This is a genomic window from Hymenobacter sp. DG25B (genome assembly GCF_000801315.1).
GTDB lineage: Bacteria > Bacteroidota > Bacteroidia > Cytophagales > Hymenobacteraceae > Hymenobacter.
This window is the reverse complement of the sequence record NZ_CP010054.1, coordinates 341,740-572,425: the sequence shown is the minus strand read 5'-3', so window position 1 is coordinate 572,425 and position 230,686 is coordinate 341,740. Positions and strand designations below refer to the sequence as shown.

Sequence of the window (230,686 nt, the reverse complement as noted above, 5' to 3'; positions counted from 1 at the left end):
TGATTTTGGCGGCCTCGGCTACTTTAATGCTGCTGGCCCGGTGTACGCCGGCGGTAATCACCAACTCATATACTTTGGCAATCAGGTCCAGCGACTCGGCATCACAGCCGGATACCACTTTCACGATGCGGGCCAGCGTATGCTCTTTATCACCGGGGTTAATGCGCTCCGGGGAGTAGCCTACTTTAAAGTCCTCAGGGAATTTCAGGCCCGAGAGCTTTTCCATTACCGGGATGCAGTCGTCTTCGGTGCAGCCGGGATAAACGGTGGATTCAAACACCACATAGTCGCCCTTCTTGAGCACTTTGCCTACCGTGGCCGAGGCCGCCAGCAGGGGGCGCAGATCAGGCATGGCGTGCTCATCAATAGGCGTAGGCACCGCCACAATAAAGAATTGGGCTTCGCGCAGTACGTCCAGCGAGTCGGTGAACGTAATGTCGACGCCCTCAAAGTCTTTGGCCTCCAGCTCACCGCTGGGGTCAATATTATTGCGCATCAGCTCTACACGCTGCGCGTTGATATCGAAACCGATAACACTGATTTTGCGGGCAAACTCGAGGGCAATGGGCAGGCCCACATACCCGAGGCCAATGACGGCCAGCTTGGCCTGTTTTTGAAGCAGTTGCTCGTACACGATATTATGGGTTGGTGCGGGTGCTAAAAGGAAAAACCTTATTATTCTGTAACTGATATTGTTCGTTGCTTTCCGGGCAAACAGCTTCTCCGTCGGCATTAAAATGCAGCCGGTGCCCGTATCTGCTCATCCAGCCCTGCTGGCGGGCGGGGTTGCCATATACCAGAGCATAGGCCGGCACGTCGTGGGTAATGACGGAGCCGGCTCCTACAAAGGCATATTCTCCCAGGCGCACACCGCACACAATAGTGCTGTTGGCGCCCACACTCACGCCCCGTTCCAGCACGGTAGGCTGGTACTGGTCGCGGCGCGGCACGGCGCTCCGGGGATTCCGCACATTGGTAAAAACCACCGATGGGCCAAGGAAGACGTCATCGGCGCAGGTTACGCCAGAGTACAGGGAAACGTTGTTCTGTACTTTCACATTCTGCCCCAGCACTACGCCAGGCGCAATCATTACGTTCTGACCTATGCTGCAGCCGGCTCCCAGCTGGCAGCCCGTCATCAGATGCGAAAAATGCCAGATGCGGCAGCCTTTGCCAATGCGGCAGCCTTCATCGAGAACGGCAGTCGGGTGAGCAAAGTACAGGACAGCGTCGGGCATTCCGGCAGCGGGTAGTTCAGCAGATTTGAGCCGGCAAAGGTACGGCTTTTATCAGTTTAATAAATTGGAGGGTGAGCATTACTACGTTACGTAATTATGAGGCCTGCCCGGGCCACGTCGCGCGCACCATCCGGTCCTTGCCAAACAGGTCGGGGCGAGGAGCTATAGCCTGGTAGCCTACTGCTGTCAGCAGCTGGCACAACTCCCGGGCATATTGCTCATTGATTTCAAAATACAGCGCGCCACCCGGTTTCAACAGCTCCCTGCCCAGCTCCGCAATGCGCCGGTAAAAAAGCAGCGGGTCATTATCCGGCACGAATAAGGCGGTGGCGGGCTCATAGTCCAGCACGTTGCGGCGCATGAGGGGCCGCTCGTTCTCCAGCACATAGGGCGGGTTGCTGACCAGAACCTGCAGGGAATGCGGCAGGATATCGGCCGGCGTGGCCTGTAGAATATCCAGCTGCTGAAACTCAACCGCACAGCCATAGCGCACGGCATTCCGGCGGGCTACGTTCAGCGCTTCCACCGAAATATCGACGGCAATAGCGCGCTGCGGCTTTAGCGCCTGGTACAAAGCCAGCGCAATACAGCCGCTGCCCGTACCTATATCCAAAAGAGTTAAGCCGATGCGGTGCGCTTGCTGCTCCTCCACAATCAGCTGCACAAGCTCTTCGGTTTCGGGCCGGGGAATGAGGGTGGCGGGCGTTACCTCCAAATCCATACCCGCAAAGTGCGCCACCCCTAGTACGTATTGCACCGGCTCATGCCGGAGCAGCCGTTGCTGGATGGCCTCCACCTGCCGTGCCACGGCGGGGGCCACTTCTTCATTGGCCTGCATACGCCGCTGCAGGGGCGAAATAGTCAGCACATGCTCCAGCACCAGCCCGGCAATGGCCGCCGCTTCCGGCTCCGGGTACAGGGCCTGCAGGCTATCAGTAAGGGAGGCAGTGAGCTGGCGAATGGTCATGGCGGCAAGCGGATAGACGAAGAAAGACACAGCGTACAGTCGGGCCTCGGCGGGGTTTCGTACCTTCGGCTTCACAAAGTTACGCTCCCCACCCGGCTATGACTGCTGTTGACGACCTGATGATGCGCCGCGCCTTGGACCTGGCGCGCCTGGGCACTGGCTATACCCGCCCTAACCCGTTGGTAGGCTGCGTTATCACCCATCAGGGGCGCATTATTGGGGAAGGCTGGCACCGGCAGTATGGTGGGCCCCATGCGGAGGTAAATGCCCTGGAATCGGTGTCGGAGCCGGCGCTGCTGCCGCACAGCCGCGCGTACGTGACCCTGGAGCCCTGCTCCCACCACGGCAAAACCCCGCCCTGTGCCGACCAGCTCATCGCCAAAGGCATTCCCGAAGTGGTGGTCTGCAACCTCGACCCCAACCCGCTGGTAGCGGGCAGCGGCCTGGCCAGGCTGCGTGCGGCGGGCATTAAAGTAGAAACCGGCGTGCTGGAAGCGGAAGGCCGCTGGCTGAACCGGCGTTTTTTCACTTTTCAGGAGCAAAAGCGGCCCTACATTGTGCTGAAGTGGGCCGAAACGGCCGATGGATTTCTTTCCGGCCGGTTTTATCAACCCATTCAAATCAGTGGAGCGCTGGCCCGCATGGCCGTGCACCAGTGGCGCGGCGAGGAGCACGCCATTCTGGTAGGCACCCGCACGGCGCTGCACGACAACCCTTACCTGAACGTGCGCGAATGGCCCGGCCCGGCGCCTATTCGTCTGGTTATCGATAAGAACCTGAGTTTGCCGCCCACGCATCATCTTTTCGATGGCACCCAACCCACGCTGGTATACACCTACCGCCAGCGCGCCACCAAGGGTAATCTGGGCTACGTGAAGCTCTCGGAGGCCGATGATCTGTTCCCCCAGATTCTGGAAAACCTGTACCGCCGCAACGTACAATCGGTGCTGGTGGAAGGCGGGCCTACCGTGCTCAATACCCTGCTGGCCGATGGGCTTTGGGACGAAATCAGGGTACTGCGGAGCGCCAATCATTTGGGGGCCGGCGTGGCAGCGCCCCGGCTCGGGCTCACTGGCCTGCGCGAGCAATTCCCGCTCGGCCAGGATCAGGTATTCGTGTATCGGAAAAACGAAGGGTATTAAGCCAGCGCACAGCCCTGCGGCGGCTCCGCTACCTTTGCGGGCCCACCGCCTCTTTTCCTACCCGAACCGGGGCCGGCGTTTCGCTGTTACCTGTCCTCCTTACTTCTATCCCCAATCATGGCTGAAGAACTTCTCTTAGATACCACGCTCAGCAAAGCCGAGCAATACCGCCAGCTGCTCCCCCAAATTGACGCCCTGACTACCGGCGAGCCGGATTTAGTGGCCAACCTGGCCAACACGGCGGCCGCATTGCGGCAGGCCTTTGGTTTTTTCTGGGTGGGTTTTTATCTGGTGAAAGCAGAGGAGCTTGTCCTCGGCCCGTTTCAGGGGCCCATTGCCTGCACGCGCATCCGCCGTGGTAAGGGCGTATGCGGCACCAGCTGGGACCAGGCCAAAACCATCTTAGTGCCTGATGTGGAGCAGTTCCCCGGTCATATTGCCTGCAGCTCCGATTCCAAGTCGGAGATTGTAGTGCCCGTGCTAAAAGATGGACAGGTAGTGGCCGTATTGGATGTTGACAGTGACCAGCTCAACGACTTCGACCTTGATGATCAGCAGGCTCTGGAGCAATTGATGCAAACGGCTGCCCGCTGGTTCTAGCAAACGAATTTCGGCGCGCCCTCGTTGAGTTTTCGGATTCCCTATCCTTCTCCAAAAGGCAGGTTGCCATCCAACGCACATCTGTCTTCTGGTATTCTCCCTGGCATCACTCCCCTCCCATGAAAAAGACTTTCTATCCTCTTGGCAGCTGGCGGCGCAACCTGCTGTTGGTTGCAGCGGCCGCTAGCTTAGGCCTCACGGCACTACCCAGCTGTTCTTCGGATAACCGCACCGCCGAGGAAACCGCTTCCGGCGACTGGAGCGGCGAAACGTACAGTGAGGGCGTTATCACGGAAATGACCGAGGTGCAACCGGGCGAGTGGAAAATAACGGCTGAGCGGCCCGCGGGCAAGGAGGAAGTAGCGGCTATACTGCATCATTTTGATGGCAAAGTAGATACCCTGCAAGGCCAGGCCCTGCAACAGCAAATGCAGGACTACAGCCGCCAGAACCCCGAAAACCGGGTAGGCAGTACCGGCATGATGGACGTGCTCATGTGGAGCGGCATTGGCTACATGGCTGGCCGCTTCCTCACGCCTAATCCCGGGTACTACGCCAACCCCGGCGTGATGCAAAACAACATGGGCTGGCGCCAGAATGTTGCCCGCGAGCGGGAAACCCAGGGTCGGGGCTTTTTTGGTCGGGGCTTTTCCGGCAACCGCAGCTCCCGCTCGGCCGGCATTCAGGAAAGCCGCACGTTCTCGCGGGGCGCTTACCGCAGCACCGCCCCGCGCATGGGCCGCAGCAGCGGCTTCGGTAGCCGGGGCTATGGCGGCGGTTTCGGCGGCTGATTATTGCCCGCCATCCATCCGCATGATCTACCAGCAGCTGCCTTTCTAAAAAGGAGCTGCTGGTGCCGTTTTTACCCTTCCAGCTCGTTCATAATTCATTAGCGTATGATTCGCTTGCTTCCTCTTTCCGGCGACGTCACGCCGGCCATTCGTACGCTGGGTTGGGAGTGGGCCGTGGAAGATGCCTGCGCCGCCTACGTAGCCCGCGAGGCCGTGCAGCTTTCTGAAGCCGAGGCCGAAGCCCTGCTGGAAGCCGCCGACACGCTCTACGAAATGCTGGTGCAGGCCATTCCCGACCCCATTCCGGATGACCTGTTGCAGCTGCTGGCCATTCCTGCCAACTTATGGGCGGCCGTCCGGCATTCCTGGAACGATGAGCGCCACTGGCACCTGTACGGGCGCTTCGACCTGGCCGCCACTGCCGAGGGCATTAAGCTGCTGGAGTTTAATGCCGATACGGCCACCGGCCTGCCCGAAACCGCCGTGGTGCAGTGGGCCAGCCTGGTAGCCGCCGGCCAGGCCAATGAGGAGCGCCAGGCCAACGGGCTCTTCGAAGGCCTGCAGGGCCAGCTCAGTGAGTGGCTGGCGCTCAACCCCGACCTGGACAACAGCCTGCTGCTGGTGCATTTGCCCGGCAGCGCCGAAGACGAAACCAATTGCGCCATACTGGCCGAAGCCGCCCGGGCGGCCGGTTTTGCCAGCACCCATGTGTGCTCCGCCGATGCCATGCAGGTATCCGTAGCGGGTGATGAGCGCGGGGTGTGGGCCCAGGTGGGGCCGGAACAATGGCAGCGGTTTGGCTTCCTGTTTAAGCTGGTGCCGTGGGAAATTCTGGCCACGGAAGAGCCCGATTTAACGGCGGACCTTACCCAGCTGCTGCTTTCCCGCGACGTTATCATTGCCAACCCGACCTACTCGCTGCTCTTCCAAAGCAAAGGCATTCTGGCCTGGCTCTGGCAGGTGTTTCCGCATCATCCGCTGTTGCTGGAAACCTCGCTGCAGCCGCTCAGCGGGCACCACGTGCGCAAGCCCATGCTGGGCCGCGAGGGGCAGAACGTAACGGAGCTGAAGGCCGGCGGGCAAGAAGGTACGGCTGTAGCCGGCGAGTTTGCGCAGCAACCAGCCATATACCAGCGCTGGGCTGAACTGCCCACGGACCCGCAGGCGCGGCGCTATCAGGGGGGCGTATTCTGGGCCGGGGAAGCCTGCGCGCTGGGCTTCCGCCGCGACGCCGCTTTCATCACCAATCTATCCGAGTTTGTGCCGCACGTGCTACAGTAAGTATCCCTACTAAACCTGTTCAGAAACCAGTAAAAGGTCAGTGGTCATGCAGAGCGCAGCGAAGCATCTTGCTAGTGTGGCATATGATGACCACTGCAACGTCAGCTCGCGAGATGTCTCGGTCCCTGGCTTGATGCGCCACATGCTCGACAGGACGTTCTAATTACCCTTATACAAAACGCCAGCGGCCGCCCCCTTTCAGGAGCGGCCGCTGGCGTTTGAAAAATCGTCCACAAAATCCGATGAATCCGAAAAATTCGGACGAATCCGCAGTCTAGAAAAGGCGGGGTGGGTTGGTTTTCAGCTGCGCGATAACCGTTTCGCCGCCTTTCACTTTATCCCCCATTTTTACTTTCATTTCGGTATCTACCGGCACGAAAATATCCACGCGGGAGCCAAATTTGATGAAGCCAAACTCCTCACCCTGCGTTACTTCGTCGCCTTCGTTCACATACCACACAATGCGGCGCGCCATGGCGCCGGCAATCTGCCGGAACAGCACAAACGGCCCCGCATCCGACTCTACCACCACCGTGGTGCGCTCGTTCTTGGTGCTGCTTTTGGGGTGCCAGGCTACCAGGTAGTTGCCCGGGTGGTAGCGGAAATAGCGCACAATGCCCGAAATAGGATTGCGGGTGATGTGCACGTTAATTGGCGACATGAAGATGCTGATCTGCTTGCGCGTATCGTCAAAATACTCCGGCTCGTGCACGTCCTCAATCACCACCACTTTTCCATCTACGGGCGAAACCAGCAGGTCTTCGTGGGTGAGCAGGTTGCGGAACGGGCTGCGGAAGAATTGCAGCAGCAGCAGAAAGGCTATAACGGAAGCCCCGGCGAATATTTTGTTGAACGTATCGTTGGCAGCATTTACCCGAAATAGCAGCAGGTTAACGGCCAGCAGCGCCAGCAGGGTAAAGAAAAGAATACGTCGTCCTTCTTTGTGAATCTTCATGGAATAACGGCAACGGTGGGGGCAGGCGATACGGGGCTTCAGCGGCCTGCCCGGTTCCGACAAACGGCCCACCTATGCGCCAGCGCGCCAGATGGGCCGTAAAAATCGGAAGAACTTTTACTGCCGGAAAGCAGCAAAGGGCAATGCCCGGGCTTAGAAACCGCCGCGGTATTTATAGGTTTGAGCTACTTTATCAATGGCTACCACATACGCGGCAATGCGCATGGGGATGTTGTATTTCTGGCTGGTGGCGTACACTTTCTCAAAGGCATCGGACATAATCCGGTCGGCCCGCTCGGTTACCATTTCCTCGGTCCACTTGAAGCCCTGGCGGTTCTGCACCCACTCGAAATAGGATACGGTAACCCCACCGGAGTTAGCCAGAATATCGGGCACCACCATAATGCCTTTCTCATTGATGATGGGGTCAGCGGAGGCCGAAGTGGGTCCGTTGGCACCTTCTACAATCAGCTTGGCTTTGATGTGGTGGGCATTGTGCTCGGTTATCACATCTTCTACGGCGGCTGGCACCAGTACGTCCACGTCCGTGAGGAGAAGGTCGTCGGCGTTGTCCATCAGCGTAGCACCAGTAAAGCCATCCAAACGGCCTTTGTGGGCGTTTTTATAGGCAATGGCTTCCTCGATGTTGATGCCTTCCTCATTCCAGTAAGCTCCGCTTACATCGGAAACACACTTGATTTTTACGCCTTTCTCGCTCAGCAGCTTGGCGGCCCAGGAGCCTACGTTGCCAAAGCCCTGCACGGCCGCCGAAACCGTTTCCGGCTCCAGACCCAGCTTGCTCAGAGCAGCCAGCGCCGATACCATCACGCCGCGGCCGGTAGCCTCGGTGCGGCCCAGCGAGCCACCCATTACCAGCGGCTTGCCGGTAACTACAGCCGGCGAGGTAGCGCCCACGGTCTTGCTGAACTCGTCCATGAGCCAGGCCATTTCGCGGGGGCCGGTGCCCATGTCAGGGGCCGGAATGTCGCGGTCGGGGCCAAATACGTCTTTTAGGGCCAGCGTGTAGGCGCGGGTGAGGCGCTCAATTTCGCCGGGACTCATGCTGGAAGGGTCGCAGATAATACCACCTTTGGCACCGCCGTAGGGAATATCCACCACGGCGCACTTCCACGTCATCCAGGCCGCCAGGGCCTTTACTTCGTCGAGGTGCACGTTGTTGTCGTAGCGGATGCCGCCTTTGGATGGACCCAGAATGGTGTTGTGCACCACGCGGTAGCCTTCGAAAACGCGCACTTTGCCGTTATCCATGGTTACGGGGATGTGCACGATAACCTGCTTATCGGGTGCCTTAAGCACGTTGTAGGTTTCTTCATCGAGACCCAGGATTTCCGTGGCCACGTTGAAGCGCGACATCATGGATTCCAGCGGGTTTTCGGCATCGACGCGGGGAGCGGGTTCTTTGTACACCGTGGTGGCAGCCATACGAAGAGAAAAAAGTAAAAGTGGGTGGAAAATAACCGACGCTAAACCCGCTGGTGGGCAGCCGGAAGAGCGCGGGGTGGAATGGGTGGCCAAAGGTAGCAGGTTTATGCCATACGCAAGAAACCTGCGGCGGGTACTTTCCTAGCCCAGCAGGACCTGTAGCAGCAGCAGCACGGGCAGAATAAAAAGGAAGGCGTCGAACCGGTCGAGCAGGCCGCCGTGGCCGGGCAGAATGCGGCCGGAGTCCTTCACGCCCACGCTACGCTTGAGCATGGACTCGGCTAAATCACCCAGTACCCCAAATACCGCCACCACGGCGGCTACTACCAGGCGCTGAGTCAGGGGTATTTCCGGCAGCAGGTAGCCCAAAGCCCAGCCTACCACCAGGGTAAGCAAGGTGCCGCCTATCCAGCCTTCCCACGTTTTGCCGGGCGAAATACTGGGAGCCAGCTTGTGCTTACCAAAGTTTTTGCCGGCGGCGTAGGCACCGGTATCGGCGGCCCATACCAGCAGCAGTAAAGCCAGAATGCGGCGGTAGTCGTAGCTGCCACCGCTATAGGCCAGGGGCACCAGCAGCGTCATGGGCACGCTCACATAAAACAGACCGATGAGGTTGACGCCCACATTGGCAAAGGGCCGCTTGGAGCGCGGCCAGATAATCATTTCACGCACGATCAGGGCCAGCGGCAGCAGCAGTAAAAAGCTCAGCAGCAAGGCCCGCAGCATCAAACTCAGCTCTCCACTGGCCGTTACTACCGCTCCCAGGCTGTTGAGGGGCTGCTGCGCATCCACGCTCAGAAACAAGCCGGCCACGCCCATAAACAGCACTAAGCTGGCGGCCATGCCCAGCAGCGCCGCCGGGGCATAGCCGGAGCGTTTCATCATGCGGTAGAACTCCCACAGCATGCGGGCCTGCACCACGGCAAAGAACAGGGCAAACGTCCAGGCACTGTACCAAATGCAACCAATGAGCGCCGCGGCCCCTATGGCACCGTACAACACCCGCTGCGCCAGATTGGACATCGGTTTTTTGTCGTTGGAAGTATCGGGGGCGGAAGCAGGCGTAGAAATAGACAAACGTAATCTGATTTTAAGAAGACAATATAATGGAAGCGGCCTGCCGTAGCTTATCCGGACGGCAATTGATTTCCGGACGCCGGCTCTATGCCATGGCCGGTGAGCGTATGCCCGGCCGGGGGCACGGTGCCGCCAATCTGCACGCCGCTGTGCGAGAGGGTGTGCATCACCTTGGGGGCCAGGTCCTGGTTAAACTTGCGGTAGGCCAGCACCAGCAGCCCGCCGCTCAGCAGCGCTGACAGCAGCATGGCTGGCCAGGGCAGGGCATCGGTAGAATCTGGGTCGAAGCCGGTGGCCAGGGTGCCCCGCTGCTGCAGGTAGAGCAGCACCAGCTGTACGGCATTCTGGGTGAAGTGCGCCGCCATGGGCACCAGAATATTCCCTGACCACGCATATAAATAGCCCAGCACCACGCCCAGCACCATGCGCGGCACAAAGCCAAAAAACTGCATGTGAATGGCGCTGAAGATAATAGCCGACAGCCAAACGGCCGTGTGGTAGGAGCCGAACCAGCGCGTGAGCTGGCGCTGCAGCACGCCCCGGAAAACCAGTTCCTCGCTGATGGCCGGCACTACGGCAATAACCAGCAAGCCCACCAGCAGCCGGGTACTGGTGTCAAAATCGGTCAGGAAGCGGGTGAGGTCCTGGGCCTGGGTTTCTTTGTCGCGGGCCCATACTTCAAAATCGTGCAGAAAGCGGGGAAAGTGGATGTCGGCGTTCCATTGCACCAGGCCCGACATGGCCGGCAGCATCACCACAATCAGCACCGCGCCCAGCAGCAGCCAGCGGGCGGGCACCGGGTGCCGGGGCGCAAAGTACTGGCGCCAGGTCTGGCCCTGAATGCGGGCCAGCACCAGCGCCGCCCCGGCAAAGCCGCCCAGCAGAAAGATGCCCTGAGCCAGCATCATCATGGCCCAGCCCTGCGGGTGCCGGGCGGGGTTTTGCATCACCTGTCCAAATTCCATCAGCCCAATACCAAATAAGGCCCCCGTCAGCAGCATCAGCACAAAAGAGGCTAGGCAAAAACACAAAAACATAAGGCCTACCAGCAGCAGCAAGGCCAGAATGGGGTGCAAACGGCTGGGGACGAAACCTTTCATGGGGGTGGGAGAGTTGGAAGTGTCGTAAATTTGCGCAAAATCCTGTAATAGCTTACTCTGTGGTACACATCCGCGACATTGCCCTGCCTGATTTCCCGCTTTTGCTTGCGCCCATGGAGGACGTATCGGACCCGCCGTTCCGGGCCGTGTGCAAAGCCAATGGGGCTGATTTGATGTATACCGAGTTTATTTCCTCGGAAGGCCTGATTCGGGATGCCGCCAAAAGCCGCAAAAAGCTCGACGTGTTCGACTACGAGCGGCCCATCGGCATTCAGCTCTTTGGCTCCGATGTGGATACGATGGGCGAGTGCGCCCGCATCAGTACCGTGGCCGGCCCCGACCTCATCGACATCAACTACGGCTGCCCCGTGAAGCAGGTAGCCTGCCGCGGCGCCGGTGCCGCCCTACTGCGCGACATTCCCAAAATGGTGGAAATGACGGCCGCCGTAGTGCGCAACACGCACCTGCCCGTAACGGTGAAAACCCGCCTGGGCTGGGACGACACCACCAAAAACGTGGAGGAAGTGGCCGAGCGCCTGCAGGATGTCGGCATTGAGGCCCTCACCATTCACGGCCGCACCCGCGTGCAGATGTACAAGGGCGAGGCTGACTGGCGCCTGATTGCGGCCATCAAAAACAATCCGCGCATCAAAATCCCCATCTTCGGCAACGGCGACATCGACTCGCCCCAGAAAGCCCTGGAGTACAAAAACCGCTACGGCGTGGACGGCATCATGATTGGCCGCGCCGCCATTGGCTACCCCTGGATTTTCCGGGAGGTGAAGCACTACGTGGCCACCGGCGAGCTGCTGGCCCCGCCCACCGTGGAGGAGCGTGTGAATATGTGCCGCATGCACTTCGAGAAAAGCATTGAGTGGAAAGGCTCACGCGTGGGCATCTTTGAGATGCGCCGCCACTACGCTCAGTATTTCCGCGGGCTGGAAGGCGCCAAGCAGTGGCGCATGCGCCTGGTGGAGACAGACTCGCCGGAGGAAGTGCACAGCATTCTGAATGAAATTATTGCCGCCGAGCCGGTGATGGTGGGCGCGTAAGCTGCGCAGCAGCGCGAAGCTCCGGCTTCGCGTGTCGTTGCTGATGCCCTGCCCAGGCAACTGAACGGCATTTATTCTGGTCATCTTCCTCGTTCAACGCCCCGCGAAGCCGGAGCTTCGCGCTACTTTCCTGTCCATGCCTTCCTCCCCCGCCCCGGCCGTTACTACTGCTCCCGCCCCTCCCAGCGTTGCCTCGGCCCCACCCCACCGCGTTCCGGCCTCGGCCTGGTTTCTACTGGTGCTGCTGGCCTGTATCTGGGGTACTTCGTTTATTCTGATGAAGAAGGGTCTGGTGGTGTTTTCGGCGCTGGAGCTGGGCGCTACGCGGGTGAGCGTGGCGGCGCTGCTGCTGCTGCCATTTTCCCTGAAGCACATTGGCCGCATCGAGCGCAGCCGTTTTAAGTGGCTGCTGTTCAGCGGCGTTATCGGCACGCTTATTCCGGCGTTCCTGTTTGCTTATGCTGAAACCAAGCTGGCCTCGGGGCTGGCCGGCGTGCTTAATGCCCTGACGGCCGTGTTCACCCTGCTCATGGGGGCTTTGTTTTTTGGGCAGCGCCTGACCAGCCTGCGGGTGCTGGGCATTGCGCTGGGCCTGGCTGGCACCGTGGTGCTGATGCTGCTGGGCGGAAGCGGCGGGGAATCTACGCCCGCCGGCGAAGGCAACGCCTGGTACGGGCTGTACATTGTGCTGGCCACGGCGGGCTACGGCATCAGTCTCAACATCATCAAGCACCACTTTCAGGGTATTCCGTCGGTGGCGGTTACCGGGGTGCTCCTGCTTTTAATTGGCGGACCGGCACTGGCCTTCCTGCTGCTGGGCACCGATTTCCTGCATAAACTGGCTACCGTGCCCGGCGCCTGGACGGCCTTCGGCTACATTGCGCTGCTGGCCACCATGAGCACCGCCATTGCTATGGTGCTGTTCAACAAGCTCATTCACAGCTCTACGGCCCTGTTTGCGGCGTCTAATACCTACATCGTGCCCATTGTGGCGCTGGGCTGGGGCTTGCTGGATGGCGAGGCGTTTAACCTCTGGCACGTACTGGGCATGGTCATTATCCTGCTCAGTGTGTTTATTATTCACCGGGCCCGGTAGGCCGTAAAGTCAGGGCCGCCCAGGCCCGCGGGAGAAAATTCACGCGGGCCTGGGCGGCCCTGACATTTCGAAGGCGGAGGCGGCTTCTGCCTCCTGTGCCGGAAATGCCACATAGCGGCGGCTTTCCGTGTGCCTGCCCGGTACGGCAGTAGCACTTACCGGCCTGATTCCGGCGCGCGTCAGAGTATCCAGCAGGTCCTGCTCGGTTTCCTGGCGCCAGCGTACCCAGGCGGAGGCAAAGCAGCGCCAGAACTGCCAGCCGGCCCGCTCCAGCACGCGCTGCCGGCGCAGGTCGTCCTGCCACCGGTCGGGGCCGTGGTACTGGTCACCGTCGCACTCTACGGCCAGGCGCTGGTCGTTTTCGCCTTCTACTACCAGGTCAATGCGGTAATGACCCACGCGCACCTGCGGCTGCACGCGGTAGCCGCGCGTGGTGAGCATATCGTACACTTCCTGCTCAAACGGCGACTCGCACAGCGCCCGCAGGTTGTTTACGCACTGCTCATCCTGAGCATACGGCGCCGTGAAATGGGCCAGCAAGTTGCGGCGCAGCTGGTCGGCGGGGCTGAGGTCTTCCAACTCAATGCTGCGCACCAGATACATCCGGTCGCGGGCGCGGGAGGCGGCCACGTTAAAGCGGCGCGCATCTTCGGTTTGCCCCATAGCTGTGGCCTGCCCCGGCGACACCACCAGGGAGAGGAACATAATATCCCGCTCTTTACCCTGGAAGGTATGCGCATTGCCACAGGCCAGCTGGTGCCGCAGCATGGTTTCCAGCCCTATTTCCTGCTCCAGCATCTCCCAGATAAGCTTGGCCTGCTTATCCGCCAGCAACGACACCACGCCAATGCTGCGCTGCTGCATAGCCGGGTCCTGGGTCAACCGACGGATTTCCTCCACAATAAAGCGGGCTTCCCCGGGATTGATGTCACCCTGCCGGGCACCGTCTTCTACCAGCACATCCACCAGAGGCGGGTCCAGCCGCTCGGAGGCTTTAGGCAGGCGCAGGGGTCGCAGACTGTGGTGGTAAAACTCCCGTTTAGAGTATTCGATAATGGGGCCCACACTCCGGAAATGCTCCTGCAGCGGTACCTGCGAATCCGAGAAAACCACCTGAAACAGCTGGTAGATAGAATGACTGGGCGAAAGCTGGGGCCGATAGAGGGCCGGCTGCGTGGCCAGAAAGCGGCTCATCAGCTCATTTTCCTTTTCTTCCGTCAGCCCGCTGCGGCCGGGACCCACCTGCTTATCATCGCCCACAATCAGGATTTTCCGGGCCCGCAGCAGGGCCGGTAATGCCAGCAGGTTCGACTGCGAGGCCTCATCCACAATCACCAGATCAAACGCCCCCAGCTCCGCCGGTAATGACTCCGACACCCGATAGTGCGGCATAATCCAGCACGGAATGGCCGAGTTGGCTACCTGCGCCGCTTCCCGGGCTGCCTGCCGGTGCTTGCCGGCACTCTTGCCGGTTCCTTTGCCCACCCGGGTAATGGCACTGCGGTAGGCCTGCAGCGCACTACGCACCAGAGGGGTGGCCTTTAGCGCCAGCTGCAGCCAGGTTTTTTGGGTGATGATGTCCTGATAGGTGCGGGCCAGGGCCGCTTCGGTTTCTACCCGGTCAGCGGCCAGCTGTTTGATTTCAGCCCGATGATCGAGCCCCGACAGGTAACGCGCCAGGCGCCGTAGCCGCCACCGCACCGACCAGTCGGCGGGCAGCAGCTCATCAAGGGTGCCGTTGGCTGGCTCATGCTGTAGGCGAGCCGCCCAGCGCAGAGCGCCGGAGGCAGCAATTTGTGATGTTAGGTTCGTAACCGTAGCCAGTTCGCTTTGCAGGGCGTGGATGCGCCGCAGCTCCTGAGTTAGCGCGGCCCACTGGGCCTGCATTGCCTCGTCCGTCACGGCTGGGTTGCCCAGGGTATGGGCCATGAACTGCCGCAGTTCTTCGCTGATAGCGCCGGTAGCACCGTGCAGTGCCCGTTCGTATTGCTCGCGCACGGTCCAGGTAGTTTCCAGCTGCAGGCGGTCCTGGTGCAGTTGGAGTATTTTCCGGGCCTCTTCGAGAGGAAAAATCTTTCCGGCGGGGGGCCAGGAGGGCAACACGCGTTGCAGGCTTGTATTTAGCTCATCTTCCAGCTGTTGCACATCGCGCAGCAGCTCGTACTCTTCGTAGCGCTGTCCGGCTTCCGCGGCAGCGGCTATCGGCTGATCTGCCACCAGAACCGGCAGGCTTAATTCCGCAGCTAAAGCATTCCAGCGGGCCGCTAATGCACATAGGGTCCGCAGCACCTTCAGGTAGTTGTCCACGTAGGCCCAGTCCGCAGCCGTAGCCGGGGCGGTTGCCATAACCCTGATTTCGGCCAGCTGCTGCTTTTGCGCGGTTTTGCCAAACCAACCGGCCAGCCCGAAGGGGCGCTGTCCCTGTGCCTGCGCCTGAATTGCCTCCACCAGCTCCTCATTCAGCTCTATCCCGGCCGGCACACTTACCGGCCGGGGCAGAAACTGCTGCCTGGCCTGCAGTGCGGTTCGCAGTTCTGCTCCCAGCGCTTCCAGCAGAGCATACAGCGGCACCTTTCGGCCTTGCTTTAGCTGCTCCTGCTGACTGATACCCCAGGTTATAGCGGCTATTTGCTGCCGCTGCTCCTGTACAGAGGTAAGCATAGCCAGCACCGCAGACAGCTGGTCCGGCATATCGGGAAGCGCGGCCAGCGGCGGTACCTGCCCTAGGGCAACGGCCTTCTGTAGCTCAGTAGCCCGGCTGAGCTGTTGGTGCGTGAGCAACAACTCGCGGATATCCGGCAGTGCTTCCAGCGCAGGCAATTGGGCGGTTCGGTATTCCAAATCAGCCTGCAGTGTGCGGCGAGCGGTGCGTAAGGCATTAATTTCTGCCTCTGTGAACTGTGGGGCATGAGCTGGGTCTGTTTCCAGGTCGTCGGTCAGCCAATTGGCCAGCGTTCCGCTCTGTACCACCTCCCGGGCAATGTCTCTTGCCGTCAGCATTTCTCCATCCAGATCCAGCGGCTGCAGGTTTTGCTGGCCCCATTGGGTTACAAGCCTATCGATGTCGGCCATCTGGGCGTGGCAGGCATCCAGCTGCGCCGCCAACTGCTCAATCTGCCGGGTGGAAGTGGCAGGGTCGAGGCGCTGCACTTCCTCGCCAATGCGCTGAATGGCGTATTCAAATTGCTGCATTCCTTCCCGTTCACTGGTCAGCAGGCTGATGGCCAGGGGGCGCACGGCTGCCGGGAGCTTATCGCGCAGCACGGCCAGGGCCGGATCCTTCATGGATGTCACCAGCACCCGCTTGCCCAAAGCCAGATAATGACAGATAACGTTGGCAATGGTGTGGGTTTTGCCGGTGCCGGGCGGGCCCTGCACAACCACACCGGGGGCGTGCTCCAGCATTTGCACAATGCGTACCTGCTCGTCATTAAACGGCAGCGGGAAATACAGCTCCTGCGGCGGGGAATCCGGGTTTTCGGTGCTGCCACCCACCATCGATAAACCCCGGAAAGCCGGCAGCGGGCGGTTGGCGTGGTAGTCGGCCGGTTCCCGCACCAGCGCGGCGGCGGCCTCTGGCAGCCCTTGTGGTGCCTGCTCCACTTGCCCGCGCAGGGCTTCCAGATCCTGCAAAAAAGCATTGCTGGTGCGCGGGCGGGCAAACAGCACCCAGGTGTCGGTTATCTGGAGCGCCGCCGTGGCGGTGGGTAATAGGCGGGCCTGGTTCTTATCGAACAGAAAATGGCCCTGCTCATCCAGAAAGCCGGCCGCCAGCTCCAATATGGGCTTGTATGTATCCGGGTCAAAAGGAGACAGGTAGGGGCTTTCGGTGAGAAAGGGACGGCTGCCCCGCTCCAGCTCTGCTACGCCGCCCACATTTTGCGCCGCATATATCTCCACCTCCAGACGGGTTACCACGTCCCGGGGGCGAATTTCCAGCGCCATGCTCTGCGGATTCAGCGTCAGCTCTACCAGGCGGGTGAGCAGCGGGTAGCACACGGCAGTGCCGTTCAGGTGCCACACCGCCATGCCCACGCCCCAAACCAGCTCCAGGGGGGAATCCGTGAGGCCGCCATCCAGCTGCTGCTTGAGGGTATATAGCCGGGAGTACCACGCCATGGTGCGGCGGCGCTGGTTTTCTTCCAGCGCCCACGGCTGCCACTGCTGCCGGATATACTGCTCCAACGCCACCGCCAGGCCGGGGAACTGGGCCAGGGTACTGGTTTCTATCGGAGCCAGGGGGTCGTAGGCGGGTTCCGGCGAGGCGTCTTCCGGCAGTAGCCCCAGGCGGCGCAGGGTGCTGGCGGGCAGTGCACGGCGCAGCTCCGGCCGGCTGCCAGGGTCGTTTGTGAAGTCAATCAGCGTGGCCAGGGGCTCTTCCAGAATGGGCGGCGCGGGCCGTTCCCGCAGCCGCTCAATGCGCAGCCATACCTCTTCTTCTGCTTCCGGGGAGTTGGCAGCCAGATTCAATTCCACGCCCGGCAAGCCGCTTAGCTGGGCTTCCAGGGCATGAAAATGTGGCTGCCGGGTAACATCGGCCGCCGGCGCAGACCGCAGCCGCACGCTTTCCTGGGTATAGGCGAGCAGGGCCAGCAGCCGCTCTTGCTCCACTGATAACATAGCAGAAACTATTCTGACAAGGAAAGTGGCCCGATGCGGCGGCTATTAGACCGGCGCACGGGCCACTTTTATTCTATTTGAAACCGGCAGTCGAAGTACCTAGCGCACGGCCAGCACGGGCTGGTTCAGCTTGCTGTTTTTGTAGCTGTAGCCGAAGTAAATCACCAAACCGATAATCAGCCAGCCGAAGAACAGCATCCAGTTGCCAATGCCCAGCTGCGTCATCAGATACAGGTTGGTGAGCAGGCCGAGGATGGGCAGCAGGGAGAGATTTTTGGTGAATGAAGCCCAGGCCAGCCCCACGCAGAAAAACAGGAAGACCAGCATCGGAATCTGATGGCGGAATAGCTCGTACTGCCCGCTGGTTACCGCGCTCCAGAACTCGTTAATGGCGGTACGGTTGTAGTTGAGCAGCAGCACGCCAATAACCATGAGAATAAGCGGCACGAGGTAGCGGCCATTCACATAGGGCACTTTAAAGCGGGCCTTGGAGGTGCCGTGGGGGTCGATGATGAGGATGCCGCCGCATACCAGCGCAAAGGCGAACAGGGTGCCGATGCTGGTCAGGTCAATCACCAGATCCATGTTCAGGAGCAGGGCCGGCACGCCCACAAAGAAGCCCGTAACAATGGTAGAGAAGGAAGGCGTGTGGAACTTGGGGTGCACTCTGGCAAACACCTTGGGCAGCAGGCCGTCGCGGCTCATCGTCAGCCAGATACGGGGCTGGCCGATCTGGAACACCAGCAGCACGGAGGTCATGGCAAATACGGCCGATACGGCTACCACGCCCGCCAGCCAGTCAAGACCAACCCGCTCAAACACGAACGACAATGGGTCGCCGACGCCCAGCTCTTTGTAGCTGACCATGCCGGTGAGTACCAGCGTGATAATCACATACAACACCGTGCAGATGATGAGGGCATAGATCATAGCGCGGGGCAGGTCGCGCTGGGGGTTGTTGCATTCTTCGGCCGTGGTGCTGATGGCATCAAAGCCGATATAAGCGAAGAACACCGCGGATACACCTTTCAGCACGCCGCCTACGCCGTTGGGGGCAAAGGGGCTCCAGTTGGCCGTTTTCACGTAAAACGCTCCTACTACAATCACCACCAATACCACAATCAGCTTGAGCAGCACCAGCAGGTTGGAGGCGGTTTTGGATTCCTTGATGCCGATGTACACCAGCGCCGTAACCAGCACGGTAATCATGAAGGCGGGCAGGTCGCAGACCAGTTTCAGGTCGCCGAACAGGGCCGGGGCGCTGTTCCACACCTTATAGGCATCCAGTTGGGCGGGCGAAGCGCCGGCCAGCGGCTTGCCGGCCTGCATCAGGGCCAGCACCTCGTGGTAGCCTTTATAGGCACTTTGCGTGCCCATGGTAAGATAAGCCGGAATATGCAGGCCAATACCATCCAGCAGGCCGGTAAAATAATCGGACCAGGAAATGGCCACCACAATGTTGCCAACGGCATATTCCATAATCAGTGCCCAACCGATGATCCAGGCCGCCAGCTCGCCAAAAGAGGCGTAGGCGTAGGTATAGGCCGAGCCGCTGACGGGAATGGTAGCGGCAAACTGCGCGTAGCACAGCGCCGAAAAAGCGCAGGCAATGGCCGTGAATACAAACAGCAGCGAAACGGCGGGGCCGCCGTCGTGGGAGGCATTGCCGATGGTGCTGAAAATACCAGCCCCGATAACGGCCGCAATGCCCAGGGCCGTGAGGTCGCGCACGGTGAGGTGGCGGGCCAAGCCGCCTTCTACGGCGCCAATATGCGGCTCGGCATCAGCGGGCGGGTTGTGGAGGATGTCGGCAATGTTCTTGCGCCGAAACAGGCTGGCAGAGCGGGTGGTTGGCAGTGGTGCAGACAAGGGAGTAAATAGTTTTAGGGGCCAAAAGATACAGAATAATGCGGCGCGGCGGCATCTATTGGCCCGGTAGCATGCCGGAAAGATAAATTGGGATACTTCTCCGAGGTGTATGCAATGTGCTGACTTTTGGCATCCTGCAAGCGAAACCTGTTCTTCGCCGCCCATGCCTCGCCGTTCCCTCACGCTCTCCATCCCGCAGCCCTGCTCTGAAAACTGGGCCGCTATGACGCCCGCTGGTCAGGGCCGGCACTGCGCCGCCTGTGATAAAGTGGTGGTGGATTTTACCCGGATGACGGATGCGGAAGTGGTAGCGTGGCTGCAACGGCAACCCAGCGGATGTGGTCGGTTTCGGACGGAACAACTACTGCCCATCGCTCGGCGGCCCCGCACAGGTTGGCCCATTTGGCCGGCGCTACTGGCTGGAATTAGCAGCCAGTTGATGAATCCCACATCAGCGGTGGGCCAGTCCACGGTACAAGTCGCGCCAACGCAACAGCTGGCCCTGCCAGCTCGGGCGAAGCGCGGAGCAAAGCCGCCCACCACTCCGCTCGTGGTGCACGGAACGGTGGTTGATTCTCTGCAGAGTCCATTATCCGGTGTAACTGTACTACTGGATGGCACTTACGTTGGAGCTTCCACTGATAGTTTGGGCCGCTTTGAGTTGGTAATACCACCCAATCTTCATCATAATGGATTGTTACTTTTTTCCCAGATAGGCTACTACCAACAGAAGTTAGCGGCCACGTTGTTTTTGCAGGCTGATGCTATTGTGGTCATGCAGCTAGATCGGGTTACCATGAATGACCGTACGGTAGTCGGCGGCTACCATACACCTCGCCCCCCTTGGTACACGCCGCACGGCTTATGGTGGAATATAAGAGGTCTATGGTGGGGTATTCGCAGGTCTTTTCAGGAATAGCCCGCAAACCTTTTGCCCCCGAAATTCCTTTTCCCGGGGTATGAAGAATTTGCTGCTCGCTACCCTCCTCCTTTTCACCTTTACTACTGGCTGTGCCCTCAAGCCTACCAACAAGCATGATGTGTTTGAGGAGCGTGCCCAGCTACCTCAGGAAGAAGCCGTGCACCCGCGCAACTCTCTGGAGTGGTGGTACTTTACGGGTCACCTAAAGGATAAAGTAACGGGCGAAGTTTTTGGCGTGGAGTACGTGTTCTTCCACTTCAATATCAGCGGCAAGAAAGACTGGCAGATGGTGAACTTCGCCATTACCGACCCCGCCACCCAGCAGTTTCGCTACGATTATAAGCTGGAAAACCTCTCCGATTTGTTGCCCTCTACCCTGCCGCTGGCGCTTTCCATGGAAAAGCAGAAGCAGCGCTGGACGCTCAGCGGCCAGGAAGGCATTTACCGCCTGCAGGCCCGCATGGCCGCCCACGAGGGCATGGCTATTGATCTGAGCACCACGCCTACCAAACCCATTCTGCTGCACGGTGGCACCGGCTACGAGAACTATGGCGGCGTGGCCAAAGCCGGCTACTACAGCTATCCGCGCCTGGCCACCACGGGCACGCTGGAGGTGAACGGCAAGCTGCATGAGGTAGAAGGCGAGCTGTGGTACGACCGGCAGTGGAACTGTAACTCTGTGACCAACCCCAACATTGGCTGGGACTGGTTTAGCCTGCACCTGAACGAGCCGCGGGAGGAAATCATGGCATACCATCTCTACGAAAAGCAGACCGGCCGCGCCATTGATGGCGGCTCCCACTTCGGCCCGCAGGGCCAGAACACGCACCTGGCCGCCGAGGATTTTCAGCTAGAAACCACCGCCTGGTGGACCAGCCCGCGCTCCGGCAACCGCTACCCCGCCCGCTGGCGCCTCCAAATCCCCAGCCAGGGCTATGACCTCACCATTGAGCCCTTGGTACCCGATCAGGAACTGGTCCTGCGCCTGTTTACGGCCGTAAAGCTGCCCTATTGGGAAGGCATGTGCCGCGTAACGGGCACCCACCGCGGCCAGCCGGTTACGGGCAACAGCTACGTGGAAATCACCAATCGGAAAGAAGTCAAAAACAAGAAAGCCGCCCCCACTAATACCACGGCCGAAACAGCCCCGGCGGCAGGTTCTACGGGTAAGTAACGTCTGTCATCCTGAGCCTAAGCGAAGGACCTTCCTCCTATAGCCCACAAACGCTCATGAAACACACAAAGCCCTTCGCCGCGCAACCGGCAAAGGGCTTTGAACATTTAATTCACTGCATCACCAAGGCGAGGAAGGTCCTTCGGCTACCGCCTCAGGATGACAGACGGGTTTTTAAGCTGGCAACCGGCAACTCACTACTGGCAACTGATTACTCCCCGTTCAAAATCACCCGGAACGTGGTTCCCCGGCCTACCTCGCTCCATTTCACGAAGAGGCGGCCTTTGTGGTAGTTCTCAATAATACGCTTGGCCAGGGCCAGGCCCAGGCCCCAACCGCGCTTTTTGGTGGTGAAGCCCGGCAGGAAAACCCGGTCGAGCTTGCTCTTGGGAATGCCTTTGCCGGTATCCGTAATATCAATGGCAATCTGGGACTTGTTGCGGGCCGGGCGGCGCAGGTGAATGGTAATGCTGCCGCGCCCGTCCATGGCATCAATGGCGTTTTTGCAGATGTTTTCGATTACCCAGTCAAACAGCGGCACATTTACCTGGGCGGGCGTGTCGGTGGGCAAATCGGTCTTAATTTCAAAGGTTACTTTCTTGGAAACCCGGCTTTGTAGGTAGGCAATGGCATTTTGCGTCACGCGCAGAATGTTTTCATCCTTGAGAATGGGCACCGAGCCGATGTTGCTGAAGCGCTCCGTAATAATTTCCAGGCGGCGCACATCCTTGCCCAGCTCGTCTACAATGGGTTCGTTCTTGAACTTCTCGCTTTCCTTCAGGTAGGTGTGCCAGGCCATCAGGCTGCTCAGGGGCGTGCCCAGCTGGTGCGCGGTTTCCTTGGCCAGGCCCACCCACACGCGGTTTTGCTCGGCGCGGCGCGAGTAGCTGAAGGTGAAGTAGGCAATAACGGCCAGGCAGCCAATTACGGCCAGCTGCACCAGCGGGTAGGTGCGCAGCTGGGCCAGCAGTACGGAGTCCTTATAATAGATGTAGTTGCGCAGGCCCGCGCCCAGCTCCACCACAATGGGCGGGTGCTGGCTTTTCATAATCTGAATTTCCCGCTGCAACAGGGCCATGCGCTGCACCTCGTTCAACCGCTTGGGCACCTCCAGGTTTTTGGCATCCAGGGGGTAGCCGTTGCCATCGGTGAAGATAATGGGAATGGTTTTGTTGGCGTTGATGATTTCCTCGAACACGAAGTTGGTGTTGGAGTCCACCTCCGAGTTGATGATAAACCGCTGGGCCTTGGCGTACAGATCTATCTGCTGCTGCTCCCGCTCGGAGAGGCGCTGCACCAGAATGTTGGTATACACCACCGTGGCCCCGGCCACCAGCAGCGCCACGGCTACAATGATGAGCTTGATGCGGGATTTCTGGTCGTAGATGGGGAGAACAGGCAGCACAGGAAAATATCAAAAGGCGTAAAGCCAGGGGCGGGGCTTTGTCGTATTGTACGAAAGTACGGGCTTCTCCGCGTTGGCAGCGTTTCAGTAGGTTAGGCCCCTCAACGCACATTCCGCTTATAATGATGTGGGCACGGAGCCTGCAAAAGATGATTTTAGTCACCCGGCCGGAACAAAATGCCCCCTGCGGCGCTTTCTAGCCATGGTTTAAGATATCTGATTTACTACAGGTTTGGCGGTAGTTAGCATCCTAACCGATTGCGCCGTAATTTTGATGCCTACAATACGCACTAGCAACTGCTATGCTCCACCCGTTCAAGGCCATTAGTCTTTCCTTCAAAAAAGCCCCGCTGGAAATTCGGGAGCTGATTTCGCTGGATGAGGCTGCCTGCCGCCGCTTTCTACACACCCTGCACCACGACCTGGGCCTCACCGACCTGCTCGTGCTCAGTACCTGCAACCGTACCGAGGTATACTACGCCGCCGACCGTGACCAGAGCCCCGCTATTATTGAGGCGCTGGGCCAGCTGAAAGGCATTGCCGATATCACCCCCTACTACCCTTACTTCGACCTGCTCAATACCTATGAGGAGGCCGTACAGCACCTCTTTGAGGTGTCCATGGGCCTCGATGCCCAGGTAGTAGGCGACCTGCAGATCAGCAACCAGGTGAAGATGGCCTACCAGTGGTCGGCTGATGAAGACGCTGCCGGCCCGTTCCTGCACCGCGTGCTGCACACCGTATTCTTCACCAACAAGCGCGTGCAGCAGGAAACCTCCTTCCGCGACGGCGCCGCCTCTACTTCCTACGCCGCCCTGGAGCTGGTGGAAGAGCTGACCGCCGACGTGGCTAACCCCCGCGTGCTGGTAGTAGGCCTGGGTGAGATTGGCGCTGATGTTTGCCGCCACCTCGGCGACAGCAAGCAGTTCACTAACGTGACCATCTGCAACCGCACCCGCAGCAAAGCCCAAGCCTTGGCCGAGGAGTGCGGTGTGAAAGTGCTGGACTTCGAAAACCTGGTAGAAGGCCTCAAGGAAGCCGACGTTATTATCTCCTCCATTGCCCGCGACGAGCCTTTCTTCACCCGCGACATGATAGAGCGCCTGGACGTGCTCAGCTACAAGTTTTTCATCGACCTGTCCGTGCCCCGCAGTATTGAGGCCGATGTGGAAAACGTACCTGGCGTGTTGGTGTATAACATTGATGCCATTCACAGCAAAGCCAGCGCCGCCCTGGAGCAGCGCCTGGCTGCGGTGCCGCACGTGCGCGCCATCATTGCCGAAAGCATTGCCGGCCTCTCCGACTGGACCAAGGAAATGATGGTATCCCCCATTATTCAGCGCATGAAAGCCGGCCTGGAGCAGCTGCGCCAGGAAGAGCTGGACCGCTTCCAGAAGAAAGTATCCGCCGAAGAAGCCAAGCGCCTCGACGACATTACCCGCTCTCTGATGCAGAAAGTACTGAAGCAGCGCGTACTACAGCTAAAAGCCGTATGCCGCCGCGACGACGCCGAGCAACTCATTGAGGTGCTCACCGATATGTTTGATCTGGAAAAGCAGCCCGCTACCTCGTAAGCCCGCTGAATACCGCTATAAAGACAAGTGCCCCGCTTCCGGATGATACCAGAAGCGGGGCACTTGTCTTTGCAAAAGACAAAGGGCGCCAGCAGCGCCCTTCATCCTACTTCTTGCTGAAGTAGTAGCATCTCGGAAAGCTACAGCGTATCGCAGCAGTCTTCAAGAGAATCAATCACGTCCAATAATTTGGGGATTGACAGGGAGTAGTAGATTTTGGTGCCCACCTTGAACGAGGACAAAATGCCCCGATCCTTGAGCGTAATAAGGTGTTGAGAAGCTATAGCCTGCGGTAAATCCAGATTGCGGTAGATTTCCGTGACAGTCATCTTTTCTTCCTTACCCAGCAGGTCGACGATGGCCAGGCGCTTGGGGTGAGCCAGCACCTTGAGCATCGCAGCAGCCTTATCTACCTTCTTCGATTCGACGCGAGAAAGCAATGGTTTCATAAACAAGTACAAAAATGAACGACGGGAGGAGCGAAGTATGGCTAATACGCTATACACCTAGTGCAAAGTTCCTACAGTAACGAAAGTGACCTGGAAAAAGATTTGTAGAATTTAATTTTTGTTGTGCTTTTTCAGGTATTGATTGTCTTCCTGAAAGACAACTAGAGCAAGAATCGGGCTAGCTCGCAATTAGGTGCTTACCTTTGCCAAAATATTTCTTCACCCCACCCACCCCAAATAGTGTATGCGCGACCTGCTGGCAAAGTTTGAAAACAAGCGTCCGGAAATCGTTTTTGAATGGAAAGATGCCGAAACCGAAGCCGAAGGCTGGGTGGTTATCAACTCCCTGCGGGGCGGGGCCGCCGGCGGGGGCACGCGCATGCGCAAGGGCCTGGATAAGCGGGAAGTAGAAAGCCTGGCTAAAACCATGGAGGTGAAGTTCACCGTCTCGGGCCCCGCTATTGGCGGCGCCAAGTCCGGTATCAACTTCGACCCCCAGGACCCGCGCAAGCGCGGCGTGCTGGAGCGCTGGTACCGCGCCGTAATTCCCCTGCTGAAAAGCTACTACGGCACCGGCGGCGACCTGAACGTGGACGAAATCCACGATGTAATTCCCATTACCGAGGACTACGGCCTCTGGCACCCGCAGGAAGGCATCGTGAACGGCCACTACCGCGCCACTGAGCCCCAGAAAATCCAGAAAATAGGCCAGCTGCGCCAGGGCGTAGTGAAAGTAGTAGAGGATGAGAAGTTCACTCCGGACCGCGCCCGCCGCTATACCGTGGCTGATTTGATTACGGGCTACGGCGTGGCCGAGGCCGTGCGCCACTACTATGAGCTGTGGGGCGGCGAGCTGCAGGGCAAGCGCGCCATTATTCAGGGTTGGGGCAATGTGGGCGCCGCCGCCGCCTACTATCTCGCCCAGCAGGGCGTGCGCATCACCGGCATCATTGACCGTAGCGGCGGTTTGCTGCGCCCCGAAGGCTTTTCCTTCGAGGAAGTACGGGACCTGTTCCTGCGCCGCGAGAACAACACCCTGGTAGCCGAGGGCCTGCTCTCCTTTGAAGAAATCAACCGGCAGATCTGGACTTCCGGGGCTGAGATTTTCATTCCCGCCGCCGCCTCGCGCCTGGTTTCCAGCGCGCAGGTAGAGCAGCTTACGGGCGCCGGGCTGGAGGTTATCAGCTGCGGGGCTAATGTGCCGTTCCAGGACCCGGAAATCTTCTTTGGTGCCACCGGCGAGTACGCCGACCAGCATGTGTCCGTCATTCCCGATTTTATTGCCAACTGCGGCATGGCCCGGGTATTTGCCTATCTGATGGAAACCGACGTGGAAATCACCGACGAAGCCATTTTCGGGGACACCTCCCGCATTATCCGCTCGGCCTTAGCCCGCACCCGCCAGCAGGGCAACCAGCGCACGGGCATTGCCATGAAATCATTTGAGCTGGCTTTGCGCCAGCTGGTATAAAGCAGTAGCGCGAAGCGCCGGCTTCGTGCCCCGTTAAACCCGGTTGCGCTGATGACCCGTCATCGGCGCAATCCTACGCGAGGCTGACGCTTCGCGCTATTCTGCCCTTATGCTCTTTCAGGATTTTCTCCATCAGCGCTTTCTTGGAAATGATGTGCAGGCCTACTTATGGTGCCTGGGCATTCTGCTGTTTGGCTACCTTTTTAAGCGGCTGCTTTCGCGCCTGCTCTCCAAGCTGGTGTTTCGGGCCATTCGCAAGCGTACGGAAGGGGTTTCAGAGCAGCAGTTTCAGGCCCTGCTGATTCAGCCGCTGTCGGTGGTTCTCTTCCTGATAACGGCCTACTTCGCTTTTCAGGTGCTGGACTATCCGGTGCGTAGCTCGGAGTTGACCCGCAATGAGCCCTGGCCGCAGGTAGCTTTATTTCGCCTGTTTCAGCTGGCCGTGTTCATGGGCATTGGCTGGATTGGCCTGCGCCTGATTGACTTTCTGGTACTGGTGTTCCAGCGGCGCGCCGAAACCACGCCTTCCCGCCTCAACAACCAGCTTATTCCCTTCGCCAAAGACCTGCTGAAAGTGCTGGTGCTCTCGCTCACGTTTCTACTGATGCTGAGCCGGGTATTTGGGGTGAATGTAACCGCCCTGATTGGCGGGCTGGGTATTGGCGGACTGGCCGTGGCCTTCGCCGCTAAAGAGAGCCTGGAAAACCTCATTGCCTCGTTCACCATTTTCCTGGACCGCCCCTTTGCCGTGGGCGACCTGGTATCGGTGGGTGGCGTAACCGGCACGGTGGAGAAAGTGGGCTTCCGCAGCACCCGCCTGCGCACCGCCGAAAAGAGCTTTGTCACGGTGCCCAACAAATCCATGATTGATAAGCCCCTGGATAACCTTTCCCTGCGCACGGCGCGCCGCGTCAGCTTCACACTGGCGCTCAGCCACACCACCACCAGCGAGCAGCTGCGCCAGATTATTAAAGAGGCCCACCGCATGATTCAGGCGCACAAGCTCACCACGCCCGAGGTGCAGATTAAATTTTCCGCCCTCACGCCCACGGCCAAGGAAGTAACCGTGCAGTACTTCGTAGAAACCGTGGACTACGACGAATACCTGGCCGTGAAGGAAGACCTTAACTACTGCCTGGTGGAAATTGTGGAGCAGTATGGCGGCAACTTCGTGAGCAGCAATACCACCTTGGTGCAGCTGGCCAACCAGGACCCGCTGCGCGGTCTGCAGTCCAATCAGCAGCCGCTGGTGAGCTAAGCACAAAGCATAAAAAAAGCACCGGTAGTCTGAGACTGCCGGCGCTTTTTACGTTTATCCGTAGGGGTTAGCGGCCGCCCAGCAGCCCGCCCAGCAGGCTGCCCATGCCGCCGCCCATCAGGCCACCCAGGCCGGAACCGCCCGCACTGCGGGGCGCCGAGCCCGGCCGGCCGCCCAGGCCACCGAGAATAGAAACCAGGGAACCCAGGCCCCCGCTACCCACGTGCGTGCCCTGTTGCGGGTAATTGGTGCCGTAAGGATCAGCAGCCTGTTGCTGGTTACCGCCCAGCACGCCACTGAGCAGGCCACCGCCCAGCAAGCCGCCCAGCAGACCGCCCATGGAGCTACCGCCGCCACCGCCACCCATGGCGCCGCCCAGCAGGCCGCCCATGGTGCTGCCACCACCCATCATGCCGCCGGTGTTGCTGCGGTTACCGCCCATCATGCCGGAAAGCACCATGGGAGCCACTACGCCCAGCAGGCCGCCCAGCAAAGCGCCTTTCGGAATGCCTACGCTGTCCAGCTTGTCGGTAATACCATTCAGGAAGCCTTTTTTGGCTGGGTCGCTGGCATCATGCGGTACCTGCGCTGCCTCGTCTACCACCTGCTCCAGCGTGTGGGTTTGCTGGGGGCTGATGCCCAGGTAAGTGGATATTTTGTTGACCATGGCTTCTTCGTCGTTGGCATAAGCGCCATCGGTGCGGGCAAAGCTGATGAGGTCCGTTATCAGGGAAAAGCGCAGGTCGCTGTTGCGCAGGGCATCCAGGTTGGCTTTTACGCTTTCGTTGGTCGAGTCTTTGGCGGCGGCCAGCACCTGCTGGGTAGAGCCCCCGCTCAGGCCGGCCGTGTGCGCCAGCTGCTGCAGAAACTCCAGCTCTACGGCAGAGGCTTCGCGGTCGGCGGAGGCCAGGCTGGCAATAACGCTGATATAGGCTGTTTTTTCTTCTTCGGAGTACTGCTGGAGCAGTTGAGTATCGTTCATACCAGGGAGAGTTTGGTGTGGAAATTAAGTACAGCTCTCCTTAACGCGCCCCCGGGTTGGAATGTTGACCCTGGCGTTTGTTTTGATCTTTATGGGTGCTGTCAGAAGTCGAAATACTCGCCGGGCGCGGGGGCCACGGGCTTTTTCTCCCGAGGTTTTACGGCTGCTGGCCGCTCGGCCGGGGCGGTACTGGCGGCCGGGTCAGCGGGGGTCGTCGGCCGTTCCCGCCCGGCCAGCAGCTCCTCCAGGGTGGTGCGCGGCTTTACCGGGGGCCGGGCCGCGGGCGGCGTGGTCCGGCGCCGGTCAAAACTCACCCGGAAGTTGTCTTCGTCGCCCTGCACGGCCAGCAGAATAGCCGGCCCCGTATTGGTTTCGCCCCCAATAGAAACGCGCCGCAGCAGGCCCGGCAGCACCGGAATGGAAACATGATAATCCATCTGCTGATCGAAGGTGTGCGTGCCCGTTACCCGAATCAGGGAAGCCGTACGCACGTTAGAGCGGATTTCCATTTCCGGCAGGTACACCGTGCGACTCTGAATGTAGAAGTTGTTGGTCAGCTCCGCGAAGCGCAGATGGCGCAGCTGCTCCCGGCTGGCCACCATGGACAGCTTCTGCACGGGCTCAAAGTTGAGCAGCTCGCCATTGTACACCGTAGCTTTTATTTCCGCTTCCAGCCGGTCGGTTATGGGTTCCAGGCGCTGATTAAAATACACGTCTGATTCGCCGGAGGCCGTCAGCAGGCCGCGCAAATGCTGGTGCGTAATAAACTGCTGTCCGAAATCCTCAAACACATAAAACAGCTTGTCCAGGGGCATGCGGCTGCACGCGGCTACGGTGCTGGCTTTAATCAGGCTGGGGCGGCGCGCATCTACGGTACCGCGCACGCTGGCCCGCCCGCCCAGCGCCTCAATGCTGAGCCCGGGCGAGGAAAACACCTGGTTCTGCAGCCGAACCACGCCCCGCAGATTCTGGGCCCGCAGCCGCCGAAACACCACGTTTTGGGCCGAAGCCCGGATGTTGAGAGCCAGGGAAACTGGCACAACCAGAGCCGCGTACTCCGCAGAAGCACCCGCTGCCGCTCGCGGCCCGGCAGTTGGTTGAGACGATGCGGCCAGCAGCTCATTTAGATTCAGCTGCCGCGAGGCCACGGCGGCATCTACCAGCAAAGCCTGCCCCGGGTGCAGTGCCCACTCCAGAAAGTTGCGCAGGGCCCCGTTCACTTGAAAGTCTGACTGCCCCCACATAGCGGAGCAGCCCACCAGCGCCACCGTGTTGCCGCGCAGCTGCAGCTGGCCGGTAAGGCGGGAAACCGGCTGCGGATAATCGCGCAGCTGCAGACTTACATTCCGCAGTTGCAACTGCCCGGCCGCCTCCCCGCCCCGCCCCGACTGCGCTTTGAAGGCGCGTAAGTTGCCCTTAAACTGCAGTTGCAGGGTGGCCTGCCCACTGCCGGCGCGCACGGCGGCCACCGGAAAGAAGCGCAGCGCCTGGCCTACATCCACATCGGCCAGCAGGCGCAGGCGCATGTTGGGGTCTGTGAAGTTAGCGTAATGCAAAGCGCCGCTAAACGGCCGGCCTTGCAGCTTACCGCGGATATCCTGCAGGGAAAGAACGGAGGTTCGCGCATTGCGGCGGGCGCCATTACTGAAGGTACCCGTGAGAAAGACCTGCTCCACCCGCTGCTTGTACCCGGGGTGGAAAAACGAAGCATTGCGGCACCCGAAGGCCAACGTCAGGTGTGGGTTGGCCCGCGCCGACAGCTCCCCGTGCACCGCGCCGTTAAAATATAGCTCGCCCTGGCTGCGGTATACGCCCAGGCGGCGCACCAGCCGGGCCGGCAGCAGCGCCACCACCGACTGCGCATTGGTATTTTTGCCCTGCACCGTCAGGTTCAGTTGGGTGGCGCCCGCATACCCTATGGTGCCCGCCACCTGATACGCGGCCGGGCCTATGCCCAGCACCGAGGGCGCCAGGGTTACCAGCCTAGTTTTTCGGTCCACGGTCAGCTGGGTATGCAGCGTCAGCTCTTTGTCGCGCAGATAGGCATCGGGGCCCAGCTCTATAGCCGCTACCCGCGTGGTGCCCGTGGCGGCAATCCGAATCAGGGGCTCGGCTACGGCCAGGGCGGCCTGTACATCGTGCGCCTGCAAACGGTAGCGCTGGTGCAGGCCTTCATCCTGATACACTATGCTCACCTGCTGCAGGCTTATTTTTTCCAGGTCGAAAATCAAGGGGCGGTCCGCGTCCTGGGTAGTGTCGGTTCGGAATACGTTGTAGTTACCCTCGCCCTGGGCATTGCGCCGCACCAATACCTGCCCCTGCCCCAGCGTAAGCGCCCGAATCCGGTAATCCCCGACAGCACATCCCAGGTATCGAAGGCGCAATACAGCGTGCGCACCCGGGCCAGCGCCGCCGTATCAGTGGGCAGGGTTCCGCGGATGGTGACGTGGTGCAGGGTAATGGAAACGCGGGGAAACTGGTCGAGCAGAGACAACTCAATGCGCCCCACCTGTACCGGTGTAGTCAGGTACTGATTGGCCTCCTGCACAAACAGGTTAATAATGTGCTTTTCGCCGAATTTCACGGCCGCCAGCAGCCCGCTCAGCAGCAGCGCAAAAAAAATCAGCCCGAAAAGCAATGTTTTTTTAACGATTCCCAACGCCTCAACAATTCTGAATATGAATACTTTGCTGCTTAAAACCGGGTTTCTAACGCTGCAAATACCAAAAAATTTCTAGCCGAAGGTCGGAGAAAGTTTGGTGTATTCGAAAACACCCGCCATATTTGTACTCCCAAACGGCACACACCGGGACGGAAAAGGGAGATTAGCTCAGCTGGTTCAGAGCATCTGCCTTACAAGCAGAGGGTCACTGGTTCGAACCCAGTATCTCCCACCACTGATAAACAGCCACTTAGACATTGTTCTAGGTGGCTGTTTTGCTTTTGGTTTAAACGCTGGTTTAAACAAGATGTGCTTACCTACGCCCTTTGGAGTTACTAAGCCTGAGTACTACTAGCACATACAGCATTAAGAATAACTCTTCCAAAACCATCATCCGTGTCGATTACCAGGGAGTTGGAGGCTAGATAGAGGACTAGATAATAAGTTTGAAAAATTTCAAGAGGATATCATTTTAGAAGTAGGTTTTCTTCTATAGAAAAACTTGCTTTGTATAGTCATTGCTCTATACCTCCGATTACCAGTTTACCATTAGTAAGTAGTAAGTAATCAGTACTCTTCTATTAGCTCGCTGGATAGCGCTCTGCCTCTTCCCTTGATTTTACGTGCTTCAATACCACCTACCATTAACCTATGGCAATAACCCTACGCGCGGGTAACTTTTTCCTTCTTGGTAAATTTACTGCTACCCGGTCCTGGCACCGGGCTTTGCTGTTGTGCCTGCTTCTCATTCTGGGAGGTACCGGCCGCGCCTTTGCTCAGACCTATATCCTGAACGAAGACTTTTCCTCGGCCTCGGGCACTACGCCGCCTACGGGTTGGCTCAACAGTGCCGGCTCCGGGCCTGCTACCGATAAGTGGCACTTTGATAACCCCGGCGGGCGGAACATCAACTACCCTTTCTCCGGCAGCTTCGCTATTTTCGACAGTGAGAACTACTCGACGGATGGTGGCAAAGAAACCGCTACGCTGGAAACTCGCTTTTTCGATGCCTCGGTAAGCCAGAATACGGTGCTATACTTCGACCACTTTTTCGCGGGTGGCAAAGGAGGCAAGGGCATGGTAGAAGTGTTTAATGGTTTTATCTGGCAGTTTGTGGCTTCGTATTCCGATAGTACGGCTAACCCACAGAGCGAAGTATATAATATATCTTCATTAGTAAGAGGCGCCACGGGCGCTAAAGTGCGCTTCCGCTGGGAGGGCAATAACTCCCACTACTGGGCCATTGATAATATCCGCATCTACGCGCCGCTGCCATTAGATGCAGGCATAAGTGCGTTAGATGCCCCTTCTATGCCATTTAAGGCTGGCACGCAGCCCATCCAGATAAGGCTGACCAACTTCGGTGCGAATACACTGAGCAAGACTACTATTGGCTGGTCAGTAAATAATGTAGTACAAACTGCTTATAACTGGACGGGAAACCTGGCATTAGGCATGTCAGCGAATGATGTAAAGATTGGCACCTATGCTTTTCCTGCGGGTAAACCTGTACAGTTAAAGGTGTGGCAAAGCAAACCAAATGGTTTAAATGACCCCAATGTTCAGAACGACACGCTTGCAGTGACTTTGTACAGCAGCTTGTGCGGTTTATACACGATTGGGGGCACGAATCCCGACTTCCAGAACTTCACGGAAGCAGTAACGGCCTTGAATAATGCCGGGGTGGGCTGTGGGGTGACTTTCCGTGTGCGCAACGGCAGCTATAACGAGCAGGTGAAGCTGGGCCAGATCAGTGGTGCGTCGGCAACGGCCCCAATCGTATTTGAGTCGGAAAGTGGGGATAGCACGAAGGTGGCTTTGCATTACCAGGAGACGAATCCTAGCAATGACTATACCCTCGTTCTGGAAGGAACCGATTATATCACCTTCCGCAAGCTGGGGATTTTGCGTAGCAATGGGCAATCTGGTTCATCGGCGGTCATTATTCGGAACGGGGCTCACCATGTAAGTTTCCGCAACACGCAACTCAACCGGGTCAGCTCCCCTGGCACCTCCTGCGACTCAGTGCTCACCTTTGCGGGCAATGCCGTGACCGGCGGCATATTTTTGGCCAATCTGTCGACTCAGCCAGCAAGCCGCGTCGCCATTACAGGCAACACCTTTACCAGCCCATACTCGGCCTCAGAGTCCAGCATCGGGTTATCCTATACCACTGGGGCGCTGGTGCAGGGCAACACTGTTGCACCCAGTATCAATTCGGGCTCCGAGGTTACATCAGTGAACGTGACTAACAGTTCCAACCCCAAGATCAACAACAACCACCTATTTGCCTATGGATATTACTCGACTTATGGTGTGATAGTGAGCAGTACGGTTAACGCTGAAATATCTGACAATACGATTCAGGGCGGCTGCTATTCATCTAGTGGCTATTCGTCCTATGGTATACAGGTCCGGGGGGTAGCAGCATAATCGTAAAAAACAATACCATTACTCCCGTTGGGCGCTTAACCATCGGGGTTTCCGCTAGCTATGTATGCAGCTCTTCCTGCCGGGCCCCGCTTGATCTACAGGTACTGAACAACACCGTGCAACAGGCCCGTATCGGACTAGACCTTAATCTGTGGGCGAGCAGCGGAGGCATAGTGCGTGGCAATTTGCTTAGCGGTGTGGATACCGGCCTGCGCCTCACCGGCACAGAAAACAGCCAGGTGCAAGTACTCCAGAACCGCATTACTAACGTGGTAAATGGCAGTGGCATTGAAGTGCAGCAGTCGGGTTGCTTGATCGCCAACAATTTCATTCAGGCCGGCGGCGTGGGCATTGCCAAGGGCATCTCCAATAGCGGCTCCAGCAACCGCATCGTCTTCAACTCGGTCAACATCACGGGCTCGGATCCGGTCAACGGCCGGGCTTTTGAGCTAACCGGGGCAGTGACCTGACGGTGAAGAATAATATCTTCGCCAACACCGGCAGCGGCTACGCCACCTACCTGGTTAGCAGCCCCAGCGGCACCAACGACTGGGATTACAACAACTACTACTCTGCTTCCGGCAAGCTCGGCTTCACTAACGGCACCGCTGTAGCTGACTTAGCTCAATGGAGGAAAGCCAATAGCCTCGACAACAACTCAAAAGCAGTTAATCCATTTTATACTTCCCCCACTAATCTAAGCATCAATCAAATTCTGCTTAATAGTGCCGCGATGGCCATAACAGGTATAACAACTGATATTGATGGCGCAACGCGTGGTAGTACGGCTGATATTGGGGCCAAAGAATTCACCCCATGTACACCCGATGTTGGGGTGAATGCATTTGTCGGGCTAGGGAATCCGCTTACCCCAGGTAGCCAATCGGTGCAGGTACAGTTACAAAATCAGAGCTTAACCGCGCTCAATTCAGCTGTAATTAACTGGTCCATAAATGGCGCCTCCCAGCCTGTTTATAAGTGGACAGGGTCCTTGACTGGGGCCGCTAACGCCAGCATCTCACTGGGCAATTTTAACTTTCAGGGAGGAAAGAGCTATAGCATCAAGGCCTGGGCTACCACACCCAATGGTCAGAAAGCGTGCAATGCCCTTAATGACACGGCTTCGATTAAGGATCTTGCCACACCACTGTGCGGTTTATACACGATTGGGGGCACGAATCCCGACTTCCAGAACTTCACGGAAGCAGTAACGGCCTTGAATAATGCCGGGGTGGGCTGTGGGGTGACTTTCCGTGTGCGCAACGGCAGCTATAACGAGCAGGTGAAGCTGGGCCAGATCAGTGGTGCGTCGGCAACGGCCCCAATCGTATTTGAGTCGGAAAGTGGGGATAGCACGAAGGTGGCTTTGCATTACCAGGAGACGAATCCTAGCAATGACTATACCCTCGTTCTGGAAGGAACCGATTATATCACCTTCCGCAAGCTGGGGATTTTGCGTAGCAATGGGCAATCTGGTTCATCGGCGGTCATTATTCGGAACGGGGCTCACCATGTAAGTTTCCGCAACACGCAACTCAACCGGGTCAGCTCCCCTGGCACCTCCTGCGACTCAGTGCTCACCTTTGCGGGCAATGCCGTGACCGGCGGCATATTTTTGGCCAATCTGTCGACTCAGCCAGCAAGCCGCGTCGCCATTACAGGCAACACCTTTACCAGCCCATACTCGGCCTCAGAGTCCAGCATCGGGTTATCCTATACCACTGGGGCGCTGGTGCAGGGCAACACTGTTGCACCCAGTATCAATTCGGGCTCCGAGGTTACATCAGTGAACGTGACTAACAGTTCCAACCCCAAGATCAACAACAACCACCTATTTGCCTATGGATATTACTCGACTTATGGTGTGATAGTGAGCAGTACGGTTAACGCTGAAATATCTGACAATACGATTCAGGGCGGCTGCTATTCATCTAGTGGCTATTCGTCCTATGGTATACAGGTCCGGGGGGTAGCAGCATAATCGTAAAAAACAATACCATTACTCCCGTTGGGCGCTTAACCATCGGGGTTTCCGCTAGCTATGTATGCAGCTCTTCCTGCCGGGCCCCGCTTGATCTACAGGTACTGAACAACACCGTGCAACAGGCCCGTATCGGACTAGACCTTAATCTGTGGGCGAGCAGCGGAGGCATAGTGCGTGGCAATTTGCTTAGCGGTGTGGATACCGGCCTGCGCCTCACCGGCACAGAAAACAGCCAGGTGCAAGTACTCCAGAACCGCATTACTAACGTGGTAAATGGCAGTGGCATTGAAGTGCAGCAGTCGGGTTGCTTGATCGCCAACAATTTCATTCAGGCCGGCGGCGTGGGCATTGCCAAGGGCATCTCCAATAGCGGCTCCAGCAACCGCATCGTCTTCAACTCGGTCAACATCACGGGCTCGGATCCGGTCAACGGCCGGGCTTTTGAGCTAACCGGGGGCAGTGACCTGACGGTGAAGAATAATATCTTCGCCAACACCGGCAGCGGCTACGCCACCTACCTGGTTAGCAGCCCCAGCGGCACCAACGACTGGGATTACAACAACTACTACTCTGCTTCCGGCAAGCTCGGCTTCGCTAACGGCACCAATCAAAACAGTCTGAGTGCTTGGAGCGCTTTAATCTCTACAGATGTACATAGTAAAGCAGTCAATCCATTTTTCGTCTCTCATACCGATCTTGGCATTAATCAGATTCTGCTCAACAATGCCGCTGTATCTATTAGTGGCATCACAACAGATATTGATAGTGTACTCCGAAGCACCACTGCCGATATAGGAGCCAAAGAGTATGTCCCTTGCACCCCCGATGTCGGGGTGAATGCTTTCACAAGTCTAAGGAACCCGTTGTCTCCTGGCTTACAGGGAATAGAAGTACAGCTACAGAATCAGAGCCTGACCACTCTCAGCTCGGCCGTTATCAACTGGTCCATCAACGGAGTTGCGCAGCCGACTTATAACTGGACTGGGACTTTGGCTGGGGCAGGCAATGCTACCATTACAGTAGGTAGCTACAGTTTCCCCAGCGGGAAGACGTATTCCTTAAAAGCCTGGGCTACCACACCCAATGGTCAGAAAGCGTGCAATGCCCTTAATGACACGGCTTCGATTAAGGATCTTGCCACACCACTGTGCGGTTTATACACGATTGGGGGCACGAATCCCGACTTCCAGAACTTCACGGAAGCAGTAACGGCCTTGAATAATGCCGGGGTGGGCTGTGGGGTGACTTTCCGTGTGCGCAACGGCAGCTATAACGAGCAGGTGAAGCTGGGCCAGATCAGTGGTGCGTCGGCAACGGCCCCAATCGTATTTGAGTCGGAAAGTGGGGATAGCACGAAGGTGGCTTTGCATTACCAGGAGACGAATCCTAGCAATGACTATACCCTCGTTCTGGAAGGAACCGATTATATCACCTTCCGCAAGCTGGGGATTTTGCGTAGCAATGGGCAATCTGGTTCATCGGCGGTCATTATTCGGAACGGGGCTCACCATGTAAGTTTCCGCAACACGCAACTCAACCGGGTCAGCTCCCCTGGCACCTCCTGCGACTCAGTGCTCACCTTTGCGGGCAATGCCGTGACCGGCGGCATATTTTTGGCCAATCTGTCGACTCAGCCAGCAAGCCGCGTCGCCATTACAGGCAACACCTTTACCAGCCCATACTCGGCCTCAGAGTCCAGCATCGGGTTATCCTATACCACTGGGGCGCTGGTGCAGGGCAACACTGTTGCACCCAGTATCAATTCGGGCTCCGAGGTTACATCAGTGAACGTGACTAACAGTTCCAACCCCAAGATCAACAACAACCACCTATTTGCCTATGGATATTACTCGACTTATGGTGTGATAGTGAGCAGTACGGTTAACGCTGAAATATCTGACAATACGATTCAGGGCGGCTGCTATTCATCTAGTGGCTATTCGTCCTATGGTATACAGGTCCGGGGGGTAGCAGCATAATCGTAAAAAACAATACCATTACTCCCGTTGGGCGCTTAACCATCGGGGTTTCCGCTAGCTATGTATGCAGCTCTTCCTGCCGGGCCCCGCTTGATCTACAGGTACTGAACAACACCGTGCAACAGGCCCGTATCGGACTAGACCTTAATCTGTGGGCGAGCAGCGGAGGCATAGTGCGTGGCAATTTGCTTAGCGGTGTGGATACCGGCCTGCGCCTCACCGGCACAGAAAACAGCCAGGTGCAAGTACTCCAGAACCGCATTACTAACGTGGTAAATGGCAGTGGCATTGAAGTGCAGCAGTCGGGTTGCTTGATCGCCAACAATTTCATTCAGGCCGGCGGCGTGGGCATTGCCAAGGGCATCTCCAATAGCGGCTCCAGCAACCGCATCGTCTTCAACTCGGTCAACATCACGGGCTCGGATCCGGTCAACGGCCGGGCTTTTGAGCTAACCGGGGGCAGTGACCTGACGGTGAAGAATAATATCTTCGCCAACACCGGCAGCGGCTACGCCACCTACCTGGTTAGCAGCCCCAGCGGCACCAACGACTGGGATTACAACAACTACTACTCTGCTTCCGGCAAGCTCGGCTTCGCTAACGGCACCAATCAAAACAGTCTGAGCAGCTGGCGGCAAACGCTCAAGACCGATCCCAACTCCAACGCCGTTAACCCTTTCTTCAAATCGACAACGGAGTTGCGACCTCTGCAGCGCTTTATAAACGGTGCAGGAATTGCCTCATCAGGCGTCACGCTGGACATTGACGGGGAGCTACGCAACGGTTCCGCGCCCGATGTAGGCGGTGATGAGTTTACCGTGGACTTTGGTATTACCCGTCTGGTAAGCCCTACGCTGGACTGCAACCTAGGCAGCAGTGAACCCGTGACGGTGAACATTGCCCAGTACGGGGATATTCCGCTCCTCAACCTGAAGGTGGCCTATCAGGTCAATAAGGGCACCATCTATACGGACGTCATTCCGGGAAGCACAGCTAATGATATTGCCTACACCTTCAAGCAGCCCCAGGATTTGGGCACGGATGGGGTGTATAGCTTCAAAATCTGGCTAGTGGATGCCAACGATGACAACATCAACAACGACACGCTGCGCATCGACCGGTATAAGAAGCCAAGTCCCAGCGTTAACTTCACCTACGTAACGGACTGCGCGAACCAGCCCGTGAAGTTCACCGGTTCGGCCAGCATCAGCACGGGTAGCATTTCCCGCTACGAGTGGCTGTTCGGAGATGGGGACTCCGCCTCAGTGAAGAGCCCGATTCATGCCTATGCGAAGTCCGGCACCTATACTGTGACGATGCGGGCCTATTCCAAGGAAGGCTGCTACAGCGCCATCAGCAAGGCGGTGACGGTAACAGAAACGCCCCAGGCGGCCTTCACCGCTAGCAACTCCTGTTTCGGATCGGGCATTACCTTTACCAATACCAGCACCATTGGCTCGGGTACCATGAGTTACAGCTGGAAGTTTGGGGATGGCCAGACCTCTACAGCACAGCATCCCACGCACACCTACGCCAAAGCCGGTACCTATAAGGTGGAGCTGACCACCACCGGCAGCGCCGGCTGCAGCACTTCCAGTGCTACGATGGTAACGGTGTACCCGGCCCCCGTGGTGACCACCACACCTACCGGAACCATTACCATTGTTAAGGGCTCGAAAACAACCCTGAAGGCCAATGATGGGTTTGCTTCCTACCGCTGGTCGGACGGGCAGCCCTATCAGGAAGCGGTTATTTCGACGCCGGGCACCTATACGGTGACGGTAACGGATAAAAACGGCTGTCAGGCCACCTCGGCCGCGGTAACAGTGCAGCTGGCACCCGAGCCCGTAGTGAACCTAGGCGCCGATGTGACGATGTGCGAAGGCCAGAGCAAAACGCTAACGGCCGCCGCGGGCTTCAAATCCTATAAGTGGAGCACGGGCGCTACCACGGCTTCCATTACCGTTACCACCGCTGGCACCTACAGCGTGACGGTAGAGGATTCGTATGGCCAGCAGGCTTCGGATGAGGTAATTGTAAACGTTACCTCTCTATCCAACATCAGCTTCACGGGCCTGAATGCTGCCTATTGCACTACAGATGGCAACGCTACCCTGACAGGCTCACCTACGGGCGGTACGTTCAGCGGAACGGGCATTTTGAATGGGAATCAGTTTTCGCCGGGCACGGCGGGGGCCGGTACCTATACCATTACTTACCGCTACACCAATGCCAACGGCTGCCAGGGCACCGCTACCCAGCAGGTAACGGTGAGTCCGGTACTCAGTGCCCCGGTTATCACGGGTGCTGCGCGCTGCGGCGCTGGTACGGTTACGTTGAAAGCCAGCGGCTCCAGCGGTACCTATGCCTGGTACGCCACGGCCACCAGCACTACTGTGCTGAGCACCAGCGCGAGCTATACCACGCCCTCGCTGAGCGCTACGACTACGTACTACGTGCAGGCTACTTCCACGCAAGGATGCCCCAGCAGTCGGGTGAGTGCGACGGCCACCATCAATGCCGCGCCGGTGGTAAGCGCCAGCGCTACCTCCGCCAGCATTTGTGCCGGCTCTTCCACCAGCCTGCAGGCAACGGGGGCCAGCTCGTATAGCTGGTCGCCGGCTACCGGGCTGAGCAGCACCAGCAGCGCTACGGTAACAGCCTCTCCGGCTACCACTACGACGTATACGGTAACAGGCACCTCGGCGCAGGGCTGCACCAGCACGGCTACGGTGACGGTAACGGTAAACCCGGCGCTGGCTGTAACCGCGCAGGCTTCGCCCACTTCCCTGATGCTGGGCAGCAGCACGACGCTCAGTGTGGCCAGCCAGGTAAGTGGAGCTACCTATATCTGGAGTGGTCAGGGCCTGCAGCAGACCAGCGGCAGCTTGGTTTCGGCAACGCCCACGGCAATTGGGACCCAGCAGTATACCGTGACAGCAACCAACGGCAGCTGCACGGCTACTAGTACCGTCTCTGTAACTGTGACGACAGCCAGCCTGACGTGGACGGGTCAGACCTCGACGGCCTGGACGACCGCTTCGAACTGGAGCAATAACCAGGTACCTACTGCGGAAACCACAGTCCTGATTCCCGCTGGAACCCCCTACTCGCCGACCATCAGCTCGTTGCAGGCGGTCAAGCAAGTGACCCTGGCATCAAACGCCAAACTCAGCGTGCTAGACAACGGCGTGCTGGAGCTGAAAGGCGACTTTATCAACAATGGTCTGTTCAGCAGCACGGAGAAGGGTGAAGTTCGCCTGACGGGTACGACGAAGCAGAAAATAGGCGGCAGTGGGGTCACACCTTTTTCTAACCTGACCGTCGAAGCGGCCGGGGGCGAGCTGACGGGGACTACCACGGTAGCCCGCCTGCTTACGCTGCGCGGCAACCTGACTACCAACGCTCAGCCCTTCACGCTGCTCTCCGATGCCAAAACCACCGCCCTGGTGGTTAATGCCGGCGGGGTTGTAGTTGGCAAAGCGGCTATGCAGCGCTACATCAGCCCTTCGAACCCAGGGGTAGGCTACCGCCACCTCTCCTCCCCGGTGGTGAGCACGACGGTAGCGGACCTGGCCACCAGCGGCTTTACGCCAAAGGTAAACCCGGACTACAACAAGCTGCCACGACCCTACATGCCGGCCTCTATCTTCCCCAATGTCTTGGGCTATGACGAGACGCGCATTACTGCTTCATACCCCGAATTTACTGTGGGCTGGAAGTCGCTGGCTGCGCTGTCCGATGCATTGGTATCGGGTAAAGGCTATTCGGTGAACATCAGTGCTCAGGAGAAGGTAGCTTTGGAAGGCACCTTAACCACGGGACCGGTGGCCGTGACCAACCTGACGCATGGTGGCCTGGAAAACTCGGGCTGGCATGTTCTGGGTAACCCGTACCCGGCACCTATTAACTGGGATTTGGTGACGGCTCCGGCCGGCATGTACAACGCCATCTACACCTTCCGCTCGAGCACGGCATATGCCGGCTCGTACGTGAGCTACGTGAATGGCATCGGCCCGAAAGGCGCCAACATCATTCCCGCTATGCAGGGCTTCCTGGTGCGGGTGCAGGGCGCCCAGCCGGTGACCTTCAGCTTCACAGATGCCTGCCGCCTGACCTCCTACCAGAACCCCGGCCTGTACCGCGGCGGCGAAACCCGTCCTCTGGTAGAGCTGAGTCTGCGTGACGGGCAGCAGCACACGGATGCCACTTACCTGTACTTCGAGCAGGGAGCCACCGCCGAGGTGGATGCCGCCTTCGATGCCTACAAGATCCTGAACACGGATGGCAGCCCCAACCTGTACAGCGTGGCCGCGCAGAAGCAGTTGTCCATCAACGGCCAGGGGCCCTTGCAGCAGTCGGTGGTGGTACCTCTGGGCGTGCGGGTGACGCAGGCCACGGCGCATACGCTGGATGCAACCCAGCTGGTCAACTTTGCCAGCACGACGCAGATTCTGCTGGAGGACCGGCAGCTGAAGGTGTGGCAGGATTTGCGCACGACCCCGTCCTACTCCTTCACCGCCTCCTCCACCGAGGCGGAGGGCCGCTTCTTCGTGCACTTCAATCCTTCCCTGACCCCGACCCCGACCAAAGCGGGTGCGGGCAGTCAGGAGGCACGGGTGTACCCTAATCCTAGTGTCGGCCACTTCACGGTGGAGCTCAACCAGTACCAGGGCCGTGTGCAGCTGGAGCTGATCAACGCCCTCGGTCAGCGAGTGTTGGCGCGCACAGTGACGACGACCGGAGCCCAGCAACACATTCCGGTCGACGGCTCGCAGCTGGCCACGGGTATGTATGTGGTGCGGATCACCTCCGGCAACCAGGTGGTTTCCCGCAAAATCGTGCTCAGCCGTTAGGTTCTGCTTAAAGATGGCCCAGCTCCCAATGGGGCTGGGTCATTCATTCCCTTTACTGATCTGCTTTTCTCTCATTCCGCTTTTTTATGAATACCTCTCGCTTTATCCTCTCTTCCTTCCTGAGTGGCGCCTTGCTGGTGCTGGCCGTTAGCTTTTCTTCTCCTCTGTATGCCCAGGGCCAGCCGGGGGATGGTGGCCCGACGCCGGATCCGGAACCCGCGCCCACGGCCGTGCCCATTGATGGCGGCGCTTCGCTGCTGCTGGCCGGCAGCGTGGCCTATGGTCTGAACACGTTGCGCAAACGTCGTTCCCGGTCTTAACCTACCCTCTTCGACTTTTTCCTGCAGCCCCGTTGGATAACTTCTGATGGGGCTGCGCTTTCCGGTATGAATCGTCTCTTTCAATCCCCCCTACGGGTATTTCTGTTGCGCGCCCTGCTGCTGCTGCTGGTCTGGCACGTGGGTTACACGCTGTGGCTGGGGCCGCAGGGTCAGCTGGACCAGGCCTTGTCGGTGAACCTGGCGCAGGCCAGCGCTTTCGCACTGCGCGGCCTGGGCATAGACGCACAAGTCGAGCAGCTGCGGCTGGTGAGCGTGAGCGGGCAGCCGGCCGTGTGGGTGGGCCACCCCTGCAATGGGTTGGTGCTCTACACGCTGTTTGCCGGCTTTGTGCTGTCTTTTCCCAGCCCAGGCACGCGCAAAGGGTGGTTTATCCCCCTGGGCTGCCTGATGATTTACCTGCTGAATATTATCCGGGTAGCGGCGCTGGCGGTGCTGCAGCACTGGGGCCCGGCCGGCAGCGTGGACTTCAACCACCACTACACCTTCACCTTCGTGGTGTACGGCGCCATTGGAGGCTTGTGGGTGCTGTGGGTGCGGCGGCAGGCTTCGGTTACTTCCGCTGCGGAGGCCAGCTATGCATAGTCCGGGCGTGAATGGGCGGTTATCCCGGATACTGCGGAAGCTAGTCCTGCTCCTACTGGGCAGCGGGCTGTTTGTGCTGGGGCAGTTTGATGAGCAGGTATTTACCGGACTAGCACGGCTATGGCGAGCCGGGATGGCATTGATGGGACCGGCCGGGCAGTACTTATTGCAAGCAGGCACACACACGCAGCTCACGAGCCATGGGATGCCGGTAGCGCTGACGTACAGGGTTCTGTATCTGGGCTTGAGCATCCTCCTGCTGCGCGTCCTGCTGCGGGGGCGTTTCCAGTGGCAGATTGTGCTGGCATATGCCGGGGCCTTTCTGACGGGGTGTATGCTGCTGGCTGTAGGACAAGGCTTACACCTGCAGGTAATGAGCCTGCTGGCTCATCAACTGATTGATTTCCTCTGCTCGCCTCTGGCTGTTCTGCTGGCGTACCCTTTACTAGTGCTGGCGGAAAAAGAATCTGCCCTGCTCGAAGTCAAAAATTCTTAATACTGGAAAAGCTATTGTGAGTGGAAGTAAACTATCATATCCCGTCTGACAAGAAACCATCCTCATCAGTCTCTTTCATCTTCGTATCTCATTTTCTTTCCACTTATTTGATGAAACACTTACTACTACGGCTTGTAGCGCTGTTTATAATGGTGTGCTTTTCGTTACACGGGAGCATAGTATTAGGCCAGACATGGGATTGGTCTACTCATCGTGACGGCAGCGGCCGCGACATCGTCAAGGCCATAACCCATACCTACGACCCCAATGGGGGAACTCTGGTAGCCGAACTCAGACTGGATACAGGTCCTGACGGGCCAGGGCCTTACCTCACGAAATTCAATCAACAAGGAGCTCTTGTTTGGTCTAAGCCAGTAAAGCCTTCCCGGCCAGGTACCGATATCAATCAATTCCTAACTGTGGAAGATGTAGAAGCATCGTACGGCGGGTATTACGTGGTCGGATGGCTACCTAAAGATTCAGTAGTCACATTTGGAGTCTCTACTCTCAAAGCTCCCGCAACAGGTAATTCTTTCTACCGTGCCTTTCTTAGTGAGTCAGGTGTATGGCAGAGTGGGTTGGTGGCTACGTTTTCAGAAACAGTCATACGGTCTTCAGTGCTTTTGCGTACGGACGGGAGCGGAACAGTCTGTATAGCTGGAATGATGGAAGCTGGGACCGCCTCCTTTGGGAGCCATACAGTTAGGGTTTCCCCGCATACTAGTGGTGATACCAAAGAGTTTGTGGTAGCCAAATATGATCCTCGCACTGGCGAAGGCTGGGATTGGGCGACTGCTTCCTACAGTAATGGCAACCTAATGGGTTCGTCCGTTCGCTATATTTCGGACACATACTATGCTTACGGTAAAGTATGGATTACCGGCATTGTTGCAGGACCCTCTGTAGCTTTCCCCACCGCACAGGGCGTAACCACATTGACGCCTGGTGGCACTACGGCCCCTGGTAACCGTGACGTGTTCATTGCCTCGGCCAGCTATGGCAACTGGGGCAGTGCAAGCAACTTTGTTAGTCAATATATTACCAATGCACCCGCTGGCGGCCATATTGCCCACGATGGCAGCAATTTTATCTATATAACAGGCTATAATCCAGCCCCCGGCAATGCTACTGGGGTCTCATCTCCTGCCGGGGCTTTTATAGCAGGGTATAATCCTTACGCAGCTACTTTTGAATGGGCTCAGGAAATTCCTGATGCTTACCTTTATACAACAGCATTGGCAGGGAGAGGTACTACCTCTGGCGCCTCCTTATCTGGGAAGTTGCCGGGTACCTTTGCCTTTGGCACTACTAAACTTGTCCCAAGTACTTCTACTTCTGATTATGTAGCTCAAATTAGCCGATCTGGGGTTTGGCAATCGGCAATGGGTCTTGGTGGTTCCACTGCGGATCTCTTCGGTCGAGAATTAGATACGCATTACGCGGATGCTGTTTATCTATCTGGTGGCTACAACGGTACTAGCATGAGTGTGGGTAACCAGACTCTACCTACTGCACAAGGAGGAGGCGATAATTTTGTGGCGCGCCTTGCTATAGGTTCATCAGTTACCATAGCCTCCTTTACTCCTACAAATGGTTTAGTCGGCACATCCATAACTTTAACAGGTTCGGGATTCAGCGGTACAACCAGCGTATCTTTTAATGGCACCTCCGCTTCCGAATTTACAGTAAATGAAGGTGGCAGACAAATTATCGTAAAAGTGCCGGCAGGAGCTACTTCAGGCCTCATCTCTGTCACCACGCCCAGCGGTTCCGCTTCCAGTTCTAAAACTTTTGAGGTAATCACAGACTTAACTGACCTTATAGTAAGCGACAATCAATTGGTTCAAGGCAGCTATCGGAATGTGACTGTTACCAGCACCGGAGTTGCAAACTTGATTGGGACCCTAACTGTTTATGGTCAGATGGTGGTCCAGGGAAACGGTCTTTTAAGCCAAAATAATAGCAGTAATACAATTAATGGCCCTGGAGGATTTACTCTAGCTTCTGGCGCTAAGATATTTATTGTGTCAGAAGAGGGGTTAAGTGCAACAGAAGCAGTTGGGCCGATCCAAGTAACCGGATCACGTAATTTCTCCCAGTCCGCAGATTATTATTATCCCGCCGACGCGAGTCAGGAGACTGGTTCAGGGTTACCCCGCCGCGTTCGCTTTCTGAGCATTGAGACAGTTGTGAAACTTACCCAACCCGTTGCCATCCGAGGCGGGGTATCAGTGACTAACACAGGGAATCTACTCTTAAATAGCCACATGCTCACTCTTCTTTCTGATGCTGATTCTACTGCTATAGTAGCAAACTTTGGCTTAGGTCGGGTCATTGGGATGGCCACAGTGCAACGCTATATTAGCGAAGGTGCGAATGCTGGTGCTGGCTATCGTCACCTCTCTGCACCGGTGTCCGGTTCTACTGTAGCAGATATAGCTACAGCGGGCTTTATACCAACTATCAATTCGGCTTACAACAAGGCAATAGCGCCAGGAGCTATTACCCCATTTCCTACTGTATTTGGTTACGATGAAGCTAGGGTAGCTACTAGTCCAGCTACTACTCTATCAACCTTTGACAAAGGCTGGGTATCGCCGACCAGTTTAGCCTCTTCTCTGGAGGTTGGTCACGGATATACGGTCAACTTAGCTGCAAAGCAGACAGTCGATTTTGTAGGCGCTCTGAACACCGGTCCCATTAGTATACCCATCACCCAAACTAATTCCAATGGAGGTTGGCATTTACTAGGTAACCCTTATCCAACTTTAATCGACTGGAGCCAAGTAGCAGTTCCTCCTGGCCTTGATAATGCTATGTATGTTTTTGAAAGTACCGACCGTTATACCGGACAGTATAGAAGTTGCGTCAATGGAGTGGGCAACCCAATGGTTGCTATGGGGCAAGGTTTTTTCGTGCACTCTACTGCAGGGGCAGGCCCAACTACACTAGTTTTAACCAACAATATCCGATCTGTGAATGTGTTAACTAGCGCTGCCCCGCTAAAACGGCCTTCCACTGATCTTCGTCCTCGCCTACAGCTAACCTTACAAGGAACGACACCATCTCTGTCTGATGCTACGGACGTATATTTCGAGTCTGGTGCTACTGATGGCGTAGATGCTCGATATGATGCTGTGAAGCTCCGCAACCCGCATGGCTTGTCACTATACTCAGTCACTGGCTCCGGGAATGAGCTAGCGATTAATGGCTTGCCGGTTCTAACTTCCGGGGCGGTGGTACCACTTGGGCTTGTTATTCCTCAGATTGGAACCTACACGCTGAAGGTGGCTAAGCTGTTGCATTTGGAAAGCACCCCTGTCGTCCTAGTGGATGCGGTAACGGGCCAGGAAACGGACCTACAGACGCAGGCAGCGTATACCTTCACGACTGATTCCAAAGCTGTTAGTGGCCGTTTCGCGTTGCGCTTTGGGCCGGCCACGGCCACGCCTACCAGGGCGGCGCTGCTGGCGACAGCCATAGCCTTGTATCCCAACCCGGCCCACCATACAGTAACGCTAGCTTTACCTAGTGTACCCGGCACGAAAACAGCGCAGGTAGCGGTATTCAATGCCCTGGGGCAAGAGGTGCGACAGTTTGAGTTGGGCCTGAAGCCTAATGGCGCGGAGCACAAGCTGGAACTGGCTAATCTACCCGCGGGTGTGTACTCGGTGCACGTCCAGGCCGGTGAGGTTGCCACGACCAAACGCTTGGTTATTGAATAGCTCTAAGCAGATTGATTCTGCTACAGCTTGAAAGCAAAAAGGCAGCTCCATGACGGGGCTGCCTTTTTTGGTCTTTAACCTGCTGCATGAGCAGCAAATTACTTCAGGTAATCCGCTCTTAAGCGGGAGGAGCATCGACTGAGATAGTAGCAGCGACCATCCGATAGGCCAGGCCTTCGATATCGGCGCGACGAGCCAGCACCTGGAGCCACTCAGCAGGAATGGCGGCTTCGCCATAGTACAGGCCAGCTAGGCCACCAGTCACGGCGCCGGTGGTATCGGTATCGTCGCCGAGGTTGACGGCGGCTAGTACGGTTTCGGCGTAGGTTTCATAGCGCAGCAGGCACCAGAGGGCCGCCTCCAGCGTGTGCATTACATAGCCGCCGCTGTTGATAGCTAGCACGTTCACGTCGGGCAGCCGGCCGCTGAGGATACGCTCGAAGTGGTCGGCTTCCTTGGCGGGAATGTTCAGAGCCCGCAACTGGGCCGGCCCCTCCTGGCAGAGCTGGGCATAGGCTTCAGCCGGCGTGAGGCCTGCGCGCAAGTGGCGCGCTATTTCCAGATACAGGAAGCAGGCCACCGCGGAGCGGATATGCCCGTGGGTGACGGCCGCCACGTCAAAGATTAGCTGGAACCGCTCCTGTAGCGGAGCATTGGTCTGGTAGAAGGCCAAGGGCAGAATCCGCATCAGGGCCCCATTTCCATTGCTATACTCGTCGGTGCCGCCGGCGCGCACCAGCCCAGGCTTTGCCTGCAGGCGCTGCAAGGCCTCGCGGGTGGTAATGCCGATGTCAAACACGCGGCCGTGGGGTGTCCAGAAGTTGTCCTCATACCAACGGCAGCAGTTGCGGGCCAGCTTGGGCAGCGTGAAGCCATCGGCAATGGCTTCGGCCAAACAGAAGGTCAGGGAGGCATCATCGGACCAGGTACCAGCGGGCTGGTTGTGTGTCCCGTAGGCGCGCATGTGGACGACTGGGTCCTGACGCCGGGCTGCGCGGCTTTGAAACTCCACGGGCACTCCTAGCGCATCACCCACCGCCAACCCCAGCAAGGCCGCCCGACATTGTTCTGTTACCGAAGAGGAGAGAGTAGGTTTCATGTAAGCTGGAGGTAGGAGTGATAAGTGAGTTGGTACTGCCTTGGGCGTAAGCCTGCGCGGAAAAGCCAGGGAGGCCGTGATAGGCCCTTCAAAAATACGTAGTATACATGCATTAATGACATTAATGTCATTAATAAGTTTGTTTACGACTTCTCCTACCTGTTATGACTGCCAAGGCTGCTTCCCCCTTACTTCTGGAATTGATTCGCCGGCTAAAAGCCCTGCGAGAAAGGCGCCGGCTCACCCTGCAACAAGTGTATGAAGCAACAGGGGTGCATATAGGCCGCATTGAGGCCAACTCCCTGAATGTGACGATTACTACGCTGGCAACACTCTGCCGGTATTACCAGGTAACTCTCTCCGAAATACTGGAGCAAATCGAGGTATCTCTGGAGGCCTGAAAAGGATAGGCGGGCCGCTTACCTCTGATGTTCAGGTGGCATTCTTGAGGAGAGGCCTGGGGGTTCCTAGCAAGTACGTATCCACACCCCCTCTTTCAAGGTATAAATTAATGTCATACAGTCACTTATAAACATTTGACAAGAGAGGGTATGGACACGTACTCGCTAAGCAATATCCATACGCAGTTTTAAGCCTTTTTTCGGTGTTGTTATGGGATGCGACTACGCCATCAGTTGCTATGCAGGCCGCGATTCTAGCGAGTTTTGTCAGCCGCTTTTTTAGATACTCTTTCTGAATAGAGCAACTCAATTAAGGGCACCTCTTCAAGTTTGCACAGAAGGAAGGAAAAGCGCGGTAGCTTCGGTAGATTTGCTACCCCCGGATAGTATTCTGCCGTGCGGGGCTCATTATCTATTGCTAGATTCTACGCCTCTATCCTACCCCGCCCATGCTTACTCCCGAACAGAAAGCTCGCCAACTGATTGATGCGCAACTGACGGCAGCAGGCTGGGTGCTGCAGGACCGGGACCAGCTGAATCGCACCGCCTCGTTAGGGGTAGCCGTGCGGGAGTTTCCCACCGCCTCGGGCCCGGCTGACTATGCCCTGCTGGTGGAAGGCAAGCTGGTAGGTGTGGTAGAAGCTAAGAAGGAAGGCACCTCCCTGACGGCCGTAGCCGAGCAGACGGCGCGCTACCTGACCAGCGCCACCAAGCATATTCCGCGTACGGCCGACGAGCTGCCCTTTGGGTACGAGGCCAACGGCCACGAAATTCGGTTTCTGGACCGGCGTGACCCGGAGCCCCGATCCCGACCGGTGTTCTGGTTTCATCGGCCAGAAACGCTGCGCGACTGGGCGCGGCAGACGGCCACGCTACGGGCTCGCCTGCAGCATCTGCCCGTGCTGGAACCCACGGGCCTGCGCGACTGCCAGGTAGAGGCCATCCGCAACCTGGAAGTCTCCCTGAAGCACGACCGGCCGCGGGCCCTGATTCAGATGGCCACGGGCTCAGGCAAGACCTTTACGGCCGTAACGGCTGCGTACCGGCTCATCAAGTTTGCCGGGGCCAAGCGCATCCTGTTTCTGGTAGACCGGGGTAACCTGGGCCGGCAGACGCTGCAGGAGTTCCAGGCCTACGCTACCCCCGACGACGGGCGCAAGTTTACAGAGCTGTACAACGTGCAGAACCTGACGAGCAACCACCTCGACTCGGTAAACAAAGTCACCATCACCACCATTCAGCGGCTGTACTCCATGCTGCGGGGTGAGGCGGAGTTTGAGGAGGGCAACGAGGAGCGCTCGGGGTTTGAGCTGCCGGCCGATGCCGTGAGCAAGCGGCCCAAGGAAGTGGCCTACAACCCGGCCCTGCCGCCGGAAACCTACGACTTCATCATTATCGACGAGTGCCACCGCTCCATCTACAACGTGTGGCAGCAGGTGCTGGAGTACTTTGATGCCCACCTGATTGGGCTGACGGCTACCCCATCCAAACAGACCTTCGGCTTCTTCAACCAGAATCTGGTGATGGAGTACAGCCACGAGCGGGCCGTAGTAGACGGCGTGAACGTGGGCTTCGACGTGTACCGCATTGAGACTGAAATAACCGGAGGCGGAGCCCGGGTAGAGAAGGGCAGCGCCGTGAAGATGATGGAGCGCCAGACCCGGCGGCGGCGCTGGGAAACGCTGGACGACGACCTGGTGTACACCGGCAGCCAACTGGACCGCTCCGTCACCACGCCCGACCAGATACGCACGGTGCTGACCGAGTTCCGGGACCGGCTGCCCCAGCTGTTCCCTGGGCGGGAGCATGTGCCCAAGACCTTGATATTCGCTAAGACCGACCACCACGCCGACGAAATTGTGGATTTGATGCGGGAGGTCTTCGGCAAGAGCAACGACTTCTGCAAAAAGATAACTTACGGCACCACTGAGGGCAAGCCCGACGAGCTGATTAAGCGGTTTCGCAACGAGTTTAACCCGCGGGTGGCCGTAACGGTGGATATGATTTCCACCGGTACCGACATCCGGCCGCTGGAGTGCCTGATTTTCCTGCGCGACGTACGCAGCCGGGTATACTACGACCAGATGAAAGGCCGGGGCACGCGTACCATCAGCCTGGACGACCTGCGCCTGGTGGCCGACCAGGAAGTGGAGGCCAAAACCCGCTTTGTGATAGTAGACGCCGTGGGCGTGACGGAGAGCGAGAAAACCGAAACCACCCGCACCGAGCGCCCCAACGGCGTGAGCTTTGAGAAGCTGCTGGAAGCGGTGGCCCTGGGCAGCCAGGAGCCCGAGCACCTGCGCGCCCTGGCCACCCGCCTGGCCCGGCTAGACCGGCAACTGACTGACGACGACCGCGCCACCGTGGCTGCTCAGACCAACGGCGGCCCCACGGTGCAGCAGCTGGCCAGCCGGCTGTTTGATGCCGTGGACCCCGTGCGACAGGAAACCGCCGCGCTAGCCCTAGCCAGACTGGAAGGCGCCCCCGAGCCCACCGAGGTACACTGGGAACAGGCCCAGCAGCATTTGGTCGATACAGCCACCCAAGCCCTGAACGACCCGGCCCTGCGCACGCTGCTCACGAAGCTGCACACCCAGAAAGACATGGTGATTGACCTAGTGAGCAAAGACCGGGTGATTAACGGCGGCTTTACTACCAAACACTCCCCGGAGGAAGCAGCACGGCGGCTGGCCCAGACGCAGGTAGACAAGTTCAAGACCTTTATCACCGAGCACCGCGACGAGATAACGGCCCTGCAGGTGCTACACAACCAACCTTACCAGCGCCGGGCCCTCACCTACCGCGAGATAAAGCAGCTGGCCGAATCCATGAAGCTGGAGAGCCCACCCCTGCTGCCCGAGCACCTGTGGGAGGCCTACGAGAAGCTGGAGCAGAGCCGGGTGCGTGGGGCCGGTCCCAAAATGCTGCTCACCAACCTCATCAGCCTGGTGCGCTTTGCTACCGAGCAGACAGAACTGCTGGAGGCCTACCCGCTCACGGTGGAGCAGCGCTACCAGCACTGGCTGGGCCGGCAGCAGCAGGCCGGGCGGCTGTTTACCGAGGAGCAGCTGGGCTGGCTACAGATGATGAAGGAGCGCATCGCTACCTCGCTGAGCGTTAGCCCCGACTCCTTCACGCTGCCCCCCTTCATTGACCAAGGCGGCTACGGCCGTGCTCGTGCTCTATTTGGCGACGCGCTGCCGCAGGTAATACAGGAATTAAACGATGAGTTGGCCGCGTAATTGGCTTTTGAATAAATAGAATGCAGGAAGAACAGGAATTGCCGAAGGGCTGGGTTTTAGCCACTTTTAAGGACGTCGGTACTTACATCAATGGACGGGCATTTAAGCCAACTGAATGGGAAGAAACTGGTCGTCCTATTCTTAGAATACAGAACCTTACTAAATCAACGACTACCATAAACCGCTATCCTCGTGAAATCGAGGAGAAATACATTGTACGTCCTGGAGAGCTACTTATCTCATGGTCAGCAACCCTTGGAGCTTTTATTTATAATGAAGAAGAAGCGGTACTAAATCAGCATATTTTCAAAGTAGTCCCTAAGATTGATAAGCTGTTTCTATACTATGGAACACTCAATTTTATTGGCGAGTTAAAAAGTAAGACGCAGGGTAGTGGAATGCAGCATATCACGAAGGGCAACTTCGAGGATACTGCATTTCCGGTTCCACCCCTCCCTGAGCAGAAGCGCATTGTGGCGAAGCTGGAGGAGCTATTTAGCCGGCTCGATGCGGGCGTGGCGGCGGTGCGACAGAGCCAAAAGCTGCTGAAACGCTACCGGCAGTCGGTGCTACACGCGGCCGTGACGGGGGCACTGACCAGCGCCTGGCGCACGGCCCACCCGGCCCCGAGGAAAGCGGGGCGGCGCTGCTGGCCCGCATCCGGGCAGAGCGGCAGGCGCAGTGGGAAGCGGCCCAACAGGCCAAGCGAGGCGGGCAGCTTCCGCTGGATGGTGCCTGGAAAAGCAAGTATGAGGAGCCTGCAGCAGTTGATACCTCGGAGCTACCGGAGTTGCCGGAGGGTTGGGTTTGGGCTACAGCGGAACAGATATGTACATTCATTACCAAGGGAAGTACTCCTGATAAAAACGAACTGTTTGCAGACCAAGGCGAAGTCCCGTTCATAAAGGTGTATAATCTCACAAAAACAGGGAAGCTCGACTTTACAATTAACCCTACTTATGTCCGTTTCAAAACTCATAACAGTCTATTGAACCGTTCAAAAGCATACCCAGGAGATGTACTAATTAACATTGTCGGTCCGCCTCTTGGGAAGGTTGCTATTGTTCCTGATGACCATCCTGAATGGAATATCAATCAGGCAATTGCAGCCTTTAATCCTTTGCCTTCTTATTCTAATAGATTCCTCTTGACGTCTCTACTGACAGAGACAATTATGAAGTGGTTGCTGAAACAAGCTAATACGACCACAAGTCAAGTAAACTTGACGCTAGCCATGTGTCGCCAATTACCCCTACCAGTACCACCGCTGGCCGAGCAAGCCGAAATCGTGGCGGAAGCCGAGCGGCGCCTATCCACCATTGACGCGCTGGAGCACACGCTGGCCGACGAATTAAAGCGGGCGGAGCGGCTGCGGCAGAGCTTGCTACACCGGGCCTTTACCGGACGGCTGGTGCCCCAGGATGCCACCGATGAGCCAGCCAGCGCGCTGCTAGCGCGGCTCACAGCCCAAGTTACTTCCCCGAAGAAAGGGGAAGGCCCGGCATCTGGTGGCGGGAAGCGCGGGCGCAAACCCAAAGCCGCAGGCACTCAGATTGGCCTGTCTTTTTAACCGAAATTTTCTCCTTTCTCGCTTACAATATGCCTTTCACATTCGACCAACTTACTATCGTTAATTGTGGTGATTTTTATGAGGCCCAGGCCGGTGCCAATGCCTACGCGTGCCCTGCAGAAGGGAGAAATGGCTCTTTCCGAAACAACCAATACATGGGCCTTTACAATAAGATGGCAGTTCGACAGATTGGGCAGCTTCGGGGTATTGTAGATATTGATCTTGTTTCTGGCGTAGCCACGGTTTATAGAAACAACGAACGGCAACAAGGTCTCACCGACGACCAGTTGGTTGACCAGGCCCGTCAGCGTCTGGATGTGATGTTCCCGGAGGAGAAAAATGTTCAGCGGGTATTTGTGCTGAGTGAGTTGTTTCCGACAGAGTTCTTGAAGCCGACGCCGGGCGGTATGTTCCCGCGCAAAACATACCTGCCCGTAGCATGTGTAATGGCTGATTCAGCCGAAGACCTTGCCCGAAAGCTGGACGGCAAAAACTGGGATGACTATTGCTCCCCAACAGTGTAGAGACACATACTTGCATCTCCACACTTAACGATACTGCTCCTACCGGTCTCAACAACCGCAATAGTAGGGACGCAAGTTTGCGCCCCTATATCGGGCTCCTACTCCCAAGACATTCCTTTATGAACATACAAGCTTCTCAACTCGTCCAGCGCGTCTGGAATTATGCCACCGTACTGCGCGATGACGGCGTGGGCTACGGCGACTACGTGGAGCAGATAACCTACCTGCTGTTTCTGAAGATGGCCGATGAGCAACTGGGCAACCCCAACGCGCCTACCGTGCCGGAAGCCCTGAGCTGGGCCAGCCTGCGCGAGCTGGAAGGCGACGCGCTGGAAATCCAATACCGCCACATTCTGACGGACCTGGCCAAAGAGCCGGGCATGCTGGGCGTTATTTTCAAGAAGGCTCAGAACAAGATTCAGAACCCGGCCCGGCTGAAGCACCTGCTGGTGCTGATAGACCGGGAAAACTGGTCGGGCATGGGCTTCGACGTGAAGGGGGAGATTTACGAAGGACTGCTGCAGAAGAACGCCGAAGACGTGAAAGGCGGCGCCGGCCAGTACTTCACCCCTCGCCCACTCATTCAGGCTATTGTAGACGCCGTAGCGCCCCGCCCCGGCCAGACCATCTGCGACCCCGCCTGCGGCACGGCCGGCTTCCTGCTGGTGGCCCGCGACTACCTGGTAGAGCGCTACAGCCAGGAGATGGACGAAGACGAGCTGCGCTTCCTGCGCGACGGCACCTTCCATGGCTTCGACATTGTGGACTCCGTGGTGCGGCTGGCCGCCATGAATCTGTACCTGCACGGAATTGGGGGGCTGGAAAGCCCAGTAAAGAATCAGGATTCGCTTATCGGCGACCCGGGCACGCGCTATGATATGATTCTGGCCAACCCGCCCTTCGGCAAGAAAAGCAGCATTACGGTGCTGAACGAGGAAGGCCAGGCCGGCAAGGACTCGCTCAGCTACGAGCGGCCCGACTTTGTGGCCACCACCAGCAACAAGCAGCTTAACTTCCTGCAGCACATCTACACTATTCTGAAGGTGAACGGCACGGCGGCCGTGGTGCTGCCGGATAACGTGCTGTTTGAGGGAGGACCAGGGGAAACCATCCGCCGCAAGCTCCTGCAGGACTGCGACGTGCACACGCTGTTGCGCTTGCCCACGGGCATCTTCTATGCTCAGGGGGTGAAAGCCAATGTGCTGTTCTTCGACAAGAAAACCAGCGGCGAAACCGCTCGCACGAGCAAGCTGTGGGTCTATGACCTACGCACCAACCAGCACTTTACCCCAAAAACCCGCCCCCTGAGCGACGCACACCTACAGGACTTTGTGCGGTGCTACGGCCAGCCCGGCGAGCGAGCCAAGCGCCAGGAAACGGAACAATTCCGCCCCTTCGGTCTGGAAGAGCTGCTCGCCCGCGACAAGGTGAACCTGGATATCTTCTGGCTGAAAGACGACACGCTGGAAGACAGCGCCTCCCTCCCCGCCCCCGACGTACTCGCCCAAGAAATAGCTGAGAACCTGCGCGCCGCTCTGGCCGAGTTCGGCAGCATTGCCGAGGAGCTGGAGGAAGTAGAATAGCGAAACTAACCCACAGTCTTTACCTATCACATTTACAACTACCTATTGCCAGGCCAGCAGGAACACCAGCGCTGGCCGAATTACACAAATGAAACAGTACTTTATTACCCTTATTACCCTACTGGTAGCTATGACGGCTTTCGGCCAGGAAACGGCTACTACCGAGGCCGGCCGGAAAGTGACGCTCCATGCAGATGGCACGTGGCAGTATACCTCTCAGATAGCCATGGCCGATAGCCTGGAAGCAGCCGTGAATGCCCGAGCCGATGCCCGAGCCGACTCGATGGAAGCTGCAGCCGATGACATAGTGGAGACAACAGAGGAGGTTGCAGAGCCCGAGCCCTACCGCCCGACGGGCTCCGTGTTTATGGGAGGCCGGAGAATGACGGCTGGGTTGAAGACGACCATTCATACCGAAAATTTCGGTTTCACAACTTCAGTAACCGTAGCCAGGGATGGAGACAAAACCCTCATCATTTTCTGGCAGGATACCGAGGATAGCAAAATGAATTTCTTTAATGATAAATGGGAAAAGAGTGTGTATCTGTATCTGAAAAATGGAGAGGCTATTTTACTCACGGACAGAGGCATGCATGGGCAAAACAAGATAACCGAGGGTAAGACCAGGGAGTACGGACTAAAATCCGACATATACCAACGCTTCTCAGCGCATTACCTAACCCTTGCGGAGTGCCAGAAGCTGAAGCGTAGCGACCTGGATAAAATAGCTTACCATACTAGTTCAGAAGAAGGAACTACTTATCTGGAGGCGACAGAGAACAGCAACACGCTACGGGAGCAGCTATTGGCTATTGGGCGGTAGCTATGTCGAGTATATTAATGCGTTCAGTGTAGGCGGCCAAGTTCACCTAGCCACCTACACTGCGTTCTATATCCCTCCATTAACAGGCATAAGGCAAGCACACCCTATTGTTAAAATAGCACACTAACGGGCTTCTTACCAGGACCCATTTTATCTCTCGGAGGTAGGCTGATACTGCCCGCTGCCGTTCCGAGGTGCTCCATAACCTCAATGTTCTTACATCAAGGCTTCGCCTGGTAAGAAGGGTGTGTGTTATAGAACACTGTTTATAACAGAGAAGGATAGCCCTGTTTCCACCTCATTACATGAGTGGAAAACATACCCTTTTTTGAACTAGCCATTCTTCTCCGCAGCTTTTCCCTGCATACACAATAACGTCTGCTGGAATATCTGATCAAACGGATGAGGTGGCCTACGTCTTTTCGACCCTATTTGAAGCTTATTCAACTCGCATTGACGCTTCGTATTCCAAGACACAGATTTGAGCTGCCTCAAGTGGGCAGTCAAGTCCTGATCATCTCCAGCGCTGAGCAACTCGCATTTCCGGGGGGTTAAGCCCGTGAAGTTTTTGGGCTCTCGGCGTTTACAATGCTTCCAATGGACGGCTAGGATTTCGGAGAAACGTAGTAAGAGTTTCGGCTCAGCAAGATCTTTTAGTGTTAGCAGTGCTATCCTTAAAGGCCTCAGCAGAGCTCTGATGCGATGATATCGTACTTCGAAGCGGAGTAACTCACTGTTCTTTGGAATAGCCTCGCCTTGAATCCGATGATAGGTTGCCTTATCATACATTTTGATCTTATAGTCTCCATATTTAGCATAGAAGAGCAACGGGCGGGGTTCTTTATCATGGGGCTCCTTAGGCCAGAAAGGCTTCCGTTTGTGCGAGATGAGGCTTTCCAAAAAGCTGGCCGGCGAGGTGTCAAGCTTTAAGTTGACCCCTATTTCCAACTTGTAGACCTTTAACGTTTCCGCAGGGAGAGCCAGATCATTGGCTAGCTGCTCACAGGCAGCCTTCACCGCTGAGAACGTAAAAAGCCCACGATTATGCCCTTGGGCAAAGCTATGCAGGGAGCCTTTTACTCTTCCCCTTCCTTGCGCAAACCACAAGTCTATCTGCAGACCCCGGTACCTGTATTGAACCTGCTCCACCCTAGTTTGCCTGGTGAGGGTACCCTGAAGAGCTGGACATGTATGCACCCAATGCTCAACGCTTGTAGAATTTGAAGGAAAGCTAAAGTGTAGGTGGACTTCATCAATCATAAGGAAGAAGGAGAGAAGCCTCCTCTCAGTCTACTCGAAGCGCGCATATCCCGGAACCGTATGGGCACACGGAGACGCGCTCCCGATAGGGGGAGGAGATGAGAGCCAGGAAGAAAGGGAAGAGTTGTAGAGCGAACGACGGCTCTGGAGGGCCCCTACTGTATGTTTACAGTAGGGCGCTCAAGTATCAATGTGGCATATCCGATGGCGCCACCTAAGAAAAGGATTACCAGCGCCATCAAAGCAAGCTTAGCGACTGGCTTGACGGATGATTATGGATATGGCAAGGTGTAGGGGCCATGTAGCAGGACAGCTACCTAGTGATGGCACGCCTGCCTTCTTCTAACCATGCGACCAACTCGGTACGGTTGAAGTAAAGTTTGTTGCCTCTTTTGCTGTGCGGAATAGCTCGTGCAGATACGAGTGCATAAATGCGAGGCTTGCTCAGCCGAGTTACTTCTTGGGCTAATTCAATGCCTCCCACTGCCGCAGCGGCAGGAGGAGCACTGCGCAGATGTTGCAGGGCTTCCAGCGTCAAGGCCTCCAGGTTATTTAACCGGGCATTGATAAGTTCAAAAGGGTTGTTCATGGCTATCGTCGTTTGTTGTTGACGCTAGCAAAGGTTATCGTCCGTTATCGGTGAGACTAGTCTCGGACTAGTCTCTGTGTTTTTCGCAGCTTATCAGCATCCTCTTCTGCTTGCTTCTTCTGCTTATCTGATAAGGATGGCAAAATTGCATGTATGTCTTTTAACATCGGTTTAATTTGCCCTCCATCTACATTAATAATATTAATTTCTTTATTAAATTTTAAATAAAATTTATATAGCCTTTCACCTGATTTTAACCCATAAGGCTCAGCAACTTTTTCCGCACTTTTAATAGAAATTATTTCATGTTTACCTTGATAATGGTGAAGCAGTGATATTTGTTTATGAGTCCATGCCTTTCCATTTGGGTGTGTAATTTTAACTTGCTTAATTACAGGCTGTTCAAAATATTCGATTTTATATTTGTCCAGGAAACTTATAGCAGTTTGCAGAACTACTACTCTATCTGCTTTTAAGATACCATCATAATTAACTGTGTTAAACAAGGGTGAATCTATTGATTCAGCATCAAGAACACGAAGCCGTATTTCAAATATTGACAACAGGTAACCCAAATCATTTTTATCAAAATCAACTTGATAAAATTCTTTTAAGAAAATTCTAAATCGCTCTATCTCGTTGTATATAACCTCACTGACTTCAATAGCAGAATACTTTTCTATCATTTCAGGCAACCATTCGTGATAGTAGAAATGATAAGGTATATGATTAGAATATAGCATATCTTCTACGCCTAATAATTCCAAAAACATATCTTCATCCATTTTGGTAACATCCTCTGGATCAAATAATCTTATTATATTTATTCTTTTTTCTAATTCTTGCATAATAAATGCGCGCTCATTCTCATCTTTAAGGTCTAAAATATCTATATCAAGCATACGAGCAGCAGCTATTGTTCTCCCCAGATCGAAGGCCATTGCTTCTAGTTTATTCCTTCTATTCCAGTATTCTACCATTTTTGAATTTGCTTAAATAAGCAATAAAATTATCAGCGGTTTTAAACGGCTTTTATTATCTTTTACAAAAGATGTTCATATGCAGCATCAATTATTTCAGAGGCAAAGGAGCCTAGGTATATAGCTGTTACGGCTTCTGACTTATGGCCCATGGCCTCACTAATCACCCCCGTCGCAACGCCTCCCTGTTTAAGACTGGTGGCGAATGAATGACGCGCTACATAGGTCGTTAGAGGCGTCGCTATACCTGCCAGCTCACCTAACTCCTTTAAGTCCTTATTCACCTGGCCCAATACTTTATGCAGGCGGTTCTTGATTTGAGTCGGGCTTACATGCTTGGCAGGATCCAGTACTGGAAACACGTAGCTAGTTGGCGTAGCATACGTGAACGGTCGGTAGGCCCCGACAATAGCAGCGGCAGGGGCTAGCAGACGCAAGGAGAACTTCCCCCCTGTCTTTTGCCGGATGTAGTTCAACCGTTCCGGGTAACCGGTATCTGCGGAGGCTCCCGTTAAGTCCCGCCACCGTAGCTGGGCTAAGTCGACAAAGTTGATACCGCCGCCATAGAAGGAAAACAGAAAGACATCTTTCGCCAACTGTTGCCGCTCATTGGCCGGCACGAGGGCTTCCAAACAGCGCAGCTCATCGCGGGAAACTGCCCGCTTCGCAGTACTCACATCGAATTTACCTACCTGGAACTTGTGCTTCTCCGCTACTGTGCGAGCGAAAGGGTAATATTCCCCTTTCGCTACCCCAGCCGCAATAGCTTTGTTTAAAACGGCCCGTAACGTCCGAAACCGTTGCGAAAGGGTAATTTCTTCGACTCCCGTAGCCCGCAATGATGCCTCCCATTTGTTGCAGAAGGAAACTGACACTTTATCGAAGGCAATGTCTCCTCCAGCTTCAGGGTAGGCTTCTCCCAAGAACTTAGCGAGCTGGTTTCTTAAATCCCGATAGATAGTCGCATTACCTACCTGCCCGCCGGCCTTCATTGCATCGCTTAGCTCCGTACAGTAAGCCAGCAGCTTAATGCGGCGCGTAGCCTTGCGCCCTTCTATGGCTTTTGCCGCCACAGCGGGCGCATCGTGCTGCTCATCATCGGCCGCCAGACTCTTTGCCGCATTCTCGTATTTGGTTTGCCACTCCTGCAACTTGGTCAGCAGCTCTTCCCGGCCAGGCTCCGGAAAGCTTTTCCGCACCTCTCGCTTCGCCTCGTTCCAATACTTCGGATGCAAGCTTAAACCAGTAGCCAGATACTTCAGCTTACGGTCTTTGGTAATGCGCACCATGAAAGGGTGCGAGCCATCCGCCAGGGTTTTATGAGTGTAGTAAACTACCTTCACCGTAGCCCGCCCTTCCTTGTGTTCGGTTGTCTTTGCCATGTGTTTAAACCGGCGGTGGTTTAAACGCTGGTTTAAACAAATATAGTAAAACAACCGATAGCACCAGTAAGCAACAATAGATAAAAACCTCTTTAAAGCACTTTAAAGGCACTTTTGATAAAGCACAGAAAAGCCCAATAGCGCATTACCCGATGCCTTACAAGCAGAGGGTCACTGGTTCGAACCCAGTATCTCCCACAAGTACAAAAAGCCACTTCGCAGCAATGCCGAGTGGCTTTTTTGCTTTTGGTTTACGGCGCGTTTTAACGCAATTCTGGCGGCGGGGCCCGCCGTGATGCCTACCTAACTTTCCCTATCGTCTTGGTGATGTAATTCGGAGTTCCGGTTTTGGCCGGGAAGCGCTGAAATGCGCCTGTTTTTAAGGCTTGATCGGGAGGCGCGGTGCGGCTCCGCCCCAGCCAATGCAGGCCTCATGGTTCAGGCGGAGGGGATATTAGCCGAAATCAGCTGGCCGCGGTAGTCCACCGGACAGCGTGTAGTTCCAGACTGTATCTTCGCCGGAAACTATCAGCGTAGTATTTCATTAGCATGCCCGGATTAGCTACTCGATTTCAAGGCCCTGTTTCCTGGGGGCGCCTGGTGCCCCGCCTGTTTTTCGCGCTGGTGCTGCTGCTGGGCGTGCTGCTGTACCGCGACTACGGCCTGAGCTGGGATGAACCGACGGACCACCTGAACGGGAAGGTAAACGCAAAATATATTGGCGAGCTTTTCTTCCCTGAGCTGGCCCGCCGGGAAGCATCGTACGCAGCCATTCCGGATTTCGGCGGCTTTCCCGAGCACGACCATGGGGTACTCTTTTTGCTGCCCGCCGCAGTACTGGGCCGCATCTTTACGCCCGGCGATACGCGGGAATTCTACTTCATGTCGCACCTGCTCAACTACCTTACCTGTACGCTGGGCATCTGGGCGCTATACCGGATAGGGCTGATTCGGTTTAAGGACTGGCGCTGGGCGCTACTGGGCAGCCTCTGCCTGCTGCTTTCCCCCCGCTTTTTTGCCGAAAGCTTCTATAACTCCAAAGACCTGGTATTTACGGCTCTGTTTACGCTGGCTATGTACACGCTGCTGCGCCTGCTGGAGCGCCCCACCATGAGCCGGGCCGTGGTGCATGGCCTGGCTACCGCCGCCGCCATTGATGTACGGGTAATGGGGGTGTTAGTGGTGGCCTGCACATTGGGCATGCTGGTGCTGGAAGCCTTTGCCCGGCCCACTCCCGGCAAGGGCGTGCTGGCTCGGGTGGGGGGCATATACCTGCTGGCGGGCGCCGTGTTCACCATTATTGGCTGGCCCTACCTCTGGGCCAGCCCGCCGCACCATCTGGTACTGGCTTTTCAGTCAATGAGCCACTTCCGTTGGGTGGGCCCGGCATTCTACCTGGGCGATATGCTGCTCTCCACGCAGCTCCCTTGGCACTATGCCCCCGTCTGGATAGCAGTAACCACCCCCGTAGCCTATACCGTGGCTTTTATTGGCAGCGTGGGCGCCTTGGTGGCCGGCTTTAGCCTGCGCCGCCTGCTTACCTCCCCCGCTTACCGCTACGATGCCCTGTTTCTGGCCTGGTCCGTAGGCCCAATGGTGATTGTGGTGGTGCTGCACTCCGTTTTGTATGATGGGTGGCGGCACCTTTATTTTCTGTATCCGGCGCTGCTGCTACTGGCCGTTGGGGGCATGCAGGCGGGCGCACAGGCAGCACAGCGGCATCGGGCGTGGCGCCCGCTGGCGTTTGGACTTGCGGGGCTGGGCGCCGCAGAAATGGGGTATACCGTGGTGCGCATGGTGCAGGACCATCCTTACCAGAACGTCTACTTCAGCTTTTTGCCCGGGCCAATGGCGGAACGCTTGTTTGAGCGAGACTACTGGGCTCTGTCTAACCGCCAGGGCGTTGAATGGCTGCTGGCGCACGATACATCCCCGCGCGTTACGGTGCTTGCCAACACCGCCAATCCCATTGGGTTTGTTCATCTGGTGTTGCGCCCCGCCGAGCGCCAGCGCCTGAGTATAGGAGACCCAAATTCCCGCTATTTCCTGACGAACTACCGCGAGCATCCCCAGCCTTATCCGGCAGACACGGGCAAGGAAATTTATACCATCTGGGCCGGCGGTATGCGGGTTCTTTCCATCTTTCAGCGCTACTAACCTGCTATGGAAGGCCCCTGGGCGCGGCGTTTGCCCCGCGTATTCTTTGCCGTGCTGCTGTTGCTGGGCGGGCTGGTCCACCGCGACTATGGCGTGTCCTGGGATGAGGTGAACAACCACCTGAACGGGCTGGTGAGCCTGAATTATGCGGCCCGACAGCTGACGCCGGAACTGGCCCAACGCGTAACGGCGGGCCACTCCCCCATTCCGGATATCCGGCAGTATCATGACAGCGACCATGGGCCGGTGTTTGAAATGGTGGTTTCGGTACTGGGCTATGCGCTTACGGATGGAGACGCCCGGCCCCTGTACTTTCTGCGTCATTTGCTGGTGTTCTGCATGTTTGTGCTGGGGGTCTGGGGCCTGTATTGTATCGGGCGCTGGCGCTTCCGGGACTGGCGCTGGGGCCTGGTGACCAGCTTGCTGCTGGTACTCTCGCCCCGGTTTTTTGCTGAGGCCTTTTATAACGGCAAGGATGTCGTCTTTATGGCCCTGTTCACGCTGGCGGTGGCCGGACTGCTCTGGATGCGGGAGCGGCCCAGCCCAGGCCGCGTGCTGGTACTGGGCATTCTAACGGCTTTGGCTACTGATATTCGGGTGCAGGGCCTGTTGGTAGTCCTGCCTACACTAGTAGTTCTGCTGCGCCTGCCCGCCGGTGTATATTCTTCGTCTCGCCGGGCATTTCTCATTATGGTCTATCTGGCGGCCACGCTGGCGGTGGCTTTCCTGGGCTGGCCTTATCTGTGGGCCACCCCGCTCACTGAGCTTTGGGCAGCATTTTACCGCCTGAAAAGCTACTCCTGGGCAGAAACCTGCCTTTATTTTGGCAAGCTGATACCCTCAAACCAACTGCCCTGGCATTACCTGCCGGTCTGGATTCTCATTACCACCCCGGTAGCCTATTCCCTGCTGGCCCTGCTGGGGCTGAGCCGGCAGCTTACCCGATTATTTCGCTCCCAGGGAGCCTGTCTTCGGAGCATTGCGGCGCAGGCCGATGCCTGGTTTTCCCTGTGGCTGCTGGGCCCGGTGCTGGTAGTCATGGGCACGCGGGCAGTGGTTTATGATGGCTGGCGGCACGTGTACTTCATTTACCCGGCCCTGCTTTTATTTACCGTGCAGGGCCTACGCTTTCTGGTGCGGGTGGTGAGTGCCCGCCGGCCCATGCGCTGGGTGGCGGGCGCTTTGCTGGCGGCCGCCCTTTTGGAACTGCCGCTTACCGCTGTTCGCATGGTGCGTATGCATCCGTTTCAAAACGTATACTTCAGCTTTTTGCCCGCCCCGCTGGCTGAGCAGTGGTTTGAGCGCGACTATTGGGGCCTGGCTTTCCGGCAAGGCCTGGAGTGGCTGCTCACGCATGATGCCTCCCCGCAAATCACTATTCAGATGGTGAGCATGCAGGAGCCGCTGTATAATAACTCGCTGCTGCTGCCGCAGGCGGAGCGTGCCCGGATTCAATACCAGCCCAATGCCCGGGCCCGATATTTCATCACCAGCTACCGCTGGCATCCGCAGTCTTACCTCGACAGTGTAGGCCGGGAAGTATACCACATCCGGGCCGAGGGCGTTAAGATTTTGTCCATTTTTCAGCGCTAGCAGTGGGAGCCTCCGACTTGCCGGCCCATTTTCCGCCCGTGCCGTAACTTGCACCGCTGTACCCTTTGCCCCATTCAATGATGTCGTTGATTGAAGTTCGTACTGCCGATGAGCAGCGCCTGTTTCGGGATATGCCGGAACGCCTCTACCAGCAGCACCCCCAGTGGATTCGCCCGTTGGATAACGACATTGAAGCCACGTTTGACCCGGCCCGCAACCCTAATTTTGCCCACGGCGAGGCTATCCGCTGGGTGCTGACCAATGCGCAGAACGAGCCCATCGGGCGGGTGGCAGCCTTCATCAACCACCACAATGCCCACACCGACCCCACGCTGCCCACCGGGGGCATGGGCTTTTTTGAGTGCATGGAGGATCAGACAGCCGCTAACCTGCTTTTTGAAACCTGCCAGCGCTGGCTGGCGGAGCGAGGCATGCAGGCCATGGATGGCCCCATCAATTTTGGGGAGCGGGACCGGTTCTGGGGGCTGCTTACGGATGGTTTCACGGAGCCGAACTACGGCATGTTTTACCACCCGCCCTACTATCAGCAGCTATTTGAGAATTACGGATTTCAGGTGTATTTCAAGCAGTATACCTGTTACCGGGAGGTAGCCGCGCCGCTGCACCCCAGCTTCCCTAAAGCTGCCGAGCGCTATGCCACGGAGCACCCCGAGTTCCGCTTTGCGCACGCCAATGGCCGGGACGCAGAGCGCCTGGCCCGTGACTTTCACCACGTGTATAACCTGGCCTGGGCTAACCATTCCGGCATCAATGCCATGCCCCTGGAGAAAGCCCGTAACCTCATCAAGCAGCTGCAGCCCGTGCTGGATGAGCGCCTGCTGTGGTTTGCTTATCAGAACGAGGAGCCAGTGGCCTTTTTTGTGAGCCTGCCGGAGCTAAACCAGATTTTCAAGCACGTAGGTCCCCGGCTCAACCTCCTGGGTAAGCTGCGCTTTGTCTATGAGCGGTGGCGCTACCAGCGCCGGCAGCCCAAGAAAATGTTTGGGGTGATTTTTGGCGTGGTGCCAGCCTGGCAGGGCAAAGGGGTAGAGTCGGCGCTGATGGTGCACGCGCAGCAGCAGTTTATGCAGGCCGGCTACACGGATATTGAAATGAACTGGATTGGCGACTTCAACCCCCGTATGCTGGCCGTTACCCGGTCCATTGGGGCGCGCATCTTCAAAACCCACATTACCTACCGCAAGCTGTTTGACCCCACGCGCCCCTTTGAGCGCTGCCCCATTATCCGGTAGCATTTAGTATTGAACACCCAGGTAGTATTGAACACCCAGGCTGCTTAGCCGGTAGCGCGCAGAAATTGCTCGTGCAGGGCCAGCACCTGCGGTATCACTAGGTGGGCATCGTCGTTGTAAACAACGAAATCGGCGCGCTGCAGCTTTTCTTCTTCACTGAGCTGCTTGCCCATGATGCTGAGCACGTCGTCGGCGGTGCGGTGCGGGTCACGGCGCAGGACGCGGGCATGGCGTACCTCGGAAGGCGCAAAGACAGTGATAATCTGGTCCAGCTGGCGGTAGGCACCGGATTCATACAACAAGGCGGCTTCCTTCAGCACATACGCATGCTGCTGCTCCTGCTGCCGGGCGGCCCATTGTTCAAAGTCACGCCCTATGTGGGGGTGCACCAGCGCATTGAGAGCGGCCAGCTGCGCGGGGTCCTGGAACGCGCGCCGGGCGAGGTAGGTACGGTCCAGCTGGCCCTCGGTGGTGAAGGTTGCCGCCCCGAAAGCCCCTATCAATTCTGCGCGCAGCGCCGGGTCGTGGGCCATTACCCACTTGGCGCGGGCATCAGAATCATACACGGGCACGCCCAGCACCTGAAACAGACGGCAAACCACGCTTTTGCCGGAGCCAATGCCGCCGGTTATCCCAATGCGCCGCATGCTTATTTCTTAGGCGAGGTGAGTGACACATGCACCACCGGCGTCAGGAGACGTGCCCCCCGAATGGGCGGCTTGGTGGGCGTGAGCAGGGGCTGCAGGGTAGAATCGGCGGCGTGCAGCTGCCCATAATCCAGCAGTACCCGCACCTGCGAGAGGTCGAGGCCGGCGGTATCTGCTCCAAAGCTTTGCACCTCCACCAGCATCCGCACCGGACGGATGGTGTAGGCCTGCCCAATGGGGAAATTGTGCAGCTCCGGCATTACGGATACTACCCGGCTGACCAGAGGCCGGGGCTGCAGCCGGATATACACATCCTGCACATCCGTAGTCACCAGTTTGGGCCCGCCAATAGGCACCCGAATAGAGCCGCTGCTGCTGCCGGCGGGCGCCTGCGGCAAATGCACCAGGTAGGGGCTGCTCAGGCGTGACACCACCTGCGACGGCCCCCGGAAGGAGATACTCTCCGGCGAGAACTGCGCCAGAAAGGGCAGTGCTGTACCATCGGCGGCCGGGCTCAGCATCAGGGGCAGGCGGCGGCTCACCAGCCGGTCGAACTCCACAAAGATGGTATCCGTGAGTACGTAGTTGAGCTGCATACCCTCCATGGCGCCCATCAGTGTGGGGCGCAGGGCGGTGCCCGGCAGAAACTTGGTGCCCGGCAGGCGGCCCAGCACAATTTCGGCCGGGCGCACGTCCAGCATCAGGTTTTTACGCAGTAGCTTCCAGCCCCGGGCCGTTACGTTGACGGCCACCTCCGTAGGCAGCGGCTGCACCGGAACATACTTACGGGCATCGTAGCGCCACACCACCGGGTAGGCAATGCGCGTGGTATACACCTTGTTCAGGGCATTCAGCATCCAGAATGTAGAGGCGGCCAGAAAGCACGCCGTTACGGCCCGCCAATAGCTCCGCTCCTGCCCCAGAAAGGGGCTCAAGAACCAGCGGGCTATATGGCGAACATTCAGGAGCGACACCCTACAAACAGGTTAATCAGGATTCGGGAACTACCACTGCCTCCGGCTGGGCCGCGCCGCCGGCCTGGCGGGCAATGGCCGTGCGGTCGAAGCGCAGCTTAGTGCCGCGGTCTACTTCCAGCACCACGGTTTCGGGTGTTACCTCTACTATTTTGCCGTGCAGGCCGCCAATGGTTACTACCTGCATGCCTTTAGCTACGGCTTCCCGGAATTGCTTGGCATCCTTGGCACGGCGCTGCTGCGGCCGAATCATAAAGAAGTACACTACCAGACCAATGGCAATGGGAAATAACAGCGACGTAAAACCTTCGCCGGCCGGAGCCTGCAGCAATAAAGTAAGAAACATGGATGGGCGAACAGAATGAGAAAATCAAAGAAAGAGGGCGCCGCCGGCTACTATGGTAGCATACCGCACCCTCTCGCCTTCTGGTTTCGAGTTACAGATTATTTCCGAACCGGGCCGTTGGCACCATCCGGGAGAATATTGGTGCGGATGGAAATTTTGGTGATGCTGGGCTGGGTATTGCCCTGAATGGATATTTCCTTGTTCTGGATACCCGACTTGCCCTGGCTGTTGAACTGCACATCAATAGTGCCTTTTGCGCCGGGGGCAATGGGGTCTTTGGTCCAGTTGGGCGTGGTGCACCCGCAGGAAGCAATGGCATTTTCAATCAACAGCGGGCTTTTGCCCGTGTTGGTGAAGGTGAAAGTGTGCTTTACAATGGCACCGGGCTTGATGTCACCAAAGTCAAACTCGTTTTCAGCGAAGGTCATCACCGGCGCGTTGGGGTTAGGCGCTTCCGTGTCGCTGGCTACGTTGGGGTTATCTACGGTGGGGTTGGCGGCGGCTTCGTTAGCGGCGGCATTCATGCCCTCAACACCTACTTCGGCGGGTTTATCCTGGTTGCAGGAGCCCATCAGTAATACGCCGGAAAGCAGGAAGGCGGAAAGGAATGTGCGTTTCATAGAAAGAGAACATTGGCTGCCCGCAGGCAGTTTTCAGTTAAAACAACGTTTGAAAGTACTAAAGTAAGCTATGCCGGGTATAAACCCGAAAGCCCTCCCGCCAATTCCCATCAGCAATGACAGAAACCGCGAAAGGGCTTTGAGAATCAAGCCGTAACCGGCTACGCCAGGTTCTCGATAATGGCCTGCGCAAACTCGGTGGTAGATGCCTGGCCGCCCAGGTCGCCGGTGCACTTTTCCTTGGTTTTCAGGGTAGCTTCCAGGGCCTTCTGAATCCGGTCGGCGTGCTGGTGCTCGCCCAGGTGGTGGAGCATCATCAGCGCGGAGCGTAGCAGGGCGGTGGGGTTGGCTTTGCCCTGGCCGGCAATATCCGGCGCCGAGCCGTGTACGGCTTCAAAAATGGCCATGTCGTCGCCGATGTTGGCGCCGGCTACCACGCCCAGGCCGCCTACCAGGCCGGCGCAGAGGTCAGAAAGGATGTCGCCGAACAGGTTGGTGGTCACCACCACGTCAAACTGCTCGGGCTTGTTCACCAGCTGCATGCACATGTTGTCGATGATCTTGTCTTCGAAAACAATCTGCGGAAACTCAGTGGCGGCTTCCTTGCAGGCATTCAGCATAAGCGTGCCGGCCATTTTCAGGATGTTGGCTTTGTGGGCCAGCGTTACCTTTTTGCGGCCATGCTTGGCGGCATAGGCAAAAGCGGCGCGGCAGATTTTGCGCGAGCCGTTTACCGTAATGCGGTTAAACGAGTCGGAAATACCCAGTCGCTCGTCGTACACTTCCAGACCAGAATACAGGCCCTCGGTATTCTCGCGGAACAGCACCAGGTCTACGCCGGAGTAGCGGGAGGTGATGCCTTCCGTGGTCTGGGCCGGGCGCACGTTCTGGTACAGGTCGTACTTCTGGCGCAGCGTGATGTTGATGCTGCGGAAGCCTTTGCCTACGGGCGTGGTGATGGGGCCTTTCAGCGCTACGCGGTTGCGCTCCAAAGAGTCCAGCAGCGCCTGCGGAATCAGCTCGCCCGACTGGTCGAACGTGGTCTGACCGGCGTTCTGCTCTTCCCATTGCACGGGCACCTGCGCGGCGGCAAAAATGTCAATAACCGCTTTGGTGATTTCCGGGCCGATGCCGTCGCCGGGAATGAGGGTGATGGTATGCATGACGAATGAATATGCGAAAAGATAAAATGTGAAAAATGTGAATCGTGGCTACTGTCGGCTTTACACCTACATAGCAGCACGTTCTTCACATTTTTCACATTCCGTTAAAATTACAGCGTGGAGCGGCGCGAGTTAATCTGGTTGATGAGCTGGTCAACATCACCCAGCAGCTGCTCGGCTTTATCCTTGGCGTCGCGAATCACGCGCTGCCCTTCTGATTTGGCCGTGGAGGGCGCATTCTCGCTGCGGCTGGTGACGAGGCTTTCGGTGAGATCAGCCAGAGTCTCGCGGTATTTTTCGAGCTTATAGCTGAGCCAGCTGCGGGTTTCGCGGCCTTTTTCGGGGGCGTATAAAATGCCGAGCACGGCCCCGGTGAGGGCGCCGCCTGCAAAGCACAAGATGCCGGTAGTGGTTTTGCTACCCATAATGCGGAAAACGTGGCGTGGTGGGAAGAGGGAGAAACAGATGAATAGGTGTTAGACTCAACGGTTGCGGCCCGCCGGAGGTTGCCGCCGGCTACTGGTTATCCAGCAACCCGCGCCCCGACTTGCGGATAGCGCCGCTGGCCGTCAGGTCCTGCGCCAATTTATCCAGAATACCGTTCACAAACTGCTTGCTCTTGGGCGTACTGTAGTTTTTGCTGATTTCAATGTACTCGTTAATGGTCACTTTCACCGGAATAGCCCGGAAAGAGTGCATCTCACACAAGGCCATTTTCAGAATAATCTTGTCGGTGAGGGCTACGCGCTCCACGTCCCAGTTCTGCACGGAGTCGGCAATGAGCTTTTCGTACTGCTCATCGGCCTCCATGGTCTGCTTGTAGAGCGCCTCAGCAAACTCCTTATCCTCCTGCCAGTTAGCCGACAGCGACATAAGCTCCAGGTTTTCGTCCGCCTGCTCGTCGAGCATTTTCAGCGTCTTCATCACCAGGTTTTTCACCACGGAGCGGTTTTCCTCCCAGTTCAGGTCGTCTTCTTCCAGCCAGGCCGGCAGGGCCTCGCCTTTAAACACGTATTCCTTGTAGAGGTGCTTCACAATTTCCTGATCCTCGGCGTAGGAGCCGGCCGGGGCGGCCAGGTAGCTCTGCAGTTCGGCATCGTTGCGGATTTCGTTGCGCCAGGCCATACGCAGGGCTTCCATCTCATCCTCGCCACCCCAGTGCAGGGTGCGCCGAATGGTAAGGTCCTGCAACTGCTTATTCTCGGCCAGCTTCTGCAGCACCTGGTTTTCCTCCAGGCGCGTGGTGTCCAGGCGCTGCTCCTTGGGCGCGGTGTAGCGCCGCGACTCGCGGTTTTTCTCCTCCTCAAACACCTGCAGCAGCGCCGTAGGCAGGTTCAGCAGGTGAATGTACTGGTCATGAATGCTCTCAGCCGCGTGCACCATCTGGCCGCCAAAGAAAGTACCATCCTTGGCCTTGGCCTTCTTATAGTACTTAATGGCATCCTGCACGGCGTCGTTTACCTCTTTGTCGTCCAGGGGCTCCGGCTCTTCGCCGGTTTTCAGCCATTCCTTGAAGATAACCTCCGCCATCTTCTGCTGGCCTTTCAGCACCTTGCGGTCCTGGGGCTCCGGCGAGTTCAGGTCAGGCGCAAAGGCATCCGCAATGCGGTCAAGGGCCAGGGAGGCATCGGACCCAATGGCCTGCTGATAGGCATACAGGGCCTGCATGACTTTAATGCGGAGCGTGCGACGGTTGAGCATGATGTGAGTTGTCAGTTGTCAGTTGCCGGTTGCCAGTTTTCAGATAGTCGTTCAACAACCTGGCAACTGACAACCGGCAACCGGCAACTCAATTAGTAAGTGGATTTAACCTTACCGATGGCAGCAATGCGCTCCTCCGCCTGCCGGATAGCGGCAGCTTGGGGGTGCGAATGTTCCTGCTCGGCTTTTTCAAGCACCTGCGTGGTGTAATCGTAAATTTTCTCGGTCTGCGTGAGGGCCGACTGACGGCTGCCGCCAATCACCTCGGAGTACACATTGATCAGGCCACCGGCGTTGATCAGGAAGTCGGGGGCGTAGATGATGCCGCGCTCTACCAGCGCCGGGCCGTGCACATTCTCGTCCTGCAGCTGGTTGTTGGCGCAGCCGGCAATGACTTTGCACTTCAGACGGTCCAGGGTATCATCGTTGATGGTAGCCCCCAGCGCGCACGGCGAGTAGATGTCCACGTTCTGATCGTAGATTTCCTCCAGGCCCACGGCTACCGCCTTGAATTTGGCAGCGGCTTCAATAGCGCGGTCTTCGTAATAGTCGGTCAGGATGAGCTTGGCGCCTTCCTTGGAGAGATGCTCCAGCAGGTAGGTACCCACGTGGCCCACGCCCTGCACCGCAATGCGCTTGCCGGCCAAAGAGTCAGAGCCGAAAGCCTTTTTCGCAGCGGCCTTCATGCCCATGTAGGTGCCATACGCCGTTACCGGCGACGGGTCGCCACTACCGCCCATGCTTTCGGGCAGGCCGGCCACGTGTTTGGTTTCCATCCGGATGTACTCCATGTCCTTGGTGGTCATGTTTACATCTTCGGCGGTGATGTACTTGCCGTTGAGGTTTTGCACGAAGCGGCCGAATTTGCGCAGCAGGGCTTCGTTTTTCAGCGTTTTGGCGTCGCCGATAATCACGGCTTTGCCGCCACCCAGGTTCAGGCCGGAAATGGCTGCTTTGTAGGTCATGCCGCGCGAAAGGCGCAGCACGTCGTTCAGAGCTTCGGCATCGGAGGCGTAGTGCCACATGCGGGTGCCGCCCAGGGCCGGGCCCAGCACGGTGTTGTGAATGCCAATAATGGCGCGCAGACCGGTGTCCTTGTCGTGGCAGAACACCACTTGTTCGTGCTCGTGCTCGGCAATCTGACCAAAGATGGACGTAGAAGCCAGGGTTTGAATTTCAACCATGCGGGTGGAATGTTTGAAAATGGGTGGGTGGGGAAAATTTGGGTGGGAAACCGCAAGGGCCGGCTTGTTGTATCTTTGTCAACACGACAATACCGCCCCCGCAATTCGGGTGCAAAAGTAACCTGTTTTTCTGACTCCGGCACCCTACCCGCTATGTACCCGCTTATGGTGTCGGTGGTTGTCTGTATATCCTAACCTGCTTTCCGTGCGCGCCCTCGCTTCTACCAATAAATACCTCTTCCGCTATAAATGGCACTTCCTGGGGGGGTGCTATTTGTGGCCCTCAGCACGCTGCTGGCTATTTTTCCGGCCCAGATTGTGCGCTATTCCTTTGACCTGGTAGGCGAAGGAATTGACCTCTACCACCTCTTCGCCGGCACTCAGGCCCAGAGCGGCGTATATGCCCTGTTTGGCCGCAACGTGCTGCTGTATGGGGTATTGATTGTGACCATGGCGCTGCTGCGGGGCATCTTTTTGTTTTTCATGCGCCAGACGCTCATCGTGATGAGCCGGCTCATCGAAAACGACCAGAAAAACGAAATCTACCAGCACTATCAGTCCCTGCCCCTCTCCTTCTACCGCCGCCACAGCACCGGGGATTTGATGTCACGCATTTCGGAGGACGTGGGCCGGGTGCGCATGTACGTCGGGCCGGCCATCATGTACTTTCTGCAGCTGGTAATCCTGTTTCTGCTGATTGTGCCGCTGATGCTGATGGTGAACGTGAAGCTCACGCTGTATACTCTGCTGCCGCTGCCCGTGCTGAGCATCAGCATTTTCTACGTGAACAACCTCATTGAGCGGAAGTCCGACGAGATTCAACGTTCCCTGGCCAGCATGACCACGTTCGTGCAGGAAGCCTTTTCCGGCATCCGGGTGCTGAAATCGTTCGTGCGGGAAGAAGACTCGCACCGGCAGTTTGCGCTGGCTTCGGATGAGTACAAGCAGAAGTCGCTGAGTCTGAACTTTGTGAACTCTCTGTTTTTCCCACTGATTTTGTTCCTGGTAGGCCTCAGCACCATCATCACCGTGTGGGTGGGTGGCCAGGAGGTTATTCGCGGCACCATTACCACCGGCAGCATTGCGGAGTTCCTGATTTATGTAAACCTGCTCACCTGGCCCGTGACGGCCCTGGGCTGGACTTCTTCCCTGGTGCAGCGCGCCGAAGCTTCCCAGGCCCGCATCAACGAGTTTCTGCATCAGAAAACGAATATCGTTTCACGCCAGAACGTGGAAAAGGAAATTCAGGGCGACATTGTCTTCGACCACGTCTCCTTCACCTACCCTGATACGGGTATTCAGGCCCTGCGCGACGTGTCCTTCCGCATCCGGCCGGGGCAGACGCTGGCCGTCATCGGCAACACCGGCTCGGGCAAAAGCACCGTGGCCGCCCTGCTCTGCCGACTCTACGACGTTTCCGGCGGCAGCATTCAGGTAGATGGCGTGGACGTGCGCGACTATGCTCTGACCTCGCTGCGGGAGCAAATCGGCTACGTGCCGCAGGACGTGTTCCTGTTCTCCGATACCATCCGCAACAACATCAACTTCGGCCTCGATCAGCCTACGGAAGAACGCATGCTGCAGGCCGCCCGGGATGCCAACGTGTACGACAACATCATGCGCTTTCCCGAAGGCTTCGATACCAAAGTGGGCGAGCGGGGCATCACGCTTTCCGGCGGCCAGAAGCAGCGCGTGAGCATTGCCCGTGCCCTGGTAAAAGAGCCCGGCATCCTGATTCTGGATGATTCGCTTTCTGCCGTAGATACCAACACCGAAAACGCCATTCTGGCCAGCCTGCAGCGCATCATGGCCAACCGCACCAGCCTCATCATTTCCCACCGGGTATCTTCGGTAAAGCTGGCCGATGAAATTTTAGTACTCGATGATGGCCAGATAGTGCAGCACGGCACCCACGAGGTGCTCATGCAAGAGGAAAATGGCCTCTACCGGGCGCTGTATGAGCGCCAGCTGCAGAGCGAAGAGGCGTAAAGGCAGTAGCGCGAAGCTCCGGCTTCGCGCACGAGCAACGCGAGTTCTGACGTATGCAGACGCCTGCTACTCGCGCTGCTCGTCCGCGAAGCCGGAGCTTCGCGCTACTGTTCAGTTGCTAACCGTTCATCATTTCCGCGGCCCGGCGGCCGCTGCCGGCACCCATGGCTACGCCCATGCCGTTGCAGCGCAGGGCTCCGTAAATACCCGGGGCGAGCGGCTGTATAATGGGCTGCAGGTCGGCCCCGAAGGCCATAACACCGCTCCAGCGGTAATCAATGCGGGGGCGCTGCCCGGGCAGGATAACATCGGTAAGAAGTTGTTCCAGATGGTTTTGCACCAGCTCGGTGAGACCGGGCTCAGTGGTAGCTTCGGCGGCAAAATCCAGGTTGCGGCCACCGCCCAGCAGCAGCCGGTTGCCTACCTGCCGGAAGTAGTAGTAGCCCTTATCGTAGTGGAAAGTGCCGCGCACGGCCAGGCCGGGAATGGGCTCCGTAACCAACACCTGCCCGCGGCCAGCCTGCACGTCCAAATCCGGGAAGAACGTTGTGGTGAAGGCATTGGTAGCCAGCAGTACCTGCCCGGCCAGCATAGGTCCTAACCCCGTTTCCAGCCGCACATCAGCGGCCCGGCTTTCCAGCGCCGTTACCGGGCAGCCGTGCAGCACTGTTACCCCTTCCTGCCAGGCTAGCTGCAGCAGCCGGTGCATCATGCGGCCGGTATCCAGGCAGCCTTCGGCCGTATTCTCCAGTACCACCTCTACACCGGCAAAGCCAAATTCCGGGAGGCAAGCCGTGGCGTCCCGAAAGATATCGGCCCTACCAATAATGGGGGCCAGCAATTGGTTATAGTAGCCTATATGTTCCTGGCAGGTGCGCGCCAAGGCGGCATCATCTGGCCGGAACAGCTCAAAGCCGCCGACTCCTTCGTAGCGTAAGGCCTCGTCGCCGAGAAGTTCCCGCAGCAAGCCCAGCCCCTGCCAGCGCGCCTGCACTACTTGTAGTAAGGTGGCGGTTCCGCTTTTCTTCTCCTGTTCTATCAGCTCCGAAATACTGCCGAAGCAGGCAAAGCCCGCGTTTTTGGTGCTGGCCCCGTTGGGCAGCAGGTCGCGCTCCAGCACGCACACGCGGGCAGTGGGCCGCAGCCGCCGGGTGAAGATGGCGGCCGTAAGCCCCACAATACCACCGCCCACCACTACTACATCATATGTGTCCAGAAACGTCTGGTGCTCCCAGTAGGAGAAAAGTCGCTGCGCCATAAAGCGAAGATACGTAACGGGCCTGTTTGCCTGGTCAGAGCATAAAAAAGCCCAGCTGACGATTTCAGCTGGGCTTTTTTAGATATGGAATGGCAGTTGAATTATTGACCCAGCACGACGCGGCGCATGCCGCGCCGCTCACCGGAAGTGCACTGTACAATATAGCTCCCGGCAGGCAGGCGGCTTACATCCAGCACCGCGGCTGCATCACCGGCTACAATATCACGGGTAAGCACCGGCCGGCCGGCATCATCATTTACCTCCACGCGGGTTGGGCCGGTGGCGTTAGTCCGCACTACCAGCCGCTTGGTAATCGGGTTAGTCTCGATGCGCACTTTCAGCGCATCGGTAGAGGCTGCGGCCGGCGCAGCATTATCGGTATCCGAAATGAGAGCCGGCTTGGCCGGAGCCGCTGCCGGGGCTGCCGCAGCAGCCGGAGCAGGCTTAGCCGGGGCAGGCTTGGCAGCCGTGGCAGCAGGCTTTGGCGCCGTTTTCACCGGGGCCTTCGCAGCCGGTTTGGCCGCTGGCTTAGCCGCTGGCTTAGCCGCTGGCTTCGTCTGAGCAGAAGCAGCCTGGATTCCTACCAAAAAGATGGCCAGCGCCATCAGCGAAGTAAATGTTTTCATAAGCAGCACCCAGAAAAGAGAAAGGTCCCTTTTGTAAAATTAAAGAAAATCTGCCGCTCCAGGACACAAATCGCACCAGATTTTTGCACAAAACGGATATAGACCAATTTTATTTTCTCCATTTCTTACGTTGCGGCATTTACGGCAAAGAATATAATAGGCAGAGCTAAGCGCAACTTTCTCGCCAATTTAATCCGGAAATCCGGAGCCCTATAACCCTCTTTTCATCAACCTATTACCACCATGATGACCTGTACATTTCCTACTAAAACTGGTTTCTCCTGATATTTTATGGCTGATAAAGTTGCGTTACATCTTCTAGATGCCTTACATTTGCAACTCGATTCCATCGGGGTGTAGCGTAGCCTGGTATCGCGCCAGCATGGGGTGCTGGAGGTCGTAGGTTCGAATCCTGCCACTCCGACTGAATAGAGCTGCGGCTCGGAAAGCCTCTGAACTTCGGTTCGGAGGCTTTTTTCCGCACTAAAAAGTACTAGTACCAAGGGTGCTACCGGCAGCACCCACCGCGGGGTGTAGCGCAGCCCGGTAGCGCGCGTCGTTCGGGACGACGAGGCCGTAGGTTCGAATCCTGCCACCCCGACTTATTTTCCCGTCTCTACAAAAAAGCCCGCTGAACTTCGGTTCAGCGGGCTTTTTCATGTTTTGATGGCACGGCTACTGCACTACCGCCAACACCTCCACCGGCCCTTTATCCGGAAAGCTTTCGACGTAGACCTTCTGTAGCTTTAGCTTTTGCAGCTCCGCGTAGCGCTTAATGCCGGCGTATAACTTATCCGGGGCCACCATGTAGCTGGCATTGATGCGGGCGCGCACTACGCGTTGGCCGCCGCTGAACGTGCTGTAGCGGTAGCCGCTGGGTAGGGTTTGGGTAGTGGTATCGGGCACAATCAGGCCGATGAATGCCTTTACGGTGTCGCCGGCGGCTTCCGGGTCGTTGTAGTAGATGTTGGCCAGCTCACCGCGCAGCTGGCCGCTTTCCTGCAGCTGGTGCGCCTGCCGGAACAGCGGGCCAAACTCTTTGCTATCGACGCGGCCGTTGAAATATTTGCCGGCCAGGTAAATGGGGCCCTGCGTGGTTACCAGCTCTACTTCCGGAGAGCGGAAACCGCCCAGATAGGCATAAATACCGGCCGCCAAAGCAGCTATTAAAATAGACAGCAGAAAAAACCAACGCGTCATTCGTTCTTACTTAGGGAATATCAGGAGTGCTTTATCAGGGCAAAAGCGAGTACTTGAGCGGGCCAGGTGACCAAATAACTTAGGCCAGCGCGTCTTTATACTGCATTTGGTAAAGCTGCTGGTAGAAGCCGCCGTGGCGCAGCAGCTCCTCATGGGTGCCGCTTTCCTTGATTTCGCCGCGGTCCAGCACAATAATGCGGTCTGCTTTCTGGATGGTGCTCAGGCGGTGGGCAATAACCAGGGAGGTGCGGCCCTGCATCAGCTTTTCAATGGCCTGCTGAATCAGCTCCTCGGTTTCCGAATCCACGGAAGACGTGGCCTCGTCCAGAATGATGATACGCGGCTGGTACACCATGGCCCGCACAAAGGAAATGAGCTGGCGCTGGCCCACGGAGAGCGTAGCCCCGCGCTCCATTACCTCATATTGCAGGCCGCCGGGCAGGCGCTCAATAAAACGGCGGGCGCCTACCAAATCGGCCGCTTCCCAGATCTGGGCTTCGGTAATATCCTGGTTGCCCAGGGTGATGTTATCCTTAATGGTGCCCGCGAACAGGAACACATCCTGCAGCACCACGCCAATGTGCCGGCGCAGGTGTTTTAGGTCGAACTCGCGCAGATCGTGGCCATCGATGCGGATGGTGCCTTTGTTGATTTCGTAGAAGCGGCTGAGCAGGTTGATGATGCTGGTTTTGCCGGCGCCGGTGGCGCCTACAAAGGCCACCGTTTGGCCGGCCTGAGCCGTGAAGCTAATGTCGCGCAGCACCCATTCCTCGTCGTTGTAAGCAAACCAGACCTTGTCGAACTCCACGTCGCCGCGCAGGTTGGCGGGGGCGAAGGTGCCGGTATCCGCAATCAGTTCTTTGCTGTCGAGCAGCTTGAGCAGGCGCTCGGTGCTGACCAGGCCCAGCTGCAGGGTATTAAACCGGTCCGCAATCTGGCGAATCGGCCTAAAAAACAAGGCATTATACATGATAAAGGCAATGAGCGCGCCTTTGGAAATGGTGCCTTCAATCTGCCCTTGCGCGGCATACCACACCAGCAACCCTACCCCTACCGCCGCCAGCACTTCGGCCACCGGAAAGTAAATGCTGTAGTAGAGCACCGAGCGGATGTTGGCCTGCGTGTGCACTTTATTGATCTTCTCAAACTTGCGAAACTCGCGCTCCTCGTTGTTGAAAATCTGCACCACGTTCATGCCCGTCAGGTGCTCCTGCACAAAGGAGTTGAGCGCCGCCACGGCCGTGCGCACCTCCTGGAAGGACTTCTTCACTTTCTCTTTAAACACATAAGTGCTGAAGAGCAGCGGCGGAATTACGGACAGGCTCACCAGCGTCAGGCGCCAGTCAATATAAAACATGAAGCCCATGATGAACACCAGCTGCAGAATGTCGCCAATCATGGCGGCCAGGCCCTCGCTGAAAACATCCGACAGGGTCTCCACATCGGAGATGTTGCGGGTGACGAGCTGCCCGATGGGCGTGCGGTCGAAGAACTTGAGGCGCAGGTCCAGAATGTGCTGGTAGAGGTCTACGCGAATGTCGCGCACAATGTACTGGCCCAGCCAGCCGCCAAAGTAAGTTTGCAGGTAGCTGACCAGCGTGTGAGCCACCAGCAGAATAATAAGCAGCCCGAACATCTTGTTCACGCCCACCATATCGCCCTGCTCAATGCTCACGTCCACCATCTGCTGAATCAGGAAGGGACGCAGAGTGCCCAAGGCAGCCGTGGCTACGGTGAGGAAAATCAGAAAGTAGAATACCCGCTGGTAAGGGCGCACGTAGGTCATCAGCCGGCGCAGCACCTGCCAGTCGAAGATATTGCCGGTTTTAGTGGCGGTAGTTGCCTGCTCCAAGTGGATATGTGTTTTAGAATAGAAGAGGTTAGGAAGATCAATAACCCCTCACTCTGCCCCGAAGTTGCAGCTCTTTTAACCCCGCAGGGCTAACGACTCACAAAGTACGGCATTCCGGTGGGTAGCTGTTCCACCGGCACCAGCTCGGAGGGATATTCCACGCGGGCCAGAAACAAGCCCTGGGCCGGGGCCGCGCCGCTGGCCGCAATGCGGCTCTGGTCATCGAGGATCTGCTTGAACTCGGCCGGCGTGAGCTTGCCGCGGCCCACGGTGAGCAGCGTGCCCACCACCAGCCGTACCATGCCGCGCACAAACCGATTGGCCCGAATGCGGAAAATGAGCCCGCCGGGTACTTCGCGCCAGCCCGCCTCGTAGCACACGCACACATAGTGGCTTTCGGCGCCTTTCACTTTAGAAAAACTGGTGAAGTCGCGGGAGCCCAGCAGGTAGGCGGCAGCTTCGTTCATGGCCGCCACATCCGGGGCGCGGTCCAGATACAGGGCGTGGGCGGGCGTGAAGGGGTCGGGCACGAGGCGCACGTGGTACTCGTAGGTGCGGGCCTCGGCATCGAAGCGGGCGTGGGCGCGGGCGGGCACCGGGTGCAGGGCATAGGCACGAATGTCGCGCGGCAAGGCCCGGTTAAGGCGGTACAGCAGCGTAGCCAGATCGAGGGTTTCGGGTACCTCGGCATCAAAATGCGCTATCTGATGGCTGGCGTGCACCCCGGAATCAGTGCGGCCGCTGCCCAGGCAGTACACCGGCTGGCGCAGCACCTGCGACAGGCACCGGTCCAGCTCGGCCTGCACCGTGAGGGTGTTGGGCTGAATCTGCCAGCCGTGGTACAGGCTGCCGTCGTAACCAAGGTGAAGGAAATAGCGCAAGGGCAGGGAAAATCAGAACGAGAGAATGGAGTGCTGGCGGGGCTTATTCTTCCTTGATGAGTGCGTAAAGGCGGGAGTCCAGCATCTGACCGTCTTTCAGGATGCTTTTGCGCAGCCGGCCTTCCAGCTCATAGCCGGCCTTTTCCAGCACGCGGGCCGACGCATAGTTTGGCTCGAAGACCACCGCAAATAAACGGCACACATCAAAGTTCCGCAGCACGTAGTCAGACAGGGTGCGCACGGCGGCGGTGGCCAGGCCCCGGCCCCAGTAGTCCCGGGCCAGCCAGTAGCCAATTTCCGCGGAGCGGCGGCGGATATCGGATTTGAAATGCACCCCAATATTCCCCACAGCCTCCCCCGCTACCTCAATGGCCAAGTGCACATCCCGCTGACTATCGGCCACCAGGGCCAGGAAATACCGGGAATCCTCGGTGGTATAGGGGTGCGGAAATGTGTCGCGCAGGTTCTGCCAGATGGCCCGGTCGTTGGCATAATTGGCCAGGGCGGGCGCATCGGTTGGCCGCCAGGGCCGCAGCCGCACCCCCGGAATGGGCAACGGAAGGATGGGGGTCAGCAGCGCGGCGGGCATGGCGGGGGCGGAAGTGTGAGTTAGGGGAGGCTTTATTGAAAAAGGCATCCCCTAACTCACTATACTACAGCTTTTCGTAAATCACAGCGGCACCTTGCCCTACCCCTACGCACATGGTGGCCAGGCCGTAGCGCACGTTTTCGCGGCGCTGCATTTCATGGATAAGGGTGGCCGTGATGCGCGCACCGGAGCAGCCCAGCGGGTGGCCAATGGCAATAGAGCCGCCATTCACGTTCACTTTCTCGGGGTCCAGGTTCAGGTCGCGCATGCAGGCAATGCTTTGCGCGGCAAAGGCTTCGTTGAGCTCAATCAAATCCAGCTCATTAAGCGTGAGGCCCGCCCGATGCAGCACTTTTTGGGTGGCGGGTACCGGACCCAGGCCCATGTACGCCGGGTCGACGCCCGCTACGGCAGAGGCTACCACCCGGGCCAGCGGCTTCAGGTTATACAGCTTCAGGGCCGCTTCATTCACCATCATCACGGCAGCCGCTCCGTCGTTGATACCGGCAGAGTTGCCGGCCGTTACGGTGCCATCCACGGGCAGGAAAGCCGGCCGGATGCTGGCCAGCTTCTCCATGGTAGAGAGGCGCGGCGGCTCATCGTGGTCAAACAGGGCCGCGTCGCCTTTGGGGCTGGGCACAAACACGGGTACAATCTCGCGGCGGAAACGCCCTTTCTCGAAGGCCCGGTGGTATTTGCGCTGGGAGTTGAAGGCAAACTCATCCTGCTCCAGCCGCGTGATGCCGTATTTGCGGGCTACGTTCTCGGCCGTTTCGCCCATGGTGAAGGGGTGATGCAGCTTGGAAAGCTTGGGGTTTACAAAGCGCCAGCCCAGCGTGGTGTCGTGGGCAGTGAAGTCGCGGCCAAAGGCGGTTTCCGACTTCGCCATGGCAAACGGAGCGCGCGTCATGCTTTCGGCCCCGCCGGCCAGATAAATGTCGCCTTCGCCGGCTTTAATGGCGCGGGCGGCATCCATAATGCTTTGCAGGCCGGAGGCGCACAGGCGGTTTACGGTATTGCCGGGCACGGTAGTGGGCAGACCAGCCAGCAGCGCGGCCATGCGGGCCACATTGCGGTTGTCTTCGCCGGCCTGGTTGGCGGCGCCCATAATAACGTCCTCAATGGCCGCTTTATCCACCGAAGGATTGCGGCGCATCAGCTCGCGCAGTACGTGCGCGGCCATGTCGTCGGGACGGACGCTGCTGAGCGCACCGCCAAATTTGCCAATAGGGGTGCGGACGGCGTCCACGATATATGCAGTTTGCATTGGGATAGAAATGCGGTTATTCCGGTCGTTGTTGGCTACTTTTGCCGGCCCGCGGCATACGCGGGCCAATCTGAACTAGCAAAACACAAAGATGATACAAAGAATCCAAAGCGTGTTCCTGTTGCTGCTGGCGCTGGCCATGCTGAGCGTTGTTTTCCTGCCCATCTGGAGCAAAGCTGATCCGCTCAGCGGCCAGGAACTACTGCTCACGGCCACCAAGCTAACTTACACGAAAGCCGGCCCCGGCACGTCGGCCCCCATAGCTACCTGGCCCATTGCGGCGCTGGCGCTGGCTTCTGCTGCCGTAGCGGTTTTCGAAATCTTCCAGTTCCGCAACCGCTTCCGCCAGCTGCAGCTGGGCTTGCTGAACCTGGTGCTGATTATGGCCACCATTGGCGCCGGCTGGTACTACTCCGGCGTGGGCGAGCGGCTGCTGAACGTGAAGCTGGCCGGCTCCTTCGAGGCCGGTTTCTACCTGCCCACGCTGGCGCTGCTGCTCAATCTGCTGGCCAACCGCTTTATCCGCCGCGACGAGCAGCTGGTTCGCAGCATGGACCGCCTGCGGTAAACGCCGCTCCCCCTAACACCAAAAACAGCAAAAAGGCTTCCCAATTGGGAAGCCTTTTTGCTGTTTTCATAGCGCAGAAGAGGCAGGTTAGCGGCGGGGTTGCTGGTTGATGTAGTCGCGCAGGGCATCTACATTAGAGTTGAAGTTGAACAGGGCGTAGACCTGCGGAAAGTTCTGCGGGTCGATGACGTGGCTGTAGGCATATTTGGCCAGCTCCAGCCGCTGATCCTCAAAGCTGAAGGCCCGCAGCATGCGCTTCAGGTCTTCGGTACGGATAGAGGTGCGCGCCAGCCCGTCCTGCAGAATGGCCAGCTTGTCTTTATCGAAGGACTTGCTGCCGGCGGCCCGCAATAAGCCGTCTACTTCCGCCGGCGTCATAACAGTGCGGCTGCGGTCATCGTAGCCACCGGGGCGGTAGTCGTCGTTCGGGCGGGCCTGGGCGCTGTATTGCTGCAGCTCTTTTATGTTAGAGTCGAAATTAAACAGCTCGTACACCTGGTAAAAGTTCTGCGGATCGGCCACGTGGCTGCTGGCATACTTGGCCAGCTCCAGGCGCTGGCTCTCAAAATCGAAACGGCGCAGCAGGCGCTTTAAATCCTCCGCCCGGATATCAGCCTGGCTCAGCGCATCCTTGGCAATGGCGAGCTTACCACTATCAAACGACTTGGCATCCACGGCCTGAATCAGGTCATCTACCTCGGCAGAGCTCATCAGCGAATTGCGGCGGTTGTAGCCTGAACGGTCCTCGTAGCGGCCGTTGCGGTCCTCGTCCTGGTTTAGGTGGTTGTCGTAATCGGGGCGGCGGTCATCGTCACGTCGGTCGTCCCGCTCATCGTAGCGGCCGTCACGGTCGTCATACCGGCCCTGCCGGTCATCGTTGCGGCGCGGGCCCCGGTTGTAGCGGATGGGCACCGCCGAAACCTTGCGCAGCACCGGCGCAAAGCCGCGGCGGGCAATCAGGATATAATTCGATTCGTAGCCGGCATCCAGAAACACCCGGGTCCGGTATTTCACAAAGCCCCGGCCGGCCGGAATCCGAAACTCGGCCCAGTGAAAGCCGGGCTGCACCCGGTCAATGTACACCTCGCGCGAAATAGTCCGGGTTAGCGGGCGCCCATCAAACACCAGCTCAAACGGAACGCCATGCTCCGAAACGAAATTTACGTTGGCCGGGGCGGCCACCAGCTGCGCGGCCCAGAGCAGAAAGCTGCAGCAAAGGAGTAGTGCCTTATTCATGGCAGTAGAAACTAAGCGGGCAGCGGCTCATCCGTACCCACGCTCCCTAATGCCAAGTATTGTGCCAATCTGGAACTATATAGCATTTCTGTATGTTCCGGCCGGCCTTCACTGAAATTACAGTCAAAAAAAAGCCCTTAATCACACTGATTAAGGGCTTTTTTTAAATATTCAGGCAGCTAAATATTATTGGTTAATCCGGGTGACTTTGAACTCCGTGCGACGGTTGCGCTGGTGCTCTTCCTCCTTGCGGGCATTTTTGATAACCGGACGAGTTTCGCCGTAACCGCGGGCGGTAATGCGGCTCTTATCAATACCCTTGGAAATAATATAGTCTACCGCCGATTGCGCCCGTTTCTGGGAAAGGTTCAGGTTGTAGGCGTCCTTGCCGCGGGAGTCGGTGTGCGAGCTAAGCTCGATGGTAATTTTGGGGTTGTCGTTTAGCGTTTCTACCAGTTTGTCCAGCTCCAGGGCCGCGTCGGGCCGGATGTTCCACTTGTTGAAATCGTAGAAGATATTCTCCACCACAATGGCTTTGTTCACCACTATCTTATCCAGGGTCAGCGTCACGGGCAGGCGGATGTCGTTCTGCTCATTGGGCAGCTGGTCCTGTGGGGGAACTTTGCCAATGGTGCTCAGGGTCTGGCGGGCCGTGAAATAACCGGGGCGGTCGGCCACCAGCGCGTAGGTAGTGGCAGTATCCAGCTTAAAGGTGAATTTGCCATCGGGGCCGGCTTTCGTTTCCTGCAGGCGCTGGCCATTGCGGCCCAGCAGCACTACATCTTCCCCGGCCAGCGGCTTGGTCTGGCGGGTTTTGGGGTCCCGCTCCAGCACGGTGCCATCGGCATATAAAGTCACCAACTTGCGCGGCTTCTTGCGGAACAGGTAGAGGTCGTCGCTGCCTTTGCCGCCACTGCGGTTAGAGGAGAACACGCCCATGTCTTTAGCCGTGAAGAAGGGCGCAAAGTCATCGGCGGTGCTGTTGATGGGCGCGGCCAGGTTTTTCACCACGCCTTTGTCCACCATAAAGATATCCAGCTTGCCCAGGCCCGGGTGGCCATCAGAGGAGAAATACAGCGTGCCATCGGGCGCTACGGCCGGGAAGTTCTCGTTGCCGGCGGTGTTAATTTTATCGCCCAGATTTTCAGGGGTGGCAAAACGGTTGCCCTCTTCCAGCGTGGCCTTGTACAGGTCGTTGCCACCCAGGCCGCCGGTGCGGCTGGAGGCGAAGTACAGCGTTTTCCCATCGGGGGAAAGCACCGGCGAAAAGTCATCGGCGGTGCGGCTGTTTACCCGCGCAGCAGCTCGGGCTCAGTCCACTCCGCTCCGCGGTAATAGGAAACGAACAGGTCTACACTTTGGAAACCCTTCTTGGCTTCCTTTTTAGTACCGTCGTTGGAGCGGGCAAAAATCATCATTTTGCCGTCGGGCGAGTACGTGGCGCTGGCCTCGTGCATGCCGGGGGAATTGAACTTGTCTTCCAGCTTGCGCACCGTGCCGCCGGTCAGCTTCTGATCATCAGCAAACTTAATGGCGTACAGGTCATTAAACCCTTCACCGTTGCCCAGGTACTTTTTCCCATCCCGCCCCGAAGCAAACACCAGCTCCCGGGTAGTTGGCAACATGGTAGCGCTGAAGTCCGCGGACGGAGAATTAACGGAGTCCAGAATCTGCACTTCGTTGTTGGTCTTCAGGGCCAGCAAGGCCGGCACTTGCTTTAGATTTTTTGCTTCCAGCTCGGCGCGCGCAGCTAAGGCCTGGTTGCCGCCGGTTTCCGCGTAAGCGGTGAAGTACTCGGCCGCTTCCTCGTATTTGCCGTTGGCTTTCAGGGCCAGGCCATAGTAGAAGCGGGCATCCGCGCTTTTCACGCCCCCGTTCACGGCTGCTTTGTAGAATTCCTCCCCCTGCTCTATGCGGTTAGACAGGCGGTAGGATTCGGCAATGCGGTAGTTGGAATAAGCCACGCGCTTGCCACGCTTGATATCAGCCTTGTAAAGCGGAATGGCCGTTTCATATTCCCCTTGAGTAAAGCGCTTATCGGCTTTAGTAGCCTGTTCCGAAGCGCTACAGCCTCCCAACAAAACCGGGACACCGGCAGCCAGCCATAGAGTCAGAAATTTCCGCATAGAAAGTAGGATGATGGTCGGAGCCGTTTATAAAACGCGGCTACCGGATAAGGCGTAACAAGTATACTAAGTTTAGGCTGCATTGTATCCCTCCGGGACGCCATTGCTGGCCGGGGCTGGAAAGTAACGCTTCAGCCAGGTAGCTGTTGCCGGAGCCGGCCAGCGCTGCTGCAGCTCCGCGTGGGTGGTGATGGTAGCATCAAAATACGGCGTATCGGGCTGCAAACGGCCATCGGCTACGGCCGCCCGCAGTTCGCGGCGGTCCAGCTGGCACACCTGCCCGCCCAGCAGAAACGCCAGGTTCGACTTTTCCAGCAGCGTGATGCCCAGCCGGGCTTCCATCTCGTGCACAAAGCGCACGGAGGCATCAATGGAGCAGCCACTGGCATCGGCTACGTTTTCATCCAGCCCGATAACCAGAAACTGATGATACAGAATGGCGGCCGAAGCCTGCAGGGCGCGGCCATGGCTGGTCCAGTCGGTAGCAAACTGCCGTAGCAAGGGCTGCCCAGCCGCTTCTTCGGCAGGAGTCAGGGGCCGGTTGGCCTGGTAAATCCAGATGCGCGCTGTGGGCGGCAAGTCTTGAAACGGAACAAACATGAGCAATAGAAATTTTCAGAGAAAGTACGGCGGGGCCGCAACACTCGGCGCAGCCTATCAACGCAACCGGACCCCGATATGATACAAAATAACAGGTCCCGGCGGGAAGTTCCGTCGGGACCTGATGGCTTGCGCCTACTGCGTAATGGCAGCCTTTATTCCTTAGGCATTTAAACCTTCCGCCGAAGCAATCAGCTCGGCCAGGTCAAACACCTGCACGTCCTGCTCGCGCTCCTTATTTTTCACGCCGTCGGCCATCATGGTCATGCAGAAAGGGCAGCCTACCGCAATGATGCTACCGCCGTGGTTGGAGCCGGCGGGCAGGCCGGGCGCGGTGCTTTCCACACCGGTCAGGTTACCCAGCACTTCGGCGTTGCCGTCCAGCGTAGCCAGGGCTTCCTCCGTGCGCTCAATGTTGATATCTTTTTTGCCGGGCTCAGGTTCTTTCCACATCTGCGCCCCGCCGGCGCCGCAGCAGAGGCCGTTGGTTTTGCAGCGCTTCATTTCAACCAGGTCGGCGTCCAGCACTTCCAGCACGGCACGGGGCGCCTCGTAGATGTTGTTGGCGCGGCCCAGGTAGCAGGAATCGTGGAAGGTAATGCGGCGGCCTTTAAACGACTCACCGCCTTCGGCCTTCACGCGGCCTTGGTTAATAAGCTGCTGCAGAAAAGTGCTGTGGTGAATTACCTCGTACTCGCCGCCCAGGGCCGGGTACTCGTTTTTGATGGTGTTGAAGCAGTGCGGGCAGGCCGTTACCACGGTTTTGATGCCGTAGCCATTCAGCGTGGTAATGTTCTGCATGGCCTGCATCTGAAACAGGAACTCGTTACCGGCGCGCTTGGCGGGGTCGCCAGTGCAGGTTTCTTCCATGCCCAGCACGGCGTACTTCACGCCCACATGTTCCAGAATGCGCACGAAGGCCCGCGTTACGCGCTTATACCGGTCATCGAAGGCGCCGGCGCAGCCCACCCAGAACAATACTTCTGGAGTTTCGCCCCGGGCAGCCAGATCAGCCATGAGAGGTACAGAAACGGGGCGTTTGGCAGTTATATCAGCCATTATATTTATCAGTTGTCAGTTGTGAGTATCCAGTTGCCAGTTGCCGTTTGTCAGCTACCAGTATTCCGAAGAGCGAACTGGTAACCGGCAACACTAAACTGGCAACGCATTAAGCTTTTTCGGCCATGTACAGATCATCGGCCCAGTTAAACCGGTCGGAAGGTGAGAAGGCCCAGGGCGCGCCGTTGTTCTCAATGTTGGAGAACATGACGTTGAGCGAGTTGGGGGCCGCTGACTCTTCCAGCACCAGGAAGCGGCGCATTTCCACAATGCTTTCCAGGGGGTTGATATTCACGGGGCAGGCTTCCACGCAGGCATTGCAGGTGGTGCAGGCCCAGAGTTCCTCGGGCGTAACGTAGCCGCGCAGCAGGGTGTGATTTTCCTTGTCGAGCTGCTCCTGGGGGTCGTGCTTGGCTTCCTTGCCGTAGAGGGCCGGGTCGAACACCAACGGGGAGTTATACTTCTCCTCCATCCGGTCGCGCGTGTCCATAATGATTTTGCGCGGCGAAAGTAGCTTGCCCGTCAGGTTGGCCGGGCACACGGAGGTGCAGCGGCCGCACTCGGTGCAGGAGTAAGCGTTGAGCAGGTTGGTCCAGGCCAGGTCGTTCACGTCTTTAGCGCCAAACGGAGTGGGCGCTACGGCCGAACCATCGGGGTTGGTGGCCGGAGTCGGTACCTGGTAGGTGGGGTCCATCATGGCCTTCACCTCGTGGGTGATACTGTCCACATTCGAGAACTGCCCCTGCGGCACCAGCCGGGAGAAGTACACGTTCGGGAAAGCCATGATAATGTGGAAGTGCTTGGACGAGGGCAGGTAGTTCAGAAACAGCAGAATACCCACAATGTGCGCCCACCAGCCCACGCGCTCCAGCACCACTAGGCTGCTCACGTTATCCGGCAGCAAGCCCGTCAGAAACTGGCTGATGGGGAAGGCACCGTCCAGGTCTTTGCCTTCCAGCTGGTGGGCTTTCAGGTCGGCGGAGTTCATCAGGAACAGCGCCACCATCAGCACCACTTCAATGTAGAGAATAACGTTGGCGTCGAGTTTGGGCCAGGCGCGCATTTCCGGGCCGGAAAAGCGGCGTACGCCCTGCACGTTGCGGCGCCACCAAAAGGCCGTTACGGCCAGCACCACCAGGGCGCCCAGCACCTCATTGGTACCCGTGAGGGCGGAGTAAAGCGGCCCCATAAAGCCCAGCACCCGGTGCGTACCGAAAATGCCATCAATCAGAATCTCAATGACTTCAATATTGATAACGATGAAGCCGATGTAGACAATCAGGTGCAGAAAGGCCGGCGTGAGGCGTTTAAACATCTTCTGCTGCCCGAAGGCCACCAGCAGCGTTTTCCACAGCCGCTCGTTCACGTGGCCGCTCATATCCCGGTCGCGCCCGACGAGGATATTGGCCCGTATCTTCCGTGCCTGCCAGGCAAACAGGCCAAAGCCCGCCACCGCTACCAGCAGGAAGAGAATGTTTTGGATAGAAAAATGCACAGGAAAAATGGGTAGGTTTGGGGTTTAGGCCGAAATATAGTCGTTATGCATAACAAACTATATCTTTTGGCAGCCGGAAACATTTTTTTACGATACGCCTTGCAGGTTGGAATGGGTTTACTACTTTTGTGCTCCCCAACAGCCACACGGCCTAGGAGGAGATGGTAATGTAGCTCAGTTGGTAGAGCACAGCACTGAAAATGCTGGTGTCGTTGGTTCGATTCCAATCATTACCACAACAATAAAAGCCCCGTCGGTTCTTCACCAACGGGGCTTTTTTTATGCCCTGCGGTGCGGGCAGCCCCCCGCCTGGCTCTTGGCCCAGAGGCAGTTTAGCCGCTGATTTCTGCGCCGGCCTACTATCTAACCTTGCGCTTAGCCGACCGTAAGCACGGGAGAAACTACTCTACTCCTGCTATGCCTAACCGTGCTTCTGGTGCCCATACTTCCGGCGCTACTCAATCTGTCTGGTTTCCTACCGCCGACGCGCTACCCTCCTTTTCGCCGCTAAAAAAGCCCCTAAGTGCCGATGTGGTGATTGTAGGAGCCGGTATTGCGGGCCTCACCACGGCTTATTTATTGGGTAAGGAAGGCAAAAAGGTGGTGGTGCTGGAAGACGGGGAAATAGCCAGCGGCGAAAGCGGCCGTACCACCGCCCACCTGTCTAATGCGCTGGATGAGGGCTACTCTACCCTGGAAAACCTCTTTGGCCAGGAAGGCGCCCGGCTGGCGGCCGAGAGTCACGGAGCCGCTATTGATGAGATAGAGCGCATTGCGCTGACCGAAAAAATAGCCTGTGATTTTTCCCGCCTGGATGGCTACCTGTTCCTGCCCGCCAACGGCAAGCCAGGTGAGTTGGCCGAGGAGATAAAAGCCGCGCACCGCGCCGGTCTGAAAAAAGTAGAGCAGCTGGCCGATGCAGGAGTAAAAGGCTTTAAAACCGGGGAGTGCCTGCGGTTTCCTAACCAAGGGCAGTTTCACATTTTGAAGTACTTACACGGGCTGGCCGAGGCTATAACGGCGCAGGGCGGACAGATTTTTACCCATACCCACGTAGATACCGTGGAAGGCGGCGCCCAGGCCCGGGTAGTTACTGCCCAGGGCATAGAAGTAACGGCCCAGGCCATTGTTATTGCCACCAATACGCCCTTCAACGACCGGGTGGTGATGCATACCAAACAAGCTCCTTATCGCACCTACGCGCTGGCCGCCCGCGTACCCAAGGGCTCCATTGCCAAAGCCCTGTATTGGGATACCGCCGACCCTTACCACTACATTCGCCTACAGGAAGCCCCCGAAGTCGACTACGACCTGCTGATTGTGGGCGGCGAAGACCACAAGACAGGGCAGGAAGAAAACCCGGCCGAGCGCCTGCGCTGCCTGGAGGAGTGGACGCGTGAACATTTCCCGCAGATGACGGACATTGAATATCAATGGTCGGGGCAGGTGATGGAACCGGTTGATGGACTGGGCTTTGCCGGCCGCAATCCGCTGGACAACGACAATGTGTACCTGATTACCGGCGACTCCGGCCACGGTATGACGCACAGCACCCTGGGTGCCATGCTGGTGCGCGACTTAATTATCGGCCGCTCCAACCCCTGGGAGAAGCTCTACCACCCCGGCCGCGTTACCCTCAAGCCAGAATCCATCAAGGAGTTTGTGCGCGAAAATGTGAACGTGGCCACCGAGTATACCGAGCTGGTTACGGGCGGCGACGTCGCCAACGCTGAGGATATTCCGGCTGGCTCGGGGGCGGTTTTGCGCCGGGGTATCACCAAGGTAGCCGTGTATAAGGCTTCCAATGGGAAAGTACACGAGTGCTCGGCCATCTGCCCGCACCTGGGCTGCGTAGTGCATTGGAATGGGCTGGAAAAAAGCTGGGACTGCCCCTGCCACGGCTCCCGTTTTGATGCCTATGGCAAGCTGCTGATGGGCCCCGCCAATACCGGGCTGGCGCCGGCGGAGTAGCTCAGGAAAGAAGAAAGCTTTGAAAACAGAGGAGCCCGGTACCAGTACCGGGCTCCTCTGTTTATTGGCAGCCGCTTTTCAGGCGGGCTTCCTCGGCGTAGCTATAGCCTAGCAGCACGGCGCGCGCATAAAACTCACAGGCAGCCGTAGGCTTGCCCTGCTCCTGGGCCAGCCGCCCCAGCAGGAAATGAATCTGCCCATTGTGCGGATTATTCAGCAGCACCTGCTGATAATCCTCCCGGGCGGCATCATACTCGCCCAGCTTAAACCAGGCCAGCCCCCGGTAGGTCTGGTAGCGCACCGAGGGGCTCTGCCCCTGCACCGCCCGCTGCCGCAGGCCCATGGATAAATCCCGGATGGCGGCCCGGAACTGCCGCTGCTCAAACATGCGCAGCTCGCCCCTATCCAGCCAGGGGCCAGCCAGAGTAGAGTCCAGCCGAATGGCCTGGGTGTAGCTACGCAGGGCTTTCTCCATGTGCCCCTGCTCGGTTTGGCACTGGCCCACGCGCCACCACAGCTCAGCAGCCTGCCGTACCGAGGCGGGCTCCCGTATGGCTACCTCATAGTCCGTCAGCGCATTGGCATAATCGTGAAATACCAGCTGCTCTATCTCCCCGCGCCGCCGCCGGGCAGCGCTGAATTCGGGCTTGAAGTGCACTGCTTCCGAGAAATAGGCATGCGCCACGCTCCACCGCCGCTCCACGTACGCTTGCAGGCCATCGTCGTAGTTGGAAAGGGCCGTCAGGTGGTCCATGGTTACTTTTACTGACACCCCAAAGAGGATAAACAAGCCGGCTGCCACCAGCATCAACCAGTAGTCGCGGCGGGTAAACCGGGTGCGGCGCCGGGGAATGGGCCGGTAATGGCGCTCCGCCGAGGAAGCCGGCCGGCGCGTGCGCAAGGGCTGGGCGGCGGGCATGGGTACCCCGTACACACGCTGGCCCTGGGCCCGGAACTGCTGCTGGCGGCGTGCGGCATCAGCCCGCAGCGTATCCTGGCGTAAGCCGTGGTCGTAGGAGGCCCGGCGGGCCGGGTCCGATAAGATGCCGTAGGCAACGCTTACCTGCTTAAACTGCTCTTCAAAGCGGGTGTCGCCCCGGTGGCGGTCGGGGTGGTAGCGGAGTGCCAGCCGCTTATATGCCTGCTTTATCTCCAGCGCCGTAGCCGTAGTGGTTACTCCCAGGATGTGGTAATGGTTCGGGCTCAAAATACAGCGGTAAGCAGGGCAAGAACGGGACTTTTACGGTAGGAATTTAGACGATGAACAGGCTTTTCCGTATGAAGTTCCATTAGCATTGCACCATTCTTTGTGTTTTTTCCGTACCCAAGTTCTTAAACAGATTATCTCTCTAAACTCCTTCTGCCGCATGGCTAACGACGACGACGCTACCAAAACGCCCCGCAATGACAGTTTGATCGGAAACCTGATGGGTTATCTCGACACGCGTATTGATCTGGTACGCCTTGAGACCCAGGAAAAAGTTAAAAATGCCTTCGTTGGTACGGCCCATGGCCTGACCATGGCTATCATTGGGCTGCTGTTTCTGGTATTCCTGAGCATTTTTGCCGGCCTGGCCCTGAATGCCGCCTTTGATAGCTCTTATTGGGGCTTCGGAATTGTAGCGGCTATTTATCTGCTGCTGCTGATTGTCTTTATAGTGGGCGTGGATAAAAAGCTGTTTCAGGGGCTGGCCGACAAGATGCTGAGCAATACCATTTATAAATCTGATAAACGCCAAGCCTAACTCTCTCCCATGGCCGATTTGCACAACCCGCTTTTTGAAGACGAAAAAGAGTTTCTGGAACGCCAGAAGCTGGAATATGAGCGCGCTTTGCTGGGCGATGTGGAAGACATCAAAGAGCAAACGCAACGCATTGGTAAGTACGCCCTCATTGGCGCCGGCGTAGCAGGCGGCATCTGGCTGCTGGCCCGCGCCTTCCGCTCCCGCTCTTCTGAGGAAGAAGATTTTGAGGATAACGAACACCTGGACTACCATCCGGGCAAAGCGCTCCACGACCGTCACCGGTCACCGGCCTACAGCCACGTAGACACCGCCGAGAGTGATGATCTGGGCTTTGGCGCTGGCCCGCATCAGTACGACCGGGGCACCCAGGCACCCAGCCGTCACGAGCGCGCCGACCTGGCCCCTGACGTATACCACACGGATACGGAGGACCCGTTTCCCCCGCTCGACAGCCCCATCAGCCAGTACACCCGCTCGGCCCGCTCCATGGCCCCGGCCGTACGCCCCCGGCCTTCGGCGGCAGATGGCTCGTCGGCTTCCTCCATCATGGCTGATGCCTTCAATGTATTTTTGAAGTCAGATACCGGTAAGATGCTGATTGCCCAGGTTTCGGCGGTGCTGATGGCTTATGTGGCCAAAAAAGTAGGGGAATATTTGCCTGTGGACAAAAATAACGACCTTGCAACAGCGCCCGCCGCTCAGCCGGCCACGCAGGACATAGACTTTACGTATCACCACGACGACGCGAATGCGCCTCAACAGTCTCTATGAAGGCCTTAGCAAACGCCGCGCCCGCGGCCAGAAGTCGCTGGCCGTATTGCTCGACCCCGACCAGCTGGACGAGGCGGGCTGCCGGCATTTGCTGAAGCTAAGCGAGACCCATCCGGTCGATTACTTTTTTGTAGGGGGTAGCCTGGTACTGAATTCGTACCAGGCTACCCTTATTCAGTTGCTTAAAAGCCGCTCTAAGGTGCCGGTGCTGCTGTTTCCCAGCCACAGTTTACACTTAGATGGACAGGCTGATGGTATTCTGCTGCTGTCGTTGATTTCCGGGCGCAACCCGGAGTTCCTGATTGGGCAGCACGTTATTGCGGCCCCTTTGCTGCGCCAGAGCAAGCTTCAGATTCTGCCCACCGGCTACATGCTGGTAGACACCGGCCGCCAGACCACAGCCAGCTACGTGAGCGGCACCACGCCTCTACCCTACGATAAGCCCGGCATTGCGGCCTGCACGGCCATGGCCGGTGAGCAGCTGGGTCTGCGCCTCATGTACCTGGATGGTGGCAGTGGTGCCATGTATCCGGTATCGCCAGCCATGATTAAGGCCGTACGCCAGGCGGTAGAGGTTCCCCTCATTGTAGGAGGCGGTATCAATACCACTGAAAAAGCGCAGGATGCCCTAGAGGCCGGCGCCGATGTGATTGTTATTGGCAATCAGATTGAAAAAGACCCGGGCTTTCTGCCGGAGGTAGTGGCGGTTGTCCAGTCCTTTAATTCCGTAGCCAGCACGGCCCTTAACTAAGAAGTTGCATTGGCGCTTAACACGCATAAAAAAAGGCCCTGGCATAATACCAGGGCCTTTTTTTATTGTCGACTGAAGCTGAATTAGATGTTCATAGCGGACTCGCGACGGCGCATTTTGCCGGCTGGGATGCCAAACATCATCTTAAAACGACGGCAGAAATAAGCGGTGTCTTTGTACCCCACTTCTTTCCCGATGTCGCGGATGCTCTTCTTGGTGGTGCGCAACAGGAATACGGCCCGCTCCATACGCTGGTATTCGATGTAGTCCTGGGGGTTGATGCCGGTCAGCATCTTGAAGTACTGGCCTACATAGTCTTCTGACACGTTGGCTACGCCGCTGAGTACCTTGTTCGACAGGTCGCCGCCCAGGTTCTCTTTGATGTAGTTAAACAGGTCAATGAGGCGGGGGTCCTTGAAGTAGGTGCTGTTGGTGGCCAGCTGCTCCACAAACATCTTGTTTTTCAAGATGTAGCGCACAATCTCCACCACAATATTCTCGGTGTAAATCGTGATGAGACGCTCCCGGCCGGGCAGTTCCTGCAGGCTTTCCTCTACTACCTTAATCACCAGGTTAGCCAGCTTGGAATTGCCGGTAATCAGGAAAGCAGGTACATCAAGGGAGGCAAAGAAGTTAACCGAGTCAAATACCTTGGCCTCAAAGCTCACAAAGCTGTGGCTTTCTTCGGCGTCGCCGATGAGGTCGAGGTCAGAGTTGGAGTGGAAAAACTTGTCTTTGTTGCTGATCAGGTCATCGTTGGTAATGACCTTACCGCCGCCTTCGCCGTAGGCCACGCGCGTGGCCCGACCGCCGGGAATAAAGAGCATTTCGCCCTCTTCTACCGTGGTCTGCTCATCATCGCCAAAGGAGATGTGTCCCTTGTGCAGCAGAATCAGGTTATTGCCTACGTCATACGAATTGCGCACCGTGAAAGGCTGCTGCAAGACGAGGTTCTTCGCTTTGATGTAGCGGACGCCGAGCGACTCTATCACTTTATTGTAATCTTCCATAAACCGCTTAGGTGTGGGGGAGCTGAGTGGAAAACGGGCGCTACTTGCCCGAGTTTATACAATGCAAAATAAGATATAAAAATTCACAAAAACTAAAACCCAGCCAATTTTTTGGCTGGGTTTAGTGCAATGAATCTGACTTTTAGGCAATTCGCCTATTACTTGAGGATTTCCCGCGAGATTACAATTTTCTGAATCTCGGAAGTACCCTCATAAATCTGCGTGATTTTGGCGTCTCGCATCATGCGCTCCACGTGGAATTCTTTCACAAAGCCGTAGCCACCGTGCACCTGTACGGCCTCAACGGCAGTATCCATTGCTACTTTGGAGGCGAACAGCTTGGCCATGGCGCCAGACTTGGCGTAATCCTGGTGGGCGTCCTTATCGTGGGCAGCCTGCAGGCACAGCAGGCGGGCGGCGTCAATGTTGGTAGCCATATCAGCCAGCTTAAACTGAATAGCCTGGTGCTGGGAAATCGGCACACCAAACGACTTGCGCTCCTTCGAGTATTTCAACGACAACTCATAGGCGCCGGAGGCAATGCCCAGGGCCTGGGCCGCAATGCCAATACGGCCGCCAGCCAGCACCTGCATGGCAAACTTAAAGCCGAAGCCATCCTCGCCAATGCGGTTTTCTTTGGGCACTTTCACGTCCGTGAACATGAGGGAGTGAGTGTCGGAGCCGCGGATGCCCAGTTTGTTTTCTTTGGGGCCTACCACGAAACCGGGCGTGTCTTTGTCTACGATAAGGGCATTGATACCGCGGTGCTTCAGCTCGGGGTTGGTCTGGGCAATAACCAGGTATACAGAAGCAGAGGAGCCGTTGGTAATCCAGTTTTTGGTGCCGTTCAGCAGGTAATGGTCACCCATATCCTCGGCGGTGGTGCGCTGCATGGTGGCATCGGAACCGGCTTCGGGCTCCGAAAGACAGAACGCGCCAATGATTTCGCCGGAAGTGAGGCGGGGCAGGTATTTCTGCTTTTGCTCCTCGGTGCCATATTTCTCCAGGCCCCAGCACACCAGCGAGTTGTTCACCGACATGATAACGGAGCAGGAGGCATCTACCTTGGAAATTTCTTCCATGGCCAGCACGTAGGAAACCGTATCCATGCCGCCGCCGCCGTACTCGGGGCTTACCATCATGCCCAGGAAGCCCAACTCGCCCATCTTCTTGATTTGCTCGGCGGGGAATTTCTGGTGTTCGTCGCGCTCAATTACGCCGGCCCAAAGTTCATTCTGGGCAAAGTCGCGGGCGGCCGCCTGAACGGCAAGTTGTTCTTCGGTGAGCTGGAAATCCATGCGGTAAAAACTTGGGTGAGGAAGGTGGAGCTGCCCGGGGCAGCGGGTGGGAATTATGGTCAAAATTACGCTACTCAACTGGCAGTTACAGCAGCGGGGCCGTTTTTTCTACTAACCGGGTCCTATAAAGTTCAAAGGCGGCGTTTGATGGTTGCACCGGCACGTCGGCATAAGCAAAACAGTAACGGGCCCCTCCGGCTGGCGAAGGAGCCCGTTCAGCTTAACAAAGGAGCAGCCAACAGGTTAGCGCCGGTCGCGGCTACCCATAAAAATGCTTACGTAGTAGAGCAAGGTAGCCAGGGAGCTGATGGCGGCTACCACGTACGTCATGGCAGCCCACCAGAGGGCGTCTTTCGCCATGGCGTGCTCCTGGGTGGTTACAATGCCGCGCTTATCAATCCAGGCCAGCGCCCGGCGGGAAGCATCAAACTCCACGGGCAGCGTCACAAAGGAAAACAGCGTAGTGAGTGAGAACAGAGCAATGCCCACACCCAGCGGAATCAGGGAAGTTCGCAGCATTAATACCCCCGCCAGCAGAATAAAGGGCATGAAGCGGGACACGGCACTCAGGGCCGGCACCATGGCCGAGCGAAACTGCAGCATGCTGTAGGCGGTAGCGTGCTGCACGGCGTGGCCGCACTCGTGCGCCGCCACGGCGGCCGCGGCCGCACTGCGCTCCGCGTACACCGACTCCGAGAGATTCACCGTTTTATCGGCGGGGTTGTAATGGTCAGAGAGGCGGCCTTCCGTGCTGATGACTTTGACATCGGTAATGCCGTGGTCGGCCAGCATGAGCTCGGCAATCTGCCGGCCCGTGAGGCCGGATTTCAGACCAATCTGGGCATACTGCGCAAACTTGCTGCGCAGGCGCCACTGAATCAGCCAGCTGACGATCATGGCACCGATAACCACCAAGTAGATCGGGCTTGTGGAGTAGTACATAGGGAGGTTGGGCTTAGGGAGTAAGATGTTGGCGAATGTGCTCGACAATACGCGTGGTGCTGTAGCCAGCCACCAGCGGTACGGTGAGCACCTGTCCGCCTCTTTGTAACACTTCCTCGTGGCCTACAATTCCACTGATGGGATAGTCGTCGCCCTTTACCAGAATATCGGGCTGCACCAGCTTAATCAGCTCCAGCGGTGTAGGCTCATCGAAGAGTACTACCGCATCTACAAACAAAAGCGACGCCAGAATGCGGGCCCGTGCCATTTCGTCCTGCAATGGCCGGCCCGGCTTTAGCCGGCTCACGGAGGCATCCGTGTTCAGCCCCACCACCAGAGCATCGCCTAAGTGCCGGGCTTTCTCCAGATAATCGACGTGGCCGAGGTGCAGCAGGTCGAAGCAGCCGTTGGTGAAAACGATGCGGCGGCCTTGCTGGCGCCATTGCTCCAGCACGGGCAGCAGGGCCTCGCGGCTGAATATTTTTTCTTTACTCCACATAAGCAGGGGTGACGGCATCGGGCACCGACGCCGCTACGGCGCGCTTTGCCCTACCCGACTTGATCATACTGACTACAAAGCTGATACCACCCATGATCACTACCAGCAGCGTTTGGGTGCCATGCACTACCAGCGCATACGCAATACCGGCTTCCTTCGACACCCCATAGACCAGCAGGGTGCTTTGCACCATCAGGTGGAAGGCCCCAATGCCGCCCTGCACCGGCGTGGCCATGCCAAACGCCCCAAACGTGAGTACTGCCAGTCCGGCAGCCATGCCCAGATTGTGGGTTTCCGGAAAGGCAAAAAATGCCAGATAGTCCATGAGATAATAGACCAGCCAGGTGAAGGCCGTGTGCAGTAGAAACAAGCCTTTGCTATCCAGCTTCCGGATGCTGAATACGCCTTCCATAAGCCCGCGTACAAAGCCTTCCAGCTTATTAAACAGGGCCAGCTGCCGTAGCCGCTCTACGTTCCGGTACAGCAGATACCCGCCAATGAGCACCAGCGCCCCCGCAATACCAACGGCCGCCATAATGAGGTTCCGGCTTTGCGCCAGCGTATCGTACTTATCGGAAAACAAGCTCAGCACAAAGGCCCAGAACTTATTGAAATCCAGCAAGAGCGTGGCACCCAGCAGGGTAAACAGCACCAGCACATCAATCACCCGCTCCGTGATAACCGAGCCCAGCGCCACCTGCACCGGAATACCGCCCGTGCGCCGCAGCACCGAACACCGGATAACCTCGCCCATGCGCGGCAGCACCAAGTTGGCCAGGTAGCCCACCATCATGGCGTGGTATACATCCCAATAGTTGGGCTGGTGCTTAGTGGCATCCAGCTGCATTTTCCAGCGGTAGGCGCGGCTGAAGTAGCCCAGCGCCGAGAGCACAACGGTGATACCCATCCAGAAGTAATTGGCCTCACGCATGTAGCGGCCTACTTTGCTCAGGTCCTGGTCGCGCACGGCGTAGCGCATCAGCAGGGCGGAGAAAGCCAGCAACAGCACATACTTCAGAATATTGAGCAGTTTTTTCACGAGAATCTAAGTCCTGTTAAAAGTAGCTGGTAGCGCAGTGCCCGCTGCCATTATCTGGCAACAGACTGGCAGCGGGCACTTTAAAAGCAGCAACGATAATTATACCAGCCGGTTATGCTGATCGGGAAATACCAGTGTGGGCTGATGCTGGCGGGCTATAGCAAAATCGATGAGGCAGTAGGAGAAGATAATCACGATGTCGCCTACGGCTACGCGCCGGGCGGCCGGGCCGTTCAGGCAAATCATGCCGGAGCCCCGCTCGCCCCGAATAGTGTATGTCTCGAACCGCTCCCCATTGTTTACGTTCACAATGGTCACTTTCTCGTTTTCCACCATGTTGGCGGCATCCAGCAGGTCCTCATCAATCGTGACGCTGCCTACATAGTGTAGTTCAGCCTGCGTGACTTTGGCCCGGTGAATTTTGGACTTGAGAACCTCGATTTGCATGAGTGAAAGCGGGTGAATGAAAGGCCGCAAAGATAGTTAAATCCCGTGGCACCATTGGGTGGCTTACGCCAGGTTCACCACCACGTTATCAATCAGCCGTACGCCGCCCAGCCACGCTGCCAGGCACAAGGCCACTTCCTGACCGGCCGGCGCAGTCTCATTCTCCAAGGGCTGCAGCGTGCGGGCATTGCTGATATCAAAGTACTCCAGCTCAATTTCCGGGTGCTGCTGCAGAAAAGCCTGTACCTGTTGCTGCACCTCGGCGGCTGTAGCCTGTTGCTGCAACAGCCGGCTGGCCAGCTCCAGGGCCTGGTACAGGCGCGGGGCTACTGCCCGGGCCTCCGGCGAAAGGCGCCGGTTGCGGGAGGACATAGCCAGTCCATCGGCTTCGCGCACGGTAGGAAAGGTAACGGGCTGCAGATCAAAGCTCAGATCGGCCACCATCTGGCGGATAACGGCAACCTGCTGCAGATCCTTCTGCCCGAAATAAGCGCGGTGTGGCCGGCTCAGGTGAAACAGCTTGCTGACCACCGTGGCTACCCCATTAAAATGCCCCGGGCGGTGGGCGCCTTCCATCACCTGCTCCAAGGGGCCAAAGTCAAAGCGCATCACCGTGGGCTGGGGGTACATTTCCTCCACGGAAGGCGCAAACAGCACGGTGCAGCCCGTGTCCTGCAGCAGGGTGGCATCGGCCTCGGGCAGGCGCGGATACAGCCGGAAGTCTTCCGGGTTGTTGAACTGGGTGGGGTTCACGAAAATGCTGACAACAACAACATCATTCTCCCGGGCCGCGGCTCTCACCAGTTGCAGGTGGCCTTCGTGCAGCGCGCCCATCGTGGGCACCAGCCCAATGCGCTGCCCGTTCTGGCGCCACCCTTCGGTGCGCGCTTGCAACCCGGCAGCGGTTTGCAGAATCTCCATATACACACAGGGCCCTTCCGACGCCATATAGGCATCTACGGGCGGGTTTCGTTGAATTTTCGCCTAAAAATGTTTAATTTTGTGCATCCCAAAGTGTGCCCTCCCAATTTTAACCACAGAACCCTGTATGTCTAAGCTGAGAATACTCTATGCTGCCACGGAGATTAATCCGTTTTTGCAGACGACCAAGGTAGCGGAGTTTCTGCGGAAGTTGCCCCAGGGAATGCAGGAAATGGGGATGGAAATCCGAATTTTCGTGCCCCGCTTCGGCATTATCAACGAGCGGAAGAACCGTTTGCACGAAGTGGTGCGTCTGTCCGGCATCAACATTGCCGTAGGCGAAGAAGAAAAGCCCCTGATTATCAAGGTAGCTTCTATTCCGAATGCCAAGTTGCAGGTTTATTTTATTGACAACGAAGATTATTTTCATCGGAAGTCGGTGCTGGTCGATAAAAACAACCAGTTCCACGCCGATAACGACGAGCGTGCCATCTTCTTTTGCAAAGGCGTGCTGGAAACGGTAAAGAAACTGGGCTGGGCGCCGGACATCGTGCACTGCAACGACTGGATGACGGGCCTGATTCCGATGTACCTGAAAACGACCTACAAGAAGGACCCGATTTTCAAGGACTCCAAGTCCATTTTCACGGTCTACAACAATGAATTCGCCCACAAATTTGAAGGCGACATTATTGAGAAGGCCAAGATGCTGGACATTGATGACGAGATGCTCACCCATCTGAAATCAGCTGATTTCGGCGGCTTCATCAAAATCGGTATGGAGTATGCTGACTCGGTCATCAAATCAGACGAAGACTTCAGCGACAACCTGAACGCGCTTTTCAACGAGTACTCCCAGAAGCGCAGCATTGGCCAGGTAGCGGCCGATGACAATCTGCTTACCTCTTACTACGCTCTTTATAATGAATTGGCCAGCTAGCGCCTTCCGACGGGCGTCGGCATTTTTTCTTTCGGCTTCCCTCCTGCTTACTGCTTGCGAAGACCCCAATGAGCTAGGCCTGGACCTTCCTGGTACTACGCCAATTAGCACTGAATTCAAGGATTTTTCCGTTACTGCCTCCACCGTCAAGCTGGATTCGCTCGGCACGCTCGGGCGCAATCAGTATCTGGTTGGGCGCCTGCAGGATGCTAATCTGGGCACCATTACTGCGCGCACATTTTTCGAAACCAAGGTTTCTACTGATTCGCTTCCCTCTCAGTTCACCAACGCCCGCCTTGACTCGGTAGTGCTGCGGCTGGGTTTTGAGAAGGTATATGGTACTGATACCAAACCCGTACGTTTTGACCTGTTCCGGCTGGCTCAGCCACTGGAGGAGCGTGTGACGTACACCTCAGCCAGCTCGCCGGCAGTAGACCAGACGGCCTTGTTCACCAATGTAAGTGAGCGGTTTAACCGTACTGTTACGGTGCGGCAGCGTGTAAATAGTGCCACGGAAGATACCACAACGGTTCGGGTTACTATTCCCTCTCGTTTAGCCCGTCTGCCATTGGTGAAAGCTGGCCAGTCTACTGCTTTTACTACGCAGCTGTTTGAGGCGCTGAATACGCCTGGCTTCAACCAAACTACCCTTTCTACTTTGCTACCGGGCCTGGCCCTGGCTCCAACAGCCGGGTATTCGGGCTCTATCGTTCAGTTGGGGCGCTCCGGCAGCACCCGCCTGGTGGTGTATTTCCACGTAGATAAACGAAAAACACCCGCCCGCACCTACAGCATTGATCTGGGTGACCCTAATGCTTCAGGGGCCAACCCGAATGCGCCGCGTTTCTTCACCCAGATCAGTACCGACTTAACCGGGGCTGGTGCCCTGGCGGGCTTGCGTACCAGTCAGGACTCCGTTTCGGCAGACAAAACCGACGGGCTAACCTATATTCAGGAAGGTACTGGCTTAAGCACCAAGCTGTTTATCCCAGGACTGAACGAGCTACGTAAGCAGCCGAACCTTATTATTAACCGGGCGGAACTTATTATTCCCGTAAAACCCTTTGCCAATCTGCAGTTTCCTAACCCTTCGTATGCGTTCCTGTACGAAGTGAACCGCAATAACCAAGTGTTGACCCGGAACATCAATGGCGTGATGCAGGACCGGCTGGTGCAGGGTGATATTTCATCGGCACAGGGAGCCGGAAATGCTGCAGTTGTAACCTACTACGATTTGGGACCAACCAACAAGTACTACAGTGTTTTGCTGACTAGCTATGTGCAGGCTTATGTAGCAGGCAAGTTGGATACTGAAATTCCGGAAGGATTTTTGCTGACGCCTTCCCCGCGTAGCATTAACAATTTGATTTCGGATGCTACCGTTACCCCACTGCTTTCCAATCTTACCCTGAATCGCGCAGTCCTCGACGCCAACAACATCAGGCTGCGCGTATACACCTCCAGCCTGTAGAAATATCTTTTTTAGCATTTTTGTCGGCTGGTTTCCATAGAGAGCAACTGCTCTGCTGGAGCTAGCCGGCCTTTTTTCTGCCTATTTCCCTTTTCACTGAACTATTATGTGCGGCATTGTAGCATACATTGGGCACCGTGAGGCCTGCCCCATCATTCTAAAAGGCCTGCGCCGTTTGGAATACCGCGGATACGATTCCGCCGGCGTGGCCTTGCTGAACGGCGAGTTGAACGTTTATAAAAAGAAAGGCAAAGTTGCTGATCTGGAGGCTTTTATTGCCGATAAAGACCTGCATGCCCATACCGGCATGGGCCATACCCGCTGGGCCACACACGGCGAGCCGAATGACTCCAACGCCCACCCGCACTATTCTACTTCTGAGCGGATTGCCATTATTCACAATGGCATTATTGAGAACTACGCCGCGCTGAAAACCCACCTGCAGCAGCAGGGTCACGTGTTCCACTCCGATACCGACACGGAAGTATTCGTGAACCTGATTGAGGAGATTCAGAAGCAAAACAGCTGCTCCCTGGAAGAAGCAGTACGCCTGGCGCTACACGAGGTGGTAGGGGCTTATGCCATTGTAGTCCTGAGCCGGGACGAGCCGAACCAGCTGATTGCGGCCCGCAAAGGCTCCCCTATGGTAATTGGTATTGGGGAAGACGAGTTTTTTCTGGCTTCTGATGCTACCCCCATCATTGAGTACACCAATGAAGTGGTGTATGTGAATGACTACGAAATCGTGGTTATTCGGGATGGCAAAATGGCGATTCGCAGCAAGGAAGATGTACAGCAGACGCCGTACATCCAGAAGCTGGAAATGGCGCTCGACAGCATTGAAAAAGGCGGTTACGAGCACTTCATGCTAAAGGAGATTTTTGAGCAGCCCCGCTCCATCCTCGACTCCATGCGTGGCCGTCTGGAACTGGGAGCTAACCACCTGAATATGGGTGGGGTGCGCGCCTACGAGCAGAAGTTTGTGAATGCGCAGCGCATCATCATTGTGGCTTGTGGCACCTCCTGGCACGCGGGTCTGGTAGCAGAGTATCTGATTGAAGACCTGGCGCGCATTCCGGTAGAGGTGGAATATGCTTCAGAATTCCGCTACCGTAACCCTATCATTACGGAGCGCGACATTGTAATTGCTATTTCGCAATCCGGCGAAACCGCCGATACGCTGGCCGCTATTGAACTGGCCAAGAGCAAAGGCGCTACCATCTTCGGTATTTGCAACGTGGTAGGCAGCAGCATTGCCCGGGCTGCCGATGCCGGTGCCTACACCCACGCGGGCCCTGAAATTGGGGTAGCCTCTACCAAGGCCTTCACGGCGCAGGTAACGGTACTTACGCTGCTGGCTATGATTGTAGGCAGCAAGCGCGGCACCCTCAACGACCTGAAACTACGGGAGCTGATGGTGGAACTGGAGAACATTCCCGCGAAAGTGGAGAAGGCCCTGCTGCTCAATACGGAAATCAAGCAGATTGCGGAGATTTTCAAGGACGTACCCAACTTCCTGTACCTGGGCCGAGGCTACAACTTCCCGGTAGCGCTGGAAGGCGCGCTAAAGCTGAAAGAAATCAGCTACATCCACGCCGAAGGCTATCCGGCGGCGGAAATGAAGCACGGCCCCATTGCCCTGATTGATGAGAACATGCCGGTAGTGGTTATTGCTACCAAGGACAGCTCCTACGAAAAGGTGGTATCCAACATTCAGGAAGTGAAAGCCCGCAAAGGCCGCATCATTGCCGTGGTAACCGAAGGCGACACTACCATTCCGGAAATGGCTGAGTTTGTAATTGAGGTGCCGGCGACGAGTGATGTGCTGATGCCGCTGGTATCGGTGGTCCCGCTGCAATTGCTGTCTTACCACATTGCGGTACTGCGCGGCTGCAACGTAGACCAGCCCCGCAACCTGGCTAAGTCTGTAACGGTGGAGTAAGCTTCGCTTTCAAAGCCTAAAAAGGGAAGTACCGGTCGGTACTTCCCTTTTTCTTTTTCGGCCAGCCTAAGCGGCGCCAACGTGCTTCTTCCGGTCTTGGGTACCCCCTGTTGGTACCGGAGTTTGCCCTAAACTGCTAACGCAAAAGACTCCCCACGCAAAGCCATATGCTTCAGCAGCGGGCAGGCTTTGTAGCGCTCCTCGTGCGTATCCTGATAGAGCGCTTCCAGAATATCATATACCCGGGCCACCCCAATAGCATTAGCCCACTCAAAGGGGCCGTGCGGGTAGTTGGTGCCCAGTTTCATCCCCAAATCGATATCCTGCACCGAAGCAGTGCCTTCCTGCAGGGTGTAGCAGGCTTCGTTAATAATCATGGAAACGATGCGGGGCGTTACCAGCCCTACCCGCTCGGCTACTACCCGGTACTCGGTGCCCAGGCCAGCACATACAGTGGCCAGTGCCGGGGCATCGGCGGCATTGTATAGGCTTACTTCCAGCAGGCGCCGGTCCAGCAGGGTGGGCACGGCGCACAAACCAAATACGGGGCCTAAGGGCGCTTCTTCGTGATGAAATAGCTGCGCCAGCGAGTGCCGGGTAGTGTCGTAAAACAGAGGCTGGCGGGGGCGCTCATAATGCAGTTCCGGCCAGGGGCGCAGGTCGAAGGCCACGTCGGCCGCGCCCAGGCGCGTGAGCAGGTCGAAGGAAGTGCCCGGGCAGAAGTCGTAGGTATGTTGCGGACCGAATTTACGGCGCAGCTCCGCTTCCAGATGGCTGCCTTCAACGATAAACAGATGCATAGTTGTTTACTTTGGGGGCTTAAAGATAGACTTCCACCCTTCATTTCCTCGTTGCTCATGGCGCATACTATCCTGTACTCTCCTGAAGCCCCCGCTCCCATTGGTCCTTACAGCCAGGCTATTCAGGCGGGCAATACCGTTTATGTTTCGGGCCAGATAGCCCTGGATGCTGCAACCGGGCAATTAACCGGCAACGGCGACGTAGTGGTGGAAACCCATCAGGTAATGCGCAACCTGCAGGCCGTGCTGGGTGCGGCCGGTCTGACGCTGGCGGATGTGGTAAAGACGAGCATCTTCGTAACGGACCTCGGCAACTTTGCTCTCATCAACGAAATTTACGGCAGCTATTTCTCCAAGGAGTATGCGCCGGCCCGGGAAACCGTGCAGGTAAGCCGCCTGCCCAAGGATGTGCAGGTAGAAATATCCTGTATTGCCGTAAAAGCGCAGTAGACAATCTGCTCCGGAAGGCTTAGCTTGGTCGTAGCAGGGGTCTGCTCCTGCCTGGTAGTTCAGGTTGTCAGTTTTTTATCGGCGTGTATGAAAGAGTTAGGTCTGGGACTGCTCATTATTGGGTTTGTGTCGTTGCTGCTGCCTTTGTTGGGCATGAAATTCATGTTCCTGACCTGGATTGATCAGTGGGGCAGTACGGTCTCCTGGGCTATTCGGGGAGGCATTACTGCCCTGGGCCTGCTCTTATTCATGCTCTATCGAAATCGGGACTGATGCGGCCGCCTGCTTCACGTAAGCCGCCCAAACCACTGCGCAAACCCTCTTATTTTCCGGCCGAGCAGGTGCTGACCCGCACTTTGCCACCGGAGCTGGCCGGCCAGCGCGAGTTTGAGGACTATCACTTCATCGGCTTCGATTTCAGCCAGACCAACCTGAGCGGCTGGCGCTTTAGTGAGTGCCTGTTAGAGAACTGTAATCTGGCGGGGGCCAGCATTGCCAATACAGCCTTCCAGAACGTAGCTTTTGCCGGCTGCAAGCTCATCGGTTTGCAATTCCAGGTATGCCGGGACATGCTGTTTGGCGTGCATTTCGACTACTGCCAGCTGGACTATGCCTCGTTCTACGGCCGCGCCCTGCCGAATACCCGATTTGTGGGCTGCTCGCTGCAGGAAGCCGACTTCACGCAGGCTGATCTGACCAATGCCGCTTTTCAGGATTGCCTGCTACGCCGTACCGTTTTCCGGCAAACCAGGCTGGTAGGCGCTGATTTCTCTACCGCACAGGAAGTGCTGCTGGATCCAGCCCAGAATGAGGTGAAAAACGCCCGTTTTTCCCTGCATAGTCTACCGGGGCTGCTGGCGCATTTTGAGCTGGATATCGTCTGACTGATCTAGTGGCGTATTCCTGTGGCCGCAGCTGTTACCGCCCCGGCTAATTACCTACCTTTGCACGGCGTTTTCCCACCCGAAAACGCCGCGAACCGACTGTATTATGGAAAGAGAAGTACGGGTGCGCTTTGCGCCCAGCCCCACCGGACCGCTGCACATTGGCGGCGTGCGCACCGCGCTCTACAACTACCTGCTGGCCCGCAAGCTGGGCGGCAAAATGCTGCTGCGCATCGAGGACACCGACCAGAACCGCTTTGTGCCCGGCGCCGAAGACTACATCCGCCAGAGCCTGGAATGGTGCGGCATCACGCTGGATGAAAGCCCCTGGACCGAAACTCCCGGCCCCCACGCCCCTTACCGGCAGAGCGAGCGGAAACCCATGTACCTGCAGTATGCCCAGCAGCTGCTGGACAGCGGCCATGCCTATTATGCCTTTGATACGCCGGAGGAGCTGGACGCCATGCGCGCCCGCCTCACGGCCGCTAAAGTGCCCAATCCGCAGTACAACAGCATCACACGCGCCCAGATGCGCAACTCGCTGACCTTGCCTGAAGACGAGGTAAAGCAACTGCTCGACAACAATACGCCCTACGTAATCCGCCTGAAAGTGCCCCGCAAGGAGGAAATCCGCTTCAACGACCTGATCCGGGGCTGGGTAGTGGTGCACTCCTCCAGCGTGGATGATAAGGTGCTGATGAAGTCCGACGGTATGCCCACGTACCATCTGGCCAACATCGTGGATGACCATTTGATGGAAATCACCCACGTGATTCGGGGCGAAGAGTGGCTGCCCTCGGCGCCGCTGCACGTGCTGCTGTACCGCTATTTTGGCTGGGAAAGCACCATGCCGCAGTTTGCCCACCTGCCCCTGCTGCTGAAGCCTGACGGCACCGGCAAGCTAAGCAAGCGCGACGGCGACCGGCTGGGCTTTCCAGTATTCCCGCTGGAATGGCACGGCAAAGACGCCGAAACCGGCGAACCTACCGTGAGCAGCGGCTACCGTGAAAGCGGGTATCTGCCCGAAGCCTTCATCAACTTCCTGGCTTTCCTGGGCTGGAACCCCGGCACGCAGCAGGAGCTGTTTACCATGGACGAGCTGATTGCGACTTTCACCATTGAGCGCGTGAGCAAATCCCCGGCCCGCTTTGATCAGAACAAAGTGCGCTGGTACAACGAGCAATACCTGCGCGCCAAACCCGATGCGGAGCTGGCCCAGTACCTGCTGAACGCCCTCCAGGCCCAGGGCCTGGACGTGCCCCCTGCTAAAGCCGAGCAGATTGCGGCGCTGGTGAAAGAGCGCGCCACCTTCCCGGCTGATCTGGCCAAAGAGGCACAGCTGTTCTTCCACCGCCCCACCAGCTACGATGAGCAGGTGATCAGCAAAAAATGGAATGCCCAAGTAGCCGGCGCCCTCGCTGAGTTTGCCCAGCAGCTACCTGCAGCCGCCGACACGACGGCTGATGGCATTAAGGCCCTGCTCACGCAGGTATTGGAGCGCCAGGGCATCAAAATAGGCCAGGTACTGCAGGCCCTGCGCGTGGCCGTAACCGGCGCCGCCGCTGGCCCCGATCTAATGGCCATTATGAGCATTCTGGGCGCGGAAGAAACCGCGCAGCGGCTGGAAACGGCCATTAGCAACCTAGCCGCTCACGCTTCAGCTTAACCAGCATTTCTGCCTAAAGGCATCCGCCACCGGGGCCGCTTCGTACAGCATTGCTGCGGAGCGGCCTTCGTGCTTATGAGGGTGGCGCCGGCTTTTCTCTTCACGAACCACGCTGGATGTTATGGCTAAGAAACCCGTCAATAAGAAAAAAACCGTCGACCCCGAGAAAAAGGCCAAGGTGCATAAGGATCTGGAAGGGTTTGAAATCAAGGTAAACCCGCTGGGCGAAATCACCTCCAACTATTCTATTGAGGAAATTAACACCTTCCTGAACCGCCACGTGCGCGACAAAAAGCTGGTGAATCGCGACGGGCAGTTTGGCGAGAAAGACGAGGAAGAATTCCCGGTAGAAGACTCGGCAGCCCAGGAGCCCGAAGAATCGGAAGAAGATTTTATGCGCCGCACCAGCCGGGAGGCTAAGAAAAAGGCCAGCAAAGCCGAGGACGCCGCCACCGAAGATGTTTCAGATAGCGCCATGGATACCGTGGAGGATGAATAACATCGTGCCCAGCCTATGAAATGCCTCAAGCCCGGTGTTCTGGCCAGCAGCACCGGGCTTGGAGCAGATATTGAATCCGCCGGGTAAGCGCTATTTATCGGCAGTTTGCTATACTTGGGTCCGCAAACTTACTGACCCGCTATGCAAGCCCACGACATTGACTACCGCATTCTTGGCTCCGATATTCAGGTATTGGAAATAGAGCTCGACCCGCAGGAAACCGTCATTGCCGAGGCGGGCGCCATGGTGTACATGGAGGAGGCCATTGCTTTCGAAACTAAAATGGGCGACGGCTCCGAGCCCGATCAGGGCTTAATGGGCAAGCTGTTTTCGGCCGGCTCGCGCCTGATTACGGGTGAGTCTCTGTTTATGACGCACTTCACGCACCGGGGCAGCCATGGCAAAAGCCGCGTGGCCTTCTCGGCGCCCTACCCGGGTACTATTCTCCCTATTGATTTGCGCCTGCTGCCCCAAGGGCTGATTGTGCAGAAAGATGGTTTTCTGGCGGCCGCCCGGGGCACTAAGATTGCCATTCACTTCAACCGGCGGCTGGGCGCTGGCTTCTTCGGCGGCGAGGGTTTTATTCTGCAGAAACTCACCGGCGACGGCAAAGCTTTCATTCACGCGGGCGGCACCATCATCGAGAAGCACCTCCATAACGAGCTGCTCCGCGTAGATACCGGCTGCGTGGTAGCCTTTGAGCCCGGCATCGACTTTGACATCACGCGGGCCGGCGGCCTGAAATCGATGATTTTTGGGGGTGAGGGGCTATTGCTGGCTACCCTGCGCGGCACCGGCCGCGTATGGCTGCAATCGATGCCCGTGAAGAAGCTGATTCAGGCCCTGATGCCCAACGGCACCAATGCCCGCAAAGAAAGCGGCGGCGTACTGGGCAACCTGGTAGGTGGCATTCTGGACGAATAGCAGCCGACGGTTTACCGCTTTCCTGCTCAGCCAAGCCTGCGGCCCAAGGTAGTAACCGGCCACAGCGCCGCGCTGTGCTTTATAGCCCCCTCGCCCGCCATGGTGGTCTTTACCGCAATTACAATTAAACTAACCAGCAGCGTCAGCAATAAAAAGCCCAGAAACCCCAGGACTATCTTATTGGTGAGCGTCTTACTCGATTTCTGCCGGCTGGAATAATAACGCCGGCTCCGGCCCGACGACCGATTTTGGGAGTGAGTTGCAACAGTGGACACAGGGCGGGGATTTTAGGGGGAGAACCTTGTCACTAATATAGAACTTATTCTATAAGAATTATACTTATCCGGATTAATATATCCGATAAATAATATAAAGCTTATATAGCTGATTCTACGGGTTTTAGCATAATCCTGGATTCTCCAGCTAAGTTCATTTTCTCACTTTTTTTATTGCTTTCCGGCTAAAGAGCTTCCCTACTACATACTCCTCCTCTTGTATTGGCTCTCCTGCCGGGTTATAGATACGCCAGATACCATACCAATAAAAATGAATGCCATCAGGCTCTGACGCTATCCGGGCCCGGCCCTGCTTGGCTATAGTACCACTTGGGTGATAATACGTGAGCGTGAGCACCCCTGGCTGCAGCCAGTGGTAGCGCTCTACCCGCTCCAGGCCCGTTTGCGGCCCATAGTAGCGCCAACGACCTATCGGGTGGCCGTGCCGGTACCGCCCCTGCGAGGCCAGCTGGGTGTTGTGCGCATCAAAATACTCCTGCCACTTTCCCTTCCTTTCCCCTTTGGTATCAAAGCGGTTGGGCGCCGGTTTAGACGCTGCTGGCTGCTGCCCATGAAGCGTAGCACAACTTCCCAGCAGCCCTATGCACACAAACAAAGGGTACATACAACTGTGGTAGCGGCTTAGAAACCCGAGGTAATGGAGAGAAGCACGCTGCATGGGGATACCAGTCAAGGGATAAGATGGCCTCCCGTAATTTACAACTAATCTTTTAGTTGGATTAGAATCTCATCCACTACCTCGCGCGAGTTGCTTAGGCGCGGCACTTTATGCTGGCCGCCCAGCTTGCCTTTATTAGCCAGCCATTGCTCAAACGTACGGGCCGGCAGCGCGGTAATTTGGGGAGCTGCCAGGGCCAGATTGCGGTGGCGCTTGGCATCGTAATCAGAGTTTAAACTGCGTAGCGTCTGGTCTAGTACCTGGGCAAAGTGCGCGGGGCTGCTGGGCGGCTGGGCAAACTCTATCAGCCATTGATGCCCCCCACGGGAGGTGTTGCTGTCGGTTTCGAAGTAGATGGGGGCGGCCGTAAAGTCACGCACCAGGGCGCCGGTGGCCTGGCAGGCAGCGGCCAGCGCGGCCTCGGCGTTTTCTATGACCACCTCCTCGCCAAAGGCATTTAAAAAATGCTTGGTGCGGCCGGTGATACGAATGCGGTAGGGCGCCAGGCAGGTGAAGCGCACGGTATCCCCAATTTTATAGCGCCACAGGCCGGCATTAGTGCTGATGATTAGCGCATAGCTTTTGCCCAGCTCCACTTCCTCCAGCAAAATTGTTTGCGGGTTTTCGGCTTCAAACTGATCCGCGGGCAGAAATTCGTAGTACACGCCGTGGTCGAGGAGCAGAAGCATGTCCTCCGAATCGGGCTGATCCTGAAAGGCGAAGTAGCCTTCCGAGGCGTTGTATATCTCCAAGTAGCGCATCTGCGCGCTGGGAATCAGCTGGCGGAAAAGCTCCCGGTAGGGTCCAAAGGCCACCGCCCCGTGCAGAAACAGCCGCAGATTGGGCCACACCTCGCTGATATCAGTCGCCCCAGACAGCTCCACTACGCGGCGAAGCAGCACAATCATCCAGGTGGGTACGCCGGCCAGGGTGGTAACGTCTACGTGCTGCACATGGCGGGCAATCCGCTCAATTTTCTCCTCCCATTCATCCAGCAGGGCCAGCTCCAGCGGCGGGGTGCGCAGAAACTCGGCCCACACCGGCAGGTTTTGCATCACTACCGCCGAAACATCACCCACGCGCGAGCCGGTACCTGGCCGGAAGGGGTTGCTGGCGTGCGTGCCACCCAGGGAAAGGGTTTTGCCGGCCAGTACATCGGCCTCCGGATACAGACTGGTGGCCATGGCCACCATGTCGCGCCCGGCGCGGTAGTGGCACTCGTGCAAAGACTGCGGCGACATGGGAATGTACTTGCTGCGGGCATTGGTGGTACCGCTGGATTTGGCAAACCACTCTACTGCACCGGGCCACAATACATCGGAAGCGCCGTGCAGCATGCGTTCCAGGTATGGGTATAGCTGCTCGTAGCTGCTCACGGGTACCCGCTGGCTAAACTCCCGCCGCGAGGGCGCATCAACGTAGCCGTATTGCCGGCCCCATTCCGTGTTCTGAGCCTGCTGCAGCAGACTGGCATATACCTGCTCCTGCACTTCCAGGGGATGCTCGCGGAAATGGTTGATGCTGGTCAGGCGCCGCTGCATGGCCCACGTCAGAATACTGCTAATCACAGAATCAGGAATAAATGGAAAGGCGCTCAAGCCTATTTGGTGGCCATTTTACCCACACCACCGCCAGAAAGTTACCGTTTCAGATGGAAACAGCCACTTTTCCGACTGGTCTCTGCTCTCCTACCCCTTTTCGATAGTCGGCCTGGTTAAATTTTGCGCTTGTATTCGAAATGCTTGCCCAGGTACACGCGGCGCACGGTTTCATCGGCGGCCAGCTCCTCGGCGGTACCGGCCTTCAGCAGCTTGCCTTCAAACAGCAGATATGCCCGATCCACGATGCTGAGCGTTTCATTCACGTTGTGGTCGGTGATGAGGATGCCGATGTTCTTGTGCTTGAGCTTGGCCACGATGCCCTGGATTTCTTCCACGGCAATGGGGTCTACGCCGGCAAAGGGCTCATCCAGCAGCACAAATTTGGGGTTTACGGCCAGGGCCCGGGCTATTTCGGTGCGCCGCCGCTCGCCGCCGCTCAGCACCCGGCCCAGGTTTTTGCGCACGTGCGTGAGGCTGAATTCGTTCAGCAATTCTTCCACTTTATCCAGCTGCTCCTGCCGGGAAAGCTTGGTCATTTCCAGCACGGAGAGAATATTCTCCTCCACGGTCAGGTCCCGGAACACGGAGGCTTCCTGCGCCAGGTAGCCCACGCCCCGCCGTGCCCGCTGAAACATGGGCAGATTGGTGATTTCTTCGTCGTCGAGGTAGATGTGGCCTTCATTGGGCTTCACCATGCCCACAATCATGTAAAAGCAGGTGGTTTTACCGGCGCCGTTGGGCCCCAGCAGCCCGACGATTTCGCCCTGGCCCACCGTCACGCTCATGTCGTTAACCACCGTGCGCGACTTGTATTTCTTGATCAGGTGTTCAGCTTTCAGAATCATCGGAAGCAAAGGTAGCAAAGCCGAACGGGTAGCCGTAGCAGCCCGCGGGTGAAAGCAGGACGTAGATCCGCCCGCCGGGGTTATCTGCCGTTTCCCAGGTCAGCCTAATATTGATTTTTATCATTTGCGTGCGTGATAGTGGTCAATTCCCTCTGGCAGTCCGGAGCGTATATTAACTAAGTAATTAGCAGTCATTTACATTATAGTAATAGATACCTGGGTTGCCGAAAGACCCTGCATGGCGGGGTGTTTCGGAATAAAAATTACTCCAATGTAAAATCTATCATTCGGCCAATACCCGGTTTCTACGCTGCTTTAGCCGGGGTATCGGAAGCAGCAACCCCGCTAGGAAACCGGCCTTTCCTTTTACACCTACCCGCACGCTTTCATACCCCGGCCTGATTTTTCTGCTTTCTCTGCCTACTTGTAACGCAGGGTTTCTAGTGCTGTATCATACCCATTATAAACGGTATATGAAAAAGATCCTAACCTTTCTGCTTGTGCTGGGCGCAGCCACGGCGCAGGCCCAAGATCCGGCAGGTATGCGCCTGGGCGTGAAAGCCGGGGCCACTTACGCGAAGCTGGCCGGCAATGACGTGGAGCAGATTGCCGGCCCCAACTACAATACCAGCCAGGACCAGCGCAAGCTGGGCTTTAACGCGGGATTATTCCTTCAGATTCCGGTTTCGAGCGATGGGTTCTTCTCCGTGCAGCCCGAAGTGCTGCTAAACCGCCGCGGCTATCAGCTGGAAACGGAGCAGAAATCGGGCCTCGCCGAGGGTGTAGACAAATACTCGTTCGAGCAAACCCGGGTGCTGACTTATATTGACGTGCTGGTGCTGGGCAAGATCAACACCGGCGGCCTGTTCTTTGAGTTGGGTCCCCAGTTCGGTTACCTGGCCCGCTCCAGTTCCGATACGGAAATCACGACCAAGTATAACAACGGCCAGAAAGACCGGGTGGAGAAGGATACCGGCGACAGTAAATCGGACCTGGCCAGTGCCGACCTGGGCGCGGTGGCCGGCCTGGGCTACCAGACCGAAAGCGGCCTCAGCATTGGCCTGCGCTACAACCGCGGCTTTAACTCCCTGATTGACACCAAAGATATCGACAACGAGCCCAAGGCATTCAACGACGCCTTTATGCTGCAGGTGGGCTACCTGCTACCCCTGAGTCTGGGTAAATAGGCGGCGCGCTGGCCGCGCTGCCTTTACCGCCGCCCCGGCAGCTAGGCGCGGGTGCGCAGTACCTGGTCGTGCAGGGCCCGCTGCGCCGGCGTGGGGGTGGATAAGGGCTCTACCAGGTTCTTCATCTCGGCTTCCAACTCCTGCGGGGCAGCTTCTACCTGCTGCTGCGTACTGCCGCGGCGGTAGGTAATGCGCACTTTGCCGTCGGTGGCAGGCTCCACCAACGGCCGGAGGAGCTTCTCGGCATTTTCTATGGAGAGGGGCGTGCCATTCACCTGCAGAATTACATCGTCGTTCTGCAGGCCGAAGCCGTTGCGCTCGGCGCGGGTCTGGGCCACAATAAACTCCTGCTTGTCCTGGTCATACTTAAAGCCCAACTCGCCGAAGGCCTTTACCAGCACGCGGGCTTTGGGGGCGTAGCGCCAGCCTATTTTTTCAAAGTACTCGCTGAGCGGCAGGGGCTGGCTGCCCTGCACGTAATCGGTGAAGAACTGGCGTACGTCGGGGTGCGTGAGGGCCACGATTTCACCTATCAGCTGGTCGTCTTCAAAGGGGCGCTCGGGGCCGTACTTCTTTGCCAGCTGCAACAGCACGTCGCGCAGCGTGAGGCGGCCCTGGGTGAGCTCCTGAATGCGGATATCGAGCAGAAAACCAATGAGCGCGCCTTTCTTGTAGACGTTCTCGTACATGTCTTTGTAGGTGTTTTCCAGAATCTGGCGGCTCATCACGGTAAACGAGACGTCGCCGTACTTCTGGGCCTGCTCAATCTTGCTCTTCATCTCCTTGCGGAAATCCTCTTCCTGCGTGAGGCCGCCCTGCAGCTGCACCAGGTGCGCAAAGTACTCCGTTACGCCCTCATACAGCCACAAATGCTGCGACATTTGGGGGTTGCGGAAATCGAACTCCCCTATCTCCCGGCTGTGCATGTTCAGCGGGGTCAGAATGTGCAGAAACTCGTGGGAGGCTACTTCCCGGATAAGGGAGCGGGTGCGCTCGGCATCGGCTATTTCGGGCAGGAAGTATACCGAGGAGTACGAGTGCTCCATGGCTCCAAACCCACCCTGCTTATTGACTACCGGCGAGGAAAACGCCGGGAAGTACATGATAAAGTGGTAGGCAGGAACGGGCATGCGGCCAAAGAATTTGGCCAGGGCCTCAGCCATGGGCTGCATGGCCTGCCGTACTTCCGCGGCTTTTACCAGGCCCGTTTCGGAGAAGACAGACACCGAAATGCGGGCGCCCCCGGTTATGAAACTGGCCGTATCGGGGCGGCTGTACATAATGGGGGCATCGGCCAGGCTCACGTAGCTGCTGGCCGTAAATACATCCTGGGTGGGCGAGGCGGGCTGCCGGGTAAGGGAGGTGGCGCCATACAGTTCGGCGGGCTTTGCAATGGTTACCTGGTAGGGCAGCATTTTGTAGCCTTCCAGATAGCCATACAGCCCGTAGTGGTTGAGCACGAAGTTGCGGCCGGCATCAATGTTGGTGCCGCCGGGCTGGAAAATGAAGTTGCTGTTGTCTTTCGAGTCCCAGGTGTCGTCTACCAGGTACTCGATGCGGTCCAGGGTGCGGGCTTTGTCAATGATGTAGACGTTGTTGCCGTCGCGGCTGCTTTTCAGCTTGCGGCCTTTGGCATCATAGGCCTGAAAACCCGTGATAAAACGTCCGTAGTCCTTCTTGGAGTAGGAGCCGGGCACCACACTGGGCATCACGTAGGTGGCTTTGCCCTCGCGCACAGGCGGAGTTTTCACCACAATCTTTATCCGGTCGTTTTCTACCTGCTGCAGGTTCACCCCAATCTGATAGCCCGCCGGGGCTTGCTGGGCCTGTACTACTCCACTCAGGCTAAGCCCGAGGGCCAGCAATGCGTATCCTTTTCTCATGGTAGGTAGACAGGGTTGTCAATTAATTATCTATTCACTATTTAGCATGTTAATCACATTAATAATTTATACATGCAATATTAATTTTAATTACAAATATTTTTTTATAAATTAATACACCCTTGTTTCTATACCACTTTCTCTTAAAGTGAAAATAAAAGCCTCAAGCTTATTTGAAGAAAGCGGTAAGATAAAATACTTCTTTACACATTGGTTGTTAAGAGTTATTTGAAGTGTAAATAATTTAGCATAAACAATTTTTACATCATTTATATCATGTAAATTATAATAAACCTCCCTTTTCAATGGCATCATTGGGTACCTTATAAATAATTCATTGTCTGTTAGAACAATTACAGAAAAATACAATGAAGTATAAAGAAGACCAAACATAGAAAATAATATTATTATTGATAGTGTGAAATTGTTTATATTATCATCTATAAAAACCAATATAAGCATTAAAAAAAGAATTGAAGTGGCTATAAACCAGGCAGATTTAGATGATGCTATTTTCACTATTTAATAATTTATTTTTTGACTTCAATGCGTACTAATACAACCATATAGTTCAAACTTTTGCTCGGTAAAACCGCGCAAGTGGCATTAACAATCGAAAAAGATAGAGACGCAAGTTCTACTCTTCCCAGCGCAAATCTTTCAGGCGCAGCTGCAGAGTTTTTACGCCGCGGTACTCGTTCAGCTCCACCGTATAGCACACGCTGAACGGGCGGCCCTCTTGTATCTGGGGCAGGAAGTCGCCCAGGCCAAAGCCAATGGCATCTACGCTGTGGTGGCCATCCTGCGTGAGCACAATTTTCAGGTGCGAAGTGCCCACAATCCGCGCGGAGTCGGGCTGGGCGTGTACGCCGTGCGAAACGAAGGTGGGATTGGCATTGCCGGGACCGAAGGGCTCCATCTGGCAGAGCAGCTTGTAGAAGCTCATGGTGATGTCGCTCAGGGCCAATTCCCCATCAATTTCTACCGCCGGAATCAGCTGCTCATCCGTAATGCGCGCCGACACTACTTCCTCAAAGCGCCGCTGGAAAGCGGGCACGTTTTCTACCGGCAGCGTGAGGCCGGCCGCGTACATGTGCCCACCAAACTGGTCCAGCAAATCGGCGCATTCCAGAATGGCCTGGTGCACATCAAACCCCATTACGGAGCGGGCCGAGCCGGTGGCTTTGCCGTTGCTTTCGGTGAGGATGATGGTGGGCCGGTAATACTTATCGAGGCAGCGGGACGCTACAATACCGATGACGCCCTTGTGCCAGGTTTCGTTGTAGAGCACCGTGGAGCGGGCCGTGAGCATGCTGGCGTCGGCCTCAATCATGTCCAGAGCTTCCTTGGTGATGCGCGTATCGAAGCCGCGGCGGTCCTGGTTGGTTTTGTCTACTACACTGGCCTTTTCAAAGGCTTCTTCCTTGCTCTGGGCCAGCAGCATAGAAACCGCACGCTTGGCGTCGCCCATGCGGCCGGCCGCGTTAATGCGGGGCGAGAAGCCAAAGACCAGGCTGCTTATGTTGAGCTTGCTTTCCCGCAGCCCGGCCAGGTCCCGCAGGGCATCGAGGCCCGGGCGCTGGGGGTGCGCGGCGTCGTTGAGCAGGCGCAGGCCGTGGTAAGCCAGCGTGCGGTTCTCGCCGGTAATGGGCACGATATCCGCCGCAATACTCACCGATAATAAGTCCAGCAGCTCGTGCAGCGGGGCCTCGTCCTGACCCAGGTGCTGGCAGAAAGCCTGCATCAGCTTAAAGCCCACGCCACAGCCGGAAAGCTCCTTAAACGGATACGGGCAGTCGGCGCGCTTGGGGTCCAGCACAGCTATGGCCGCCGGCAGCTCATCACCAGGTAAGTGGTGGTCGCAAATGATAAAATCAACGCCCTTGGTATTGGCGTAGGCTATTTTATCCACGGCCTTCACGCCGCAGTCCAGCGCAATAATCAGGGCGTAGCCGTTGTCAGCGGCAAAGTCAATGCCGGCGTCCGAAATGCCGTAACCTTCTTTGTAGCGGTCCGGAATGTAGTAGTCGATGCGCTCCGACCCGAAAAAGGCGTGCAGATAGGCATACACCACGGCCACAGAGGTAGTCCCGTCCACGTCGTAGTCGCCGAACACCAGTACTTTTTCCCCGGCGTGCAGGGCGTGCTGCAGGCGGGTTACGGCACGGTCCATGTCGCGCATCAGCAAGGGGTCGGGCAGTTCCTCCAGGGAGGGGCGGAAGTATGCGCGGGCTTCCTCAAAGGTGCAGACGTCGCGCTGGCACAGCAGGGCCACAATGGAAGGATTGACGCGCAAGGCGTCGGCCAGGTGCCGGACCTTTTCAGGGTCGGGCGCAGGCTTCCGGATCCATCGTTTTTGCATAACTGGGGAGATGCTGCCCAACGGGCGCGCTATCTTCAAAAGTAAGAAGAAAACCGCAGCCCGCCGCCACGCCTAACCTAGCTAACGGCTCATTATTGCGTATTTTTGCGCGCCTTCTGCCTTGCTTTCAGCCACATGAAAAGACTGCGCACTTTTTACCAAAAGTATCGCCAATATATTCTCTCCGATGGGCTGATGTACCTGGGCTTCCTGCTGTCGCTGGCCTTGATGTTCCTGTTCTTCCGCTAGGCAGAGGGCTTACAGATTGTCGCCGCGCAGCTTGCGGAAGCGCTTGCGGGCCTCGGCGGTGTAAATGCTGCCCGGATATTTGGCCAGCACTTGGTTATACAGCTCCTGGGCTTTCTCCTTGTCGTTCAGGTTCTCTTCCTGAATGGTGGCCGCCAGAAACAGCGCGTCGTCGCTGAGCACGTCGTACTTGGGGTTGGCGGTGATGCGCGTGAGGGTGGTGATGGCCCCGGCGTAGTCGCCGGTGCGGCGCTGCAGCTGGGCTTTCAAGTACCAGGCTTCATCGGTGAGGGCGTGGCCGGGGTATTTCTGCACCAGCGCATCCAGACTACGCAGGGCTTCGGGTATTTTATTCTGGAACACCAGCAGCTCGGTGGCGGCGTAGTCGCGCAGGGCTACTCCGGCGGTATCCATGGCGGTATTATCGGAGATGAGCAGGCTGAGCTGCATGGCATCGTTGGCAATTTCGCGGCTGGTGGCTTCCTTCAGAATATCCAGGTGGCTCTGGGCCAGCTTAAAGTCGCCGGCGAAATAGCTCAGGCGGGCGTTGCGCAGCTTGGCATCGTAGCCCAGCGGGGAGTCCTTGTGCGACTTTTCTACCTGGGAATACAGCAGGGTGGCTTCCCAGGGCTCCCCGCGCAGCAGGTACAAATCGGCCAGGGTTATTTTGGCCTGGTCAATGGTTTCGGCGGTGGCGCGGGGCGAGGCAATGGCTTCTTCCAGCAGGGCCGCGGCTTTGGCTTTGTCATCGAGCTGAAAAGCGTACAGCTCGGCCATATTGCGCAGCACCTCGCCCCTATCGGGCGAGCCGGGGCCCAGCTCCGTCAGTAGCTGCTGGTACTCCGTGAGCAGAGCTTTGATTTTGGTGACGTCGACTGGGAAAGTGTTGCGCACCTGGTCTTCGCGGGCCTGCAGCAGGCGCTGGCGGGCCGCCGTGTAGAGCGGACCGTTGCGGTACTCCCGAATGATATACTGGTAGCCCTCAATGGCCGTTTCGTAGTCTTTGTTTTGCTGGGCAATATCGGCCAGGTCCATCACGCGGCTGCCTTCGCTGCGGGCCAGCCGGTCGAGGGCGCGGGCCTGCACCAGCGCGCCGGTAAAGTCTTTGCGCTGCACAAACAGCCAGAGCAGCAGCTCGCTGTATACGCTTTGCTCGGGGTGCTGCTGCACGTTGGTCAGCAGGAGTTTCTGCAGGGCATCGAAGTCCTTTTCTTCACGCAGGCTGTTCTGCAGCATGTTGCGCACAAAGGGCAACTGGCGCTCATTCTGCTGCAGCAGGTGCAGGGTTTCGGCCAGTAGCTGCTCGGTGCGCGGCAGCCGGGTATACAGCTGAATCAGCTGGGGCGCATACTCGGTGTCGTTGTGGGCCAGCTCCCGGCCGCGCAGATAGGTTTTCTCGGCCCACTCCAGCTGGTTGCGCTCCTGAAAATTGTAGGCTACGGCCAATACCTGCTCGGGCTTAAGCGCCGCTATTACCCGCTCGTACTGTTTGCTGGCTTCCGCGGTGTTGCCGCTGGTTTCATACACCCGACCGAGCATCAGGCCTACCAAGGGGTCGTTGGGGCGCTTTCGCTGGGCTTTTTTGGCCAGTTTCTCGGCTTCCTTAAACTGCTTCAGCTCCTGCAGGGTGCGCAGGTATTCGGGAAGAATATTGGGAGATACCTGCGCATCAGCGGACAGCTGACTGAACAGCACCTCGGCCTTGGCAAAGTCTCCCTTGCGCACGTATTCGCGCGCTAAAGCGGCCTCCCCTACTACTTCCTGTGCTTGCACGGGCGCTGTAGCCAGTCCCCCGCAAACTATGGCCAATGCCACCATCCGGCGCCAGCCGCTCTTGATAAACCCGTTACGCATATAACCAAGTTGAAAATAAGCCAAACCGGCGGCCCCTAAGCACAAACCACCTTCCGGCCATATTCATTGCATCAGAAGAATAAACTACCGGCTACTAGGCACAAAAAAGGGCCGCACCTCAAGGTACGGCCCTTTTGCTTATGCAAGCAACGCGGCGCGGCTTAGAAGAAGCGCGGGCGGTTGTCTTTGATTTCTGCTTTGCTCTTGATGGCTTCGTAGATGGCACCATCCATGCGCGAGGTACGCTGCACCAACAGTTGGCGCTTAATGGCGTTGATATCGGCGGGGGTGTTGAGACGGTCCATCTTGTTGAGCTGCACAATCAGTACCCCCTGCTCGCCCTGAATGGGGGCAGACTTCTGGCCGGGGTTCAGGCCGAAGGCCGTACCCACCGCTACGGGCTCATTGCCAACGCCGGGAATCATACCGGTACCCATGGCCACGTTATCGGCTTTGTTTACTTGAGCACCGGGGCCATAGGCAGCCGCAATCTGCTCCAGCGAACCGGATTTACCCTGCAGCTTGGCCATAATCTGCTTGGCTTTCTCTTCGTTGCGCACCAGGGCCGTCAGCTCAGGCTTTACGCTGGCCAGGTCCACCGTGCCCTTCTCGCGGGTGCCGGTGAGCACGGCTAACACGTACTGGTCACCGATTTCGAATACCTCCGAAACGTCACCAACTTCGGTTTTCTTACCGTCGTTATAGTAAGCCCAGCGCACCAGCTCGCGGGCGCCCTGCAGGTTGTTCACCGTCTGAGCACCTTTGTCGAGGCCTTTGGCTTCCTGCTTCTGCAGGGTTTTATCGGCGGCTACAGCGGCCCGGAAAGACTCGAGGTCGGTGGCTTTGCCTTTTAGCTCTTGGGCACGGGCATAAGCCGCCTCGCGGGTAGCATCAGAAGGCGTAATGGATTTTTGCACGGCCGCCACTTGGTAGGTTTGCGTGGTTTTGGGCGCCGTTACTTTAATGATGTGGTAACCGAAGGAGGTTTCTACCGGATTAGGTAGCAGGCCAGCCGAAGAAGCCGCGAATACGGCGTTTTCGAATTCGGGCACCATGCGGCCCTTCGTGAACCAGCCCAGGTCGCCGCCGGTGGCGGTGGTACCGTCTGAACCGTACTGGCGCGCCATAGTCGCGAAATCAGCCCCACCTTTGATTTTAGCGAGTACTTCCTTGGCTTTAGCCAGTGCCGCGGCTTTAGCGGCCGGGGTGGCGTCAGCGGGCTTAATGAGAATGTGGCTGGCGCGGGCAGCAGGCAGCGCGCCGGCTTTGGTGCCGGTTACTTTGAACAGGCTATAGGTGCCGTTCTCAGCATATGGGCCATACACTTTGCCGGGCGTGAGCGGCAGGTTCTGACGCAGCTTCTCGGGCAGATCAGCCGGCGACAGGAAAGCACCATTGTAAGGATACTCGGGGTCGGTGTTCAGTTTCACGAACATCGAGTCGTTGGGGGCAGTAGCAAACTGCTGGGCCAGCTGGTCGATGGTGGTTTTAATGGAGGTGCTGTCTTCCGTAGAAGCCGAAACCGGAATAGTCACGTACTCAATGGTGCGGCTTTCTTCCGACTTGTACTGGCTCTTGTGCTTATCCAGGTACGCCTGCAGCTGGTCATCGGTCACTTTCACGGCCGAGTCGGAGATGGAGAAGTAGGGTACCAGCAGGTAGCTGATGCTGGCGCGGGCATTGTTGTCCTCAGCAAAGCGCTTAGCCTCCGCCGACGTTACGTAGGTAGAAAGCTTAATGAGGTTGTTATACTTGTTGCCCAGGCGCTCGGGCGCCAGGTTGGCTTCGAAGTTATACCAGGCGTCCTGGGCCTGGGGCGGGAGCTTGTCCAGGTTGCGCAGGTAGCTCAGCACCTTGTTGCGGTCGAACTGACCCGTCTGTGGGTCGGAGAAAGCCTGCCTGATGCTGGGGTGAATGTTCTTGCCCTGCACCATGTCGGTCAACTCTTCGTCGGAAACCTTCAGGCCGAGGGCGTCGAACTCCTTCTGGAAGGCCAGGCGGTAGAGAATTTTGTTCCAGGCCTGCTCGCGCAGGTAGCCCATGGTGTTTTCGTCGGGCTGGCGCTGGTTCTGAGCAATAAAGGCCTGCTTAGTATCCTCCAGTACGCGCTGATACTCATCGTATTCCACTTTCTCGCCCGCAACTTCGCCTACGACGGTTTCATTACGGTTGAAAAGACGGTTTTTGCCCCCAATAAGGTCGCCACCGACAATAAAGAGCAGCATCCCGATGGCAACGGTGCCGACTGCCCAGCCCGATTTTTCCCGAATCGTTTTAATTAATGCCATTTAGTTGAAAAAAGCGCGGTAAGAAAAGTAGAATGAGGCGCAAAATAACCAGAATCCCCCGGACATTCAAAGCTAATACTCAGGCCCCCAGACAAAGTGCGGGTGCCGCAGCGTATAGCGGTTGCTATGGGAGGGTTATTTACGAGCCCGCGGACGTGCCGCCGGAGTTTTGCGGGCCTTTTTTGCGGGCGTTTCCGGGGTAGCAGGAGGCACCGGCTTGGACTTCATACCTAGCAAGCGGTAGAGTAGCAGGCAGCCAAAGGAGAGCATAAACAGCTCGTAATTATCCTTTATGGCGTCTTTATCGTTCTGCTCGATGGTTTGATAGGTGGCAATAACGAACATCACCAGTGCTACTGAAAAGAGCACGGTACGGAACAAGGACTTATCGAAGCGGAATTTCATGAGTTATTCAGCCGCCGGGGGCTCAACAGTAAAAATACCGGCGGGCTTGAGAATTTTATAGCGCGAAAACTCCTGGTTGGCGGTCAGGCCGGTGCCGGTGAGAATTTCCGTCTGGGTTTCTACCCGCACAAACTTATCGGTGTAAATTGTTCCCTTCTGTTTGTTGTAGAATAGCTCCTCAGTACTCAGCTTTTGCTGCTTCTCGGCGTTATTCACCCGCACATTGCCGCGCACGATATACAGGTTGCTGTTCCGGTCGAACTTGCCGTAGTTGCCGCTGAGGGTATTGACCACCTGCTTATCTTTCCCGAAAAAGACGACCTGCATGCCTTTGGGAAATACCTGGTCGCCGTTTTCGAACTGCTGCTGCACGGGGGCCGTCAGCTTTATCTGCAGCTTGGCCGAGTCGCTAAATAGGATGGTGACGTGCTGGCTTTCCAGCAAGGGGCCCTTATACACCACGGGCTTCACACTGGCCGTCGACTTTGACTCGCAGGCGGTGCCCAACGCTGCCAGCAGCAACCCGCTCCAAAGCCAATGCCTGCCGTGGCTGCTCATGCTGTCAGAATAAAGAAACCGACTATTCTACGCGGCGCTTGATAAACCAACGGTTGTTCAGCGTAAAGCCCAGCTGAGCGCGCAGGTAATCTTCCTGAATGTTGCCCTTGGGGAAAGCCGTGCTTACATCCGTATTGCCGCGCATGCCATAGGTAAAGGATAGGTTTACAGCGGCCGCATCCAGGGCCGTAGCCGAGGGTACGGGCAAGGTAAAGCCCCAGCTAACGGACCGGTCGTAGAGAGTTTGGCCGGCCGGGCGGTAGGGCATGGAGGCCACGCTGAGGCCCACGCGGTAGGTTACCCGCTTAAAGTAGCTGTCGACGGAGGTTGGATCAGGAGTCAGCTCGCCCCCGGCCGCTACCCGGAAGGTATTATCCAGCGGGGTGGCATTGGTGCCTCTAAAGCCCCGGTAATCCGACCACTTGGTCTGGCTGGCATCGGCCGCTACGGTCCAGTTCTTGTTATTATCGAAGGAAATCCCACCCTGAATGGTGGAAGGCAGCGTAGCCGCGCCCGGCTGGTCATCCTGCACGGGCGTCCGTTCCAGCAGGGTGCCATCAATCCGCTCCCGATCCAGCACTACGGAGTTAGTACCATCCAGCTTAGAGTCAAACGTATACGTACCGCCCACATTCAGATTCAGGTTGCTGTTGAGCGCCGTGCGGTAATGCGTACCTACCCGGAAGTTGAAGTCGGAGTAATAGGTATGCTCCCCTACCACGGCGGTGGTGGTAGACGGGCTAACGGAGGTGGTATCGGTTAGAAGCGTGGCTTTGGTTTTCTGATCAATAGCCCCGAAGATGTAGGAAGCGGTGGCTCCTACCGTGAGGCCTTTGGCCACCTTCACACCCTGCGCCAGGTATACCTGGCTCAGACTGCCCGTACCTTCATACTGCTTCAAGGAGCGGGCATTGGGGTCGCCCTGCACCTTATCTACGGCTTTGGCCTCGAAGTCGACCACGCTATAGGGCCGCAGCCCCAGGGAAGCTGCCCACCGGCTGGACAGCGGCACGGCCAGCACCATATAGCCCAGCGTAGCACTCCCATCTTTCTGCGAGGCTACCTGGTTCTTCACTGTTTTGTACTGCCCGTTCAGGCCCAGCTCAAAAGTGGTGCGCGTGGTGTAGAACAGCATGGCCGGGTTTTGGTCGTTCACGTGGGCCCCATTGGGGGCGGCCAGGCCGGCACCGCCCATACCCTGCTGCCGAACGCCGCCGGTATTGGGCACCTCATCACCCAGCCCCAACCGGGAGTAAGGAGAGTTACCGAGACCTTGTCCCTGGCTGCGTGGAGCGGCCAGCGCACTGAGTACTACCAAGCCAACGAAGCCGGCGAATTTCTTACTTGACATTATGCACCAGAATTCGGTGAAGCCCGAGCAGAACCAACTCGGGAATTGCAAAGATGCGTCCTTTCAGCCGCGGTTCAAAGAAAGGCCCGTCGCCACCGGTCAGAACGGCCGACAAGTGCGGACTTTGCTGACGATACTGGGCCAGTATTCCATTCATTTCGGCCGCCATACCATTCACCACACCACTACGAATGGCCGACGGCGTATCAGTACCGGTTAGCGGCACTTCTTCTGCCAGCGCAGGCGCCTCTACCAACGGCAGCCGCCCCGTGAAAGTATGCAAAGCCTGAAACCGCAGCTGCAGTCCCGGCGCAATACTGCCCCCCCGAAACGTATGGCCGCCTTCCACCCAATCGGCCTTCAGGGCCGTTCCCGCATCCAGAATAAGCGCATCCTGCCCAGGGAAAAGAGTGGCGGCTCCTACAGCGGCGGCTAAACGGTCGGCCCCCAGCGTATGGGGCGTGTCGTAAGCATTCCGCAGGGGGAGAGGTGTAGTGGCCGGGGCAAAAGGCAGCACCGTGCCCCGCACATACGGCTGCAGTTCCTGCACCCATTCCACTACCGGGCGGGCTGAAACGGTGGCAATAATAGCATGATCCGGCCGCAGACGGGAAACCATATCCACTACCTGCTCCGGAAGCAAACCGGCCTTCTGCTGCACCAACTCACCCTCCATGAAATAGCCCAGCTTTGCCGCTGTGTTACCAATGTCGAGGGTGAGTAAGTGCATAGAAGGCCGAAGCTGTTGCCAGGAGGAGTCGGCAACCCCGTTCGGGGTTGCTTGCTACATAAAATATTTCAGGCGGATAACTTCTTTCTCGGACAGGAAACGCCATTTGCCGCGGGGCAGGTCCTTCTTGGTCAGGCCGGCATACTGCACGCGGTCCAGGGTTACCACATCGTAGCCCAGGTGCTCAAAAATGCGGCGCACAATGCGGTTACGGCCAATGTGAATCTCAACGCCCACAAAATGCGGGTTGCCGGCCACTACGGCCACGTCATCCACTTCAGCCTTGCCATCTTCCAGCTCCAAGCCAGCCGTAATCTGCTTCAGGTGCTCCTCCGTCAGGGGCTTGTCCAGCTCTACCTGATAGATTTTCTTGTTTTTATGCGAGGGGTGCGAGAGTTTCTGCGCTACCTCCCCATCATTGGTGAACAGCAGCAGGCCGGTGGTATTGCGGTCCAGGCGGCCTACCGGGAAAATACGCTCTTTCGAAGCGCTGGCCACCAGTTCCATCACCGTCCGCCGACCTTCAGGGTCTTCGGTGGTGGTGATGAAGTCCTTGGGCTTATTCAGCAGTACATACACCAGCTTTTCGCGGTTCAGGTTGGTTTTGCCGTACTGCACCGTGTCGGTGGGTTTCACCTTGTAGCCCAGCTCAGTAATTACCTCTCCATTCACCTTAATTTCGCCCGCTACAATCAGCGAGTCTGCCTCCCGGCGGGAGCAGATACCAGCGTTGGCAATGTAGCGGTTCAGGCGGATTTCGTCGGAGTTGGTTTCTTCTTCCTCGCGGCGGCGCTTGTTACCCCGGTTTTTATCTTCCTCGTAAAACTTGAGGTTCTTGTACTCGGGGGCTACGCCGGCCACTTCGCCGTATTTCAGCTTACCTGCACGGTTAGAAGGCGCATCCCGGTCAGTGCGCTTATCCGCGCCGGCTGGGCGGGCGTCGCGCTTCTCATACGGCCGCTCACTTCTTTCGCCATACGGGCGTGCTTCGCGCTTGTCACCATAGGTACGGTCTTTTCCTCCCTCGCCATAGGGTCGGGCTTCGCGCTTATCGCCGTAAGGGCGCGCCTGCGGCCGGTCGCCGTAAGCAGGGCGGCTGTTACTTTCGTTTCGGTTGCCATAGGGGCGGCTGCCGCTGTCTTTGCGGTCAAAGGGGGGGCGGCTGCCAAAGGCGGGCCGCTCGCCAGAGCTGCGGGGGCCGGCACCACCTTCACGGCGGTCAGGCGCGCTGCGGGGCCGCTCCCGCTCAAACGTACCTTCATCCGGACGACCCCGGAAATCGAAGGGGCGGGCCGGACGGATTTCACGGTCCGGGCCCAGATCCGCGCCGCGCTCCGGGGCCCGGTATTCGTCGTTATCGAAAGCCTTTTGTGGGGCCGCAGCCGGCGCCGGGTTGGGGCCTACTTTATTGAATTTGCGGTTCCGCTCGCCCCGGTCGCCGCGGGGTACGGCGGGCTTATCCTCGTGCCGGTATGGCTGGCCGGCCCAGGTACCTTTTGGCTCAAAGGGTTTCACCGGGCGCTCCTCCCGATAGCCTGAGCTGCTTTCGCGCCGGTCATCATAGGAACGGCGCGGGGCATCCCGGTCGAAGTCGCGCTTGGGCGCAAATTTCTTGTCGCCGTAGCTGCCGGCACCACCAAATTTCTTGGGGCCACCATAGCCACCCTGCCCGCCCTGGGGCGGACGGCCGAAGGCTGGACGGGAACTGAAGTCGCCGCCCCGGGGCGCGGAGCTGCCACCAAAGCGGCGCTCATTGCCGGCACCGCCTTCTGAGCGGCGGGGGCGGAGAAATTGCGGGAGTTGTCGGAGGAGCCTCTGGAAGAACCGGAGGGGCGGCTGCCCGTGCGGCCCCGGCTGCCGGGAGTGTCGTCGGAGAAATGTTTCTTGCCCATAAGTGCAGGCTTGCGTGCCGTATCGCTACGGTACCGATTCAAAAAGGGTACTTAAAAAATCAGGTTTTCGAGGAAACGAAAACTCGGAGAAAACAGTGCCCGGACCAACGGCGCAGCCCCAAGTGGGCAGCCGGCCGATAGTCCGGGCAAGTAGGCAGGAGCGGCAGTAATTAGTCGCGCCGAGCCATTTTGGCTTCAATGGAATGTTGGGTATGCGGTACGGCCCGCAGGCGCTCCTTGGGGATGAGCTTGCCGGTGCCAATGCACACGCCATAAGTGCCATTTTTGATGCGTACCAGCGCATTTTCCAACTGCTGGATGAATTTCATCTGCCGGGCGCCCAACTGGTTCAGGCTTTCCTTTTCGGCGGTATCGGCGCCATCTTCCAGCACTTTAGAGGAAGAAGCGGTGTTGTCCGTACCCGAATCGTTCTTGCGGCTCAGTGTTTCTTTGATGAAAGCTACTTCCTTGCGGGCAGCGGTGAGTTTGTCTTGAATAATCGCCTCAAACTCGGCCAGTTCTTCCCTGGAATAGCGTAGGGTTTCTTCACTCATGGGAACAGGGAATTGATTATAAGTGGGTTAGCAAAATTCCGGATAGTCTGACTTAAGCTAGATATGACTTAACAGCAGGCGTTTCAATTTAGTTTGAAGTTGTAGCGCCAGCAGGTGTCCTTCTCGGCCTTTCTCAACCGACCCCGGTTTAATACGGCCGCAAAGCTACGCTTTTGTTGGGAACAGCCAGCTTTCTGCTCCCGCTCGCGCTGACTTTCGTTGTCTTAACTACTTAGAAGCCTAGCATATGAATGGCGGCTACTGCGCCTTCCACACCTTTGTTGCCGTGCTTGCCGCCCGCCCGGTCCCAAGCCTGCTCCAGGGTATTGGTGGTCACCAGCCCAAAAATGACGGGCTTGTTAAATTTCAACCCTACCTGGGTAATGCCTTGGGCTACGGCGTTATTGATGTAATCGTCGTGCTTGGTTTCGCCCTGAATCACTACCCCCAGGCAAATTACAGCATCTATTTCCTCGTGCTGGGCCAGCAGCTGCGCGCCTAGGGTTAGCTCAAAGCTTCCGGGCACCGTGTTGCGGTAGATGTTTTCTGCTTTGGCGCCGTGCTTCAGCAGGGTGTCGTAGGCTCCCTGGCTGAGGACGTCGGTTATCTCGCGGTTCCACTCGGCTACCACCAGCCCGAATTTCTTCTCACTGATGTCAATGAAGTGGTCGGAAGTATAGTCGCTTAGGTTTTTGAGGGAAGTGGCCATGCGGAGTTGTGCGTCTGGTCTGAATCGTAAACTAAAACTGCGCTCCTCCTCACGGAAGAGCGCAGCTTTCAATGCTTTTTCCAGGGCTTATTTACCGCCGGCCAAACCCTGGGCGCGGGCTTTGTATTGCTTGGCCTCGTTGGCTTCGGCAGCGGCCGGGTATTCGGTCAGAATCTTATCGTATACCGTTACGGCCGCGGCGTTATCCTTGGCCAGCTCCAGGGCGGTAGCCTGCTTCAGCAGATAGCTGGGCGAGAAGTATTCGTTGGCTTTGTAGTCGGCAGCCTTTTCGTACAGGTCAGCGGCTTCCTTGGTTTTGCCCAGCTCCAGGTTGGCGTCGCCCTGCAGCGCGTAAGCGCGGGCTTGTAACAGCTCATCATCGGAGCTGAAGTCCTGCAGGTAATCTATAGCCTGCTGGAATTTGCCTTCCTTCAGCGAGGCGGCACCTGCATAAAAGTTGGCCAGGTTGCCGGCTTTGGTGCTGCCGTATTCGGATGCTACTGCTTCCAGCCCTTCGTACTGACCGTCGCCTTTCATGGCTTTTTTCACGGAATCAGCCTCCCAGTAATTAACTGCCTGAAAAAGAGCAGCTTGCGCTTTTTCATCCTGCTTATTACGCCAGGTATACCAGCCAAAAGCTCCTACTACTGCCAGAATAACTACGGTCAGAATGCCGAGCAGAACATTTTTGTTGCTCCGTACGAAATCTTCCGAGCCAGCCAGGCGGGCGGCCAGCGCATCCGGATCTTCCAACAGCGGGTGCTCCGGATTGAGGGCTTCCGGATTGGGCTGCGAGGGGTCGGCAGGCACCTGGTTTACCTGGCTGCGGTTCAGCGGACTGTTCCGCGTGTAGGGAATCTTTGACATTACTTGATTTCAGAAAGGCGGCCTAGAAGCCGGTTATTACTCCGCTGGGGAACTAGTCGCGAATATAAGGATAGTCCTGCTGCACGTACACATCCTTGAACAGCTCATCGGCGGTAGGGTACGGGGAGGTCTCAGCAAACTCGACCGATTCCTGTACCTGCGCTTTGATCTTTTCATCAATGGCGGCCAGGTCTTCTTCGGTAGCCATATTGTTGCTGAGGATGGTGTGGCGTACCGACTCGATGGTGTCGCGGGAGCGGTAATCTTCCAGCTCTTCCTTGGTGCGGTATTTGGCGGGGTCACTCATGGAGTGCCCCTTGTAGCGGTAGGTTTTAAACTCCAGGAACGTAGGGCCTTCGCCGGCGCGGGCACGCTCAGCCGCGCGGGCCACGGCGTTGTGCACGTCTTCTACGCTCATGGCATTCACGGGCTCAGAAGGCATATCGTAGCTTTCGCCTAAGGTATACAGCTCCGTTACGTTGGACGTGCGCTGCACGGAAGTACCCATAGCGTAGCCGTTGTTCTCTACCACGAAGATAACCGGCAACTTCCACAGCATGGCCATGTTGAAGGCTTCGTGCAGGGCACCCTGGCGCACAGCACCATCACCCATATAGCAAATGCACAGGTTGCCGGTCTTGTTGTATTTCTCGGCGAAGGCAATGCCGGCACCCATCGGAACCTGCGCTCCTACAATGCCATGGCCGCCCACAAAATTCACGCTCTTATCAAAGATGTGCATGGAGCCGCCTTTGCCCTTGGAGCAGCCGGTGGCTTTGGCAAACAGCTCGGCCATGATGGCATTGGGCGAGGTGCCCAGCGCCAGCGGGTGGGCGTGGTCGCGGTAGGCCGTAATGTATTTGTCGCCTTTGGTCAGGGCTGATACCGCCCCGGCTACGCAGGCTTCCTGCCCAATGTAGAGGTGACAGAAGCCCTTTATCTTCTGCTGGCCGTATAGCTGGCCAGCTTTCTCTTCAAACTTGCGCATGAGCATCATTTGCTCATACCACTGCATATAGGTCTCCTTCGGAAACTGTGGCTTGTCCGTAGACGTAGCTCTAGGCGCCGGAGAACCCGGGGCACCCGCCGGCGGCATCATCGGCTCCGGTTGCTTTACCGTAGCCGGAGTCGCAGTCTTGTTCTTACTTTCAGCTTTCGGAGCCGGCGATTTTTTCGCCGAATTGGAAGCTTTTGGGGTAGCCTTTACTTTCGTCTCCGCCATCTTGCTTTCGGTTGTTCGCGTTTGGGATGCGAAAGTACGTAAAAGGATTGCAATTCCGAACCGAATGATACTGGATAGTCTGTACCTGTTATTCTTCAAAAACTACGACGAAGCTTCCCTACGGTTGTCTCCGCATATCAACTGTTTCGTGGGAGACAATGGTAGTGGCAAGACGAACCTGTTGGATGCTATCCATTATCTGTGTTTGACGAAAAGTGCCTTTACTTCCGCCGATGCCCAGAGCATTAAGCAGGGAGAAGAGTTCTTCGTGGTGAAGGGACGGTTTCGCTCCCCTCCCGCTGATACCCTGGAAACTATTCAGTGCAGCCTGCGGGCCGGCCAGAAGAAAGCTCTGACCCACGATAAGCAAGCCTACGAGCGGATATCAGACCATATTGGGAAGTACCCGGTGGTGCTTATTTCTCCTTATGATACGGACCTGATTCGGCAGGGCAGCGAGGAACGCCGCAAGTTTTTCGACTCCTTCATCTCGCAGCTTGACCACGCGTATCTGGAACTATTGATCCGCTATTCTCACCTACTCCGGCAGCGCAACTCGTTACTCAAGTTGGCTACCGAGCGCCAGGGCGGTTATGATAGGGACTACCTCCTAGTGCTGGACGAGCAGCTGGCTCCTCTGGGCGAGCAACTCACTCAGCAGCGCCAACAGTTCCTAATGGAGTTCACTCCTATTTTCCAGCGGCACTATGAGCAGCTGGCCGACAGCCGGGAGCAGGTTACTTTGGAGTATAAAAACCAGCTAAGCGACGCTGATTTTGGCAAGCTCCTCCGCGTGAACGAACGAAAGGACCTCCTGCTTCAGCGCACCACCAGCGGCCCCCATAAAGACGACTTTGTCTTTCTTATGGATGGTATGCCCGTAAAGAGCTACGGCTCCCAGGGCCAGCAAAAGTCCTATGCCATTGCCCTGAAGCTGGCCCAGTTTGAAATGGCCGCCGCTCGCAAAGGTCACAAGCCCCTACTCCTGCTCGATGATATCTTTGACCGCCTCGATGAACGCCGTATCACCCGGCTTCTTCAGTTAGTGGCTGATCATACCTTCGGCCAGGTGTTTCTTACGGATACGCACCTAGAGCGCACCGACCGGATCCTGGCTTCGCTCTCTGACCAGGTAAGTAGATTTGTAGTGGAGCGTGGCTCCGTTCGCGCTTTATAAAGCCAATCGACCTTCTTCATCCCTATCTTTGCTGTTCAGCTTCCCAGCGTAATTCCGCGCGTCATAATACCACTTCACTTTGAAAAAGCATAATTCCAACCCAAATTCTCGTCAGGGTGATATTGTGCCTTTGAAGGACGGCATTACGGCGTTGCTAAAGGCGTACCGCCTCCAGGGGAAGCTAAATGAGGTCACGGTCGTAGCCAGTTGGGAACGGGTAATGGGGAAGGCTGTAGCCATGAAAACCCAACAGGTCTATGTGAGCAATGGCAAGCTGTTCGTGCGCCTAAGCTCTGCCCCGCTCAAGCATGAGCTGGTTATGGCTAAGACCCGGGTATTGGATATCATCAATGCCGAGGTGGGTGAGCAGGTAATTTCAGAGGTTATCTTTTTGTAGGCAACTCCTGTCCTTCGCCCCCTTACATTTCTTTTTTCTAAGGGCTATCCACTGCGGCCTTTGCCTTGGGTTTCTCACCCTCTCCTTCAGATTGGCTCTTCGCTGCTTATGCTTCCATAGCAGGCTCAGCGAGTGCGCGCCTTTTGTACAGCTGCCTTTGGTAGCTTTCCTCTGTTCTGCTATTCAGAGCGCTCTTGTTAGCGCCTCTCTTTTTTTGAAACACTTCCTGGATACTCTGAATGAACGCCCCTTTCATGAAGTGGTTGTGGCTACTCTCTTCCCCTTGTCCAAGACGTGTATGAAGTATGGGCAGCTCTGACCATTTACCTAGTTACTTCACCTTGGTCCCTCCACCCTTATCGGGTATCGGGCTCCCCCCTTTTGCCTACTCTCTACCTTACTTTCTCCTATCGATTTGGCAGCACCTTCGCTTATTCTACCCCTATTTGATCAGGCTATTTCCCCGAGTCATACATAGGCATCCATAACGGCTACCCGCCTGGGGTTCCCTTTCTGCCAGGCGCCCGTTTCACGCGTTAGCTATTCTCTCTTCACCCGGTTTCCTCTAGCTGCTTACTACTGGTTTATTGGCTTATCCCCTTTGCCAGATTGGCAATTCAGCCCTTCTGCTACCCCTTCATCCCCTCCTCTCTATTACGCTGTCCGCTACTATGGTTGGACAAAAATGTTTCACGTGGAACATTTTTGTTAGCGCGGACCATACACTTTCAATAGCAACTCATTGTACGCCTCTAATAAGGCTATGTACTTGTTTTGAAGGACCATTAGCTGCTTGGCATAGTCCTGATCAGTTAATGATACAGAAGAAGGTGTAACGGAATGACGATTTGTAACAGGTGTAACGGGTGTAACATTATAACCGGATGTTACAAATGGTAAAGATGCTTGTTGCGGTAATGTAAAGTCGTTCGAAAAGTCATGCGAAATTATATCACCGATACGTTTTACAAAAGCGTAATCAAGTGTCTCATCTTTGAACTTACGGTAAATAGTAGGACGTGTAATACCCAGCTCTTCCACTATACGGGTAATGGAAATACCGCTGTTTTTAATGGCTTCCTGCAGGATTTCGCCCTGGTGTGGCATATAGATAGGGTGTATTACTGGGGAAACGTAAAGATGTAAAAAACGGACAAGCAATACAAATACGATACGTAAACAAATTACAGTTACAAAGTGTATCAATTACATGTTTACAAATAATGCAACACTTTACAGATAACAATTAAACACTTTTACGCTTTACAAAAAGGTGATACATATTACAAACAACAATCAGTGTAATATTACAAAGCCCGTAAACCTCATGTTTAAACCACTCAAAAGAGGCTCTTTATTGCACTATTAGCCAACATGAACACCCACATAGGCTATGGCCAGAGAACAAGGCACAGCTAAGCCTTGTAATGCGAAAGCAATACAAGGCTTAGCCATAGTAAACGGAATGAATCAGGAGGCTAACAGCGCCAGTAAACGGTCCGGATAATCCGTGGTAATCCCATCAACGTGCAGAACCAGGAGTGCCTTCATGGTCTCAAGCTCATTTACTGTCCAGGGGATAAGGCGCATACCTAAGGCGTGAACAGTCGCTACCAGCTCGGCCGATACAAGGGAGTAGCGCGGACCGTAGACTGCGGGTATAAAGCCCAGCTTTGCCAGATGAGCCGACAAGGGAATTTCATCCTCAACCAGCAGGCACAGCGGCACTGAGGAATACCGTGTATGCGCTACCTGCAGGATGCGAGGATCAAAGCTGAGCAGCGTGGTGCGGCCGTAGAATTCCGACCCATTAACAACCTCCATAACGAGCTCAAGGAAGCGCGCCGGCGTAGGATGAAAGACTCCGTCACCAGCCGGCTCACTCTTAATTTCAATACTGAAATGAGGCAGCACACGCCCCATAGCCTGGGCCGCATGGTATACCTGCGAGAGTACGTCTCGGAGTAAGGGTTTAACCGCAGCAACTGGCTGCTGAAAAGGAAAGCCAGGATGCGGAGTCAGCCCACAGTCGTATTGCTGAATGGCGCTATAAGGCAGCTGATAAAGGTTGTGCTGCTGCTCAGACCTGGCGGGAATAGGAAGGCTAGAAGGCAGGCGGCAGATAGCCGGGGAAAACCACGGCTCATGCGATACTACCACTTGATTATCGGCGGAAATAACCACATCCAACTCCAACGTGTCTACACCTAGGGAAAGGGCATGCAGGAAGCCAGGCATGGTATTTTCAGGGCGCAAGCCCCGGCATCCACGGTGTCCATGAACTTCAGGTCGTGAGGCAATAGTATGTGGCATAGACTGTATCTACGCGCGCATACTCCCGTAGGGTAACGGATAGGCTTCTTAGACGCTGTTTTATCAGCTTAATACCAAAAACAATGAAGAAATTATTGCTCATAGCCGTGCTGGCAGCTGTAGGAATAGGTGGCTATCTGTATTACAAGCGGCTGGTAGGCGGGCCGGAATACGCGCTGATGCAAGCTGTGAAAGCGGCAAAAATGCACGACGTAGCCACGTTTGAGCACTACGTAGACCTGCATACTCTAACCGATGACCTGGTAGAGCAGATGACCGACCAGCGCGTAATGGAAGCTATTCCGGGCGGAGGAAGCATGCTGATGCAAGGCGCCCTGCGCTTGCTTAAACCGCAGCTGGGCCAGGTAGCCCGGCAGGAGATAGTGCGCTACATTGAAGCCAACCCTAGCGGGGCGGCGACACGGCCGGCACTACCCGTGAAGGTGCTGGGAATGGCCGGCGCCATTATCAGTCCCGATAGTCGCTTTAAAGGCATCAAGTACAATCAGCGCCAGGGCAACGACGCGCTGGTAGGCCTGGAATTCACGCAGCCCCGCTACGATACTACGCTGGTACTGGAGGTAAAGCTGCAAAACCAGGGCGACCACTGGCAAGTGAAGCAGATAACCAACGGGGGCGAGCTAGCCCGGCAGGTAGCGCAACTAGAGAAGCAACGGACCCAAAAAAGGTAATCAGCTTCCAACAACAACTATAAAAGACAACGGCCCCCTGCAGGATCTGCAGGGGGCCGTTGCTGTAAAAAATGGAAAGTCTAGGCTTTGCCGCGGCCAGCAAACAACCAGTAGATTATCAGACCGCCTAGGGGGAAGAAAAAGATAATAGCGGCCCACAGCAGCTTTTTACCAATTGACCAAGGCTGACGGAACACATCAATCATGGCCAGGATATCCAGCGCCAGCAGCACGTAGCCCCAGGTAGCCAGGCCGCCGTTGGCATTGTAGCGGCTGCACGAAGACGTAACCAGGAGCAGGGCCAGCATGGGCATAGCCACGGCCATACGGTTCAGGTAGGGAGCAAGCTTATTCATAACAGGGAGAGTTATAAGAATGGAAGGAAGAGATTTGCTCACTTCTTACGCACTATCCCGGGATTGGATATAAGTATTCAGATATTATTGAATTAAATAACTGATTATCAATAATTTATGAAATGTATTCTAAGATCTTACCCAGGAAGTAAGGGCCTACTTCCGGAATAAGCGCCAGCGTAAGCACTACTCCATACAAAGCTCCATAGAAGTGGGCATCGTGGTTGATATTATCGCCCCGCTTCCGGCCCATGTAGTAGGAATAGCCCAAGTAAAGGAAGCCAAAGATGAAGCCAGGAATATCAAAAGGCAACGGGAAGATGCGGATACCGGCAGTGGGCTGAAACAACACGCTGGCGAAGATGACGGAAGCCACACCGCCTGAGGCTCCCAGACTGCGGTAGTCCCGGTCGTCGCGGTGGCGCATGTAGGTGGGGATATCGGAGAGGATGATGCCGCCCAGGTATAGCAGCAGGAAAGCCAGCAGGCCCCAGGTAGTACCAAACTGCCCCACAAACACACCTTCCACAATGGGGCTGAACGAGTAAAAGGCCAGCATGTTAAAAATCAGGTGCATCCAGTCGGCGTGCAGGAAGCCGGAGGTGAGGAATCGGTACCACTCGCTTTGGCGCTTCACCTTGTAAGGGCTCAGAATCCAGCTTTCCAGCAGCTGATGGTTGGACCAGGCATACACCGAAATGGCAGCCGTAAGAAGAGTAAGAACGAGGGTGGGGCTCAGAGTGAGCATGAGTAACAGGAAAACGTGAAAAAGAAGCCCTTATAGCGCGCCAAAAGACTAAAACGAAGCCGGGCAGCTACTTATAACCAAGCAGCTGCCAGAGGCAAGAAAAACACCGCAAAAGCGGGCCTAGCTTTCCCGCTCCATGAGCTGCAGCGCCAGCAGACGGAGCGGTTCCTTGCGCTCAGCGGGAGCCGCCACCCGCTCCAGATGGTGCAGGGCATCCTGAAAGTACGTGTTGATGAGCGCCTCCGTCTGGGAGCGAATTGCCAGCTCATCGTAGATGGCGCGCACGGCCTCCACTTTAGCCGTTGCATCAGACACCGGCTGGCCAATGTAGCGGGCCAGTTCCGTGCGCTGGGCGGGGCTGGCCTGGGCCTGAGCGGTGAGCAGCAGAAAGGTTTTTTTATCGGAAACGATGTCGCCCCCTACCCGCTTGCCGAAGGTGGCAGCGTCGCCGTACACATCCAGCAGGTCGTCGCGGAGTTGGAAGGCCAACCCGATATCGGTACCGAACTGGCGCAGGTGGTCGGCGTCTTCCTGAGAAGAACCGCCCAGCAGAGCACCCAGCTCCAGGGCAAAGCCCAGCAGCACGGCTGTCTTCAGCCGAATCATATCGAGGTATTGCTCAATGCTGACCTGGGTTTCGGTTTCAAAATTCATGTCCCACTGCTGGCCTTCGCATACCTCAGCGGCCGTTTGCGAAAAGCGGCGCAGCACCTGAGGCAGCAGCTCGGGGCGCACGTCAAAAAACAGCTCGTAGGCCCGCACCAGCATTACATCGCCGCTCAGAATGGCCACGTTGGCGTTCCATTTTTCGTGTACCGTGGGCTGGCCCCGGCGCAGGGGCGCCTGGTCCATGATGTCGTCGTGCAGCAGCGTGAAGTTGTGGAAGACTTCGGTGGCCAGCGCCGGTTTGATAATGGGGTCGAGGTCGTGGGTGAAGAGGTGCGCGCCCAGCAGGGTGAGCAGAGGGCGGATGCGCTTGCCCCCCAGCCCCATGATGTAGCGGATGGGCTCGTAGAGGGCAGTAGGCTGGTGGCCGTAGTGCAGCTGGGCCAGGCCAGCGGAGAGTTTATCAGCGAAAAAAGAAAGGTCCACGGAGGAGCGGGTACGGTTCAGGGGGAAAGGTACGGAGGAAACCGGTGGAGGCTGGTTTTGTGAGAATAGATGTCTTGGCGAGTGACGCCCGGTGTCATTGCGAGGAGGCACGACGAAGCAATCCGTCCTCTGAAATGTGATAAGCCCTAATAAACCAGAAAGCCCTTGACGTATCTTACGTCAAGGGCTTTCTGGGGTAATATACGGTCGTACTTCGTAGAGGACGGATTGCTTCGGCTGGCGCCTCGCAATGACACGCCCGTGGCTTTACCTTCTGCGGTTGCCACCTTTACCGCCGGGCCGGCCACCACTTTTCTCGGGGCGGTAGCCGCGGGGTTTGCTGTTGCGGCGCTCTTCCTGTTCCCGCTGCTTCACGGAATCGGGACGGTTGTCTACCAGCTCGAAGTCGATGGTGCGGTCCAGCAGGTTGGCGGCTTTTACTACCACCTGCAGCTCGTCGCCGAACTGGATGATGCGCTTGCTGCGCTGGCCCACGATGCGGTAGTTGTCTTTGTCCAGCTCGAAATAGTCGCCGGGAATGTCGCTCAGGCGCACCATGCCTTCGCACTTATTCTCCTCAATTTCGATGTACATGCCCCACTCCGTGAGGCCCGACACCACGCCGGTGAACTGCTCGCCGATAACTTCGGACATGAACTCCACCTGCTTGAACTTGATGCTGGCGCGCTCGGCATTGGCGGCAATTTTCTCCCGCTCCGAGGAATGCTTGCACTCCTCCTCAATGGGCTCCACCTCCATGTTCTTGCCGCCCTCCAGGTAGTGCTCCAACAGGCGGTGCGCCATCATATCGGGGTACCGGCGGATAGGCGAAGTGAAGTGCGAATAGTGGTCGAAGGCCAAGCCAAAGTGGCCGCGCGGGTCGGTGGTGTAGGTGGCCTTGGCCATGGTGCGGATAGCCAGCGTCTGAATAACGTTCTGCTCCGGCTTGCCCACCACTTCCACCGACAAATCGTTGAGCTCGGCGCTCAGCTTTTTGGGGTTGGTGAGGTCCAGCGTGTGGCCAAACTTCTGGGCGAAGAGGGCGAAGTTCTGCAGGCGGTCCGGGTCGGGGGCGTCGTGCACGCGGTACACCATGGTGAGGCGCGGCTTGCGGTTTTTGAGCTTGAACACAAACTCCGCCACCTTGCGGTTGGCCAGCAGCATGAACTCCTCAATCATCTTGTGCGCGTCTTTGCGCTCCTTCACATATACGCCCAACGGCTTGCCGTTCTCATCCAGGCGGAACTTCACCTCCTGGGTTTCGAAGCTGATTGCGCCCTGCTTGAAGCGGGCCGCGCACAGCTTTTTGGCAATGCTGTTCATCAGCTGAATCTCCTGGGTGTAGTCAGCTTCCAGCCCTTCAATCCGCTCCTGGGCCTCTTCATAGGCGAAGCGGCGGTCAGAGTGAATGATGGTTTTGCCGAACCACGAATCATAGAGCTTGCCTTCTTCATCCAGCTCAAATACGGCCGAGAAGGTCAGCTTGTCTTCGTGGGGGCGCAGGGAGCAGAGGCCGTTGGAGAGGCGCTCGGGCAGCATCGGAATTACCCGGTCTACCAGGTACACGGAGGTGGCGCGGTGCTTGGCCTCGCGCTCCAGCTCGGTGTTGGGGCGTACGTAATGGGTTACGTCGGCAATGTGCACGCCAATTTCCCAATGGCCGTTTTCCAGCTTCCGGATAGAGAGGGCATCATCAAAGTCCTTCGCGTCGGCGGGGTCAATGGTGAAGGTGGTGATGTCGCGGAAGTCGCGGCGGCGGGCTATTTCCTGCACGTGAATGGCCTCCGATATAGTTTCCGACTCGGCTTCTACCTCCGAAGGAAACTCAAACGGCAACCCAAACTCAGCCATGATGGCGTTAATCTCGGCCTCGTTCTGGCCGGCGGGGCCAAAGCTGCGCAGCACTTCCCCCACCGGCGAGCGGCTGGGGTCTTCCGGGAAATCAATGATGCGCACCAGCACCTTCTCGCCGTTGCGGGCTTCCTGCAGGTTCTCGAAAGGCACGAACACATCAAAGTACAGCTTGCGGTTGTCGGGCTTCACAAACCCGATACCGCCCTGCACCTGCAGACGGCCCACTACTTCGGGGCGCACTCGCTTGAGCACTTCCACCACGTCGCCCACGGGGCGGCCGTCGCGGGAGCCGCGCAGACGTACCCGCACCGTGTCGCCGTGCATGGCATACATCAAGCGGTCCGTGAACACGCGCACGTCCTGCTCGCTTTCTTCACTGATGATGAAAGCATATTTGTCGGTGGCCAGGGCCACGGTGCCGGTTATCACCTCGGCAGCGCCACCACCATGCTCGCGCCGACGGCGGGCACCGGATGGCTCGTCACCGGGAAAGTCGAAGCCGGCTTCGCGGCGGCGGTGCACCACGGGGTCCTGCCCGAACTCAGATTCCACCGGACGGCCACCACCGCGGGGCTTCATGTCTTCTTGTTTTTTACGCGTATTCCGGCCGCTGGCGGGCTCAGTAGCCTGCTGCAGGGCACTGGCATCAGTCAGACGATAATCGTCGTTCTGAAGCAGCGTAAGCAGGCCGGTTTTGCGCAGCGCCTTCAGATGGCTGAAGATGTCGTCGCGCTGCTCTTTGGTGGTCACGCCAAGGCGGCGGGAGAGTTGGCGGTAGGAAAATACTTTGCCCGGGTTGTCGCGGAAGATGCGGAACAGCTGGTCTTTGCTGATCGGGGCGGCGGCGTGGTCACCGCGGGTCGCCTTCGCGCGAGGGGCGCGGGGGGCGGCAGAGTCGTCTTTTTCTTTCATGTAGAAAACGGGCCGCCAGTGGTTGTCTTTTTCGCAGGCGGCGGGGTTGAGTAAGAGGTAAGCTTCGGAGTAGTTACGAAGCTTCCGGAAATAAGGTAATAGCGCCTAAAACAGGCTTTGAAAAGATGATACGGAATATATCGGCGAATAACTATTTCTCGCCGAAAATGCGAGGTTATGGTTGGGTTAAGGATGTTCTACTAGTCTCAATAAGCACTGTCATCCTGAGCAAAGCGAAGGACCTTCTCACGGTAGTACGAGTCGTTGTTACGCTTGTCGTCTAGCCGTGAGAAGGTCCTTCGCTTTGCTCAGGATGACAGTTGAAACAAAGTTGACAGGACTTCCGGCCTGCTTCCCTCCTACGCCCGGCTGGCGACGGCGGCGCGGATATCGGCCGGCTCATCTTTGGGAATGGCAGCCAGCAGCTGGCGGGTATACTCGTGCTGGGGGTTGGCGTAGACCTCGGCCGCGGGGCCGCTTTCCACAATCTGCCCCTGGCGCATCACCAGGATCCGGTCGCTCATGAAGCGGGCCACCGACAGGTCATGGGTGATGAACAGGTAGGTAATGCCGAACTCCCGTTTCAGGTCGTTGAGCAGGTTGAGCACCTGCGCCTGCACCGATACGTCGAGGGCAGATACGGCTTCGTCGCAGATGATGCATTTGGGTTGCAGGGCCAGGGCCCGGGCAATGCAGATGCGCTGGCGCTGGCCGCCGCTGAACTCATGCGGGTAGCGCAGGTAATGCTCCTCCTTCAGGCCCACCGTGCGCAGCAGCTCCAGCACCCGGGCCTTCTGTTGCTGCCGGGTGCCGCCCACGCTGTGCACGCGCATGGGCTCCAGAATGGCTTCGCCAATTGTCATCATCGGGTTCAGGGCCGCGTACGGGTCCTGAAACACCATCTGAAACTCCCGGCGCCGGCGGCGCAGCTCACCCGCCGGCAGCTTAGCCAGATCAACCCCTTCGAACAGCATGCTGCCCGAGGTTGGTTCCACCAGCCGCAGCAGGGTGCGCCCCAGAGTAGTTTTGCCGCAGCCCGACTCCCCTACCAGACCCACTGTTTCGCCGGGGTAAATATCAAAGCTCACCCCGTCCACGGCCCGTACGTATTCCGTCTTGCGGCGCAGGAAACCCTTCCGGATGGGAAAGTGCACATTCAGATTTTCTACCTGCAGCAAGGGCTTCGGTTTTGGAGCTGCGGGGTTGGCGGCAAGGCCAGATTGAGGCTGCTCTGAAACGTCCTCTACCTCCACTTTAGGTGGCTGACTTACGGGGCGGTTGGCGGGAATATCTTGCGGCTCTGTTACCATCGGAACGCCGGCTGCCTCAGCGGGCAATGGCAGGCCGGATTCAGCAGTAGGAGCCGTTTCCAGGCCGAAAACAGGCTCATTTGGGCGTGAAACGGAATGTTCCACGGGAAACGTTTTGGTGGTTTCAGCGCCGTTGTAAGAGGATTCACCTGTTTCAGCAATAGGCAGTTGCACTGAGGCAGTTTCAGTCGTAATGAAGCTTCCATCGGCCGTTTCCTGCATAAAATCGGCTACAACGGGTAATCTTTTTCGGCCTACCGATAATTTTGGCCGGCAGGCCAGCAACCCTTTGGTGTAGGGGTGCTGGGGGTTGGTGAAGATGTCCAGCACGGCTCCCTGCTCCACCACGCGGCCACGATACATCACCAGAATCCGGTCCGCAATTTCGGCTACCACGCCCAGGTCATGGGTAATGAAGATGACGGCGGTGTTGTGCTCCCGGCGCAGGTCGTCGATGAGGCGGAGCATGCGCGCCTGCACGGTTACGTCCAGGGCCGTGGTGGGCTCGTCGGCAATGAGGATGGCGGGGTTGCAGGCCATGGCCATGGCAATCATCACGCGCTGCTTCTGGCCGCCGCTGATTTCGTGGGGGTAGCTTTTGAAGATCTTTTCCGGGCGGGGCAGTTGGGCCATGGTGAACAGCTCCACGGTGCGGGCTTCGGCTTCTTTTTCGTTGAGCTTAGTGTGGAGGCGCAGGGCCTCTACCACCTGGCTACCGCAGGTATACACGGGGTTCAGGGAGGTCATCGGCTCCTGAAAAATCATGCTGATGTCGTTGCCGCGCACCTGCTGCAACTCTTTATCGGTCAGCTTTAGCAGGTCCACCTTCCCCAGCGCTTCCGACTGAAACCAGGCTTCGCCGGTAGTAATACGGCCGGGCGGCAGCGGAATCAGCCCCATCAAAGCCAAAGACGTCACCGATTTGCCCGAGCCCGACTCGCCCACAATAGCCAGCGTTTCGCCCCTTTTCAGCTCAAACGAGATACTATCCACGGCCCGCGTGTTGCCGCGGTGGCTGGCGAAGTCAATAGTGAGGTTACGAACGGAGAGAATGGGCTGAGACACGGAGGGCAGGTAGCACGAAGCAAAGCTTCGCAAGTGAGGCAGGTAAAGATACGTGCTGAACGATTGTAGCGCGCTAAGCATCATCTACACGCAAAACGGCCCGCTGGAACAAGTCCGGCGGGCCGTTTTGGCTGGTAATGGGTGACGTTAGGCTACTTCGGAGGCTTCGGCGTCGTGGCGGGCCTGGGCGGCGGCTACATCATCGGCGGCCAACGGATGGGCTTGCTGATGATGCCCGAAAAAGCGGTTCTGGAACACCAGAATCAGCATTACGCCCACAAAAATGGCGGCGTCTGCAATGTTGAAAATAGGCCAGAGCGACACGTGCGAACCTCCTACCAGTGGCCAGGACATAGGCAGAAAGCCTTCGTAGATATCCACGTACAGCATATCTATCACCTGCCCGTGAAACCAGGGCGTAGGCGCGCCAAAGGGAGCATTGTCGTAGATAACGCCGTAGAAAATGGAGTCGATGACGTTGCCGATGGCGCCGCCCAGAATCATGGCCACGCACACAATAAAGCCATTAGGCGCGTGCTGCTTCCAGAGCTTGTAGATGTAGTAGGCAATGCCCGTGACGGCTACCAAACGGAAGCTGGTGAGCAGGATTTTGCCGTAGGGCGGCGGCAGCTCTACTCCGAAAGCCATGCCCGGATTCAGCGTGTAGTGCAGCTTAAACCAGTCGCCGAGCAGAGGAATTTCGCCGGGCATCCCCATGGGCATATAGCGGTGCACGGCCCACTTCGAGAGCTGATCAATCAGGATGACCAGCAGTGCCACCAGGTAGTATTTCCAGTACTTCATTCTTGGGGAAGTGAGCGGTTAGAAGTGAGAAGTGAGACTGCGCCCTGACGTAGTGTCAGCATCGGAACCTCTCCCCTCTCCAGGTACAAAGTGACAAAGAATTTTAGACTTTCCGGTGGGAAGCGGTGCATCCTCTCTTCTGCCCTCTGGTATATATTTTTTGGGTGTTTTATGCCCTTTTGAGCCGATTTCGCGGGGCCGCCAAACGCTTTGTGCGCCGGTGTGCCAACCAGCCCTTTTACAGAATCGGTTGGCACTTCAGCCTCAGCCGTTTGCAACTTCCAGCTGTACCGGCACCTTATACTCATCAAATTCCAGCACGGAACCGCCGTTTACATCAGCCGCGAAATTCAGGGCCAGGGCCTGCACTTCCTCGCGGATGTAGTCGCCGAACGACTGCACGGCGGCTTCCAGCTCGGGCTGCTGGCCCAGGGTCACGCGGATTTTGTCCTGCACTTCCAGGCCGCTGTCTTTGCGCAGGTTCTGCAGGCGGTTCACCAGCTCGCGGGCCACGCCTTCCTGGCGCAGCTCGTCGGTCAGGGTCACATCCAGGGCCACCGTCAGCGGGCCATCAGAAGCTACTAGCCAGCCAAAAACATCAACAAAACGCATTTCTACATCTTCACTAGAAAGTGTAATTGCTTGTCCATCGACCTCAACGTTCAATTGACCTGTTTTATCAAGTTCATTGATTTCCTCTTGAGTCATTTGCTGGATTCGAGCACCTACTGCTTTCAGTTTAGCACCATATTGCTGACCAAGTCTTTTAAAATTGGGCTTTACTGACTTCACGAATATGTCGGTAGAACCAAACGGATACTCAATATCCTTTACGTTTACTTCAGCCAGAATTAACTCTCTTACTCTCTCAATTAGCTTATGAGTCTCAGAATCCGATTCCAAAACTGGTACCGCAATCCGCGCCAAAGGTTGACGGACCTTGATACTGGACTTCTTTCGTAGAGAGTGCGTGAGCGAGGAGATACGTTGAGCTAAATCCATGCTTTCCTCCAGCGCCTTATCGATGCGCGACTCATCGGCCTGCACCAGCAGCGTGAGGTGCACCGATTCGGGCGCCAGGGGCGTGTTTTTGGCTACGGCTTCCTCGCGCATGGCGTCCGTCATGTTCTTGTAGAGCCATTCAGCGAAGAAGGGCGCAATGGGAGCCATGAGTTGGGCCACCACTACCAGGCATTCCTGCAGGGTCTCATAGGCGGCGCGCTTGTCCTGGGTCAGCTCGCCCTTCCAGAAACGGCGGCGCGAGAGGCGCACGTGCCAGTTGGAGAGCTGATCGGTAACAAAATCCTGGATGGCACGGGCGGCTTTGGTGGGGTCGTAGGAGTCGTAGTGGCCGCGTACTTCCAAGATGAGCGACTGGAGCTTGGAGAGAATCCAGCGGTCCAGCTCACTTAATTCCGCGTGCGGCACCCGGTCAAACTCGCGGGCCTGGAAGCCGTCGAGGTTGGCGTAGAGGGCATAGAACGAGTAGGTGTTGAACAGCGTGCCGAAGAAGCGGCGCTGCACTTCCGTAATGCCGGCCAGGTCGAACTTGAGGTTGTCCCAGGGCTGGGCGTTGGCAATCATGTACCAGCGGGTGGCATCGGGGCCGTACTGGCTGATGGTGGCAAACGGATCCACGGCGTTGCCGAGGCGCTTGCTCATCTTGTTGCCGTTTTTATCCAGCACCAGGCCGTTAGCCATTACGTTTTTGAACGCCACGGAGTCCTCCAGCATCACGGCCAGCGCGTGCAGGGTGAAGAACCAGCCCCGGGTCTGGTCCACGCCTTCGGCAATGAAATCAGCGGGGAAATTCTTCTCAAACTTCTCCTTATTCTCCAGCGGGTAGTGCCACTGGGCGTAAGGCATGGCGCCGCTATCAAACCACACGTCAATGAGGTCGGTTTCGCGGTACATGGGCAAGCCAGAGGGCGAAACGAGGAAAATATCATCCACGTAGGGCCGGTGCAGGTCGATTTTTTTGGTGGTTGATTGTTCTCCAACGGCCATCACCCAGTTATCATCCACCTTTTTGTAGGGGTTGTGGGTCATGACTTCGGCGGCTACGGCCTTCTCGATTTCAGCATTGAGCTGCTCGATGCTGCCGATGCAGATTTCCTCCGAGCCATCCTGGGTGCGCCAGATGGGCAGGGGCGTGCCCCAGTAGCGCGAGCGGCTCAGGTTCCAGTCCACCAGGTTTTCCAGCCAGTTACCGAAGCGGCCGGTGCCGGTGCTTTCGGGTTTCCAGTTGATAGTTTTGTTGAGCTCGATGAGCCGGTCTTTCACCGCCGTGGTCTTAATAAACCAGGAGTCAAGCGGGTAGTAGAGAACGGGCTTATCGGTGCGCCAGCAGTGCGGGTAGGTATGCTCGTACTTCTCCACTTTGAAAGCCGTGCCGTCGCCTTTCATGCGGATGGCAATGCTTTCGTCCAGCGTTTTGTAGTCGGCGCCGGACTGGTCGTGGCCGTCGTAGTTTTTTACCCAACGCCCGCCAAATTCGCCCATTTGGGGCACGTAGCGGCCGGTACGGTCTACAATGGGCGTGAGCTTGCCGTCAGCATCAGCCAACAGCAAAGCCGGCACATCGTTCTGCTGCGCTACCCGGAAGTCATCGGCACCAAACGTAGGCGAGATATGCACAATGCCGGTACCGTCCTCGGTGGTTACAAAGTCGCCGGGAATCACGCGGAAGGCGTTTTCCTCCCCTTCGAAAGCCGGATACCCTTGGTCTTGACCGAATAGCCGCTCGTAGTTGATGCCGACCAGGTCAGCGCCTTTGAAGGTGCTTTCGATGCGCCAGGGCAGTACTTTGTCGCCGGGCTTGAAGTCTTCAAATGATGCATCCTTGCCCTTCTCAGTGAAATATTTCCCTACCAAGGCCTCCGCCAGCACTACCCGAATGGGCGCGTAGGTATAGGGGTTGAAGGTGCTTATCAGCACGTAGGGAATGTTCTTGCCCACGGCCAGACCGGTGTTGGCCGGCAACGTCCAGGGGGTAGTGGTCCAAGCCAGGATATACACCTCGGGCTCCGAGGCGGCATCACCATACAGCGCCGCCAGGGGCACTTCATCCAGCTTTACATTGCCAAACAGTTTTTCCGATTTCTCGTCGCGTTTCACCTTGAACTGGGCCACGATGGTCGTGTCCTTCACGTCACGGTAGGTGCCGGGCTGGTTCAGCTCGTGCGAGGACAGGCCCGTGCCGGCGGCCGGCGAATAGGGCTGAATGGTGTAGCCTTTGTAGAGCAGGCCTTTGTCGTAGAGCTTTTTGAGCAGGGCCCAGCAGCTTTCAATGTATTCCGGCTCGAAGGTGATGTAGGGGTCATCGAGGTCTACCCAATAGCCCATTTTCTCGGTGAGGTCGTCCCACTGGGCTTTAAAGCGCATCACGGTTTCGCGGCAGCGCTGGTTGTAGTCCTCAATGCTGATTTTCTTGCCGATATCCTCCTTCGTGATGCCCAGCTCTTTTTCTACCTGCAGCTCAATGGGCAGGCCGTGGGTGTCCCAGCCGCCTTTGCGGTGCACCTGCTTGCCCAGCAAGGTCTGATAGCGGCAGAAAATATCCTTCACGGTGCGCGCCATCACGTGGTGAATACCGGGGGCGCCGTTGGCCGAAGGCGGACCTTCGTAAAACACGAAGGTGGGCTGCCCTTCGCGGGTGCTCACGCTTTTCTCAAAGATGCCGTTCTGCTTCCACCACGCCAGGATATCGGTGCCGACCTGGCCGTAGTTGAGCGGCTGCTTGTATTCGGGGTAGTTCATATGATCTGTGGGATCTTAGGCTGTATCTACTCTGTCATCCTGAGCTTGCGAAGGACCTTATCACGCTGAAACGAGTCGTTGATATGCGAGTCGTGCCGTCGTGATAAGGTCCTTCGCAAGCTCAGGATGACAGCTTTTTGTTTTTAAGCTTCTTTCGGCTGAACCGTGATGCGGGCAAGGTCTAGCTCCAGGTCGTCGTCTTCTACCAGGTACGAATCATCGTAGTGCTGAATCAGCGAGTTATCAATGGTTTCATCCTTGCCGTGCTCGAAGGTAACCAGCAACGCGGGCAGCAGAATCAGGTTGGAGAAATTGGTAATCAACAAAGAGGCCGACATCAGCAGGCCCAGGGCCTTGGTGCCGCCAAACTCGGAGAAGGCAAACACTGAAAAGCCCAGGAACAGCACAATGCTGGTGTAAATCATGCTGGTGCCCGCTTCGCTGAGGGTAGTGCTGATGGCGGCGCGCACGCGGCGACCGTTCACGGCCAGCTCCTGCCGGAACTTGGCCAGCAGGTGAATGGAGTTGTCGCCATCAATACCCAGCGCAATGCTGAAGATAAGCGCGGTGCTGGGCTTCAGCGGAATGCCGAAATAGCCCATCAGGCCGCCCGTGAGCAGCAGCGTAACCAGGTTGGGCAGCAGGGTGAAGAACACCGCCCGGATGCTGCGGAACAGAATCATGACCACCAGACCCACCAGCACAAAGGCCAGAATCAGGCTTTCCTTCAGGGTACCAATCAGATAATCGTTGCCCTTGGTGAAGAGCATGGTGGTGCCCGTCATCTTCACATCCATGCCCGTGCCATTGAAGATTTGCCGGATCTGGGGCTGAATCTGGCGCGTGAGCAGGGTATCGAGGTTGCGGGAGCCGATGTCGGCAATTTTCAGCGAAATGCGGGCCTGCTGGCCCGTGGAGTCAATAAAGGAGCGCAGTAGCTTGCTGTCCATAGAGCCGCCCTTTTTCTGGGAGCGGGCCAGGTAGCTCAGGATAAAGTTCTTCTCCGAGTTATCGGGCAGGCGGTAGTACTGGGGGTCGTCGTTGTAGAAAGCCTGGGTGGAGGCCTTCAGGAACGTCACGATGCTGACGGGCGTGGTGAGCACGGGTTGGGTGCGCAGAAACCGCTCCAGCCGGTCTATCTTCTCCAAGTTTTTCAGCTTCAGAATGCCCTTTTTCTTGCCGGTATCCACCACAATTTCCAGGGGCATCACGCCATTGAAGTGCTGCTCGAAGAACTTGAGGTCGGAGTTGACGGACGAATCCTTGGGCAGGTCATCTACCATGTAGGACACCGATTTCACCTTGGAAATACCGAAAACGGAGAGCGTTACCAGGGCAGCGGCTATCAGATATACCGTGCCGCGGCGCTCCAGCACCAGGTAATCGAAAAACTCCAGCAGCTTGGTCAGGGGCTTGGCTTCCAGGTGTTCCAGCTGCTTGGCCGTGGGCGGCGGCAGGTAGGTAAACACAATGGGCATCAGAATAAACGAGACAATGAAGGCCGCGAAGATGTTGATGGTGGCCACCAGCCCAAACTGATACAGAATGGCAATATTAGTGAAGCAGAACACCACAAAGCCAATAGCCGTGGTGGTGTTGTTCATGAGCGTGACGAGCCCGATTTTGCGGATAACGCGCGTCATGGCCAGCACCTGATTCCCGGATTTTCGATAGTCGTAGTGGTAGCGACTGAGCAGGTAGGTGCAGTTGGGTATCCCGATGACGATGATAATACTGGGAATCAGGCCCGTGAGCAGGTTAATCTTGTAGCCCAGCAGTACCATGGAGCCCAGACACCAGACCACCACCACCAGTACAATGAGCAGCGGAAACACCACCGCCGACCACGTGCGGAAGAACATGAGCAGCGTGAGGGCCATCATGACCACCGTGAGGCCCACGAAAAACTTCATTTCGCCGGCCACTTTGGTGGTCATGGTGGCGCGCACATAAGGCAGGCCGGCGTAGTGCAGCCGGATGCCGGTTTTCTGCTGAAACCGCTCGGCGTGGCCCAGAATCTCCTTCATCACCGACTCCCGCCGGGAGGAGTTCAGGTACTTGGGGTCCATGGTGAGGGCCAGCAGCGTGGCGCCGGTGGTAGGCGAAATCAGCTGGCCTTTGTAGAACTCCTGGCGGTTGACCACCCGCATCAGCGAGTCCAGCTCCGTTTGGGTCTGGGGGAAGCGCCGGAAGATGGGGCTGGCCCGGAAGCTCTGCGTGGTGGTGTCTTTGGCCAGCCTCAGGAGCTTGGTAACGCTCAGCACCCCGCTCACACCTTCTACTTTATTCAGGGTATCGGTGAGGATGCGCAACTCGTTGAAGTTGCCCAGCCGGTACACCGAGCTGTCCTGCATGCCCAGCACCAGCACGTTGCCATCCTCGCCAAACGTGCGCTTGAAGCGCTGGAAATACACCATGTCCGGGTCGGTGGGCGACACCACCTGGGCAAAGTCGTAGGTCATCTCGACTTTGCGGGCCTGCCAGCCCATAAACACGGTTATAGCGGCCAGGAGCAGGACCAGAAGCCGCCGGTTCTTGATGATGAATAAGGCGAGTTTACTCCACATAGGCCGCTAAAATGGAGCAAAGGTACGGAATCAGGGAATGCCGCTATAAACCCGCGGATAGGTTGGCGAAAATCGTTTCAGCAGGAGACAAATTTTTTTGGACTTATACGCGAAATATTCCTAAAAATATCGTCAACTTTGTATGGATTTATTAAACAATAATCGGCCAAACGGCTTTCTATACAATACTTTAATTGCACTATACTTAACAAAGCCTGCCTTTTCCCCTTATATGACTTTGTACCAAACACCAGAAGCGTCTCTCACCTATCATCACGCTACAGAAACCCTGTACCTGAGCTATAACGCAACCCGTTTATCGGTTTCGTTTGGGCTGGCGTACCAGCGGGCGCTGGAGGAGATGCTGGGCAAGAACGTGGGCAAGCTTTTGCTGGATCTGAAGCGCAACGCGCCCCCGTCTGACGAGGAAGACCAGATTCTGGGTCCTTTGGTCAGCAATATTCCCAATACCTTCCACCGGCCCATTTTTATTGCCGCCGTGCTGTCCGAAGGCCAGTACCAGTACCAGATTGGCAACTACTCCGCCGGCGTCGGCAATACCATCACCCCCGAAAACGTAGAGTTCAACTACTTCACCTCCCGCAAGGAGGCCGCCGCCTGGCTCGGCGACAACTAGCACTTATCATACCTGTTGCACTGTTTACCACTTACCAAAAAGCCCCCGGATGATGCATCCGGGGGCTTTTTGCTGGTATCCCACCTGTCACATCCTGAGCCCAGCGAAGGACCTTCCTATCTTACCCAAAACAGCCTTTCAACGCACAAAGCCCCTTGCCACGCAACCGGCAAAGGGCTTTGAACACTTACTTAACTGCATCAGCAAGGAGAGGAAGGTCCTTCACTCTGCTTCGCGGCGTTCAGGATGACAGAGGAAGTGTTGACTTACAGCTTCTCGAAAATGCGGGAGAAGCTTACGGCCTCGTTAATGTAGCGGCGCAGCTCGGCAATAGGCATGCGCGTCTGCTCCCGCGAGTCGCGGTGACGGACCGTCACGGTGTTGTCTTCCAGCGTCTGGTGGTCTACAGCAATGCAGAACGGCGTGCCAATGAGGTCCTGGCGGGTATAGCGCGTGCCAATGCTGTCTTTTTCTTCCACTACTACCCGGAAATCGAAGCGCAGGCTGTTGTAGATTTCGTTGGCTTTTTCGGGCAGGCCGTCCTTTTTCACCAGCGGGAAAATAGCGGCTTTCACCGGGGCCACGGCCGGGTGCAGGCGCAGGAGCTTGCGGGTCTTGGTTTTCTGCTCCTCGCCTTCGCCCTCGGTAATGGTTTCTTCCTGGAACGCCTGGCAGAGCGTGGCCAGGAACAGACGGTCGGCGCCCACGGAGGTTTCTACCACGTAGGGCACATAGTTGCCGTAGGGCTTGCCGGTTTCGGGGTTGATGTCGTTATCGAAGTAGTTCTGCTTTTTGCGGCTGAGGGCCTGGTGCTGGGTCAGGTCGAAGTCGGAGCGGGAGTGGATGCCTTCGATTTCCTTGAAGCCGAAGGGGAATTCGAACTCAATGTCCACGGCAGCCTTGGCGTAGTGGGCCAGCTTGTCGTGGTCGTGGAAGCGGAGCTTGTCGGCAGGCAGGCCCAGGGCCTCGTGCCAACGGCGGCGGGTTTCCTTCCACACGTTGTACCACTCCCCTTCGGTGCCAGGGCGCACAAAGAATTGCATTTCCATCTGCTCAAACTCCCGCATGCGGAAGATGAACTGGCGGGCTACAATCTCATTGCGGAAGGCTTTGCCAATCTGGGCAATGCCAAACGGCACCTTCTGCCGCGCCGATTTCTGCACGTTCAGGAAGTTGACGAAAATGCCCTGCGCCGTTTCGGGGCGCAGGTAGATCTTGCTGGAGTCGTCGGCCACGGCGCCTACCTGCGTGGAGAACATCAGGTTGAACTGGCGCACATCAGTCCAGTTGCCGGTTTTGCTGACGGGGCAGAGAATCTTCTCGTCGAGGATGAGTTGCTTGACGCCGGCCAGATCTTCGGCCGTGAGCAGGCGGCCCATCTCGGCCAGCAGGGCGTCGGCGCGGGTTTTGTCGCCGGCGTTTTCGTACTCGGCGGCTTTTTCTTCGAGCAGCACATCGGCGCGGTAGCGCTTCTTGCTGTCGAGGTTGTCAATCATGGGGTCGGAGAAGCCATCAATATGGCCGGAGGCTTTCCAGGTGAGCGGGTGCATGAAGATGGCCGCATCAATACCCACCACGTTCTGGTGGAGCTGCGTCATGGCCTTCCACCAGAGCTGCTTGAGGTTATTTTTCAGCTCTACGCCATTGGGGCCATAGTCGTACACGGCGGCCAGGCCGTCGTAGATTTCAGAAGAAGGAAACACGAAACCGTATTCCTTGGCGTGGGCCACAATGTCGGCCAGCGTGCCTTCGGTGGTAGTGGCGGATTGCTGCGGTTGCTTGCTCATAGCTGCAAAAGTAGCAGAAGCTTTAGCTTGTTACAGCATAGCGCCGGGCCAAACCTGCGCGCGGAACATGAACGGCAATCCTACGTTAAGCGCAAACAGCGCGGGTCGTCAGTAACAATTTGATAACATTGCCCCGGTTTCCGACAAGCCTACCTTTGCCGTATTGATTTTTTTACCAATCCTCCCCTCTATGTTTGGCTTAGAGCCTCATGTGCTGCTACTGCTGGTACTTTGCTTGGTAGCAGCCTGCGCATTCGAATTTGTAAATGGCTTTCATGATACGGCCAATGCCGTGGCTACGGTCATCTACACCAACACGCTGCGCCCCTGGGTGGCGGTGGTGTGGTCGGCGTTCTGGAATTTCATTGGCGTATTCTCCGGCGGCATTGCCGTGGCCATGGGCATTGTGTACCTGCTGCCGGTAGAAAGTCTGGTAGATCAGAACGTGTACCATGGCATAGCCATGGTAGGCGCCCTTATTCTATCGGCCATTCTCTGGAACGTGGGCACCTGGTACTACGGCATTCCGGCCTCCAGCTCGCATGCGCTTATTGGTTCTATTCTGGGCGTGGGCATTGCCTTTTCCCTGCTGCCGGGCTCCAACGGCGCGGCCGTAAACTGGAGCAAGGCCAGCGAAACCGGCCTGGCCCTGCTCATCGGGCCCTTGTTCGGCTTCACGCTCACCATCATTCTGATGTTTATCCTGAAGCGCTTTGTGCGCAACAAGGCCATCTTTAAGGAGCCCCACAAGCGCAAGCCCCCACCCCTGTGGATCCGCCTGATTCTGGTGGTGACGTGCACTCTGGTAAGCTTTTTCCACGGTTCCAACGACGGCCAGAAAGGCGTGGGCCTGATTATGCTGATTCTCATTGGCATTGTACCCACCTATTTTGCCCTCGACCATAGCAAGAACCCGCTGGATATGCGCGAGTCGCTGACGCGGGTTGAAATGGTTATCAACAAAATAAACCCCGGGGAGCTGGCCGCGGCGGAGCGCAAAAATCTGACGGAAGTGAAAGCGCAGACCGCCACGCTGGACAGCATTTTCCTCGGTAAAACCGATGTTTCGCAGATACCCCAGGAGCAGCGCTTCCACATCCGCAAAGCCATTCTGCTGACTTACAGCCGCGCCAAAAAGATTATGGAAAGCGAGAAAGTGAGCATGAGCACCGCCGACCGCAAAATCTATAATGAGGGCATCAAGGACCTGCGCTCCTTCACGGACTATGCGCCCTGGGGCGTGCTCCTGATGGTGTCTTTGTCCCTGGGTGTGGGCACCATGGTGGGCTGGCAGCGCATTGTAAAAACCATTGGCGAGCGTATTGGTAAGGAGCACCTGACCTACGCGCAGGGCGCTTCCTCCGAGCTGGTAGCCGCCGGCATGATTGGTATTTCTACCTGGGCGGGCCTGCCGGCTTCTACTACGCACGTGTTGTCTTCGGCCATTGCCGGCTCTATGGTGGCCAACCGCGGCATCAAAAACCTGAACCCGCAAATGGTGCGCAACATTGCCCTGGCCTGGGTGCTTACCCTGCCGGTTACCATGTTCCTCTCGGGGGCCTGTTCCTGCTGTTCCGGGCGCTGATGTAGGTAACCGCCGCTCTTGAATAAGCACAAAAAAGCCACCTCTTGCGGGGTGGCTTTTTTATTTTCCGGCTTAGCCGGGCTATTCTGGACTATTGCACTGGCAATTGAATTATACTGGATTCCGGCCCGCGAAACGTGCGGTAAATTAGCCACTTATCCACTTATCCACATTGAATAAACGGCTTTTTGTGGAAAACTCAGCCTAGGAAGGCCACTGCACTTCCAGGTCCTCATTGATAAACACCCCGAAGTTGATGAACTGCAGCTGGTCCTCATCAAAGTAAAGGTCAATCATTTCCTTTTCGTAGGAGAGGCGAACTTCGCCGGTATCCATCTTCTCTATTTCGCTGTGGGCAAAGCCGTTTGCCGTCATCAGGGCCTGTATTTCCTGCTGGCTTTTGCCATGAATGGCTTCCCCGAAAAGGCGCATACCGGGGTTATCGGTTTCAATGCAGCTGAGGCGGTAGTCGTCTTCGCGGTCGAAGTACAGGGAGTAGCCTTCGTCCAGGTAATTCCAGGCCTGGTGCTCAAACTCGTCGTCGTCGTCTGACTCCTCAATTTCTTCGGGCTCGCCCATCAGCACGCGCACCTGGTCCATGCTGGCGCCAAATTTCAGCGGGCCCATTCCATTGCCAAGGATAATTTCGTTTTCGTCGATGCTGCTGGGGCTTTGGCTGGGCGTATTCATAGCGGGAGGTGATTTGGTTTTGGGAGGTTTGAGGCATAAAGGTAGGCAATAGGGCGGCACTACCTGAACCCTGCAACGGGCTTGCTTACGCCGTGGCGCCGTTGGGGGTTTACTTTCCGTACTGCATCTCAAAGGCAGCCCGCTGCCGCACGTACTCGGGGTGCAGGCGGGCCTCGTCCCATTTCAGTTTAAAGATGCGCGCAGCGGCCGCCTTTTCGGGGTCCTCGGGGGCGCGGGGCAGCTCGGGGCGGCCGTGCGCGCCGCTCTGGCCTTTCTTATCGGCGGGCACCGGGCCATCGTACTTCTTGCCGCCGCGGTGGTTGGCGTAGCGCCGGGCCCGGGTGTAGCCCATCTGCAGAAACTTGCGGGCCATATCAGCCCCCACAAAATCCTCGGCTTTTAGATAATCCAGGAACAGGCCGAAGATGTGCTCCGAGGATTCCCGGGCCAGCTCCGGCGTGCGGAAGCGCCAGTGCGGGAGTATCTCGCTTTTGTAGGGCTGCACCAGCAGCACGCCCTGCTCCCCCTTGCCCACCCGGTATAGCTCCGGGTGCCGGCGAAAATCGGTCTGTTGAAAATCCTGGTCGTAGTTGAAGGGCATGGCGGCTGGGGTGGCGGACTGCCCCGTATACGCCGGCCGGCGGCAGAAGTGGCCGGGCCGCTTCTCCATTTTCCGGCCCGGCATTTTTTTTGGCCGGCCCAGAGTTTTCCACTCCGTTAATAACTTTTTAAAAGTCTTTTTTTAAATATTCTTTTTTAATCCCCATCGTTAGGGCAGTGGATAAGTGGATAAGCGGAAATAGTTATTCACAGGCTGAAAACTTGTGTACAAGTCCACCCTTATACACGCACAATCCACAGGCAATGTGGATTGTAAAAAGCTGATTTTTAATTTATTATTTGATTTATTAACAATCCACAGGCTTATCCACGAATCCACAATTCACACTTACCCCCCTATGTGGATTAGCGCTTTCCACCGGCCGAGTTATCCACCCTTATCCACCGTCGGTTTTGGCTGTGCTGGGCCGCAGATGCGCAAAAAAACTTATCCGCAATTTCTCCACGTGTTATCCCCACGTTGCCACATCATTATCCACAGATTTCCTCCCGGTCCCGCTGGCCCGTGGATAACCCTGTGGAATAAGGCTTAGCCGTGGGAGGAAAACCCGCTCTACTGCTTCCCAGCAGGGAAAACGGATGTGGATAGCTCAGGCAGGAGAGTTGATAACCCCGTGGAGTGCGGCGGAAAACAACCAAAGGGCAGTCATAAAAAAACCGCCGGCTCCCCAGAGCCGGCGGTTCAGAATGGCAGACAAGCTACCGTCGTTAGAAAGTCACCCGCACATCTTCTACCTCCCAGTTGGCCCGCACCTGAATGGGCTGCGCGTAGATGAACACGGGCTCGGGCGGCACGCGGAGCTGCGGGTCGCCGGCCTGCCAGCGGCCGTCCCCGTTGGCATCAATCAGCACCCGAATGCGGTAGGTGCCGGGCGCCAGATTCTCCAGGCGGAAGGTTTTGGGCGAGGACAGGGAACGTACCATGTTGCCTTTCTCATCCAGCAGCTGCAGCTCAAATTTCCGTTTGGCCGCCGTTTGTACCGTACCCGCCACGGTACCAGTAGTGGCCTGATCTGTGAGGGTAAAGCGCATGGGGCGCAGGCGCAGGCTTTGGCCGGTTACGCTCTGTACCACGGTGCTATCCAGCACCAGCGTTACGTTTTTGCGGGCGCGGGTATTCAGCGCCACGGTCAGCTGGGTACGGTCGGGGCTGAGCACTACGCTGGCGGGCTGCAGCGGGCGGCGCGTGGTAGAGTCTTCCACCAGTTCGCCCACCGGCTTTTTAGGCACCAGGCGCAGGGGCTCAAAAAACTTAACCGTGATGAGGCCCTGCCGGTAAACCTCCTTGGCATTGCCCTCAATGGTCCAGGGCAAACCTTGCGTAGGCCCCGGAGTCGCCGTCGCAAACTTCACATTTACCGTGTCGCGGGCGGTGTTGCCGGCGCTGTCGGTGGCGGCCAGTAGGTAGCGGCCGGCCGGCAGGGCCGGTGTTTGGTACAGGTTCACGCGCTTGCCGGCTTCGGCTACCTGCAGTAGCTCCGGGGACACAGCGGCACCGGGCAGCGCGGTTAGCGCCGCTGAGCGCACGCCTTCATTGTAGGTAACGGCAAAGCGCGCGGCTTCGGCTTTCTGGGAAAGAATGATGGGCGGGCGGGAGTCCGGGCGGGTGAGCAGGAGCTGCACCGAGTCCAGGCCCGGGCGCACGGCCAGCACCTCGGGCAGGTAGGCTATTTTCTCGCCTTCCTCGTAGCGGCTGGTTTGGTTTTTATCGGCCAGCGCAAAAATGCGGAACCGGCCTTCTTTCAGGTTGCGCAGCACAAACTGGCCCTCCTTGTCGGTCCGGGCCAGGTAATAAGGGCGGCCGCGCCGGATGTTGGCCGTATCGGTTTCGGGATACAGCACTACGGAAACATCGGCGGCGGGTGCTTGGGTCAGCAGGTCGCGCACGCGGCCCTGCACCGAGCCCGAGTCCAGGGCCGGGCCGGTACTGAAGCTCAGGATAACATCAGTGGCCGGGTTGCTCTCCGTAATGTCCGAAATAGCTTCCCGAAAGTTGAAGGAATAGGTGGTGTTGGCCTCAAAGGGCTTCTCAAACTGCAGCTCAATGGCGTTGCGCTCCTCGCGCACCTTGTACTTGTTGGCGTCGGAAAGCAGCGGGGCTACCAGCAGGTTCTTCGTCAGGTCCTTCACCTGGACGGGCTCCGAAAACTCCAGCCGAATGGTGCGCCCGGTTACGTTCACGGCGCGGTTGGCGGGCTGGGTGCTAATGAGCTTGGGCGGCACGGTGTCCCGGGCCCCGCCCTCCGGCGAGCTGATGGCCGCGCAACCGCTGAGCACGGTTCCGGCAAGAAAGAACAATGGAAAATAAGCGCGGGCGGGCATAGCAGGCTACAACGTGAAACGGCCGGCAATATCGGAACCGGAAACCACATGCCGCCGCGGGAAGCGAAGCAGGTAGGCTCCCCTCCCCTCCGGCCGTTCCCGCCGGGAGCGGGAGCAGTCTTACGCAAAACCCACTAACGCGGCCAGCGTTTAGCGCCGGCTCGCTACATAAATCAGGCTGGAATACTGGTTTTCGTTGTCGGCCGCGTATTGATTGGAGGCGTACCCGGTGCGCAATACGCTCAGCATGCCTTTGCCCTTGCCCGACTGATGCTTCTCGCTGAGCATGCTCACGTAATAAGCATCCAGCGGCATGGGCAACGTCTGGCGCAGCTGTAGCTTGTGCTTTTTGAGCAGCAGGGCCATGGTTTTGGGGCTGAAATGGTAGAGGTGGCGGGGCACATCATAAGCGGCCCAGTGCTGCTGGTAGTGCTGGGCATCAAAGCTCTCTACGTTGGGCACGGCAATAATGAGCACCCCATCCGGCTTCAGCAGACTGATAAGCTGGTCCAGGGTTTCGTTCAGGGTGTGCACATGCTCCAGCACGTGCCAGAGCGTAATGGCATCAAAAGAACCTGCTTCCAGCGCACTCAGGCTCTCACTGCCCACGGGCTGCCCCACGCGGCGCGTGGCTTCCTCGCGGGCACGCGCGTTGGGCTCAAAACCGGCCACCTGCCAGCCTTTGCGTTTGGCGGCGGCCAGAAAATGGCCCGTGCCGCAGCCGTAATCCAGCAATTTGCCCCGGCGCGGGGCCAGGTGGTTCAGCAACGACACCTTACGGCGCATGGTAAACATGCGCGCCAGGCGGTATACCTGGTTGATAACGCCGGTAGCCGTGCTGTTGTGGGAAACGTAAGCGTCCGACTCATAGTACCGGCCAATACCCTGGGCATCGGGCCGGGGGTTGGTAAACTGGAACGTGCAGGCCTCGCACTGCACAATAGCGAAGCTCTCCTTGCTCACCGATTTGTCTTCCACCACCAGCTTATTGCGGAAGCTGCTCTTCCCGCAAACCGGGCACTTCTCCAGACGTTCGTACAGCACGCTTTTTTCTTCTGAATTCCAAGGGTTGAATAGCAGCGGAAGCCAGCTCCTGCCCTATTCGGTAGGCAAATTCTACAAAAAAAATTCTGAATCCCGACGGACAACGGAGCATAAAGCAACTGCCCGGCCGGGATTCAGAATTCAAAATTCAGCATTATTTCCCCAGGTACACCATCAATACTGAAATATCGGCGGGCGTAACGCCACTGATGCGGGCGGCCTGGCCAATGGTTTCGGGCTGCACGCGCAGCAGCTTTTCGCGGGCCTCGTAGGAAAGCGCCGGCATTTGCTGGTAGTCCAGGCGGCCCTGAATCACGAAGTTTTCCAGCTCCTGCATGCGGCCGGCCTGCTGGTGTTCCTTTTCAATGTAGGTTTCGTACTTGATGCGGATAATGGCCTGCTCCAGGCTGTCGGCCCGGAAAGGGGCCAGGGCCAGCGTGAGGTTGGGCAAGGTGCGCGTGAGGTCGGCCAGCTCCATGTTGGGCCGGCGCAGCAGGTTCACGGCGCGGGTTTTCTCGCTGATGGTAGCCGAGCCCAACTCTTCCAGCAGTCCGTTTATTTCCTGGGGCTCAATGGCGTGCTGTTGCAGCAATTCAATGATTTCGGCGGTTTCGCGCTCCTTCTGGCGCACCAGCTCCATGCGCTCTTCCGAGGCCAGCCCCAGGGCGTAGCCCAGTGGCGTCAGGCGCAGGTCAGCGTTGTCCTGGCGCAGCAGAATGCGGTGCTCGGCGCGGCTCGTGAACATGCGGTAGGGCTCGTCGGTGCCTTTGTTTACCAGGTCATCAATGAGCACGCCAATGTAGGCTTCGCTCCGCTTCAGGATGAAGGGCTCCTTGCCGTGCACCCGGTTGTGGGCGTTGATACCGGCCATCAAACCCTGGCAGGCAGCTTCCTCATAGCCCGTGGTGCCGTTGATCTGGCCCGCGAAATACAGGTTTTTGATTCGCTTGGTTTCCAGCGTAAGCTGCAGCTGGGTGGGCGGGAAGAAGTCGTACTCAATGGCGTAGCCCGGGCGGAACATCTTCGCGTTTTCGAAGCCGGCAATTTTGCGCAGAGCGCGGTACTGCACGTCCTCGGGCAGGGAGGAGCTAAAGCCGTTTACGTACACCTCCACCGTGCTCCAGCCTTCGGGCTCCACAAAAATCTGGTGGCGGTCTTTATCCGCGAAGCGGTTGATCTTATCCTCCACCGAAGGGCAATAGCGCGGCCCCAGGCCCTTAATGCGGCCCTGGAACATCGGCGACTTCTCGAAACCCTCTTTCAGGATTTCGTGCACCTCGGGGTTGGTGTAGGTAATGTAGCAGGGGCGCTGCTTACTGAGGTAGGGCGTATCGAGGTAGGAGAATTTGCTCGGCACTTCGTCGCCGGGTTGCGCCTCCATTTTGCTGTAGTCCAGCGAGCGGCCATCCACGCGGGGCGGGGTGCCGGTTTTCATGCGGCCGGCTTCAAAGCCCAGCTCAAGAAGCTGCTCGGTAATGCCGGTGCTGCCTTTTTCGGCGGCGCGGCCCCCACCGAACTGCTTCTCGCCAATATGGATGAGACCGTTCAGGAAGGTTCCGTTGGTGAGCACCACCGATTTGCCCCGGAACTCGATACCCAGCGCGGTTTTCACGCCTACTACGGTTTCGTTTTCTACTACCAGGCCGGTTACGGCTTCCTGCCAGAAATCCACGTTGGGGGTTTGTTCCAGCGTCATGCGCCACTCTTCAGCAAAGCGCATCCGGTCACTTTGCGCGCGCGGGCTCCACATGGCGGGGCCTTTGGAGCGGTTCAGCATCCGGAACTGAATCATGGTTTTGTCGGTGATGATGCCCGACTGCCCGCCCAGCGCGTCCACCTCGCGCACAATCTGTCCTTTGGCCACCCCGCCCATGGCCGGGTTGCACGACATCTGCGCAATGGTGTTCATGTTCATCGTTACCAGCAGCACCTTGGACCCCAGGTTGGCGGCAGCGGCAGCGGCCTCACACCCGGCGTGGCCGGCTCCTACTACAATAACATCGTATTCTTCTTGCTGAAACATGGCGGACAAACAGTAGCGCGAACCGAAGGTAGACATAGTCAAGCTCCAGCTTCGCGAGGCGGTGAACTAACAGTTCGAGGGTAACATCAGGGGCAATGTCGGGCGTTCAACGAAACGCGAAGCTGAAGCTTCGCGCTACTACCCAACAGAAAACGCCCGCAGTTGGGCAGGCGCTGCTTCAGGAAATCAGATCAGAAAGGCAGGCGCAACATGCTCAAAACGTGCGCAAAGATACGGAGTCAGCGGCTTTTTTGCGCAGCAGCGGTTTACTGCTCCGCGTCATCATCCAGTAGCTGGGTGGGCGCATTGGCCAGCAGCTCCGCCGATTGCCGAGCTACCTCTTCCCAGGAAAATGGCCGCCATTGGCCGCTGCGTCCGTCGAATACCTGCGTAGCGCCCGGACAAGGGAACAGCTTGTAGTCGAATTTGGGATACTGATGCACCACGTAGCCGGGGTAGTAATAATGGTACTGGCGCTGCTGCGCATAGTTGATTTTCAGCAGCATGAGGTACTTGCCCAGGCTGTATTTGCGGTAAATGGGGTGGTAGAAATTCATGATGCCAGCCATGGTGCGGGCCCCGCTGTCGAAAATACCGAGGGCAATAAGCTGCTCCCCGTCGCGCACTTCTATCACTTCGGTTTCAAACACGTTCTGCATGGCCCCGGCCAGCAGAAAGGATTCCACCGTGGGCGGCGCATCGAAGGTGATGTGGCGGCGGTACTGAGCATAAAGGGCCTCATATTCAGCCGTGAGATGGAACGGCCGGAGCAGCACGGTGAAGTGCTCATTGAGGCGCAACAGCCGCCGTTGCGCGGCCCCAAGCTGCACCTGATCCAGCGCTACGCGCAGCCAGTGGGCCGTATACAGGCCATCTTCAATGGGCAGAAAATGGCAGGTAAACAGGTCCTGATGCATCCGGTAGTAGCCCTGGCTCAGGTAGAAATCCAAGGCTTCGCCGGGCAGAAACAAAAGATGAGCGGGAGTAGCAGCCATGCAGCGAAGGAAAACCGGGCTGCAGGGAAAGAGTTCCTGGCAGCAGATGCCATAAAAAAACGCCCGCGCGAAGAGCGGGCGTTTGTAATTCTGGGTAGCTAAATCTTTAGAAAGTGCGCAGCGAGAGGCAGTCGTCTTCTTTCTTACGCATGGCCGTCTGGCTCAGCAGGTCTTTGTCCTGGTAGCCCAGCAGGTGTAACATACCGTGAATCATGACGCGGTGCAGCTCGTCGCGGAACGTAACGCCTAGTTTAGCAGCGTTTTCGCGCACCCGCTCTACCGAGATAAACACGTCTCCTTCAATGATATCGGCATCATCGGCGTTATCGAAGGTGATGACGTCGGTGTAGGTGTCGTGGTCGAGGTACTCCACGTTCACGCGGTGCAGGTACTCATCGGAGCAGAAGATGTAGGTGAGCTGCACAATTTCGTGCTCGTGCACGGCCGCCACCCGCTCAATCCAAGAGGTCAGCGCTTCGGCATCGGCCAGCTCAAAATCAACATCTTCTACCAGGAATTCGATGCCGTGGGATTCGCGCCCGCGGGTATCGTCATCGTGGTCTTCTTCGTGCTCGGGGGCAGGGAGTTCATGCCGCGTTGTGGTCAGAGGCGGAAGAGGTAGTTGTGGAGCCTTCAGAATCAGCCTCGGGTACCAAATGGAACGTGAGCTGCACGTGGCGGCCATCTTTGCTGAATTCTACTTCATCGGCCAGGTGGCGGATGAGGAAAATACCGCGGCCCCCGGGGTTTTCCAGGTTTTCGGGAGCGGTGGGGTCCAGCAGATTGGTATAGTCAAAGCCTTCGCCCTGATCTTCTACCTCAAACTTTACCTTGTCCTGCCCCATCTGCAACGACAAGAAAACGTTCTTGTCCTTATCGAACTTATTGCCATGGCGAATGGCGTTATTGACGGCCTCCGTCACGGCAACCATGATGTTGCCGTAGATATCGTCCTCAATATTAAAGGTATCCTTCGAGTTGTCGATGAAACTCTCTACCACGCGGATATTCTCAACGAGCGAAGGAATCTGAATTTTTACCTGCTTCATAAAAAGGGGAAGGGACGCGGAAGGGGGGTAAATTTAGCGAGTCGCTATTTCATTTTCTGAAAATATTCACTCACCTCCCGTTGGTAGTACGGTGTGAGGGCCGGGGGCACTGTCCGAAGCAGTTCCGTTTGCCGCTCTTTCTGCCGTTTGTAGCGCTCGAAAGCAGGCGGAAAAACCGGCGGACGGTTCTGGGCGGTCTGCGCTTCCCGCTTGTCATCCTGGTCCCGCTCCCGGGCCGATTTCTCGGCTTCCAGCAGGCGGGTCAGGATTTGACGCTGACGCATAACCGTTTGCTCCGTTAGCCGCTTGTTTACGAGGTCCGTCTCGGTTTGTTCCATCATTTTTTTCACATCCCCTAGGTTTCCTCCAGCCGGCTGGCCTTTGCCATCCTTGCCCGGCTTGCCGCCCTGCTGCATTTTCTCCAGCTCTTTCAGGGCTTCGCGCAGCATTTGCTGCTGAGCGGCCAGCTTGGCCAGGTCTTCGGAAAGGGCACGGCCGGTTTTGCCGCTTTGCTGCAGCTGCTGAATCTGCTGGTTGAGCTGCTGCTGCATCTTGCCCAGCTGGCCGTCGCCGGCCTGGCTACCTTTTTTCTTTTTCCGGCCGGGCTTGCCGCCGCTTTGCTGCTGTTGCTGCTGGGCCTGGCGCTGCTGGTCCTGCATCTGCTTCAGGGCGTCGTTCAGCATTAGGGCCAGGTTGTTCATGCTGGTCATGGCCTGCTGCTGGTGGGTAGTGGCCCGGGCCACGTCGCGCTGCCGGATCTGGTCCAGGGCCTCGTCCATGCGACCGTTCATCTCCCCTACTTCCCGGGTTACGAAGCTCTGGAGTTGAAATACGCGCTTGGCCAGGGCGTAGAGCGAGTCCTGCACCACGCGGGCGTCGTCCTTGAGCTTGCGCTGCTGCTGGCCCAGCTGCACAAAGCGCGGGTCCTGCTGGTCTACGGTGCGGAACTGCTTCATCAGGCTTTCCTGATCGAAGGAGAGCTTCAGGAGGTTTTCGAGGATGTCGCGCAGGTCATCAATATTTTCCTGCTGCTGGTCTGATTCCTCTTCGCTCATTTGCTGCTCCATCTGCTGAGCCATCTGCTGCATTTGCTGAGCTGCCTGCTTCTGGTTCTGGCTGGCTTTCTGGTTCTGATTTTTGCCCAGCTGCTCCTGGCTTTGCTGCATTTGCTCGTCTACCTGCTGCTGCTGGGGCTGCATGTCGTCGGCGCCATTCTCGTTGTTGAGCTGGTCGTCCATCTTCTTGAGCTCGTCCAGGTTCTTCTGCACCTCGTCAAACTGCTGCTGCTTCTCGGCCTGCTCCTGTTTCAGCTGCTCATTTTTGGCTTTCTGCTCCTGGTTGCTGAGCTTATTTTCGGGGTTGTTCTTGTCGTTCTGCTCGGTTTTTTCGGCCAGCTGCTGCTCTTCCTTGGCCAGCTGCTGCAGCTTTTCCAGGGTTTGCTCCTGCTTTTGCTCAAACTGCAGCTGCTTAAACATTTCCAGGGCCCGCTCCAGCTCTTTCTGCAGGGTGTTTTCCTTGTTTTCGAGCTTTTGCATGAGCTGCTGCATCTCCAGCTGATTCTGGTCCTGCTTCTGGTCCAGGAGCTTCTGCAGCTCATCGTAGAGCTTTTTGGTTTCGGGGTCCAGCAGAGAGTCCATCAGCTTTTTCAGCTCCTCGGCTTTTTCGGCCAGCTCCTGGCTTTTGGGGTCCAGCTCGTTTTGCTTCTGATTCAGCTCGTCAAAGAGCTTTTTCATGTCGGCAATCTGGTCGTCCATCTGCTGCTTCTGCTGCAGCATATCCTGCAGCTGCTTGCGGTCCTGGAAGTTCAGGTCGCGCTTCACCTTCAGCTTGTCTTCGGTTTTGGCCAACTCCCGCTCCAGCTTCTTAGACTGCTCCGCCGTGCGGCTCAGCTGGCTCTGCACCGCCTGCGACTGAGTGCTGAGCTGCTTCTGTAGCTCGCTGCGCGAGGGCAGCTTAAACTCTGCGGCCCTGCTCCGGGCCGATTTTGGCCCGTGCACGCCGTCGTTGTCCCACACCTGCACATAATATTCCAGCCGGTCGCCGGGCTTCATGCCTACCGGCCGCAAATCCCACTGGTAGGCATATACCTGCGCCGGGCCGCTTTGCAGGGGCAGGGCGCGCGTCTGGTAGGTAGCATTAGGCCGAGCTTTGGACAACACCCTATAGTGCAGCTGCAGGCGCGTCAGGCCATAATCGTCGCGCACGGTGCCGCCCAGCGCCAGATAGCGCAGCGAGGTGGTATCGGGGAAGGTTTCCAGGGTGATGTCCGGCACCTGGTCGGGAATGGCAGTGAGCTGGTACTGGATAGGGTCGCGGTTGAGGCTGGCGGCGTTTAGCAGGCGTACCGCATACTCCTGAGAGCGAAGCACGCGCCGCGTTACCCGAAACTGGTCGTCGTCGGCTTGAGCCGTCACGGTTTCGTCGGGGCTTTTGAAAAGTAGCTGGAGCTGGTCGGTGGCGGCGGTAGCAAACTCCCAGCGCACCGTGCTGCCCTCGGGCACCGTCAGGTTGCCGGTGTTCTGTATCGTTTCGGAGGCTTTGTTCAGGTAACCAGGGTAGGTAATCTGCACCGTGAAGTCGCGCAGGTTGGGCCGTTCCCGCACCATCAGGGCGTATTCATCCGAAGTAAAGCCCGCAGCCGCCAGCTGGAAATCCACAGAGCGCTGCAGCTGCTGGAACTGGTAAGTAAACCGGTTGCCGGATTCTTTCTGCAGGCGCCGCTCCCGCCCCGCATACTGAATACTGATTTCATTGGGCAGCGCCTCGCCTTCCACCGATACCTCCAGCTTGAAATCCTCACCCTTAAAAGCTTTCAGATTCTTATTCTCCACCACAAATCGGAAAGGCGCAGGCGGCGAATACGTGCGGCGGTAATGCAGAATGCGGGCGGTGCCCTGCACAAACAGGCTGGGGTATACCAGCAGCAGGAGCACCACCACCCCGGCCGGCACAGCCACGTACTTCCACAGGGGCCGGGTTTGGGATTTGATGTTGATGCCTTCGGCGAATTCCAACCCGGTAAGCTGGGCGGCGCGCTGGTCCAGGCTGGCGGCAATAAGGGCGTTTTCGCGGGCCTGACCCTGCAGCTGCAGGGCATTCAGGAGCTTGTCCTGCACCTGGGGGAATAGCTCGCCTACGCGCAGAGCGGCCTGCTCATCAGAAAGCAGGCGGCGCAGGTTGGTAAGAGCGGCCAGCGGCTGCCAGATCCAGTGTACAAAGGCGTACACGGCCAAACCCAGAAAGCCAAACAGCAACCCGCCCCGCACCCAGGTGGGCAGGTACAGAAAGTATTCCAGCAGGTTGAAAACCAGAAAAAGCGTGAGCAAGAGGCCGCCCGCCACCAGTGCCCCACGCACCAGCAGGTTCAGGTAAAACTTACGCTTAAATGCCTCCAGCTGCGTGAGCACCTGGGCCAGGGCTCCCGGCTGGGTCGCCGTTAGCTTGGCTGTCGACTCAGTTTCTTTCTCCACCAGCATAAAAAACACGCCTGTTCAGGACCGGACAAGATACGGATTATCAGCACGGCCGGCTTATCCGGTGGGCCCTTCGCTCAACGACAACACCACAGCCGGTATTTGTTCCCTACTGCAGCTCTACCAGCGCCGGGCAGTGGTCGGAATGCACCGCATCAGTCAACAGACCCGCTCCGCTGATGCGCGGTTGCAGCGCCTGATCTACTAATAAATGATCCAGACGCCAGCCTACGTTGCGGGCGCGGGCGCCGCTGCGGTACGTCCACCAGGAATAATGGCCCGGGGCGTCGCCGTGCACGTGGCGGAAGGAGTCGGTGAAGCCATCGGCCAAAAACGCGGCAAACCAGGCCCGCTCTTCGGGCGTGAAGCCGGGGCTGTTCTGGTTGGCTTTGGGGTTGTGCAGGTCTAGGCCCTGTTGGCAGCAGTTAAAGTCGCCGGCAATAACCAGCGGGGGCGTGCCGGCAGCGCGCAACTGTGCTACGTAATGGCGGAAGAACCGCAACCACTCCAACTTAAACGACTGTCGCTCCGGCCCGCTGGTGCCCGAGGGCATGTACACGTTCAGTACTGAGTAATCCTCGAAATCCAGGCGCAATACGCGCCCCTCGCAGTCGTAGAGCGGGATTTCGCAGCCGGTAGCCACGTTCTTGGGCTTTTGCTTGCTGAAGGTAGCCACGCCGCTGTAGCCAGGCTTTTCGGCCGGGTGCTGATACACGTGGTAACCCAGCGCTTCAAACCCCGACACATCCAGTGGCTCGCGCCCGGCCTTAATTTCCTGCAGGCACAGTACGTCCGGGTCGGTTTGCTGCACCCAATCCAGTAGGCCCTTGCTGAGGGCCGAGCGCAGCCCGTTGACGTTGTAAGAGAGAATTTTCAAGCTGTTATTATTCATTGTCATCCTGAGCTTGCGAAGGACCTTATCACGGTAGGGCGACTCGCTTAACAACGACTCGTGCTTTCGTGATAAGGTCCTTCGCAAGCTCAGGATGACAGTAGTGTCGAATGATGTTACTCTTCCTCGCGCAGGAAGGCATCAAAATACTCCAGCATGTGCCATTTCAGCATGCGTTCCTGCTCTTTCAGGTTGGAGAAAGGTACGGGGCGGATGAGCTTATAATGCGGCCAGCCGTCTTCGTCCACAAACTCCTGCTCATAATAGCCCGACAGGCTGAACAGGCGGCAGGTGGCAATGTGCATGAGGTCCTGCTTCTGCTCTTTGGTGAAGGGGCCGGCGCCCTGGCCCAGCTCCTGCACGCCAATGAGCAGCAGCAAGGCGTTCAGATCGGGCTTTTTGCCGAAACGCTCGCGCATCTGGTTCATCAGCTCCCACCAGCGCTGCTCAAACTGGGCTTCGGTTTCTTCGGGGTTCAGCATGGGCTATACGCTGTGCTCGGCGTGGGCCGGGGCTGGCTGGGCCGATTCTTCCTTCAGGGCCTCCCAGTACTCCACCGCGCGGCGGAAGTGGGGAATCACAATGCTGCCCCCAATGAGGTTGGCAATGGCGAAGACTTCGTACAGCTGCTCGTCGTTGATGCCTTCTTCGTAGCATTTCCCCAGATGATATTTGATGCAGTCGTCGCAGCGCAGCACCATGGAGCAGGCCAGGCCCAGCATTTCCTTGGTTTTCACGTCCAGGGCTCCTTCCTGGTAAGTATTGGTATCGAGGTTGAAAAAACGCTTGATGACCTTGTTATCGGCCGCCATGATTTTTTCATTCATCCGCTGGCGGTAGTCGTTAAATTCAGAAACGAGACTCATATAGCTTCAATTAAAAAGACGATGGAAGATGGTAACACGAAAGTAGGCACAAAAGCTTCGTACCCCGGTGAAGAACTACCGTCATAAGCCGGCTTTTCCTATCTTCCCTGGCTCGTTATCCTCCCTTATTTATTGTTGGTGTTATGATTTTACCCGCCGTATGGCACGACTTCATCTCCCTGGTTTTTCCGCGCGTATGCCTGGCCTGCGCCGATTCCCTGGCCCGGGGTGAGGAGCACATCTGCACCAGCTGCCGCACTGAGCTGCCCTATACCGATTACCACCTGCTGTCCACGGCGGATAACCCGCTGGCGCGGCGGTTCTGGGGCAAAGTGCCCGTGCGCTATGCCTTCAGCTACCTGCGCTTTCTGCAGCACGGCCGCGTACAGCACCTGCTGCATCAGCTGAAGTACCAGGGGCAGCAGGAAGTGGGCCTGGTGCTGGGCCGCTGGTATGGCTATGAGCTGACCAACCAGGGCTTTAACAAGGAGTTCGACCTGATTTTACCCGTGCCCCTGCACCCGCGCAAGCTGGCCAAGCGCGGCTATAACCAGGCCGACTCCTTTGCCCAAGGCTTAGCGCAGGGCCTGCAGGTGCCGTGGCTGCCCCACGTACTGCGCCGCACGGAGCATACCAGCTCCCAAACCCGTAAAAACCGCATGGAGCGCTGGGAGAATGTATCCACCGTATTTGAAGTGCCGAACCCGGTTGCGCTGGCCGACAAGCGCATTCTTTTGGTGGATGATGTGCTGACCACCGGCGCCACTCTGGAGGCTTGCGCCATTGTACTACTAGCCGCCGGCTGCCAGGAGGTTAGCATTGCCACCATTGCCACCGCCGACCGTTAAGGAAAGGCCACAAAAAAGCCGCTTCCTTGCGGGAGCGGCTTTTTTGTTGTTCAGCTAGTAAATCCGAGTATTACTTGTTCGAGCCGGCGTTGATCATGGCACAACGGAAACCGATAGCAGCGGTAGCCGAGTCCTGGGCCATGAAGCGGCGCGTGCCGGGCGACAGCCAGTAGGCTACGTCTTTCCACGAGCCCCCTTTGTATACGCGAACCTCGTCATCGATGAGTGACTGGTAGCCTTTCTTGTCGTAGCCTTCGGCCTTATCCAGGTAACCGTTCCGGCGGAAGGGGTTCAGGTCTTCCTCATCCTGGAACGACAGCGGACGGTAGATATCCTGCACCCACTCGTTCACGTTGCCCGCCATGTTGTACAGGCCGTAGTCGTTTGGTGGGTAAGCGTAGATGTATTCCGTAATCATGGCGCCATCGTTCAGGCTACCGGCAATACCGGCGTAGTCACCGCGGCCGCGCTTGAAGTTAGCCAGGAACTGGCCCTGCTTCTTGCCATACGGGTTCCGCATCTGACGACCATCCCAAGGATAGATACGCTTGTTTTCCTGGTTCTCGTTGCCAGCCTCCTGGGTGCCAATGAGAGCCTGCGCGGCGTATTCCCATTCAGCTTCGGTGGGTAGGCGGTAGTTGGGCAGGGTGTTGCCGTTTTCAATAGAAATCTTGGTAGCACCGGTGCCTTCAGCGCCGCCATCAGTAGGAGCAGCAGCATCGCCGCCCTTCTTTTTGCCGAACAGCTTAAAGCCTTTTTTCTGGCCGGAACCATCACCCTCGCCTACACCAGCCAGCTTCTCGTTCACCTTTGCCGTACGCCAGGTGCAGAAGTCGTTGGCCTGGAGCCAGCTTACGCCCACCACGGGGAAGTAGCGGAAGCCGGGGTAACGCAGGTAATAATCCACATAGGGGTCGTTGAACGACAGCTCGCGGGCCCATACGGTGGTATCGGGCAAAGCCGACTGATAGAATTCTTCCGCGGAGTCTTTACGGACATAGTGCAAATACTCCAGCCAGTGAATGTTGGCTACCTCGGCTTCGTCCATATAGAACGAGGCAATAGTTACCGTACGCTCAATGTTGTCGCGGGTCATGGCCACGTCTTCCTCAGCCGAGCCAAGTACCGTACGGCCGCCTTCGATGAATACCAAGCCAGGTCCTTCCGGAATGCCTTGGTAATCAGCTACCTTCATGCCCTGCTCGGTATTATATTCCAGGCCGGTAGTGGAGCTGTACTTACCCGGTTTAGTGCTAGTAGGCGGCCCCCCTTTGCAGGAAGCCAGCGCAACGGCTCCTACAGCAGCGTAGCGCAGGTACTTAGAGAAATTCATAGCGGTAGCGGAAATACCTGAGAAGAAAAGAGTTGTAAGAAGGCAATTCGAGTGCAATAATACAAAAACTCAGAAGGCCGGACAAGGAAGCAAGCGGTAATTTTTACGGCTTATGCGACGACGAGCCGCCGCCAGCCTATCTACCTGCTCTAGCACCAGTACAATTTCGTGAGCACCGCCCGCGCCCAGATTTCTACTGCCCAGCTCTACATCATGACTATAACCTACCCGAAAGCCCGGAAGCTGCACGCCCGCCACTATGGCCAGCACCGAGGCCGGGCGCGGTGCCCCGGGCAGTGGAATGCCCCGGTACAGCAGGCCCATGGTGATGGGAGTAACAGTTCCGTACAACCCCGCCTCAGCCCGCTGCGACGCTCCCTGGCGGGTGTAGGACACAGTAGGCGAAACGCTGATTTCGCGGTAGGTCTGTTTAACGGTGGACTCTGAAAAAAAGTGCTTAACCCCGCCGGTAAATGTTGCGCGCATGGGCAGGCGCCCCTGGGTCTGGTTTCCCAGGTCGGGCTGGTTCAGGTGATAAAGGGCTAAACCAGCCCAGCTCTGGCGGTTATACAGCAGGCCACCCACGCCCACGCTTAGGTAATGCACGGGGTCGAAGGGCACGGGTTCGGCGCTGGGGCCGGTCAGTAAACCATCGTCGGAGAGCTGGTCGCCGAACACCAGGTTGCTGTAGCTGATGCGCTGCGAGCCATACGTGGCCTGGGCCCCGGCGCTCAGGTAAATATCGTTGCTGAGGCGGGCGTGGTAGGCGTAGAGGGCGGCGGCTTCCAGGCGGGTGTAGCCCACGGCCCCCAGCCGGTCCATATTCACGAGCAAACCCACGGCGTTGCGTTGCTTTTCGAAGCGGTAGTCGGCGCCCAGGTGCGTGGTCTGGAACGAGCCCGCCAGGGAGGGGAACTGCTCCCGGTAAGCCAGAGATACACCATAGTCGTGCTGCAGGCCCGTGAAAGCCGGGTTCAGGTGCAGGCGGGTAGCGTAAGATTGCGAAAAGTAGAGGTCCTGGGCCTGCGCTTGCTCCCTTACCCCTAGCATCAGTAGAAAGACCGTGCCCAGCCCGGCCGCCAAACGGCGTCCGGGAAAGCCGGGGCGTACCAAGGGTTGTAAGCGCATAGGGGGTGCTAAACGAGGCTGGCCCGCAATTTGGTGCGAGACAAAAGCATTGAAGCCTCGAAAATGGCAAAATCCCGGCATCTTTACCGATAATGGCCCGGTGAGGTGCTGGCACCAATTGGGCCCTAAAGCGCGTTATTCTCCTTTCTTCCCTCCTACCGTTATGCGTAAATTCCTGTTAGGTCTGCTGATTTTCGTGGTGGTGCTGGTAGCGGCCATTGCCCTGGCGCCGGTGCTGTTCAAAGACAAGCTCAAGCAAGTGTTGGACAAGCAGCTGGCCGAGCGGGTGGCGGCCCGCGTGGAGTATCAGCCTGAAAATGTGAGCTTAAGCCTGCTCCGCTCCTTCCCGGATCTGGCCCTGAGCATCGACGAGCTGCGTATTATCGGGCAGGACTCCTTTGCCCGCGACACGCTGGCTTACCTGCCCTCTTTCCGAGTGGGACTGGATTTGATGAGCGTGGTGCGCGGCGATGAAATCAAAATCAAATCGGTGCAGCTGGATGAGCCCGACATCAGCCTGCGGGTGCTGAAAAGCGGCCGCGCCAACTGGGATATTTTTATTTCTGATTCGGCGGCCGCTACTCAGGGCAAGGACACCAGCCAGGTAAAAGTGGCCATCAAAGGCTGGGAAATCAACAACGGCCGCCTGCGCTACGAGGACCTGAGCATTCCGTTTGCCATGCAGGCCCGTCACGTCAACCATACCGGCTCCGGCGACTTTGCCCGCAACATCTTCGATATGGACTCGAAGACCACAGCCGATGGCTTTACCATGAACTACGACGGGGTAAACTACCTTGAAAACACCAAGCTGGACGCCGACGTGACCATGGGCATGGACCTGGACCAGTTCCTGTTCACCTTCAAGGAAAACCAGGTGCGCCTCAACGACTTCCCCTTCTCCTTCGCCGGGAAAGTGGGCCTGCCCAACGATACGGACATTACCTACGACATGACCTTTAAGGCGCTGGAAACCGACTTCAAGAACATTCTGAGCCTGGTGCCCGGCGTGTTTACCGAGAAGTTCAAGGACATTCAGACCAGCGGCAAAATGGCCTTCAACGGCTATCTGAAAGGTGTGCAGAATGATGTGAAGATGCCCGGCTACGGCGTGAATCTGCAGGTAAACAACGGCATGTTTAAGTACCCCGACCTGCCCCAGGCCGCCCGCAACATCAACGTGGACATGGTGGTGGACAACCCCTCCGGCTTCACCAACAACGTGAAAGTGAACGTGAAGCAGTTTCATCTGGACTTGGGCACGAACCCCATCGACGGCAATGTGGCCATTGACGGGCTGGAGCCCATGAAGGTGGACGGCCGCGTGAAAGCCAACGTGGACCTGGCCGAAATGCTGAAAGTGTACCCTGTGCAGGACCTGCTGATGCGCGGCAAGCTCTTCGTGGATGGCACGGCCAAAGGCATCTACTCCAAAACCCAGATGCCCGTGGTGCAGGCCAAACTCAACCTGACCAACGGCTACGTGAAGAGCAAGCAGTTCCCCGCCCCCATCGAAAATCTGACCCTGAACGGCACCGTGGTCAATGCTACCGGCCAGCCCAACGACACGCGCATCAACATTCCGCAGTTTAAAATGCTGCTGGATGGCGAGCCGCTGGAAGGCCGCATTGCCATCCAGAATATTGACAAGCCCCTGTTTGACACCGATGTACGCGGCACCGTAGACCTGACCAAGCTCACTAAAATATTCCCGCTGGAAGGCATGACGGTAACCGGCCGCCTGAACGGCAACGTGGCCGCTAAAGGCAGCATGGCCGATGTAGAAGCCGAGCGGTACCAGAGCATTGTGGCCTCGGGCACGGTGAATGCCAGCAACGTGACCTACAAGAGCCCCGACCTGCCCCAGGGCGTGAAAATTACCCGTGCTACGGCCACTTTCAACAACAACCAGATTGTGCTGAAGGACATGCAGGGCTTTGTGGGCTCCTCCGATATTGCCGCCTCGGGCGTCATCAGCAACTATATGGGCTACCTGTTCACGCCGGGCCAGTCCCTGAAAGGCAACCTGACGGTGAACAGCCGCCGCTTTAATGTGAACGAGTGGATGGTGGACGAGGTAACAGCCAAGCCCACTACCGGTGCCGTAGCCGCTACCAAAGCCCCTGCCACCGCCGCCAAGGCCGACGGTGTGCTGCAGATTCCCAAATACTTCGACCTCACACTGAACTCCACCGTGGGCACTATTGTGTACGACAACCTGAAGCTGGAAAACGCCAAAGGTACCGTAACCGTCCGCGACGAAGCCGTGCGCCTGAACGGCCTCACCTTCAACACGCTGGGTGGCTCCTTTGCCACCAACGGCAGCTACAGCAGCAAAAACCTGGCGCATCCCAAGTTCGATTTCGGCCTGAACGTTAAGAACCTGAACTTTCAGAATGCCTTCCAAGCCTTCACCTCCATCAAGAAGTTTGTGCCGCTGGCCCAGCAGATTGAGGGCATTTTCTCCACCAACTTTAACGTGAGTGGCGAAATGGGCCAGGACATGATGCCGGTGTACAGCTCGCTCACGGGCAAGGGCGTGTTCGAAATCATTCGGGCTGCCCTGGGAAACTCGCCGGTGATGAGCAAGATCAGTAGCCTCACCCAGCTGCAGGAGCTCAAGAATTTTGTAGTAGAAAACAAAGACGTGGCGGCCGAAATGCTGAACGGCAACTTCATTGTGAAGCCCTTTGATTTCAACGTGGGGCAGCTGAAGCTGACGGTGGGCGGCTCCAGCAACGTGGATGGCAACCTGGAGTACGTAACGGCCATTGATATGCCCACCGGCAAAGTGGGCAACCAACTCAACAGCAAGCTCACCCAGCTCACCGGCGTGCAGGACATTAAAGGCACGGAGCGCGTGACGCTGGGCGTGAAGATTGGCGGCACCATGGCCGACCCCAAAGTGGCCCTGAGCAGCGGCAGCGTGAAAGGCCAGGCCAAAGACATAGCCAAGAGCCTGGTGACCAGCGTAGTAGAATCCAAGGTGAGCGACGCCAAGAACAAGCTGCTGCAGAAAGCCGGCCTGCAGCAGGACAGCGTAAAGCGCAGCCTGGCCGAGCAGAAGCAGGCCGTGGAAGACCGGGCCCGCCTGGAAGTAGAGAAAAAGCGCCTGGAAACCGAAGCCCGGCTGAAAACCCAGGCCAAGGAAAAGCTGGGCAATATTCTGTTTGGTAAACCCAAGGCCGCCCCGGCCCCGGAACCCGCTAAAACCGATACCACCAAATCATAGGATAATAGGAAGGCTAATATAATTTTGCTGGGGCACGGTAAAAGCCGATATGCGGTATAATACTTGCTCTTGGCCGCGGAGGCAGTAGCCTTATCGATTACCGTAGTTTAGCTTTCCCCTTCCCTCAAACCACTTATATGAAGATTTTTCGTCTGATTCCGCTGGCTATGGCCGGCGCGCTGGCTCTCACCGGCTGTAACAACGACAACGATAATACCCCGGCCGCGGCCCAGATGCGCGTGCTGCTGGTAGATGCCCCCGGCGACTATAAAGCCGTGAACATCGACCTGAAAAACGTGCAGGTAAACGTGACCGGCACTAATGGTGAAGATGGCTGGCAGACCCTGGATCAGGTAGCTGCCACCCGCTACAACCTGCTGGACTATGTGAATGGCCGCGCCGCCGTTATTGCGGGCAGCACCTTCCCCGCCGGCCACATTGAGCAGATCCGCCTGGTACTGGGCGATAACAACACCCTCACCCTGAAAGACGGTACCACGGTAGCCCTGAAAACCCCCAGCGGCCAGACCTCGGGCCTGAAAGTAAAGCTGAACACCAATCTGGAAGAAGGCGTTACTTACAACATTGTGCTTGACTTTGACGTGGCTAAGTCCATTGTAGCACGTGGCAATGGCGAGTACAACCTGAAGCCGGTTATCCGGGCCGTGGCTATGGCAGCAGCGGGCGCTATCCGCGGCACGGTAGATCCGGCAGCGGCTCATCCGCAGGTGCTGGCCATCCGCACGGCTGGCGGCGCGGCTGATACCCTCAGCACCTACCCTGATAACGATGGGGGCTTCCTGATTCCCGGCGTATCGGCTGGTACCTACCGCGTAGAGTTCCGCGCCGGTGAGCCCTACGAAAACGTGGACAAGCCGGATGTGCAGGTTACCAACGACCATACCACCGATTTGGGCGTTATCAGCCTGAACTAAGGTAGTTTCACTTCCTATGAAAAAGCCCCGCTGCAATGTGCAGCGGGGCTTTTTTGTGGCTTAAAGGTGATGCTACAGGCTAACCGTTAGCTTGCCCGCCGCCGTCAGCTCCCGGCAATAGGTAATAAAGTCGGTATTGATGGGCTCCAGGCCATTTTCGCGCAGGCGCAGGGCTACCTGGGCGCGGTGGTAGTTGGCGTGCACCGGCACGTGGGTAAAGATATCCGCCACCTGACTCACGTAGGACTCCCCCGCCGAGTTGGTGTAGGAAATCAGGCGGTTCAGCTCGGTTTCATCCGCCGCGTGAATCATTTGCAGCAGCCGCTCTGAGGTTTGCTCGTGCAACTGGTGACATTGGGCCAGAGTGTGCTCCTGCCAAACCTTCACGGGGCTTTTAGTAGCGGTCAGGCGGCCAATCCAGATGGCCTGGGCGTTGAGCACGTGGCTGAACAGGCGCAGACACGCGGCCGGCACTTCCTGCCCGGCGGCTTCAATCTCGTCTAACCGACGCAAGAGCGTGTTGTTGGCCCACACGTTGTAGGCCGCCAGTTTTTCAATGGTGTTATGCATGAAAGTAAGTGGTTGCAAAGGCGGAGAAAGAAGAAAGCGCGCAAGAGCCAGCCGGCAACCAGGCCGGCTGCTGCCCTGAAGCATTAGTTAGCGGAGGGCCGCTTTAGCGGGCATCTTCCCAAACCAGCTTCTCATTGGTTCGGTTCTTTTCGAAATCGGGGCATTTGCCGTCGCCGCGGCCCGTAATGCCGCCGTCTGGCTGGCAGATTACCTTGCCTTTGGCGTCGTACAGGGTGGTGAACTGGTCGCAGCAGGGGGCGCTTTGGTAGTACACCGTTTTCCCATCCAGGGTGTAGCTCAGAATGCGGGCGCGCGGGTTCTGGGGTTTTTCCGCCTGCAGGGCGCTGATTTTCTTTTGCAGCCAGGCGGGCCGGGCCGTAGTATCAAAGCTGACCATAGCAGGTTCGGGAGTAGCCTCGGTAGTAGGATTAGCTACCGGAGCCGGGGTGGAAGGGCCGCTAACCGGGCCGGCAGTATCATCGGTGGGCGTAGTTACGGCCACCTGGCGCTGGCAGGCAGTGGAGCTGAGCAGCGTGGCCGCAAGCAGAGGAGCAAAAGAGAAGAGCAAACGCATAGCAGACAGGAATAGGGGCGCGAAAGTAACAGGCAGAATGCAAATACAAGGCCGGACGTGCCCGGTCTCCTGCTTACGCCGCCAGCATCGGCGTGGTTCTACAGTGGCCGGGAACTAAGGCCGGGCCCACAACTGCCAGAGGCGGGGTCCAAAAATCAGCAGACCCACTACCAGTGCCGCCAGGGCTACCACCAGCACCGCACCGGCCGCTACATCCTTGGCGCGGCCCGCCAACGGGTGGTGCTGCGGCGAAACCAGGTCGACAATAGCTTCTACAGCCGTATTCAGTAATTCGGCGCTCCAGACGGCGCCCACGGCCAGCGCCACCAGCGCCCACTCCCACCGCTCCAGGCGGCAGTAAAACCCTAAGGCTACTACCGCCACCGTAGCCACGGCATGAAAGCGCAGGTGCAGCTCGGAGGCCAGTGCCAGGCGCACGCCCCGGAAGGCATGGCCAAAGCTGGCAGCGCGCTGCCGCAATACCCGGAAGCGTTGCGGTTGGCTAGCCACGGGCATCGAATTCCTGAAAAACGGTCATCCGGAGCGTGTCCCACTCCGGTTTCAGGATGCTGAAGTACACCGAGTCGCGGCGCCGGCCGCCCTGCGTTACCATATGGCTGCGCAAAATGCCCTCCTCGGTGGCGCCCATGCGGCGCATGGCCTCGCGGGATTTCCAGTTCAGGGCGTCAGTTTTAAGCTCTACCCGCTCACAGCCCAATTCGCCAAAAGCATATTTCAGCAGCAGATGCTTGGCGGCGCGGTTCAGGCCGGTGCGCTGGTATTCAGCGCCCAGCCACGTCCAGCCAATTTCCAGGCGATGGTCGGCTAGGGCAATGTTACCGTAGCTGGTGCTGCCCACCACCCGGCCGCTTTGCTTATCCACAATGGCAAACGGGTAGCGCAGGCCCTTTTTCCGCTCGCGTATGGCCTTGGTGAGGTAGGCAGCCAGCCCTACGGCGTCGCCGGGGTTGGGGTCCACGGTGAAGCGCCAGATTTCGGGGTCGAAGATGACAGCTTTTAAATCCTCAAAATCGGTGAGCTCCAACGGCCGGAGCCGAACCCGGTCGTTTTCAAGGGTAATACAGCGCGTGAAATCCATGAGGGGCGTGGGGTTGGGAAAACAAAAGTAGCGCGAAGCTCCGGCTTCGCGCACGAGCATCGCGAGTAACAAGCGTCTGCGGACTTTTGCGCATACGTAGGAACTCGCGTTACTCGTGCGCGAAGCCGGAGCTTCGCGCTACTTTTCTTCTACTTCTTAATCTCGCCTACCATGTCCTCGGGCTTCAGCCACTCATTAAACTGCTCCTCCGTGAGGTAGCCCAGTTGAAGGGCCGTTTCTTTCAGGGTAGAGCCGTTTTTGTGGGCCGTTTGCGCAATTTCGGCGGCTTTATAGTAGCCAATGTGCGGGTTCAGGGCCGTTACCAGCATCAGCGACGAATCCACGTGCTTTTTGATGTTGGCTTCCAGGGGCTCGATGCCGGTGGCGCACTTATCATTAAAGCTCACGCACACGTCGCCGATGAGGCGGGCCGAGTGCAGGAAGTTGTAAATCATCACGGGCTTGAACACGTTCAGCTCGAAGTGGCCGCTCATGCCGCCAATGTTGATGGCTACGTCGTTGCCCATTACCTGCGCGGCTACCATGGTCATGGCCTCGCACTGGGTGGGGTTCACCTTGCCGGGCATAATGCTGGAGCCGGGCTCGTTGTCGGGGATGTGCAGCTCGCCGATGCCGGCGCGCGGGCCTGAGGCCAGTAGGCGGATGTCGTTGGCTATTTTCATCATGCTGGCAGCTACCGTTTTCAGGGCGCCGTGGGCCTCCACAATGGCATCGTGAGCGGCCAGGGCTTCAAACTTGTTTTCGGCGGTGATGAAGGGCAGGCCGGTGAGGTCGGCAATGTGTTTGGCCACGTTTTCGGAGTAGCCGGGAGGCGTGTTGATGCCCGTACCCACGGCGGTGCCGCCCAGGGCCAGCTCGGAAAGGTGCGCCAGCGTGTTTTTGATGGCGCGCAGGCCATGGTCGAGCTGCGACACGTAGCCGCTGAACTCCTGACCCACCGTAAGCGGCGTAGCATCCATCAGGTGCGTGCGGCCGATTTTTACGATGTGCATAAACTGCTCGCTCTTGGCCCGCAGCGTATCGCGCAGCTTCTCAATGCCGGGAATGGTAACCTCCACCAGAATCTTGTAGGCCGCAATGTGCATGGCCGTGGGGAAGGTGTCGTTGGAGCTCTGGCTCTTGTTAACGTCGTCGTTGGGGGCCAAAAACTTCTTTTCATCCGAGAGCTGCCCGCCGTTGAGCACGTGGCCGCGGTAAGCAATTACCTCGTTCACATTCATATTGCTCTGCGTGCCCGAGCCGGTTTGCCACACTACCAGCGGAAACTCCTTGTCCAGCTTACCTTCCAGAATCTCATCGGCCACGCGGCCAATCAGCTCGGCTTTTTCAGCTGTTAGAATGCCGGCGTCGCGGTTGGTGAGGGCGGCGGCTTTCTTCAGGTAAGCAAACGCGCGGATGATTTCCTTGGGCATCCGGTTGATGTCCTGGGCAATCTGGAAGTTGTCGATGGAGCGCTGGGTCTGGGCGCCGTAGTAGGCGTCCTGGGGCACCTGCACGGTGCCCATGGTGTCTTTCTCCTGGCGGAACTGGGTCATAACGCTATGGGGTGAGAAGGAAATAAGATGACAGAGAACAGGTAAACCGGCCAGCCGGCGGCACCGCGGTATACGGCATGGGCCGGGCGGGCGGCGCGGCAAAAGTACACAACGGCCGGGAGCCCAAAGCGTGCTGCCCCGAAAACTCTGCGGCTCACCTAAATACCATCCATGCTGCCGCTGGCTACGTACACCCAAGCCCCTGTTACGTGCTACTATCCCTTCATCTCTCCCTTTTTACGCGCTATGAGCACTATCAAAAAAGTGATTGAAGTACTGGCCAGCTCAGAAAAAAGCTTTGAAGATGCCCTGCAACGGGCCCTCACCGAGGCCAGCACCACGGTACAAGGCATTAAATCCATCTACATAAAAGACCAAAGCTGCCGGGTGCGCGACAATAAAATCGTGGAGTACCGAATCACCGCCAAAATCAGCTTTGAGGTGATGCACAAATGGGTGCCCAACCACGCCGTCGGGGCCACGGAAGCCGTTGGCAGTTCCGGCATTCCCGATTATAGCGGCGTGGAAATCAAAACCCACCCCGATGAGCCCCTGGACGTGAAGCCCGGCGGCAGCGCTACCGCCCCCGAAAGCGGGGGTGGCTATAGCGGCTAGCGCCTGGTAGGTTAGCGGTTGTCGAAGCGGAATATCACGCTTACCTGGGCCTTATGTGCAATGCGTTTTCCATTTACCACGGCCGGGTACCAGGCCGGGCCTTCTTTCAACAGGCGAATGGCTTCTGCATCATACTCCTCGCTGAGGGGCTCAATTACTTTGATATCCTGCAAGGAGCCATCGGCCGCCACGATAAAGCGCAGCTTTACGGCCACTTTTGCGCTGTAGGTGCCGGCTGGCGGGTCTTTTTCCGGGTAGTGAACTTCCCGCTCCACATATTGATTAAAGGCGGCCAGACCACCGGCCGGGGTGGGAGCCATATCCGGGATAGTGGGCATTTTTGCGTCCCGCCCCCGGCCTTCGGGCACCACAGTTCTCGGTCCCGCGCCGGTTAAAGGCGTCATGGTCAGGGCCAGCGTGGAGTCCGGGCCCAGGATACGCTCGTTGTCCCGGTAGCCGGCGGCCATAAACGTGAGGCTTTCCACGCCGGCCGGAACCAGCAGCTCAAAGCGGCCTTCTTCATTCGTTTTGCTCTGCACCGTGGTGCCGGTGGCATGTACCGCTACGCCGGCCAGCGCTTTGCCGGTAGGCCCATCGGTGAGGCGGCCGCTGATGCGGCGGGCAGGCAGGGTGGCGGTCTTTCTAGATTCGGGTGCGGTAACTGCCTGATTTTTACTGGCGGTAGTGGTAGTAGTTGAGGCGGAATCCGGAGCGGCTATTGGCGCAGCCTGGGCGGTATAATTCCCACTGTCCGGGGCTGGTTGGGCAGCAGTTACAGGCGCCTTACGGGCACCTGGGCCCGGGGCGGGTGGTACGTTGCGCCATTTGCTGCGCATTGTGGCCACGTAGCGCGTACGGCGGGCTTGTTCTTTTTTCTGGGCTGCCGGCCTGCTAACTGGCTGCACTATAGCTACTACTTTTTCTTCCGCCAAAGTTGGCGCCGGCGTGGCCGTAGGGGCCGCCGCCTCCGGCGGCGAGGTAGCCGATGGTGCGCGCGTAACAATAGCCTGCTTAGCCGGGGAAGAAGTGGCTGGCTGCCGGTGCGGCCGCGTCCAGAAGAAAGTGCCCGCTATAACCAGTAGTAGAATGGCCGCGGCCGCCTGCAGCCACGCCCCACCCATCGGCCGACGGGCTACCCCGGTGCCTACCCGCACCTGTAAGCGCTGGTGTAGCTCGGCCAGGGCCTGGTCCGTGGTGACAGCATCGGTCTGGGCGAGGCCCTCCAGGATATCCGCGCAGGGCGGACACACCAGGGTATGGGCTTCTATGGCATGCTGATCAGCAGAGGGAAGGTCTCCGGCTACGTAACGCCGTAGCAGCTCCACGGGCAAATGCCGGTTAGCTGCGGGAGTGGCGGAGGAGGCGGAGCTATGAGGGTGCATTGAAGGAAGACGGTGATTCTAAGTGGCGGCGCAGGTTGCGCTTCCCGTTCTGGATATGGCTTTTTACTGCGTTCAGGTCGTATCCTGTTTCAGTGGAGATGTCGCGGTAGCATTTGTCTTCGAGGTAAAACAGCCGCAGGCACTGTTGCTGGCCCGGCGGAAGCTCGGCCAGGGCCTGCTCCAGGGCTTGGAGGCGCTCTTCGGTAAACAGGGCTTCTTCCGGGTCATCGTCTGACTGATGCCGGGCCACGACCGATTCCATATCGGCGGCATCCGAAAAGTGCAACACCAGGCTGCCGCCGTTGTCGGGGCCGGCGCGTTTGCGGGCCCGCAGCACCATCAGGCAGTGGTTGCGGGCGGTGGTGCGCAGCCAGGCCGGGAAGTTGCTGACTTCGTGCTGGCGCAGAGTATCCACTAGCTTTTCGAAGAGCTGCATCACGGCATCCTTGGCATCTTCTTCCTCCTGCAAATAGCGCCGACAGGTAGCAAACACCTCCGTCAGGTAGCGCTCATAGAGCACGCCCAGGTCGGCTACGTCGCCGTGCTGGCGGTAGCGCAGCAGCAGCTCCTCATCGGGGAGGGCGGCCGGCAGCGTAGGGCGACGTTTGAACCACATAAGATGCAGAACCCAACAGGTAAGCGGGAAAGCTACGGTTTCGTTGCCATAAGATACGGGGTCTGCGGTTTATCTGCAGAGCGCAGGCTTGCAGGGCTCAGCTTACCCTGGTACGCTTGCCGAAAAACCAACGGCGCCGTGTGGAATCTGAGGCCGAACGGCATCAGAAGAAAGCAACTACACAGACTCTCCGCGGTGAAAGCATAGGGGCAGGCTGGGTCCGGTACTCACCAGCCCAGTAAAGGGCAGCCCGCCGTTTGCAGACGGCGGGAGCTACTGCCCCGGAAAGGCCTGGTCTGCCCCGGGTGCCGCTTTGCTTTCTAATTCCAATTGCGGGGGCCTCCTTCAGGGCCATAAAAACGCAAAAGCCCCGCTGATTGCACAGCGGGGCTTTTTGCATTCTTAAATTATCTATAGAAAGAGCTCAGTGGAGCTTAGAAAGAGTAGTTAAGTGAGGCTTTAATGACGCGGTTCTGCGCATCGAAGCGGTTGTTCTTATCCAACGAAGACAGGCCGTAGTCGTAGCCGGCACTGATGCCCAGGCCCATATCCGACTGGTAGCCCAGGCCACCTACCACGCCAAAATCGACGGGACGAAACTGGTCTTTCACGTCAAAATCATGCTGATAAGCGGAGAAGCCCAGAGCGCCGGCCTGCAGCCGCACTTTATTGCTCAGCAGGAAAGAGGCCTGGGGGCCGGCATAGAGGTAGAAGCCGGGGGTGAGGTACGCTTTTAAAAGCACGGGTACATCCAGGTAGGCCATGCGCGCCGTGGCCGTTACGCGGGTATTCAGGAAGTCAAACTGCTCGAAGGGAATCTTGGCGGAAAGCTTCATGCCTTTCTCTGAGTACAGCGCGCCGGGCTCAATGGCGAAATGCTCGCCCAGGGGCAGCGTGGCGTACAGGCCGGCGTGGAAGCCCGGCTTCATTTCCTTGGTAACGGCACCTTCCGTAAAATCGGCCAGGTCCATCACGCTGTTCACCGCATCCCCGGACCAATCGGCTACGTTCACGCCGGCTCTGATGCCCAGCTGTACGCCTTTAGTAGTAGCGGCCGAAGAAGTGGAATAAGTAGTGCGGGTGGGCGTGCGGCCGGTGTAAGCGGGTACGCGGTGGGTTTGCACCTGGGCCTGCGCCAGGTTGCCGAAGGCCGAAAACAAAAGGGTAGCCGCGGCCAGGCGGCCGAAAAGTCGCTTCAAAATCATGGCAGTAAAAGTCAGGAGTGCGGAGTAAGAATAAGGACCGGTAACCACAGTGCGCGCTACGGGCCGTCCGGCTTCTGAACCGTACTATTACAAAACCGTGCCAGATATTTGCGCTACCGGATAGTGATACAGCTCCTAATTGATAATCAGAATATTATAACCGGAATTGGTGCTGGGTAAACCATAGGAAGCAGGTGCTAACGCTTTCAGGAAGCACCCCGCTCCTTATTCCGGGCGGGCGGCGGAGCGCAGCGTATCGGTGGGAGCGGGGGCCACGGGCAAGCTGTCCGGCAGGGCAGCCGGGCGCGGCATAGGCGCTATTTTGGGTACTCCCTTGGTGGGCTTTTTGGGCTTGCGGGCGGCGGTGACTTTGGGCGTGCTTTTCTTTTTAGCGGCCCCAGCTTTGGCGGCCGCGGCCTCCGCCTTTAGCTTGGCAATGCGCCGCTCCAGGTTCTCGAGCATGTACTGCGCATCTGACTTAAACTGGGGCTCGGTGAACTGAGCCACGGCCAGCTGGGCTTCGTGGCGGGCTTTGGGCAACTGATGCAGCTCTATGTAGTCGTAGGCCAGGTTAAAATGGGCCAGGGCGTAGTTTTTGCGCAGGGCAATGGTGTGCTCAAAGGCCGCCGAGCTGGCTTTAAACTTGCCCAGCCGCATATAGGCATAGCCCAGGGCATAGTAGGAAAGGTAGTCGCCGTAGCCGTGCTTGTGGGCCGCTTCGTAATGCTGCACCATCAATGGGAACAGGTTGTCTTCGGTGCGGCCGGGCTCGGCGCAGCCGCACTGCTGCACCTCAAAATAGTAGTCGGCCAGACCTTTATCCAGCCGGTAGTTGTCGGGGTATTTCTGATATAAGGCTTCCAGAATGGTGCGCACGGGAAAGAAATACGCCAGCGTATCGGTGCGGGCCAGCACCCGGATGGAGTCCAGCGGCTGGGTGAGCGAGAGGTTGCGGAAGGCAAAGCGGCGGTAGTTCAGGTGCCGACTATGGTATTGCAGCGCCAGCTCCGCCGCCTTCAGCGCCACGGCCGGCCGCTTGTGCTCGGGGTCGAAGTTTTGCAGCAGCACAAACGCCGACTCGTACTTGCGCTGCGCGATGAGCTCATTGGCCCGTTGCACCACAATAGACTCGCCCTGCGCCCATGCGCCAGCCACTGGCAGCAGCCAGCTCAACAAAAACAGCACTCCAAAACGCATCATGCAAGAGAATAGCGAGGCAAGATACTGCCCCGGCCGCATTCAGGGCATAAATCGGGCCGGCCGCCGGCCGAAGGCCGTCGAAAACGGCTCCTAAAACCTTGTATTTTCAAAATCCCTGGCTAGCTTTGGTCAACAACCCCTACTTGCAGACGATGCACACGCCCGCGGCCCGCTTTTATTTTAGCTACTATTTCTACTACGGAAAGCCGTAGCAGCGAGGCCCCTGTTTGTAGCATTATCCCACAAACTCATGCAAGCCTCCCTACCCGGAGGCTTTTTTTACGTCCCTTCTGATTTCATGCGTTCCGCTACGGCTCCTTTCCGCTTCTTCTTTCGCTACTACTTCTATTACCGGAAGCAGCGGGGCCCCTTTTGCATGTTCTAACCAACCAGAATACCAGCAACTACCCAGGGCCCCGCAACCGCGGCGGCCCTTTTTTATTTCCGTTTTCGCTGATTACCCATGCCCCCTACTATTGCCATTCAGGGTTTCGAAGGAAGCTTCCACCAGATAGCTGCCCGGCACTACTTCGGTCCTGCGGCCCTGACGGCGCCGTGCGTTACGTTTGGAGAAGTGGTGCGCCAGGTAGCCAGCGGCATGGTGTCCTATGGCCTGATGGCCATCGAAAACTCTATTGCCGGCAGCATTCTGCCCAACTATAACCTGCTGCGCCAAGCCAACCTGCGCGTAACCGGCGAGGTGTACCTGCAGATCCGGCAGCACCTGATGGCTTTGCCCGGCCAGCAGCTGGCCGATATTCAGGAAGTGCACTCTCACCCCATGGCCCTGCTGCAGTGCGCCGACTTCCTGAACCAGCACGGCCCCTGGCGACTGGTAGAAACCGAGGACACCGCCCTCAGTGCCCAGCGCATCCGGGAAGGGCTGCGCTCGGGCACGGCCGCCGTGGCCGGCAAGTTGGCCGCCGAGCTGTTTGGGCTGGAAATTCTGGAAAAGGATATTCACTCCGAAAAGAAAAACTACACCCGCTTTCTGGCGGTGGCGCGGCCTGAAAACGCAGTGCCGGTGGCGCAGCCCAATAAGGCCTCGATTTACTTTCACACCACCCACGCCCAGGGCAGCCTGGCCCAGGTGCTGGTGCGCATTGCCGGGCAGGGCATCAACCTCTCCAAGCTCCAGTCCTTCCCCATTCCGGCCAAAACCTGGCACTACTACTTCCACGCCGACCTGGAGTTTGACGACCCCGCCCAGCTGCAAGCCGCGCTCCGGGAAATAAAACCCGTGACGGAAGGGCTGGAGGTGCTGGGCGTATATCACAAAGGCGCTACCCACAAGTAGACCGATCAACATTATAAAAGGTCATGCTGAGCTTGTCGAAGTATCTCTACCGCATTGGCAATCAATGCCGTTCAACGAAGCGGTAGAGATGCTTCGACAAGCTCAGCATGACAGTAAAAACAGCTAACCCCAGAAACCCCAGCCCCATGCAAGTTTCCGTAGCCAGCCGCCTTCACCACACGCAGGAATACTACTTCTCTCAGAAGCTGCGCGAAATTGAGGGGCTGAACAAAGCCGGCGCGCCGGTTATTAACCTGGGGATTGGCAGCCCGGATATGCCGCCGCATCCCCGCGTTATTGCAGCCCTGAATACCGCGGCCCAGCTGCCCAACACGCACGCCTACCAGAACTACAAAGGCGTGCCGGCCCTGCGCCAGGCCATGGCCGACTGGTACCAGCGGTTTTATGGCGTGGCGCTGAACCCGGAGGCGGAAGTGCTGCCGCTGCTGGGCTCCAAGGAAGGTATCATCCACATCAGCATGACGTTTCTGGAAGCCGGCGACGAAGTGCTGATTCCCAACCCCGGCTACCCGGCCTACCGCGCCGCCGCCCAGCTCAGCGGCGCCACCCCCGTGGACTACGACCTAACCGCCGCCAACCATTGGCTGCCCGACCTGGAGGCGCTGGCCCAACAGGACCTAAGCCGCGTGAAGCTGATGTGGGTGAACTACCCGCATATGCCCACCGGCACTCCACCCGATGCTGCCTTTTTTGCCCGTCTGGTGGCATTTGCCACGGCCCACAATATTCTGCTGGTGCACGACAACCCCTACAGTTTCATTATGAACCAGGAGCCGCCGCAGAGTTTGCTGGCCGTGCCGGGGGCGCGGGAAGTGGTGCTGGAGCTAAACTCCCTGAGCAAGTCGCACAACATGGCGGGCTGGCGTGTGGGCATGCTCCTGGGCCGCGCCGATTTGCTGCAGGAAGTACTGCGCTTCAAGAGCAACCTCGATTCGGGTATGTTTCTGCCGGTGCAGCTGGCGGCCATCGAAGCCCTGCAGCTGGATGAAAGCTGGTACGTGGAGCTGAACGCCCATTATGCCGCCCGCCGGGAGCTGGTGTTTGAGCTGCTGGAAACCATCGGCTGCAGCTTTACCCGCCAGCAGGTGGGCTTGTTTGTGTGGGCGGCCATTCCGGCCGGCTATGCCGATGGCTTCGCGCTGAGCGACGAGCTGTTGCCCGCGGCGCGGGTGTTCCTCACGCCCGGCGGCATTTTTGGTACCAATGGCAACGGCTTTATTCGGGTGAGTTTGTGCCAGCCCACGGCGGTGCTGCAGGCCGCTCTAGGGCGCATTCGGGCGGCCCGAGTTCAACCCTCTTTTACTACTTCAGCCTCATGAAAACTGTAACTATCATCGGTGTCGGGCTTATTGGTGGCTCCCTGGCCATCAGCCTCCGGCAGAAAGGATTAGCCAGCCACATTATTGGGGTAGACCACAGCCCTGAAAACCTACAGCAGGCCCAGCAGCTACGGATGATTAACGAAGGCACCCCGGACCTGATCAGCGCCGTACGCCGCGCCGACCTGGTGGTGGTGGCCGTGCCCATGGATGCCATGCTCACGGTGCTGCCCCAGGTTTTGGATGCGGTGGAAAACCAGGTGGTTATCGATGTGGGCTCTACCAAATCCATGCTGTTGGCCGCCGTGGCCGGGCATCCCAAGCGCGGCCGTTTTGTGGCCGTGCACCCCATGGCCGGCACCGAATACTCCGGCCCGGAAGCCGCCGTGCCGGAGCTGTTCACCGACAAAACCCTGGTTATCTGCGACGCCGAACAGAGTGATGCTGATGCCGTGGCGCAGGTGCAAAGCCTCTTCGAGCAGCTGCAGATGAACATTGAGTACCTCGATGCGGCCGCTCATGATTTGCATACGGCGTACGTGTCGCACATTTCCCATATCACGTCTTTCGCACTGGCCCTCACCGTATTAGAAAAGGAAAAAGAAGAGCAGCAGATTTTTGCCCTGGCCAGCGGGGGCTTCGCCTCCACCGTGCGCCTGGCCAAAAGCTCACCCGATATGTGGGTGCCCATCTTCCGCCAGAACCGCGTGAACGTGCTCGATGTACTCGATGAGCACATTCACCAGCTGCAGCACCTGCGCCAGCTCATTGCCCAAGAAGACTACGCTGCCGTGTACCAGCAGATCCAGCAAGCCAACCTCATCAAGAAAATTCTGAAGTAAGTCAGAACGTCAACTCCCCTCCTCAGATGAGGAGGGGTGCCCGAAGGGCGGGGTGGTTGACTGTCGTTAGAACGACTTTGTAGCACTAGCTATAAAAAATGTTCTGGCATTTCAACCACCCCTAGCCCCTCCTCCTCTGAGGAGGGGAACTGGCCCTAAACGCATCAACAGTACTCTCGCAAAAACTCAAAAACCAGCCATACATCATGCAATCTGCCCTTTTCAACCGCCAGCCAGACGATAAGCCTTACCTGATTTCCGGACCCTGCTCCGCCGAAACGGAAGAGCAGGTGCTGGATACCTGCCAGCGCCTGGCCGCCACCGGTAAGGTGCAGGCTCTGCGCGCCGGCATCTGGAAACCCCGCACCAAGCCCGGCGGCTTCGAGGGCGTGGGTACCAAGGGACTGCCCTGGCTTAAGAAAGCCAGTGAGCTGACCGGCCTGCCTATTGCCGTGGAGGTGGCCACCGCTAAGCACGTAGAAGACTGCCTGGCCTTTGGGGTAGATATTTTGTGGGTAGGCGCGCGCACTACCGGCAACCCGTTTTCGGTGCAGGAAATTGCCAATGTGCTGCGCGGCGTGCAGGTACCGGTGCTGGTCAAAAACCCCATTCACCCGGAGCTGGAGCTGTGGGTGGGTGCCGTGGAGCGCCTGCAAAAGGCCGGGCTGGAAAAAGTGGGCCTCATTCACCGCGGCTTCAGCAGCTATGGCAACACCGACTACCGCAACGCGCCCATGTGGCACCTGCCCATCGAAATGAAGCGCCGCCACCCCGAAATGCCGCTGCTCTGCGACCCCAGCCACATCTGCGGCCGCCGCGATACGCTCTTCGCCGTGGCGCAGCAGGCCCTCAACCTGGGCTTCGATGGCAACATGATTGAAAGCCACCAGAACCCCGACGCGGCTTGGAGCGACGCTAAGCAGCAAATCACCCCAGAGGTGCTAAAAGACCTGATTCAGGACCTGGTGTGGCGCCACGAAACCACCAACCAGCGCGAGTTCCTGACGGCCCTGGCCAGCCTGCGCGAGCAAATCAACCAGCTTGATGCTGAAATTATTCAGCTGCTGGGCCGCCGCATGGGCGTGGCCGAAAAAATAGGCGAGTACAAGAAGGAAAACGACATTACCATTCTGCAGACCACCCGCTGGAACGAAGTGCTGGAGCGTGCTCAGCGCCAGGGCACATCCGTGGGTCTCACCCCGGAGTTTGTAGAGCAGTATTTCGCCGCCGTGCACCTGGAGTCCATCAACCGCCAAAATGCCATCATGAACCGGGAGTAAAGAGCTTCTCTTATCCTAAATCAGTCCCACCTCTTCTGTCATCCTGAGCCAAGCGAAGGACCTTATCACGTTAGAACATTTGTCGAAACAACGACTCGTTCTTACTTGATAAGGTCCTTCGCTTGGCTCAGGATGACAGCTGTTTTTGAAGGAGTTGAAAGAAGAGAGTTGCAGGAGTAGGGAGCCTCCATTTTCATCCCTTGCTTGTCGGTGATGGGGATTTGCCGTACTTGGGCCTATGCTCTTTTATACCGTTATGAAACCGCTGGTGCAGGTAGCACTGCGCGTGTTTTTTCGTAAGCTTGAAGTCCGTAATCCACAGCGGCTGCAAATGCCGGGGCCGCTGCTGATTACCGGTAACCACCCCAATACGCTGATGGACCCCTTGGTGGTGGCCGTAAACCGCCGGGAGCCTATTGCCTTTCTGGCCAAGAGCACCTTTTTCCAAAACCCCATTCTGCGCCGCATTATGGAGTCCGGCAACTCCATTCCCATCTACCGCCGGCAGGATGCCGAAACCGGGGAAGGCGGCGCCAGCCCGGAGGAAGTAGCGGCCCGCAACGAAGCCTCCTTTGGCCGCTGCTTTGATTATCTGGGCCAGGGCGGCACGGTGATGATTTTTCCGGAAGGCACCAGCGTGTCAGAGCGTAAGCTGCGGCCGCTGAAAACCGGCGCGGCCCGCATTGCCTTGGGCACGGAAGCCCGCTATAACTTTCAACTGGGGCTGCACGTGCTGCCGCTGGGCATTAATTATTTCGATCCGACCCGCTTCCGCTCCGATGTCTTTATCAACGTGGGCCCGCCTATCCGGGTAGCCGATTATGCTGCCGCCTATCAGCAGGACCCCGCGGCGGCAGCTGATTTGCTGACGGAGGAAATCCGCCGCCGCATGGAAGTGCGCCTCGTCATTTCTCGCGACGCCGCTGAGGACGCGCTGGCCCGGCAGGTAGAGCGCACCTTCGGCGACCATCTCAACCCCGAGGACGACCCCACCACGCTCTACGACAACTTCCAGCTGAGCCGCACGCTGCAGCAGGCCATTCTGTATTTCGAGCAGCACGCACCTGCTCACCTCACGGAAGTACGTCAGCAGCTGACGACGTATCTGGCCCAGTTGCAAAAGCTCCGGCTCACCGATGAAGCCCTGGAAGCCGGGCAGCAGAAACAAGGCACCCGCTTTTCCCGCGCGGTCAGCACAGCCTTCCGCCTTATTCTGGGGCTGCCGCTCTATCTGTACGGTGTCATCAATAACTATGTGCCCTACATTATTCCCTCCCTCGTGGCCCGCCGCGCCACCAAGGACGTTGAGTTTATTGCCCCCATTATGCTGGTTACGGGCATGCTTACCTTCAGCCTGGGTTATGTGGCCCAAACGGCGCTGGTGCACCATTTCACGCAGGACTGGCGTTGGACCACTCTCTACGCCCTGAGCCTGGCGCCGGCCGGTTTTTATGCCCTTAGCTACTGGGGTAACCTGGAAGCCCGCTTACGGCGCCTGCGCACCACGCGGCTTTTCCGGCGGCAGCGGCCTGCTATGGAGGCACTTCTGCAGCAGCGCACGGTTGTTCTGCAGCTGCTAAACGACGCCCGGGTAGCGTATCTGGCCGCCAAAACCAGTCAGAGAGGCGAAGCAGCTACCGGCTGATTTTGGTACCCAGTCCCAGTGTCAGGATTTCCAGCGGGCTTAAGGTTTTATTGGAAAGCATACTCACCAGATACAAGTCGTTGGTGCCGAGCTCTGCATAGGCAGTGGTGCGCCGGAAGCCCTGCGCTGCCGGGGCCACATACGTAAGGCGCGGCCCCAAAAAGGCCCCCATCCGCACCGCCGAAGACCACCAGTAATATCCTTTGGTGGGGTAGCGGCCGGTAGCCTGGCTGGTGAGGAAAAAGCGCCGGCCCAGCGTGTAGCTCACCATGCCACCCACCGCCAGCGGACTTACCCGTAGGTGCTGCCCTAGCCTGGGAGAGAAAGGGATATAAGTGGTTTTGAGGGTTATAATGCCCAAGGCACGCCCCCCGGCCAGCCGCCGCGGCACAAAGCCCACCAATACCTCGGGCTCCAGCCGCTGCCGGGCCAGGCGGTAGCCACCGCCTACCGCCACTGTGCCCATGCCACCGCCTACCTGCACCGTCAGAAAAAACGGACCTGCGCCGGGCATAGGCTCCTGGGCCTGGGCCAGCAGGGGAAACAGAGCGGCCGCCAGGGCCCCGACTTTAGCGCACCTTGGCATAGCTGACGGTTTCTAAGCGGAAGTAGCGCTGCCCCCACAGCGTTAGAACATGGTAGCGCCGCTTCTTCAGGTTATAAGCCGTGAGGTAGGTAAGCCCATCGTGAAAGGGCTGCCCGGCCGTGAAACGGTGAATGTGCGCGGCCAGGTGCAGGGTTACTTTGGGGTAGCGGCGCAGCAGCTGGGTATAAGGCTGCACCAGTTTGGGGTCGAAGTCATTATCGTTGGGCGGCACGTGGCTGATGATGACGGTGCGGACAATGCCGGCGGTGTCGGCCAGCTGCTGTTCCAGCCAGGCCAGGTCGGGCACGCGGCCATTAAAGCCGTACTCGCGGCCATTGGTATCCAGGCAGATAAAGCGCGTGCTCTGGTACACAAAGGAGTAGTTCAGGGGGCCAAAGTGCTCCTGGTAGGCGGCGCGGCCGTTGGCCAGCTCATCATGGTTGCCGATGACGGTGAGGTAAGGCACGCGCAGCTTTTGCAGGCGGCGGTGCACCCAGTGCATTTCGCGGCCCAGCCCGAAATCAGAAATATCTCCGGCAATAGCCACAAAATCGAGGCGCGGCTGCTGGTTTACGCTGGCCACGAAGTCGGCCGTTTCATCATAAAACCGCTGCGTGTCGCCTACCAACACAAAGCGTACGGTGTCGCCGTGGTAGGTAGGGGGCTGCGCGGTTAATCTAGCCAGGTTGCGGCTGGTCAGGTGCCGCTTGTCGGCCGGGGCGTAGGCCTGGTTGGGACTGGACTCCATCAGGCTGCACCCCACCAGCCAGCTGCCGGCCACCAGTGCTCCGCCCCATCTTCTTACATGTTGACTGCCACTGCACATATCGGTAGCTCAGAATGCTGTGGGGCGGAATAAAAAGCCGGGCGGGTTCCTGAAACCACTTCAGGATTACCAGGTTATCCGGCTCGTTATAAATTCATTTTCAGGCCGATAGCCAGCGTCAGGAGCTGGGTTGGGCGCAGGCTATGGCGGTTGGTGAGGTAGCTGTGCAGGTATAAATCATTCGTGCCTACTTCATAATAGAAAGCCAGGGAGCGGCTATGGTCAGGCGAGGTGGGCCAGGCCGTGTAGGCAAGGCTGCTGCCCAGCAAGGGGCCGTAGCGCAGCGTGCGCGAAAACCAGTAGTAGTCGTCGGGGTACTGGTTCGGCTCGCCGGGGTTTTGCAGGCCGTGGGTGTAGCTGCCATAGGCGCCCACCGTGAGGGGCGTCAGCTGCCAGGCGGCGGCCAGCGGCAGGCGCACCGGCGAGTAAGATGCTTTCAGCGTTACAATGGTCAGCTCCGTGCCGGCGTGCCGTTTCGGGACGTACCCCACCAATACGTCTGTGCTCAGGCGCTGGTGCCAGTAGCTATAACCCGCGCCCACGGCCACCATGCCAATGCCGCCCCCGGTTTGTAGCAGCAAATGGCGCGGGTGGTACCAGTGTTTGGCCGTAGGCATCACCGAAGCGGGCGCCGCCGAATCAGGCCGCAGGGCCGGGGTAGCCATAGAGCTTAGCGGCGCGGTCAGCAGCAGAAACAACAGTAGCGTCCGCATCAGAAAGCAATGGTTTTGAGGCGAAACTGCTTCTGCCCCCACACCGTGAGCACTACATACTGGCGTTTCTCAAAGGCAAAGGAGTTGATATAGGTCACGCCATCATCAAAGGGCTGGCCAAAGTGGAAATCGTGGCGGTGGCCGTTCAGCTCAAATACCAGCCGGGGGGCATTGCGCAGTGCGGCGGTGTAGGCCGGGCGCAGGGCCGGGTCGAAGTCGGGGTCTTCCGGGGGCACGTGCGACATCACCACCTGGCGCTGCACGCCCACGGTATCAGCCAGCTGCTGCGCCACCCAGGGCACGTCCGGAATGCGGCCGTTGAAGTTGTACTCGCGCCCGTTGGTATCCGTCATAATAAAGCGGGTGCCGGCGTAGGTAAACGTGTAGTTCAGGGGGCCGAATATTTCCTGGTAGGCGGCGCGGCCGTTGGCTACCTGGTCGTGGTTGCCGATGACGGTGAGGTAGGGCACGCGCAGCTGGCTCAGCTTTTCGTTCACCCAGCGCATTTCCCGGTTCAGGCCGAAATCGGAAATATCCCCGGCCACCACCACAAAGGAAATGCCCGGCTGCTGGTTTACGCTCTGCACAAAATCATCGGCCTGCTCATAAAACCGCTGCGAGTCGCCGGTGAATACAAACCGCAGCGTATCGCCGGGGGGCAGAGTTTGCTGCGCCAGGCGCGCCAGGTTTTGGCGCGTGAGGTGGCTTTCCGCCGCCGGGGCCCGGTGGTCGTTGGGGCTGAACTCCACCCACTCGCAGCCGGCCAGGGATAGGAGCAGGGTACCCAAAAGAAATCGAAGAGAAAAAGAAGAGAAGAAAGATGTCATAATTGCGCCTCCAAAGCCAAAACACAAGCGCTACCCGCCCCGGCTGAAATCCAGCCCCGGACTTATACGAACAACTGCCGGCATGGGTAGTTTGGTGGCCTGGTAAATTGCGGAGAAGGCCTTCCTGGGCGGCTTGCCGTACTGCCGGTAAAAGGTGTTTCTTGTCAAACTTTTTTGCGCCGCCGCGCATTCTTCTTATTTCCCCTTGAGCTTTCCCGAATGGCCAAACTGAAGACCCTTTATTTCTGCCAGAACTGCGGGGCGCAATCCGTAAAGTGGATTGGCCGCTGCCCCTCCTGCGGCGAGTGGAATACCTACGTGGAGGAAGTAGTGCAGAAAGAAGACACCCAGGCCGCCGGCTCCTGGAAAACGCCGGCCGCTGCCAGTACCACCAAAGTATCTAAGCCGCGCCCCGTCAGTGAGATACATTATGAAGAAGAGCCCCGCATCATCACCCACGATGGCGAGCTGAACCGCGTGCTGGGCGGGGGCCTGGTGCCCGGTTCCCTGGTGCTGATTGGCGGCGAGCCGGGCATTGGCAAAAGCACGCTTATGCTGCAGATTGCCATGCAGCTGCGCCAGCTGAAGGTGCTGTATGTATCGGGCGAGGAAAGTGAGCAGCAGATTAAAATGCGCGCCGAGCGCCTCATTGGCGAGCAGCACCCGGGCTGCTACATCCTCACCGAGACCAATACCCAGAATATCTTCAAGCAGATAGACCAGCTGCAGCCCAACATCGTGGTTATCGACTCCATTCAAACCCTGCACTCGGGGTTGGTAGAGTCGGGGGCGGGCTCCGTAAGCCAGGTGCGCGAGTGCACCCAGGAGCTGCTGAAGTACGCCAAGGAAACCGGCGTGCCCGTGCTGCTCATCGGCCACATCACCAAAGACGGCTCCATTGCCGGCCCCAAAATTCTGGAGCACATGGTAGATACCGTGCTGCAGTTTGAGGGCGACCGGCACCTCTCATACCGCATTCTGCGCACCATCAAAAACCGCTTTGGGTCTACCTCGGAGCTGGGTATTTATGAGATGCAGGGCTCCGGTCTGCGGCAGGTCAGCAACCCTTCGGAAATCCTGCTGAGCCAGCGCACCGAAACGCTGAGTGGCATGGCCATTGGAGCCACGCTGGAAGGCAACCGTCCGCTGCTAGTAGAAGTGCAGGCCTTGGTAACGCCTGCCACCTACGGCACGCCCCAGCGCAGCAGCACCGGCTTTGATGCCAAACGCCTGCAGATGCTGCTGGCTGTGCTGGAAAAGCGCAGCGGCCTGCGCCTGGGTCAGCACGACGTGTTCCTGAACATTGCCGGCGGCCTGCGCCTCGATGACCCCGCCCTGGATCTGGCCGTGTGCGCGGCCGTGGTTTCCTCGCTGAATGATATTCCGCTGTCCGGCGAAACCTGCCTGGCGGCTGAGGTAGGCCTGAGTGGTGAGATACGCGCCGTAAGCCGGCTGGATCAGCGCCTCTCGGAAGCCGAAAAGCTGGGCTTTGGCGAAATGTACATTTCGCAGTTTAATGCCCGGGGGCTTGATCTGGGGCGTTTTGGCATCCGGGTGCATCCGGTAGGCCGCCTGGATGAGGTGCTGAGTGGTTTGTTCGGCTAAAAACGTGTAAACAGCCGCGTAGGCAGCCGGTTAGGAAAAAAGTAACCTGCCGGATTGGACTTTCTCAATCCAAATGCCTTATCTTCGGTATCTAAATTGGCTTTTCCCGCGAAAAATCAGAGAATGAGGCATCAGGCCCCGGGCAGATTCGCAGTGAAGTTCAGTTTAAGCCTCTTGTTGTAAGCGCCGTACTACCTCGATATACGTTCTAATGACATTTTCCTTCCGCATAGCTGCTGGCTGTTTGCTGGCGGCGCTTCTGGCGCCGCTGTCTGGCTGGGCCCAGGGCACCGTCTTACTCACCGGTAAAATCAGTAACCAGGATAGTGATTCTGTCGCCGTTTCCGTGCGCGATAATCCCTTGCAGGCCAATGAGCAGCTGACCTACGCCCGCGTAGACAGCAAAGGCGAGTTCCGGCTGGCCCTGAAAGTGGACGGCCCCACCCGCGCCGACCTGGTGTACGGCGACGATGTGACGGCCCTGTTTGTGGAGCCGGGCAATGCGCTGGAAATCAAGTTTAAGGGCTCCGATATGGCGGGCTCCATCCGCTTTAAGGGCAAGGGCGCCGAGGCTAACACCTTCCTCTCGGAGATGGATGACAAGTTTGTGGAAAATGATGGTTTTCAGGTGCTGCCGGAAAACATTCTGCTTTACGAGCCGGGCTTTCTGAGCTTTCTGGATTATCGGCGGAAGGCGGAAGATAAATTCCTGGCTGAAAACGAAGAGGGCCTTTCGCAGGCATTCATCAACTACGTGAAGGCCGAAATTGCCTACACCTACGCCAACGACCGGCTGACTTTCCAGGACCTGCGCGAGCAGGTGGTGGCCACCGAAGGGCGTCTGAAAATGTCGCCTACCTATTACGATTTCCTGAAGGATAAAGACCTGGTAAATAATGCTTCTGCCATTCAGAATGAAATGTACCAGGAGTTTCTGCTGAACTACGTGCACTACCAGGCGCAGAGCCAGAACCACCAGCGCTCCGACCCCGATTTCTACCAGGTGTGCTACGAGGTGGCCAAGGAAAAACTCAGTGGCAGCGTGCGGCCTCTGGTGCTGGGCCGCATCATGCAGGAGTCGTTCCGCTTTGGCCACATCAAACTCTCGCAGGCCATGCTCAGCGACTTCCGCGCCCAGCCGGAGTCCGGCAAGTATCTGCCCGCCCTGCAGGCCGACTTCGACGCGCACAAGTCTTTTTCCATTGGCGCACAGGCGCCTGATTTTAAGCTGGTTACGGCTAAAGGCGACTCCGTGTCGCTGCGCAGCTTCGCCGGCAAGCTGGTGTACATCAACTTCTGGAAAACCACCAGCGGCCTTTGCCTGCGCGACCTTCCCTACGCCCAGGATCTGGCCAAGAAGTTCGAAGGCAAAAATATAGTGTTCCTCAACATTGCCTTTGATGAGAACGAGCCCGCCTGGCGCCAGCTGGTGGTTAGCAAGAAGCTGCCGGGCGTGCACGTGCGCGCCTCTGGTGGCCTGCGCTCGGCTCTGGCCCGCGCCTACGCTTTAGATAATGTGCCCAGCTACATGCTGCTGGCCGAGGACGGTACCTTCCTCAATACCAAGCCCAAGCGCCTCAGCAGCCACGCGGCCGTTGAGGAAATCAAAGACTCCTTCGGCAAAGCGGCCCTGTATACCAGCGCCGCCGAGCTTAAGAAGTAGCCGTCTCCGTTGAGCCCGCTCAAAGCGCCTTCCAGCATTGTCGGGAGGCGCTTTTTATTTGCCAGCCCCGACGCCGGCTGCCTGATCTGATAGCGGTGCTGGCCCCGCTGAAACTACCTCCGTAACAACTTTCACTTTGGTTTGGGGTTATAAGGGCTGAAATTGGAGTGGCCGGCTTTGCGCTGCATTCCCGACCTTTATGCACTTATGCGCTCCACCGTTCTTGATGGCCTGAATTTCCTCTCAAAGCTTACCCCGCGCCGCGCCCTGAACACGGCACAGGTGGTGGGCGGCTATGCCCTGAGCAAGCTCACGGGCAAGGCGCGGCACTGGGGCCTGCCGCTGGCGCTTTCCTTCGAGCCTACTACCAGCTGCAACCTGCGCTGCCCGGAGTGCCCCAGCGGGCTGCGCTCCTTCACGCGCCCCACCGGCATGCTGCCCGATGACCTCTTCAAACGCACCATTGATGAAGTGGCCTCCCGGCTCTGGTACCTGATTTTCTATTTCCAGGGCGAGCCTTACCTGCACCCGCACTTCCTGGAGTTGGTGAAGTACGCCGCCGATAAAGGCATTTACACTGCCACCAGCACCAACGCCCACTACCTCAACGACCAGAACGCCCGCCGCACCGTAGAGTCCGGTCTGGATCGGCTGATTATCTCCCTGGATGGCACTACCCAGGAAGTGTACCAGCAGTACCGTGTGGGCGGCAAGCTGGATAAGGTGCTGGAAGGCACGAAGAACATTATTAAGTGGCGCAAAGAGCTGAAATCGAGCACGCCGCGGGTGGTGTTCCAGTTTCTGGTGGTGCGTCCCAACGAACACCAGCTGGAAGATGCCAAAGCCCTGGCCCGGGACCTGGGCGTGGATGACGTGTGGTTTAAAACCGCCCAGATCTACGACTACGCCCAAGGCTCCCCGCTCATTCCCACCATCGACTACTATTCCCGCTACGAAAACAACAACGGCACCTGGAGCATCAAGAACAAGCTGCTGAACCACTGCTGGAAAATGTGGCACAGCTGCGTCATTACCTGGGACGGCCTGGTGGTGCCCTGCTGCTTTGATAAAGATGCCGAATACCGCCTCGGCGACCTGCAACAGCAAACCTTCCGCGGGCTGTGGCACGGTCCCAAATACCAGCAGTTCCGTGCCTCATTACTAAAGGGCCGCGACCAGATTGAGATGTGTCGCAACTGCACGGAGGGCACCCGCGTGTGGGGCTGAGGCGAGCATGCTACATAGCTAAGCAGCCGGGTGGTGCCCGGCTTACTTCAACCAGTACCGCTTTATGTTTCAATTAGGAGAAATAAACAACGCTTTCGAAATGCTTAGCCACAAGCTTATCAGCTGGGGGCAGGATTTTATTGTGATGCTGCCGAATCTGCTGATTGCAGCTATCCTCTTCGTGGCCGCTTTATATGTGGCACGATTTGCCAGGCGTGTGGTAACCAATATGTTCCACCGGGTTTCGCCGAGCGTAGCCCTGCGCGACCTGGTGGCCACCATGACCTATGTGGTGGTGCTGCTGATGGGGCTTTTTTTCGTGCTGGAAGTCCTGAACCTGCAGAAGACGGTGACTTCGCTGCTGGCTGGCGTCGGGATAATAGGGCTGGCGCTGGGCTTTGCGTTTCAGGACATTGCGGCCAACTTCATCAGCGGTATTATCCTAGTGTTGCAGCGGCCCTTCACCGTCGGCGACATCATTAAAACCAATGACTACACCGGTCTGGTAGAGCGGGTAAGCCTGCGCACTACCGACCTGCGTCAGGTAACCGGCGAGCTGGTGCGCGTGCCTAACCGCAAAGTGTTTGAGAATCCCCTGATCAACTTCACCATCAATACCCAGCGCCGGGTAGATCTGGATTGTGGAGTAGCGTATGATTCCAACCTGGACCAGGTGCGCGCCGTGGTGCTGGCGGCCCTGGAGAACCTGCCCAACATGGCGCCTAACCGTCAGCCGGAGGTGATGTTCACCGAATTCAGCGACAGTTCCATCAATTTTCAGGTGCGGTTTTGGGTGCCTTATCAGAAGCAGCTGGATTACGTGGGCGCCAAAAGCGAAGCCATTATGCGCATTAAGCGTGCTTTTGATGCCGAAGGTATTGTGATTCCATTTCCCATCCGGACGCTGGATGTGCCGGAAAGCGTGCTAAGCCGGCTGGCGGCCTCCTCCAAGGAAAAGAAAACCGCCCCGCAGTAAACCAAAGACAAGTAGCGCGAAGCTCCGGCTTCGCGCACGAGCAAGGCGAGTTCCTACGCGTAGGCAATGCATCAGCATGCGCCTGCTACTCGCGTTGCTCGTGCGCGAAGCCGGAGCTTCGCGCTACTTGTTCAGTATACCCAGGGATACATATCCGGGGGCATGTGCTCGTCGGCGTGAATGGGTAGCGGGTGCAGGGCTTTGGTTTTATCCAGAAACAGAAACGCGTCGTAGCGCTCCGGCAGAATAGAGGGCACGTAGTTGCCGAACCGCTCAAACTGCGGCCGGTATACCACCCCAATAGCCCGGTGGCCAATGGGCTGCTGCAGGATGGGCAGCGGGCTTAGCTCCTTCGATAACAACAAGGCGTTTTCGCCGTGCAGCTGTTGGTGCAGGATGTTTTCCCAGGAGCCTGCCGGGGCTTCCGGTACGGGCATTTTTTCCGGGGTAGCGCCCCACTTCTTGCCCGCCACCACGGAGCCTTGGTAGGAGCCGAAGCCCACGGCGAATACCTTGTCGCGGCCGTATTTCTCGCGGGCCAGCTGGCCTACGTTCACGGAGCCGTCGCGGGGCATATCGGTGTAGCGCGCATCACCGATGTGGGTGTTGTGCTCCCAGATAATGGCTTTGCTGTCCGGGCCGTGCAAATCAAGCAGGCGGGTGAGGGTTTCCATCATGTGCTCGTCACGCACGTTCCAGGAAGCCGAACCGCCCTGCAGCATGGCGCGGTAATAGCGCTCGGCATTTACGGCCACCAGCGCATTCTGCTCGGCATTGAATTTCTGCTCCCGGGCCAGCAGGCCATCCGGTGCCTGAGCGGCAATCTGCCGGCGCAGCGCCTGCAGCATTTCCGTTACCTCATCCTCGCAGTCCTGCCGCACGTAAGCCACCGACTCGGCATATTCCTGTGGGTCGTTGCCGAAGGGCTCAAAGCACCGAAAAGCCCGGTGGGCGGCCTCTACGGCACCATCTCCCTGCTTTTCCACGTAGCGCATAATCTCCTGCAAAGAGTCCCAAAGGCTGTACACATCCAGGCCATAAAAGCCGATGCGCTGCTCCGGCGGCTGTTTTTGGTTGCGTTGGTGCAGCCAATCCACCAGCGCTGAAATTTCCCAGTTGCCCCACATCCAGGTGGGCCAGCGGTTGAAGGTCTGCAGCAGGCGGGAGGCTGAGCCGTAGGTTACCTGGTCCTGCTTAATGGCCGCATTCACCTTAAAACAGTCGGGCCAGTCGCCTTCCACCGCAATAAACTGAAAGCCCTTTTCCTTGATGAGGCGCTTGCTCAGGGCTGTGCGCCAAGTATAATACTCGTGCGTGCCGTGGGAGGCCTCTCCCAGCAGCACCAGACGGGCATCGCCAATATTCTCCAGCAGCGGCTCCAGATCAGGGGCAGCATGCAGCGGATGGGTGGGAAAGAGCGTTTTCATGGTTGAGGTTGGTAGGGGCGGAAACAGCGAGTGCGCTGCAACAGCGTTGCAGCGCACTCGGTCAGGCGTTGGGTTAGACGGGGAGCTTATTTGTGGCTCTTATCCAGGTTTTTGCCCAGGTCTTCCACCTGCTTGAGGAATTCCAGCGCGTCGGAGTCGCCGTAGGTGCCGTAGGCCGAGGAAATGGTGCCGCGCACGCCATCGGCGGTTTCCAGCGCGTACAGGATAGACATATCATCGGGGTTGCTTTCGCCCTCAAAGCGGTAGAAATCCACAATGGTTACCTCATCGGGCGCGTAGCTCTTGGCCGATTCTTCGCTGATAGTGTGCAGACGACCATCGGTTACGCGGAAGTCAGCCGTGAAGCCTTCTTTATTGAGGCGGTTTTCTACATTAATAAGGGACCGTTCTTCTTCTTTGTCTTGCATGGGGAAGGGCGTTTGGTAAGGAGGGAGAGCAATTGCGAAAGGGGAAAAGAAAATCCCCGCATCGGCTATACGTAGCCAATGCGGGGACAGGTTGTTTTAATATCAGAGAAGCGAAACCGCCTACTTGGCAGTCTGGCGACTGGCCGCGGCCTCAATGGTTTTCTGCAGGCGGTCTACATCAATAACAGAGCAGGCGCCACCGCAGCCTTTGGCGCAGCCGTGGGCGGTTTTATCGAAGAAAGCGCGCCAGAAGATGCGGCCTACATAGAAGGCCGCTCCGGCAAAGAGGAGCGCAATGATGAGGTATTGGATCCACATGATGGTCACAAAACTACGGAGCCGCAGAAAAAGTTTAGGCCGGCGCGTGCGCTGGCCAGTGCTCCCCAATTACCTCCTGCATCTCGGCGTGCACGGCGGTGTTGGAAGCCACCACTTCCCGCCCGAAGATTGGGTCGCCATCGTGCAGAAACTGCGTAACGTGGCCGCCGGCCTCGCGCACCAGCAGAATACCGGCGGCTACATCGTAGGAGTTGATGTTGAACTCGAAATAGCCATCGAAGCGGCCGGCGGCCACCCAGGCCAGGTCAATGGCGGCGGAGCCTACGCGGCGCACGCCGTTGGTGCGGCGCATAAACTCCTTCAGGATGGGCAGGTAGGTATCGATGCGGTTGAAGTTGCTGTAGGGGAAGCCCGTGGCAATGAGGGAATGGTTCAGGTCCTGGGTGGAGGAAACCCGGATGGGCTGCTCGTTGCAGAAGGCCCCGCCGCCGCGCACGGCCCGGAAGCATTCCTGCTGGTTTACCTCATACACCACGCCAATTACCAGCTCACGGCCCTGCATCAAAGCCACGCTCACGGAATAGATGGGCAGGCCGTGGATGAAGTTGGTGGTGCCATCCAGGGGGTCAATAATCCAGGTTAGCCCGGTGCCGGCGCTGGTGGCCTGGCTGCTGCCGCCGGTGGTGCCTTCTTCGGTAATGAAGCCGGCCTCAGGCAGTAACTCCCGCAGCCCGGCCACCAGCAGCTTTTCCGCTTCCTGGTCCACGTAGGAAACCATATCGTGCAGGCCTTTGTGCTGGATGCGGCCGCGGTCGAAGGTGGCGGCTTCCTGGTGAATGAACTGGCCGGCCCGGCGGGCTACCTCGGCTACCTGCAGGCTGAGTTGGTTGAAATCAATCATAGTTTTTGTGTGGGCGAAAAGGCTACCCATTCATTGTTTACAAGCTTTTCAAACTGGCCCCACTGTGGCTGGTTTTCTGCCCGCCCCTTTACACGGACTGGCGTTATCCAGTCCTGCTGACAATTCTCCAATGGATCCGCTATGAATTGCCAATCAGAGCCTGTTACTCCATATTCTTCAGCAGTGGCTTCCGCATCGGCGACTTTTTCGAACCAATAGTCCCATAAAGAGCTGCTGTCCTCTAGAGTGTTATAACCAAATAAGTAAACGCCATTGTCTCCATCGGCATGAATCATTAGCCGAACTACTTCCGAAGTTGGCGCTGCCACTTGGGCTATTTTTCTCATGAGGAAAAGCGCCGGTTGAGGGCGCGCACCAGCGTGAAGACCAACAGCAACACGGCCAGCACCTGGCAGGCCGGCCCAATCAGCTCGCCGTAGCGGACGTAGAACGTCAGCTCCTCGTTCAGATGCACGGTGGCGCGGCTTACAGCCTGCACCCACCAGCCGGTTTGCTGAGTGATTTCGCCTTTCTGGTTGATGAAGCCGGATATGCCCGTGTTGGCGGAGCGGGCCACGTCGCGGCGGGTTTCAATGGCGCGCAGGGTGGCGTATTGCAAATGCTGCAAATGGCCGGGGGAATCAGACCACCAGCCGTCGTTGGTAATGATGCCGATGAGCGTGGCGCCGTTCTTCACGTAGTCGGCCACAAAGTCGCCGTAAACCGACTCATAGCAGATAACGGGCGCCAGGCGCAGGTTGGGCGTTTTGGTCTGGTACACGGTGCGCTCGGGCTGGGAGCCCAAGCCGCCGGCCGTGCCGCCCAAATCAATAACAAAAGCCGACAGCCACGGCGGCACGCCCTCCACGCCCGGCACCAGCCGCGACTTATGGTAGAACTCCGGTGTGCCGACGGGGCCGGGGAAATGCACAGCCGCGTTGAAGATATCGTAGTAGCCTAAATCCTCGCGGAAGCGAGCCGTGGAGCTGGCTTCTTCTTTGGAGCGGTAGCGACCCACGCTGGTGAGGCCAGTTACCAGTTCTACGCCGGGGTGCTGGCCCAGCCACTGCCGGATGCGCTGAATTTTCAGGTTGCCATCGAAGGAATCCTCGAAGTAGGTTTCATCGAGGGAGGTTTCGGGCCACAGCACCAGCTTGGTTTGTGGGGTCAGGTTTTTCCCGGTGAGGGTGAGCAGGCGCGTGAGCTGCTCCTCGTAGGAAATGAAGTTGGGGCCGCTCTCAAACTTTTCGTTGTAGGGGTCCACGTTGGGCTGAATCACCAGCACCTCGGCGGTAGCGCCTTTTTCCTGGTAGCTGCGGCCAATAATGGACGACAAGCTTATCGGCAGAACAACGGCCAGCACGGGCCACGCCCAGCGGAAGCGACCCTGCCCGAAGGTCCAGGGTGCTACACCTTCACGGCCAAACCAGGCCCAGAATACCAGCAGGTTTACGGCCCAGATCCAGACGGAGCCGCCTAGAAAGCCGGTGTACTCGTACCACTGCACCCACTGGTTGGCCTGCGCAAAGCCGTTGCCGAGGGTGAGCCAGGGCCAGGTGAGAAACCAGTGCAGGTGCAATTGCTCAAAGGCAATCCAGTAAACCGGTAAAGACAAGTAGCCCAGCGTAGGGCCCAGGCGCTTCTTGGTATGGTAGAACGCCATAACCGGCGCGCTCATCATCAAAGCATTGCACACCACGGCCGTGATGCCGCCGCCCAACGTGCTGTAGCTCACCCAGTAGGTAGTAAAGGCATTCCAGAGTACCAGCACCAGGTACGAGTAGCGCCACACCTTCCAGCCGCTGGCCCTGCGCTGCACCAGCAGCTGCTCCATGCGCAGGTAGGGCACCCAGGCTACCAGCAGCAGCAGGGCTAGGGCAGCCGGGTGCACCGGCCAGCCCGCCCACAGCAGGCCCGCGCTCAGAAAGGCCAGCAAGCTGGGCAGCCAATAGGCCCAGCCAGTTACGGCCGACGGCGCAATAGCAGCAGGAGCGGGGGCAAGAGTGGGGTTATTCGGCACGATGGTCTTCTTTATAGCGGTCTTCTTTGATGCGTTCCTCCTTCAGGCCCTGCACTACCAGCACTATTTCGCCTTTGATGGCGGAGCGGCCCGCAAACTCAGCGGCCAGCTCAGCCAGGGGAGCCGTCACGGTTTCCTCAAACAGCTTGGTCAGCTCCCGGCTCACGGAGGCGGGGCGCTCGGGGCCCAGTATTTCGGCCAGCTGCTCCAGGGTTTTCACAATCCGGTGCGGCGACTCGTAAAAAATCATGGTGCGGGTTTCGGTGGCCAACTCCTTGAGGCGGGTCTGGCGGCCTTTTTTCACCGGCAAGAAACCTTCAAACGTAAACCGCTCGGCCCCGAAGCCCGATTTCAGCAGGGCCGGCACAAAGGCCGTGGCGCCCGGCAGGCACTCCACTTTCAGGCCCCGGGCCAGACACTCGCGAACCAACAAAAAGCCGGGGTCAGAAATTCCGGGGGTGCCGGCATCCGACACCAGGGCCATCCGCTCGCCTTTTTCCAGCTTTTCCAGCAGGCGCTGCACCTGCTGGTGCTCGTTGTGGAGGTGGTAGCTGAGCATGGGCTTTTTCAGGCCCAGGTGCTGCATCAGGCGGCCGCTGGTGCGGGTATCTTCGGCCAGTACGGTATCTACCTCGCCCAGAATGCGAATGGCCCGGAGGGTAATATCCTCCAGGTTGCCGATGGGGGTAGGAACCAGGTACAGAACGGTAGGCGTATCAGACATAAAGACAAAGGTAGTTGTCAGTTGCCGGTTGCCGGTTGTTGGTTACCAGCTGAAGATATTTGACCAAACCGGTAACCGGCAACTATCAACCGGCAACTGATTCCCCTTTATACTCCTCGGCCAGCTTATCAATGGCGGCGGCCAGCTGCCGGTCTTTTTCGGTCACGGTGTTGCCGGCATCATGCGTGCGGAGCCGGAACGTAACCACGTTGTACTCATTGCTCCACCAGGGATGGTGGTTCTGGTACTCGGCCTCCTCGGCTACATCGGTCATGAAGCTGAAGGCCGTCTGGAAGCTTTTAAACTTAAAAGTGCGGGTGAGGGCGTTGTCTTGTTCAGTCCACATAACAGGGCAGAAGTAAGGGTGAAAGGAGGGCCGGAAGTAGTGTTTAAAATACGGGCTATCCTATACCCGCAGCCAATCGGCCTCGTAAAAATCCGGACACCGTAATCTACGCTTTCTATGCCCTTGCACCGTTTGTTAGACCAAAAGCTTAGTAAAGTCTACGAGCCGTCGTCGCGCATTGATGATGTATTTAAAGGCTACGACATCACCTTTATTACCAATGAGCACGGCGAGCCGGTCACGCTGTTCTTTGGCAAGCGCCGGCCCGATGGCGCCATTACCGGTGAGCGGTTCACGCGCACCATCAAGCGCAGGCCCGGCAGCCAGGAGGTAGCGCACAGCCACTGGGATTTGCGGGGCAAGATTATGCGCTAGCGGCTGAGCTGGGCCCGAACTTCCATCAGGGCAAAGCCCAGCAGGTTCAGGCCGGGCCATTCGGCGGAGTTAGCCGCCCGCGGATCGTCCTGCGCCAGTCCGATGCCCCAGATAACATCCACCGGGCTGGCTTCCACTAACACGCGCTGGCCGGTATCCAGAAGAAACTGGCGCAGCGCCGGGTACTGGCTGAACTTGGCCAGATTTCCTTGCACCACTATGGCAAAGCGGGCATCATTCCACAGGCCTTCCTCAAAATTTTGTACCTGGCGGCCCAGGGTTTTGGCTTGATGAGGATGAGGGGCGGCTAGGATGGCTTGCCGGGTAGCTTCATCCTGAAATAAACGCGCCTTTTCGGCCATCATGTAGTGCTCGGTGGTGGCGTAGGTCTGGCCATTTAGAGTGAAGGGCGCCGGGTACCACTGACTGAAGCATTCTTTGCCCACGGCAGCGCCCGGCCTTCCGGTATGGCCCCAGAAGAAAAGGTATTTCACGGGCTGCCTCTGGCTGAGATAATCCAGCAGGGCTTCGAGGGAGCGAACAGAGGCAAGAGCAGCAGCCATAAAGGAAAAAGAAGGCGGCGGTGGGTTCAGGGCTACCTCTCATCAAACCTAAACCTAATTCCAAAAACCACAGTACACTTTCTAGAATGAATTCCCATTCCACCTGCTGACTTTTTCTATGGCAACCGACCACAACAACCGCCCCATACGCGTTATAAACGACGATACCACCGATGAAGAGCTGGCCGCCGGCCACATCATTCCCGGGGCAAACCCACCTAAAAACGAAGATGCCCGCGGGGGCTTCGGCAACCGCGACGGCAAAGAAGGTTTTGGCACCGACAGCGGCAATGGCAGCACGGCCGTATCAGTAAACGAGAATACCGACAACATCCAGCATCCGCACGACAATATGCGCACCGAGGACGAAGGCCGCCCCAATGGCCCCAACCAGGATGGACCGGAGGAGCAGGACCCCGAGCTGGAGTCGCGCCGCCCGGTAGATGAGCTGGATGCCGACGATGCCCGCCCCGGTCGCGACGAAATGCAGAACCCCAACTCCCGCGTGGGCATGGACCAGATGGAGCCCCGCCCACCGGTACCAACGCCGACCTCGCCCGCCAGGGTACCAACGCCGACCTGACCGACCCCAACGCCACCGACACGGCCATTGATCAATAGAATCTTCACCCGGCTCCCTGCTTGCTACGGGTGCGGAGCCGGGCCTTTTTTTCACATTTAACGAAAAACTGCCATGCCTTATAAAAGTAACAGCTCCAACCAGCAGTCGAAGGAACACCACGGCGACCCCGCCGGCATAGGCCAGCCCAAAGCCGAGTCGTTGCCCGTAAACAACCTCGACCCCGAAGTAGAAGACCGGCTGGAACAGGAGGCGGCCGATGCGCCCCAGCGCCACCCCAACCGCAACCTTAACAAACCCGATATCGACAAGCCTGCCTATAGCTAGGCTGCCTTTAGTTTGATAAAAAAGCACCTTCCAGACCTGGAAGGTGCTTTTTTATCTGATCTGGCTCATCCAAATTGCTACTGCTATGGCCCGCTTTGTTACCACTGATGTGCACGGCTGCCTGCGCACCCTGCGCCGCGCCTTGGAAGAAGTTGTCCTGTTCTCGCCCCGCGACGAGCTCTATGTGCTGGGCGACTTCGTGAACAAAGGCCCCGACAGCAAAGGTGTGCTGGACTACCTCATGCAGCTACAGGCCCGCGGGCTGGCCGTGTACTGCGTGCGCGGCAACCACGACCAGGAGCTGCTGGACGCCGCCCACGGTCACATAGGAAAAACCTGGGCCTCCCCCGCCGACCGGGAACTGACCCTTCGCAGCTTTGACGCCGCTACCGCTGCGGATATTCCCGCTGCCTACCTGCACTGGCTCGATGCACTGCCTTATGAAATTGACCTGCCCGATTTTGTGCTGGTGCACGCGGGCTTCGATTTCCGCCAGCCGCCGGAGCAAATGCGGCAGGATCATCAGACCATGATGAACATCAAGCAGTTCACTTTTGATGCTTCCCGCCTGCAGGGCAAGCGGCTGGTGCACGGCCACGTGCCTACGCCGGTAGCCGAGGTGAAGCGGCGCATTGCGGTGAAGGCCGGGGCATTGAATCTGGATACCGGCTGCGTGTATCGTCATAACCCGGAGCTGGCCCACTTGAGCGTGCTGAATCTGGATACGCTCACGCTGCACACGGTACCCAATTGTGAGGAGCCTTACCCCATTGCCAAACGCCCTTCTTAGCACTTCCCGCCTGCGGCCCAGCCTAGTTGGCAGTTCCCCACCCCCGCCGTACCTTTGAACCTATGGAAACCCACGCCCCCACCATCGCCCGAGACACGGTTATCTTTGATTTGATCCGTCAGGAAAAAGAACGTCAGACGCATGGCATCGAGCTGATTGCCTCCGAGAACTATGTTTCGGAGCAGGTGATGCAGGCGCAGGGCTCCATTCTGACCAACAAATATGCCGAGGGCCTGCCCGGCAAACGCTACTACGGCGGCTGCGAAATTGTAGACCAGATTGAGCAGCTAGCCATTGACCGGGCCAAGGAGCTGTTTGGCGTGGAGTGGGTGAATGTGCAACCGCACTCCGGCGCCCAGGCCAACGCCGCCGTAATGCTGGCCGTGCTGCAGCCCGGCGACAAAATCCTGGGTTTCGACCTTTCCCACGGTGGCCACCTCACGCACGGCTCGCCGGTAAACTTCTCCGGCAAGCTCTACAAGCCCTCTTTCTACGGCGTGGAGCCCGAAACCGGCCTCATCGACTGGCAGAAAGTAAAGGAAACCGCCCGGCGCGAGCAGCCTAAGCTCATCATCTGCGGCGCCTCCGCCTATTCCCGCGACTGGGACTACAAAGCCCTGCGCGAAGCCGCCGACGATGTAGGCGCCCTGCTGCTGGCCGATATTTCGCACCCCTCCGGCCTCATTGCCAAGGGCTTGCTGAACAACCCCTTCGAGCACTGCCACATTGTAACCACCACCACGCATAAAACCCTGCGCGGCCCGCGCGGCGGCCTCATTATGCTGGGTAAGGACTTCGAAAACCCCTTCGGCCTGAAAACGCCCAAAGGTGATATCCGCATGATGTCGGCACTGCTGGACTCGGGCGTATTCCCCGGCACGCAGGGCGGCCCGCTGGAGCACGTCATAGGTGCCAAGGCCGTAGCCTTCGGTGAGTGCCTCTCCGAGGCCTACACCGACTACACCCAGCAGGTCATCCGCAACGCTCAGGCTCTGGCCCGCGGCTTTGTTGACCGCGGCTACCAGATTATTTCCGGCGGCACCGATAACCACCTGATGCTGATTGACCTGCGCAGCAAAGGCCTCACGGGCAAGCTAGCGGAAAATACCCTCATCAAGGCTGATATCACCATCAACAAAAACATGGTGCCCTTCGATGATAAGTCGCCCTTCGTAACCAGCGGCATGCGCATCGGCTCGGCCGCCGTGACCACCCGCGGACTGAAAGAAGCTGATATGAGCCGCATTGTGGAGTTTATTGATGATGTGCTGATGCACCACGACAATGACACCCACCTGGGGCAGGTGCGCCGCCAGATAAATGAATGGATGCAGCAGTTCCCGCTGTTCGCCTAAACCAGGAAGGCCGGCGCCCCAGGGGTGCCGGCCTTCCTGGTCGTTTTCTTTCTTTTCAAAACCACCAGGGCACATGCCGCAAGCAAGTCAAGCAAAGTATGGCCTATTCGGGAAACTGAAGGCTTTGGAGGGGAAAGGAGAGGAACTGGCCGCCATTCTGCTGGAAGCGGCGCAGCTGGTTTCCCCGGCCAGGGGCTGTTGCATTTACCTGGTAAGCCAGGATGTGCACAACGCCTCCGTAGTGTGGGTTACCGAGGTTTGGGAAACGCAGGAAGACCACGACAATTCTCTTAAAGCGCCCGAAGTAAGAGCCCTGATTGGTAAGGCCATGCCCCTGCTGGACGGCCCGCCCGAAAAAGGAACCACCCTGGCGGTATTAGGTGGGAAAGGCCTGCAATAGAACCAGTTATTTGGAAGACCTTGTTGAAAGCGTTGTCACCGGCGCCATAAAGTAAGGGGGCAAACATCTGAAAGGATGGCCACTACGTTTATCCTTTCACGCCACCCGTCATTCCTTAATTCCGCATTTTCTCTTTTCAGTGAATCAGCCTCAAATACAACCGGGACCCACGCTGGGCGACCAGCACGAAATGTCCTTCATCGACCACCTGGAGGCGTTGCGCTGGCACATCATCCGGGCTGCTATTGCGGTAGTCATCTTTACCCTGGGGGCGTTTTTTGCCAAGGACTTCCTGTTTCATGACCTGATTCTGGGCCCCTCCCGCCCCGATTTCTGGACCTACCGCATGTTCTGCAAGTTCGGCGCCTGGGTAGGTGCCCCGGACCTGTGCATCGATAAAATTGGGTTTGTAATTCAGAACCGCGAAATGAGCGGGCAGCTGACCATGCACATCAGCACCTCCTTTATTGTGGGTCTGGTGCTGGGCTTTCCGTATCTGTTCTGGGAAATATGGCGCTTCATTAAGCCCGGGCTTTACCCGCACGAGCGGAATAACTCCCAAGGTGCCGTGTTCTTCGTGTCGGTGCTGTTTATGTTGGGGCTGCTGTTTGGCTATTACATTGCCGCGCCGCTCAGCATCAACTTCCTGGCCGGCTACGTGGTAGACCCCACCATTGAAAACCAGATTGACATGCAGAGCTACATCTCCACGCTCACTACCATGTCTATGTCCTGCGCTTTCGTGTTTGAGCTGCCCATGATTGTGTTCTTCCTGGCTAAAGCCGGCATGATTACGCCCGAAATCATGCGCGTGTACCGCAAGCACGCCATTGTGGTCATTCTGGTGGTGGCCGCTATCATCACGCCCCCCGACGTATCGGCCCAGATTATCGTGACCATTCCCATTCTGCTGCTCTACGAGCTGAGCATTAACATTGCCCGCGTGGTGCGCCGCAACGATACGGCCCGCCTCAACGCTAAACTGGCCGAAAACCAGGGCGTATCCTGATTTCCTGATTTCATCCTTTCCTTCTGACTTTCGCTATGACACTTGCCATCGGCTCCGACCACGCCGGCTTTGAGTACAAGCAAATGCTGCTGCAGTGGCTGCGCGATAACGGCTACCAGGTGGAGGACTTCGGCACTTATTCCGCCGACTCCGTGGACTACCCCGACTTTGTGCACCCCCTGGCCAGCGCCGTAGAAGCCGGTGATTTTAAGCAGGGCATCCTGGTTTGCGGCTCCGCTAACGGGGTGGCCATCACCGCCAACAAGCACCGGGGCGTGCGCGCCGCCATTGCCTGGATTCCGGAGATATCCCGCTTGGCCCGCCAGCACAACGATGCCAATATCGTTTGTATCCCCGCACGCTTTATCAGCGAGGAAGACGCCCGCGCCATCGTCAGCGAGTTTCTGAACACCGCTTTTGAAGGTGGCCGCCACCAGACCCGGGTCAATAAAATCGACTGCTGACTCTATAGGCGAGCTAAATACCGGCTTGCCTTCGATACTCCTTAAACTCCTTAAATGAAAAGCCCTGGATATCACGTCAGATATCCAGGGCTTTTTGCTGATTTCTTATTTCCGCTGATAAAGGCGCGGCGTGCCGGTGGCCTGGTAGCGCCCAAATACATTGGGCGCCTTGTATTGCAGCTCCGGCATCAGGCCGGTTTGGTCAATGATGTAGCGGGGCGGGCTTTTGGCCATGTTGCGGGTAAGCCGGACTATGGCCGCGTACTCGTTCAGGTGGCCAAAATCCATCTGCGACAAGCCCCAGTCGAGGTAGGGAGTAGCCAGCGGATTCTGCAGGTAGGGGCTGCGGTCGGGGCCCAGCACCAGCAGAGGCTGGTTTTGCAGGGCGGCGTAGGTAGGGTTGGGCCGCACGGCATAGTTGGCCTCGCTGGGCAGGCGCAGCACCCCTTCCAGGTGTAGCAGGCTGCGGTAGCGCACGGTAGTTACTACCCCAATCAAAACCAGCAGCAGCACATTAGTAAGCCAGGGGCGGGGGCTTTTCTGCCACAGAAATAAGCTGAAATACGCGGCCGGGGGCAGCAGCAGCACCAGGCTGCCGGGGGCAGTGCCACGCGTGAGCAGCAAAATACCCAGGGCCACCAGCAGCCAGCTCAGCATCAGCTGCTGAAATTTCACCTGAAAAACCAGACCCAGCGGCGTAGTAAACGTGCGCAGCAGCGAGAGGAGCAGCACCGCGCCGGGCACAATCATAAGCTTCAGGAGCAGCTCGCGGGGCAGGCCGTCCTGCGCTGCCGCCAGCCCGTAGAGCATGGGCCGCAAATGAAACTGGTTGAGGCCCGGCAGGGCATCGGCATAGAGACAAAGGGTGCCTACTACGGCGTAAGGAAACAGAAAGCCGCACACCAGCAACAGAAAGCTGCGGAAGGAGTTGGCCGCGAAAATGATAACGGCAAACAGGCCCACCAGCAGAAACAGCGCCAGCGGGAGAAAGGCCAGGGCGGCGGTGCCAATCAGAAACCCGGCCCGGAACAGGCGGCGGTTATCGTAGCCCTCGCGCAGGGTAGGCAGCAGGGCGCTTAGGGCGTACACAATGCCGGTTTGCCCCAGCAGGAGCGGGGAAAGAGTATCCAGGTCGGTGGTGATGCTGCCCAGCAGCAGGTAGGTGAGGGCTACCAGATAGCCCCGCTCCGGGTGTACGCCGCTGCGGTTGAGCACAAAGTTCAGGCGCAGGGCCTGCGCCACCAGCGCCGCCAGGGCCAGCAGGCGGTAAAGCCACACGGGCCGGGAAGCTATGGTATCCAGCAAACCCAGAAATACGGTGACCAGGGGCGCCATGCTGTCGTACAGGTCGCGGTAGGGAATGGCCCCGGCATGGATTCGCTCCCCCACCAGCAGGGCGTGCAACTCGGCGGGCGTAACGGGCAGGCCCAGGAGCAGCAGGGGCAGCCGCAGCCCCAGAACCAGCAGCAACAGGGCCGCCAGCCGCGTAAGAAGCGTACTTTTGAAGAAACCTAGCAAGGAGCAGAAAGCAACAAACCGATAAATAGGGCCGCCGGAAATCAGGCGCCGGCCCGGCCACCGTCAAAAGTAGCAGGTAGCCCGCGCACTTCGGCCGTATCAGGCAGATAGATGCGGCGCATATCTATCGGTTTAGGAAGCCCCGAAACCCGTACCTTTGTTTTTCTAACGTATGGAAAGTAAACGACAACAGAAATTTGCCAGCCTGTTACAGCAGGAGCTGGCCACCGTGCTGCAGCGCGACCTGCCCCACCTGTTTCCGGGCCTGGCCCCGGGCATCAGCACCGTGCGCGTATCCCCGGACCTGGGCGTGGCCCGCATTTACCTGAGCAGCCTGCTGGCCAATGGAGGCGAGGATACCCTGGCTCACGTGCGCGACAACAGCAAAGTTATCCGGCAGGCCCTGGCGCAGCGCATCCGCAAACAGGTGCGCGTCATTCCCGAGCTGGTCTTCTTCCTCGATGACAGTGCCGCCTACGCTGCGCACATCGATAAAGTGCTGGGCGGGCTGAGCATTCCGCCCCCGCCCTCTGAGGATGACTCCGAGCATCTGACTAACCCCAAGCGCCCGAAGCTTTTCGCCGACGAGGACGAATAGGTGAAATAGTGAGTTTGTGAAGTGGTGAGTTGACGTTCAGGCCGTGCAGCCTGCGCGCAACGTGCCCCGGAACAGCAAACTCACCATCTCACTCTCTCACTATATCACAATTTCACCGTCCCCTTGCATTACGACCCGATTAAACGCACCCTGGGCGAAGTATTTAACCGCACGCCCTGGCTCCGCCGCTTGTTTTATCACCTGCTCGATTTGCTGCTGCTGCGCACCTGGCACGTGCACCGCGAGCTGCGCCAGTGGGCCAAAGGCCGCCAGCAGGAACCCCTGGTGATTCTGGACGCGGGCTCAGGCTATGGGCAGTACACCTACTGGCTATCAGGCCTGAGTAAGCTCTGGACGATTCTGGCCGTGGATGTGAAGGAAGAGCAGGTGGCCGACTCCAACCGCTTTTTCCGGCAGCTGAACCGCCCGCAGGTGCAGTTTGCCGTGCAGGACCTGGTGCTGTACCGGGAGCCAAATACCTTTGATCTGGCCCTGTCCGTAGACGTAATGGAGCACATTCTGGAAGATGTGGAAGTGTTCCGCAACATTCACGCCTCCCTCAAGGACGGCGGTATGCTGCTGATTTCCACCCCCTCCGACCAGGGCGGCTCCGATGTGCACGCCGACGACGAAACCTCCTTTATTGAGGAGCACGTGCGCGACGGCTACAACATTCATGAGATTCAGCAGAAGCTGCGCACGGCCGGTTTTGAGCGTATTGAGGCGCGCTACAGCTACGGCGAGCCCGGCCAGATTTCCTGGCGCCTGAGCATGAAATACCCCATTCTGATGCTGGGCAAGTCGCGCCTGTTTTTCCTGCTGCTGCCTTTCTACTACCTCCTTACGTTTCCCATTTGCCTGGTGCTGAACTGGTTTGATGCCAATACCCGGCATGATTCCGGCACCGGCCTCATCGTAAAAGCCTGGAAATAAAGCCTGGTGCACCGCCCGCTTAGCCGGAGTAACGTATCTTGCCCACTACCGCTGTCCTTTCTTATTTCGCCTGATTCCCGCCCCGCATGAACGTCGCTTTGCTCATTGCCCGGCGTTATTTTTCTTCCAAGAAGAAGCGCAACATTATCAGCATCATCTCCAATATCTCCATGATTGGAGTGGCCGTGGGCACTATGGCGCTCATTATTGTGCTGTCGGTGTTCAATGGGCTGGAGGATCTGGTACGCTCGCTCTACGGCAAATCGGACCCCGATCTGAAGATTACCGCCCTCAAGGGTAAGGCCTTTGAGGTAGATGCGCCCCTGCTCACGCGCCTGCGCGCCATGCCCGGCGTGGCCCTGGTAACGGAGGTAATTGAGGATAATGCCCTGCTGCGCTACCACGACCGGCAGATGGTGGTGAAGATGAAAGGCGTGAGCGACAACTTCTTCGCCCAAAGCAACATCGACTCGGCCCTGGTGCAGGGCGACCACCGCCTGGAAAAAGAAGGCGGCGAATATGCCCTCATCGGGGCCGGCGTGCAGCATGAGCTCAGCATAGCCCTGGATAACCGCCTGGCGCCTCTCACGCTGCTCTACCCGCGCAACACCGGCAAGCGCACCCTTTCCATGAACCCGGAAAACGCCTTCAATGAGCTGCCCATTCTGGCCGGTGGCGTGTTTCTCATTGAGCAAAACATCGACGACAGCTACGTTTTCGTACCCCTTACTTTTGCGCGAAACCTGCTCAATTACGGCAATAAGCGCACCAGCCTGGAGGTGAAAGTAAGCCAGAGCCGCACTATTGAAGAGGTAAAGGGCGAGGTGAAGGAGCTGCTGGGCCCCCAATTCTCGGTGCTGGACTCCGACGAGCAGCACGTGAGCCTGCTAAAGGCCATTAAAGTGGAGAAGATGTTCGTCTTCATCACCTTCGCCTTTATCCTGCTCATTGCCTCGCTCAATATCTTTTTCTCCCTGTCCATGCTGGTCATTGACAAGCGCAAGGACGTGGCCATTCTGCAGGCTATGGGCGCCGGTCAGCGTACTATTCGGAATATTTTCCTGTTTGAAGGGGCTATTGTGGCGCAGGTAGGCGCTATTACCGGGCTGGTGCTGGGAGTAACCATTTGCTGGCTGCAGCAAACTTTTCATCTGGTATCCATGGGCATGGCCACCAGCGTGGTAGATTCCTACCCCGTAAAGATGCAACTCTCTGATATTGTGTGGACGGGAGTGGCAATCATTATCATCACCATTGTGGTTTCTATCCGGCCGGCGCTCAGCGCCTCTAAGCTGGATGTGCGAGACAACCTCTAAATCAGCCACAAAAACGTAACCTTCTTGTCTACCACAGTAGCAAGTTGATAGACAGTAGATGCCTATTCATCTTTTATATATAACTATTTGTAGATTTAGTTTTACTTTTTAAAAGAATATCTGCTAGTTGGTATTTGTTCTTACTTTCAACGCCATTTTTAGGCCGCCCTTATGAAAGTTTCCACTTCAGAGCCCTTTCAGATAGTCTACTCATTGCTGGAGCATGAGTACCTGGGCTATCTGTTTGAGTCGTACGTGGTGCAGCGTAATGCACGCGGCCAACTGACCTTGCAGCACCAGAGTGTCTCAGCAAAAAATGCTCCAGAATTTGCTGATGGTCTGGATGTTACGGACTTTGAAATTGTAGCCCTCACGGACCAGATTCAGCAGGACGCCGTGATAAAGGAGTTCTGGCCCAAGAAGATTGCTACCGCCGATTTTTTCCTGAAGGTGTACGACCCGGAGAAAGGCGACAAGGCCCTGCAGGAACGCATCAGCAGCTACGTGCAAAACCGCATGGGCCAGATTCTGGACCGTCTGGCGGGCAAGCAGGTCTTCATTATGGGCAAGGATGGCGAACCAACCTGGCACGAAATAGAAATGGCGCCCGAGCCGGCTTCGGTGCTCTTCCACTTCCGCCGCAACGACGACAATACCCACTACTTCCCCACCATTCAGTACCAGGGGCAGCGTCTCGACTTTCAGTTTAAAGGGGCCGTGCTGGTCTGCTGCCAGCCGGCCTGGATACTGCTGGATGATGTGATTTATGCCTTCCGCAACGATGTAGACGGCAAAAAGCTGCAGCCCTTCCTGAACAAGAAGTTCATTGTGATTCCCCGGCAGGTGGAAGACAGTTACTTCCAGCGCTTCGTGGCCCCATTGGTGGAGTCGTTTGACGTGCACGCCCGCGGCTTTGATATCCGCTCGGAGCGCTACGTAGCCCGGCCGCAGCTTACGTTTTCGGATGTGCCCAGCGCCACGGTTACCACCCTGGAGGAGCCGCGCCCCCGCGCCACGCGGGGCCGGGCCGCCGCCTCGCTTTCAGAAAGCGGCGGCGTAGCCACCCTGGTGCAGCCCACCGAGCACATTCACTTCGACCTCTCCTTCCGCTACGGCGACCATACCGTGCACAACAGCTATGATAAGCGGGTGTGCGTGAAGCTGGAAAAGAACGACGGCAGCTACATCTTCCACCGCCTCATCCGCAACCTGGATGTAGAGCAGGACATTATCCGGGAGCTGCGCCAGCGCGCCCTGGAAGTGCGCAACGGCCGCGCCGTGCTGGAAAAAGCCACCGCCTTCCGCTGGCTGCACAGCTATGCCGAGGACCTGGAGCGCATGGGCTTCACGGTACAACAAAGCACCGATTCGGGCAAAGACTACTTCATCGGGGCCATTACCGTGCAGGTGGGCATCACGGAAACCAGCGACTGGTTTGATATCCACGGCACCGTGCGCTTCGGCGACTACGAAATACCGTTTATCCGCCTGCGGCCCTACATTCTGGGGCGGCGCCACGAGTTCCGGCTGCCCAACGGCCAGATTGCCATTATCCCCGATGAGTGGTTTGCGGAGTACCTGGAGCTGTTCGCGTTTTCCGAAGAGCATCACCACTCGCTCACGATGCGCAAACACCACGTAGCCCTGGTAAACGACCTGCAGAACGGCAACCTGGCCACCGTGACCATGAGCCGCAAGCTTGAGCGCCTGCGCGAGTTTGAGGCGGTAGAGGATAAGCCTCTGCCCATGGGTTTTATAGGCCAATTGCGCCCCTATCAGAAGGCGGGCTACAACTGGCTACACTTTGTAAAGGACTATCATTTTGGCGGCTGCCTGGCCGATGACATGGGCCTGGGCAAGACGGTACAAACGCTGGCCCTGTTGCAGCACCGCAAGGAAAGCGGCGAATCCAAAGGCGCGGCCTCCCTGCTGGTGATGCCCACTTCGCTGGTGTATAACTGGATGAGCGAGGCGCTGAAATTCACCCCCGAGCTGCGCGTGCTGACCTATACGGGCACGTACCGGGACAAAAACGTGGAGCAGTTTCAGGACTACGACCTGATTCTGACCAGCTACGGCATTGTGCGCCTGGATGTGGAAATGCTGAAAACGTATCAGTTTGACTATGTGATTCTGGACGAGTCGCAGGCCATTAAGAATCCCAGCTCTACCACCTCCCAGGCCGTGCGCGGCCTCCGCTCCCGCCACCGCCTTATTCTAACGGGCACGCCGGTGGAGAACAGCACCATGGATTTGTGGTCGCAGATGTCCTTCATTAACCCCGGCTTACTGGGTACGCAGGCCTTCTTCCGCAAGGAGTTCCTCAAGCCCATTGAGAAGGAGAAGGATGAGCACAAGACCAAGCGTCTGCACACGCTCATCAAGCCCTTTATCCTGCGCCGGCACAAGGCCCAGGTAGCGCGCGAGCTGCCCGATAAGATTGAGCACCTGAGCTACTGCACCATGACGGAGGAGCAGGCCCAGTGCTACGAGGAAACCAAGAGCTTCTACCGCAATAAAATCCTCAAAAACATAGAGGAGCACGGCACGGCCAACACGCAGTTTATGCTGCTGCAGGGCCTTACCAAGCTGCGCCAGATTGCCAACCACCCCCGCATGGCCGACGAAACCTACGAGGCCGAGTCAGGAAAGCTGCGTGAGGTCATCCGCATGATTCGCAGCGTGGTGGCGGAAGGGCATAAAGTGCTGGTGTTTAGCCAGTTTGTGAAGCACCTGGACATTGTGCGGGCTTCCCTGGATGAGAAGCAAATCAAATATGCTTACCTCGACGGCAACACCCGCGACCGGCACAAGGAAGTGGCCCGTTTCCAGGAAACCGAAAAGCTGCGCGTGTTCCTGATTTCGCTGAAAGCGGGCGGGGTGGGCCTCAACCTCACCGCCGCCGACTACGTGTTCATCCTCGACCCCTGGTGGAACCCAGCCGTGGAGGCTCAGGCCATCGACCGCGCCCACCGCATCGGCCAGGAAAAGACTGTCTTCACCTATAAGTTCATCACCAAGAGCACCGTAGAGGAGAAAATCCTGGCCCTGCAAAACAAGAAAATCCAGCTGGTCACGGATCTGATATCTACTGATGAGGCTATAATCAAGAGCCTGACGAAGGAGGATATTGAGGAGCTGCTGGGGTAGGAAGTGGAGGTTTGATGTTTAATACTGTTCGTAGAGATACCAGGTAGTATTGGTCACCGTGCCGTTGGCTTTCAGAATGACCTTAACCAGTAATCCATTCTCAAACGTGTAGCTTTTTTCGTAATTGATCTGACGAAATTCATCATGCCACGTCTTTTGAGTGAGTATTCCGGCTTGGTCATAAGTGAGCATATATACCCGAGTTGGGTGGCCGTTATGCTCTTCTTTTACAAGTTGCCCCGCAGTATTGTAATGGCCTATCCACTCTTCCGTTCCCATATCGCAGGCAACTACACCTGGCCGAAAAGAGAACTGAATGCGAGTCAGTACACCGTTTTTGTACTCGTACTGCTCTATATGGTTACCGCCCTGTACTTTCTTTAGCAAACCATTGGGGTAGTAATCAAGCTGATAACTGCCTGCTTTCTTAAGTCTCCGTTGAGAATCGTATATAAAGGCAATGGACTTGGCGCCTGTTTGGTCGCTTATTGTAGCCATGGCTCCGTCTGGAGTATAGGTATAAGCGAAAGAAGAGCTATAGCCGCTTTCAGGCCAATTATGAAGCTGGTTCTTCATTTCCCGGTACGTAGCATAGCCTTGCTTGTTGAAACGTTCCGTAACGATGTACTTGCCGTTAGGTGCCTCCTCCACCGACTGAATAGTTTTGATCCGGTGCCTCTTGATATCCACTAAGCTCATTCGCTCAAGCAGTAACCGGTTCCCAATAAAGAGGTCTTCCAGCGCTTCCACCTGCTCATACCTGTGGGCAGAAATAACCGGGGAAGAAAGAGCCGATTTTGTCAGAGTTTCGGCAGGCATTTGCCTGGAGAAAGACAGCATAGCTATAGCACCCAGAACAGGCTTCCCAATACTACGGAAGTAATTTAAAGCCATATCCTATTGTATTAATTTCTGGTAAGTATTCTTCCTGTTAAGTGATAATAACTTCACGGAGTGGAAAGCAAGTCAAGATACACCAGACACTATTATAGACGCACGAAATATAAGGCGCCACTGGCCTACTAGCTAGAGCAGTTCTCCGAACTCTTTTTATCAACCCCTACCAGAACCTATTAGCACACACCACCTGGGTTTTCTTCTTCAGCCGCAAACCCATTAGCACCTCGTGGCTGCCGCCGTGGTAGCCGTTTAGCTCCGAGAGGCCGGCATCGTAGGAATAGCCCAGCGTGAACTGCTCGTAACTGAGGCCCACGATGGCTACGGCCGAGTCGAAGGCACGCCAGGAGGCTCCCACCCACAGCAGGTCCTGGTACTTGAGCTTGGCATTGAGGTCAACCGAGAGTGGGGCCGGATTCACAGCCTTCACCAGCACCGAGGGCACCAGCGACCAGTCATCGTTGAGCGGCAGCCGCACCCCGGCCGTGGCAAAGTAGTGGCGTTTCAGCGTGTTGCCGGGCGCGCCTTCGCCCTGCAGGTTGGGCCCATAGGAGAAGTTAAGCTGATTGCCCAGCAGCTGCGCGCCCGACAGGCCCACGTAGAAGCGGGAACTGTACAACCACAAGCCCACCGAGCCATCCAGCACCCGGGAGGAGGCGCTGGGTGCCTGCGTAGTCTGATCAAAAAACTGCAGCTTCTGCCCATCTACGGCAAACTGCTGCATACCAACTGAGGCGCCCAGCGCCACCCGCAAATCGGGCCGCAGCACCAGGTTGTAAGCGTAGGAAGCGTAAGCTCCCGTGCGGCTGGTAGGGCCGGTTTCATCCCGGTATACCAGGCCGCCAATGGCGTGAAACGGCCGGCGCCGGTCCCGAATGGTGCGCTTGCTGGTGGTGCGCCACTTGCCCAGCGAGGAGCTGGCGCTGGCGTAGTAAGTTTTGGGTGCCCCCTCCAGGCCCGTCCATTGGGTGCGGTAGCTGAACTTCACATCGATATAATCTTCTACCCCGGTGGTGCCCGGGTTCAGGATATAATTGTTGTTCATGTACTGGCTGTACTGCGCCTGCTGCTGGGCAAGAACCGGCACCGCAGCCAGGAGCAGCGGGAGCAGCAGGAAGGGTAGGGCTCTTTTCATAGCAGTAGGGGTAAAAATGAACCAGCGAAAAAGCAGATTACCCTGCTTTCCCAGGCGCAGCAGACCGTTTTATCAATACAGAACCGTGATAGAGCCGCTATAGGACTTGCCCAGCGGACCCTTCGTGACCACCACGTAATAGTACGTGCCCACCGGCGCGGGCTTGCCATTAATGTCGCCGCGCCACTCATTGGCCCGGCTGTAGTTATTGGCCGAGAAGATGCGGGTGCCCCAGCGGTTAAACACACTCACGGTATTGTCGGGGAACTGCTCAATGAACTCAATCTGCCAGGTGTCGTCGCGGCCGTCGCCGTTGGGCGAGAAGGCATTGGGAATGCGGATGGCCGGGCGCACCGTCACTTTCACCTCGTCGGAGTCGGCGCAGCCACCCTCTCCGGCGGAGAGAGTGTAGGTGGTTGTTTCGGTGGGGGCGGCTCGGGGCCGCAGCGGGTCGTTGGGTGAAATGGTCAGTCCCGTTGTTGGGGTCCAGGTTACGGGGTAGGTGCCATCGGCGCGGCCTTCCAGTATCACGGAAGTACCGGCCAGAATCTCCTTATCGGGGCCGGCATCCACGTCCGCCGGGGGGCTGATGCGCACGGCTACGCCGTTGGAAACCGCCGTTACGGCCTGCCCGCACACGTTGGTAGTACGCAGGCGCAGCGTCACGATCTGCCCATCGCGCAGCGCAGTGCTGGTAAAGACGGGCTTTGTAGCTCCGCCCACGGCGTTATTATTCACCAGCCACTGATAGGTGGGGGCCGGGCCGGCATTTGTTACGCTGCTGATACTGAACGTGAGCGGCGTGCCCGGGCAAACGGGTCCGCCCGGCTGCACGGCAATGGCCACGGTGGGTAGTGGCGTGGGTGTGCGCGTTACGGTAACCGTGGCCACGGCCGGCCCCGCGCTGCAAAGCCCCGCCGTGGGCGTCACCTCCACCCGCACCTGGTCGCCGGTAACCAACGTGCTGCTGCTGAAGGTAGCGCCGCTGGCTACGGCCACGTTATTCACGAACCAGCGGAAAGTAGGGGCAGTGCCCGCATTAGTAGCTACCGCCGTGAAAGCAAGGGTTGTGCCGGGGCACTGCGCGGGCGGCGTAGCCAGCGTCACGCTCGGTTTCACTATGGGCTTCACTTGTATTGTTACCTCGTTGGAAACCGCTGTGGCACAGGTGCCCGTGCCCGAGGTTACCCGGCGCCGGAACGAGGTAGTAGTGGTGAGCGGGCCCGGGGCGTAAGTAGCGCCAACCGCCCCGCTTACGGTCCGCCAGGTTACCTTATCCGTCGAGGATTCCCATTGGTAGACAAAATTGCCGGTGCCGCCCGTAGCTGCGGCTCTGCTGGTGAGCGGAGCCGGCGTGGCGCCCGCACAGATGCTCTGGTCGGCCGCAATACTGCCCGCATTTAAGGCCGGCAGAACCGTCAGCACAACGGAAGGAGAATACACCGGCCCGCAGGGCCCTGAGTTTACCTGGCGCCGGTAGTACGTGGTGGCCGTAAGCGGACCGGGGGCATAGCTGGCGCCGGTAGCGCCGGCAATGGGCGTCCAGCTGGTGTTGTTAGGGCTTGATTCCCACTGGTACGTAAACGTGCCCGTGCCTCCGCCGGGCGCCGCCGTGCTGGTAAGGCGGGCGGGGGTAGCCCCCAGGCACAGCGTCTGGTTGGCACCAATAGTGCCTGCCGTCAGCGCCGGGGCTACGGTAATCTTAACGACATTGGAAAAAACAGCCGCGCAGGCGGTGCCTGAACCAGCCCGGCGTCGGTAGGAAGTGGTAGTGCTCAGCCGCCCCGGTGCATAGGTAGCGCCGGTAGCGCCGCTGATGGGCGTAAATGTGGAATTGTTCGTGGATGATTCCCACTGATAAGCAATGCTGCCCGTACCACCCGTGGCCGGGGCTTCGCTGGTGAGAGGAGCGGCAGTGCCACCAGCACACAGGGTTTGGCTGGCCGCAATGGTCCCCGCCGACAGCGCCGGTACTACCGTTATTTTTACCGTATTGGAGGGTATAGATGGGCAGGTGCCGGAACGGACCTGCCGCCGATAGTAAGTAGTAGCCGTAAGTGCACCCGGGGTATACGTGGCAGAAGTAGCACCTGAAATAGCCGCCCAGGTTACGTTATCAACAGAAGATTCCCATTGATAAGTAAACGTACCCGTGCCTCCCGTGGCAGCCGTGGGGCTGGTAAGGGCCGCCGGCCTGGTACCCGCACACACCGTTTGATTAGCCGCAATGCTGCCCGCCTTCAGGCCCGGTAATACCGTAATCTTGACTGAGGCGGTAAAACTGGGAGTACAGTAGGGGCTTGGTTTATCAGGCAGAAGAAGCTGCGCACGCCGCCGATAATAGGTGGTGCCGGGCGTTTGCGAGGCCGGTGGCAGGTACGTCTCGCCGGTTGCCCCCGCAATAGCCGTAAACGTGACGTTATCCGTTGACCTCTCCCACTGGTAAACCAGCGGCAGGCCCGCATCGCCCGAAGCGCTAGCGGTGCTGGTGAGCGTATCCGGGGCAGTTCCGGCGCACAGCGTCTGGGAGGCGGCAATGCTGCCCGGTTTGGGAAGGCCGGGCACCTGAATAATGCCCGAGCTTTCGCGGCAAAAGCACGCCGTTGTGATGCGTAGCGTCACGGTGTAGGTGCCGGGCTTGGCGTAAGTATGAACGGGGTTCTCTTGGGTTGAGGTGGCCCCGTCGCCAAACTTCCAGGCGTAGGTCTTCCCGTCAAAGTCAATGGGCGGGGCCTGAAATGTAATTTCCCGACAACCCGTTATCTGCGCGCTAGGCCCCACGCGCAGCAGGGAGCTTTGGTTGAAGTTTACCAGGCCCAGACTACTCAGGCGGCCGCCCAACTGCAGGCTGTCGTCGGCGTAGCCCACCTTGGCGCCCAGCGAGTCGGGGTAGGGGATGAAGCCCAGCGCGGGCTGGTTGTCGCGGGCCACGTAAATCTTGCCATCGGGCGCGGCCTGCAATGAGCCCAGGTCTGCCGGAGCTTTCTGCTTGAGCGGAATATCCTGCTTGGTAACCGGCCCGTTACCGCTGATATCAAATTGCAGCAGCTTGGGCGGGTTGCGGACCGTAGCGTAGAGGTAGCTGCCGGGCGAAAACCCCACCCCATAGTATTTCCCCGCGCCGCTGTCCACTACGTACGGAACCTGTGGATTGGTGCTAACCTGGCCCGAGCTGGTTTCAAACCCAAACAGTTCAACGGTGCTGCTACTGTCGCCCACCGCTTCGCTGTAGCGGGCCAGGGCCAGCCGCTGGCCATCGGGAGTTACCCTCATCTGGCCTTTGTAGCCCAGGGCCGCTACACTCGGCGCGTGCAGGCTGCCGACGGTCGAAATAATGGGGGTAGGCTGCACGCCGGCCACCGTTACACGGTAAGCCAGAAAGGCATCGCCCCGGTTGTCATTGCCGGACTTGGCATCGCCCCAGCCGTGCGTGATAACCCAGATGTCGCAGCCGTTTTTATGAAATACGGCCGTTAGTTTCTCCGCTGTGCCGCGGGCCAGGGGCATGTTTTTGGTGGCGGCTATGACGGTGCCCGGCCCGCCTCCTGCGGGAATATCTATTTCCGAGTAGCTCAGGCCCACGGTGCTGTTCAGAGTGAAAAGCAGGTAGCGTGTTGGTTGGCCCGGCTGCGTTATACCTGGCTTCCTGATGGGCAGGGGCCATCGGTGGTGAAGCGGTTGCCCGCCAGTCCTGTGCCGTTGGTCATCACGGTGCCGTCGCCGTTCCAAACGGTTTCGCCGTTGCTGTAAAAGAGAATTTTTCCGTTCTGATCCGACATCACCCCCGAGCCGGCGGGGGCATCCATCGCCCCATCAGTAAGCACCTTCGGGAGGGAGTCGGCAGAGGCCTGGTTGAAGTCCAGCCCCGCCTTAAAGCCGAAGTACCACGTGTTGGCAAACTTCTCATCGGCCGCGCACTCCGGGGGCGGCGTGCCCTGTGCCAGTGCTGTAGTGGCCGCGCCGCTCAGCAGTAGGAGCAGAAGCGTTAGTAGCCATTTAGTCGGCCGCCGGCCGCTGAAGCCAGCCCACTGGCCGGTCCAGAAGGAAATACTGGTATTATAAGGGATAGAATGCGCTGACTCGGTGGGCATAGTGGGGCAGATAAATGGGCAGGCAAGCGGGCACTCCGGAAAAAGAGCACCATGCGCTGCTCTTAAGGAACGGACCTGATGGCCGCTTACTGCTAACAAGAGCGCTGCCAGCCGGTTTCACTAAATCTACACACTGTTGGTCAGGTTTGTGCCATGCAATGTTCGAATAGTGATGCCGGACACAGGGTAACTCCACACCAGAGGCCACAAAATGCCGGGTTTTCTTCTCTGTTTATTTCTTAGGGAGTGTGGTGTAGAAGGAAAACTCTGACGTGGCAGAATTAGATATTCCCGTTTGTCATGGACTTGATATTCATTGAAGGGGCAACCAGCAAGAGCCTGACCAAGGAGGATATTGAAACGTTGCTTTGATAGGGTATAAGTTTACTTGTTATTCTATGGCTAGTGAACATTGCTAAGTGCACTGATTTAAAGCATGTGGTGGCCTTCTTTAGCGTATTCCAGTAGGAGCTGAAACTGATCGGGTGATGGAAATGCTGTTTTAGGCAGATAAATACTGTTGCCACTTTCAGGAATTAAGAATACCCCTCTGGCCGTCTCCTTTACCTCTCGTATTCCGGTCCACAGTAGTTGCCCTTGCGCAAATGGCCCAGTATGCGTAATTGCTTGAGGCTCGAAAGTCACCGTTACCAGTTGATTAACTAACCTACTGTCATTTCTATTCTGCAACCACTGCCTGCGGGTGTAGAAGAAAGAGCCAATCTCGTATATGCCTGCCAGCACGAAGCAGAAAGGAATAAACCATAACGCATGTAGCCGGGGCCCACACAGCATCGCCAGTAGGAAGGCCACGCCAAACAGAACTAAGCCAACTTGTACTTGCCATCGTTTTCCTTTACTGCGAAAGCGCAACCATTCTTCATACACTTCTTGGTAGTAGGCTTGTGATAAGATGATAGCTACCTCAATTTTCATCATCGTTTGGCTGTAAATAGGCAGTAGAAGCCAGGCTCTACCTTACGATATAGCCAGCAAGTAACGTTAGAATAAGGACTAATTAGATAATAGAAAGACCTCGCCTAATAACGGGCTAAGTTAAGTTTCACGAAATAGTCTCTTTATACATTAAGAAGAGATATCCGGCAATACTTAAAGTGTATACAGTTTTTAGTTGTCTTTTCAGGATAGACCTTTTACTACTATCCGCGTAATTCTTAATCAGAGTCTAAACTGCTGTTTAAGCAATACGGAACAAAGCCGCTACGCCTGAGTTAGCACCGTACATGCACCTCTATCTCCGCACCCACGTTGCTCAACCCCCCTACCAGGTCTGGCAGGGCTTCACGCGGGAGTTATTCCTGGCGCTGGCTCCGCCATTTCCCCCATTTCACCTGTTGCGGTTTGATGGCTGCCAGCGCGGCGACCGGGTGGAAATAGAGCTGGGCGCTGGCCCATTGCGCAGCCGCTGGACCTCCCTCATCACCGAGCACGGCATTTTGCCCGATGGCACCTACTATTTTGTGGACGAAGGCCAGGAGCTGCCCCCGCCGCTGGGCTATTGGCGGCACCGGCACCTGCTGCAGCCTGCGCCGGGTGGCGGTACCTATATTGTAGAGGATATCGAATACCGTTCCCTGTTCCGGTGGCTGGAGGCGGCGCTGTATCCCGTAATATGGGCACAGTTTGCCTGGCGCCGGCCTATTTACCGCCGGTTATTCGGCGCCGGGGCGCGCTAGCACCATCTTAATATTGGCCCGCTGATACTCAGAAGGAACCAAGGGCGCTTCCACGAAACCCAGCTTGCGGTACAGCGTGAGGGCGGGCGTAAGCTTGCGGTTAGAAAGCAGCTCTACGTGATGCGCCCCCGCGGCCCAGGCCTGCTCAATAGCCGCCTGCCCCAGCCGGTATCCGATACCCAGGCCCTGGGCTTTCGGTGAAACCGCCATTTTAGCCAGCTCAAAGTTGCCGTCGGGCTCCCGGATGAGGGCGCAGGTGCCAACTGTCTGGCCAGCGTGCTGCGCCATGAAAATGTAGCCGCCTGCATCCAGAATATAGCCTTGCGGGTCGTCTAGCATTCGCCTGTCCAGCTCTTCCAGCGTGAAATAGGTGGTAATCCACTCGTGGTTCAGGTCGCGGAAGGCCGCCTGGTGCTCGGGACGGTAGGCAATAATTTCGACGGCGGCAGACATAGGCATAAATAAGGGCCGCAAGATACGGCGGAACCAGCTGCGGTAGAGGAGCAGAGGACAATTCGGCAGGGGCAGGCGGCTAACCCCGGCCGGGTGCGTACCTTTGTAGTCCCATTTTTAGAACCTGCTGCCATGTCTGCCACGCTCACGCTTAAACCCGGTAAAGATCAATCCCTGCGACGCCTGCATCCGTGGGTGTTTTCGGGCGCCATTGCCCGGATGCAGGGCGAGGTAGTGGAGGGCGAAGTGGTGAGCGTACTGGCCGCCAACGGCGAGCTACTAGGCGTGGGCCACTACGCCCCTGGCTCCATTGCCGTGCGCATGCTCGATTTCGGCACCGAGGCCCAGCTGCCCGATGCCGCTTTCTGGGAGCAGAAGCTGCGCAATGCCTACCAGCTGCGCCAGCGCCTGGGCCTCACGGGCACCGGCAATACCAACGTGTACCGCCTGGTGCACGCCGAGGGTGACGGCCTACCCGGTTTGATTATTGACGTGTACGGCGATACGGCCGTGGTGCAGGCACACAGCGCCGGCATGTACAAAGCCCGCCCCCTCATTGCCGCCGCTCTGCAAGCCGTGTTAGGCGAAAACCTGCGCGCCATTTACGATAAGAGCGCCGAAACCGTACCCGCCAAAGCTGCCCCCGATGCTCAGAACGGCTATCTACTGGGCGAAAGCACCGGCCAGGAGCATGTGGTAGAAGAAAACGGCCACCGCTTTGCCGTGGATTGGGAAACCGGCCAGAAAACCGGCTTCTTCATCGACCAGCGCGACAACCGCGCCCTGCTGGCCCGCTACGCCCCCGGCCGCCGCGTGCTGAACACGTTCTGCTACACCGGCGGCTTCTCCGTCTACGCCCTGCAGGCCGGCGCCGAGCTGGTGCACTCCGTAGACTCCAGCAAAAAAGCCATTGAGCTGACCAACCGCAACGCCGAGCTGACGGGCCTGCAGGACAAGCACGAAGCCTACGCCCAGGACGTGTTCAGCTTCCTGAAAGACCGCCATAATCAGTATGACCTCATTGTGCTGGACCCGCCCGCATTTGCCAAGCACCTCTCGGCCCGCCACAATGCCCTCATGGGCTACAAACGCCTGAATGTGGCCGGCATCAAGCAGATTGCACCCGGCGGCCTGCTGTTTACGTTCAGCTGTTCACAGGTAGTGAGCATGGAGCTGTTCGAGGGGGCCATTATGGCCGCCGCCATCGAAGCCGGCCGCCCCGCCCGCATCCTGCATCGCCTCACCCAGCCCGCCGACCACCCCGTCAGCCTCTTCCACCCGGAAGGGGAGTACCTGAAGGGGCTGGTGCTGGCGGTGGATTAATATGGGGCATCAGCGTTTAAACGATTCATTTGTATGGTAAACACCCTGCCAGACCCCTGGAACTTCTCCAACGTGGAGCAGCAGCTCTTTTCGGGGGATACATCCCAGCGACTGGAGTATGGCACTCTGAAAGAGATGAACCAGGGTGGACCCTTACACGGATCCTGCCTCTGGGTTACGCCCACGGGGCGGCAGGTGAAGCTGCCGGGGAGTTATGGCGGCCCACCCGTATGGGACGTGGTGGGGCGCAGAGTAGCGTTGCCTATGTGGCAGCAGGCTCTTTTTTCGAGCCCCACGCAGCGGCTGGTGGTGTTGGATACGCAGCTGCATCAACTGATAGTATTTCGCCGGGGGTTTAGCGTTTTACATCTGCAGGTATTTGAGGGACTGGTGATTACGGGGGCAGATGGCCCGGCTCATCGCCCCGCGCCGGTGTCTTTTAACCTGGGAACCGAAGACATTAAGCAGGTTTTAGAGTTATAGCTGCGTCCCACCCTTATTCATTTCCTGTGCCTCGCAAGAAAACCGCTGCTCCCCGCAAACCTGCTGTTGCCGTCATTGGGGCGGGTATTGGGGGCATTGCGGCGGCTGTGCGGCTGGCGGCCCGGGGGCATAAGGTCACGGTGTTTGAAGCTCAGAGCACGTTTGGCGGAAAAATGCACCAGCTAGAGCTGCCCGGCGGCTACCGTTTCGATGGCGGCCCTTCGCTGTTCACGCTTCCCCAGCTGGTAGACGAGCTGTTTCAGCTGGCCGGGCGCGACCCCAAGGACTATTTCCGCTACGAGCGGCTGGACCCCATCACGCAATATTTCTTTGCCGATAACACCCGCCTGACGGCCTGGGCCGATGAGGCTGAATTTGCGGCCGAAGTAGAAGAAAAGCTGGGTGTGCCCGCCGCCGGGGTGCTGGAATTCCTGCGCCGCAACGCCCGCGCCTACGAAGGTACCGCCGATACGTTTTTGCGCAAGTCGCTGCATAAGCTCAGCACCTATACCAGCCCGGAGGTAGTGAAAGCCCTGGCGGTGCTGCCCACGCTGGGCCTGGCCAGCACCATGCACCAGCGCCACGCGGCCTCTTTCCCGGATGCGCGCCTGGTACAGCTCTTCGACCGGTTTGCCACCTACAACGGCTCCGACCCCTACCAGGCCCCCGCCACCCTCAGCCTGATTCCGCACCTGGAGCACGGCATTGGCGCATTTTACCCCGAAGGCGGTATTTACAGCATTGCCGAAAGTCTGGTGAAGCTGGCCCAGGAGCTGGGCGTGGAATTCCGCTACAACGAGCCCGTGGAAGAAATTCTCACGGCCGGCGGCCACGTAACCGGCCTGCGCACGGCCCAGGACGTGTACGACTTTGGCGTGGTGGTCAGCAATATGGATGTGGTGCCCACCTACCGCCACCTGCTGCCTAAGCTGCCCGCTCCTGAGCGCACCCTGGCCCAGCCTCGCTCTTCTTCCGCCCTTATCTTCTACTGGGGCATCGGGGCGGAGTTTCCGGAAATGGGCGTGCACAATATTTTCTTTTCCGGGGACTACCGCCGCGAGTTTGAGGCCATCTTCCAGGGGCAGACCGTGGCCGACGACGTGACGGTGTACGTG

At 57.6% G+C, this 230,686-nt stretch carries 199 protein-coding genes and 4 tRNA genes (2 of these 203 running past the window's edge); 84 read left to right on the top strand and 119 right to left on the bottom strand.

What is annotated here, in order from left to right; all coding sequences use genetic code 11:
* The 3 genes from PK28_RS02500 to prmC form a co-directional block, all read right to left on the bottom strand.
* On the bottom strand, positions 1-634 hold the start of the coding sequence (locus PK28_RS02500) for a nucleotide sugar dehydrogenase (RefSeq protein WP_044511070.1). Its footprint begins 662 nt before the window's first position; only the first 634 of its 1,296 coding nucleotides appear in the window; it begins with the start codon at positions 632-634; the stop codon falls past the left edge of the window.
* Between the two features lie 4 nt (positions 635-638).
* Entirely contained in the window at positions 639-1,238 is a 600-nt protein-coding gene (locus PK28_RS02495) for an acyltransferase (protein ID WP_044511068.1), read from the bottom strand.
* A gap of 94 nt (positions 1,239-1,332) precedes the next feature.
* Positions 1,333-2,235, bottom strand: a complete 903-nt coding sequence (gene prmC / locus PK28_RS02490) for a peptide chain release factor N(5)-glutamine methyltransferase (RefSeq protein ID WP_231576204.1) — start codon at positions 2,233-2,235, stop codon at positions 1,333-1,335.
* 68 nt (positions 2,236-2,303) lie between these two features.
* Here prmC and ribD point away from each other — a divergent pair, with 68 nt between their 5' ends.
* The 4 genes from ribD to PK28_RS02470 all read left to right on the top strand — a co-directional run bounded on the left by ribD (position 2,304) and on the right by PK28_RS02470 (position 6,019).
* Positions 2,304-3,347: a bifunctional diaminohydroxyphosphoribosylaminopyrimidine deaminase/5-amino-6-(5-phosphoribosylamino)uracil reductase RibD gene (gene ribD, locus PK28_RS02485; protein ID WP_044511063.1), complete on the top strand. Its 1,044-nt coding sequence runs from the start codon at positions 2,304-2,306 to the stop codon at positions 3,345-3,347.
* Between the two features lie 117 nt (positions 3,348-3,464).
* Positions 3,465-3,947, top strand: a complete 483-nt coding sequence (gene msrC, locus PK28_RS02480; RefSeq protein WP_044511061.1) for a free L-methionine (R)-S-oxide reductase MsrC — start codon at positions 3,465-3,467, stop codon at positions 3,945-3,947.
* 119 nt (positions 3,948-4,066) lie between these two features.
* Entirely contained in the window at positions 4,067-4,738 is a 672-nt protein-coding gene (locus PK28_RS02475; RefSeq protein ID WP_044511060.1) for a Cj0371 family chemotaxis-regulating polar lipoprotein, read from the top strand.
* A 105-nt stretch (positions 4,739-4,843) separates the two neighbouring features.
* Positions 4,844-6,019 (top strand): glutathionylspermidine synthase family protein, encoded by a 1,176-nt coding sequence (locus tag PK28_RS02470; protein ID WP_044511058.1) that lies wholly within the window; start codon positions 4,844-4,846, stop codon positions 6,017-6,019.
* 274 nt (positions 6,020-6,293) lie between these two features.
* On the opposite strand, the gene PK28_RS02465 is transcribed toward PK28_RS02470, so the two are convergent.
* The 4 genes from PK28_RS02465 to PK28_RS02450 form a co-directional block, all read right to left on the bottom strand.
* The gene (locus PK28_RS02465; protein ID WP_044511056.1) at positions 6,294-6,974 is read right to left on the bottom strand and encodes a phosphatidylserine decarboxylase family protein; all 681 of its coding nucleotides are present in this window, start codon (positions 6,972-6,974) and stop codon (positions 6,294-6,296) included.
* A 153-nt stretch (positions 6,975-7,127) separates the two neighbouring features.
* Positions 7,128-8,417: a Glu/Leu/Phe/Val family dehydrogenase gene (locus PK28_RS02460; RefSeq protein ID WP_044511053.1), complete on the bottom strand. Its 1,290-nt coding sequence runs from the start codon at positions 8,415-8,417 to the stop codon at positions 7,128-7,130.
* A 141-nt stretch (positions 8,418-8,558) separates the two neighbouring features.
* Complete coding sequence (locus tag PK28_RS02455; RefSeq protein ID WP_156126210.1) at positions 8,559-9,494, bottom strand: phosphatidate cytidylyltransferase; 936 nt, start codon at positions 9,492-9,494, stop codon at positions 8,559-8,561.
* A 50-nt stretch (positions 9,495-9,544) separates the two neighbouring features.
* Entirely contained in the window at positions 9,545-10,594 is a 1,050-nt protein-coding gene (locus PK28_RS02450) for a CPBP family intramembrane glutamic endopeptidase (RefSeq protein WP_082016917.1), read from the bottom strand.
* Positions 10,595-10,653: 59 nt separating this feature from the next.
* Between PK28_RS02450 and dusB the strand changes: the two genes are divergently transcribed.
* A complete protein-coding gene (dusB, locus tag PK28_RS02445; RefSeq protein WP_044511050.1) occupies positions 10,654-11,646 on the top strand; it encodes a tRNA dihydrouridine synthase DusB in 993 nt (330 codons plus the stop codon).
* A gap of 136 nt (positions 11,647-11,782) precedes the next feature.
* Entirely contained in the window at positions 11,783-12,742 is a 960-nt protein-coding gene (locus PK28_RS02440) for a DMT family transporter (RefSeq protein ID WP_048825469.1), read from the top strand.
* A 39-nt stretch (positions 12,743-12,781) separates the two neighbouring features.
* Here PK28_RS02440 and PK28_RS02435 read toward each other — a convergent pair whose 3' ends face one another.
* Together PK28_RS02435 and PK28_RS02430 are read right to left on the bottom strand one after the other, a co-directional pair.
* Complete coding sequence (locus tag PK28_RS02435; protein WP_044511048.1) at positions 12,782-17,362, bottom strand: PDDEXK-like endonuclease domain-containing protein; 4,581 nt, start codon at positions 17,360-17,362, stop codon at positions 12,782-12,784.
* 99 nt (positions 17,363-17,461) lie between these two features.
* On the bottom strand, positions 17,462-19,231 hold the full coding sequence (locus tag PK28_RS02430) for an amino acid permease (protein ID WP_410471231.1): 1,770 nt from the start codon (positions 19,229-19,231) through the stop codon (positions 17,462-17,464).
* 109 nt (positions 19,232-19,340) lie between these two features.
* Here PK28_RS02430 and PK28_RS21300 point away from each other — a divergent pair, with 109 nt between their 5' ends.
* Both PK28_RS21300 and PK28_RS18790 read left to right on the top strand, forming a co-directional pair.
* Positions 19,341-20,150, top strand: a complete 810-nt coding sequence (locus PK28_RS21300; RefSeq protein ID WP_082016916.1) for a carboxypeptidase-like regulatory domain-containing protein — start codon at positions 19,341-19,343, stop codon at positions 20,148-20,150.
* A 40-nt stretch (positions 20,151-20,190) separates the two neighbouring features.
* Positions 20,191-21,327, top strand: coding sequence for a lipocalin-like domain-containing protein (locus PK28_RS18790; protein WP_048825465.1), 1,137 nt, complete (start codon positions 20,191-20,193; stop codon positions 21,325-21,327).
* A gap of 211 nt (positions 21,328-21,538) precedes the next feature.
* Here the strand turns inward: PK28_RS18790 and PK28_RS02420 are convergent, their stop codons facing one another.
* Positions 21,539-22,732, bottom strand: a complete 1,194-nt coding sequence (locus PK28_RS02420; protein WP_044511045.1) for an ATP-binding protein — start codon at positions 22,730-22,732, stop codon at positions 21,539-21,541.
* A 302-nt stretch (positions 22,733-23,034) separates the two neighbouring features.
* Between PK28_RS02420 and hemA the strand changes: the two genes are divergently transcribed.
* Positions 23,035-24,306, top strand: coding sequence for a glutamyl-tRNA reductase (gene hemA / locus PK28_RS02415; protein ID WP_044511042.1), 1,272 nt, complete (start codon positions 23,035-23,037; stop codon positions 24,304-24,306).
* A 140-nt stretch (positions 24,307-24,446) separates the two neighbouring features.
* Here the strand turns inward: hemA and PK28_RS02410 are convergent, their stop codons facing one another.
* Positions 24,447-24,755 (bottom strand): ArsR/SmtB family transcription factor, encoded by a 309-nt coding sequence (locus PK28_RS02410; RefSeq protein WP_044516101.1) that lies wholly within the window; start codon positions 24,753-24,755, stop codon positions 24,447-24,449.
* A 244-nt stretch (positions 24,756-24,999) separates the two neighbouring features.
* On the opposite strand from PK28_RS02410, the gene PK28_RS02405 reads away from it, so the two are divergent.
* On the top strand, positions 25,000-26,226 hold the full coding sequence (locus tag PK28_RS02405; RefSeq protein ID WP_044511040.1) for a Glu/Leu/Phe/Val dehydrogenase dimerization domain-containing protein: 1,227 nt from the start codon (positions 25,000-25,002) through the stop codon (positions 26,224-26,226).
* A gap of 109 nt (positions 26,227-26,335) precedes the next feature.
* On the top strand, positions 26,336-27,484 hold the full coding sequence (locus PK28_RS02400; RefSeq protein ID WP_048825464.1) for a mechanosensitive ion channel family protein: 1,149 nt from the start codon (positions 26,336-26,338) through the stop codon (positions 27,482-27,484).
* Positions 27,485-27,551: 67 nt separating this feature from the next.
* On the opposite strand, the gene PK28_RS21110 is transcribed toward PK28_RS02400, so the two are convergent.
* The 3 genes from PK28_RS21110 to PK28_RS20285 form a co-directional block, all read right to left on the bottom strand.
* Positions 27,552-28,466, bottom strand: a complete 915-nt coding sequence (locus tag PK28_RS21110) for a TerB family tellurite resistance protein (protein WP_044511036.1) — start codon at positions 28,464-28,466, stop codon at positions 27,552-27,554.
* Between the two features lie 101 nt (positions 28,467-28,567).
* On the bottom strand, positions 28,568-30,697 hold the full coding sequence (locus tag PK28_RS02390) for an AsmA-like C-terminal region-containing protein (RefSeq protein ID WP_197070455.1): 2,130 nt from the start codon (positions 30,695-30,697) through the stop codon (positions 28,568-28,570).
* Positions 30,694-31,104 carry a hypothetical protein gene (locus tag PK28_RS20285; RefSeq protein WP_156126208.1) on the bottom strand — a complete coding sequence of 137 codons (411 nt, stop codon included), beginning with the start codon at positions 31,102-31,104 and terminating at the stop codon, positions 30,694-30,696. The genes PK28_RS02390 and PK28_RS20285 overlap by 4 nt, the downstream gene beginning before the upstream one ends.
* A 181-nt stretch (positions 31,105-31,285) precedes the next feature.
* Here PK28_RS20285 and PK28_RS02380 point away from each other — a divergent pair.
* The 10 genes from PK28_RS02380 (at position 31,286) to PK28_RS20065 (ending at position 47,524) form a co-directional block, all read left to right on the top strand.
* Positions 31,286-31,363 (top strand) — tRNA-Val (locus PK28_RS02380).
* 416 nt (positions 31,364-31,779) lie between these two features.
* Positions 31,780-33,561 (top strand): hypothetical protein, encoded by a 1,782-nt coding sequence (locus PK28_RS02375; RefSeq protein WP_156126207.1) that lies wholly within the window; start codon positions 31,780-31,782, stop codon positions 33,559-33,561.
* A gap of 197 nt (positions 33,562-33,758) precedes the next feature.
* The gene (locus PK28_RS20280; RefSeq protein WP_044511028.1) at positions 33,759-34,031 is read left to right on the top strand and encodes a hypothetical protein; all 273 of its coding nucleotides are present in this window, start codon (positions 33,759-33,761) and stop codon (positions 34,029-34,031) included.
* Between the two features lie 2 nt (positions 34,032-34,033).
* Positions 34,034-35,542, top strand: a complete 1,509-nt coding sequence (locus PK28_RS02365) for a hypothetical protein (RefSeq protein WP_044511026.1) — start codon at positions 34,034-34,036, stop codon at positions 35,540-35,542.
* A 197-nt stretch (positions 35,543-35,739) separates the two neighbouring features.
* A complete protein-coding gene (locus PK28_RS02360; protein WP_044511024.1) occupies positions 35,740-37,524 on the top strand; it encodes a hypothetical protein in 1,785 nt (594 codons plus the stop codon).
* Positions 37,525-37,721: 197 nt separating this feature from the next.
* Positions 37,722-42,380 carry a DUF8693 domain-containing protein gene (locus PK28_RS21205; RefSeq protein ID WP_044511021.1) on the top strand — a complete coding sequence of 1,553 codons (4,659 nt, stop codon included), beginning with the start codon at positions 37,722-37,724 and terminating at the stop codon, positions 42,378-42,380.
* A gap of 86 nt (positions 42,381-42,466) precedes the next feature.
* A complete protein-coding gene (locus tag PK28_RS02350; RefSeq protein ID WP_044511019.1) occupies positions 42,467-42,700 on the top strand; it encodes a PID-CTERM protein-sorting domain-containing protein in 234 nt (77 codons plus the stop codon).
* A gap of 66 nt (positions 42,701-42,766) precedes the next feature.
* A complete protein-coding gene (xrtX, locus tag PK28_RS02345; protein ID WP_044511016.1) occupies positions 42,767-43,303 on the top strand; it encodes an exosortase X in 537 nt (178 codons plus the stop codon).
* Positions 43,296-43,799 carry an XrtX-associated membrane protein gene (locus PK28_RS02340; protein WP_044511013.1) on the top strand — a complete coding sequence of 168 codons (504 nt, stop codon included), beginning with the start codon at positions 43,296-43,298 and terminating at the stop codon, positions 43,797-43,799. Before xrtX ends, PK28_RS02340 begins: the two co-directional genes overlap by 8 nt.
* A 743-nt stretch (positions 43,800-44,542) precedes the next feature.
* Complete coding sequence (locus tag PK28_RS20065; protein ID WP_197070453.1) at positions 44,543-47,524, top strand: DUF8693 domain-containing protein; 2,982 nt, start codon at positions 44,543-44,545, stop codon at positions 47,522-47,524.
* A 118-nt stretch (positions 47,525-47,642) separates the two neighbouring features.
* On the opposite strand, the gene PK28_RS02330 is transcribed toward PK28_RS20065, so the two are convergent.
* Positions 47,643-48,623 carry an ADP-ribosylglycohydrolase family protein gene (locus PK28_RS02330; RefSeq protein ID WP_044511007.1) on the bottom strand — a complete coding sequence of 327 codons (981 nt, stop codon included), beginning with the start codon at positions 48,621-48,623 and terminating at the stop codon, positions 47,643-47,645.
* Positions 48,624-48,787: 164 nt separating this feature from the next.
* Between PK28_RS02330 and PK28_RS02325 the strand changes: the two genes are divergently transcribed.
* The 7 genes from PK28_RS02325 to PK28_RS02295 all read left to right on the top strand — a co-directional run bounded on the left by PK28_RS02325 (position 48,788) and on the right by PK28_RS02295 (position 56,766).
* Entirely contained in the window at positions 48,788-49,024 is a 237-nt protein-coding gene (locus PK28_RS02325; protein WP_044511006.1) for a helix-turn-helix domain-containing protein, read from the top strand.
* 449 nt (positions 49,025-49,473) lie between these two features.
* On the top strand, positions 49,474-52,266 hold the full coding sequence (locus tag PK28_RS02320; RefSeq protein ID WP_044511003.1) for a type I restriction endonuclease subunit R: 2,793 nt from the start codon (positions 49,474-49,476) through the stop codon (positions 52,264-52,266).
* Between the two features lie 20 nt (positions 52,267-52,286).
* The gene (locus PK28_RS20680; protein ID WP_048825461.1) at positions 52,287-53,171 is read left to right on the top strand and encodes a restriction endonuclease subunit S; all 885 of its coding nucleotides are present in this window, start codon (positions 52,287-52,289) and stop codon (positions 53,169-53,171) included.
* Positions 53,057-53,836: a restriction endonuclease subunit S gene (locus PK28_RS19825; protein WP_071885036.1), complete on the top strand. Its 780-nt coding sequence runs from the start codon at positions 53,057-53,059 to the stop codon at positions 53,834-53,836. The genes PK28_RS20680 and PK28_RS19825 overlap by 115 nt, the downstream gene beginning before the upstream one ends.
* Before the next feature lie 29 nt (positions 53,837-53,865).
* The gene (locus PK28_RS02305; RefSeq protein WP_044510997.1) at positions 53,866-54,360 is read left to right on the top strand and encodes a hypothetical protein; all 495 of its coding nucleotides are present in this window, start codon (positions 53,866-53,868) and stop codon (positions 54,358-54,360) included.
* 119 nt (positions 54,361-54,479) lie between these two features.
* Positions 54,480-55,943 (top strand): class I SAM-dependent DNA methyltransferase, encoded by a 1,464-nt coding sequence (locus PK28_RS02300; protein WP_044510995.1) that lies wholly within the window; start codon positions 54,480-54,482, stop codon positions 55,941-55,943.
* An 88-nt stretch (positions 55,944-56,031) separates the two neighbouring features.
* Positions 56,032-56,766, top strand: coding sequence for a hypothetical protein (locus tag PK28_RS02295; RefSeq protein WP_044510993.1), 735 nt, complete (start codon positions 56,032-56,034; stop codon positions 56,764-56,766).
* 333 nt (positions 56,767-57,099) lie between these two features.
* Here PK28_RS02295 and PK28_RS02290 read toward each other — a convergent pair whose 3' ends face one another.
* The 4 genes from PK28_RS02290 to PK28_RS02280 form a co-directional block, all read right to left on the bottom strand.
* Positions 57,100-58,026: a hypothetical protein gene (locus PK28_RS02290; RefSeq protein ID WP_156126202.1), complete on the bottom strand. Its 927-nt coding sequence runs from the start codon at positions 58,024-58,026 to the stop codon at positions 57,100-57,102.
* A gap of 313 nt (positions 58,027-58,339) precedes the next feature.
* Positions 58,340-58,615 carry a helix-turn-helix domain-containing protein gene (locus PK28_RS19820; RefSeq protein WP_071885035.1) on the bottom strand — a complete coding sequence of 92 codons (276 nt, stop codon included), beginning with the start codon at positions 58,613-58,615 and terminating at the stop codon, positions 58,340-58,342.
* 56 nt (positions 58,616-58,671) lie between these two features.
* A complete protein-coding gene (locus PK28_RS02285; protein WP_156126201.1) occupies positions 58,672-59,556 on the bottom strand; it encodes a hypothetical protein in 885 nt (294 codons plus the stop codon).
* A gap of 101 nt (positions 59,557-59,657) precedes the next feature.
* Positions 59,658-60,977 carry a site-specific integrase gene (locus tag PK28_RS02280; protein ID WP_044510984.1) on the bottom strand — a complete coding sequence of 440 codons (1,320 nt, stop codon included), beginning with the start codon at positions 60,975-60,977 and terminating at the stop codon, positions 59,658-59,660.
* Between the two features lie 549 nt (positions 60,978-61,526).
* On the opposite strand from PK28_RS02280, the gene PK28_RS02275 reads away from it, so the two are divergent.
* From PK28_RS02275 to PK28_RS02265, 3 genes are all read left to right on the top strand, one after another.
* Positions 61,527-63,134, top strand: a complete 1,608-nt coding sequence (locus tag PK28_RS02275; protein ID WP_082016912.1) for a glycosyltransferase family 39 protein — start codon at positions 61,527-61,529, stop codon at positions 63,132-63,134.
* A 6-nt stretch (positions 63,135-63,140) separates the two neighbouring features.
* Positions 63,141-64,727 (top strand): glycosyltransferase family 39 protein, encoded by a 1,587-nt coding sequence (locus PK28_RS02270; protein WP_044510978.1) that lies wholly within the window; start codon positions 63,141-63,143, stop codon positions 64,725-64,727.
* A gap of 65 nt (positions 64,728-64,792) precedes the next feature.
* A complete protein-coding gene (locus tag PK28_RS02265; RefSeq protein ID WP_316931958.1) occupies positions 64,793-65,980 on the top strand; it encodes a hypothetical protein in 1,188 nt (395 codons plus the stop codon).
* A gap of 44 nt (positions 65,981-66,024) precedes the next feature.
* On the opposite strand, the gene coaE is transcribed toward PK28_RS02265, so the two are convergent.
* The 8 genes from coaE to PK28_RS02225 form a co-directional block, all read right to left on the bottom strand.
* Positions 66,025-66,627 carry a dephospho-CoA kinase gene (coaE, locus tag PK28_RS02260; RefSeq protein WP_044510973.1) on the bottom strand — a complete coding sequence of 201 codons (603 nt, stop codon included), beginning with the start codon at positions 66,625-66,627 and terminating at the stop codon, positions 66,025-66,027.
* Between the two features lie 2 nt (positions 66,628-66,629).
* A complete protein-coding gene (locus PK28_RS02255; protein ID WP_048825457.1) occupies positions 66,630-67,562 on the bottom strand; it encodes a YbbR-like domain-containing protein in 933 nt (310 codons plus the stop codon).
* Between the two features lie 55 nt (positions 67,563-67,617).
* A complete protein-coding gene (gene yajC / locus PK28_RS02250) occupies positions 67,618-67,947 on the bottom strand; it encodes a preprotein translocase subunit YajC (RefSeq protein WP_044510970.1) in 330 nt (109 codons plus the stop codon).
* A gap of 98 nt (positions 67,948-68,045) precedes the next feature.
* Entirely contained in the window at positions 68,046-68,567 is a 522-nt protein-coding gene (locus tag PK28_RS02245) for a DUF1573 domain-containing protein (protein ID WP_048825454.1), read from the bottom strand.
* Positions 68,568-68,728: 161 nt separating this feature from the next.
* Positions 68,729-69,730: an isocitrate/isopropylmalate dehydrogenase family protein gene (locus PK28_RS02240; protein WP_044510966.1), complete on the bottom strand. Its 1,002-nt coding sequence runs from the start codon at positions 69,728-69,730 to the stop codon at positions 68,729-68,731.
* 110 nt (positions 69,731-69,840) lie between these two features.
* The gene (locus PK28_RS02235; RefSeq protein WP_044510963.1) at positions 69,841-70,155 is read right to left on the bottom strand and encodes a YtxH domain-containing protein; all 315 of its coding nucleotides are present in this window, start codon (positions 70,153-70,155) and stop codon (positions 69,841-69,843) included.
* A 91-nt stretch (positions 70,156-70,246) separates the two neighbouring features.
* Positions 70,247-71,431, bottom strand: coding sequence for a transcription antitermination factor NusB (gene nusB, locus PK28_RS02230; RefSeq protein ID WP_044510961.1), 1,185 nt, complete (start codon positions 71,429-71,431; stop codon positions 70,247-70,249).
* A 92-nt stretch (positions 71,432-71,523) separates the two neighbouring features.
* Positions 71,524-72,615: a Glu/Leu/Phe/Val dehydrogenase dimerization domain-containing protein gene (locus PK28_RS02225; RefSeq protein WP_044510959.1), complete on the bottom strand. Its 1,092-nt coding sequence runs from the start codon at positions 72,613-72,615 to the stop codon at positions 71,524-71,526.
* A 249-nt stretch (positions 72,616-72,864) separates the two neighbouring features.
* Here PK28_RS02225 and PK28_RS02220 point away from each other — a divergent pair, with 249 nt between their 5' ends.
* Positions 72,865-74,604 carry an ABC transporter ATP-binding protein gene (locus PK28_RS02220; RefSeq protein ID WP_231576203.1) on the top strand — a complete coding sequence of 580 codons (1,740 nt, stop codon included), beginning with the start codon at positions 72,865-72,867 and terminating at the stop codon, positions 74,602-74,604.
* Positions 74,605-74,722: 118 nt separating this feature from the next.
* On the opposite strand, the gene PK28_RS02215 is transcribed toward PK28_RS02220, so the two are convergent.
* Together PK28_RS02215 and PK28_RS20060 are read right to left on the bottom strand one after the other, a co-directional pair.
* Positions 74,723-75,862: an NAD(P)/FAD-dependent oxidoreductase gene (locus PK28_RS02215; protein ID WP_044510957.1), complete on the bottom strand. Its 1,140-nt coding sequence runs from the start codon at positions 75,860-75,862 to the stop codon at positions 74,723-74,725.
* 101 nt (positions 75,863-75,963) lie between these two features.
* Entirely contained in the window at positions 75,964-76,488 is a 525-nt protein-coding gene (locus tag PK28_RS20060; protein ID WP_044510955.1) for a T9SS type A sorting domain-containing protein, read from the bottom strand.
* Positions 76,489-76,838: 350 nt separating this feature from the next.
* Here PK28_RS20060 and PK28_RS02205 point away from each other — a divergent pair.
* Together PK28_RS02205 and PK28_RS02200 are read left to right on the top strand one after the other, a co-directional pair.
* Positions 76,839-76,912: transfer RNA gene (locus PK28_RS02205), tRNA-Pro, on the top strand.
* A 103-nt stretch (positions 76,913-77,015) separates the two neighbouring features.
* Positions 77,016-77,089, top strand: a tRNA-Pro gene (locus PK28_RS02200).
* Positions 77,090-77,163: 74 nt separating this feature from the next.
* On the opposite strand, the gene PK28_RS02195 is transcribed toward PK28_RS02200, so the two are convergent.
* From PK28_RS02195 to PK28_RS02175, 5 genes are all read right to left on the bottom strand, one after another.
* Positions 77,164-77,688 carry a hypothetical protein gene (locus PK28_RS02195; protein ID WP_156126200.1) on the bottom strand — a complete coding sequence of 175 codons (525 nt, stop codon included), beginning with the start codon at positions 77,686-77,688 and terminating at the stop codon, positions 77,164-77,166.
* A gap of 79 nt (positions 77,689-77,767) precedes the next feature.
* Entirely contained in the window at positions 77,768-79,474 is a 1,707-nt protein-coding gene (locus PK28_RS02190; protein ID WP_044516096.1) for an ABC transporter ATP-binding protein, read from the bottom strand.
* A 155-nt stretch (positions 79,475-79,629) separates the two neighbouring features.
* Complete coding sequence (gene truA / locus PK28_RS02185; protein ID WP_044510951.1) at positions 79,630-80,421, bottom strand: tRNA pseudouridine(38-40) synthase TruA; 792 nt, start codon at positions 80,419-80,421, stop codon at positions 79,630-79,632.
* Between the two features lie 43 nt (positions 80,422-80,464).
* Positions 80,465-81,010: a GNAT family N-acetyltransferase gene (locus PK28_RS02180; RefSeq protein WP_044510949.1), complete on the bottom strand. Its 546-nt coding sequence runs from the start codon at positions 81,008-81,010 to the stop codon at positions 80,465-80,467.
* A gap of 64 nt (positions 81,011-81,074) precedes the next feature.
* Complete coding sequence (locus PK28_RS02175; protein ID WP_044516095.1) at positions 81,075-82,277, bottom strand: thiolase family protein; 1,203 nt, start codon at positions 82,275-82,277, stop codon at positions 81,075-81,077.
* 91 nt (positions 82,278-82,368) lie between these two features.
* Here PK28_RS02175 and PK28_RS02170 point away from each other — a divergent pair, with 91 nt between their 5' ends.
* Positions 82,369-82,845: a DUF4293 family protein gene (locus PK28_RS02170; protein WP_044510947.1), complete on the top strand. Its 477-nt coding sequence runs from the start codon at positions 82,369-82,371 to the stop codon at positions 82,843-82,845.
* Positions 82,846-82,932: 87 nt separating this feature from the next.
* Here the strand turns inward: PK28_RS02170 and PK28_RS02165 are convergent, their stop codons facing one another.
* The 6 genes from PK28_RS02165 to PK28_RS02145 form a co-directional block, all read right to left on the bottom strand.
* Complete coding sequence (locus tag PK28_RS02165) at positions 82,933-84,081, bottom strand: proline and serine-rich protein 1 family protein (protein WP_044510945.1); 1,149 nt, start codon at positions 84,079-84,081, stop codon at positions 82,933-82,935.
* A 186-nt stretch (positions 84,082-84,267) separates the two neighbouring features.
* Complete coding sequence (locus PK28_RS20265; RefSeq protein WP_048825450.1) at positions 84,268-85,341, bottom strand: OmpA family protein; 1,074 nt, start codon at positions 85,339-85,341, stop codon at positions 84,268-84,270.
* Positions 85,342-85,370: 29 nt separating this feature from the next.
* Entirely contained in the window at positions 85,371-86,207 is an 837-nt protein-coding gene (locus PK28_RS20260; RefSeq protein ID WP_156126198.1) for a tetratricopeptide repeat protein, read from the bottom strand.
* A 72-nt stretch (positions 86,208-86,279) separates the two neighbouring features.
* Entirely contained in the window at positions 86,280-86,807 is a 528-nt protein-coding gene (locus PK28_RS02155) for a hypothetical protein (protein ID WP_044510942.1), read from the bottom strand.
* Positions 86,808-86,969: 162 nt separating this feature from the next.
* Positions 86,970-87,824 carry a (Fe-S)-binding protein gene (locus PK28_RS02150; protein WP_044510940.1) on the bottom strand — a complete coding sequence of 285 codons (855 nt, stop codon included), beginning with the start codon at positions 87,822-87,824 and terminating at the stop codon, positions 86,970-86,972.
* Positions 87,825-87,975: 151 nt separating this feature from the next.
* A complete protein-coding gene (locus PK28_RS02145) occupies positions 87,976-89,361 on the bottom strand; it encodes a 4Fe-4S dicluster domain-containing protein (RefSeq protein WP_044510938.1) in 1,386 nt (461 codons plus the stop codon).
* A 163-nt stretch (positions 89,362-89,524) separates the two neighbouring features.
* Between PK28_RS02145 and PK28_RS02140 the strand changes: the two genes are divergently transcribed.
* Positions 89,525-89,597, top strand: a tRNA-Phe gene (locus PK28_RS02140).
* Between the two features lie 181 nt (positions 89,598-89,778).
* Positions 89,779-91,332, top strand: a complete 1,554-nt coding sequence (locus PK28_RS02135; protein ID WP_044510935.1) for an FAD-dependent oxidoreductase — start codon at positions 89,779-89,781, stop codon at positions 91,330-91,332.
* Between the two features lie 61 nt (positions 91,333-91,393).
* On the opposite strand, the gene PK28_RS18770 is transcribed toward PK28_RS02135, so the two are convergent.
* Entirely contained in the window at positions 91,394-92,539 is a 1,146-nt protein-coding gene (locus tag PK28_RS18770; protein WP_048825447.1) for a J domain-containing protein, read from the bottom strand.
* A gap of 160 nt (positions 92,540-92,699) precedes the next feature.
* Here PK28_RS18770 and PK28_RS02125 point away from each other — a divergent pair, with 160 nt between their 5' ends.
* From PK28_RS02125 to PK28_RS02115, 3 genes are read left to right on the top strand one after another with little or no spacing between them, the layout of a single operon-like run.
* Complete coding sequence (locus tag PK28_RS02125) at positions 92,700-93,077, top strand: phage holin family protein (RefSeq protein WP_044510933.1); 378 nt, start codon at positions 92,700-92,702, stop codon at positions 93,075-93,077.
* A gap of 9 nt (positions 93,078-93,086) precedes the next feature.
* Complete coding sequence (locus PK28_RS02120; protein WP_044510931.1) at positions 93,087-93,848, top strand: hypothetical protein; 762 nt, start codon at positions 93,087-93,089, stop codon at positions 93,846-93,848.
* Positions 93,826-94,599 (top strand): phosphoglycerol geranylgeranyltransferase, encoded by a 774-nt coding sequence (locus PK28_RS02115; RefSeq protein WP_044510929.1) that lies wholly within the window; start codon positions 93,826-93,828, stop codon positions 94,597-94,599. The genes PK28_RS02120 and PK28_RS02115 overlap by 23 nt, the downstream gene beginning before the upstream one ends.
* An 83-nt stretch (positions 94,600-94,682) precedes the next feature.
* On the opposite strand, the gene PK28_RS02110 is transcribed toward PK28_RS02115, so the two are convergent.
* The 7 genes from PK28_RS02110 to panC form a co-directional block, all read right to left on the bottom strand.
* The gene (locus PK28_RS02110) at positions 94,683-95,609 is read right to left on the bottom strand and encodes a helix-turn-helix domain-containing protein (protein ID WP_044510927.1); all 927 of its coding nucleotides are present in this window, start codon (positions 95,607-95,609) and stop codon (positions 94,683-94,685) included.
* Between the two features lie 158 nt (positions 95,610-95,767).
* A complete protein-coding gene (locus tag PK28_RS02105) occupies positions 95,768-96,907 on the bottom strand; it encodes an acyl-CoA dehydrogenase (protein ID WP_044510924.1) in 1,140 nt (379 codons plus the stop codon).
* Between the two features lie 243 nt (positions 96,908-97,150).
* The gene (locus PK28_RS02100; protein ID WP_044510922.1) at positions 97,151-97,849 is read right to left on the bottom strand and encodes a zinc metallopeptidase; all 699 of its coding nucleotides are present in this window, start codon (positions 97,847-97,849) and stop codon (positions 97,151-97,153) included.
* 13 nt (positions 97,850-97,862) lie between these two features.
* The gene (gene rfaE2, locus PK28_RS02095; RefSeq protein ID WP_044510920.1) at positions 97,863-98,348 is read right to left on the bottom strand and encodes a D-glycero-beta-D-manno-heptose 1-phosphate adenylyltransferase; all 486 of its coding nucleotides are present in this window, start codon (positions 98,346-98,348) and stop codon (positions 97,863-97,865) included.
* Positions 98,338-99,387 (bottom strand): lysylphosphatidylglycerol synthase transmembrane domain-containing protein, encoded by a 1,050-nt coding sequence (locus PK28_RS02090; protein ID WP_044510918.1) that lies wholly within the window; start codon positions 99,385-99,387, stop codon positions 98,338-98,340. The genes rfaE2 and PK28_RS02090 overlap by 11 nt, the downstream gene beginning before the upstream one ends.
* A gap of 99 nt (positions 99,388-99,486) precedes the next feature.
* Positions 99,487-99,834 carry an aspartate 1-decarboxylase gene (gene panD, locus PK28_RS02085; RefSeq protein WP_044510915.1) on the bottom strand — a complete coding sequence of 116 codons (348 nt, stop codon included), beginning with the start codon at positions 99,832-99,834 and terminating at the stop codon, positions 99,487-99,489.
* 63 nt (positions 99,835-99,897) lie between these two features.
* The gene (gene panC, locus PK28_RS02080; RefSeq protein WP_044510914.1) at positions 99,898-100,755 is read right to left on the bottom strand and encodes a pantoate--beta-alanine ligase; all 858 of its coding nucleotides are present in this window, start codon (positions 100,753-100,755) and stop codon (positions 99,898-99,900) included.
* Between the two features lie 127 nt (positions 100,756-100,882).
* Here panC and PK28_RS02075 point away from each other — a divergent pair, with 127 nt between their 5' ends.
* The 3 genes from PK28_RS02075 to glmS all read left to right on the top strand — a co-directional run bounded on the left by PK28_RS02075 (position 100,883) and on the right by glmS (position 105,108).
* Positions 100,883-101,695: a glycogen/starch synthase gene (locus tag PK28_RS02075; protein WP_044510912.1), complete on the top strand. Its 813-nt coding sequence runs from the start codon at positions 100,883-100,885 to the stop codon at positions 101,693-101,695.
* Complete coding sequence (locus PK28_RS02070) at positions 101,679-103,166, top strand: DUF4270 family protein (RefSeq protein WP_044510906.1); 1,488 nt, start codon at positions 101,679-101,681, stop codon at positions 103,164-103,166. Before PK28_RS02075 ends, PK28_RS02070 begins: the two co-directional genes overlap by 17 nt.
* 106 nt (positions 103,167-103,272) lie before the next feature.
* Positions 103,273-105,108 carry a glutamine--fructose-6-phosphate transaminase (isomerizing) gene (gene glmS, locus PK28_RS02065; RefSeq protein ID WP_044510904.1) on the top strand — a complete coding sequence of 612 codons (1,836 nt, stop codon included), beginning with the start codon at positions 103,273-103,275 and terminating at the stop codon, positions 105,106-105,108.
* Positions 105,109-105,236: 128 nt separating this feature from the next.
* On the opposite strand, the gene PK28_RS02060 is transcribed toward glmS, so the two are convergent.
* Complete coding sequence (locus PK28_RS02060) at positions 105,237-105,908, bottom strand: 3-hydroxyacyl-CoA dehydrogenase family protein (RefSeq protein WP_044510902.1); 672 nt, start codon at positions 105,906-105,908, stop codon at positions 105,237-105,239.
* Between the two features lie 57 nt (positions 105,909-105,965).
* Between PK28_RS02060 and PK28_RS02055 the strand changes: the two genes are divergently transcribed.
* The 6 genes from PK28_RS02055 to PK28_RS02030 all read left to right on the top strand — a co-directional run bounded on the left by PK28_RS02055 (position 105,966) and on the right by PK28_RS02030 (position 110,331).
* Positions 105,966-106,358, top strand: a complete 393-nt coding sequence (locus tag PK28_RS02055) for a RidA family protein (RefSeq protein ID WP_044510898.1) — start codon at positions 105,966-105,968, stop codon at positions 106,356-106,358.
* Positions 106,359-106,445: 87 nt separating this feature from the next.
* Positions 106,446-106,631: a hypothetical protein gene (locus PK28_RS02050; protein WP_044510895.1), complete on the top strand. Its 186-nt coding sequence runs from the start codon at positions 106,446-106,448 to the stop codon at positions 106,629-106,631.
* Positions 106,631-107,242: a pentapeptide repeat-containing protein gene (locus tag PK28_RS02045; RefSeq protein ID WP_048825443.1), complete on the top strand. Its 612-nt coding sequence runs from the start codon at positions 106,631-106,633 to the stop codon at positions 107,240-107,242. The genes PK28_RS02050 and PK28_RS02045 overlap by 1 nt, the downstream gene beginning before the upstream one ends.
* Before the next feature lie 106 nt (positions 107,243-107,348).
* Entirely contained in the window at positions 107,349-108,908 is a 1,560-nt protein-coding gene (gltX, locus tag PK28_RS02040) for a glutamate--tRNA ligase (protein ID WP_044510893.1), read from the top strand.
* A 121-nt stretch (positions 108,909-109,029) separates the two neighbouring features.
* On the top strand, positions 109,030-109,407 hold the full coding sequence (locus tag PK28_RS19665; protein WP_044510890.1) for a hypothetical protein: 378 nt from the start codon (positions 109,030-109,032) through the stop codon (positions 109,405-109,407).
* A gap of 141 nt (positions 109,408-109,548) precedes the next feature.
* The gene (locus PK28_RS02030) at positions 109,549-110,331 is read left to right on the top strand and encodes a TIGR00266 family protein (protein WP_044510888.1); all 783 of its coding nucleotides are present in this window, start codon (positions 109,549-109,551) and stop codon (positions 110,329-110,331) included.
* 429 nt (positions 110,332-110,760) lie between these two features.
* Here PK28_RS02030 and PK28_RS02025 read toward each other — a convergent pair whose 3' ends face one another.
* The 3 genes from PK28_RS02025 to lptB all read right to left on the bottom strand — a co-directional run bounded on the left by PK28_RS02025 (position 110,761) and on the right by lptB (position 113,731).
* Complete coding sequence (locus PK28_RS02025) at positions 110,761-111,285, bottom strand: toxin-antitoxin system YwqK family antitoxin (protein ID WP_156126197.1); 525 nt, start codon at positions 111,283-111,285, stop codon at positions 110,761-110,763.
* A 44-nt stretch (positions 111,286-111,329) separates the two neighbouring features.
* The gene (locus PK28_RS02020) at positions 111,330-112,826 is read right to left on the bottom strand and encodes a GH3 auxin-responsive promoter family protein (RefSeq protein WP_044516087.1); all 1,497 of its coding nucleotides are present in this window, start codon (positions 112,824-112,826) and stop codon (positions 111,330-111,332) included.
* Between the two features lie 173 nt (positions 112,827-112,999).
* Complete coding sequence (lptB, locus tag PK28_RS02015; protein ID WP_044510882.1) at positions 113,000-113,731, bottom strand: LPS export ABC transporter ATP-binding protein; 732 nt, start codon at positions 113,729-113,731, stop codon at positions 113,000-113,002.
* Between the two features lie 473 nt (positions 113,732-114,204).
* Between lptB and PK28_RS02010 the strand changes: the two genes are divergently transcribed.
* Complete coding sequence (locus PK28_RS02010) at positions 114,205-114,918, top strand: porin family protein (protein WP_156126196.1); 714 nt, start codon at positions 114,205-114,207, stop codon at positions 114,916-114,918.
* A 41-nt stretch (positions 114,919-114,959) separates the two neighbouring features.
* Here the strand turns inward: PK28_RS02010 and PK28_RS02005 are convergent, their stop codons facing one another.
* From PK28_RS02005 to pdhA, 13 genes are all read right to left on the bottom strand, one after another.
* Positions 114,960-116,801, bottom strand: coding sequence for a M61 family metallopeptidase (locus tag PK28_RS02005; RefSeq protein WP_082016910.1), 1,842 nt, complete (start codon positions 116,799-116,801; stop codon positions 114,960-114,962).
* Positions 116,802-117,438: 637 nt separating this feature from the next.
* A complete protein-coding gene (recJ, locus tag PK28_RS02000; protein ID WP_044510876.1) occupies positions 117,439-119,163 on the bottom strand; it encodes a single-stranded-DNA-specific exonuclease RecJ in 1,725 nt (574 codons plus the stop codon).
* A gap of 258 nt (positions 119,164-119,421) precedes the next feature.
* Positions 119,422-121,263: a tetratricopeptide repeat protein gene (locus PK28_RS01995; protein WP_052430512.1), complete on the bottom strand. Its 1,842-nt coding sequence runs from the start codon at positions 121,261-121,263 to the stop codon at positions 119,422-119,424.
* A gap of 161 nt (positions 121,264-121,424) precedes the next feature.
* Positions 121,425-123,551, bottom strand: a complete 2,127-nt coding sequence (locus tag PK28_RS01990) for a peptidylprolyl isomerase (RefSeq protein WP_044510873.1) — start codon at positions 123,549-123,551, stop codon at positions 121,425-121,427.
* Positions 123,552-123,686: 135 nt separating this feature from the next.
* A complete protein-coding gene (locus PK28_RS01985) occupies positions 123,687-123,956 on the bottom strand; it encodes a hypothetical protein (RefSeq protein ID WP_044510871.1) in 270 nt (89 codons plus the stop codon).
* 3 nt (positions 123,957-123,959) lie between these two features.
* On the bottom strand, positions 123,960-124,514 hold the full coding sequence (gene lptC / locus PK28_RS01980; RefSeq protein WP_065814126.1) for an LPS export ABC transporter periplasmic protein LptC: 555 nt from the start codon (positions 124,512-124,514) through the stop codon (positions 123,960-123,962).
* Positions 124,515-124,536: 22 nt separating this feature from the next.
* A complete protein-coding gene (gene bamG, locus PK28_RS01975; protein ID WP_156126195.1) occupies positions 124,537-125,865 on the bottom strand; it encodes a BamG family beta-barrel-assembly machinery protein in 1,329 nt (442 codons plus the stop codon).
* Positions 125,855-126,595 (bottom strand): type III pantothenate kinase, encoded by a 741-nt coding sequence (locus tag PK28_RS01970; RefSeq protein ID WP_044510865.1) that lies wholly within the window; start codon positions 126,593-126,595, stop codon positions 125,855-125,857. Before PK28_RS01970 ends, bamG begins: the two co-directional genes overlap by 11 nt.
* Before the next feature lie 54 nt (positions 126,596-126,649).
* Positions 126,650-128,110 carry a pseudouridine synthase gene (locus PK28_RS19490; RefSeq protein WP_052430511.1) on the bottom strand — a complete coding sequence of 487 codons (1,461 nt, stop codon included), beginning with the start codon at positions 128,108-128,110 and terminating at the stop codon, positions 126,650-126,652.
* A 547-nt stretch (positions 128,111-128,657) separates the two neighbouring features.
* Positions 128,658-129,041 (bottom strand): TraR/DksA family transcriptional regulator, encoded by a 384-nt coding sequence (locus PK28_RS01960; protein ID WP_044510862.1) that lies wholly within the window; start codon positions 129,039-129,041, stop codon positions 128,658-128,660.
* Between the two features lie 232 nt (positions 129,042-129,273).
* A complete protein-coding gene (gene ribH / locus PK28_RS01955) occupies positions 129,274-129,750 on the bottom strand; it encodes a 6,7-dimethyl-8-ribityllumazine synthase (protein ID WP_044510860.1) in 477 nt (158 codons plus the stop codon).
* 87 nt (positions 129,751-129,837) lie between these two features.
* Complete coding sequence (locus PK28_RS01950) at positions 129,838-130,617, bottom strand: tetratricopeptide repeat protein (RefSeq protein WP_082016909.1); 780 nt, start codon at positions 130,615-130,617, stop codon at positions 129,838-129,840.
* A 52-nt stretch (positions 130,618-130,669) separates the two neighbouring features.
* On the bottom strand, positions 130,670-131,713 hold the full coding sequence (gene pdhA, locus PK28_RS01945) for a pyruvate dehydrogenase (acetyl-transferring) E1 component subunit alpha (protein ID WP_197070499.1): 1,044 nt from the start codon (positions 131,711-131,713) through the stop codon (positions 130,670-130,672).
* A gap of 190 nt (positions 131,714-131,903) precedes the next feature.
* On the opposite strand from pdhA, the gene recF reads away from it, so the two are divergent.
* Positions 131,904-133,016 (top strand): DNA replication/repair protein RecF, encoded by a 1,113-nt coding sequence (recF, locus tag PK28_RS01940; RefSeq protein ID WP_044510855.1) that lies wholly within the window; start codon positions 131,904-131,906, stop codon positions 133,014-133,016.
* Between the two features lie 79 nt (positions 133,017-133,095).
* A complete protein-coding gene (locus PK28_RS01935) occupies positions 133,096-133,413 on the top strand; it encodes a DciA family protein (RefSeq protein ID WP_044510852.1) in 318 nt (105 codons plus the stop codon).
* Between the two features lie 708 nt (positions 133,414-134,121).
* On the opposite strand, the gene PK28_RS20255 is transcribed toward PK28_RS01935, so the two are convergent.
* Both PK28_RS20255 and PK28_RS01925 read right to left on the bottom strand, forming a co-directional pair.
* The gene (locus PK28_RS20255) at positions 134,122-134,520 is read right to left on the bottom strand and encodes a helix-turn-helix domain-containing protein (RefSeq protein ID WP_071885032.1); all 399 of its coding nucleotides are present in this window, start codon (positions 134,518-134,520) and stop codon (positions 134,122-134,124) included.
* A gap of 363 nt (positions 134,521-134,883) precedes the next feature.
* Positions 134,884-135,651, bottom strand: a complete 768-nt coding sequence (locus PK28_RS01925; RefSeq protein WP_231576202.1) for a glycerophosphodiester phosphodiesterase family protein — start codon at positions 135,649-135,651, stop codon at positions 134,884-134,886.
* A gap of 158 nt (positions 135,652-135,809) precedes the next feature.
* Here PK28_RS01925 and PK28_RS01920 point away from each other — a divergent pair, with 158 nt between their 5' ends.
* The gene (locus tag PK28_RS01920) at positions 135,810-136,418 is read left to right on the top strand and encodes a DUF2939 domain-containing protein (RefSeq protein WP_044510843.1); all 609 of its coding nucleotides are present in this window, start codon (positions 135,810-135,812) and stop codon (positions 136,416-136,418) included.
* Positions 136,419-136,498: 80 nt separating this feature from the next.
* Here the strand turns inward: PK28_RS01920 and PK28_RS01915 are convergent, their stop codons facing one another.
* The 8 genes from PK28_RS01915 to PK28_RS01875 all read right to left on the bottom strand — a co-directional run bounded on the left by PK28_RS01915 (position 136,499) and on the right by PK28_RS01875 (position 150,885).
* Positions 136,499-136,774, bottom strand: a complete 276-nt coding sequence (locus PK28_RS01915) for a PLD nuclease N-terminal domain-containing protein (RefSeq protein ID WP_048825438.1) — start codon at positions 136,772-136,774, stop codon at positions 136,499-136,501.
* A gap of 115 nt (positions 136,775-136,889) precedes the next feature.
* Complete coding sequence (locus tag PK28_RS01910; RefSeq protein WP_156126194.1) at positions 136,890-137,522, bottom strand: rhomboid family intramembrane serine protease; 633 nt, start codon at positions 137,520-137,522, stop codon at positions 136,890-136,892.
* Between the two features lie 120 nt (positions 137,523-137,642).
* Entirely contained in the window at positions 137,643-138,614 is a 972-nt protein-coding gene (locus PK28_RS01905) for a polyprenyl synthetase family protein (RefSeq protein WP_044510841.1), read from the bottom strand.
* Between the two features lie 267 nt (positions 138,615-138,881).
* Positions 138,882-141,380: a ribonuclease R gene (rnr, locus tag PK28_RS01900; RefSeq protein WP_082016908.1), complete on the bottom strand. Its 2,499-nt coding sequence runs from the start codon at positions 141,378-141,380 to the stop codon at positions 138,882-138,884.
* 359 nt (positions 141,381-141,739) lie between these two features.
* On the bottom strand, positions 141,740-143,755 hold the full coding sequence (locus PK28_RS01895) for an ABC transporter ATP-binding protein (protein ID WP_048826237.1): 2,016 nt from the start codon (positions 143,753-143,755) through the stop codon (positions 141,740-141,742).
* 147 nt (positions 143,756-143,902) lie between these two features.
* The gene (locus PK28_RS01890) at positions 143,903-144,559 is read right to left on the bottom strand and encodes a lipoprotein signal peptidase (protein WP_044510839.1); all 657 of its coding nucleotides are present in this window, start codon (positions 144,557-144,559) and stop codon (positions 143,903-143,905) included.
* A 264-nt stretch (positions 144,560-144,823) separates the two neighbouring features.
* Positions 144,824-148,318, bottom strand: a complete 3,495-nt coding sequence (ileS, locus tag PK28_RS01880) for an isoleucine--tRNA ligase (protein ID WP_044510834.1) — start codon at positions 148,316-148,318, stop codon at positions 144,824-144,826.
* Positions 148,319-148,461: 143 nt separating this feature from the next.
* Positions 148,462-150,885 carry an efflux RND transporter permease subunit gene (locus tag PK28_RS01875; protein WP_044510831.1) on the bottom strand — a complete coding sequence of 808 codons (2,424 nt, stop codon included), beginning with the start codon at positions 150,883-150,885 and terminating at the stop codon, positions 148,462-148,464.
* A gap of 232 nt (positions 150,886-151,117) precedes the next feature.
* On the opposite strand from PK28_RS01875, the gene PK28_RS01870 reads away from it, so the two are divergent.
* Positions 151,118-151,522, top strand: coding sequence for a hypothetical protein (locus tag PK28_RS01870; RefSeq protein ID WP_044510829.1), 405 nt, complete (start codon positions 151,118-151,120; stop codon positions 151,520-151,522).
* 266 nt (positions 151,523-151,788) lie between these two features.
* On the opposite strand, the gene PK28_RS01865 is transcribed toward PK28_RS01870, so the two are convergent.
* The gene (locus PK28_RS01865; protein WP_044510826.1) at positions 151,789-153,309 is read right to left on the bottom strand and encodes a glycine--tRNA ligase; all 1,521 of its coding nucleotides are present in this window, start codon (positions 153,307-153,309) and stop codon (positions 151,789-151,791) included.
* Between the two features lie 190 nt (positions 153,310-153,499).
* Here PK28_RS01865 and PK28_RS01860 point away from each other — a divergent pair, with 190 nt between their 5' ends.
* Entirely contained in the window at positions 153,500-154,894 is a 1,395-nt protein-coding gene (locus tag PK28_RS01860) for an inorganic phosphate transporter (protein WP_316931955.1), read from the top strand.
* 204 nt (positions 154,895-155,098) lie between these two features.
* Here PK28_RS01860 and PK28_RS01855 read toward each other — a convergent pair whose 3' ends face one another.
* The 12 genes from PK28_RS01855 to PK28_RS01800 all read right to left on the bottom strand — a co-directional run bounded on the left by PK28_RS01855 (position 155,099) and on the right by PK28_RS01800 (position 168,869).
* Positions 155,099-155,584, bottom strand: coding sequence for a hypothetical protein (locus PK28_RS01855; RefSeq protein WP_044510823.1), 486 nt, complete (start codon positions 155,582-155,584; stop codon positions 155,099-155,101).
* A 109-nt stretch (positions 155,585-155,693) separates the two neighbouring features.
* The gene (locus PK28_RS01850; RefSeq protein ID WP_044510820.1) at positions 155,694-156,185 is read right to left on the bottom strand and encodes a DUF4385 domain-containing protein; all 492 of its coding nucleotides are present in this window, start codon (positions 156,183-156,185) and stop codon (positions 155,694-155,696) included.
* 728 nt (positions 156,186-156,913) lie between these two features.
* Positions 156,914-158,527, bottom strand: a complete 1,614-nt coding sequence (locus PK28_RS01845) for an Ig-like domain-containing domain (RefSeq protein WP_044510817.1) — start codon at positions 158,525-158,527, stop codon at positions 156,914-156,916.
* A 150-nt stretch (positions 158,528-158,677) separates the two neighbouring features.
* Positions 158,678-159,571, bottom strand: coding sequence for a class I SAM-dependent methyltransferase (locus PK28_RS01840; protein WP_044510814.1), 894 nt, complete (start codon positions 159,569-159,571; stop codon positions 158,678-158,680).
* Between the two features lie 154 nt (positions 159,572-159,725).
* The gene (mnmG, locus tag PK28_RS01835) at positions 159,726-161,594 is read right to left on the bottom strand and encodes a tRNA uridine-5-carboxymethylaminomethyl(34) synthesis enzyme MnmG (RefSeq protein ID WP_044510813.1); all 1,869 of its coding nucleotides are present in this window, start codon (positions 161,592-161,594) and stop codon (positions 159,726-159,728) included.
* 266 nt (positions 161,595-161,860) lie between these two features.
* A complete protein-coding gene (locus tag PK28_RS01830) occupies positions 161,861-162,589 on the bottom strand; it encodes a GNAT family N-acetyltransferase (RefSeq protein ID WP_231576201.1) in 729 nt (242 codons plus the stop codon).
* A gap of 106 nt (positions 162,590-162,695) precedes the next feature.
* Positions 162,696-163,274 (bottom strand): rRNA maturation RNase YbeY, encoded by a 579-nt coding sequence (gene ybeY / locus PK28_RS01825; RefSeq protein WP_082016907.1) that lies wholly within the window; start codon positions 163,272-163,274, stop codon positions 162,696-162,698.
* Positions 163,177-163,638: an ATP-binding protein gene (locus PK28_RS01820; protein WP_044510812.1), complete on the bottom strand. Its 462-nt coding sequence runs from the start codon at positions 163,636-163,638 to the stop codon at positions 163,177-163,179. Before PK28_RS01820 ends, ybeY begins: the two co-directional genes overlap by 98 nt.
* 44 nt (positions 163,639-163,682) lie before the next feature.
* Positions 163,683-167,108, bottom strand: coding sequence for a DUF4175 family protein (locus tag PK28_RS01815; RefSeq protein WP_231576200.1), 3,426 nt, complete (start codon positions 167,106-167,108; stop codon positions 163,683-163,685).
* A 112-nt stretch (positions 167,109-167,220) separates the two neighbouring features.
* The gene (locus tag PK28_RS01810; protein ID WP_044516051.1) at positions 167,221-167,988 is read right to left on the bottom strand and encodes an exodeoxyribonuclease III; all 768 of its coding nucleotides are present in this window, start codon (positions 167,986-167,988) and stop codon (positions 167,221-167,223) included.
* 131 nt (positions 167,989-168,119) lie between these two features.
* The gene (locus PK28_RS01805) at positions 168,120-168,485 is read right to left on the bottom strand and encodes a hypothetical protein (protein WP_044510810.1); all 366 of its coding nucleotides are present in this window, start codon (positions 168,483-168,485) and stop codon (positions 168,120-168,122) included.
* A 3-nt stretch (positions 168,486-168,488) separates the two neighbouring features.
* On the bottom strand, positions 168,489-168,869 hold the full coding sequence (locus PK28_RS01800; RefSeq protein WP_044510807.1) for a carboxymuconolactone decarboxylase family protein: 381 nt from the start codon (positions 168,867-168,869) through the stop codon (positions 168,489-168,491).
* Positions 168,870-169,012: 143 nt separating this feature from the next.
* On the opposite strand from PK28_RS01800, the gene PK28_RS01795 reads away from it, so the two are divergent.
* Positions 169,013-169,717 (top strand): ComF family protein, encoded by a 705-nt coding sequence (locus PK28_RS01795; protein WP_044510805.1) that lies wholly within the window; start codon positions 169,013-169,015, stop codon positions 169,715-169,717.
* Positions 169,718-169,787: 70 nt separating this feature from the next.
* Here the strand turns inward: PK28_RS01795 and PK28_RS01790 are convergent, their stop codons facing one another.
* Together PK28_RS01790 and PK28_RS01785 are read right to left on the bottom strand one after the other, a co-directional pair.
* Entirely contained in the window at positions 169,788-171,050 is a 1,263-nt protein-coding gene (locus PK28_RS01790) for an SUMF1/EgtB/PvdO family nonheme iron enzyme (protein WP_044510802.1), read from the bottom strand.
* Positions 171,051-171,119: 69 nt separating this feature from the next.
* Positions 171,120-172,178 carry a PorP/SprF family type IX secretion system membrane protein gene (locus PK28_RS01785; RefSeq protein WP_065814125.1) on the bottom strand — a complete coding sequence of 353 codons (1,059 nt, stop codon included), beginning with the start codon at positions 172,176-172,178 and terminating at the stop codon, positions 171,120-171,122.
* Positions 172,179-172,341: 163 nt separating this feature from the next.
* Between PK28_RS01785 and PK28_RS01780 the strand changes: the two genes are divergently transcribed.
* Both PK28_RS01780 and PK28_RS01775 read left to right on the top strand, forming a co-directional pair.
* Positions 172,342-175,410, top strand: coding sequence for an AsmA family protein (locus PK28_RS01780; protein ID WP_044510799.1), 3,069 nt, complete (start codon positions 172,342-172,344; stop codon positions 175,408-175,410).
* Positions 175,411-175,547: 137 nt separating this feature from the next.
* Positions 175,548-176,345 (top strand): DUF4382 domain-containing protein, encoded by a 798-nt coding sequence (locus PK28_RS01775; RefSeq protein ID WP_044510796.1) that lies wholly within the window; start codon positions 175,548-175,550, stop codon positions 176,343-176,345.
* 72 nt (positions 176,346-176,417) lie between these two features.
* On the opposite strand, the gene PK28_RS01770 is transcribed toward PK28_RS01775, so the two are convergent.
* The 5 genes from PK28_RS01770 to fumC all read right to left on the bottom strand — a co-directional run bounded on the left by PK28_RS01770 (position 176,418) and on the right by fumC (position 180,144).
* Positions 176,418-176,915: a DinB family protein gene (locus tag PK28_RS01770; protein WP_044510793.1), complete on the bottom strand. Its 498-nt coding sequence runs from the start codon at positions 176,913-176,915 to the stop codon at positions 176,418-176,420.
* A gap of 103 nt (positions 176,916-177,018) precedes the next feature.
* The gene (locus PK28_RS20820; RefSeq protein WP_231576199.1) at positions 177,019-177,489 is read right to left on the bottom strand and encodes a DUF6970 domain-containing protein; all 471 of its coding nucleotides are present in this window, start codon (positions 177,487-177,489) and stop codon (positions 177,019-177,021) included.
* 114 nt (positions 177,490-177,603) lie between these two features.
* A complete protein-coding gene (locus PK28_RS01760) occupies positions 177,604-177,999 on the bottom strand; it encodes a diacylglycerol kinase family protein (RefSeq protein ID WP_231576198.1) in 396 nt (131 codons plus the stop codon).
* Positions 177,992-178,588, bottom strand: a complete 597-nt coding sequence (locus PK28_RS01755; protein ID WP_044516044.1) for a GNAT family N-acetyltransferase — start codon at positions 178,586-178,588, stop codon at positions 177,992-177,994. Before PK28_RS01755 ends, PK28_RS01760 begins: the two co-directional genes overlap by 8 nt.
* 149 nt (positions 178,589-178,737) lie before the next feature.
* Complete coding sequence (fumC, locus tag PK28_RS01750; RefSeq protein WP_044510788.1) at positions 178,738-180,144, bottom strand: class II fumarate hydratase; 1,407 nt, start codon at positions 180,142-180,144, stop codon at positions 178,738-178,740.
* Between the two features lie 246 nt (positions 180,145-180,390).
* Here fumC and PK28_RS19660 point away from each other — a divergent pair, with 246 nt between their 5' ends.
* Entirely contained in the window at positions 180,391-180,759 is a 369-nt protein-coding gene (locus tag PK28_RS19660; protein ID WP_082017182.1) for a dodecin family protein, read from the top strand.
* An 11-nt stretch (positions 180,760-180,770) separates the two neighbouring features.
* Here the strand turns inward: PK28_RS19660 and PK28_RS01740 are convergent, their stop codons facing one another.
* The 4 genes from PK28_RS01740 to PK28_RS01725 form a co-directional block, all read right to left on the bottom strand.
* Positions 180,771-182,141: a carboxypeptidase regulatory-like domain-containing protein gene (locus tag PK28_RS01740; protein ID WP_082016905.1), complete on the bottom strand. Its 1,371-nt coding sequence runs from the start codon at positions 182,139-182,141 to the stop codon at positions 180,771-180,773.
* Positions 182,128-182,757, bottom strand: coding sequence for an RNA polymerase sigma factor (locus PK28_RS01735; RefSeq protein WP_044510782.1), 630 nt, complete (start codon positions 182,755-182,757; stop codon positions 182,128-182,130). The genes PK28_RS01740 and PK28_RS01735 overlap by 14 nt, the downstream gene beginning before the upstream one ends.
* A gap of 434 nt (positions 182,758-183,191) precedes the next feature.
* On the bottom strand, positions 183,192-183,962 hold the full coding sequence (locus PK28_RS01730) for a porin family protein (RefSeq protein WP_048825434.1): 771 nt from the start codon (positions 183,960-183,962) through the stop codon (positions 183,192-183,194).
* 225 nt (positions 183,963-184,187) lie between these two features.
* Positions 184,188-185,162, bottom strand: a complete 975-nt coding sequence (locus PK28_RS01725) for a hypothetical protein (RefSeq protein WP_044510771.1) — start codon at positions 185,160-185,162, stop codon at positions 184,188-184,190.
* Positions 185,163-185,625: 463 nt separating this feature from the next.
* Between PK28_RS01725 and PK28_RS01720 the strand changes: the two genes are divergently transcribed.
* The 5 genes from PK28_RS01720 to PK28_RS01700 all read left to right on the top strand — a co-directional run bounded on the left by PK28_RS01720 (position 185,626) and on the right by PK28_RS01700 (position 191,566).
* Positions 185,626-186,459, top strand: coding sequence for a prephenate dehydratase (locus PK28_RS01720; RefSeq protein ID WP_044510768.1), 834 nt, complete (start codon positions 185,626-185,628; stop codon positions 186,457-186,459).
* Positions 186,460-186,605: 146 nt separating this feature from the next.
* On the top strand, positions 186,606-187,799 hold the full coding sequence (locus PK28_RS01715; RefSeq protein WP_044510765.1) for a pyridoxal phosphate-dependent aminotransferase: 1,194 nt from the start codon (positions 186,606-186,608) through the stop codon (positions 187,797-187,799).
* Positions 187,796-188,641, top strand: coding sequence for a prephenate dehydrogenase (locus PK28_RS01710; protein WP_044510762.1), 846 nt, complete (start codon positions 187,796-187,798; stop codon positions 188,639-188,641). The genes PK28_RS01715 and PK28_RS01710 overlap by 4 nt, the downstream gene beginning before the upstream one ends.
* 206 nt (positions 188,642-188,847) lie before the next feature.
* A complete protein-coding gene (locus PK28_RS01705) occupies positions 188,848-189,921 on the top strand; it encodes a chorismate mutase (RefSeq protein WP_044510761.1) in 1,074 nt (357 codons plus the stop codon).
* Between the two features lie 256 nt (positions 189,922-190,177).
* Positions 190,178-191,566, top strand: coding sequence for a lysophospholipid acyltransferase family protein (locus tag PK28_RS01700; protein WP_197070452.1), 1,389 nt, complete (start codon positions 190,178-190,180; stop codon positions 191,564-191,566).
* Here the strand turns inward: PK28_RS01700 and PK28_RS18760 are convergent.
* The 4 genes from PK28_RS18760 to PK28_RS01680 all read right to left on the bottom strand — a co-directional run bounded on the left by PK28_RS18760 (position 191,556) and on the right by PK28_RS01680 (position 194,479).
* Complete coding sequence (locus tag PK28_RS18760; protein ID WP_048825430.1) at positions 191,556-192,152, bottom strand: hypothetical protein; 597 nt, start codon at positions 192,150-192,152, stop codon at positions 191,556-191,558. The two genes, PK28_RS01700 and PK28_RS18760, sit on opposite strands and share 11 nt — an antisense overlap.
* Positions 192,136-192,900 (bottom strand): metallophosphoesterase family protein, encoded by a 765-nt coding sequence (locus PK28_RS01690; protein ID WP_231576197.1) that lies wholly within the window; start codon positions 192,898-192,900, stop codon positions 192,136-192,138. Before PK28_RS01690 ends, PK28_RS18760 begins: the two co-directional genes overlap by 17 nt.
* Before the next feature lie 164 nt (positions 192,901-193,064).
* Complete coding sequence (locus PK28_RS01685; RefSeq protein ID WP_156126193.1) at positions 193,065-193,691, bottom strand: hypothetical protein; 627 nt, start codon at positions 193,689-193,691, stop codon at positions 193,065-193,067.
* Positions 193,691-194,479, bottom strand: a complete 789-nt coding sequence (locus PK28_RS01680) for a metallophosphoesterase family protein (RefSeq protein ID WP_231576196.1) — start codon at positions 194,477-194,479, stop codon at positions 193,691-193,693. The genes PK28_RS01685 and PK28_RS01680 overlap by 1 nt, the downstream gene beginning before the upstream one ends.
* Positions 194,480-194,737: 258 nt before the next feature.
* Between PK28_RS01680 and radA the strand changes: the two genes are divergently transcribed.
* The 4 genes from radA to PK28_RS01660 all read left to right on the top strand — a co-directional run bounded on the left by radA (position 194,738) and on the right by PK28_RS01660 (position 199,989).
* Positions 194,738-196,123 (top strand): DNA repair protein RadA, encoded by a 1,386-nt coding sequence (gene radA, locus PK28_RS01675; protein ID WP_044510752.1) that lies wholly within the window; start codon positions 194,738-194,740, stop codon positions 196,121-196,123.
* 211 nt (positions 196,124-196,334) lie between these two features.
* Complete coding sequence (locus PK28_RS01670; protein ID WP_082016904.1) at positions 196,335-197,786, top strand: TlpA family protein disulfide reductase; 1,452 nt, start codon at positions 196,335-196,337, stop codon at positions 197,784-197,786.
* 207 nt (positions 197,787-197,993) lie between these two features.
* Complete coding sequence (locus PK28_RS01665) at positions 197,994-199,013, top strand: SPASM domain-containing protein (RefSeq protein ID WP_044510746.1); 1,020 nt, start codon at positions 197,994-197,996, stop codon at positions 199,011-199,013.
* Between the two features lie 64 nt (positions 199,014-199,077).
* On the top strand, positions 199,078-199,989 hold the full coding sequence (locus PK28_RS01660) for a mechanosensitive ion channel family protein (RefSeq protein WP_044510742.1): 912 nt from the start codon (positions 199,078-199,080) through the stop codon (positions 199,987-199,989).
* A gap of 131 nt (positions 199,990-200,120) precedes the next feature.
* Here PK28_RS01660 and PK28_RS01655 read toward each other — a convergent pair whose 3' ends face one another.
* From PK28_RS01655 to PK28_RS01620, 8 genes are all read right to left on the bottom strand, one after another.
* Positions 200,121-201,416 carry an erythromycin esterase family protein gene (locus PK28_RS01655; RefSeq protein ID WP_044510739.1) on the bottom strand — a complete coding sequence of 432 codons (1,296 nt, stop codon included), beginning with the start codon at positions 201,414-201,416 and terminating at the stop codon, positions 200,121-200,123.
* Positions 201,417-201,502: 86 nt separating this feature from the next.
* Entirely contained in the window at positions 201,503-201,844 is a 342-nt protein-coding gene (locus tag PK28_RS01650) for a hypothetical protein (RefSeq protein WP_044510736.1), read from the bottom strand.
* Between the two features lie 120 nt (positions 201,845-201,964).
* A complete protein-coding gene (locus PK28_RS20675; RefSeq protein WP_044510734.1) occupies positions 201,965-202,162 on the bottom strand; it encodes a hypothetical protein in 198 nt (65 codons plus the stop codon).
* Between the two features lie 34 nt (positions 202,163-202,196).
* Positions 202,197-203,024 (bottom strand): inositol monophosphatase family protein, encoded by an 828-nt coding sequence (locus tag PK28_RS01640; protein ID WP_044510732.1) that lies wholly within the window; start codon positions 203,022-203,024, stop codon positions 202,197-202,199.
* A complete protein-coding gene (locus tag PK28_RS01635; RefSeq protein WP_044510729.1) occupies positions 203,021-203,371 on the bottom strand; it encodes a hypothetical protein in 351 nt (116 codons plus the stop codon). Before PK28_RS01635 ends, PK28_RS01640 begins: the two co-directional genes overlap by 4 nt.
* Entirely contained in the window at positions 203,368-205,044 is a 1,677-nt protein-coding gene (lnt, locus tag PK28_RS01630; RefSeq protein WP_231576195.1) for an apolipoprotein N-acyltransferase, read from the bottom strand. Before lnt ends, PK28_RS01635 begins: the two co-directional genes overlap by 4 nt.
* Entirely contained in the window at positions 205,034-205,768 is a 735-nt protein-coding gene (gene rsmI / locus PK28_RS01625; RefSeq protein ID WP_044510727.1) for a 16S rRNA (cytidine(1402)-2'-O)-methyltransferase, read from the bottom strand. The genes lnt and rsmI overlap by 11 nt, the downstream gene beginning before the upstream one ends.
* 85 nt (positions 205,769-205,853) lie before the next feature.
* On the bottom strand, positions 205,854-206,114 hold the full coding sequence (locus PK28_RS01620; RefSeq protein ID WP_044510724.1) for a 4a-hydroxytetrahydrobiopterin dehydratase: 261 nt from the start codon (positions 206,112-206,114) through the stop codon (positions 205,854-205,856).
* A gap of 117 nt (positions 206,115-206,231) precedes the next feature.
* On the opposite strand from PK28_RS01620, the gene PK28_RS01615 reads away from it, so the two are divergent.
* Entirely contained in the window at positions 206,232-206,489 is a 258-nt protein-coding gene (locus tag PK28_RS01615; RefSeq protein WP_044510722.1) for a hypothetical protein, read from the top strand.
* On the opposite strand, the gene ybiA is transcribed toward PK28_RS01615, so the two are convergent.
* A complete protein-coding gene (gene ybiA / locus PK28_RS01610) occupies positions 206,486-207,052 on the bottom strand; it encodes a riboflavin biosynthesis intermediates N-glycosidase (protein WP_044510720.1) in 567 nt (188 codons plus the stop codon). The two genes, PK28_RS01615 and ybiA, sit on opposite strands and share 4 nt — an antisense overlap.
* 118 nt (positions 207,053-207,170) lie before the next feature.
* Here ybiA and PK28_RS01605 point away from each other — a divergent pair, with 118 nt between their 5' ends.
* The 7 genes from PK28_RS01605 (at position 207,171) to rpiB (ending at position 211,977) form a co-directional block, all read left to right on the top strand.
* Complete coding sequence (locus tag PK28_RS01605; RefSeq protein ID WP_044510717.1) at positions 207,171-207,635, top strand: hypothetical protein; 465 nt, start codon at positions 207,171-207,173, stop codon at positions 207,633-207,635.
* 111 nt (positions 207,636-207,746) lie between these two features.
* Positions 207,747-207,959 (top strand): hypothetical protein, encoded by a 213-nt coding sequence (locus PK28_RS01600; protein ID WP_044510714.1) that lies wholly within the window; start codon positions 207,747-207,749, stop codon positions 207,957-207,959.
* An 85-nt stretch (positions 207,960-208,044) separates the two neighbouring features.
* Positions 208,045-208,749 carry a metallophosphoesterase family protein gene (locus PK28_RS01595; RefSeq protein ID WP_044510711.1) on the top strand — a complete coding sequence of 235 codons (705 nt, stop codon included), beginning with the start codon at positions 208,045-208,047 and terminating at the stop codon, positions 208,747-208,749.
* Positions 208,750-208,811: 62 nt separating this feature from the next.
* Complete coding sequence (glyA, locus tag PK28_RS01590) at positions 208,812-210,104, top strand: serine hydroxymethyltransferase (protein ID WP_044510709.1); 1,293 nt, start codon at positions 208,812-208,814, stop codon at positions 210,102-210,104.
* Positions 210,105-210,177: 73 nt separating this feature from the next.
* Positions 210,178-210,504 carry a putative quinol monooxygenase gene (locus PK28_RS01585; RefSeq protein ID WP_044510706.1) on the top strand — a complete coding sequence of 109 codons (327 nt, stop codon included), beginning with the start codon at positions 210,178-210,180 and terminating at the stop codon, positions 210,502-210,504.
* A gap of 139 nt (positions 210,505-210,643) precedes the next feature.
* Entirely contained in the window at positions 210,644-211,513 is an 870-nt protein-coding gene (gene tatC / locus PK28_RS01580; protein ID WP_316931954.1) for a twin-arginine translocase subunit TatC, read from the top strand.
* Positions 211,514-211,548: 35 nt separating this feature from the next.
* Positions 211,549-211,977 (top strand): ribose 5-phosphate isomerase B, encoded by a 429-nt coding sequence (rpiB, locus tag PK28_RS01575; protein WP_197070451.1) that lies wholly within the window; start codon positions 211,549-211,551, stop codon positions 211,975-211,977.
* Between the two features lie 105 nt (positions 211,978-212,082).
* Here the strand turns inward: rpiB and PK28_RS01570 are convergent, their stop codons facing one another.
* Positions 212,083-213,495, bottom strand: coding sequence for a hypothetical protein (locus PK28_RS01570; protein WP_044510699.1), 1,413 nt, complete (start codon positions 213,493-213,495; stop codon positions 212,083-212,085).
* Positions 213,496-213,667: 172 nt separating this feature from the next.
* Between PK28_RS01570 and PK28_RS01565 the strand changes: the two genes are divergently transcribed.
* The 4 genes from PK28_RS01565 (at position 213,668) to PK28_RS01550 (ending at position 219,492) form a co-directional block, all read left to right on the top strand.
* A complete protein-coding gene (locus tag PK28_RS01565; RefSeq protein ID WP_044510697.1) occupies positions 213,668-214,093 on the top strand; it encodes a ribosome-binding factor A in 426 nt (141 codons plus the stop codon).
* Between the two features lie 123 nt (positions 214,094-214,216).
* A complete protein-coding gene (locus PK28_RS01560; protein ID WP_044510695.1) occupies positions 214,217-215,026 on the top strand; it encodes a class I SAM-dependent methyltransferase in 810 nt (269 codons plus the stop codon).
* Positions 215,027-215,112: 86 nt separating this feature from the next.
* Positions 215,113-216,342 (top strand): ABC transporter permease, encoded by a 1,230-nt coding sequence (locus PK28_RS01555; RefSeq protein ID WP_044510693.1) that lies wholly within the window; start codon positions 215,113-215,115, stop codon positions 216,340-216,342.
* A gap of 171 nt (positions 216,343-216,513) precedes the next feature.
* Positions 216,514-219,492, top strand: coding sequence for a DEAD/DEAH box helicase (locus PK28_RS01550; RefSeq protein WP_044510691.1), 2,979 nt, complete (start codon positions 216,514-216,516; stop codon positions 219,490-219,492).
* A gap of 18 nt (positions 219,493-219,510) precedes the next feature.
* On the opposite strand, the gene PK28_RS01545 is transcribed toward PK28_RS01550, so the two are convergent.
* The 5 genes from PK28_RS01545 to PK28_RS01525 form a co-directional block, all read right to left on the bottom strand.
* Entirely contained in the window at positions 219,511-220,311 is an 801-nt protein-coding gene (locus PK28_RS01545) for a hypothetical protein (protein ID WP_197070450.1), read from the bottom strand.
* A gap of 241 nt (positions 220,312-220,552) precedes the next feature.
* The gene (locus PK28_RS01540) at positions 220,553-221,524 is read right to left on the bottom strand and encodes a PorP/SprF family type IX secretion system membrane protein (RefSeq protein ID WP_044510686.1); all 972 of its coding nucleotides are present in this window, start codon (positions 221,522-221,524) and stop codon (positions 220,553-220,555) included.
* Between the two features lie 72 nt (positions 221,525-221,596).
* Positions 221,597-225,106 carry a T9SS C-terminal target domain-containing protein gene (locus PK28_RS01535; RefSeq protein ID WP_044510684.1) on the bottom strand — a complete coding sequence of 1,170 codons (3,510 nt, stop codon included), beginning with the start codon at positions 225,104-225,106 and terminating at the stop codon, positions 221,597-221,599.
* Between the two features lie 50 nt (positions 225,107-225,156).
* Positions 225,157-225,615 carry a hypothetical protein gene (locus PK28_RS01530; RefSeq protein ID WP_044510683.1) on the bottom strand — a complete coding sequence of 153 codons (459 nt, stop codon included), beginning with the start codon at positions 225,613-225,615 and terminating at the stop codon, positions 225,157-225,159.
* 429 nt (positions 225,616-226,044) lie between these two features.
* A complete protein-coding gene (locus tag PK28_RS01525) occupies positions 226,045-226,554 on the bottom strand; it encodes a YcxB family protein (protein ID WP_044510681.1) in 510 nt (169 codons plus the stop codon).
* Between the two features lie 305 nt (positions 226,555-226,859).
* Between PK28_RS01525 and PK28_RS01520 the strand changes: the two genes are divergently transcribed.
* Positions 226,860-227,312 (top strand): SRPBCC family protein, encoded by a 453-nt coding sequence (locus PK28_RS01520; RefSeq protein WP_044510679.1) that lies wholly within the window; start codon positions 226,860-226,862, stop codon positions 227,310-227,312.
* On the opposite strand, the gene PK28_RS01515 is transcribed toward PK28_RS01520, so the two are convergent.
* On the bottom strand, positions 227,289-227,765 hold the full coding sequence (locus PK28_RS01515; RefSeq protein ID WP_231576194.1) for a GNAT family N-acetyltransferase: 477 nt from the start codon (positions 227,763-227,765) through the stop codon (positions 227,289-227,291). The genes PK28_RS01520 and PK28_RS01515 overlap by 24 nt on opposite strands.
* A gap of 132 nt (positions 227,766-227,897) precedes the next feature.
* On the opposite strand from PK28_RS01515, the gene PK28_RS01510 reads away from it, so the two are divergent.
* The 3 genes in view from PK28_RS01510 to crtD are tightly spaced (at most 33 nt apart) and all read left to right on the top strand, a layout consistent with a single transcriptional unit that may run on beyond the window.
* Positions 227,898-229,088, top strand: coding sequence for a class I SAM-dependent rRNA methyltransferase (locus tag PK28_RS01510; protein WP_044510674.1), 1,191 nt, complete (start codon positions 227,898-227,900; stop codon positions 229,086-229,088).
* 33 nt (positions 229,089-229,121) lie between these two features.
* Complete coding sequence (locus PK28_RS01505; RefSeq protein ID WP_044510672.1) at positions 229,122-229,571, top strand: hypothetical protein; 450 nt, start codon at positions 229,122-229,124, stop codon at positions 229,569-229,571.
* 26 nt (positions 229,572-229,597) lie between these two features.
* A protein-coding gene (gene crtD, locus PK28_RS01500) for a 1-hydroxycarotenoid 3,4-desaturase CrtD (protein WP_044510670.1) crosses the window boundary here: on the top strand, positions 229,598-230,686 show its 5' portion. It continues 408 nt past the right edge of the window; the window shows 1,089 of its 1,497 coding nt (coding positions 1-1,089); the start codon lies at positions 229,598-229,600; its stop codon lies beyond the right edge, outside the window.

Excerpts from the sequence above, each read along its gene's own strand:
- PK28_RS02290 (WP_156126202.1), bottom strand. The coding sequence starts at position 58,026 with ATGATTGATGAAGTCCACCTACACTTTAGCTTTCCTTCAAATTCTACA.
- PK28_RS19660 (WP_082017182.1), top strand. The coding sequence starts at position 180,391 with ATGAGCACTATCAAAAAAGTGATTGAAGTACTGGCCAGCTCAGAAAAA.
- PK28_RS01735 (WP_044510782.1), bottom strand. The coding sequence starts at position 182,757 with ATGTGGTTCAAACGTCGCCCTACGCTGCCGGCCGCCCTCCCCGATGAG.
- PK28_RS01635 (WP_044510729.1), bottom strand. The coding sequence starts at position 203,371 with ATGAGAAAAATAGCCCAAGTGGCAGCGCCAACTTCGGAAGTAGTTCGG.
- pdhA (WP_197070499.1), bottom strand. The coding sequence starts at position 131,713 with ATGCCGCCGGCGGGTGCCCCGGGTTCTCCGGCGCCTAGAGCTACGTCT.
- PK28_RS02220 (WP_231576203.1), top strand. The coding sequence starts at position 72,865 with ATGGCACTTCCTGGGGGGGTGCTATTTGTGGCCCTCAGCACGCTGCTG.
- PK28_RS01950 (WP_082016909.1), bottom strand. The coding sequence starts at position 130,617 with ATGTCAAAGATTCCCTACACGCGGAACAGTCCGCTGAACCGCAGCCAG.
- PK28_RS01705 (WP_044510761.1), top strand. The coding sequence starts at position 188,848 with ATGCAATCTGCCCTTTTCAACCGCCAGCCAGACGATAAGCCTTACCTG.
- hemA (WP_044511042.1), top strand. The coding sequence starts at position 23,035 with ATGCTCCACCCGTTCAAGGCCATTAGTCTTTCCTTCAAAAAAGCCCCG.
- PK28_RS01660 (WP_044510742.1), top strand. The coding sequence starts at position 199,078 with ATGTTTCAATTAGGAGAAATAAACAACGCTTTCGAAATGCTTAGCCAC.
- PK28_RS02050 (WP_044510895.1), top strand. The coding sequence starts at position 106,446 with ATGAAAGAGTTAGGTCTGGGACTGCTCATTATTGGGTTTGTGTCGTTG.
- PK28_RS01640 (WP_044510732.1), bottom strand. The coding sequence starts at position 203,024 with ATGATTGATTTCAACCAACTCAGCCTGCAGGTAGCCGAGGTAGCCCGC.
- PK28_RS01700 (WP_197070452.1), top strand. The coding sequence starts at position 190,178 with ATGAAACCGCTGGTGCAGGTAGCACTGCGCGTGTTTTTTCGTAAGCTT.
- PK28_RS02135 (WP_044510935.1), top strand. The coding sequence starts at position 89,779 with ATGCCTAACCGTGCTTCTGGTGCCCATACTTCCGGCGCTACTCAATCT.
- PK28_RS02215 (WP_044510957.1), bottom strand. The coding sequence starts at position 75,862 with ATGGCGCAGCGACTTTTCTCCTACTGGGAGCACCAGACGTTTCTGGAC.
- PK28_RS02020 (WP_044516087.1), bottom strand. The coding sequence starts at position 112,826 with ATGCAGCGGCGCCTGACCAGCATCAACCATTTCCGCGAGCATCCCCTG.
- PK28_RS02170 (WP_044510947.1), top strand. The coding sequence starts at position 82,369 with ATGATACAAAGAATCCAAAGCGTGTTCCTGTTGCTGCTGGCGCTGGCC.
- xrtX (WP_044511016.1), top strand. The coding sequence starts at position 42,767 with ATGAATCGTCTCTTTCAATCCCCCCTACGGGTATTTCTGTTGCGCGCC.
- PK28_RS01775 (WP_044510796.1), top strand. The coding sequence starts at position 175,548 with ATGAAGATTTTTCGTCTGATTCCGCTGGCTATGGCCGGCGCGCTGGCT.
- PK28_RS01770 (WP_044510793.1), bottom strand. The coding sequence starts at position 176,915 with ATGCATAACACCATTGAAAAACTGGCGGCCTACAACGTGTGGGCCAAC.
- PK28_RS02240 (WP_044510966.1), bottom strand. The coding sequence starts at position 69,730 with ATGCATACCATCACCCTCATTCCCGGCGACGGCATCGGCCCGGAAATC.
- ribH (WP_044510860.1), bottom strand. The coding sequence starts at position 129,750 with ATGGCCACTTCCCTCAAAAACCTAAGCGACTATACTTCCGACCACTTC.
- PK28_RS20255 (WP_071885032.1), bottom strand. The coding sequence starts at position 134,520 with ATGCCACACCAGGGCGAAATCCTGCAGGAAGCCATTAAAAACAGCGGT.
- PK28_RS01725 (WP_044510771.1), bottom strand. The coding sequence starts at position 185,162 with ATGATGCGTTTTGGAGTGCTGTTTTTGTTGAGCTGGCTGCTGCCAGTG.
- PK28_RS01545 (WP_197070450.1), bottom strand. The coding sequence starts at position 220,311 with ATGCCTGCCGAAACTCTGACAAAATCGGCTCTTTCTTCCCCGGTTATT.
- PK28_RS20675 (WP_044510734.1), bottom strand. The coding sequence starts at position 202,162 with ATGTGGATCCAATACCTCATCATTGCGCTCCTCTTTGCCGGAGCGGCC.
- PK28_RS01915 (WP_048825438.1), bottom strand. The coding sequence starts at position 136,774 with ATGAATAAGCTTGCTCCCTACCTGAACCGTATGGCCGTGGCTATGCCC.
- PK28_RS02195 (WP_156126200.1), bottom strand. The coding sequence starts at position 77,688 with ATGACGCGTTGGTTTTTTCTGCTGTCTATTTTAATAGCTGCTTTGGCG.
- PK28_RS02435 (WP_044511048.1), bottom strand. The coding sequence starts at position 17,362 with ATGTTATCAGTGGAGCAAGAGCGGCTGCTGGCCCTGCTCGCCTATACC.
- PK28_RS01510 (WP_044510674.1), top strand. The coding sequence starts at position 227,898 with ATGTCTGCCACGCTCACGCTTAAACCCGGTAAAGATCAATCCCTGCGA.
- PK28_RS02115 (WP_044510929.1), top strand. The coding sequence starts at position 93,826 with ATGCGCCTCAACAGTCTCTATGAAGGCCTTAGCAAACGCCGCGCCCGC.
- PK28_RS01585 (WP_044510706.1), top strand. The coding sequence starts at position 210,178 with ATGCCGCAAGCAAGTCAAGCAAAGTATGGCCTATTCGGGAAACTGAAG.
- PK28_RS02075 (WP_044510912.1), top strand. The coding sequence starts at position 100,883 with ATGTCTAAGCTGAGAATACTCTATGCTGCCACGGAGATTAATCCGTTT.
- PK28_RS01780 (WP_044510799.1), top strand. The coding sequence starts at position 172,342 with ATGCGTAAATTCCTGTTAGGTCTGCTGATTTTCGTGGTGGTGCTGGTA.
- PK28_RS01520 (WP_044510679.1), top strand. The coding sequence starts at position 226,860 with ATGCACCTCTATCTCCGCACCCACGTTGCTCAACCCCCCTACCAGGTC.
- PK28_RS20060 (WP_044510955.1), bottom strand. The coding sequence starts at position 76,488 with ATGAAAACATTTACTTCGCTGATGGCGCTGGCCATCTTTTTGGTAGGA.
- bamG (WP_156126195.1), bottom strand. The coding sequence starts at position 125,865 with ATGTCAAGTAAGAAATTCGCCGGCTTCGTTGGCTTGGTAGTACTCAGT.
- PK28_RS02005 (WP_082016910.1), bottom strand. The coding sequence starts at position 116,801 with ATGAGAAAAGGATACGCATTGCTGGCCCTCGGGCTTAGCCTGAGTGGA.
- PK28_RS02100 (WP_044510922.1), bottom strand. The coding sequence starts at position 97,849 with ATGTACTACTCCACAAGCCCGATCTACTTGGTGGTTATCGGTGCCATG.
- PK28_RS02045 (WP_048825443.1), top strand. The coding sequence starts at position 106,631 with ATGCGGCCGCCTGCTTCACGTAAGCCGCCCAAACCACTGCGCAAACCC.
- PK28_RS01550 (WP_044510691.1), top strand. The coding sequence starts at position 216,514 with ATGAAAGTTTCCACTTCAGAGCCCTTTCAGATAGTCTACTCATTGCTG.
- PK28_RS19820 (WP_071885035.1), bottom strand. The coding sequence starts at position 58,615 with ATGAACAACCCTTTTGAACTTATCAATGCCCGGTTAAATAACCTGGAG.
- PK28_RS01650 (WP_044510736.1), bottom strand. The coding sequence starts at position 201,844 with ATGCAAGACAAAGAAGAAGAACGGTCCCTTATTAATGTAGAAAACCGC.
- PK28_RS02400 (WP_048825464.1), top strand. The coding sequence starts at position 26,336 with ATGCTCTTTCAGGATTTTCTCCATCAGCGCTTTCTTGGAAATGATGTG.
- PK28_RS01620 (WP_044510724.1), bottom strand. The coding sequence starts at position 206,114 with ATGTGGACTGAACAAGACAACGCCCTCACCCGCACTTTTAAGTTTAAA.
- PK28_RS02270 (WP_044510978.1), top strand. The coding sequence starts at position 63,141 with ATGGAAGGCCCCTGGGCGCGGCGTTTGCCCCGCGTATTCTTTGCCGTG.
- PK28_RS01525 (WP_044510681.1), bottom strand. The coding sequence starts at position 226,554 with ATGATGAAAATTGAGGTAGCTATCATCTTATCACAAGCCTACTACCAA.
- PK28_RS01820 (WP_044510812.1), bottom strand. The coding sequence starts at position 163,638 with ATGAAGCAGGTAAAAATTCAGATTCCTTCGCTCGTTGAGAATATCCGC.
- ileS (WP_044510834.1), bottom strand. The coding sequence starts at position 148,318 with ATGAACTACCCCGAATACAAGCAGCCGCTCAACTACGGCCAGGTCGGC.
- PK28_RS02410 (WP_044516101.1), bottom strand. The coding sequence starts at position 24,755 with ATGAAACCATTGCTTTCTCGCGTCGAATCGAAGAAGGTAGATAAGGCT.
- ybiA (WP_044510720.1), bottom strand. The coding sequence starts at position 207,052 with ATGGCTGCTGCTCTTGCCTCTGTTCGCTCCCTCGAAGCCCTGCTGGAT.
- PK28_RS02295 (WP_044510993.1), top strand. The coding sequence starts at position 56,032 with ATGAAACAGTACTTTATTACCCTTATTACCCTACTGGTAGCTATGACG.
- fumC (WP_044510788.1), bottom strand. The coding sequence starts at position 180,144 with ATGACCCAGTTCCGCCAGGAGAAAGACACCATGGGCACCGTGCAGGTG.
- PK28_RS02110 (WP_044510927.1), bottom strand. The coding sequence starts at position 95,609 with ATGGAAGATTACAATAAAGTGATAGAGTCGCTCGGCGTCCGCTACATC.
- PK28_RS01565 (WP_044510697.1), top strand. The coding sequence starts at position 213,668 with ATGGAAAGTAAACGACAACAGAAATTTGCCAGCCTGTTACAGCAGGAG.
- PK28_RS02465 (WP_044511056.1), bottom strand. The coding sequence starts at position 6,974 with ATGAAGATTCACAAAGAAGGACGACGTATTCTTTTCTTTACCCTGCTG.
- mnmG (WP_044510813.1), bottom strand. The coding sequence starts at position 161,594 with ATGTTTCAGCAAGAAGAATACGATGTTATTGTAGTAGGAGCCGGCCAC.
- PK28_RS20260 (WP_156126198.1), bottom strand. The coding sequence starts at position 86,207 with ATGCGGAAATTTCTGACTCTATGGCTGGCTGCCGGTGTCCCGGTTTTG.
- yajC (WP_044510970.1), bottom strand. The coding sequence starts at position 67,947 with ATGTTTCTTACTTTATTGCTGCAGGCTCCGGCCGGCGAAGGTTTTACG.
- PK28_RS02325 (WP_044511006.1), top strand. The coding sequence starts at position 48,788 with ATGACTGCCAAGGCTGCTTCCCCCTTACTTCTGGAATTGATTCGCCGG.
- PK28_RS01720 (WP_044510768.1), top strand. The coding sequence starts at position 185,626 with ATGCCCCCTACTATTGCCATTCAGGGTTTCGAAGGAAGCTTCCACCAG.
- PK28_RS02010 (WP_156126196.1), top strand. The coding sequence starts at position 114,205 with ATGAAAAAGATCCTAACCTTTCTGCTTGTGCTGGGCGCAGCCACGGCG.
- PK28_RS01830 (WP_231576201.1), bottom strand. The coding sequence starts at position 162,589 with ATGGCTGCTACTCCCGCTCATCTTTTGTTTCTGCCCGGCGAAGCCTTG.
- PK28_RS01655 (WP_044510739.1), bottom strand. The coding sequence starts at position 201,416 with ATGAAAACGCTCTTTCCCACCCATCCGCTGCATGCTGCCCCTGATCTG.
- PK28_RS02300 (WP_044510995.1), top strand. The coding sequence starts at position 54,480 with ATGAACATACAAGCTTCTCAACTCGTCCAGCGCGTCTGGAATTATGCC.
- PK28_RS02475 (WP_044511060.1), top strand. The coding sequence starts at position 4,067 with ATGAAAAAGACTTTCTATCCTCTTGGCAGCTGGCGGCGCAACCTGCTG.
- PK28_RS02190 (WP_044516096.1), bottom strand. The coding sequence starts at position 79,474 with ATGACCTACGTGCGCCCTTACCAGCGGGTATTCTACTTTCTGATTTTC.
- lptB (WP_044510882.1), bottom strand. The coding sequence starts at position 113,731 with ATGATTCTGAAAGCTGAACACCTGATCAAGAAATACAAGTCGCGCACG.
- PK28_RS02025 (WP_156126197.1), bottom strand. The coding sequence starts at position 111,285 with ATGCAGCGTGCTTCTCTCCATTACCTCGGGTTTCTAAGCCGCTACCAC.
- PK28_RS02440 (WP_048825469.1), top strand. The coding sequence starts at position 11,783 with ATGCCTTCCTCCCCCGCCCCGGCCGTTACTACTGCTCCCGCCCCTCCC.
- PK28_RS02070 (WP_044510906.1), top strand. The coding sequence starts at position 101,679 with ATGAATTGGCCAGCTAGCGCCTTCCGACGGGCGTCGGCATTTTTTCTT.
- PK28_RS01855 (WP_044510823.1), bottom strand. The coding sequence starts at position 155,584 with ATGAATACGCCCAGCCAAAGCCCCAGCAGCATCGACGAAAACGAAATT.
- PK28_RS02350 (WP_044511019.1), top strand. The coding sequence starts at position 42,467 with ATGAATACCTCTCGCTTTATCCTCTCTTCCTTCCTGAGTGGCGCCTTG.
- PK28_RS02340 (WP_044511013.1), top strand. The coding sequence starts at position 43,296 with ATGCATAGTCCGGGCGTGAATGGGCGGTTATCCCGGATACTGCGGAAG.
- PK28_RS01865 (WP_044510826.1), bottom strand. The coding sequence starts at position 153,309 with ATGAGCAAGCAACCGCAGCAATCCGCCACTACCACCGAAGGCACGCTG.
- gltX (WP_044510893.1), top strand. The coding sequence starts at position 107,349 with ATGGAAAGAGAAGTACGGGTGCGCTTTGCGCCCAGCCCCACCGGACCG.
- PK28_RS01555 (WP_044510693.1), top strand. The coding sequence starts at position 215,113 with ATGAACGTCGCTTTGCTCATTGCCCGGCGTTATTTTTCTTCCAAGAAG.
- ribD (WP_044511063.1), top strand. The coding sequence starts at position 2,304 with ATGACTGCTGTTGACGACCTGATGATGCGCCGCGCCTTGGACCTGGCG.
- PK28_RS02225 (WP_044510959.1), bottom strand. The coding sequence starts at position 72,615 with ATGGTTGAAATTCAAACCCTGGCTTCTACGTCCATCTTTGGTCAGATT.
- PK28_RS01800 (WP_044510807.1), bottom strand. The coding sequence starts at position 168,869 with ATGAGTCTCGTTTCTGAATTTAACGACTACCGCCAGCGGATGAATGAA.
- PK28_RS01600 (WP_044510714.1), top strand. The coding sequence starts at position 207,747 with ATGCCTTATAAAAGTAACAGCTCCAACCAGCAGTCGAAGGAACACCAC.
- PK28_RS02495 (WP_044511068.1), bottom strand. The coding sequence starts at position 1,238 with ATGCCCGACGCTGTCCTGTACTTTGCTCACCCGACTGCCGTTCTCGAT.
- PK28_RS01785 (WP_065814125.1), bottom strand. The coding sequence starts at position 172,178 with ATGCGCTTACAACCCTTGGTACGCCCCGGCTTTCCCGGACGCCGTTTG.
- PK28_RS01605 (WP_044510717.1), top strand. The coding sequence starts at position 207,171 with ATGGCAACCGACCACAACAACCGCCCCATACGCGTTATAAACGACGAT.
- PK28_RS01860 (WP_316931955.1), top strand. The coding sequence starts at position 153,500 with ATGTTTGGCTTAGAGCCTCATGTGCTGCTACTGCTGGTACTTTGCTTG.
- PK28_RS18760 (WP_048825430.1), bottom strand. The coding sequence starts at position 192,152 with ATGCCAAGGTGCGCTAAAGTCGGGGCCCTGGCGGCCGCTCTGTTTCCC.
- PK28_RS18790 (WP_048825465.1), top strand. The coding sequence starts at position 20,191 with ATGAAGAATTTGCTGCTCGCTACCCTCCTCCTTTTCACCTTTACTACT.
- PK28_RS21300 (WP_082016916.1), top strand. The coding sequence starts at position 19,341 with ATGCAATGTGCTGACTTTTGGCATCCTGCAAGCGAAACCTGTTCTTCG.
- ybeY (WP_082016907.1), bottom strand. The coding sequence starts at position 163,274 with ATGGCCGCCACGTGCAGCTCACGTTCCATTTGGTACCCGAGGCTGATT.
- PK28_RS01790 (WP_044510802.1), bottom strand. The coding sequence starts at position 171,050 with ATGAATTTCTCTAAGTACCTGCGCTACGCTGCTGTAGGAGCCGTTGCG.
- PK28_RS02245 (WP_048825454.1), bottom strand. The coding sequence starts at position 68,567 with ATGAAACGCACATTCCTTTCCGCCTTCCTGCTTTCCGGCGTATTACTG.
- PK28_RS02275 (WP_082016912.1), top strand. The coding sequence starts at position 61,527 with ATGCCCGGATTAGCTACTCGATTTCAAGGCCCTGTTTCCTGGGGGCGC.
- PK28_RS02305 (WP_044510997.1), top strand. The coding sequence starts at position 53,866 with ATGCCTTTCACATTCGACCAACTTACTATCGTTAATTGTGGTGATTTT.
- PK28_RS20820 (WP_231576199.1), bottom strand. The coding sequence starts at position 177,489 with ATGCGTTTGCTCTTCTCTTTTGCTCCTCTGCTTGCGGCCACGCTGCTC.
- PK28_RS02460 (WP_044511053.1), bottom strand. The coding sequence starts at position 8,417 with ATGGCTGCCACCACGGTGTACAAAGAACCCGCTCCCCGCGTCGATGCC.
- PK28_RS02120 (WP_044510931.1), top strand. The coding sequence starts at position 93,087 with ATGGCCGATTTGCACAACCCGCTTTTTGAAGACGAAAAAGAGTTTCTG.
- PK28_RS02165 (WP_044510945.1), bottom strand. The coding sequence starts at position 84,081 with ATGAATAAGGCACTACTCCTTTGCTGCAGCTTTCTGCTCTGGGCCGCG.
- coaE (WP_044510973.1), bottom strand. The coding sequence starts at position 66,627 with ATGCGGCGCATTGGGATAACCGGCGGCATTGGCTCCGGCAAAAGCGTG.
- PK28_RS20680 (WP_048825461.1), top strand. The coding sequence starts at position 52,287 with ATGCAGGAAGAACAGGAATTGCCGAAGGGCTGGGTTTTAGCCACTTTT.
- PK28_RS01665 (WP_044510746.1), top strand. The coding sequence starts at position 197,994 with ATGCGCTCCACCGTTCTTGATGGCCTGAATTTCCTCTCAAAGCTTACC.
- PK28_RS01715 (WP_044510765.1), top strand. The coding sequence starts at position 186,606 with ATGCAAGTTTCCGTAGCCAGCCGCCTTCACCACACGCAGGAATACTAC.
- PK28_RS01530 (WP_044510683.1), bottom strand. The coding sequence starts at position 225,615 with ATGCCCACCGAGTCAGCGCATTCTATCCCTTATAATACCAGTATTTCC.
- PK28_RS01540 (WP_044510686.1), bottom strand. The coding sequence starts at position 221,524 with ATGAAAAGAGCCCTACCCTTCCTGCTGCTCCCGCTGCTCCTGGCTGCG.
- PK28_RS01795 (WP_044510805.1), top strand. The coding sequence starts at position 169,013 with ATGATTTTACCCGCCGTATGGCACGACTTCATCTCCCTGGTTTTTCCG.
- PK28_RS02155 (WP_044510942.1), bottom strand. The coding sequence starts at position 86,807 with ATGTTTGTTCCGTTTCAAGACTTGCCGCCCACAGCGCGCATCTGGATT.
- PK28_RS01690 (WP_231576197.1), bottom strand. The coding sequence starts at position 192,900 with ATGGAGTCCAGTCCCAACCAGGCCTACGCCCCGGCCGACAAGCGGCAC.
- PK28_RS01970 (WP_044510865.1), bottom strand. The coding sequence starts at position 126,595 with ATGCACTTACTCACCCTCGACATTGGTAACACAGCGGCAAAGCTGGGC.
- rfaE2 (WP_044510920.1), bottom strand. The coding sequence starts at position 98,348 with ATGTGGAGTAAAGAAAAAATATTCAGCCGCGAGGCCCTGCTGCCCGTG.
- PK28_RS01755 (WP_044516044.1), bottom strand. The coding sequence starts at position 178,588 with ATGGATTTCACGCGCTGTATTACCCTTGAAAACGACCGGGTTCGGCTC.
- PK28_RS02470 (WP_044511058.1), top strand. The coding sequence starts at position 4,844 with ATGATTCGCTTGCTTCCTCTTTCCGGCGACGTCACGCCGGCCATTCGT.
- PK28_RS01505 (WP_044510672.1), top strand. The coding sequence starts at position 229,122 with ATGGTAAACACCCTGCCAGACCCCTGGAACTTCTCCAACGTGGAGCAG.
- rpiB (WP_197070451.1), top strand. The coding sequence starts at position 211,549 with ATGACACTTGCCATCGGCTCCGACCACGCCGGCTTTGAGTACAAGCAA.
- PK28_RS01685 (WP_156126193.1), bottom strand. The coding sequence starts at position 193,691 with ATGCGGACGCTACTGTTGTTTCTGCTGCTGACCGCGCCGCTAAGCTCT.
- PK28_RS01875 (WP_044510831.1), bottom strand. The coding sequence starts at position 150,885 with ATGTGGAGTAAACTCGCCTTATTCATCATCAAGAACCGGCGGCTTCTG.
- PK28_RS01515 (WP_231576194.1), bottom strand. The coding sequence starts at position 227,765 with ATGTCTGCCGCCGTCGAAATTATTGCCTACCGTCCCGAGCACCAGGCG.
- PK28_RS01805 (WP_044510810.1), bottom strand. The coding sequence starts at position 168,485 with ATGCTGAACCCCGAAGAAACCGAAGCCCAGTTTGAGCAGCGCTGGTGG.
- PK28_RS02375 (WP_156126207.1), top strand. The coding sequence starts at position 31,780 with ATGGCAATAACCCTACGCGCGGGTAACTTTTTCCTTCTTGGTAAATTT.
- panC (WP_044510914.1), bottom strand. The coding sequence starts at position 100,755 with ATGGAGATTCTGCAAACCGCTGCCGGGTTGCAAGCGCGCACCGAAGGG.
- PK28_RS01595 (WP_044510711.1), top strand. The coding sequence starts at position 208,045 with ATGGCCCGCTTTGTTACCACTGATGTGCACGGCTGCCTGCGCACCCTG.
- PK28_RS01850 (WP_044510820.1), bottom strand. The coding sequence starts at position 156,185 with ATGCCCTTCAACTACGACCAGGATTTTCAACAGACCGATTTTCGCCGG.
- glyA (WP_044510709.1), top strand. The coding sequence starts at position 208,812 with ATGGAAACCCACGCCCCCACCATCGCCCGAGACACGGTTATCTTTGAT.
- nusB (WP_044510961.1), bottom strand. The coding sequence starts at position 71,431 with ATGCTCAACCGTCGCACGCTCCGCATTAAAGTCATGCAGGCCCTGTAT.
- PK28_RS01615 (WP_044510722.1), top strand. The coding sequence starts at position 206,232 with ATGCCCTTGCACCGTTTGTTAGACCAAAAGCTTAGTAAAGTCTACGAG.
- PK28_RS02235 (WP_044510963.1), bottom strand. The coding sequence starts at position 70,155 with ATGGGTAGCAAAACCACTACCGGCATCTTGTGCTTTGCAGGCGGCGCC.
- PK28_RS02175 (WP_044516095.1), bottom strand. The coding sequence starts at position 82,277 with ATGCAAACTGCATATATCGTGGACGCCGTCCGCACCCCTATTGGCAAA.
- PK28_RS19665 (WP_044510890.1), top strand. The coding sequence starts at position 109,030 with ATGGCTAAGAAACCCGTCAATAAGAAAAAAACCGTCGACCCCGAGAAA.
- PK28_RS02060 (WP_044510902.1), bottom strand. The coding sequence starts at position 105,908 with ATGCATCTGTTTATCGTTGAAGGCAGCCATCTGGAAGCGGAGCTGCGC.
- PK28_RS01670 (WP_082016904.1), top strand. The coding sequence starts at position 196,335 with ATGACATTTTCCTTCCGCATAGCTGCTGGCTGTTTGCTGGCGGCGCTT.
- PK28_RS01845 (WP_044510817.1), bottom strand. The coding sequence starts at position 158,527 with ATGCCCGCCCGCGCTTATTTTCCATTGTTCTTTCTTGCCGGAACCGTG.
- PK28_RS02105 (WP_044510924.1), bottom strand. The coding sequence starts at position 96,907 with ATGGATTTCCAGCTCACCGAAGAACAACTTGCCGTTCAGGCGGCCGCC.
- rnr (WP_082016908.1), bottom strand. The coding sequence starts at position 141,380 with ATGAAAGAAAAAGACGACTCTGCCGCCCCCCGCGCCCCTCGCGCGAAG.
- PK28_RS02320 (WP_044511003.1), top strand. The coding sequence starts at position 49,474 with ATGCTTACTCCCGAACAGAAAGCTCGCCAACTGATTGATGCGCAACTG.
- PK28_RS01910 (WP_156126194.1), bottom strand. The coding sequence starts at position 137,522 with ATGCTCACTCTGAGCCCCACCCTCGTTCTTACTCTTCTTACGGCTGCC.
- PK28_RS01920 (WP_044510843.1), top strand. The coding sequence starts at position 135,810 with ATGAAGAAATTATTGCTCATAGCCGTGCTGGCAGCTGTAGGAATAGGT.
- panD (WP_044510915.1), bottom strand. The coding sequence starts at position 99,834 with ATGCAAATCGAGGTTCTCAAGTCCAAAATTCACCGGGCCAAAGTCACG.
- PK28_RS02405 (WP_044511040.1), top strand. The coding sequence starts at position 25,000 with ATGCGCGACCTGCTGGCAAAGTTTGAAAACAAGCGTCCGGAAATCGTT.
- rsmI (WP_044510727.1), bottom strand. The coding sequence starts at position 205,768 with ATGTCTGATACGCCTACCGTTCTGTACCTGGTTCCTACCCCCATCGGC.
- PK28_RS01730 (WP_048825434.1), bottom strand. The coding sequence starts at position 183,962 with ATGATTTTGAAGCGACTTTTCGGCCGCCTGGCCGCGGCTACCCTTTTG.
- recJ (WP_044510876.1), bottom strand. The coding sequence starts at position 119,163 with ATGCAAAAACGATGGATCCGGAAGCCTGCGCCCGACCCTGAAAAGGTC.
- recF (WP_044510855.1), top strand. The coding sequence starts at position 131,904 with ATGATACTGGATAGTCTGTACCTGTTATTCTTCAAAAACTACGACGAA.
- PK28_RS02055 (WP_044510898.1), top strand. The coding sequence starts at position 105,966 with ATGGCGCATACTATCCTGTACTCTCCTGAAGCCCCCGCTCCCATTGGT.
- glmS (WP_044510904.1), top strand. The coding sequence starts at position 103,273 with ATGTGCGGCATTGTAGCATACATTGGGCACCGTGAGGCCTGCCCCATC.
- PK28_RS01870 (WP_044510829.1), top strand. The coding sequence starts at position 151,118 with ATGACTTTGTACCAAACACCAGAAGCGTCTCTCACCTATCATCACGCT.
- PK28_RS02125 (WP_044510933.1), top strand. The coding sequence starts at position 92,700 with ATGGCTAACGACGACGACGCTACCAAAACGCCCCGCAATGACAGTTTG.
- PK28_RS02330 (WP_044511007.1), bottom strand. The coding sequence starts at position 48,623 with ATGAAACCTACTCTCTCCTCTTCGGTAACAGAACAATGTCGGGCGGCC.
- PK28_RS01985 (WP_044510871.1), bottom strand. The coding sequence starts at position 123,956 with ATGAAATTCCGCTTCGATAAGTCCTTGTTCCGTACCGTGCTCTTTTCA.
- PK28_RS01890 (WP_044510839.1), bottom strand. The coding sequence starts at position 144,559 with ATGAAGTACTGGAAATACTACCTGGTGGCACTGCTGGTCATCCTGATT.
- PK28_RS02150 (WP_044510940.1), bottom strand. The coding sequence starts at position 87,824 with ATGGCTGATCTGGCTGCCCGGGGCGAAACTCCAGAAGTATTGTTCTGG.
- PK28_RS01960 (WP_044510862.1), bottom strand. The coding sequence starts at position 129,041 with ATGAGTGAAGAAACCCTACGCTATTCCAGGGAAGAACTGGCCGAGTTT.
- PK28_RS02030 (WP_044510888.1), top strand. The coding sequence starts at position 109,549 with ATGCAAGCCCACGACATTGACTACCGCATTCTTGGCTCCGATATTCAG.
- PK28_RS02285 (WP_156126201.1), bottom strand. The coding sequence starts at position 59,556 with ATGGCCTTCGATCTGGGGAGAACAATAGCTGCTGCTCGTATGCTTGAT.
- PK28_RS02450 (WP_082016917.1), bottom strand. The coding sequence starts at position 10,594 with ATGAAAGGTTTCGTCCCCAGCCGTTTGCACCCCATTCTGGCCTTGCTG.
- PK28_RS01990 (WP_044510873.1), bottom strand. The coding sequence starts at position 123,551 with ATGGCATTAATTAAAACGATTCGGGAAAAATCGGGCTGGGCAGTCGGC.
- lptC (WP_065814126.1), bottom strand. The coding sequence starts at position 124,514 with ATGAGCAGCCACGGCAGGCATTGGCTTTGGAGCGGGTTGCTGCTGGCA.
- PK28_RS02280 (WP_044510984.1), bottom strand. The coding sequence starts at position 60,977 with ATGGCAAAGACAACCGAACACAAGGAAGGGCGGGCTACGGTGAAGGTA.
- radA (WP_044510752.1), top strand. The coding sequence starts at position 194,738 with ATGGCCAAACTGAAGACCCTTTATTTCTGCCAGAACTGCGGGGCGCAA.
- PK28_RS01995 (WP_052430512.1), bottom strand. The coding sequence starts at position 121,263 with ATGCGTAACGGGTTTATCAAGAGCGGCTGGCGCCGGATGGTGGCATTG.
- PK28_RS21110 (WP_044511036.1), bottom strand. The coding sequence starts at position 28,466 with ATGAACGATACTCAACTGCTCCAGCAGTACTCCGAAGAAGAAAAAACA.
- PK28_RS01925 (WP_231576202.1), bottom strand. The coding sequence starts at position 135,651 with ATGCCTGGCTTCCTGCATGCCCTTTCCCTAGGTGTAGACACGTTGGAG.
- PK28_RS01710 (WP_044510762.1), top strand. The coding sequence starts at position 187,796 with ATGAAAACTGTAACTATCATCGGTGTCGGGCTTATTGGTGGCTCCCTG.
- PK28_RS02180 (WP_044510949.1), bottom strand. The coding sequence starts at position 81,010 with ATGCCCGCCGCGCTGCTGACCCCCATCCTTCCGTTGCCCATTCCGGGG.
- PK28_RS01740 (WP_082016905.1), bottom strand. The coding sequence starts at position 182,141 with ATGCACCCTCATAGCTCCGCCTCCTCCGCCACTCCCGCAGCTAACCGG.
- msrC (WP_044511061.1), top strand. The coding sequence starts at position 3,465 with ATGGCTGAAGAACTTCTCTTAGATACCACGCTCAGCAAAGCCGAGCAA.